Here is a 230,686-nt window from a genome sequence, read left to right on the forward strand (position 1 = left end):
TATAACCCCGGTATTTCCCGCACGCATGTACGATAACTTTTCATCCCTGGGGTTGAGCACAATTGGCTTAATAACCTTTTCGTCTATTTGAGTACCAGGTTCCTGACCAACTCCTTTATCGGCCAGGTTCCTGAATGATTTCTGAAGCGTCTCTGATTTCTCAAATCCAAAATGAAGTACTTCCGGATGCTCATTGATCCTGATTCTGTTCACTATGCCTTCGTACATGCAAAGCAGCACATTTGGACTCAGGTGATCCATGCGCAGCAATTGACAGGGCACATCATTAGCTCCGAAAGCGGCAACCTGCATGCCTTCCCAATCTTTTACCACACCAGAGCGCAATAAGAAACCGGTAATGGTTTCTGATGCTTTATTAGGTTCGGCATTTAATAAACCAGATTCTTTTTTATTTAAATGGATAGACAGATGCCCTAAAGCTTTACCACGCTCTGATTTTAATGATTTGCGTGCAAATAACTTAAGCTTAGGAAGATGAACTTCATCATGGGTGTAGTCTGATGAAGCGGTACGGCCAATGCTCAGCGCTCCATCTGCCAGATAACTTAACCAGGTAGTGTCACAGTGAAAAAACCTGATCGATTCCATAGGCAACATCTCCATATCGGGTACCAAATAGTTAAAAGGTACACCATGCAGCAACTTGAGTCGCCCAAGCCAGTCAGATAGTTTCTGCTCGGTAGAATCAGTTGGCGACGAGGAAGCCTTCAACGGTTGGTTATAGTTTAATAAATTCCTTAATTTATCCGGATTACTTAGCGTATCCAGCATCTCTGCTCTATCAATTTTCATCCGAATAGTTATCTTGATTGTTCATAAATCCTGTTAAAATTGCACTTAAACCTGCGTTCATCATATTCAACATATTGGTCTGTGCATGTAATGAAATCTCATGTGGTGTACCACTGCGTAAAACTGTGAGCGGTTTTTTGTCATTCACGATCTCCTGCAGGGATTTGGTGAGCGCTTCATTTTCAAATTTGGCAATGGCCTCCCGGGTATTGCTCCATTTCCAGTTGTAAAGCGTTTCTGCAAAATTGCCATTTTGCAAGGCCAGCAACTGGCCCAATTGCCAGGCAGCGGCATAAGAAACATCTAACATCCCGGTATCTGGATTGTATGCAGTTGCACTATCCGGACCATTTACCGGAAACGTAACCTCACCAGCTTTTATATCATAGGGCACGAAAGGTCCGCGGTACCAGGATACGGTTTGATCGCCACTACGGGTATGGTGATTTAATGGAGCAAAACCCATCTTAAAAGCATTGTTGATGGCATCACCAGCCTTGCCAGGCTCATAGTCGGCCGTAAGCTGCAACAAGCTTCCGGTATATTTTTTTTCTTCCTGATTGAGATTGGTGAGATAGCCTAAGAAACTTTCCTTCCTGTCTATGGCATAGATATCCCATTGTTTGAGCAATACCAGACGTACATGCGTAATGTTAACCGCTATTTTAGATGATGGTGATTCTTCACTGGGCAGATAATCTTCCCATCCTTCCAGAGATACGAGGTAAGCTGTGGTTTTGCCTCCCGGAAGCGGCAACCTGTTACCAATAACTGTAGCAATTTCTGGTAATGTCTTTTCATTGGAAATTCCCTTTAAATGCTCAAGATAGCGTAATGACTGCGTATTGCTGGGTTGAATCTGCCGTACATGTGCCAGCCAGGGCAGATCTTGTTTGGTTGGGGCAATTGCATTAAACAATGCTACTGGAATATCTACCACTAAACATTTATCTGTTAACTTTTCTGCTGTTGGGTTAAGCTCAAAATAGGGGTGAAGATAATTATCCGGAAGCCTGTTCGATTCATTTGTGGCAGTTTTTGCTGAGGCAATCAGTCCGCTTAGATCAATCTGTGAAACTTTTACAGCCTGATCGGTATCAAATACACTGAGGATAGCCAGCCAGGGAGCCTGATCTGGCATTTCTTTTAACAGTTTAGCCTTTAGCCTTTGCGTTACAATAGATCGTTCCCATGGAATAGTGGACCTGTTGAGACAAACGTGGGGCAATACCTTATCATAATCGCCTTGTGCATTTTCTGGCGGAAAAACCGAAGTAATAGCCCCAATTGGCAAACTAAACCGTGGACCATTTACGGCAAATTTGTGTATGTTCTCGTACTTTGTTTCTGGTACTACACCATCGGTATCCGAACTGTCTTCCTTTTCCTTACTCGAAACAGTTTGCTGTACGGTAATGGTACCAGTGCCCACATTTAAAGGTGAAAGCTGGTTTTGTTTGAAGACGATGCTTCCCGTAAGCGGGCTTTCGCCTTTTGAATGAATTTCCTTAACAAACATAAATGTAATTGAAATGGGTTAATTTTTTCGTAAAATTTTATCGGGTAGTAATTACACAACGAAATACAGCACCAATAAAAACGATAATATATTTTTTAATCTGATGTTTAAGTGTGAGAAAAACAGAATGATTTAATATGGGATTAACCTGACACCCGGAAGGTGTACAATCACCTTTTTCATGGTGGTGGTTAAGGTATTGCAGCTTGAGCCTTATGCATGGTTTGTAAAATTAGCGTGTAAATTTAGACTTCTTTAGATCACCCAAATCTAATTAATTCTACTAAAGAAACAGGCCGACTGGAGACTGGAGTTGTCTCCAATTATAGTATAGGACAAAGTAGTTTAATACAGCTTGAACCATAAGCTTATTTAAACAACTATTTGTTATTTTGACCTTAATGGCAACAGCGTTTATGCACAGAAGAATAGTTACAAATCTCGCTAAATCAGCAAGAGTGCGTTATGCTCTTTTATGGAAAGCTGCTGCCGTGAGCTTTCGATAATGCGTGCCTTCCTAAATAATAAGGGCCCATAAGCTATTTAATTATGGTTCATAAATAAAAGAAGCCCATAACAAAATATGAACCCTACTATCAGCACTTTTGGCACAGAAAACTGAAAGTAGCGCAAAGTGATATCAAATCTGAATAGGAGATCAGCGACGAAGGTTTACTTATCCAGATTACTTTATTTGGTAAACAAAATGCAAATATCTTTGTTTCGCGTATATAAAATACGCTAACCTTTAATAAACCAACAAAATTAATGCCCATCCACCACAAAAAAATATCCGGTTCAATCATCCTTACCTTACTAACCGCATTGCTGATATCGGCCTGCGGTAACCATTCCAATAGTACAGGTACACAACCACCAGCGAAAGACATTTCAGCCCCATGCCTTTCTTGCATAAAAGACATTTTAGCTATCCCTAATTTATATCACACTGTAAGTCTTGATGGTACCAGGCTAAATATTGACCTGCCTTATAATTATGAGATGGAAAGTAAAGGTGGTACCTACGAATTTAAGTGGAAGTTATGCGACCTAAATATCGACAGTAATGACCCTGACTATTACTATGCGGGGTTCAAAGACATGCTACCATATAAGCATTTCCAGGGCTTTGATGGACGATTGCATATTGTAAAATCAAAAGACCCGAATGCTGTTACTACAGAGAAGTTCAAGTCAATGCAAAAGGATGGCGACGTCAAAATACTCTATTCAGACAGTAACAGCGTTATCTACATTCAGAATGATATGTATTACACGTTATACTTTCAATACCTGGAAGTGCAACATGCCTTCGCCATCTACCTGAACGAAGAAAAGACCGTTACCTATGAAGCCTCACCAAAACAACTAACAGATCTCGCAGCCGTAAAACTGCGGATGGCTAAAAACTTATTTGTTAGCCACAAAAATCCGGAAGCATTTGATTGGGCGGCCTATAAAAAGACACTTTCTCTGCTGGAGTCTGGACTTTTTGAAAGCATCAGTGACCAGCTATACGGCAATATTAATTTTCCGGACAAAGAAGAAATGTTCTCTACAACCCTTGAAGGGAATTACCAATTGGTTAGCATGATCAAGAGCCCTGCAACACTAAGCTCTTTACGTAGTAGCCTGGATAAAATCCCCCAAAACAGTTTTGTAACGACAAAGGCTACTTTTGATCAGAAGGCTGTTTCCTCTATAGCCTTTCTACGTGGTGATGACGACAAGATACGGGTGGCCTATAAAGACAGCCAGGCTTACATATTGGAATTCAAAGGTTACAATGGTTATATCAGTTACTTTGTCTGTTGTTTCACTTCTATACAGGCAAAGCCAGTGCTACTACTAACAGGGAACTATGCCAATACCCAGGAATTACCAAACCTTGCGGCAGCCCGCTTATACTTAAATTTCTTTAAGGAAGGTATCCGTAAGTAAGCTCTTATATAATTTGAGAAAAATAGCTAATGGCGAATTCGTAGGTTTGGTAGTTTGTTATTATGGTGATTAAATTAGATTGCACATAAATTAATGGTAGTTATGAAATTGAATTTGTTTTTAAAGTCTGTCTTTACCATTTATAATAACATCAATAGAAATGAAAATAGGAGAGAAGCAACCATCAATCTTTTAAAAACTATCTGCTTATATCTATAATGACAAATGAAATTTAGGCCAAACAATACAACAGTGCAGCATATCAGAAAAATCTGGATCAATAGACTTGGTTTAACGATGCAATAGTACAAATCTATTAGGGTATGCTTACCGTTAAAACCGATGTAGGTAAATTTTAAATAGGTATTAACAAAAGGTAAATCATCTTTTAATATTTTAAAGTAAACTGGTTTTTCATTGTAAATAATGGCTGGTTTTAACAAACTTAAGAGGCCATTCCCCTTGTTCTCAAAAGTGCATTTATATCCACTTAAATTAAATTTAAAATAGGATATCCGATTTGTGGACTTATTAACTTCGCTCAAAACACCTTCAATTGGTACCAATCGGTTATATTGAATCAGCATCGTAATTGGCAGGAACGTCAATCCTATAAAAGAAAGAATAAATGTTATGGTTTTTAGGTTTGATTTCATCAAATACTATTTATTTTTTCGATTTGTTTTTATTGTAAAGTGCAATGCATTTAGCCTGATAATCAAAATTTATCAAATCGCTAAACGTTTCCAAATAGGTTTTCGGAAACACTAGTTCAGCATTAATAATGGTCTTAATAACTTTGCCCTTAATCTTGGTTCTAATTATTCCCACATATTTATTAGTAATCAGGTTTACACTCGATTCGTAAATTCCTTCGTTAGCATGATCTCTTCCCAGCATATCATCACTTCTGCGCATTTGTACTAACCGCATTTTCTTAGCTATTTTATCGTATGCAAACACGCTGATAAAACCTGAGCGATCGTAATCGTTCCAAAACTCAAAACCTTTGGTAGTTGCCACCAATGTATTACCGAAATTTAGGTGTGTGATTTCTTTGCTTTCTACTTGCTTATATTTTTGTGTAGATAGCCAAAGCATTAAAATATCCTTATCGCTATCTATAAATACGCTGTCTTTTTTTCCATCTCCGTCAAAATCTTTTACAATTTTACGGGTGGTTTGTGCGAAAGCACTGTTTACTAATAGGAGGAACAAGAAGGTGCTGAAGTATTTCATTTTTATTTTTTTTAGTTATTTATTAGGACGTTCTCAATAGGCGGGCTATCTACTAAATCTTTTTTATGAAGAATAAAAAAGGATATCGTTTCTATCCCTAACGCAAAAATGTATGATGTAGAAAAAAAGTTTTACAGCACCACTTTTTACTTCAGTACTTCCACTATTTCTTCAAAATTATTGGCCTTCGCAATTTCAATGGGCAATTTACCGTAATAAATGTCATCACCGCAATCAAAAGTTTCTGGTTTGTTTTTATCTACATCTATTTTTATCAGGTATTGTACCATTGCTATATTATTATTATTTATTGCAATTATTAATGCAGTTTCTCCATTACATTCGTTAAAATCTAAATCATCCTTAGTTAATCTCAAGGCATTCAGTATTTTATAATCCGAGCTGATGATTTTAAGGAACGAATTCTACCAATCATTCTTCAGCTGATTTCAAACTACGATTTATTTATCACTAGCTTATAAAACTATTATGAATAAATACTGTTGTTAAACTGACGATGATTTTATTCGAACTTCAACAAACAATGAGAACGTTTAAATGAAATTTGATACACCATTAATAAATCATTAGCAATAATTGAACTTACAACCGGAATAGAGATTAAATTAATTTGAGTCATGAAACTAATTTAAATTTAATTTCCTCAGGTTCCATACTATTTATCAAATCACCATCTATTAAAAATTAAACAAATGAAATTATTTCTATTTTGCGCTATTTTTTGCTTAGCCACGCCTTTTTATACAAAGGCACAGACAACTGCCGATATTGTCCAAACACTTGAAGAAAAATATAATTGGTCAAGGGCTAAGGTTATAGAGGAAAGCGTCACCATTAATGGTCCATCGGAAATGTTTACCAGAATTATGGCTGATAAGCGTTCTTTTGACATTTCAACTTTTTCTTATTTAAGTTCATACTTAGGCAAGTATTTTGATAAAGTTTATGGCACTGATATATTAAACTCTGCAGAAAAAACATCCGTAAACACAACAGCTGAACAAAAAGCTGCATGTGCCAAAGAAATTTCCAAAATCGCGGGCAAATTGCATATCACATTAAATGCAAAAGGTGTCAAATTAACAGATAATAGCTACGAACTCAGCATGACCACTTTAACCACTATAGGAGAATTCCTGAATCCTGAAAGAGGCGTTGGGGTTGCGTTAGGATGGAGGCCGATTGCGAAAAAAGTTGCGATAACTATTAATACGCTTAACAGAACCGGGCAACCTGTAGTTAAGTGGAGCAAGGACTTCAGTGCTTGTACAATAGATCTGCCTATAGTAGGAGACACTAATTATTCCAGTATAATCCTGGCTGGTTTGAAAAAGGGCGGGAAAATCTAGCACACAGCAACTGGCATTCTCTTGATAGCCTCTAAACCACTTAAAACAAATATTTTAAGTGGTTTTTCTTTGCACTCAAATTTTCCCTTTTTGTGCTTCTTTGCATAAATTTGTTTCTTATTTGTTCACGATCATCAGATTTTGTTCCCCGAACGTTTTAGCGCGGAAATGACTTCAATTATTTACAAATGGTATTAAAGATACCTACAGAGCCAATCTGTGGAAATTTCCATTCGGCACCTGAATTTTGGCTGTCAATGGTGGTCACGCGGGGGGGAAGCCGAAAGTAAGAGCGCATCCATCTTAACAAAGATTAACTGTGGAGGACTTATTTTTCCAATTGGGAATTAATTTTCATTACAGCTTGTTTTATTGCGATTCCATACCAAACATTTCGAATATAATTTGTTTATTCGTTTATGTACAATAACCTGATACCGGCGACGCGAAATTATTACTTTTCTTTACTATTACTTATTTTCGTGAGTTCACAAGCTATAGGGCAGCCTCCTCCTAAAATGAAGGTTGACGTTCCGGCTAGTTTAAAATCTTTTATCCCACGAGGATACGAAGCTCTCGACCTTTCTACGGGCGATTTAAACGGCGATGCATATCCTGACGCGGTATTGATACTTTACAAAAAAGGCGAAGAAAAAACATCAGATGTGATCTCTCATCCTGAGAAACGACCACTTCTACTGATGATTGGCCAGGCAAATAAAACCTATAAAATTGCTGCCCGAAGCGATAATGCTGTATATTGTTTCGACTGCGGCGGACAAATGGGCGATCCGTTTATGGGAGTAACCATCAAGAATGGTTATTTTTCCGTAGAACATTATGGCGGCAGTGGCTGGCGATGGACCCGCATTGTGACCTTCAAATATTCGCCAGCAGATAAAAACTGGTTCCTTCATAAAGATGGTGGGGAGCGATTTCAGGCCATTAGTCATGAAGAGGTGAAAACTACAGTTAAAACCGTTAAAAACTTTGGCAAAGTTCCGTTTCAAAAATTTGATATTTATAAAGAATAAACCAGCTAAAATGAAGATGATCAATCAAGCCATGCGTTATACGCTACTATGTACAATAGCTACGCTGCTTTTTATCAGCGGAACACATGCACAACCAGCCGGCACTACCAAATTTATCCTAACATTAAGGTCTACAATTTATCAGCTTTATGGCAGAGTGATAAACTTTTGCTGCTTAGCCTGAACAAATATGAACCCTTCCCTCAACCATTGGGGATTATTGGAAAAAACTATCAACGGTTTTATATCCATTATACTTCAGTAATCAAAGACGCTGGTAATCCTTATCAGTACAAGGTGCAGGGAAAAACAAGGGTAGGTACCCAGGTTAGACCATTTACCGGCACGATCAAAATTTTGCAGGCTGGTATTTACAAATCCGGAAATGCCTACGCACCCGAAACCTATAAAGGCTATAAGCGTGGCCAGATGATTTGTAATTTAACAATCAATGAAGATAGTAAAATACCTGGAAGTGGAACCATAGCTGGGAATCTGACCACAAATTTTTGTTTGAATGCTAAAAATCAACTTCTTTACGATACATTGGATTTTGGGAGCGATGGTTATGGCAACAATCAGTTCAGCGGCAATTGGATCGCAAATGGCAGTAAACAATCGCAAAAGCTGCAATTCGGTGATATTACCATCTATGATTCTCCGTTTAGCGATATTGATGGCATCACGGTTCCGCCACAATATGAAAAGTATGGCTGGCAGAATTATGTAAGCGCAATCTCTAATGATAATCGCCCGGCCAGTAAAGCGGCTATAACTGAAGAAAAACGACAGTGGTGGAAGTAACTGTGCCATTTCTCAATATGTTTAGTTTGAAAGTTTTAGAACGCCATCATACGTGTATTCATTAGCCATCAAATGGCTAAAGATATCAAAGCAGTCCAATGCCCGAAGTGTGGCAGTGTAAACAAAAATAAACAGCTGCTGCCAACTTATAGTGCATATCCCAGCTGCAATGAAAGCGAGTGCGGATCAATCAGCTATATAACAATTCGCAGCGGCGTAATAGGATGAGTTTTGGGATCACTAGAAAAAAAGCTGGCAAACCTTAGGTTTGCCAGCTTTAAATTGCCATTAAGAGTACCCATCAGGTCTGTGGCATGAAAAAAATAGGAATGACATCCTGTATGCGCTTTCTAACTTATTAGGTTTAAGATTTTGCATCCTGTAAAACTCATTGAGCTAAGATGTCTAAGGTGGTCGTAGAATTAAAGACTACGCTGTTTAATTAACCACCTTAGACACCTAAGAACAGCTAATTCATTAAATAATCCTATAGGCTTTCACACCGTATAAGAAATATAAGCTTATATGGTCCTTAAATGTCTTATATGGTCAAAAAAAATAATACTGAATATCAGTTGCTTACATAAATGTCATTATAAGCAGAAGTATTTTTTAATTAGCAGAATTTTAAAGCGCGTAACTAAAAAACACGACTTATCACTGTGTATCTATCCTGCTAAACCATCTTTTTTAGCTCTTGCAAGCACTTTTGCAGCACGGTCGGCGCTATCCGGATGTGAGCTTAGCATCTTTTCTGAATTGCTCTTTTTGGTACCTGAAGAACTTTCCATTTCAGCAAATTTATTAAAGGCACTGGCCAGGGCTGTTACCTTATAGTTGTGTTTCTTCATGAAATTGTATGCATACTCATCGGCTTCACTTTCTTGTTTACGGCTATATTTGCTATCTAAAATCGCGGTAGCAAAACTTCCTAACTGACTTTCTGATAAGCTGTTAATTGCGCCGGATTGCGAGGCTGCAGCGTCCATCATTGCTTCTCTTTTATAAGCACTTTTCACTGCATCACGAGAATCTTTATTGGCAACATGTCCAATTTCGTGACCGATAATTCCTAACAATTCGTCGTCGGTCATGATATCCATCAATGATGAAAATACGCGTACACTACCATCTGCACATGCGAAAGCGTTGATATCTTTTACTTTATACACTTTAAAATTGAGCGCCAATCCACCTTCATTCTTGTGTTTGGCGAATATTTTTTTAAGTCTAATGGTATATGGATCTTTTTCCGACGCTACAGTATTGTGCGTATCCATGTAACCCACTGCTTCTTTAGCAAGCCTTGATGCGTCTGCATCTGAGAAAGTTGCGGCCTTTACGCCCTTTTCAAGCGCACCAATACCTTTGGAATTTAATTTAATTTGTGCCGATGCAAATGATACGGAGCCAAGCAACAATGCGCTAAGTGCTAAATGGGTAATTTTGTTTTTCATAATGATTTCGTTTATATCAGATATGATAGGATAACAGCAACATGGTTTAAATGTTTGAGTTGTAGTTCGTAATCATTATTAAAAAGCCAAGGAAAAGGATAAAATTTTAAAACGGTTTAGCTGCTGGTTAAATTTTTTTTTGGAAATTGAAAATATTTCCATGGTTTTGGTTCAGCCTTTCAGTAAATTTTGTAGTATGGCGATCGCCAGTGAGGCGTTGATTGTGATGGATTTGATTAACCACAAAAAGTAAAACAGCACTTTCTATACGATTAAATAGGGTAGGTACAGGTTTTTAAGAAAATAGGTCGACAGCTTTTATTGACAACGTTGAGATGGTGTAAAATTAATTAAATCATTTTTGGGCTTAATCTGTTTTAAATTCATGAAGAGGGTATTTTTAATCAGCGCAGCAAGTTTGATCATATTGAGCAGCTGCAGGGAAAAAACGGTGAGTCAGGATGCAATTCAGGCTCCTGCAAGTTCATTTTTTGCAACAAGTTACAGCGATCATAACGCCGAACACCCATCCGAGCAAAAAGCTGAATCTACCGATGCGGCAATTCCATCAACCTGGGTCGGCAAATATTCTGCCTATTTTAGTTACGGCGATATCGCCGGGCAAAACGCAGGCTGGGAATTAGACATCAGGATCACAAACAAAAAGATTACTGCGGAAGGAAACGGTTTCCAAATGGCGTTTTTTGATGAATTAAGGGCTACGGCAAAGGGTTCTAAACTAATTTTAACTCATCTTAAAAATGTATCTGGCTATCAAACAGGTAAAAGCATGAACCCCGAATTTATTTTAATCAAAGATCATGGTCAATTTTATGTCCAGTCAGAATGGATAGATGGAGATGTGAAAGCAAAACCAGGACGATTTGGTCATAAAATCGATAAAACTGGTTTATAACCTATGAGCTGTAGTGATCCTACGAAGGAAATGCCATCTACAAGGTGATAAATTTGCAGTCTCCATTATTTACTCACTAACATACTATTTTTAAAAACCTTGGCCCATTTTTCTACGAACAGCACGCTCAGTGCGGGTTGCTTCACCGCTACGAAATTGGAGTATAAAGCACTTTTACCCTGAATGATGTAATAGAGTTGCGACTCGGGGATTGCGCTATTGTTGAACTTTGGCGACTCGATGCGGAACAATATCCAGGGTGAACCCGATTTGGTTCCCTTTTCAATCATTTTGAGCTTTGCATTAGGGGCATTTTTTAGGGTTCGGTTATAGGTCGCGTTCATGGCCTGTTCTACCGAAACGGATGTAGACCCCATCAACGACAGCATGGTGCCGATGATGGTCCAGTTTTTAAAAGACTCATTCCCAGCTAACAGTTCAACCATACGCGTATTTCCACTTTTTTGGTCAGAACCTATTTTCCATTTGTACTCACCCGGCCATGCTATTTGTAAGTTTTCCTGTGCCTGGGCAGCGTTAACTATACCAGTTAAAACTAAACAGACAATAATGAATTGCTTTCCCATAATTACTTGTGTTTTATTGAATAACATTTTTATTATCATTTAGTGTTAAATTATTCACACACATGATGCTACTTCGTCTTTTTAAAATTAATCAACGATGGAATAAAAAAGCAAAACAGCCTGGCCGCTTTCGACTTCATACCCGTTTTGCCTTAACACCGAATCACTCACCAATTTTTGTGAATTCGTGCGAATTTTGGTAATTCCCTAAAAGTATAAACCCCTGCTAATCGTGCGATTGCAGGGGTTTATACGTTTTGATAGTCTTTGTTGTAATCCCGCTGGGATAATATCTTAATATTCCAATCCTTAGCCAGCGCAAGTAGTTGTCATGCAAACCGAGGCTAAAAAATTTTCAAGCCATTTAAAGTTCATTGCATTATTTAATATGGTTTTCCGAAAGCTTGAGGTGAAGTGTTACCACATTGGAGAATAATCTTAAAATTCAGTAATGCCACATTTATACAGAACAAAGAACAGCGATAAGCATACTACTGAAATTGAGAGCGACAATGCAAAGTACCTTACTGATCCAAATATGTCAAGCCTGGAGCGAAATGACACTATTCCTTTCGCCGACAATACCAGTATCAACGTAATTAAAGCCACTGCAAAATTCAGCATTACAATGCTGGTTACCAGGTAAAATGTTAATAAGGCAGGTTCGATAATCACTTTGGAGGGCAGGCCGTATATCGCTCCGGTAACCAGGCTGATTAGCGCAATCCATAAACCGTACCCACCACCCTGTTTGCTTGCCTTAAACCATGTTTGTCTGTAGGATTTTATTGTAGGAACTTCTCTATGCACTGATTCCTTAAGCGGGCCGGTAGTTGTTCCTGAAAAATTCTTAGGCTTTTGTTTATTATACCTCGGCCACCAAATTATCAGGCCGGAGATCATTAAAAGTAACGGCGAGAGTCCACCCACAAAAGCGAATATCTTGGTTGGCATACCACCGAAATTACCATAATGAAGGGGTTGTACCCATCCCAGATAGGCTTTGCCTATTTGCTGGAAATCCTTTCGGCTATTGAAAAGTATTTTCCCCGAATACTGATCAATCAGTACGGCATCTCTTTTAGCCCATCCAATCTTACTTCTGGCATGCATCTGGAGGGCAAATGAACCTGCTGATTCAGTGGGAAGAAATACTGAGATTACCCGTGCATCTGGCATTTCTTTAGTTGCACGATAAAGTATATCCTTAAGCGGCAACGGTGCGATTCCTTTGATGTAGTGAGATTTGGTTTGGATGAGCTTTTTTATAACGCCCAGGTCCTCGCCGCCCACTTTCATCAGTACGGGTGCCCCTAAAATACCCAGGTTCATGCAAAACCCGGTCAAACACAGTACAATTACAAATGGTGCGGTATAAAATCCTATGGCATTGTGCCAGTCGTAATTTTGCCTTTTCCAACTGCTTTTAAACCTGACGGTTAGCACCGATTTAAGCTGTTTCCATTTTTGAGGAATCCAGAGACGCAGACCTGAAATAGTCAGTATAAGCAGCACTAATGTAGAGAGTCCGACAATGATTTTTCCAGGTAAGGAAAGCATCAGGTTCGCATGCAGCTCATTTAGTATCTTCACAAAGGAACTCCGATAAATTCTTTTACCGCATAGCTTCCCGCTATATGGATCGATAAAAGCTTCAATCGCCTCACCGGGTTTCCCCTTAGCAGAAAGCATAACGATATAGGCATCACACAGGTCATCTTTTTCACTTAGACTGATACTGGAAATTTGCCTCGCAGGGTAGCTACGTTTCATTATATCAAAAACCTCATGGAAAGCCAGCTTTGGCTTTCCTTCCAGAGTGCGGAAGAGGCCAGGATTTAAGGCACGGTCTATCTCATCCTGAAATACCAGTAAAGACCCGGTTGCAGCGATAAATGACACGACAATACCCGCGATAATCCCCAGGTAGGTATGCCATTTACCAAACCACCTTTTTTGGTGTTTTGCCCACCGTATAGTATCTATCTTTTTTTTCAATGTGATCTGTTTACTTCAATGAATAACTTTTAATAGCTTATTTTAGAAATGGCGCTAAAAAGTACGACACCTTTTATTTCCGCTTCTTTCTTTGCCGATATAGAAAACACCATACGCATGAATGGTATATACTAGTTCTATTAAGCCGTTTTCGTTGCTGCCCATGCTAATTCTCCTTTTTGTAATAAAATAATTGCTCATTTTAGTTACTCATTCATTATAGAAAAAGAGAAAATCTCCTTGCCTGTATTCCCTTTTTTTTTTTGACCGTTTCCAATGCGCCAAATCCGGTACCACGATGGGCTAGCCTTTATGTGACTTCCCTTGTAACTGCCGGGTGTGAAATTCTTTTTTTCCGTTTTCGTTTTTGCAATGGAAAAAATACAACCCTAAAAAAAAGCTAACCAGGCCAAACTTACTGTCCTGGATACTTTTTTCATCTGCTGCATATAATTTACGCCCTAATAGGTAAGTTTATTAATGGCATAAATATCCGCTGCGCCATTTACCACAAGTCCTTTTGTTATTGTAGCGTTGGAACCGTTAACCTGATAGATAGCGATCTGTCCGGTTGCATCTTTTATCGGGATATTAACGGTATTCTTGTCACCTTCTACGTAAGTGGGTGTAGAGAAAAGGGATGGCGTATAAATTGGCGAATTGGCAACCCAGGTTACCGTTTTTGCGGCCACATCCAATATAGCGAGCTTTACCGTACCTGTTGATGCTCCTGCTTCAGCATACATTTCAGCAAGGAAACGAGTACCGCCTACGTAAGTACTCCTGGCGTATTTATGGCCACCAGAAGCTGTTTCTATATCGAAGAAATAACTCTGGTCAAACTCTTGCGAATTGGTATTTATTTTCAGTCCGGCTGAATGTTTGGTAGAACCTGTTACTGCGGTGGAAAAGGCATAGACCTCGCCATTGTCAATCTTGTTAAGCCCATTCTGTCCAGAATAAGAACCAATGTAACTTGTGCGGTTATCCTTGAAGACCTTTTCAAGCACCATGGAAGGATAGCTGAACACGGCAACCCAGCTATTGTCAAGGTAATTGGAACCAAAAGTATTGTCGGTAGTTCCTTTAATGCTCATAAAAGGAGCATATATTTTATTGCCAATTTGTACTAAATGAGTAAAGTAAGCCAGTTCACCATTGTTTGCTACTGTTGTCAGGTTTACGCTGCCTGTACTTTTTATCTGGGGATTTACTGCATTGACTACCGTAAAGGTAGCCGTTGGGCTGTTAATATCTCTGGGTATATTTGCAAACAATATATCGTCGTTATTCACAGTTGCCATAGCATGGCTTGTCATCATGTTGAGGGTGGTTCCCTGTACAATATGTCCTTGATTATTAAGATTAAAAGCTGTTAACGGCCCCTGATTGCTAAACCCGTAAACCTGGCCGAACAGCGTGTTGTTTTGGACAATATAACCGTAGTCGTCTGTCTCTGTACCATTGCCGGTCGTTGAGGTGGTACCCTTTGAAAGATGATCAGCAGTGAGCAGATAAGTGGTGGCGCCTCCGGCAGTTGTCGTTACGGCCAGTACATATTTAGCATTGCCAACCGGTTCGGGACCTGGTGAAGTGTTGTCATCATTTTTACTGCACCCGGTCATAGCCAGGCCAAGGAATAATCCTGCAAGCAGGAGAAAATTAAATCTATTCATATTATTTGATATTTATGGATTAAAAAATTTGATAAAATGCTTTCGTTATTTTTGATTTCCGGCAATAAAATACCGCAACTTGACATTGAATGACCTGCCCGGTTTTTGCAGGCTGAAATTGTCGTAGATTTTTGCATCAAGTAGGTTTCTGCATTCCAACCCGATGTTATACCGTCCGTCTTTTATGCTAAACACAGCATTAACATCGTGCTGGAATTGTTCAGGAATATTCAGCTTGCTACCTGTTGACCCCTGGCTGGGCCAGTTCAGGTAATATTCATGTACATAGGTCAGGTTGTAACCAATATTCAGTACATTGGTGGCACTCCCCAGCCCTTTGATGGAATATTGCGCATTCGCATTTCCATAGAGATAGGGCATATTGGGTATTCTATCCTTGTATATCTGGCTAACCTGTGTCTCATTAGCTTCATATTTTGTCTGGTTAATGATGTTCTGCCAGGTCATGTTCACCCCCACAACCAGGGCATCCTTAAATGTGTACCGGATTTCTCCATCAATCCCCGTCGTCCTTACATCCTGTTGGTTAAGCATCTGTATCATGGCAACACCACCTACGGAGGTCAGGTTTGGGCGGATAAAATCCTTCGAGTTGCGATAAATGAAATTGGACTCTATATGGAGCTTATGCGCTTTAACAGCTATAAACTGATAGGCCAGCCCCAGGTTCGCATTTTCAGAACTTTCCGGTCGAAGCGAAAAGTTTTCAATCCTGTCTATGGTCGGATTACCGAATAGCTCATCGTTTTCGGGCAAACGGTAAGTCTTTTCGTAAGAAGCTTTAGCCTGTAAGCCGGTATTCAAAAAATAGGAAGCCGCTGCTCCATAGCCGGTTTTATTTACGGATTTTTGTTGTTCGGTGTAAGTGGGGAGCGTACCCCAGGGCGCATTCGGCGGTGTATAGGTTTGGAATGCGGTTGTGGATTGGTTGTAATTTTTCAGGAATACGGAAGCATTGAAACGTTCATTCATGTCGTAACGGTAGCCCAGGCCCAAAATGTTTTTAAAGTTTTCTCTCGGTTGCATGTTCAGTTTATTGTCTGGGTCCAACTCGTCCTTTCCTTTTCGGTTGAAGCCCAAAAAGGTGTTATTCAGTGCTAAGGAATGTTTGCCTAAAAATTTATAGCCAAGATTGGCGGTAACATTGGCATTGTTGTTTTTATACTTGTACAAAGTTCGCCTGAGTTCGCCTCCAACTGCATCGGGGTCTGTAGACTTATCTCTGGATTCCCCCAGCCAGTTATATTGCTTAAAAACGGTATCTACCAATTGTTCATGGCCAACATTGTAATTTGCGTTGAGGCTCAGGTTAAGGTCTTTTATGAAAAGGTTGTTTTTAAGGTATTTTAAGGAGGGCATAATGATATTGCCGTTCCGTTTCCGCGCACCATACACGTCGAACATCCGGTTACCTGTCTGTATATCGGCTTTGTTTTGGCCAAGGGTAATACCCAAAAGGAGCTTGTCGGCATATCGTTTTCCCATAACACCTATGTTGGCAATGACGGTCTCATTCCTGTAGGTATCGTGGAAGCGGCTTACCCGCATGGGCGTGTAAACCCCGGTGGTCAGGTTAGCTACGTCCACATCCACCTTATAATTATTGTCTGAATAATTCTGAAAGGCATTCACCTGCACGGTAAAGCCCGATTTGGCAGTATATCCCGCATTAACGGTTGACTTGTGCGTGTTAAACGAACCATAGGAATAGGATACATCGAGGTAATCCCTTTTGTTGGGGTTAGTTACAATGTTAATAGCGCCACCAAGTGCATCGGCACCCAGCCATACCGGAACGACCCCTTTATACACCTCTATCCGGTCTGCCATATTGATAGGGATATTGTTCATCTGGAGGGATGTTCCGAAGTTGTCCATAGGGATGCCGTCCAGAAAGAATTTGACCTGGTTTCCGGTAAAACCGTTAAGGGAAAAATTAAAAGCTGAGCCAAGCCCGCCGCTTTCCCTTATCCTTACGCCGGAAACTTTGTTCAGCGCCTGGTTCAAGTCATAAGTGGTATTATGAAGTTTGCGTGCATCAATGGCGGCTACGTTATAGGCCTGTTGCCTCACTTCTGCAGCCTGCGTTTTGCCAGCTACGGTTACCGATTCCAGAACAGTAGATATTTCGGTTAGTTTTACCTCTACTTTTATGGATTGTCCGGCCGAAAGGCTTATTTTTTGACTATGTGGCTTATAACCCAATCCATTGAACAGGAATTCATAATTGCCGGGTTTCAGATTGTTCAGCTCAAAAGTTCCATCTTCTTTCGACAGGGTTCTTACCTCATTACCCTTAATCCTTATGTTGATACCCGAAACTGCTTCTCCCGAAATGCCGGTTATTTTTCCCGTAATGGAAGTTTTGTTTTGTGCCACAGCATATTGTGCTGTAAACAACATGGACAGCGTAAAGAACAGTATTATGCTGTTTATTTTCTTAGCGCAATTTTTCCCCCGGACAGTATGATTATAAAATACACTATTTTCTATTGTGCGTTCTATGATGATGATACCTTGCATTTTTTGTATATTCCACATGATGATTAGAAATGGTAAAGTTTTTACAACTGCTTTTGTATTTATTTAGACTCAATATAAATACGGTGCAAATGTATGGCTCTACTTTTCTTTTTTAATCTCACCAATCACGGGATAAGTAGGACAAATGGCAGTTGTTTCTTATAGAAAACAAAGCACGAGGAGGGATAGAACACCGTAAAGCGAACTAATACGAGGTTCTTAAAGCCCTGAAAGATGTGTAGTAAAGTTAAAAAATCGCAATTTCAGACTACGTCAAAGGCATTTTCAGTTCTCTTCTTTTTTTATCGCAGAAGCCATTTGCATGGTTCATACATTTACCAAAAATATTAAGAACCTGTTGTTGTATCTCAAACCCAAACCGGGGCACCTGTTTTTCTTCGGCACTTAAGCGGGGAAACTCCTCATTAATATCCACTACCTCATGGCAATCAAGACAAACAATGTGGCAATGCGCTCCTTTTTTTGTCGCATGTTCGTATTCAGCCATATTTTTGTTGAAATGCAACTCCACGATCAGGTTACAGGCAACCAGGATTTCGAGTGTATTGTATATGGTTGCCCTACTTACCCTGTATTTTTTGTTTATCATGTCGATGTAGAGTATTTCTGCATCAAAACGTTTGTTGAAATAATAGATCGCTTCCAGTATTGAAAAACGTTCAGGGGTTTTCCGATAGTTGTTCTTCATTAAATATGCCTCCAGGATTTCCCTCATTTCTGCCAATGTTTTTTCCCCTGTATTCATGCGATATATTTTTAGCAGTGTATCAAGGCACACGATTCTCCTTCAAATTCAAATTGTAGGGTGGGATGATGTATCTCTAAATGGGAAAGTACATGATATGCCTCATTTCTTACCTTACGCAGGTCTTCCATATTCGCGTCGCTATTCAGTACCAAATGAGTAGTCAGCACATTGTACTCGCCGTCCATTGTCCAGGCGTGCAGGTCATGTATATTGGTTATACCTGGTATTTTAAGCAATGCGGCCTTTATTTCCATGTCGTTAAAATTGTCGGGTTTTACCTGCAACAGTATTTTTAGCGTTTGCATGATGTTTCGTAGGGTATTGTAGAGGATAAAGACAGCCACGCCTACAGACAGTAAAGGATCTATCCACATCCAGGAGGTAAAATACATGATAAACCCGCCGACCAGTACAACAATCCATCCCAGCGCATCTTCCATCAAATGCATCATTACGGCTCTTTGGTTAACGGATTTGCTCTTGCCTTTGAACAGTCTGAAAAATGCCAGCCCGTTGAATATCACACCGATTACCGCCAGCCATAGTACGCCTTCCGTATTTACACTTTCCGGACGGAAGAAACGGGGAATGGCCTGCGTGAGGATAACTACCGAACCGGCAATCAGTATGAGAGAGGTAAAAAACGCGGCCAATACCGAAAGCCGCCTTTTTCCGTAGGTGAACAGTTGGGTTCTTCCACCTGTCGATTTCTTTTCCAGCACCAATGAGCATACGATGGCAATACTGTCGCCCAGGTCGTGGATAGCATCAGATAATATAGCCATCGAATTCGTCATTATTCCCCCGACAAACTCAATGATGGTAAATGATACATTGAGCAGTAAAGCAATGCGCATGTTCTTAACAATGGGGTGTACATGCATGCCTCCTGCGTGATGGTGATGGTCATCTTCGTGTCCATGTTCGTGACTGTGGCTATGCTCGTGGTTGTGTGCTGTTTCTTTCATGATTTTTATATTTACTATTTTGTCCTGTTTATTTCCTGTTTCCGAAAGGCTCCTGGCGAAATCCCGGCAACCTTGCTGAACAGGCGGTTGAAATACTTATAGTCCTCATATCCCAGCGAAACTGCGATTTCTTTCACGCTGAAATGGGAATGGTACAATAACCGTTGTGCCTCCCGTAGCACTTCCTGCTGTATAAGGTAGGTCAACGAAAAACCTGTCACAGCTTTTACCGTGTCATTCAGGTGGCTTACCGAAAGGTTCAAAATTTCGGCATAGTCGCCGGGACGCTTTAATGCCTTGAATTGTTGTTTCAACACCTGTTTAAACTTTTTGGCAATATAGATGCTGTTTGCGGAATGATGTAACGTAAAGCGCTGTTCCCTTCCCTGGTAAACGAAAGCCACCTGCTGTATAAAAGCAGTTGCCAGCGTAACCTGTGCCTGGGAATTAATGACCATACCAAGGTCTTTTGAAGCAGTACCTGCTATTAATACCAGGATGTTTTTAAACCATCTCGATTCTCCGGGCCCTAGCTCCAGGTTGATGACTTCTGAAAGCGATTGTTGCCATATTGAACTTACGGTATCATCCACGAGCTTGTTGTCTATAGCAAGCACCCAGCCCGTAACACCCGTTGATTTTACCAACTGGTGTACCTGCCCGGGATAGGAAACGAAGAGCGAGTTTTTACGGATAATGGTTTTTCTGAAATCAACTGAGTTCTCTATAGAACCCTTTTCTACCAGTATGCAAATATAATGTTCATGCCGGTGCGGTTCATGAAAATCTGAGGGCGTATTAATGATACCGTCGTCTATCGGCTCTATTCGGATTCCACTGCCGTCATGGTCGTGTTTCGGTATAGTTGGTGAATTTTTCATCTTCAATTCCTTCGTTATCGTCCTCACTGGCATTTAGGAAATCATAAAAGTCTTCATCGCATTGGGTGCCCATTTTGCTGCTCTTTCCATTTAAACAAAAGTTATATTGCTTCCGTTTTGCCAGTAGAAACTTCCCCTAATATTTGTTCGGCCTTTTCAATTGCTTTTTCTTTTGTTTCGGCAAAAAGAAGTGGATTCCCCCAAAATTTCTCATATACATTTGAAAAAAGTCTCATACCCATACGCTTTACGATGCTCGGCTCTACCTGTATGGTCGCCTTTGTATATTTGAGTTCTTCCTTATGGATTTTCCTCCAGGCATTTACCTGTTTGGTTTCCTCCCTTGAAGGTTTGTGCTTTTCTTTGGGTGTCTCGCCGGTGCTGATCATCACAAAAGGTTTTTTCCGCTCGAAAAGGCTGGTAAATGCCGCAATGCCATTCTCGTGGCCATGGGCTTCATCTACTGAGTGGCTGTGCTGAAAGTTCACAAAAACAACCGGAAATTTTGAATCGTCTATAATCATAATTTTATAATCTCTAACTGATTACAAATTTAGAATGAATATAAATAGCAAAGGTAGACGAAACGGTGTTTGTATTGGACGAATGGCGGTTTTGCACAAAATGTATCTCGTGGAGAACGCTATTTATGCCCTAATGAGTTATTTTATTTCGAAAGGCCGAAGCCGTTGTTCCGGTTATCCTGGCAAAAATCCGGCAAAAGTAGGGGTAATCATCGTAACCCAATTCGGTCGCGATTTCTTTAACCGATTTATCGGAATAAAACAGCAATCGTTTGGCTTCTAAAATGATGCGTTGGTGGATATGGTGGGAGACAGGTAACCCTGTGGCGTTGCGGACACATTCATTAAGGTAAGATGTAGAGATATTCAGGGCGTCAGCATAATCCGAGGGTTGTTTAATCAGGATAAAATCTCGTTCCAGTAATAGTTTAAATTTTTTGGTAAGGATCTCATAGCGTGAAAGGTTGTCTGTACTTTCTATTTGCTCCAGATACTGTGAAACGATCAAACCTACAAAAGCATTACAGCAATCTTTTAGTACGGAAGCAAATAATTTATCTGTTTTCCGTTCAAAAATACTTTTACATAAAATGATGGCTCGGTCTAAAATTGTATAAATAGCGGATTTTACCGGTAATGACCTTGCATGTAGAATAACTTGTTCCAATTTTCTTAAATAATCGGGATTCAGGTTCTCACTATTCATTCCAAGAAGAAAAACGTCCGCTTTTTCAATCTTTATGATGCGATGAATCTGGCTGGGATGAATGTAAAGTACTGCAGGCGCTTTTATTTCATAACGCTCAAAATCGATTTCAATATGAAAAGTTCCTTTCCGTACTAATGAAAAGATATGATAATCATGCCTGTGTGCATGTTCTGTTTCATTAAGGGCATTTAAATTTTCAGGCGTTACTTGTTTAACAACAAAATCTTGCTGATATTCTTTGGACAAAGAATGGATAGGGATGGATGTTGTCTTTTTACTCATTTTTTTAATCACTACACAAAGATAGTTTTTCGGAAAGCGAGTTAACCTGATTTAGAAATAATTTGAATTACATTAAATGGGAAAATCTTAATAAGCATACCGATGCATATCTATTGAACGGAGCTCCCCCGAAAGGAACCCGGCGATTGTCCGGATGTCTTATTGAAGACACGATGAAAATAGCTATAGTCGTTGAATCCCAATCGGTCTGCGACTTCTTTTAAGGGTAGGTTCGAATAGACCATTAGCCTCTGGGCTTCCTTGATCACCTCGCTATGTATTAAATCCGTTACTGAAAATCCAGTCACTCTTTTTACCACATCATTGAGATAACCGGTGGTGATGTTCATTTCAGAGGCAAATTCGGATGGCTTTTTCATGACAGTATCCCGTCGTAACAGTTGCCAAAATGTTTTGGCAATTTCTATATGTCGTGGTGAATACTTAATGAGCTCCTTGTTTTCCTTTAACGCATATACCGAGGAAATCTGATAAACATAAGCCATCAGCAAAGCCTGTATAGTCTGCTTTCTAAAAATATCTGTTCTTCCATCATGATAGACCGTATCCATAGTACCAAGCATATTTCTTATTAGTGCTGCCTGACTGGTGGACAGATCCATTGGTATCGTTTCGGCCAGGAATTGATCGAGTAATGTCCTGGCTTTTTCACTGATAAGCGCATGCTCAAAAAAGAGCACCCATCCCAGGCACTCTTTTCTTGACACGAACTGAAGTACCTGTCCAGGATAAGATAGGAATAAAGTATTTGCCTTGAGGGTCACTTTGTTGAAATCGATCAGAAATTCCATCTCTCCGCTTTCGAGCAGGATACAGAAATAATGGCCATGTCTATGCGGAAGCGAAATGTCGTGTGGTGTCACTAAAGATTCTTCAGGTTCAATTTTCACGATGTTCATTCCTGAAACAGATTCGGTGACCGAATGGGTCGGAATCTTCTTGTTTTTAGCCATTTCTATTGATCTTAATTGTCTGTGACAAATGCTGATTTTGTGAATACGCAAATATACTTTATGATGGGGATCTTTCCGTCAGTAATAACCCGTTTTTATTGGGAGCCAGGGCGCTGGATAGTAGTGGTGCCCGGTGCTATAAAGCGCTACCTAATCTTCCATTCTGTTATGCCTCCAGGCAATGTAAATGCCTGGAGGTTCGTTCCAGGGAACCATTAAATATAACGATACCCATTTTGTGGTATTTTCACTCCTAATAATTTATTGCTTCCTGTTAATGCTTTTTCTGCTATAGACCGTTCTTTTGGTTTTAAATGGCATCCGTATTATTTACACAACATTGATGTTAACGTTCTATTGAACCAGTTGCTTTCTGGTATGCGGCCGCATCAATTTTATATTGAACCTTTGCTTCCAGCAGGTTACTTTTTGCCTGCTGCCAGATTGTTAGTGCTTCCAATACATCCTTGCCTACGATCGTTCCGGCCTTGAAACGGTCATTACTCAGTTTAAGGTTTTCCTCTGCCTGGCTTAGTGATAAATCAGAAAGTCCTATCCGTTTTACACTCTGGCCAAGTTGCAGAAATGCTTGCTGTACTTCAAGAGTAACCTGTTCTTCCCGTTCCTTTAACTGATAGCGTTGTGAGGAAACTTTGAACTGTTGTTCCTGTATTTTTTTTCTTTTTCTACCCCAGTCGAAAACAGGTATGTTTATGCTAAGCATACTGTAATATGAAGCCATGAAATTATCTTTATTAGTGGGATTGATCCCGCTTTTTCCAAATGCTGTTATCCCGTTCAATGCCAGGCTCACACCAGGCTTAAGATCAGCCGCTAACATTTTTTGTTGCAGCTCTGCTGTTGATACCGACGTTTGAAGGATCTTTATTTCCGAACGATTGCTTGGCGCCTGTTGCATCGGGGAATTATCTATTACAGTATTTATTGGCGCGTCCAGGAAATCCGCCACTGTAAAATCCGTGCTGTCTGTCAATCCCGTAACCTGTGCCAGGTATAGCTTTGCCATGGTCAGGTTGTCCTCTGCACGTGAAATATCAAGCTCATTTGCATTTTGTTGTACCTGAGCCTGCAATACATCATTTTTATAGGTAGTTCCGGCAGTGAAATGGTTATTGAGATCGGTGTAAAGGGCAGCCAGTTGTTTTTTAGTTTGCAGGGCTAGTTTGATCCGTTCCATGGCAGATACCACCAGCCAATAGGCCCTTTCGGTGGTGAAGAGTACCTCAGTTGTAACAAGAACTTTCTGCTCCTGCCTTATCTCTACACCATTTGCTGCAATCTCCTTGCCAAGCCTAACCTTGCCACCTGTATAGATGGGCTGAGTGATCCCCAGGCCAGAGCTTAGCCCATATTCGGGAATAATCGTATTTAATGGTTTCCCGAAATAAAAACCGGTTATCGAGCCATCCACAGAGGGCCTGCCTCCAACATCCTGTTGTGCCTTTTGCGCCCTGGCAGCATTGATGTCTTCCATTGCTGCCTTGATGTTATTGTTCCTTTCCAGGGCCATCTGCCTGCAGTGTTCCAGTGTCAGAACCTGCTGCGCCATTGTTATTTGCGGGATCATACAGCCTGTAAACAACAGGGGCATATAGGCTAATATTTTCTTTATCTTGAATTTCATTTTATTATTTTTAGTGATGTGCCGGTTTATACTGTATGTGCTCATCTGCATCAGGTTGTCCATCTTCTTCGTGTGCCTTGACCGGTTTAATGAATTTATAATAAAGCACGGGAACAATGAAAAGCGTCATGACCATAGAAACGATCACACCGACAGCCAGCACACTGCCAAGTGGTGCCCACATGGGTGATTGGCTTGCGATCATCGGTATAAGGCCAATGGCAGCAGCAGAAGAGGTAAGGAAGATTGGGCGCATTCTTCTTTTTGCAGCGGATAAGGCAGCGGCCTTTATCGTATAACCATGTTCAAGTATGAGCTCATCCGTATAATCTACCAGAATAATACCGTTGCGGACCACGATGCCCATCAGGCTGATGATTCCCATGAATGCAAAGAAACCCATGGAGTTGCCCGTTAGGTAAAGTCCCAGCATGGCACCCAAAAGACTCAGCGGAAAGGTGGAAAGTACGATCAGTACTTTGCCCATACTCTTGAACTGGAACAATAGCACCAGAAAGATCAATATCAGACTGATCATAAGGGAGGTACCCATATCAGGTCCACTCTCCTGGGAGGCTTCGTCTTCTCCACCATAACTGATCCTGATGCCTTCGGGCAGCTTCAATTTGTCTATTTGAGGACGTATTGACGCGATAATGGCACTGGCCTTTACACCCATCTGTGATTCTGATGAAACAGTAAGGGTACGCAGCCCATTTCGGTGAGCAATAGCACCGGTGTGCCAGGATGGCTGAAGGTCAACTACCTCTTTCAGTGGTATCCTGGTATTGTATCTGGAGGTGAGGCTCAACTGTTCCAGTGAGCCAAAGTCTGATCTGTTGCTGGCATCCAGTCGCAATAGTATGTCGACCGGTTTGTCTCCCTCCCATAATCTGGATACCGGGTAACCGTTTATTTCGGCACCCAGGGTTTGGGTAATCAGCGCCTTACTAATACCGAGCCTGCTAGCCTGGTCTTCCTTGATGTGGGCATTGATACCGAAATAATCACGTTGGTAATCTGTTCTGATCCAATTTGTACCCTTAGCGTTGGATAAGATGGCCTTGACCTGGAGTGCAACTTTTTTCTGGTCGGCCAAATCCTCACCGATGATACGTATCTCGACTGGTGCCGGCTGTTCTTTGATCGATAACTGGCGTACACGCACATAACCATTCGGCAGGAAGTTCTCGAATTTCCTGAGATATTCTTTGATCATCTCCTCAGTTGCATCTTCACTTACCGTATTGATGAATATCTGTGCATAGTTTTCTCTGGCTGGTTCCGGTGCATAGGTCGAATAGAAACGCGGTGAGGATGTGCCAATAAAACTTGCGGTCGTCACGATACGTTTATCCCCCTTTATGGCAGCTTCAACCTTTTGGACCGCTTTCTCTGTTTCAAGTACACTGGTTCCATTCTGCATCCATAATTCGAGGTTGAACTGGTTCCTTTCTACAATGGGGAAGAACTCGGTTTGTACATGTCCGCCGATAAAGAAAGCAAGGAAGACTGAAAGAACCCCTGCTGTAAGCGTACTCTTTGGCCAGCGCATACAGAATTCCACGGCCTGGTTATATCCGTCTTGTAAACGATCCAGTATATTCTTTTTTAAAGGACGTTCACTTATCTTGTGTTTGAGTCCCTTTTTCAAAAAGATATAGCAGAGATAAGGAGTCAGGAAAATTGCCACCAAAAATGACGCGGTTAGCGCTACACCGATGGCAACAGGAAGTGCCTGGATGAATTCCTTCGACATGCCATGCAGGCAGATTGCCAGCGGGGCAAAGGCAAAGATAATGGCCGCTGTGGCTGTAAATACGGGCACCATTAACTGGGTAGCACTTTGCCAGGCAGCCGTCCATGAAGCTACACCCTCATCAAGCTTTTCGATATAATTATCTACAATAACGATGGCATCGTCTACAACCATACCCAGTACAATAATTAATGCTGCAAGCGTAACCTGGTGGAGTTCGACGCCGATGATGTTAAGCACAGCAAATGTAATTGCTATAGAAACAGGTGCCGCAATGGCAGAGATCGCGGCAACACGTAGTGGCAGCAGCAGCATTACAACCAATATCACGGATAGGATGGCGATGCCAAACTCCAACATGAAATGGCCAAGGCGTTCTTTGACCACCGTAGGTTGGTCTACAATTGTCTTTACACTGACATCACCAGGAAGGTTGCTTCTTACTTCAGCGACCTTTTGCTCCAGTTGCTTCCCCAGTTCCACGATGTTGCTTCCAGGCTGCATTTCTACAGTCAGCATCATCACATCGTTGTTACCAACTTTGATCTTGTTTTTGAGTTCCTCATAACGGCGTTCAATCCTGGCCACATCTTTTAGCCTTACCACGATTCCCGCAGGTGTACTGTATATGATCTGGTCGCCGATGGCAGTTTCGTTTTTGAAACGACTGCCTGCAAAAATAGGTATCTTGCTCGCTTCCAGGGTAAGGTCGCCGGTAACCTGGGTTACATTTTGCGCCTGTAAAACCGTTGCTATGGTATGGAGGTCAAAACCATACTGCCGTAACTTTTCATCCTGTACTGTGATGTATATCTGTTGCCGCTGTCCGCCATAACGTTTGATCTTGGAGACTGCCGGAATCGTTTTGATACCATCCTCCAGCCGGTCAAGATATTTTTCAATATCGGCATAAGAGCGCCCTGGGGCAGTAACGGTTATCATCTGGGCTACCACATCCCCAAAATCACTGTTGACCACGGGGCCAAGTACCCCCTCAGGTAGTACGCCCCTCATATTCATGTTGAGGCCATGTTGCAGGGTGCTCCAGAACTTCTTAGTGTCTTTTACATTGTCGTTCAACTCCGCGGTAATGATCACCTGACCTTCTTTCGTTTCCGATTTGGTCTTACTTTTCCGAATTTCTTCGAAACTAAAAAGGTATTGTTCTATTTTGTTGGTAACTTCTTTCTCCATCTGGATCTCATCTGCTCCAGGGTAGGCAGCTATGACAAGCGCTTGCCGGACTGTAATCCTGGGGTCTTCGCTACGGGGCATGGTAAATAGGGCAATGACGCCTGCCATAACCAGTATTGCTGTTATTGCTAACGTTATCTGAGGGTAACGCATAGCTGCCTCGATAACATTTATTCTTCTTTTCTTCATTTTAATGAGCTACAATTGATGTGCACTGGTGAATAGGTACTTGTTGTATCCGATAATCTTTACAGGCCAACTTTCTGGCCGTCTTTGATATTGTCCTGACCTGACACGATGATACGGTCGCCGGCCTGAAGTCCGTTGGTCACCAAGATGGACCGGTCTGACAATCCCCCTGTGCCGATACGTTTACGGATCGCCCTGTTCTGGCCGTTCACTGTAAAGACATAGGCAAGGTTGTCGGCGTCGTGTACAACTGATTCGATTGGAATGGTAATAGCGTTGGTCTTTCGGGAAGTGCCGATACTGATATCCGCAATCATTCCCGGCAACAATGTGCCCTTTGGATTGTCAAGCCTTATCTTTACGGAAAAGGTTTTTGATGCTGGATCTGCAAGCGGATTGATGATGGTGATAGTACCGTTGAGCTGCTGGTTCAATGTCGGGATAGTAATCTTTGCGGTCATCCCGTTTTTCATTGCACCCACTTCGCTTTCCGGTACGGCAATCCTCGCATAAACCTGATCCGTCCTGACAATGGTAAATGCTGCGACACCCGGTGCAGCAGCGCTCCCGTTTTCGATCATTTTTGCTGCGATGATACCAGTCATAGGTGAATAGAGCTTGCTGTCGGCAATATGCTTTTCGTTTATCCCTTTGTTGGCCTTAGCCTGGGCTAGTCTGGTCTTGATATCCATATAGTCCTTTTCCGGAAGGCTGCCTTTCTTATATAGCTCATCTAACCTTCTGTATAGATCTTCGGCCTGTTCCAGGCCAGCTTTAGCTATGGATAACGCGTAGGTATATTCTGTAGCGTCAATACCAGCCAACAACTGGCCTTTAACTACATGCTGTCCTTCGTTAACCATGATCCGGTTTACGGTTCCAGCTACAGAAAAACCGACCTGAGCGGTATTGTCTGGTTCGATTGTTCCCGAATAGCTTAGCATTTGCTGGCTGTCGATTGAAGCTACAGTCGTTACCGTTACTTTGGCAGGGAGAGTGCTTTGCTTTATCTCGTTTTTTTGTGTACAACCAACTAGAGTAATCAGTCCGGCAGACAACATTCCCAGGCAGGCATGGTTTGTTATTTTCATTTTTGTGATTTTATTAATTTAACTTTTATAGCAGATTTTCATCCCGGCAATCAAGTATTGTTAAGCTTTGCATTTGAGGCAGGTTTAAAAAATGTGCTGTTTTGACCCGGGCAAAGGTCATGTTTGATTTAGGAAGATTTGGTGATAATCACGGGCATTCTATGGACGAATCACGTTTTTTAATACCTGGTGGAGATACCGATTAGGCATCAGGGAGTAGGAGTCATAGGTATTATAGGATTTCAGTCGGCAAGGAAGGGAGGGGATTAGTTTGGTGCTTTAAGAAGCATACGACTACCGATAGATTTTGAATCGTCTGGAGAAGGTGAAGTTGGGTCTTTTATAGAACTTTCCCTTTAAGGTGGTTTGTCAGATATTGGGAATTTCATTAAAAGTGTGCGCCAGATTCATTCCAAACTATTTAGCCAGCTTTTTACCACCAGGCGTCTCGTCCTGAAATTACTTGTGGTTTTTGAGTTATAATACTAGAATCAGTTTAAATCATTAAAGTCCGAAAAATTGCGTTTATAAGCTAAGAGCCTATTTAAATTTTATTCAATTACATTACTTCTCCTAGTTTGTCACAAGAACGAAGTCGATTGCTTCTCTTAACTATAAAAAATTGTCTTCGACTACGCTACCATTGACGTTATTTTACAAAAAATTATTAATCAGCATTTTAACTGCTTTCGCATTCCATCCAGTTAGGCCATAGCACGATATCCCCGTTCTACTTAAATCCGGCCTAACAAATTTTTCGGGCTGTACTGTCCAAGCCAACCTACCAGCTTCGAAAGAAAAATTTTCAGCCGGCAGTTTTTGTTTTTTCACTTGCTTTTATTTTTTCAATTGTGTTCAAGCTAGCTGCGCTGGTCTTTTTGATGCCAAAAAGAAAGAGCCCTTCGGCGGCGGCGAGCCGAGGCAAGACCGCGCCCTGGGACAAGAGAAGACAATTATACGTCACTCATATTGATTTTAAATAATTAATTAACCCTCAGGATGACATACGAAATGAATTTTACTTAATTTTAAACAGGCGCTAAGTTTTTTGCAATTTAGAAGGACTAAATTAGTCACCATAAAATAAATTTCTTCCTGGAAGCAACGTTGAATAAATTAGATTGTCTTTTTAACATATAATTCCTAAAATGACTTTTTATAACCCTACCTCAAAAAAATGGTTTATGCTCAAACAAATCTATTTATCACTTTTATTATTACTTAGTACCTGCGCATTTGCGCAAAACATGCAGAGCAGAAAGGCTGATAGCTTATACGCAGTCAAAAGTTATATTGCTGCAGGTCGTTATTATTTGCTTGCAGCTGATACCGACGAATTTAAATCCTTAAAACGTAATGAATATTACAATGCTGCCTGCTGTTACGCGTTAAGCGGTAAAGCAGATAGCGCCATGCTTCTGCTTAAAAAAGCGGTTGAAAATGGTTATAAAAATGGAGCACACCTAAAGGTAGACACCGATCTTGATGCACTGCATTCCATGCCCGATTGGACTACATTAGTTGCCAGGATTGGAAACATCAAGGCCAGCACAAATGATCCGCTGAAAGCTAAACTTGTTACCACCGACATCAAAAATTTCTGGAAGGCATATGACCTTGCACATCAGGACACCGCCAACCGTTTAGCTATTTATAAAAAATATTACGTAGAACCAGGTACAGTTGGCTTGCAGGACTATTTTGCCATAAAGGTAGGCAGCGTAAAAAAATTCGTACAAACGCACGATGGTAAGCCTAATTTTTACGCCGCAATCCGTAAGAACACTTTTATGGTTGAGTCGCAAAAGCCACAGATGATAGCTAGCTTTGTGAAGTTTAAACAACTCTATCAGGCGGCTAGTTTCCCCGACGTTTATTTTGTGATTGGCGCGTTTACATCGGGTGGTACATCGACTGAAAGCGGGCTACTAATAGGTCTTGATCAGGGTGTGCGTACATCCGATATCCCGGTAACAGAACTTACGCTTTGGCAAAATAACAATTTCAACAATCTATCCGGTTTGCCCAACACAATAGCGCATGAGTTGATCCATTTTAATCAGAATGGGATGAAACGAGATACTTCGCTTTTACACGGTGTAATGGTAGAAGGTATGGCCGATTTTATTGGCGAACTAATATCGGGTAACAACGCTAACCCACGTTTGCACGTATGGGCTAAAGGTAAAGAAAAACAAATATGGACCGATTTTGAAAAGGAGATGTACTTGAAACGCAGTTATAACTGGATAGCAAATTCGAACCAGGAAACTGCAGATAAACCGGCTGACTTAGGTTACTGGGTAGGATATCAAATTTGTAAAGCTTATTATGATAAAAGTGTCGATAAAGCCAAAGCCGTAAATGATATGCTGAATATCAAAGATTACAAAGCTTTTTATCAGGAAAGTGGTGCGCACATGCTATTTATGAATGCAGCAAATTGATGAAGTAATCAGCTTGTCAGAAGAAAATGGCTAATCTGCAATGCCTGGCAGGGATGTCGCGTTTTGGCATTGGTCAAAATACTATCCTTTAGATGTTAACGATCTCATTTGCGTCAGTAGCACCTCGATCGGATTATAAATACAAATTTCTGGGAAGATGTCTACATTGAGTTAGGCTCAAAAAGCAGTGAGATCGTAAAATTGGCATATACCGTCTTTCAGAAACACATCTATTTAACCGGCTTTTTATGCACTGAGCAAAGAGCTTACATCAATCTTTTACAAACGCCCGATAAAAATAAATTTGAATTCGATGTTGACAATTTAATTGGGCTTTACATATGTCAGATGCTAACTTTTTAGACTATCTAAAATATATGCTTAAATATTTAGCCCTAAATTTTCCGCTTGATCCTTAGTGTTTACTGGTCCTGTTTTGTTTTCATCCAATTTCTTGTTAATCAAATAGATTTATTTGGTATTGATCCAATAAATCTTTACTTTCAAGCAAAATTAAAACTTTCGAACTAATGGATTCACTAGACCGTGCCTCAGCAGAAGCGCAAATTATCAAAAAAGCGATGAAAGACAGTACTTTCCGCGCAAGCCTTATCGCAGACCCAAAAGCAGCCATAGAACAGACCTTAGGCATTACGTTGCCTGCCAATGTTTCAGTTAACGTTTATGAGGACACTGCAACTTCCTTCAATATGGTATTACCGGCAGCAAGCGGATCAGAGCAAATGGGTTCCGATATCGGTAGCGCAGCAGATTGCAGCGGCTGGTCGTCAGCGGCTGGGTGTGCTTTTGAATGTACGCAGTGCGGTAACAATGATACCACTTGCCAGCCTGGCCCAACTGAAGAATAATTCTTTTTTCTCGGTTTAAGTAGCACATAGCCTCTCTTTTCAGCGAATTTGATTAATTGTCGCGTTTAAAAAAAAAGTGGAGTAGTACTGTTTTTGCCATTTTTTATCAGTCCGCGATTAACAGTTATTTTTAATGAACGAACAATTATATCATACAGATACCGCAATCAAGGCTCTGAATTTGTACGAGCGGCTTATCTTACTAAAAAATACAGATGATGCGTTATTGGCCGATTCTTTGGAAAAGGACCGCATTGATCGTTGGCAGCAGGTATCCGCCCTGGGTGATGAAGCAAAATTTAAAAAACGGCTGAGCCAGGATGGTATTGCCGAATGGGAAGCTTATGCTGTATTAAATCCCGAAAACCTTGTCTGGCCGGAGTCAGAAGACCCGGCCTGGCTTGTTTTTTTCGATGAGGTAAGCAAATTGGCCAAACAATTGCAGCCTATCGAAATTTTTAGACCGGAGCATGATAAACATGCTTTCTTTCATATTGCTTTACCTTTTTACCTGCACGCATTGCGGCAGGTGGAGAGATTTTTTGACCATTCTGATGAGATCCCCCTTGATGGTGCTTGTAACTGCCTGAAGAGCCTGCTTACGGGCTGTTTGGCTAATGCAGCAGCACTTGAATTCAATATATTTAAAGCCGGGCGTGAAAGCGGGCTAGGGGCTTTGCTGCGCAAAGCAACGGCACCGGAAAACAATAAATCATTATACCGAAGTTTCATCAGGGAGATATACGTCAACCGCTGGGACACTTTTTTTTCTGAATATACGGTGCTTACACGACAGCTGTGCGAAGTTGCCCAAAATTGGATTGCCTCCATGCATCTTTTCATGGAGCGGTACCGAGTTGACCGTCCCGGTTTGGAACAGTTATTTAATAATGGGCAGTCGCTTGGACAGATCAGCAAAATCAGCTTTGGTTTGTCCGACAGGCATAACGGTGGAAAAACGACTGCAATCCTGACATTTGACAAGGGCGTTAAAATGGTATATAAACCCAAACCTTTGTCTACCGAGTGTGTGCTTGAGGCCATAGTAAACTGGATTAACCTTGAAGAAGAGCTTATCGGCCTTAACGTAGCGTCGGTGATCGATAAAGGCGATTATGGCTGGCAGCAGTTCATTGAAAACAATGGTTGCGATACCGAAGAAGACGTAAAGAGATTTTACATCAGGGCCGGTTACCTGATGGCGATTGTATATGTAATGGAAGGTTATGACTTTCATTATGAAAACCTTATTGCAGACGGTGCTTTTCCCTATCTCATCGATACGGAAACCATTTTTAACCCTTACAAAGAAATGGAGATGGCAGAAACCGGCGTGCTTAACGCGGCCCAAATGGCCAGCGAAAAAGTTTACTATTCGGTATTGCGCACCGGGATGTTGCCGAGCTGGAATATTCGTAAAGAAGGCGCAAAAAAAGACATTAGCGGATTGGGCGGTGAGGAAGGCGCAGGCATTGAAAAGATGCAGCGCTGGGTTGATGTGGGTACAGATGATATCAGGTTGGAACCGGTAGAAAGGCCGGTAAGGAAGATGGGCAACCAGCCTTTTATTAAAGGGGAGGACCCTGGCTCATCGGAAAATTACATAGACGAGATAACAAAGGGCTTTTCCGATATGTACACCTTTATCATGCGTAATAAAGAAAGTTTTGGCGAGTTAATACGGCAGTGGGAACACGTAGTGGTACGTTTCGTGCGTAAGCCTACCAGGGTATATTCAGACATGATCGCGAAACTGACAGAACCAGAATTTTTGCGGGATGGTATGGACTGGAGCATAGGGTGCGAAAGTATGGCGCGACTATACCTGGCGGCCGACCTGGGTAATTACGGCCAGTGGAACCTGCTAAGATCGGAATATGAATCTTTGATCAGGTCCGATATTCCTTATTTCAGACTCAAAGCAGACAGCCTTGATATACAAGATGGCGAAAACAAGACACTGGTAAAAAACTATTTTACCACGCGGTGTTTTGAACGCATTATAGAAAAAACGAAAGCACTGAACGAAAATGACCTGGCCCTGCAGGAGCGGTATATTCGCTATGCTTTTTATGCCCGGGCTGCCAAAAGCTTCCATGACGATACACGTTCAGCGATCTTAAATAATGGCTCTAAAAAACGGGATATTGGTGACATACTTGCAATTGCTCCCAGTGATTGTATCTCGGTTGCCAAAATCATAGCGTCTGAACTTGAACAAGAAGCGTTAAGGTCTTCGGATGGCTCCATGGCGTGGATAGCACTTGAATACCTGAAGGAGGCCGATATTTTTCAATTTAAACCCATCTCTTATAACTTATACAGCGGCGCAGCCGGGATAGGTTTCTTCTTTGGTGCATTGTTTAAAGTCACCGGCGAAGAAAAATATCATCTTTTGGCAAAAGCGGCCATGACCCCGATCATGCGTATTGTTGATGAAGAAATGAACGAACTGGTGCGCTACAGTGGCGTAGGTGGCGGCATAGGGCTTGGCTCTCTGATATATGCTTTTGCATCGCTTGCTGTTTTTTTTCAGGATGCAGCGTTCGGCAAAACTGCAACCGCTTATGCACTCAAATGTGCGACACGCATAGACAACGAAGTGCTTGAAGCTGATAAAAAGCTTGATATTATTTTTGGCTCTGCAGGCTTGTTACTTGGGCTGATCAAATTATTCCGTGTAACAGGCGATGGTGAAGTCATGCATAAAATAACGATGACCGCAGATCATTTGTTGAAAAACTGTAGAGACACGGCGCAGGGCGAGGGCTTGGTGCCAACTTATGGCAACAAAGTTATTACAGGCATGTCACATGGTGCTTCGGGTGTTGCAATTGCATTATTGAAAACATTCGATTTAACGAAAGATGAGCGTTACCGGGCGACAGCAATGGCCCATATCGATTTTGAAGAAAAAATGTATGATGCCGATGCTGCAAATTACCCTACTTATCAAAGTACACCTACGGAAAATAAATTTATTACGGCCTGGTGTCATGGTGCACCTGGTATCGGCCTGACGCGGTTAATAGCTTACCAAATAACCCATGATGAAAGTCTGAAACCCCAGATTGAAAAAAACATGGAGGTTACAACCGCATTTTCACTGGAACACCTGGATCATATCTGTTGCGGCAACTTTGGGCGGCTGGATATCGGGTTAGAATATGCCCGGTTTATTAAAGACGAAGCATCGATCGAGCGTATTAAAAGAGAAGCGGCTTATATTGTGAACCGCTTCTATGAAAATGATGGTTTCCGGCTTTTTATAGACGCGCCGATCAAAGTGTTTTCGCCCGGCCTTTTCGTTGGCGCTACAGGCATCGCCTATAGCTTATTAAGAATTGGTTTCCCTGATCAACTTCCAAGCGTTTTGGCCTATGAATAATCAGTGTGATATCAATCAACTTTTTGGAGAAATCTCCTGGCAAGGCTTCATTGAGCAATACTGGCAAAAAAAAAGCTACTATGTACAAGGGCAAAACACTGAATATTTCGCCAGCCTGATATCGCGGCAAGAAATAGATACCCTCATCAAAACGAATGGAGGAAAGACCGATTTCGTTATTTCCCTGATCGGGGGGAAGATTGTCAACCCGGAAAAAGGCGTGGGCCACAAAGCACCAAGTTACTGGACCGCTGGAAATGTGTTTGAAAGCTTTGAAAAAGGAAGCACGATCAGGCTTGGAAACATCGCAAGTCATTGCCTGAGCATACGCAAATTGCAACAGCATTTCGAAGCCAATCTTCAAACGGATATTAACATTAACCTTTACCTTACGCCTCCCGGTTCACGCGCATTTGGAGCGCATTATGACGACCACGATGTTTTTATTGTCCAAATAAGCGGCAGTAAAATCTGGAAATTATTTTCACCGGCCGAAGAGTCGCCTGTCGAAGTACTTCACCGCGGCAGGGCAGGGTGGTTGAAAAAAGAAATGCCTGGCAGCAAAAAAGTGCGCCCGCTCCCGATACCGGATGAAGAGTGGTCTGTTAAGATGCAGGCCGGTGACCTGCTGTATGTACCCCGGGGGCATGTGCACCAGGTATATTCGGAAGATGAAGAATCGCTGCATCTTACCGTAGCTGTTACCGTAGTTACCTGGTATGAGGTGGTGGTACAGGCGCTGCTCGAAACTTTAAAAGAAAGCGATGCACTGCGTGAGGCGCTACCGCCTGACATTAGCAATAGAAATTTTAACACACCGTACTTCAACAACCGGATTGCTGCGGTTAAAGCGGATCTTGAGAAACACCTTACACCAGAGATCATGCGAGATTCAGTTAATGAAATAGCTCGTCGTTTCGTTGTTTCCAGGAACCCCGTGCCTGACAAGTCGGCGCCCATACCTGAGTTCAGCTTAATAACCAGAATGCGTATCCGGCCAGACATGGTGTACCGCGTTGAAGAAAACCGGCGCGAGATGGTATTTTATTATTCGGGCAGCTATTTGTTAGTTCAATATGAGTTGTCCGGTGTGCTGGAATATATACTGGCTCAAAAGGAATTTATGATCGCTGACCTGCCGCAAGAGAATAGTGAGCTGGTAAGGATAAATTTTATCCGGAAGCTGTTTGAGGGCGGATTTTTAGAGATAATAAGCTGATGCGCGACGAACGGATGCTGGATGATTATTTGCGGGAATTTGTTACGCAAACCCCTCAAGATCTGATAGGGAAAAAATCATTTCAGGGTATATTGGGAACAGCGCATTTGTTACCAGGCTCTGTAGTGTTAAGTACTTTTGGTTTCGAATGTCCCTTGAGTAGCAACGAAGCCGAGGCCGATTTCCTGGTGTCATTCCAAAAGAAAAATAATGGACCGTTTCTGTTAAAGTTATCGGCGGAGAAAAATTTCGGACGAAGCGCTGTTTGGGACGATGTTGGCAAGTTGGCCGATTTCTGGGCCGGTAAACAATTGATAGATGATTTCTGGCTTGAGTTTGATATACAAGGAGAAGCACCCCTGGTACCAAGTCTTTTTTTCAGGCCATTATACAATAGTTTAGCCGAACTCGAAATTATTCTCCATTATTCTTTGAGCGCGCTTACCGGCAACGAAAGCACAGCACAACTCAGCTCACAGGTATTGCAATTGGTTGCTTTATTACCTGATCGGGCACGGATATTTCAGATTGGCGCCATGCGTTCACGCCCTGTTCATGGTATCCGCTTGTGTATTCACGAAATTTCGCTTGATGCAATTTTAACTTTCCTCAAAAAGATACCATACCCCGGTTCTGTTGATGAGCTCAAAGAGATATTGATATTTCTTCAGCCGCTGGTGCACGACGTTGCCTTCAGTATTGATTTGAGTGAAGGTATCGGTGCAAAGATCGGCCTGGAATGTTATGTGAACCCCAATTTTTCGGCAGTTGAGAAACAGTCCGCCTGGACGAAAATGATAGATAAGTTTGCAGAACACGATTTGATCGATGCGGCAAAGCGCGTTGCTTTGAAAGAATTTGGTGCTTATACTGCCACCGGGCAACTATTTAAGGAACTGCCGGAGGAGCTTGTTCGGGCTATGGCCCTGATGGAACGCCACGCGGTAAGTACCATGTGGCAATACTTGCATCATTTAAAAATAACCTATGATCCGGGTCGCCCCCTGCTGGCAAAGGCTTACCTCTCGGTGCAGCATACGTGGCGTTAAGTTATTGCTTTACAAACCTAATGTGCTCATTTAAATGACTTTCAGTAGCTCGGCCAATAATTTTATCGTATAAGGTTTGTGAAAATTCCCTGCGGATCGAGTTGGTGTTTTACCTTTTTGAAACCTGATACCACATCTCTACCAAAATACCCTGTATAATCAAAATCTTCAAATGTAAACTCAGCCTGCACATAGCGGCGGAAATATGGTTTTTCAAGAATGAATTCGGCAAAATCAGCTTCGAGCAAACGCAACAGCCCGATATCAAAACCTTTGTCATGCCACGGCTCTCCCCATATCCCGAGCGCCACCAGGCTTTCTTGCTGCGGGTAAATAAGCGGTGGATTGAACTTTTTGAAAGCGATATCATACCTGTATAAGGGCAAATTTACCCAGGTACGTTTGTGCACATGGCTGATCGTTTTCAATCCCTGAATGGCTTCTTCTACGTGCTCAGGCGTGGTGAACAGGTTATACCAGGCCAGTTTATTCCAGTGATGATTGTTTGAGGATATTTCACCGGTAATGTCCTGCGGATATTTTTCAGTGCCTTTGATTGGCCTTATCTTCAGGCATACTTCATAAATGTAACCCAATTGGCTCATTGAGCCAAAAAGCCATTCAAATATACCATCACCAAAAGAGCTGCGTACAGCCTTTCCACAACCGTTAACCAGTATCACGTGCTCCACTGTTTCCCAAAAACCTCCGTAACGCTGACTTGTAGCGCCAATACCACCTGCTGATAGATAGCCGCCCACTGTAGAAGCCGGTGCTGTACCATCGTTGTAAACCAATAGCTCATAACCATATTTCCTGAGTGTTAGGTTTACGTTCCATATCGCTGCACCGGCTCCTACCGTAATCGTACCTGGTTTTTCAAAACGAAAATGCCTGATAAAAGTGGTCAGTAACAGTAACTCGCCATCCCTGGGTAAAGACGAGCTGTTCATAGAATGCCCATTGCCGCGGATGCGAAGCGGTCGCTTTTGACGATATGCCTCTGCTATCACTTGGGTAATGTCCTCTAAAGTTTGAGCATTCGTTGTATCATAATTCACGGAACTTTGATGATGATCGCTGTAATCGGTTAGTTTTTGCATGATCAAATAAAATTTTAATCAGATGTACGAAAATATTGTCGGCTTAAAATATAGAGCTGCTAAGGTTGGTTTTATTTAGGCAGGCCCAAAGAGCTGGTAATCTCAGGTATATATTTGCTTATTGATCAGCTGTAATAGTTTAAATCAAGCTGGATGAAATAGCGTATTACACAAGATCTCTTTACTCCAGAAAATAGCTCAAAATCTTATATTCTCCGTTTATTCTGCCAAAGTCAAAGTGGACATGATTGTATTTAGTTTTTTGAACAGGTATTTCGATACTAACAGAATAGATACTGCTTCCTTTATCAGTATAAGCCTGTAATTGAGCTTTATAATCATTATCAGGCTTTACATCGCCAGGTAGCCTTCCGATGATATCTTTTTGTCTAGTTTCAGGGATGTTTTCTAATATCTCATCTGTGAAAATTTTACTATACTGCTCATCGAATTGTTTTTTGTTCATCATTCCACCTTTCCAATTTTCTGAGCCCAACACCTCGTATTCATTGTTTTTTTGATTGTATTTCAATTTTTCTCTGGTGGTTTGGAATGGAAAATGGATCATCGCTGAGATTTTTGCTTTATCTTTAGTTTTAGCAGCAGCCATGAACTTTAAATAAAATAATGCGTAATGATAACCATCGCCAGCTGTGGTGTCATATATGTAATTTTCTACTGGAAACATACCTTTTTCAAGTTTAAGATCATCGACGGTTTTATAGAACGATTTTACGTTCATGTTAATTTTATCTGTTACTTTTTTTACTTCCTGAAGACTATCCTGAACATGTGTTTGGGGTGTATTCGTCGTGCCATTTTCAATGGTTATGGTTTGTTTAGGATGATCATTGCATGCTATAATGAACAGAGGCAATATAAAAAATAGGGGTTGGTATTTCATAATTTAACTCTTTGCTACAGTCACTTTACCCAGTTGCTCCATTCGTTTAAGTATCACAGCTGTACCTACTTGATCGGATATTTCATCACCATACCACTTAGTCTTATAATTATTTTCCTTCAATTCTAAATATGCTCCTTTGCTGTAAAAATCTGATCCACCCCAAAGATATGGAGAATTTACTCCGTGATACATCTCATAACCAAAACCGTTATATTTTTCTAATCGTATTAGCATGTTTTTAAGATCCCAATGATCGTTCCAACCGTCTTTTTTTCCTTGGAATATAAGCGCATCAACAGCACTTTCTTCAAAACTAAATGGGGGAGCGTGTAGAACATAAGGTCTATGCGCTGGTACTTTTCTGGTAAAATTCTTTAAACTATCACCATTATGCAAATGCCTTGAGAAGTCATTTCCAGATTCTCTATAATGTACAAGTGCTATAAAATACCATGGAATTATAGCACCGAGTGTATCAAAGCTCATTATCGGTTTGCCGTTAATTCGTCTTTTTAGTTCAAGACTTAAAGGATTAGATTTTCCGTCTTTACTATCCGGCGGGGTTTCTGGTAGTCCATGCAATGTTCTATTTATTTTAATTCTTTCTTCCACAGGTATACTGGGTTTCGCGGATGGGAATAATGGCCATCTGTACATACTTGGGCGGTTTAACTCTTCTCTTACAAGTAAAGCAATCTCTTGGTATCTACGTTGATTTGGCAGTATCGAGTTCTGGATAATGTTGTCAGCCTGCCCCTGAGTAGCAAGTTTAATCTTTAATTGATTATACATATCTAAGAAATGTATTGAGTTGATACTAAAGCGTGTCTTTGGCATACTAGTGAGACTAGATATCTGTAATTTAGACATAACATACTATAAAGCAAAGACTTATTTTGTCTTAATTATCGCTTTTCGCATTAAGATTACAGTACAAAGAACTTCAAGAGCAGGAAAAAATATAAAAATCCCATTGCAGATCAGTACAATGGGATTCTCTTTATATCTAAGGATATTATTTTTTCTTTAGTTCTAAACGTATGTTTTTAACAAAGTCAACTGAAACCTCTGCAATTTTGGTGATCTGTTCATCAGCTAGGTCAAGCTCCAATATCAGGTTTCTACAATTGCATGTTTCGTCTTTTCTTCGCCTCTGCGGTACAGGAAGTCTTTTTCTGCACTGAAAATTTGCTTATTGTTTCCATAGCAGAAATTTTGATCTTTGTTTTCATGCTCTTATTTGTGTATTTAAAAGCGGTCGGCACATGAGCTGCCTACCAGAAAGGGTTAAATTGAGGCGAATATCTGTCTTAAAGGCGCCATGTCACTACTTACCTTTTCATCCAGCATTTTTGCATAGAGTTGGTTGGTGCGGATAATCGCCATATTGACCATATTTGCCAATTGGCCGGAAATACCAATCATGTTAGAATTGGTTCTGATCTGGATGGTGCTTTCGGAAAAGAATAATGTCCTTAGGACCTGGAGACGATTGCAGATTTACAAAAAATACCGGCTTTATTTAAGAAGAGAGGTTATACCGATACCGATGTTGAAAACCTGATGTATGGCGACTGGTTATGTTTTCTAAGAAAGGCCCGGGCATAAATACAACCTTACAAAAAAATAAGTAAAACTATATTTTGGCTTGTATTAGCGATTTCGGCAATTAACGCAAAGCGTTTTGCGAAGCAACAAATAACGTTGCACGATATAAAAACCCCAGTTGCTGGTAGAAAGCAGCATAAAAGATTTGCTTTCGGGGATGAATTTGAAGAAGACTTAATTCCGCGTTTGTAAAAAAAAAGATCCTGTTTGCCCTTTAATTTTGATCATAACAACCCTGAAAACCATAATTTTAGTATCTTAGGATAATCAGAAAGAGATGATCACCCAAATCGATCCATCTGATTAAAAAACTCCAAAAAGAATATTCCAAATTCCACCTTCACGCCACATTTACCCCACGTTTTAGCCACCTTCCGGCCGGGTCTGCTTCGTACCTGCTTGCACTCAACTTCACACCTACTTCGGTTGAGTTGTAGTCCTGGTGTAGATTCGGTAGGTCAAAGATTTGCATTGCTTTAGATCTGCAGGTTAACAACAAGTAAATAAAAGGTGAGGAGCGGGTTATCTTAGGGTATTGTTGGTGTATAGCTGTGTCGGAGCAGGTCCAAGTAAAGGAACAATAAACGGCTGTTCGGGATTTTAGCACAGTGAAATCCTTTTTAAACAAAAATCCTCCAATGAGCGTTGGAGGATTTCTGTGATCCCGCTGGGATTTGCACCTAGTGTTAAAATCAGCGTTTAATAGTATTTAATGCGGTTTTAAATTTTGACTCACCTAATCTCTCACCATTTTTTTTGGCACGTTTTAGCTGCAATTGCTATAGTGTAAATATAACCATTCTCTTTTAAAATTGGAAGTAATTTAAGTTACTAATCACTGCGCGGTTCGACTCCGGTACATAGTACATCGTTTGTACTACCGAAAAGAAGTACGAACGATTTTTTTGTAGTCACCTTTACAAATTTTACTTTAAATTCACTCGATTGATATCAGTTGAAAAAACCAATATAGTGACCCCACTTCGTCAAACCAAGAATCAATTGACAAGCAAGATTTTATAGCAAATTTATTTTCGGAGAGAGGGAGTATAGTTCATATGTTTTATCCTGCTGTAATTAGGTTGGTTTTTTCAGAAATGCTTAATAAAATAGCTATTTAAATGCTGAAAAAGTAGCGTTCTAGAAACCCCAATATCGGCAATGTGCGAAATTTAATAATGTGGAGAAAAATTGTCGCATTTAAATCTAAAAAAGAGCTAAATTGTATTATTGTTTTGTACACCATAGAATAGCAGTCCAAACGGACCATTTAAATCAATTCAAGCCCAGGGATACTTTTATCCCGGGGTTTGTTGCTTAATAAGGGGCTTATTTTTTTTCATGCTCCATGAGTAAGGTTTAAATAGAAACAGCAGAACCTCACTTTCCAGTTTGATTCCTGAATGAATTCCCCCCGTCAAAACGGCAAGCTGTTTTTTAAGACCTAGATGTTTTCACCATGGCACTTTTTCAACTTTTTCCCCGAACCACATGGACATAGATCATTGCGGGCAATTTTTTTGCCCGCTCGCCTGGCGGCCGAACTGGCATCGCGAAGCTGTCTGGCCGTTTTCTGGTGTTTTTCCAGGCCAACGGTCAGCACATCGTCCAGAAACAGATTGGGATGCCATCCCGATAACAGGTTGTTCACCACGTAGGAGTCCACCGCCGATACTGCCACGCCTGCAGGCGTATTAAACCAGCCGATCAAGTTGGGGACCAGCCATCGCAAATGCTTCAGCCAGCCCTGGGCACCACCTTTTCTTGCACTTGAAGCAAGTATTTTGATCACCTCTGTGCGCTTATAATCCTCGCTTTCCAGCCATTCCCGGAACTTACGGCCATCCCGTTCGCCGCGCATATCGACGATGGCCTTTATCGTGATCACGCCATTGAGATATAGGTTCGCCAGATCGGGCAACTGTTTCATTGTCCCGATCTCTTTAAACAATGCGATCGGATCCGGCGTTTTGCCAGCCATGTAGCCTCCCAGCTTTCCAGACATGATTTCCCTTGTGCCAAACTCCGTAGACAGGGTAGTCAGGCCAAGTTCCTGCTGATAAATCAGGCTTTTGTTGGACTGGTTCAACCGGTAAAGCGGTAAGGTGTCTCCATCACTCACCAGTGTAGTTGTATACGATCCTTCAAAGCCCAGAAGCCTGGTCAGCCTTCCGTTTTTCAGATCCGAAGCATCTTCCCGGGTCACCAGCTCCGAAACCCACTCACCGTCAACCTCGATACGGGTATGATCAGCCAGAAAAATAAGGTGGTCCAGCATTTCCCTGACCTTCGCCCCGGTGTGCTTCGCCTTCAGCCGGCCATGAATCGCGTCCAACTGAAGCGCTGTCGAATTGCTGAAATTCATCAGCATATTTACCCCATCGTTAGGCAGAAAAGCAGTAGAAGTACCGCCGTCATCAATGATACGCAAAATGCCCTGCCTGAACAGATAAAGGGTATTGGTAATCCCAAGCAGTTCGATCACTGGTTCTAAGATATCCAGACGTATCACCAGCTCGTCATGGGTCAGCAGTGCGGTAAGGAGGCGGGAAAGCCCATGCTGCTTTTCAAATGCCTCCAGTTCAGGTGCCTGTTGGCCAAAAAAACCTATCGGATAACAGAGGTCATCCAGCAATATCGTACTCATCTATTTAGGAACGGATTAACAAGGTTCTGAGAAAAACGAGTTTGTCGGCCAGCGCATGTCTGATCTTCGCAAAATCCAAAGCCTGATCCGTGGCATATCCCGCAAAGCCCGAGTCCCGCGCCTCCACAAAAATCCGCTCCTTTCTGATCAGTTCAACAAGGCCCTGGTGAAGCGTCCTGTAATTTTCCGATCCGCGGACGTGCTCAACCGCTCTTCTGAACAGATCCAAACGGTCTACCTCTCCAAAACCTTCAATATCATTGAGGTTGTGAATGAAGTTCTTCGCATAAGCCGCTACCGACGCCACTACAATCGCCTGGTATTCCCGCTCAGCATCCAGCAGCAGATGGAGCTGGTAAATATTGTCCCGCTCCACATAATTGCCTGCAGCCAGGTAGACTTCCTGCAGATGCTGGGCATAAGCCTCCAAGGGCTCATAGCCCTCAAAATGCAGCACACTGCCACCGGCAACCGTTTCCAGACCCGCCGGCAGCTCGAGCCCATGCTGAACAAAGTCGCTCGGATAAGTATCTTTAAGGCTGATGCTAATTTCTTTTTTCATAAATGCTAACTTTTTCTGCCACAAGATAATTTTTTCGTGTTTAATTGCCGACTAAAACTTTCCCACAGGTACTTAGCATACATTTTTGCTGTGCCTATTCCTCTGATTCGTACTTGATTTCCGGATAGTAAGTCCGGTACCTGAAACCGAACAAACTCTCCCCAGGCAGATTTTTGATCAGGTTATACTCCGTAATGAGGTGATTTTTGCGGCGAAGTTTATCCACCTGATCTTCGTCCATATTTTCCGTGCGCTTGTATTCGGCGAGCAGTTCCCATTTCATGCCAAGCGTAGAAATGCTGTTGATGAAAAAAAGTGCCTGCTCATAGGTAGACAGTTGTGCCCGGAGCGTTTTGCCATATAAATATTTCTCCTTCCGGTCTAGATTGTGGTGATAATGAAGATACTTATAGGTCTGAAACAGATGACGGAAATAATGACCGAGGCGGTGCTGATGCCCCCCGTAATATTTGGTGTAATCATTACGTGCTAAAAAACGCAGTTCATCATCGCTTAAGGTGGGATTGGTAATTGTTGCCCTACGTTTATAATCATAAAGTTCGCGGATCTTGGCCCGCTGGGCGCTGACTGGAAGTGACCTAAAATACACAAAGTTTTGAAAGCGTTTCTCATCTTCCCGCTGAGGCTTTAGCTTAATATAAGCGAGCAGTTCTCTGAAATGTGCATTATTATACCTGCTTCGAAAACGGTGCGTGAGTACCTGCTCACCCTCATTGCCTATACCAAAGAAAACAATACAGTACGCGGTATCGATCATGGCCATTTCCTTGACATCGATATACGGGCTGATCCTGTCTGCAATCCGCTTGAGTTCGGCCTGGTATTTGGGAAGGATATAGTCATCGGTCTTTCGGAAAAATTTTTTCACCTCAAAGTAGCATTCCATAAATTCGGCATAAATAAGACGGAACACCTTCCGGTTCTCGGCCAGCTCCTGATGATCAGAAAGCGATCTGGAAAGCCGCATCTCGGCCACGTTTTCCCGGTGCAGTCTGAGCATTTCAAAAAAAGCAGCCTCGAAAGCTTCCCGTTTGTTCTGAGTGGTCTGCTCGCGGAAAGATAAATAGATCAGCGCAGTACCCGTGAGGGCGAAAAGGGTGCCCACAATGCCTCCGATAAAGTCCCCGACCTGGCCGGTTACATCCATCATCCATTCTCCCTCACCGTTGATCTCAAATGGAGCCGATAGCGCGTAAAAGAAATAGACAGAAATACCAATACCAAGTACGGTCAATAGGGCAGATGCCCATAGTAAAAGGGTTTTCATATATGCGTTTTTGAGCATTAAAATTTAAACTGATCACTTTCGAAATACCACAATCCCTGGTGCTCATACTTCACACGTTCGTGCGTGCCCAGAACCCGGAGGTACTGATGGCCACAATGATTGCAGGATTGTTTTTTACGGTTGAGTATGCCTTCGGCAGACCGGCCGCAATCGGGGCAGGTAACCTGTCCCCAGCTATAGCCAGTCAGTAGTGTACGGATCTCCCTGCGGCCATAATTGTTACCGGTCACCAATTGCAGCTTTTCCCGGATCACATTGTCGATACAGGTCAGAAAGTCCGAAACATGGTTTTCGTTTTCAGAAAACTTCACAATCTCCTGGTGGATCTCTTTCGAGCTGAAGCGCATGACCAGCCAGCCGGCCGCCTGGAGATTGGCATCCTTTCGTCGGTCTTTCCGCACATGTTTCTCTCCATGTGACCTTTGCCCGTCCACTTCAATGGCGACTTTTACCGGATCATTTATCGAACCGCCATAAATGGCAAAATCAAGCTCATAATCAATTCCGGGAACCCTCAAATCATAGATATCCCGAACCAGAACCATCTCACCGGGACGGATCAGGTAATCGGTATGGTCTCTCGGAAACTGATTCAGGACCAGGAAAAAAGCTTTCTCCAGTTCACTTACATTCTTCTTCAGCAAAAAATCATCAATATCGCGCATCCAGAGATCCTTGATCCCATATTCATCATGCCGTAAACTGTAAGCAATCTGATCACGCAGATTTTCTATATAAGGGCTAAAGTCCATAACAAGTTATTGGCTAAAACATATCCCGTTGTGATAGGTCATAAACGCCCGGATTAGGGCATGGTCAAAATTGAGGGATAAGGCCCCCTGAAGTGCGTCGAGTCTTTTCATGGCGTTAATTGATTTGCTAAAATAGAAATCTTAATCTGAAATTCTTACCTTAAAGCCATGGATAGCAGGGAAAAACTTCAGGGCGATGCCGGCGAGCAAGCGGTCAACACGTTGGCCTTTGATACCTATTTAAAATACTGGTGTTATCCAGGTCCAAAGGATGAAAGCAATTTCGACAAGGAAATCTGTGACCTGCTCATCCTCTTCCAGGATAACCTGATCCTGATATCAGTAAAAAATTACGCGTTTAAAGGGAACTATAGCCGTTATTTCCGCTCCACACTTGATAAGGCCACTGCGCAGCTTGCCGGCGCGGAACGCCGTCTGCAGGACAACAGCAGACCACTGGTCTTTCGCCATGCAGACCTCGGCGAGATTGGTTTTGATCCTGCAGACTACCCCAATATCCACCGGATAATTGTCAATCACGATATCGCTCCGATGTTTTATCCCGCATCGAGACTTACCTCCGCAGGAAATTTTGTGCACATCTTCAACTGGGATGCCTTTCTTGGGGTGGTCAGGGAGTTAGATACCATTCCCGATTTTATCCAGTACCTGCGGGAACGCGAGCTGATCTTCGGTGGAAAACAGGTGACCATCATGCAGGGTGATGAAGCCGACTGGGAAATTGAGGTCCACCGATCCTTCATGGAATACAATACAGAATTTGTTGCCCCGGACAGTCATTTCCTGCTCATATCGGGACGCGAATTGGATTTGATGGCAGACTACCTTTGGAACAACCGGAAATTTAACAGTAATCTGTATAATCCGGTTTATCAGGGTGCCAGTTTTGAGTTCGACGGAAAATACAAGCGATATCTGGACCAAAAGGAAGTTCAGGCCAAAAAACAGGCAGACAGGCTAAGTTATTTCGTTGATGAGTTTGTCAAGCGGGAAGTGATGTACCGCAATGAAACCACCAATCTCGAGCTTGCGGTAGAACTGCTCTCACTGAGCAGGTTTGAAAGGCGTATCGTTGGGAGCGAATTTTTCGCCATGCTCCGGCAGTACCGCGATGCCGGACCAGATCTCCTGGTCCGTCGTTATGGGAAAACAAAGGACATGGTCATTGCCTTTGTACTTTATGGCAGCGGTATGCCCCACGATATGGTCCTCCACCTCAGTCAGCTCGCCGCCGAAGGTTATGCCTGGTGGAACAAATACAAGGAAAAAAAGATTGTGATCATCAGTTTCTCAAAAGAAGGCAGTGGTTTTAAATTCGGCCTTCTTAACGTGCAGCCCTTTACTGCCCAGCATGAAACCGAACTGGTACATGACCTCCAATTGCTGAAATGGTTTACAGATTTCCAGGTCTTTGAAGTCAACCACAAAGAATACCCAGGCTAAACCGCTGATGGATCACTACCGGTTGATTTCTGTCCACCGGTATCGCCCTCCATCACTTTTATGATCGAATCATAACGCAGCACAATCTCACTCTTCTCATTTTTTACCCTTTGAGCAGCGCCCAGCATAACCCTGAAGGCTTCGGGCTCCCCGAATCGCTGGACAAAGGATTTGTCCACCAATGGAGGTGCATTCAAAAGACCAATCTGTGCTTTTCCATCATACATCCAAAAATCATCGCTGCAGCATGCAGGAAACATCTGATAGATATAGTTCTGGAAATAAAGAACCATCGAGTGGCTCGGAATCACCGCTTTTTTATCCTTTTTCTGTGCCACAAAGGCCTGTGCGATCGGAAAGGGCTTACCGGGATTGACATAAATAAATGCCATGGCAAATGGATTACCTTTCAATAGCCCTTTTTCCTCGTTTACATCTGCAATTGCCTCATTGAGCCGGCCATAACTGGCGAAACTTTCCTCATCGAGCAGGGTGAGCAGGATCTTGGCGAGCGCCTTATAAACCATCAGCGGGACGTAACTGGGCCGGTCTGTTTTCAGCGTCACTTTCTTTTCATCCTCATCGAACACAATCCTTGCCTCAAAATCTTCTGATTCAACCGTTAGCCTTCGTGTTCCGGAACCATCATCCGAACTGTGTATCATCAGTTTTTTGTCTGCTGATTTATATTTGGGAATCCCTTCCTTGGCCTTGACCTGTGCCAGGCTCCGCGCCGCACCTATAAAGGCAGAGAATTCCGATTCATATACGCCAAAACGCATATTACAGCTGTCACATTCAAAATCTGAATATAAATTACTCCTGCCAAGCAGTTCAGGAATAACATGGGCATTTTTGTTGAATCTGACCTCGGGATAAGCCTTTTTACAAAATCGGCACTGTCTTTCAGAGGGCTTTTTGAGCCGTACTTTTTCCAGCTCATTCGGCTGGATATTGATCAGCTCGTAAGCTGAAAAAAAATCATCATACTGCTTTCTATACTTATCGGGCAGATCCATAACCAGATCCATGACTTCCACGCCATCCAAACCTTCCGATATTTTAATCTGATACATAAGTATTTCCTGCTTTAATAAAACAAATTACGGAATAACAATCAAAAGTACAGTAACGGATATCCCAATTAAATCTGCACACCAATAAATTCACACTTTTTAATATATTTACCCCACAAGATCAATGGATTTATACCCAAGGCAGACCGACCAACAACTCCTCTCGCAGCTCAGCGCTGGCGATGAGCGGGCCTATGCCGCCATCTATGAACGCTATAAATTCCTGCTCTTCAGTTTTGCCCTCAGACGCCTCGGCGACGGACAGGAAAGCGAGGACCTGCTCCACGAAGTTTTTTTGTCCCTCTGAAAAAACCGCGCCACGCTCGATCCCAATCAGAACCTGGCCCTATCCCTTTACAGCGCGGTACGCTACCGCATCATCACGCTATACGCCAGACAAAAAGTCGCCGCCCGTTACCTCGATGCCTTCAACGCCTACGAAAAACAGGCCTTCACCGAGGAAGAGGCCGACCATTTGCTGCGCCACAAGGAACTCTGCGCGCTGATCAAAAGCGAGATCTAGGCCCTGCCCAAAAAAATGCGCGAAGTCTTTCAGCTCAGCCGCGATTCGGGTAAAAACAGAAAAGAGATCGCCCGGGAACTCGGCCTTTCAGAGGAAACCGTCAAAAGCCACATGCACCATGCGCTGAAAATCCTCAAGGCCAGGCTCGGCACGATGATGGTGCTGATTTTTTTCTAAGCCTGATTCCAAAGAAAGCTCAGCTCAGCGAACAGAAAAAATAAAGGGAATTTATAGCCGGGGTGTACCGTAGCCCATACGGACATTAAGATCCCTTAAGGTGTTGTAAAGCTCCACCATCGATCCATTTTGCATGATCCAGTCCATGACAATCTCCAGCATTTCCTCGGCGTCGCTGATGTATCCCATCCGGCCGTCGCCGCCGCGGATCCCTTTTTCATTGATCCGTTTGCCCCGGGTCAGAAAGGTGTTTTTCTCTTCATAGATATAATCCCTGGATTTCTTATGCTGTTTGCCCTTTGGCAGGTTAGCGATCAGCAGACGCTGAATCCCCTTGTAATACAAATCAAACTTCTGCTCCGGATTTTCTATGCCCTGAATCCCGAGGTTTTTGATCTCTGGTTCAGCGCTGGTTTTGCCCTCTGGAGTGAAAACAAGCTGTTCACCTTTGGTCTCATCGGTCTTGGCCAGAATCCTTAATTTTTCCTCTTCCCTGGCCAGTTCTGCCTTGGACTTTTTACCCGTATTTTTTTCCTGTTTTGCCATGGTTAAATGTTAAAAACGTGATCATTTAGATATTTGATGGTATCGTCAATACTATCCTTATCGAAAGTATTGACATTGAGTTCCCGTAGGGCCCTTTTGACATCAGGCTGGTAAGCATGGTATTTAGCCCAGAAACTGCCTTTTTCGTCTGCCTCCATGTCGTAACAATAATAGGTATACACCAGCGAGGGATCAACCTGGCTTTTTTTGGCAAACTCCTTCACCACTACGGGACTGTCGATGTAGGGCCGGATATATTTGACCTTATCCCTGCCAAAAAGGTATTCCCTTGAAAAATCGTTCGCCTGCTCCTCCTGTAGCAGAAACAGATCCGGCTCGCCGGTCAGATGAAATACCTGCTTCTCAATCTCCTCCATGTCATATAACACGTGATAGAGCTCATGCATGAGTGCAAACCAGATGCTGGCATAACGCTGGTTGAGATCGGTGAGCACAATACTGGGCTTTCCATTAATCACGAAAGTCGCGCCCCTGACTTGGGTCGTCGGTAAATGAGGTTGATAAATCACCGTTACCCCCGCATTGAACAGGGCCTGGCTGACAATTTTCAGCCCCGATTCCACGTTCATCGTATATGGCCTGATTTTGGGAATCAGGTCAACAAGTGCCTCCCGGTCAAAAGCATTGGGATTATTTATCTTTTCAAAATGTGAATAGGCAGAGCGTACCCAAAACTCCTTCATCAGCACATTTGCACTTCTCTTGGTTCTGCTAAAGGCTGGTATATAGCTTTTGGTACCATATTCATAAATAGAATTCAGCCCGAAATAAGAAACGATCCTCTTTTCGATTTCATCAAAATCAGTCTTTGATTTGATGAAGCCGGATTTGTGCAGGTTTTTGGTGTCGAAATTCGATACGATAAAACTCTTTCTTTTAGCATCCTCCAGTTCGCCCACGATATCATGCGAAGCCTCTTTCAGATAAAGCTTAAAAAGCGCATCGGTATTCAGCCCGAGAAACTGCCCAAGCTTGAGCAGGCTCACCACATCAATCCGCTTTGCGGATTTATCCAGTATACCTTCCAGTGTTCTTTTCTGCATGGAGAGCAGTTTTTCTGCCTGGTTCATCGTTAGCCCATATTGTTGCAGCTTAATCTCGAAAAGCGCTTTAAGGCTCTCTTCATCCCCAGTCCAAGGATCCGCTGGATTCAATAGCTTATAAAATTCATTAATAAAACCGTTATCGCTCATGCTTTAAAATTACATAACAAATATATGGATTAAATCGATTAAAATAATAATGTTATGTAAATTTACATAACTTTTTAAATAACTTATAGTTCGCGCAATCTTTAAACATGTGGTGAAAATTTCTACTGAATTCTTTCATACCATTTCAAATCAATACAGCTGGCTTTCCATGCTCCAGTACCATTAAAGTCAGCGACCTCGATATCAGTGAGGCTATCGATAAGGAAATCAAGGCGCTGGAAAAACAGATCACCGCAGACAAAGCCAGCGTTCAAAAGTCAAAAGCGGATTTGTACCGCGCCGTTTCAGCTTATGAAGGGTGTAAACTCAGTGTGGATTATAAAAACGAACCCCAGACCCTATCCGTTAAAAAAATAAAGAACGACATCTACGGGGATGGAAAAGACGAGTATGAAATTTTATATAATGGGGGAGAACTGTAATGTCGAACTGGATCCTGACCAGTGAACAGTTTCCGGAAGACGGATGCTTTGTTATCGCAATATCGCAGGGGGAAATTACATCTATGCAGAATACTTGGCCTATGAATCCAGGGACAGCAGCTGGCGCTACCATAGCGGCAACCTGTTTGAGGAAGGTAAAAAGGTAACCGCCTGGCAGCCGGGCCCCGGAAACCTGATCAACGGATAATTTCTATATTGCGAAAATCACCAATCCGCACAATCGGATCCGCTAGTAGGAATCATGATTGTGCGGATTTTTAGGTGTTTATCAATCCGTAAACCTTCATAACCTGAACTATATCCTGATTCAATGACGGCCCCGGGGACACGGTAAGCATTTCCCTCCCACAAAAACCTATTGCAGGCAGCCTAGTCCAGTTCAGCCTTCCTGACTTTGAGCACCCCATCATTGGGGTCATGGTATTCCAGTATATATCCAAAATCCTTCATTTTGGAAAGCAGCTCCTGGTGCAGCGGCGTATCGGCCACATCCATTTCGTTGTACTCGTCGTTGGCCAGGTAAGTGTAAATTCCGCCGATTTCCCGTAAACTGCTCTTGAAATCTTCCTCGTCCAGCTGTTCAAACTGGCGGAGCAGAAATTTCACCCGAGCTTCCTCCGATACATGGGCACCCAGAACCGCTCTGGTGATTCCCGCATCAAAATCCTCATCGAGATCCCTGATGGTCTTGAAGACCTCTGTTTTCAGCACCGCGCTGTCTCTGATCTTATCCGCCTCAAGTTCCCTGAAAACCAGTTCCCTGTTTTCCTCACTGAACTGTCTGGAGGCCAGAATGTGGCCCAGAACATCTCCGCTGAGCAGATCCAGATCAATTTGATCCATAAAGTCCTGCTGGTAGGTTTCTACCAGGATCACATACGCACGCTGGGTGTTCCTGCTGAGTTCCTCCAGCAGCTTATTGCTGTAAGCCACTTTCCCGGATTTGATCAGGTACTTAAGCTTGATCTCATTCATTCCTGTGGTACTGACAGTGTCCATCACCTCATCAAAGCTGTTCAGCAGTTTTGAAAAACTGCTGTTGCTCAACTCAGCACGGAACAGGATATCCGTATAAAACTGGTTCTGAAGCGTCCCTGTTACTCCCGAAAGTAGTTCAGCAAGCTTGGTTTTTCCCAAGGACGCCGCGATTTTCGGACGGTTGAGAAAATCGATCAGTACCTTGTTGGACTCTCCGATAGCCTGATGGTAATCAAACACATTTGTCCAGTTGGGCTCTACCCTGGCCCTTTCCATCAGCGGTGTCCATAGCACCTGCGGCACCCCGCTGAGCTGCGTTAAGGCCACCTTCTGAATGGAAACCAGCTTTTGCTTATCTTCTGTAGCGATCACGTCCTCAGGCCGGTTATACAGATCAATAAGGATCTCCTCAGGTTCCGAATGTGCGGCTTTTCCGCGGAGCAGCACCTGATCAGCAAAAGTTTTAAATTCATCCTCCACGTATCTGTTCATCGTTTCCCCTCCGTAGGTCTTCACCGCGTGATAGGGCATAGTGGTAAGCAAACGGCCCAGGTTTTTTTCCTGGAATTGCCTGAAATCCGTAAAGTTCATCACGCTGGATATGCTCGCTGGATTTAGCGCATAAAGTGAATTTTCGCATACCATCCTGTAAAACGGATCCTGCTCGTCGCTCATGCTCAGGTTCGTGAAGCGCACATTGAGGGCTTTCAATATTGACTTAATCTTATCCAGGCCCGCGCTTTCATCAATCAGGTGGCGGAAATGTACTTTTTTTGAAATATAACCGTTCAGGACCCTGTCGATATTGAGCGCTTTGATGCCTGAAAGATCAGCATGTGCCAGGATCAGTTTAAGATAACGGTCCTTAAGCTCCGTAGAATAACCGGATAGGCTGTCCAGAAATTTCCAGAAACCCGGATAGGCCTGAACGAGTCCCTCTATAAACTTTCCAGTCTGCTTTTCCTGATCGACAAACTCCTGGATAAAGGCAAAGGTATGTTTCTGTCCATTGCTGAGTTGCTGCAGAAGCGCCCCCAACTGAGTGGCAAACTGGGCACCGTTTTCCAGCAAAGTCTCCAATAGCGAAAAGTTCAGCGTTTCGGCCTGCTCAAAATCCCGCAAACGGAGTTTGGAGGCAACATTCAGTTTTTTATCAATCGGATAATTGAATGGTAGGGGACGGTGGTTGGTCACGCTCAGTACGAACTGTTTGTCGCGCGCGGTCAGGCTGCCTTCATAAAAATGGGAGGTGTAATCATAATAGTCCTCATCGAGGTAGCCGTTGCGGACCAAATAGACCAACAGATCATGCCTCAGCAGTTCATCCTCCAGTGCAAGCATTTGCGGTAGTGCAATAATCTGCTTAAAGGTATACTGGCTGGCCCGGAAAATTTGCTCTAGTATATTTTCCCTTTCCCTTTTGGTTTCCTCCAGTTCATCGTCCAGCCTGGAGAGTAGCTTGTTTTCCCTTTCCCGTGCGGATTGTGACGGGTCCAGCTCGGCTTCGACATCCTTAAAGGACAGAATCTGCGTACCCCCGTTCTGATAAGATAGCTGTCTGTATTCAACCAGTAGCTTAAAATAATCATCTTCCAAAAACTGCCGAAAATTAAGGCTTTGGTTGTTGATGCGAAAGGTAGGGATCTCATCCATTCCGGTCATTTCGATAAGCTTAAAAATGTAGATCGAACGGAGCTCATGCTTGTTGACCGCAATCTCTGATTCAATTTCTTCTATTCGGGCTTTGAGCAGCTTCTCCTGACGCTCCATTTCCGCGGAGATCATGACCACGAAAAAATCCTTGCGTTTAAAAAAGTCATAGACAGTGCCTTCCTGTTTATTAAGTTTGTTGAAGTCCACTGAAAATTTATTCTTGTAAACAATCATGCCCAGCAGCCGCTCGGGATTCAGCTGAAACCTGCTCAGTGTGTTCCGGTATACCATGAATTCGTTAAAGATATTTTTGAGCAGCCGCATATCATTGATATAGTAGGAGAGCTCGGCGATCAGGTGTTCGGATATCTGTCCCTTGAGATCAGTTCCCCCGATGCGCTCCAGAAGCTTTTCTCCCGAATTCGATGCATTGACTACCGGGATTACCGGAATAATAAAGTCGAAGAACTTGGTCTTTTCCTCTTCACTGAAAAGCTCATCCTTGAGCGCAAAAATAAATACCACCCGCCGGCCGACCTGCCTGGCGTTGTTGATCAGGATGTTGAGCTCACGCAGCTTATCGAAGAGCTTGTTTTCCTCCACACGGTCCAGATCCTCCAGGATCACCACATTAAATCCGGTCTTGTCAAAGAAATAAACAATCTCATCGAGCCGCTTATTCAGGATGGAAGCCTCCTTCTGGTCAGCAAATTCGATTTCCCCACTGCTCAGGTTTAGTTTATTGAACTGGGAATAGTTATAGATCCTGAAAATGGTATACAGGATAAAAAGGCTGCCCAGCATAAATGTCCATAGCGCGATAATAAACAACAAATCTTCCTGCTGCGCAAAATAGACTGACCAACTTTTCGGCAAAACCATATCCTTGCGCTTGATCAGATAGAATAGTGAGACTCCCCAAAAAAAGCTCATCAGCACCTTTAGGCCCAGGTGGTTGCGCGAGAGTTTTTTGATGCGCTTGAACCTGGAATCTGGGATATCCGAATGTTTGACATGATAAAACATCTGCTGCAGGATGCTCACTTCCAGCAGCTCATTTTCAAACTTGGTCTTGTTAAAAGCGGCCAGGGAAATGTTCAGGTATTTATATTCTGGATGCAGCCGCTGAAAAGTCTTGAGGATAGTGCTTTTTCCCGATCCGTAAGTGCCGCTTAGTGCGATGTTACGGATGGCAGTGTGCTGAAGGCCGTATTCGAGTGCTTCCAGATAGGTCGGATTGACCGACTCGTCTTCCTCTGCGCTCAGGGGCTCGTAACCGCTTTTTAAATGTTGCCTGAGTTTGGCCTGCAGAGCGACCGCCCAGCGCTGGGCCCAAAGGATTACCCACCGCAATACCTGAAGCAAGAGACCGGTGCTGCTTTCATACAATCCTTGCAGGATTTGAAGCAGCAATTTAAAATAGGTCATGATGGCGGTAACCACCAAACAAAATAAGATGATAGCGATAAAATAAGTCATGGGAAAACGTTAAAAGAGAGAAAGTTTTGTTTTAAACTTTAAGGCTTATGTCGTGTATAGAACATCAACCCTTTATTTCGGCCCAGTGGCTGAAAGACTTAAATCTCGGATATTTCCATACACGGAAAGAGCTTTTTTTGCGTTCATTGTATTTTATTAGATGCTCTAAGATAGCAATTGTTTTTAATCTATTGCACGAGCCACCCTTGTTGATGTCCAAGTATTGGCTACCATCCCCGGTAACTGAGATTTAAAAACAGATGAATTATTTTTTCCGGCAAAGAATTTATAATTTGGGATTTTAATTTTAAATCGAATTAACCATCTAATGCAGCTCTTACACATTAAATTTCTCTCAGACTATAAACAGTTCAAAAAGGATCAGCTCATTACCTTCAGTACAGACGATGATGAGCAAATTGAATCCTATATCCTGAAAATTTCCGTACTGGTTGGCCGGAACGGAAGTGGTAAAACAACTCTGATGAGCATCATTGCCCAGTTCTTTCACCACATCGAACGCTATAACGGCAAAATTCCAGCTGACATTGAGATCTGTTATGTCATAGGGATACTGGGCAGGAGCCGCACTGTGACTCTGATCCATCAATACAACCTGCTCCGGATTTCCATTGGTGATACCCGCTATAAAAACATGCAGGTTATACCCAAAAAAAATCCCCACGAATGGGACAACAAAATTATCGATTCAGCTGAACCCGCCGTCACTTTTGACGAAATCGCGCAGTATATGCCCACCAGTATTGTCACTTCGGTGTTTTCCATGCACGGAGAATATCCGAATCCCCGGCCTGGCAATTACGAAGGCCGCCAGTTGCTCGCCGACAGGTCTATCACCAGAATGTATGGGGATAACCATTTTGACCTGGGCTCAATTTCCAGGGGAATCGTACGTTTTTTGAGAATGTACCTCGCCAAAGGCAGCCGCGTTAAGAGCCTGCTCGGGCTTTTCGACCTCAAATTTAATGACCGGGTTTTAACCAAAGACTGGAGAAGATCAAATGGCAACGACGCCTGGGTTGATGTAGACCGTAAATGGTTAGCTGAAAATGATGTTGATGTGCAGATGGAACATATCTTCCTGAACGATATCGAATTCAAGCGGGGCGATCGGCTGATCAACCTGAGCAACATGAGCTCGGGTGAAAAAATGCTCTTATTGCGTGCGATATCCATTCTTGATGCGATCGAACAAAATTCACTGGTCATCATTGAAGAACCCGAGCTCCACTTAGACCCGGTGTGGAACCGGCAGCTGGTTACCCTGTTCCGAACCTTTTTTTCTTCTTACCGCGCGCACATTCTCATTGCCACCCATGATTATTCGCTGATCAAATCCATTCCGCCTTCGCGTCTGGTCTTTTTAAACCAGGGCAGGGACGAGGCCATTAAAAATACTTACCTGGCCTCTTATGACGACCTTTTTTCAACACTCTATGGAGGGAGTTACCGACCCAACAAAGTTGAGCAGGACCTGCTCAAGAGTATCGAATCCAAACCTTTAGCGGAACTCAAAGATATTTTTTCAGAAATGGGAAATTCGCTCTACAAATATTTAGTGTTCAAGAAAATAGCTAAACTCGAAGAAGATGTGGAAGGTAACTAACCATTCGAATACAAGAACGCTATTTTATTACAATAAGCATGTCATCCTTAATTTCTGGAAGTTCTGGATCGAAATTGCCGCGGTCAGGAATATCCGCACAAAAATCGATCGGCCAAACTTTCTTGAAAACTATGTTGCCGCCAAGCAAAGTTTTGACATCAGGTTTATTCCCCTTACGCTAGCCAGCAGTACATCTTTCAGGACCCTTACCGTTTCCATTATCAAACTCGGGCTTCGCGAACTTAAAAAAGAATATGCCGTTTACCTGCGTCAAAACAGGGAAGTTTACCGGCTGAATTATAATTTCGCTCCACAGATCCATCCGGAGCCGCTCAAAAAAATCTTCAAGGATTATTTCTATGAAGTCTGCTGGGGAAAAAAATGGATATGGCGCGATGTTGTCGGTATACCATATGACAGATCCAAGTTTCAGGAAAACTTTAAGCTCGAAAACGACATGTCCATCTGTCCGTACTGCGATTTAACGACAATTCCCAGCAAAAGGAGTGCCTGGGTGGAGCATTTTCTTCCAAAGGGCAAATTCCCCTATGTCTCCAGTAATCCCAATAACCTCATTCCAACCTGTACCCCCTGCAATGTCAGTGGCACCGGAAAAGGCGAAGGGCACAAAAATCCCGTAAAAAGTCCTTTGCAGCAGCAGATTGGAGACACCCTGGAGTTCCGCGTTGTTAATGATAAAATAGAAATCACGGCAAACGCCGATGCAGGGGTCGAAAATTATCTCGCGCTTTTAAAAACCCGGGAGCGGTACAGGGAGCGGAATGTCCAAAGGTCTGTTTTTAAGACGCTGATTGAAACCTATAACCTGATTACTGATGGTAATCAGGCACAAGAGCTTGATCAGCGTTTCTTTGATTATATCAAAGTAATCGGTACAGAACAGGGCCATTATTTTGTAAGAAAAACTTTGCTGGAGGATATTGAAATCATTAAACAGTTATGAGCTGCAGTTTTTTTACTGCTTTTTACACATGAAGTGAGTCCAGGTACCCCGTAATAGGACGGCAAAATAAAAAGAAATAAGGCACATCTGTAAAAATTAGCTAGTTGCGGATCGTACAAGACAAGCCCAGCTTTGCACCCCATCGCCTGTAAACACCAAATAAATGCCACAACTCTATATGCCCAGCGAGGCAAGCCGATTAGCCATGGAAGATCTTGTCCAGGGTTTCATGTTTGATACCGATGACCTTGGGGATCCGGTGCTAATGATCAAGTTCGATGCTGCGGTGCTGACCAGTATTGTTAAAGGATGTGCACTGGAGATTATTGCCGGCCACCCTGATGTTTTCCCAGGTGGCTGTGTACTGATGATCTTTGACAACCCAAAAGTACCGCTCTTTGTTTACAATATACCGCAGGAAATGGATACAGCGGTTGGTCCCGAGGTTGCATGGCAATTGGAAAAGCTTATTGAAAATAAGCAGATCAGGATAGCACTATTTAATGAACTGTTGATGCCTGTGTTTTCCGGAGAGCTGGAGGCCACGTTCAATAATGCAGACTGGCAAAACTGGCTGTCAGGCCAATTTCGGGAACCGAAATTGGACCCACGCGGGCCCAATGCCATTACCTACTATCCCGAGCAGTCTAATAACGGCTTTCTGATCCGGCTCATCAATTGCGATCATTCGGGTGAAAAAATGATAGATGTGCTGATGTATGATCCCGAAAAAGATTTTGCAAATGTTGTTGATGGACGGTATAATTTTGCGGATTTCCTGACCGACGGAAAACACGGTTACCATCAGGAGTTCTCTCTTCATCATACTTTTTCCCAGTTTTTTACCGAAAATGAAAATTATTTCCCGTCACCTTTAAAGACTGGTGGACAGGAATTCACCGACTTTGTGATTCTTTTGGACGACGCCTACCTGCTGATCGAGTCCAAACATGTGATCAGTGCCAAACAGACCAAAGTGTCCAAACAGATTTCCAAGGCTACTCAGCAGCTCAAGCGATCCGACGAATTGATTCTGGACGGCACGCTATCCTTAAAGAACAGTATGCTACAGCAAGCCCTGCTACAACGCAGGATCAACATTCGGATGTGCATATACAATGACGCCATTAAACTCACCGAATCAAAATGCAAGACGATCGTCAGTGAATTTGACAAAATTGATCTGCCGATTTTCATCTCGGTGGGCACGCTCAAAGAATTTCTGGTTGGCATCTACCTGATGAGTTCAGAGCGGTTTAAGCAGAACGTTAAGGAAAATCTCATGCGGTTTTTCATCGAGTACCAGCGGTCAGAAAAAACGGTATTGATTATCGATCGGGTAGGAGTTGGCTAGCTATTCATTTCCTAACAAAACAAGAATCTTTCATATCTACCGAACTGCCACTCTTTAGTTAAAGCTGCAAGTTAAAAGAGGTCCAAAAATGGTACGAGCATTCAATAACGTGATGTTCGTATGTCCGAGCATCTTCGATACGCTTTCTATCGGGACACCGTTCAATAGTGTAACCGTAGTCGCAAAAGTATGGCGGGCAATGTGTGAGGTGAGTTTTTTATCAATTCCGCAGAGGTCGGCAATCTCCTTCAGGTATTCGCTCATCTTTTGATTGCTGGGAACTGGAAGAAGCAAGCCTTTATTGAGGCAAACTTTGTTGGTGGAATATCTATCGACAATTTCAACAGCTGTTGACAGTAGCGGAACCGATGACCTTGTTTTGGTTTTCTGCCTGTTGGTAAAGATCCATCGGTCGCCATCAATTCCCTTTCTGATATTCTCCTGTTTCAGTTTGAAGACATCGACATAAGCCAAACCAGTAAAACAGCAGAAAATAAAAACATCTCTTACCTGCTTCAATCTATCCGTTAAAAACTCTTTTCCCGCGATATGAGCCAATTCCTCTTGTTCAGATAAAATCGATCGACATTCTTCGTTTTGCCTTTATAAGCTGTAAATGGCGATTTATCTATCCATTCATTTTCCATACAGATGCGAAGGATCTTTCCAAGATTTTTAATGTTCTTTACCACATAATTGTTCGCACAGTTCTTATCAGACCTTAGATAATGGTCAAATCCATTCAGAAATGCCTGGTCGATAGTTCTAATGTCCATATCGGCTACACCATATTTCAAAGGAATAAAAACCTTAAGGTGTCTTTCCAAAACTTTATAACGGTTCAATGTGCCACGGACGTAATCTTTACCTACAAGCTGTTCCATCTTTAAATTATGGTCGGCAATCGCTTCTAATAGGGTATGGGAATTGGTGAGCGTACCGAGGTAACTGGGATTTAATTGCATCTGCTGTAATCGGCAAGCCCATATCGAAAACACATTGATGGGCATAATAAATGGCATTCTGCAATTGGTCGAGATGGGTGTTCAACACCTTGATCTCTTCTTTGGAGCCGATGGCTCGGCTGCCCTTGGCGTTCCATCGTTTGGGGTCGCAATCCCGATTGGTGGCCATCTCCGCACGGTTTCCCTCTACGGTAATCCTTATGTAGATCGGTACATTTCCACTCACATAGTTCTTTTGCTTTTTCAGATAGAAAAGCAGGCTAAAATTGGTCTTCATAATCTAACGATTGAAGGTGAAACAACCCAAGAACCGACTTCGGTTCGAGAGCTGCATCGCCATTAAAAAAACAATAAATAACAGTGATGCAAACATAGCTTTGCAACTAAATCTACACAAGATGTTAAGTTTGCAACAACCTGTACAATAATTGATTATGTGTCATTCGGTGAGTAAATTTTAACCATTTTGCCTTACTCACCGAATCACTCACCAATTTTTGTGAATTCGTGCGAATTTTGGCAACTTCCTAAAAGGAAAAACCCTGCTAATCGTGCGATTGCAGGGTTTTATACATTTTGATAGTCTTTGGTGTGATCCCGCTGGGATTGGCTCAGCCCGCAAAACCCCGAACCAGACCCTGAGCCTTTTACAAATCGAACCCAGGCCGGCGCTTCTGTTCGAATCCCAGGGGGGAATAAAACAAAAAAACCTCACATTTCTGTGAGGTTTCTTGTGATCCCGCTGGGATGTGAACTTCGTTCAATTTCCAGCGTTTAAAGGCTATTTGGAAGGTTTTTGAAAAGCGACTCACCTTTTTGTCTGTATTTTTTAGATGCAATTGCAATATGTTAAATATACGGTTTATTTATTAAAACATTCAAAAGAATCTGAGCGAAAACATTTTAAAATTGTTTTTTTATCAACAATTAATTTACATCAAAAATGAAAATGGCACAGCGGTGTAACGCGATGCACTGGAAATCAAATATTAGCCATAGAAAACACAAAGATAATGTGGAAAATTCGAAAAAGTTAAGGAAATGATCGGTGGCATCGAGGCTGAGTATTGAGGATTTCCCGGTACTGGGTGAAGTTAAAGGGCTTGAATACCTTTTTAAGCACCTTCGCTGGCTTGATGATTTCGCTGGTCTTGAGGTTTTTTGGGTAATGCTTTATTTTCTTTTGTTCTGTCCTGAAATACCATTTGGATACTTTAGGGCTTTCTTTATCAATGTTAAGCTTTCCGGGATTTGTTTTCTTTAACAGCCATGCCGCTTCAAGATTAAAAATGAGTTTGAACGCAAGGAGTTTATTGTTGATAGTACATTAAGTGCTATCGTGCTAGTGAAAAATCGTTTAGAGAAAAAGAAACTTGATATTAATTTCTCAGCCATGATTAAAGATATTAAAGAATTAAGTTTCGAGTATCGTCATTTGAAATATCCCCTCTAGAGAACAGTTTCCCGCTTATTGGTCAGTCTCATAAAACGAATATTATAATTAGGAAAAAATATAATCTACATTTAGCATCTTTTAATGGTAATATAGAATAGTTTATTGTAAATGGCAATTTCAGGAGAACACAACAGGCAATAAACTTGATATTTCTTGTTGGTTTATTGCAGGAAATTTGAAGGCAAAACAATACTTTTAAATGGCTTAAAGAACAAAAAATTTTATCACGCCAGAGAAGGACAAATTGCAAAAAATCTTACCTTTAATACCTTTACGTACAATCAAGTCAAAATTTACATCATGAACATAAAGTATGCGCATACCAACATTATAACAAAGGATTGGAAGGAACTTGCACGTTTCTATGAAATCGTGTTTAATTGCATAGCGGTTCCACCCATACGAAACTATCAAGGGGAGTGGCTTGAAAAAGGCACCGGCGTCTTTAACGCTAATTTACAAGGGATACAATTACGGCTACCTGGCTATGGGGATAATGGACCGACATTAGAAATCTATCAGTATTCAGAAATGATTAATGCTGAAAGACACTTAGCTAATCAAAAAGGATTTGGACATATCGCATTTAAGGTAGAGGATATTGCGGGGGTTTTAGCAATAGCATTAAAGAATGGAGCATCGAAAATTGGAGAGCTAAGCGAACATCATTTTGATAATATCGGTGTATTTAGGTTTATTTACATCTCAGACCCGGACGGGAATATAATAGAACTCCTAAACTGGAGTTGATATTAATTTCGCAAACTTAGAAATTTGAAATCGAACGCTTTTTGGTTAGAAATCTTCAGCCATCTTGCGGCCTAAATATTATAATTATTGGAGAGATTTCGAGCTAAAATTTCAATAGAATGCTTTAAGACCAGGCATTTTATTTTAAAACCTGCTATTCATTAATTCCTGAAATGCCTCGTTGCTTAGAAATTGGTAAAGTCAGAAGTAGCTACCTGAAGAATATTGAACGAAAGACACTTACGGTATGCAGGTAGAAATCAAAACCGTCAATAAACTCATGGTCTATATGGCGGATGTTGAGGTCGCCTGTTTGGTATTTCAGTAAAATATATTCCTTAACATGCTTTTCCAATACCTTAAATCGCCTCAAAGTTCCTTCCGCATAATCTTCCTTCTCTACAAGTGCGGCCATTTTTGTATTATGGATTTTAATGGCCTCCATAATGGTGTGTGTTTTTTCTGCCTTGCCCAGATACTTGCATTTAACGCCTTCAGCGGATATCTCTGCATCTTCTACGCATAAGGCAGTATGGGCAGCAGTAACGCCCGCTTTCATTTTGTCAAGATAGGAATTTAAGGTTTTGGCATCTTCTTTTGTGCCGGTCATGTGACCCGCTTTGGTGTTCCACAATTCCAGCTCACATTTTCTGCTGGCGGACATTTCCACAGGTTTTCCGTCAACGGTAATCCTTAGATAAACAGGAGCAGCACCTTTAAGATAGTTTTTTGGTTTCTTCAGGTAGAAGAGCAGACTGAAATTAGTTTTCATAATCGACTGATTTAAAGTTAACAATTTAGCCTTGCAGTCTAATCGTATCAAGTCGTTCAATGATTGAAATTTCTGTAAGTCAATAACTTACGTGATTTTCAGTGAGTATGCCACTTTGTAAAACTACTCACCGAATTACTCAATTTTTTATGCGATTTATTGCCTATTTTGGTATTTCCGGTAAACGAAAAAAGCTTTCAATAATTTGATTTGCAAGCTTTTACGTAGTTTTAATACTATTCTCTGTGATCCCGCTGGGATTGGCTCAGCCCCGCAAAACCCCGAACCAGACCCTGAGCCTTTTACAAATCGAACCCAGGCCGGCGCTTCTGTTCGAATCCCAGGGGGGAATAAAACAAAAAAACCTCACATTTCTGTGAGGTTTCTTGTGATCCCGCTGTGATTTACACCTAGTGTAAAAATCAACGTTTGCAATATCTTAGAGTGGCTTTGAAATTCGAACTCCCCGAATAACGCACCTTTTTTTTTAATACTTTATAGTTGCAAATGCAATATTTAAATATACATAAATTATAGCATTATCACAAATCTAGTGTTTTATTAAATCTCAAATACATCATGCTCTGGCAACAATCTGAAACAATCTTATTACTTTTTGGCTCTGCATTCGACATTTACTTTTTAAAATTTCTCTCAGGAACAATTAGTTTTTCGATTTCATTGTCGAAAAATTAAAAGGAATATTACAACCTAAGAATAAACTGATTTCTATCATAATACAATTTAAAGCATTAGCTGAAGATTTAAGAATCAAGGTATTTTGATGCAATATCATCAAAGGCCAATGCTAAACTTTTAGGCTGACTCAACATTACTGTATGTCCCGATTCGATTGAAATTACTTCTGCATTAAGATAAGAGGCAATTTCTGATTGTTTTTCCGGGCTGAGTGTACCCTGATCCTTTAACAATCTTATATACGTAGCAGATCTTTTAGGTGTAGAGCTAAAATTGATTTTCTCCAGAAGTATAGGTGGTTCTGGGTGAATACAAGAAATGACTTTAGCAGTCATCGCAGTATCGAGGTCATTACACATCTTTTTTTTGACATACTGTTCCATATGCTTAGGATCAATTTTAATGTTTAATTTCTCAAGTAATAAACCAAAATAAAAGTTTAATCTGTCAGAAAACTTAAAAGTAGAAAGCGAATTCTTTCCGTTCTTAGGTATTGGGCTTCCTATATAAACCTGATGCACGATCCTGTCGGGGAGCATTTGCGTGATTTGAGGAATCAAAAGTCCTCCCATAGAATGCCCTGTAAGGATTATTCTTTTTGCTGGTAGCTGTTCGATCTGAGTAGAGACATATCTAGCACATTCAGAGATGGTTAGTTTTTTTAAATCGATACCAACTGGAATCCTTTCTGCAGCAAATGCTGGGCATTTCATTTCGTGAATCACATCTTGCCATATCTCAGGATTAAGTGATCCACCATAAATCAAAACAAAACAAATATTTTTCATTATCTAGTTTTTAAAGTGAAATTTTATTGATAACATTATGGTTTGATTTCCCGAATAATGCACTTTTTTTTAAAAAATATTTTGGCTAAAAATGCAATAGCCAAATATAGATTTTTTTCTATTGGCTTAAAGAATCAGTTTCTTTTATGCTGGGCATAGAAGATATTATCTGATCTTAGTGTTTATCCTCAATATATACGGGCTTTTGAAAGCTATATAGCTGTTTTATAGGCCATCAATATAAATCCTTATTTTTGAACAAATCTTCTGACAGATGAGCACAATCTATTTTAAACTCCGTGACCGTTTTGATTTTAGTACTGACACCTTGGACATTGGAAACCCTATATCTTGGAGCCGTAAAAATTTTTTAAGGCATTTGTTTATAAGAATTTTTGCAATCAGAGAAGAGCGCATTGAAGAATTTTACCAACGGCATCTTAATTACTATTTGGAACAACATCCAAACAGCAACGAAGAAACTTTTTTAGGCACTTATGGGATTTGATAGATCGTCAACTTAAAGTACTACTGCTCAAAGATATTTATGACAAAGACCATATCCGAAATGAGCGTGAAATCCGACAGCTTAAAAAAATCACCGAAGTATTGATCTCACACGACCAGTGGAATTTACATAAATCTACAGATGCAGTTGTAGCAGCGCAGGAATTAGAAATCCATGCCTTAAATCAAAAGGTCATCCAGTTAACAGCAGACTTAGCAGAATACCGTCAATTTGATGGTTACATTTTAATCAGAGACGGACAGGTATTGGCTTTACTAGATTTATGCATTAAATGCAAATGCTAGAAGCCACAGACGATGGAGCTTTCTTAATTACTCCCGCGCAAAATACTTGGGCAAAGATGATCAGTAAATACTTTAGGGAGGTTGATAATGAAAATACAGGTCAGACCAAAGAAATTAAGATAGAAATGTCGATTGCATCTGCCAGAGTATTTCCTGTAATAAATGGATCCACAATAATATTTTTTCCGTCCACTTCAATTCCTAAAGAAGCATGTCCGTAAAATGTAATTTTCATCTGTAAATTTAATGTTGAAATTATTTTTATATGTTTTTATTAAGACTCCAGTCTATATTCTTTTCCGCCCATTCTCTGGCAGAAGTAGTCTTAATTCCCCTCTGAGAATTAAAGGTTGTATTAAAATCCCAAGATACACCTCGCCCGTCTCCAAAAATAGACCTGTACTTGTAGACAAAATTTGTTGGGTCATTTTTTAAATCATTTCCTAACTCTTCTAAATCGGAAACTGAACGTTCAAATTTTTGCCCTGACAACGACTCTACAACATCCCCCAATTGTTTATAAGTAATTGTATCGCCAGCGATGTAAACAATACTGTTCTCGATTGCTGGTTCTTCAAAAAAGATTTCAGCAGTTAACATCCCTATATCATCAGGAGTGGTAACGGTTACTGCAGTATTTAAACTCCCTAGTGCATTTACAACTTTATTATCGAAATCTACAACACCAAAAAAGGGTTGAAACAAATAACTTGTAAACAATCCAGTTGAGATAATAACCCATTTTGTAGCATTTTGTGATCTAAGAAGTTCACGTACATCCAGCTGCTCATCGAAAAGATCTTGGGCACTACCACGACCAATTATTTCAAAATCAACCCCGAATTGCCAGGGGAAATATCGTTTTACACCTGCGTCAAGTACGGCTCTTGCAAGTTTGAACTGAAAACCACCGGCACCACTTCCATAACCTGTGCAAGAGACAATGGCATCGAATTCCTTAAAAATCTGAATAAGTTCGGAAGAAGCAGATGTCAGATCTCCTGCCAGCAATTCTACTCCCAGAACCTTAAGCTCGTCAATATTGCGTTTTTTTTCAATATCCGTTGAATTTATAGTAGACTGACGAAGTAGTACTGTGATTTTTGTATTGGTTGAGTGTTTTGACTTTTTTGCCAGATTGCGTATAACAGGCATTCCTAGTTCGCCCGCGCCTAACACTAAAATTGATGTATTTTCCATTTCAAAATGTTATACTATCATTAAGATATATTCTAAATGACTTATATGGGTAAAGGTAAAGCATTCGAAAGGTATTAACAATTAGGCACCTATATGTGGGTTAGTTACCTACATGTTAGTCTTCTGGAAATAAGTCGCTTAATTTTTATATAATCTAATATTGGTATATTAGGGTTTTCTAATATATTTCTTATGTAGCATAATTGTCTTGAATTTAAAGCTGCTATTCATGGAGAAATATGATCACCTATAAAGATAAAATGCTGAAATGTACGCAAAAATGAATAGTTATATGAACGATGATGAAATCAACAAGGCCTGGGATGACATTTGCAATGTGTTAAATAAAGATCAAGATGATCTTAAAAAAGATATATTGAATCATGTTGGTAATAAATGGTCGTTATTTATCATTCATGGTTTAGGAGTGGATGGACGAATGCGTTTTTCAGCATTACAGCACCATATCAGTGGTATAAGTCAAAGGATGTTGACCAAATGTCTTCGCGAACTGGAACGGGACGGCTTGATAAGCCGAAGTATTTATCCTGAAGTACCTCCAAGAGTCGAATATGAATTGACAAAACTAGGTAAAGGATTGCTTATTCAGGTTACCCCGCTTTGGTTTTGGATTGCTAGTCACATCGACGCTTTCCAAGATGCTCGCAGCAATTATACCAAATAGAATTTTAGCTTATAATTAAGATGTTCATCTATTAAACTATTTGAATATCAATGAATTAATACAAATTAGGGGAGTTTGATATTATAAAGAACGACGCTCCGAATGAAGCACATTTTATATGCGATTACATGCATATTTTGGCATAACCCTTAAAAGTAAAAAACCTGCAATCATTTGATTTTAAGGGTTTTATTTCTCTTTGATATTGTTTCTTGTGATCCCGCTGGGATTGGCTTAGTCCCGCAAAACCGCGAACCTGGTCCTGAGCCTTTTACAAATCGAACCCATGCCGGCGCTTCTGTTCGAATCCCAGGGGGGATAAAACAAAAAAACCTCACATTTCTGTGAGGTTTCTTGTGATCCCGCTGGGATTCGAACCCAGGACCACTACATTAAAAGTGTAATGCTCTACCAGCTGAGCTACGGAATCTACTTTGTTTAAAAACGTTATCCGTTTCCTTTAAAGTGGTGCAAATATAGGGTTATACACTGTTTCATGCAAATAAAAAATCGAGAAAGGTGTTAGTGTATTGATTTATAGGCAAATTAATTATTTAGCGCTACTTTTTAAATAGATTTAACTGTTTTATTGCGTTGATTTAATGTTAATCCATGCCCGCATCTTTTATTGCGCTATTTTTTTGCTAACACGCTCCGTATCATAATGCTAATCAAATAAAGGTAAAGACGAGGGAAAGGCAAAACAAGTTTAAGATTCTTTCCTTTTGAATATTGCAAGGTTACCGGGTGATTTTGGGAAAGAAAACGGCTATTAATGCCGGTCTGGAGCATACCTGTTTTAGGTGCTTGAGCACTAATACAAAGCCTTTTTTGTTAAAGTTGAAATTACGCAAACGTTTGATCGATTTTTATTAAATATTATTGTTTAGTTTGGTCCAATCAAATAAACCGAACCAAAACTTTATGCAACAAACACCAAGGCCAGGTCAAACCCAAGGGCCGAAACCGCTTATTATTATTTGCGCCCTATTCTTTATTTTTGGTTTTGTAACCTGGGCAAACGGAACCTTAATTCCTTTCTTCAAATTATCTTTCGGATTATCAAACTTACAGGCCTTCTTTGTAACCTTTGCATCATACATGGCTTACTTCTTTTTAGCGCTGCCATCATCGTGGATCCTGAAGAAAGTGGGTTTTAAAAATGGAATTATTTTAGGTTTGGTAATTTTAGGACTGGGCTCTTTAATATTCATCCCTGCAGCCCAAACCAGAACTTTTGGTTTGTTTTTAACCGGGATTTTTGTTCAGGGAGCTGCATTGGCTTTGTTGCAAACAGCCTCAAATCCATACTTAACTATTATTGGCCCGATAGAAAGTGCTGCAAAACGGATTAGTATTGCAGGGATCTGTAATAAATTTGCCGGAATGATTGTGCCTTTGGTTATGGGCAGTTTGTTTTTAAAAAATGCCTCAGAAGTAGAAAAAAAGATCAAAGCGGCAACCGGAGCTGTTCACGAGCAGTTATTGAACGATGTTTTGGGTCGTGTAAATATGCCTTACATTGTTTTAGCCATCGTTTTTTGCCTTTTTGCCGTTTTTATTAAATTTACTGACTTACCTGAGGTGGAGGTTGAAGAAGATGTTATAGACGAAAGTAAAGGCGCTGTTGTAAAACATCAAAGCATATTCCAGTTTCCGCATTTATTCCTTGGTGCCCTTTGTATTTTTGTGTATGTAGGCGCCGAGGTAATGGCAGGTGATATTATTGGTATTTATGGACGTGAGTTAGGTATTACCGCCGAGATTAGTGGTAAGTTAACTTCCATTACACTGTTTAGTATGTTAATCGGCTACATTATCGGTATCGTTACCATTCCCAAATACATCTCCCAGCAAAAAGCCCTTAGAGTATGCGCTATTTTAGGCATTATCTTCACCATTTTATCTTTTGCCATTTCGAGTTGGTTTGCTGTAATTTTTGTAGCCTTATTGGGTTTAGCCAATTCACTTATGTGGCCTGCAATTTTCCCGCTGGGCATTAGCCACTTGGGTAAATTTACCAAAATTGGTTCGGCGATTATGGTAATGGGGATAGCAGGCGGAGCCATTATGCCGCTCCTTTATGCTTTTTTAAATGAAAAGTTACATGTTAACTTTCAACTGGCCTATCTTTTAACCGTATTGCCTTGTTACTTATATATCCTGTTTTTTGCGATAAAAGGCCACAAGGCAGGATTGAATTTAAAATAACCAAAACCAAATAAATTTTATGATTAAGCCCGATCGCATTAAAGATTGGGCTTTCTTTTGTCCTTAATTTTCAGTTATTTTGGCGAATGATAAACGAGATCTAAATCATATATCTCACATCTTGATACTTGATACTCAATCCCCATATTAAATAATGAACAAAGCTATTTTTCTCGACCGTGACGGTGTACTTAACCACGAAATTTACGATTACATCTGCCGTGTTGAAGATTTTAAAATCTTAGATTATCAAATTCCGGTATTAAAAAAGCTATTTGATGAAGGTTATCTCTTAATCGTAATCACAAATCAAGGTGGTATTGCCTTAAAGCGCTATACTGAACAAGAACTGGCCATTATGCATCAAATGCTCCGCAACGCTTTTGTGGCTAAAGGAGCTGATATTGCTGGCTTTTATTATTGCCCGCATCACCCAACTGTTGGCGGCGAATGCAAATGCAGAAAACCAGCTTCCGGAATGATTTTAGATGCCATTGATATGTACGATATCGACCCGGCACAATCTATCATGATCGGCGATAAGCCAAGAGACGTTGAAGCCGCAAATGGGGCAGGAGTAAAGGGTATTCTGATTGAACCTGATGAGCAGATTAGTTATGAGAAGATTAAGGAAGTCCTTAGTCGTGAGTCTTTAGTCTAGAGTCTCCGTGGAGGGTGCATAAAAAGAACAAGTTAAAGTATAGTATTCATTTATGGCTTAAGGATATGATCATTTGGGCGTTTTAACACGCTGTACACTATATCTTTTTGGCTGTCCTTCGACTAAGCTCAAGATGACAGCCAAAAAGGATGCCGTTTCCATCGTTAACGCAGAAATGCAGCAATTACTTACGAAGTTTAGAAAAGGGAAGGAGTGGTGGGTAACTTCGTCAGTCAGAAGCATGTGGATTTCGAATGCGCTTTTCCCACTTAATACTTACGAAATCCTTCCATGCGCTTGCCCTTTGAGATTTCGTAAGATGCCTTGGCCACCTAGCCCTGATTGAAATGGCATTCCGGTTTCCGATAAATTTGTTATTATTGAACATTTACCGGAATATAATGAAAAGCAGGACTACAGAAACCTATAAGAACTGTTTCTGCGCTCCAAAAAATCATGTAAAATGGAAGAGGGGAAACGGATGATGGAACCTGCAATTTGCAATAGCAAGCGCCAATAAAGCCTTAATAGTCTTAACTTCTTAATGGTAGAGAAAATGGAAAATGGAAGAGGGAAGATGTAGCCTGCGCTTTTGCCCATCATCCATTATACATCTTACATTATCCATCCTACCTTATCCATTATACATCTTACATTATCCATCCTACCTTACATTGTCCATAAAACAAAAAATCCTAAGTCTTAAACCGGAAACCCGACTCAAAACTTAGGACCTAAAGACTTTCAACTTTATTATTCTTATTTGCCAGCAGCTTTAGCGTGGTCAGCTAAAAATGTAGCTAAACCGCTATCTGTTAGTGGGTGTTTTAATAAACCTACAATAGCAGCTAACGGTGCAGTAATTACATCAGCACCTAATTTAGCACAGTTTACAATGTGTAATGGTCCGCGGATTGATGCCGCTAAAATCTGAGTTTCGTAACCGTAGTTATCAAAAATAGTTCTGATATCTTCAATTAAAACCAAACCATCGCTAGAAATATCATCTAAACGGCCTAAAAACGGAGAAACATAAGTAGCTCCTGCTTTTGCAGCCAATAAAGCCTGTCCGGCAGAGAAAATTAAAGTACAATTGGTTTTAATTCCTTTTGAAGAGAAATATTTAATGGCTTTAACACCATCTTTAATCATTGGTACTTTTACCACGATTTTAGGGTTTAAAGCAGCTAAAGCTTCACCTTCTTTAACAATCTCATCGAAAGTAGTCGCAATAACTTCAGCACTTACATTATCATCAACGATATCGCAAATGGCTTTATAGTGGTTAATTACATTTTCTTCGCCGGTAATACCTTCTTTAGCCATTAAGCTAGGGTTGGTGGTTACGCCATCTAAAATGCCAAGATCTTGTGCTTCTTTGATTTGATCAAGATTTGCTGTGTCAATAAAAAATTTCATGGTTTATAAATTCTTAAATATTTGAGTTTCTATGATTGAACCCTGAAGAATTTAATTCCCCCTTCAGGGGATTAAGGGAAAAGAAAAAAAGGGCAAGCACCTTCTATCGCACCGCTACAACCTTCTACCCTTGCTGTGTTCCCACCCTGGGGGAGTTCAAAGGGAGCTGGTCGTAAAAGACTTGCCCGGCCACAAAGGTAGAAAAAGAAGTTGTTTCACGAAATGCATTTTTGCATTTTTTTTATCTTTTAGGCTATGTGGCTGATTAGTAAATTAATAAAATTGAAATGTGTATTTTTAAACAACAGGAGGAAATGCAAGTTAAATACCTTCATAATCGAGATATTTATATTTAAATTATATATTCATAAATAAACCAATAATTAAAACGATTTATGTCTGATTTTGGTTGAAAAAATGAATTAATTGTATAATATTATCATTGTCAATATGATAATTTTTTAAATGAATAATTGTCATTTTTTTAATAGAAACACTTTAAATTGCCTAAGGACTAAAATTATTCTAAAAATCATGTCAACTCTGTAATTTAAGGTTTGTTTTTTATATCTTAGTGTTTCCTATACACTAACAACTAACGAGCAAAGAATGGAACCAAACAGTGGATTGTACGATGCGCAATTTGAACACGATGCCTGCGGTATTGGGTTTGTTGCGCATGTGAAAGGGCGAAAATCGCATCAAATCATCTCTGATGCACTTACTATTTTAGAGAATCTAGATCATAGAGGGGCATGTGGAGCAGAACCAAATACAGGCGATGGTGCAGGTATTATGATTCAGATTCCTCACGAATTTTTTTACGACGAATGTTTAAAAGCTGGCTTTAGCTTACCAGAAACCAATAATTATGGTGTTGGTATGTTATTTATGCCAAAGGATATCAGATCCAGAGAAGAGTGCAGAGAATTGATTTACCGTGCCGCCGAAAAACTAGGCCTGGAAATTTTAGGCTTTAGAAAAGTTGATGTTGACACAACAGATATTGGCAATATGGCCCTTTCTGTTGAGCCAGAAATTGAGCAGGTATTTATCGCCCGTCCTTATGCGGTAGCGCCAGGTGCTGATTTTGAACGTAAACTTTATATTTTTAAAAATTACCTGATTAAACTAATCGTAAACACCGTTCATGGTGGTAAAGATTTTTATATCGTTTCGCTTTCTGCGCAAACCATTATATATAAAGGTCAGCTAACTTCATTACAGGTACGTACTTATTTTACCGATCTTTCTGATAAACGCATGGTTTCGGCTTTAGGCCTGGTTCACTCGCGTTTTGCAACCAATACTTTCCCTTCATGGAGGTTGGCACAACCATTCCGCTTTATTGCACATAATGGTGAGATCAATACTTTACAAGGAAATTTAAACTGGTTCAGGGCAGGCGTTAAGTCTTTTGCTTCTGCTTACTTTACACCAGAAGAACTGGATATGTTATTGCCGGTAATCGACGAGACCAACTCCGATTCAGGTTGTTTGGATAACGTTATCGAATTATTGCTTCATGCAGGCAGAACTTTGCCTCATGTATTAATGATGTTGGTTCCGGAGGCATGGGATGGCAATGAAGATATGGATCCTGTTAAAAAGGCGTTCTACGAATTCCACGCTACTTTAATGGAACCATGGGACGGACCTGCGGCCATTGCTTTTACCGATGGTAAATTAATCGGTGCAACTTTAGATCGTAACGGGCTTCGTCCTTCCCGGTATGCCATTACTTCAGACGACCGTGTAATTATGGGCTCTGAGGCTGGTGCATTAGCCATCGATCAAAGTACTGTAATCGAAAAAGGCCGTTTAACGCCAGGCAAAATGTTCGTGGTGGATATGGAGCAGGGCAGAATTATCAGCGATAACGAAATTAAAGGAGAAGTTTGTGGTAAAAGCCCATATAGCGATTGGATTAATCAATACCAGATCCGTTTGGAGGAATTACCGGAGCCACGTGTAATGTTCACCGGCTTATCTACCGAGTCTATTTTTAAATATCAACAGGTTTTTGGTTACAGCAGGGAAGATATTGATCTTTTGCTTAAGCCAATGGCTATCGAAGCCAAAGAGCCAATTGGTTCGATGGGTACGGATACCCCGCTGGCTATTTTATCAAAACGTCCCCAGCATTTATCATCTTATTTTAAGCAGTTATTTGCACAGGTAACCAATCCGCCGATAGATCCTATCCGTGAAAAGGTGGTGATGAGTTTGGCTAGTTTTATGGGTAGTAATGGCAATCTTTTGGAAGAAAACCCATTACAAGCACATTGCGTTGCCATTAAACATCCAATTTTAACCAACCAGGAATTAGAGAAGTTAAGAAGTATTGATACAGGTGTTTTCCAGGCGAAAACTTTACAGACTTATTTCAGGGCTGATGGCAAGCCTGGTGCTATGGCAAAAGCCTTAGACCGTTTGTGCCGCTACGCGGTTGATGCGGTTGAGGATGGTTTCCAGGTAATTGTATTAACGGATAGAGCTATTGACTCTGAGCATGCTGCAATGCCTTCTTTATTGGCCGTTTCTGCTGTACACCATCATTTAATCCGCAAAGGATATCGTGGTGCAGTGGGTATTGTGATAGAGGCCGGTGATATTTGGGAAGTACATCATTTTGCCACGCTATTGGGCTTTGGTGTTACCGCAATTAACCCTTACCTGGCTTTAGAAACCATTAATGAGTTTAAAGAAGAGTCAGGTTTATCAGTTGAGCAATTGACTAAAAACTATATCTACGCAGTAAATAGTGGATTACTTAAAATTTTCTCTAAAATGGGCATCTCTACCTTACAGTCTTATCAAGGTGCACAGATTTTCGAAATTTTAGGTTTAAATAAACAAGTGGTGAATACTTATTTCACTGGTGCAGTTTCACGTATTGGTGGTTTAGGGCTGGATGAAATTGCAAAAGAAACGTTAATTAAACATCACCGCAGTTTTGGCCCGGTAACACAAACCGAAAACTTGTTGCCAGCAGGCGGAACGTATAAATTCCGACGTAAAGGTGAAGCGCATTTGTTTAATCCGCAAACCATTCACTTGTTACAAAACGCAACACGTAAAAACGATTACAATATATTCAAACAATACTCTAAATTGGTGAATGAGCAAACACAGCAAGCTTATACCATCCGTGGATTGTTCGAATTTAACTATAGCCGCCCTTCAGTACCCTTAAGTGAGGTAGAATCAACCGAGGCCATTTTAAAACGATTTGCAACAGGAGCCATGTCATTCGGTTCAATTTCTCATGAAGCACACTCTACTTTAGCGATTGCCATGAACCGTATCGGTGGAAAAAGCAATACCGGCGAAGGTGGTGAAGATGAAATGCGTTATACTAAATTGCCAAATGGCGATAGTATGCGTTCGGCTATTAAACAGGTTGCTTCTGCACGTTTTGGTGTAACGAGTTATTATTTAACCAATGCTGACGAGTTACAGATTAAAATGGCTCAGGGTGCTAAACCTGGCGAAGGTGGTCAATTACCAGGACACAAGGTAGATGACTGGATTGCAAAAGTTCGTCACTCTACGCCAGGTGTTGGTTTAATTTCACCTCCACCGCATCATGATATTTATTCGATCGAAGATTTGGCTCAGCTGATTTTTGATTTAAAAAATGCCAACCGTACCGCAAGAATCAATGTGAAATTGGTTTCTAAAGCTGGTGTGGGTACCATTGCCGCAGGTGTTGCTAAAGCACATGCTGATGTGATTCTGGTATCTGGCTTTGATGGTGGAACGGGAGCATCTCCTTTAACCTCTATCCAACATGCTGGTTTACCATGGGAGTTAGGTTTGGCAGAAGCACACCAAACTTTGGTGAAAAACAAATTGCGTAACCGTATTGTGTTACAAACAGATGGTCAGCTTAAAACAGGTCGAGATATCGCTATTGCTGCATTATTAGGCGCCGAAGAATGGGGTGTTGCTACAGCAGCCTTGGTAACTTCTGGATGTATTATGATGCGTAAATGCCATTTAAATACTTGTCCTGTTGGTGTTGCAACACAAGATCCGGAATTAAGAAAATTATTTACCGGTGATGCTGATCACGTAGTGAACTTATTTTATTTCCTTGCAGAAGAGTTACGTGAGATTATGGCTGAATTAGGTTTCAGGACTATCCACGAAATGATCGGTCAGGCTGATATTTTAAAAGTACGCGAACTGCCTGCTGAAGACTGGAAACTGAAACATCTTGATTTATCAGCTATCTTATATAAAGCAGAAGAAAATGGCTTGCCTTTATTTAATACAGAGGGTCAGGATCATGGTTTGGATCATGTTTTAGATCATCAATTAATTGCTGCTGCACAGCCTGCTATTGACAATAACGAACCTGTATTTGCCAGTTTCGAAGTGAAAAATACCGACCGCGCATTGGGTACCATGTTATCGAATGAAATCTCTAAAGTTCATTTAGGTGCTGGTTTACCTCCTGATACGATCAACTTTAAATTTGTAGGTTCGGCCGGACAAAGTTTCGGTGCTTTCAATACCCGTGGGGTAACCTTATCACTGGAAGGTGAAGCAAACGATTACGTGGGTAAAGGTTTATCAGGTGCGAGATTGGCTATTTACCCATTCTCTAATTCAACTTTTATCCCTGAACAAAATATCATTATCGGTAACGTAGCCCTTTATGGCGCAACTTCCGGCGAGTTATTTGCCCGTGGTAAAGCAGGTGAGCGTTTCGCGGTACGTAACTCTGGTGCAACAGCTGTTGTGGAAGGAGTAGGCGATCACGGTTGTGAATACATGACCGGTGGTGAAGTGCTGATTCTTGGTGATACCGGAAGTAATTTCGCTGCTGGTATGAGTGGTGGTGTAGCCTGGATTTATGATGCCAATGGAACTTTTGCACGCAAATGCAATAAAGAAATGGTCGATCTTGATCCATTACAAGCTGAAGATGAAGAACGTATTTTAGCTTTACTTAAAACGCATATCCGCTTAACGGATAGTAAAGTAGCTGAGTTTATCTTAAGTGATTGGAAAACTCAATCTGCTCATTTCGTAAAAGTATTCCCTAAAGAATACAAAGCAGTTTTAAGCAAACGTAACCAACAAGTAAAAACACACTAGGCCATGGGAAAAGTAACAGGATTTCAGGAATACGATAGAGTTGCACCCACCAGAGAAGCGGCTGCAACACGTGTAAAACACTATGGGGAATTTTTAAATGAATTACCCTCAAAAGAATTAAACAATCAGGCTGCCCGTTGTATGGATTGCGGCGTACCTTTCTGCCAGTCAGGCTGCCCATTGGGTAACGTGATACCAGAATTTAACGACGCAGTTTATCAGGGTAAATGGGAATTAGCTGCCAATATTTTATTAAGTACCAATAATTTCCCTGAATTTACAGGCAGAATTTGCCCCGCACCATGCGAATCTGCATGTGTATTAGGCATCAACCGTCCACCGGTTTCTATTGAGGAAATTGAAAAACATATCATTGAAATTGCTTTCGAAAAAGGATTTATCAAAGCAAAAGCACCATTAATCAGAACTGGTAAAAAAGTGGCTGTAATTGGTTCAGGTCCGGCGGGCTTAGCTGCTGCTGCTCAGTTAAATAAAGTTGGACATGAAGTTACCGTCTTCGAACGTGATGATGCTCCGGGTGGTTTATTGAGGTACGGTATCCCTGATTTTAAACTACAAAAAAATGTAGTAGATCGCCGTATCGATTTAATGAAAGAAGAAGGCATCATTTTTAAATGTAATGCCAATGTAGGTGAGAATGTTGAAATAGGTACTCTATTACGCGATTTCAACGCCATTGTATTGGCTGGCGGTTCAACTATTCCACGCGATTTACCTATTGATGGCCGTTCTGCTAAAGGGGTTCATTTTGCAATGGATTTCCTGAAACAACAAAATAAACGTGTAGCGAGCAGAGCTGTTGAAGCGGAAGATATTATGGCTACAGGTAAAAATGTAATCGTAATTGGTGGTGGCGATACGGGATCTGATTGTATTGGTACTTCTAACCGTCATGGTGCAAAATCCGTGACACAATTCGAGATTATGCCGATGCCACCACAGGCACGTAATGAGCATATGCCCTGGCCAAATTACCCGATGTTGCTAAAAAATACTTCTTCTCATGAGGAGGGTGCACAAAGGGCCTGGTCGGTAAATACCAAAAACTTTATTGCTGATGAAGAAGGAAACCTTAAGGCATTAAAAGTAGTTGATGTGGAGTGGGAAATTGATGCGAACGGACGTCCGGTTACCTTTAAAGAAGTGGCTGGTACCGAAAGAGATCTTCCATGCGAGTTGGTACTTTTAGCAATGGGTTTCTTACATCCTCAAAAAGAAGGTTTAATTGAGAAATTAGGTGTGGAGTTAGATAACCGCGGAAACGTAAAAGCATCTGAACACACTTACCAAACCAATATCGGAAAGATTTTTGCCGCAGGTGATGTTCGCCGCGGACAATCATTAGTGGTTTGGGCCATTTCAGAAGGTAGAGAAGCTGCCCGTAAGGTAGACGAATACTTAATGGGAACAACTAAACTGGCATCTAAAGATGCAGTTGCATACGCTTAGTAGGTTTTAAATTCTATATTTTTAGGGTCGTGGTGCAAACCACGACCTTTTTTGTTTTAGGCTGTTGACAAACCTCATAAATAAGTCGTCATCTCGACTGAAGTGCAACGTAACGGAGAGATCTTTGAACTAAAGTTGAGAATGATTTCTCCACTACGGTCGAAATGACGATTTTTCGAAATGAATTATCTCGTCAAACCTTCTCTATTCTTAGCGTCTCGCTAAGACCTTTCATGTTATGTGCTATTTCTGCCACGGAAACACAGAGACCACGAAATGAATTAACCACAGATAAAGAGGATGAACACAGATTTATTAATGTCGTGAGAAAAAATGGTCTTTGGAAAGACTCCTTCGAGTTCGCTATCAATGACAGACTCCAATAGAGTGGTCGTCTTTCCCGCGCAGGCGGGAATCTTAAAGCGCTTGCATTACGATTCCCAATCAAGTTGGGAATGACGAACCGCCAAAACCTGTCATCCAACTTCTCTATTCTTAGCGTCTCGCTAAGACCTTTCATCATATGCGCTATTTCTGCCACGGAAACACCGAGACCACGGAATGGAATACTTAAAACATAATTACTGGGAAAGATCCTGAAATAAATTCAGGATGACGAATATGCCAGAAAAATAGTTTAAAACAACTTCAACTGTTCATTGTTTGGTGGTTTTTCTTTCCCAAAAATTGTTCTACCGCCATATTTCCAGCTTTTAGCACGTTCTTTTTGAATTACCTTTTCAAAATCCATATTCGGAATAAAGTCTTTTTCTGCATTACGCGCAATTTGATGCAATGATTTAATGGCTTGTTGTTTATCGGTGTTTCCAATCTTCGCTTTTTCAATTGCTTTTTGTAAAACATTTATCGTTTCATCATAAACGTTTACCGGAACAGGGAAGGGATGCCCATCTTTGCCTCCATGCGCAAAAGAATAACGGGCGGGATCGGTAAACCGTGAGGGCGTACCATAAATTACCTCACTCACTAAAGCCATAGATTGTAAGGTTCTTGGCCCCATGCCTTCGAGTAATAATAATTCTTCAAAATCGCTGGGTTGCTTTTCCTGGGCCAGCCACAAAATACTTCCCAAACGTTTTAAATCTACATCTTTCGATTTTACCTCATGATGATTGGGCATTACCAGCTTTTGTATTTCACTGAGCATCCGTGTTGGCGATTCAGCCGTCATACTCATCATACTCTGCCTTGCCTGATCAGCATCATTAGCCGTTAGGTTCAGGATCTTGCCTTGATTAATACCACAAATGCCTGTATGTGGTTCTTCTACAAAAGATTTTAAATTTTCAGAATGCCAGTGGTATCTTCTTGCAGTTGAGCTGCTATCGCTCATGCCTTGTTGTACCACTGCCCAATCGCCTTCGCTGCTTAAAATAAAACTATGAAGGTACAATTGAAAACCATCCTGAATGGCAGTATTGTCTACTTTTGCACTAAGTTTACTTGCCCGAACCAATTCGGTTCCATTTAACCCCGTTTTATCAGCAATTTTTAAAAGTTCATTTGGCGTTTCTCTGCTGTGTTTTCCTTTGCCTCCACAAATGTAAATGCCCAATTCTTTTGATAAGGGATTAATAGATTTCTTCAAAGCACCCATTACTGATGTAGTAATTCCGGAAGAATGCCAATCCATCCCCATTACCGCACCTAAACTCTGAAACCAAAAGGGACTGCTTAAACGGCGTATTACTTCTGCTTTACCATATTCCAGTAATATAGCTTCTGTTATTGCTAAACCAAGTGTAGCCATACGCTGAGCCAACCATGGCGGCACATGGCCATAATGTAAGGGTAAATCTGCGCTTCCTGATCTTTTCAATGCTAACAAAATTAGTAAAATATATTTGATGAAACTAATTTTGCCATGGAAAGAGCGGAAATAAACCAATTAAATGTATTACACTAATGAGATAGCTATTTGATGTAATGAAAGATCTTTTGAAATGCATTTGAAGACGCATAAGCTTATATTTTCTTAAATGCCTTATATGGTTAAATTATTACCGTATAATTAGAACTATTATTTTTTTATAACCATATAAGACATATAAGGTTCATTTAAGGGCTTAAGCATTAACTTATATTTTCTTAAATGCCTTATATGGTTAAATTGTTGCCGTATAATTAGAACTATTATTTTTTTATAACCATATAAGACATATAAGGTTCATTTAAGGGCTTAAGCATTAACTTATATTTTCTTAAATGCCTTATATGGTTAAATTGTTGCCGTATAATTAGAACTATTATTTTTTTATAACCATATAAGACATATAAGGTTCATTTAAGGGCTTAAGCATTAACTTATATTTTCTTAAATGCCTTATATGGTTAAATTGTTGCCGTATAATTAGAACTATTATTTTTTTATAACCATATAAGACATATAAGGTTCATTTAAGGACTTAAGCATTAACAATTTACTATTGCTTTAAGATTCCCAATCAAGTTGGAATGACGTAACGACAAAAACGATTCAAGATATTTTTTGTTATTTTAAGAAACTATTTACCAGCGAAGGCTCATTTTATACATGCGACGACTCTTACAACGTTTACTCAGTGCCTGGATTATCCGCATGTCGAATCGATTTGGTTCAAGGCCTAACCGTAAACGTATCCATGAAGCTTTAAATAAACTTTACAAAAACATCAATACAGCACCAGGGAAACGGGGGCTTATTTTCGAAATTGCTGATACTGATAAATTTATCATTTTATCAGATCAGCATAAGGGTGCCCGTGATTATGCCGATGATTTCACTTTAGCAGAAAAGAATTACCTGAAAGCACTCGAATTTTATAATCAACAAGATTTCCATTATATCAATCTGGGCGATAGCGAGGAGCTTTGGGAGAATTTGCTGGAATCTGTGATTAAACACAATCAGGCTACTTTCGAAGCAGAAAAAGCCTTTATTTCAAAAAACCATTTCACTAAGATATTTGGCAACCATGATTTATATTGGGATAATGATCCTTTAGCCGGGTTTAACCTCAATAGAATTTATGGAACTAAAATCCGCATTTACGAAGGGGCTATATTAAGGATGCAGGTGGGAGAAAGTAAACTTGATATTTTTTTGACTCATGGACATCAGGGCGATTTACAGAGTGACGGAAACTGGTTTAGCAAATGGTTTGTGAGTACCATTTGGGCACCACTACAGTCGTACCTTCAAATTAATCCCAATACGCCTGCCTACGATAATCAGCTTAAAACAGTGCATAATACATTGATGTACAACTGGATAATGACAAAAAAGAACATGGCTTTAATTACCGGACATACGCATCAGCCGGTTTTTGCATCTTTAACCCATCTGGAACGGATTTATGTGAAATTAAACAAAGCGAAAAAGGAAAAGAATGCTGTTGATCTTGCTTTTTTAAACACAGAGCTTCATAAACGGATAAAAGAAGGGGATGAAGCACCAAGCTTCGGTAAATACAAACCAGGTTACTTTAATAGCGGATGTTGCTGTTTTAGTGATGGCGATATAACGGGTATTGAAATTGAAAACGGCCTTATAAGATTAATAAAATGGTCATACCATAGAAATGCCATTCCTGAAAGAATTTTGCTCGAAGAAATGAAACTCAGCGAATTATCAGATTCAAACCTATTTAATGGGTAAGGTAACGTAAAAAGTTGTGCCCAGGTCTTTTCCATCGCTTTCTACCCATAACTTTCCTTTATGGATATCCACTAATGCATTTGCGGTAATCAGCCCTAATCCATAAGTGTTTTCCTGATTGGTGCTTACCGGACTCAACCGGGCGAATTTCATAAAAACTTTTTCCAGGTCTTCTTCAGTAAGGCCCACGCCATTGTCTTTTATCGCAATCGTTACCGCATTATCAGCTATTTCATGGGTGATGTAAATCTCTTTTCCTACTGGTGAAAACTTGATGGCATTGTTAAGTAATTCACTAAAAATCGTTGCTAATTTATCAGGATCGGCAAAAATTTCAACGGGTTCCTTAATATCAATTAAAACGGATTGATTTTTAAGCTTAAGGGATAAATTGAGTGCAAGCTTTACCTGTTCTAATATTGCTTTTAAATCTACTTTATCTTTCTTAGGCTTAAATGAGTTACCTTCTTTCCGGGCAGCGCTTAAAATACCGTTCAAATTATCAATCATCCTTTTCGATTGTGCATTAATCTTACCAGCAATTAATGCAGCTTTTTCATCAATACCCGGTATGCGTCCAAGCAATTCAGATTGAAGTGAAATGGTCGTCATCGGATTTTTAAGATCATGAACAAGCACATGTAAACGATCATCGTAGGCTCTTAAAGCTTTTCTAACTGCAATTCTGGACTCCAGTTTTTCCATCACCATATCCGCTAAATTACTCAGCATTTTTAGCTGCTGCGCTTCGGCTGTTTTAAATTTACTATCGGCAACGTAAATCAGGCCAAGAGGATAACCTTCCGGCGACATGAGGGGAGCAGAGGCAAAAAAAGTAAATGTATCATTTTTTAAAGGTAAGCCGATGGCTGATCCCATCTGAGCTTTCATAAAAATTTCCTCCTCTGTTCCGAAACCGATACCTGCATTCGGAACATCAAATATTTCAGCAGCCAATTGTGCGATCTGATCAAAAGCACTTTCTGCAGGTGTGCCAAAAATTTCGTAGTATTTTAATTTTTCTAAACGTAAGGTTTCGTCTGATGGAATCATGTTATCTGCTTTAAAAGGGAGAATAATTAAAGGTAAAAATTATGCGCAAATACTGTAAATAATATAAACAATTAAGTCGTAACTTCCGTTATTATAAAGTTGGATGACATTAGGCGGAAAGCGTTAAAATTACAATAAACAGCAAAAATAATGAGATTATACATAGAACGTAAACCTGTTAAGGTTAACCCAGATACTAAAAGAGTTATTGCACGTTTTTTTTTTAATGGAGAGGAGAGAGCATTAGAGGTAATCAGGAAGGTTTTAGAGTTTTCAGATGAAAAAGTATTTTCGCTGATATCGCCCATATTACAGGAATATTCTAAAAGACACCGGAATATTACCAAAATCCTGACCCGGCACTGTAAAAAGCTAAAAAAACAATTTGCAGCATTAGGCACCGAATTTGAAGATATTGATGAATACACCAGATTGCTGATTGGTGCTTACTTTACGCACGAATATTCAATAGAATCGGCTGCTTTTTTTAATCCCAGCATTGTTGATGATCCTGATCAAACCGATTTAGTGGAAGGTGAAAAGAGAGTAATCATCAGCTTTAGGGCCGTAGGTGAGGGGCATATTTCTTCGATTGTTTTCAGGCGTGCATTAATTGATAAAAACAATAATATCCAGGTTTTGCCAGTTGGGAATTATGTTGATGAAGCCGAGGTAGTAAAAAATGCAATTTATGTTAAAAAACTATTCCTGAAAAAAGCAGCTTATGCGCAGATTGATCCTTCTGTATTAGAAGAAATTGAATCAAAACTGGATGACAAATTTGAATATACCAGTTTGAGCAATATCATCAAAGATTCTAAAAGCTTACACAAAGATAATCCTTCCCGTTTAATCGAATACGATAAAGTGCTTTGGTTATCAGATACTTATCACACGATCACTTTCTCTAAAGATACCGACATATCTGATCGTGTAATTTTTCCTATTTCAGAATTTGAACGTAAAGGGATTGAAGATGCACGTTTCGTGAAATTTATTAAAGACGATGGAAAAGTACTTTATTATGCCACATATACAGCATTTGACGGCTCTTTGATTATCCCTAAACTTGTTCAAACTGAAGATTTTTATGAATTTAAGGTGATTCCACTTTATGGCGATGGCGCACAGAACAAAAACCTGGCCTTATTTCCAAGAAAAATTAAGGGAAAATACGTAATGATGAGCCGGATAGATGGCTGGAATAATTACCTGATGTTTTCGGATAAAGTTAATGTTTGGGAAAACCCAATCCTGTTAAAACAGCCCCGTTACGATTGGGAGCTGGTACAGATCGGCAATTGTGGTTCTCCGATAGAAACAGAAAAAGGATGGATTGTAATTACGCATGGAGTGGGTCCAATGCGCAGGTACTGCATTGGCGTAAGTTTATTGGATCTTGAAGACCCAAGTATAGAAATAGGTCATTTAAAAGAACCATTGATTATTCCCAATAATGATGAACGTGAAGGTTACGTGCCTAACGTGGTATATTCCTGCGGATCGATTATCAGCAACGGTGAACTGATTATTCCTTACGGATTGTCTGATTATAGTTCTTCTTTTGCAACGGTAAATTTAGAGCTGCTGTTGAATAAATTGTTGGAGAATAATGATAAATAATTAACGATATTTCTCATTACAACGAGGCAATGAATTTAATATCATTAAACCTCGCAGGTTTAAAAAACCTGCGAGGTTTTGATAGCATAAGTTCCTTTCCATGGTCTGTGAGTACACAGACCGAGGGTAGTGGTGAATCTAAAATCCTAAGAACCACATACCAAATTTAAATAAACCTGATAGAACGGAAAGCCCGGAGCGATGAGTGAGGACTTGAAGAGATAGCAGGACTGCTGTAACAGAAGCGTACCGAACCCTGATTTTCAAAATAATATTGACCACCTAAGTCATCTGAGACAATTTAAGGATGACCTGGCTTTTACTACAAAAAAAGGCTGGTTCGTTTCTGAACCAGCCTTAATATTTCCAGGACAAATTTATCTCTAGCTACATTTATCTGCCTCCACTAAGGGGGAAGACAAGGTTTCATATTCTGCTTCTGCTGCTTTAAGAATAGCCAAATGTGAAATAAAATAGGCCAATGTACTTTCCGCACCTTGATTTCTATTGACACTGTTAAATTGTAAGCCATCTGCACAACCATGTGTTTCAAAATCGTACAAAGGAATATGTAAGCTATTTTTTCCTAAAAACCACTCATAGCTGATATGCATTAAACTTAAATATTGATCATCTTTAGTCACCTCAAAGGTTTTAGCGTAGAGTAAAACCATTGCCATTGTTTCTATAGCCTGTTGATCGTAAATTGGATTTTTACCATGTTTTTTCATCCATCCGGCATTGCCGACAGGATTTAAATATCCATTTTCGAAAGAAAAACTATTTAAAAATTCAATACTTTCCATGGCAATTTTATACGATGCAGTATTCCCGGTAACTTCATAATGATGAAGCAATGCCAAAGGAAGTATTGCATTATCATAAGTAAGAATATCTTCAAACCAATGCCAATCGCCATCTTTATTGTCATTATATGATACCATTAATGAATTGGCCAGCAAATTGATTTCTTTTGTAATTAACTCATCACCAGGATGAGCACACAGGTAATAGGATAAACCAATAATGGTATTTGCTTTTCCACGGAGGTATTTTAATTCCCTGAAATGTGGAATAGAGTGCGAAAATAATTCTCTGCCGAATTCACGGTAAGAATTGTTGGGTGCACTGCAAACTAAGTAGCCCAATGACCAAATGGTCCGGCCAAAAGAATCTTCAGAGCCTATTTCATCCAGATAATTGCGGTTAAAACTCAAGAAATTCCTGAAATTTCCATCATCCGTTTGCATATATTGAATGAAACTAAGATAAACGGGCATCAATTTTAAAGCTTTAGGATTTTTATCCTGCCCGATAGCCATTAACGCCATAATCAAAGCTCTGGCATTGTCGTCAATACAATAGCCTTCTTTCAAATTTGGAATACCAAAACGGGCATGCTGAATTATTCCTGTATCATCTGTTAACAGTGAAATATGGTTTAAATTGAGCACTGGCATACTTTCAATATCAATAATAGGAGGAGTAACTCTTTCTGGTTTTTTTCCTGCGGTCAAAGCCTGGGTTAAGACGTTAAGATAAACACTCCCAATTGCAGGCCAGCGCAGTTTCAATCCATATTCGTAAGCATTTTGCTTCAGTTTCTGATATTTATCTTGATCACTTAAAAGTTCGTTTACAATGGTTGCCAATTGTACATCATTCTTAAAATCAAATAATTTCCCTCTGTTATCGGCTAAAAGTTCCTGCGCATGCCAATATGGGGTAGAAACTACTGCCGCACCAGCGCCTACCGCATAAGATAAGGTACCGCTGGTAATTTGGGCTTCATTTAAATAAGGCGTAATATATAAATAACAGGCTGTTAAATATTGATGCAATTCTTCTTCAGATACAAATTTATTGACGAAAGCAATATTGTTTTCAACTCCTAAATCTTTCGCCAATGCTTTTAAACTATCGCGATATTCTTCACCATTATGTTTTACCACGCCAGGATGGGTATTGCCCAAAATCACATATAAAACATCAGGATGTTGCGCTACAATGCTGGGTAAAGCTTTAATCACCGTTTCTAAACCTTTATTCCTGCTAATTAAACCAAAAGTAAAAAGCACTTTTCGATTTTTAAAAAGTTCACTTTGTGCAATTTCATTATTTGGTATAGGTTCCAGATCTGGAACTCCATGCTCTATTAATTTGATAGAAGCCTTAGGGATTTGATAAATACTGGTTAAAAATAAGACTGCTTTTTTGCTCATTACCACTATTTTAGACGATTTAACCGCAATCTCTTTAATAATGGTCTGCTGCATAAAATTAGGTTCTTTTAAAACCGTATGCAAAATGGTAATGAATGGTTTTTTTAATCTGTTAATTAAAGACAATAAAAATACACCGCTGTTGCCACCATATATACCAAATTCATGTTCAATGATACAGCTATCTACATCACTGTTATTGATAAAATCTGCAGCATCAATATAATCTTTTTGATTTTGTTGACGGATGACAAATTTTACTTCGTTTGGGTAATCGTGTTCATTAACATCATCCGATTCATTTAAGGCAACAACAAAACTTTTTTGCGGATTGTAAGCAGGATTTAAACTTAATGCGTTAACCAAATTCTGATTAAATGTTGCTAAACCACATTCGCGCGGAGGATAGGTTGAAATATAGGCGATTTTCATATGTATTTCAGATAGGGTTGATACTTAAATAACATTGCATTATCTAAATAGTTTGTGATTTCCTCAATTTACGCTTAATAAACCCAAAACAATCTGTTTTAGGAGCTTGTTAGTAAGTAAATATTAAGCTATGAGATCAATATGGAAAGGTTCGATTGGGTTTGGTTTGGTAAATATCCCGATTAAGTTGTTTTCAGGAGTCCAGAATAGTAATCTTGATTTAGATATGCTCGATGAACGTGATCAGGCAAAGATTAAATTTCTAAGAGTGAATGAAAATACACATAAAGAGGTACCTTATGAGAAAATAGTTAAAGGCTATTTTTTGAAAGACAGGTACGTTATTTTAGATAAGCACGATTTTGAAGAGGCTGCACCTGAAAAAACTAAAATTATTGAACTGGAGAATTTTGTTGATATAAAGGATATTAATCCTATTTATTATGAAACTTCTTATTATACCGAGCCTGAAAAACAAGGCAAAAAAGCTTATGGACTATTACTAAAGGCCTTAGAGAAATCGGGAAAAGCTGGTGTTGCCAGGTTCGTATTAAGGAACACAGAAAACCTTTGTGTAATCCATCCTATGGAACATGTAATTGTTATTACAAAAATCAGATTTGAACAGGAAATCAGGAGCCTTTCGGAAATTAATAAGGTTGATGATATTACCATCACCAAAAAAGAAATGGATGTAGGACTGGCCTTGATTAAACAATACAGCTCAAAATTCGACCTCAGTACATTTAAAGATGATTACAGTAATGAATTATTGAAAATCATTAAAGCAAAAGCTAAAGGAAAACGAGCAACCGTTAAAAAGATGAAACCGCAAAAAGCTTCGAGCGATGATCTATATGATCAATTGATGCAGAGTTTGGGTACTAAGAAAGGAGCGTAGGAGCTAAGCGTTTGGCGACAGGAGTAGTTTAATCGAATGATATAACAATATGTCATGTAATCAATTAATAATTTATTCTGTAGAATCTCTCCGTTCCGCTGCTCTTCAGTCGAGAGGACGACTTTTCTATTAGAATTTATAAATAGAAGTATTTATATAATCGCCTTACGCCAAACGCTGTACGAAAACTTTCCGGAGTGAAACCCTGATTTTCACTCCGGAAAGTTTTTATTTATTTAAAAGCAGCTTTTAACTGATCAGCGGCATAAGCCTGTACCGCTTTTGCTTCGGGTACAAGCAAAGCCATACCAAAGAACTCATGCGTAACGCCCTCGTAATTCCTTGTATTCACCTTAACTCCAGCAGCTTTTAGTTTATTGGCTAACATGATGCCATCATCGTGTAAGGGATCTATTTCAGCCGTGATAATAGTTGTTGGTGGAAGGCCTTTTAAATTGGCATTAACCAATGAAATTTTAGGATCTTGCGCTTCAATCATCGTGTTTAGGTATTGTTCATTAAACCAGCCCATCATTGCTTTGTTTAGCGGTTTTGCATTTTGATACATTTTATAAGATTCAGTATTCATATCCGCCTGAGCAATAGGATAGATCAAAACTTCGTGAACAGGAAGCATAATATGTTTGTCTCTGGCCATAATAGATACGTTTGCCGCTAAATTACCACCTGCACTTTCGCCAACAACTGCAATTTTTGCCGGATCGGCTTTTAAGTCTACTGCGTTTTTCACAGCCCATTCATAAGCGGTAAAAGCATCGTTATGCGCGGTAGGAAATTTATTTTCGGGGGCTAAGCGATAAGCCACAGAAACTACAATTGCACCAACCTGCTCTGCCAAAGCCTGTGCAGATGCGTTATAAACATCTAAATTGGCGATAGCGAAACCACCACCGTGATAATAAACAATGAGTGGATATGGTCCGTTTCCTTCCTTTGGGGTGTAAATACGCAAATGGATTTTGCCGCCAGTAACATCAATATCTTTACCCATGGTATCTACCTTAGGCGCCGGCACCGCAATGTTATTCTGTTTTACTAAATCCATTACGGCATCCGTTGGTGTATGGTTTTTGCGCGCATCAGCAGCGCTTAAAGTTTCTAAAGGTTTATCTCCATAACTACTTAGTTTTTCTATAACCACCTGCATTTCCGGCTTTATTGTTTTTCCCCATTCAGGGGCAGGGCCAGCAGGTTTTAATGCTGCAGCCAGTGTTGAATCAGTTGTAGTCGAATCTGTAACGGTTGTATTTTTTGTTCCACCCGTACAGGCAGAAAGTAAAACAGCCAGCCCACAAGCAAGCGTAAAAGATTTTAAGAAATTTATCTCCATAGGATTGTTTATTTATAAATATTGTTTCTATAACAGTATCAGCATGATAGTGTTTGGGTTACGACACAACTTTCAGAATTTATTTAAATAGCAAACATCTTGGTGAATTATGGTGTTCTTAAATAAAAGAAATTTTATGCTAACTGAAATAACAGGACTACCAGATCATATTTTTGGCGTAAGAGCTACCGGAGAAGTGACGAGCGATGATGTGAAGAGTGTTTTATTAACCGGCTTGCAAAGAACCGCTAAGCGATTTAAGGAAATCAGGTATTTGCTTGTGTTAGAAACTGATGTGAAAAATTTCACGGCTGGGGCATGGGTAGAAGATGTTAAAGCTGGTCTGCAAAATTTTGCCAAATGGAAAAAAATTGCTGTAGTAAGTGCGGAAAAGGGAGTGGAGTGGTTTACTGATGTTTTTACAGTAGTTACGCCAGGCAAGTCTAAAGGTTTTAAACCAGAAGAAATAGAAGAAGCAAAAGCCTGGCTCAACACCGAAGATTAATTATTAAAGAAAAGAATATGAAAAATGCTAAAACAACTGCAGAAAGTAGCAAGGCTACTGCACCGGACAATGCAAAAGCTAAAGGAGCTGATGACAAAGTAACATCAGCTAAAGATGCAAAGAAAGTAAGTGTAACTAAAGACACTTCCGTTAAACATAAAAAACCGTAATATTTAGAGAAGCCCCCTTAATTTATGAAGACTGATGCCAATAATATCAACCAATTTTATGATAAGGCTTACGATTGGATAATTGACAAAGGACCATCTGTAATTTTAGGTATGGTAATCCTTTTTTTAGGGTTATGGCTAATTAAGTTATTAGGAAAATGGGTGCAGGGCGGCATGCATCGAAAGGATGTAAATCCATCGTTGCGGCCTTTTCTAACCAGTTTAATGCTGATTACCTTAAGAATTTTATTGGTACTTACGGTAATGCAGATTATTGGCATTCAGCTTACTTTTTTAACCGTGCTTATTGGTGGTATCGGTGTTGCGGCAGGTTTAGCTTTATCAGGTACCCTGCAAAATTTTGCCAGTGGAGTATTAATTTTACTATTAAAACCTTTTGTTGTGGGTGATAATATTATTGCACAAGGCCAGGAAGGCACGGTAACCTCAATCCAGATATTTTACACCATAGTTAAAACCTTTGATAACAGAACAGTAGTTATTCCAAATAGTAAATTATCGAATGAGGTGATTATCAATATTAGCAGGGAAGGGATTAGAAGATTGGATATTGAAATTAAATTTAGTTATGGAATCGATTATGAAAAAGTTGTTTCAATTTTTAATAAAACTGTCGATGAATTTAGTTCTTGTTTAAAAACACCAGAAAGAAGAATAGGCGTGTCTGCTTTAGAAGATAGTGGTTATAGAGCAAATATAAATATATGGGTTAATGCGCATGGATTTACAGATACTAAACTCTCTTTTCTGGAAGTATTAATGAAAAACCTAAAACTTGGGGGAATAAAATTGCCTGGTATGCCAGAATAAAAGCCTATTTCCTCAGTAAAGCATAAATCTTATCCATCAATTCGTCAATGTTAAAAGGCTTGGCCATAAAATCATCTGCTTCTATACCATCTAATGAATAGTTGTTTGCATTGTAACGGGCAGAAATCATTAATACAGGAATATGATTTGTAGCCTCAGTCTCTTTTAATTCTTTTAAAAGTACCCTTCCATCAACATCAGGAAGCATAATATCCATAATTATTACATCCGGATTAAATTCCTGAACATGATTAATAAAGTTAGCACCTTTATTTAGCCCATCAACATTAAAAGATTCGCTTTCCAAAATAAGAGTTATAACATCAAGGATCGCATGGTTATCTTCAATAACCAAAATATTTTTCTTTGCCAAGTTTGAATGATTTTTTTTAAATTGAAACAAATATATAATAAAAAACAAATCTCAAATCCTAATTTATCAAATTATAGACATTCTAAAATATACGCTTTATATTTGTTAATTCGTAAGATTAAATATGCTGCAAAAAAATACATATGACTAAATTTTCTGTAGACCTAACCAATTGTGATAAAGAGCCCATTCACATACCGGGCAAAATTCAATCACATGGTTTCCTCTTGGCTGTTGATAAGAACAGTTCAACCATTACTTATCTGAGTGAAAATACAGGAGATTTCTTAAAAGAGCCAGCCAGGAGCTTATTAAATAAACCACTGTCTGAGATAAATCATTTTATTAAACAACAAGATTCTGCGTTTAACATTGAAGACTTGCTTAAACTGGGTATTATCCGTAAAAGTTTTGATGCCATTAGTCCACATCCTTTGGAGATTAACGGACTTCCATTTTACCTCATTATTTCTTCGTCAAAAAACGACTGGTTATTAGAGTTTGAACCGGTTACGCTGCAGTTCGACATTCAAAGTTCAATTGGCCGTTCAGCTTCATCTATGCTTCAGGGCAAAAATATTTCGGCCTTATTAAAGGGAGCGGCCAAAGAAGTAAAAAGATTGATCAATTACGACCGTATTATGGTCTACAAGTTTTTAGAGGATGGACATGGCGAAGTTGTTGCAGAAGAAAAAGAAGAAACGTTAGAGTCTTTTTTTGGCTTGCATTACCCTGCATCAGATATTCCGAAACAAGCAAGAGAACTATATAAACTGAATTTAACCAGACTAATTGCTGATGTAAATGTAGCCGATTCACCCATTATTACTTTTAAGGAAAACGAAGCACTTGATTTAACAAATGGAGGTTTACGGGCAGTATCACCTATACACATTCAATATTTAAAAAATATGGGTGTTCACTCCAGTTTTAGCATATCCCTGATTTCTCATGGTGAGCTTTGGGGTTTAATTGCCTGCCACAATTATAGTCCAAAGTTTATAGATTATAAGGCAAGAGAAGGTGCGAAGCTAATTGGACAAATTCTTTCTTCAGCTTTGGAATACCGCCAGGAAGAAGAAGATGCAAAAATTATTGAGCAGTTTAAAAGTACGGCGAATATCCTGTCTGAGCATTTAACACGCGATAAATATTTAATTGAGGCTATAACCACCCATAAACGTACTATTTTAGATGCGACCAAAGCATCCGGAGTTGCCGTCATTTTTGAAAATGAACTCAAAACCATTGGCAATGTACCATTAGAAGAAGATATAAGGGAACTTGCTGAATGGTTGAAAACGGCTAACGATGAGTCGATATATTATACCCATCGGCTGTCTGAAATCTATTTTCCAGCTAAAAAATACAAGTCAATCGCCTCTGGCATTCTTTCTAGTCTGATAAATAAAGAACTCGGCGAAATGATCATCTGGTTTAAACCCGAAATGATTACCGATGTAAATTGGGCTGGAAATCCGGATAAATCTGTAGTTGAATCAGAAAATGATTTAATGAGCCTGTCTCCACGCAAATCTTTCGAAATCTGGTCGGAGGTAGTTAATAATACCTCTGAAAAATGGATGGCTGAAGAAGTTGCTTCTGTGTTGAGGATACGCGAAATTATCATTGCCGATATTAATAAAAAGGCGAATGAAATCAGATCACTTAATGAGAAGCTGCAAGCCGCTTATGAAGAACTGGATACGTTTAGCTATACCATATCTCATGATCTGAGAACTCCGCTTACCTCGATTAAAACCTATACAGAGCTAATGCTTAAAAACAAGAGTATAGATGAGGGAGGAAAAAAAATGTTAAGCAGGATTTTAGTCGGGGCTGATAAAATGAACTTATTGATTAAGGAAATTTTAAATTTAGCAAGAGTTGGCCGTTCTGAGATTCATTTTGAAACCGTAAATATGGAATCTTTGCTTAAAGACATCAAAACCGAGGTATGGTCGGCCTATAAAGCAGATCATTCAGTGTTAATTTTAGGACAACTTCCTAACATCAAAGGAGATAAAACTATGATTACACAGGTTTTTACAAATCTGATTGGAAATGCTGTAAAGTACTCTGCTATGGTTGAACAACCCAAAATTGAAGTTTCTGCGTATATAGACGAAGGGGAGATTATCTATTCGGTTAAAGATAATGGTATAGGAATTGATAATCGTTATTATGACAGGGTTTTTGAGCTTTTTAAGCGTATGGATAATGTGAAAGAGATTGAAGGATCAGGAGTGGGCCTGGCTATTGTAAAAAGGATTGTAGAAAAACATCATGGCAGAGTTTGGTTTGAGAGTAAGTTAAATGTAGGATCGACCTTTTTTGTAGCTTTTAAAAACAGATAAATGAAAACACCAGATATATTTTATGTTGAGGATGATATAGATTATGCTTTTTTTATGCAAAGTGCTGTACAGGAAGTTAAGGATACACTGAATTTAACGATAGTTGAAGATGGGGTAGAAGCATTGAAAAAACTTCAGGGTTTTGCAGAAAATAAAACCAAACCTAAATTAATTTTGCTCGATTTGAATTTACCAGGCTTATCTGGTTTGGATTTACTAAAATTTATCCGGGATATTCCCTACCTTAAATCCATACCGGTAATCTTGTTTTCTACATCCGATAATCCGGACGATGTTAAAGCATCAATCGAATTTGGTGCGAATGCGTACCTAACCAAACCCGACGGTTACGATAACTTAGTTAAATGTGTACATTCCGTACACGACTTTTGGTTTAACCAACATTTAAAATTAAATTAAAATTGAATAAAAAATATGGATAGATTCGGGCATTAGTCCGAATCTTTTTTATTTTATAATAAAACTCCCAAATATGATTTCCAATTTATTGAGAACCGAAACTGAACAAAATCATAAAACATTAGAATCCCTGATGTTCGTTAATGAGATTATGAACAATACGTTAAGTACCGATCAGTATAAAAAGTTGTTAACTATTAATTATATCATTCACCAGAAATTAGAAAATACACTTGCAAATAGTTTAGACTCAACTATTGCTGAGCAATTGGGGATGAAGGACCGGTTAAAGCTGGGCGCTTTAGAACAAGACCTAAATTACTGGAATATCAGCACCTTAACCTTACCCGAGTTAAGTTTTGAATTGTTTATTCCTGAAAAAAATATTACAGAAGTTTTAGGTGCATTATATGTGCTGGAAGGGGCAACATTGGGCGGTAACGTCATTAAAAGGCATCTTTTAGCCAATCCTAATTTTAAAAACCACGAGGATGGCCTAAATTATTATGGCGTTTACGGGGAAGAGTTGAGCGCAAGATGGAAAATATTTCTTTCTGTATTAAATGAGCATGTTACTGAGGCAGATTATGAACGCTGTATAAATAGTGCCAACTTTACCTTCAATAACCTGACTAAGCTCTCTGAGCAAATTGCATAAGTGCTAATATTTTATCTTCGAATTGTTAAAAATGTGGCTGCAATAAGTGTAAAGGCATTTTTTTGATTGTGAAAATGTGCAAAACTTATTGCAAATAAATATTTGCTTTCTGTTGTTAATTCAAGGTAAATATGTATTATTGAAAAAAATAAATTTTTTAAACCCTAAAAACATCAATTAGCGATGGAAAAATTCTCAAAAGTTAAAGCTGCTGTTGCTGCTATTGAAGCAGATGTAGAAAAATTTTATAATGCTGGCAACGCAGCTGCTGGTACTCGTGTGCGTAAAGCAATGCAAGATCTTAAAGTTTTAGCACAAGAAATCCGTGCAGAAGTAACTGACAAGAAAAACTCTGGAAAATAATATTTCGTGAGTATGAAACAAAAAGGGTTCTGGTATGCCAGGCCCCTTTTTGCGTTTATAGCATTCGTTAGACTTACGAAGTTTAACCGTAATATGCATGTCAAACTTCGTAAGTCTGCAGCTTCGCACATCTTCACCCTGAGGGGTAATTTATTGTATAAAAATCAATATGAGTGACGTACAATCGTTTCCCTTTTCCTGCTGCTCGGTCTTGCCTCGGCTCGCCGCCGCCGAAGGGCTCTTTCTTTTTGGCATCAAAAAGAAACAAAAACTGCCGGCTGAAAATTTTTCTTTCGAAGCTAGTAGGTTGGCTTGGACAGTGCAGCCCGAAAAATTTGTTAGGCCGGATTTAAGCAGAACGGGGATATCGTGCTATGGCCTAGCTGGACGGAAATACTAAAGCAATTAAAGTGCTGATTAATAATAATTTGCAAATAACGTCAATGGTAACTTGTTTCAGGATCTTAACTAGCTAACGCTAAACACAAATATTAACTTTTCCGCTCTATGCCATGGTATCTATCTTGAGCCAGACTTACGAGGTTTAACAGGCAATATGCATATCAAACCTCGTAAGTCTATGGCTTGGCCCCAAAAAGATAAAGCTCCCCATCGCGGAGAGCTTGTATCCAACTAACAAAACATATTTTTATTAAGCCTTAGCTTATATTATCCTTTTTTTACCAATTTATATTCGATTACTGGTTTACCACGTGTACCGCCATCTCCAGAAATATAGCTTACAAATTTTAACTTGTATACATTTCCTGCGCCATCTTTAATCACATAAAAAACTTTATCATTGACAGCACCTCCTAAACCTTGTTGATTAGGTGAAGTTCTCCATTTAGAACCGATTATATCTCTTGATGCAGAAAAGGTTACACTTGTAAGGTCCGATTCAGAAAATGCGGCATAACTTTTAGTAGAGGTAGCAATTGAAGCTGCTGTTACACCAGCCAAATTATTGATGAAAACCAGGTCTGAAAAAGCATATGGAAGAGTACTAGTCCAATACATGCTGTAACCCCAAACAATATCCCAACTTGCTTTTGCAGGCTCTGAAGTAACAGCTATTCCTTTAACTAAGGAGGTGAATTGGAAACTGGCTTCAGGGTTTTTAGTTACATCCAATGTTTTAAATGTAGTTTCAGTTACTTTAGCATATTGTAAAGTATAGCCTGTTGTGCCTTTTCTGATTATCCTAATTTTATAAAGCTCTTCATTAGCAAGCACTGTTGCGGCTCCACCTTTTCTATTGATGATGTACACTTTATTTTCTGCATCAATCGAAGATATAGCCGCAATAGCAGTTTTATTTAAAATATTTGGTTCTCTACCATCATCAACTATTGTAAAGTTGCCAAGTCCTTGACCAACTTTTAAAGCATTAGGATCAAAATCGGTGATTGTTACAGCGTTTAAGTCTGTTTTATTGATTACTAAAGCAGAAGCTCCATTGCTTGAATTCAAGATTACTTTAAAATCAGTTCCGGAATAAAAACCTAAATCCCAACTATCCCGTTCTATCGAAGTTTGTTTATCTGCACTAAAATCTACATAAACACTATTTCCTGCGGCGCTTCCAGCTTCAGCACCAATTAATCCGTTAAGTGTTAACGTACTTCCATCAGAAGGCGGAGCAATAAAAATGGGTTCATCGGTATCTTTCTTACAAGCCGTAAATGTTATGGCCAGAAAAGCCACGGCAATAATTGAGTTAAGTTTATTCATCTTGTTTTAATTATGTTATTTATTGTTAAAGTTTATTCCAGTTATAAATTAGTCCAAGCACATACGATCGACCATAACTATATGGAACATCACCACCTGTGCTATGCGCTCCGCCGGTAGCGGTTGAAGTATTACTGAGTTGAGTAACATCGAAAAGGTTTTTAATGCCTGCATTAATGGTTACTGATTTAAACAGATTTTTGTTCAGCATTAAATCTGCAGTATGGAAATCACCGATTTTCGTCAGTCTTACTGAGTTGGGATCGTTTTCTATAGTAAGTGTATAGTTTGGTAAGCTCCCTGTATATTTATAAAATAGACTGATACTCCCATTTATTTTCGGAATTGTATAAGTTATATTCGAGTTTACTTCCGTAGCCCATGCAAATTCAGGAGTCTCCAGGTCTGGGTTGCTCACCCTTAAATCATTGTACCGGCCAATATATGATACACCCAGTGTAGCCTGAATATTTTTGTAAATCAATGTATTGTCTAATGTAGCACCTGTCGTTTTATACTTATCTACATTAAATAGTGAGGTTATGGAGTTATCTGTAGGAGACTCGGCAAAATTAATCCTGTTTTTAAACAAATTGTAGAAACCCGATAGCGTAGAACGGAACTGCAAATCTTTTTCATGTACGCCTGCCCAGGCCAGGGAGCCATTAAAACTGTTCGATTCTTCGGCTTTTAAATTGGGATTGCCTAAAATATTATGACTGGCATCTACAAAATCGTAATATAATTCCCTCAAAGCCGGAGAACGAAAACCTTTAGCATAAGCCAGTCTAAGATCTAAATCTTTGGTTAAAGTAAACTTGGTATTTAATGAAGGAATTACAGGAGGGGCATCGTAAATGGAATTTTTAATAAACCTCAATCCTGGTCTAACACTTATTCCACTAGTAAGTTTAATCTCGGCAGAAATAAACGCTGCATAATCATTAATAACCGGCGATCCATTAATTCTCTGTCCACTAGCTGCATCTCTGTTGTATTCGATTCCGGGCTGAAATACAATTGATTTATTCAATACGTAAATTGCAGTCGCCCTAAAAATAGCTGAGTTAAATTTTGCGATATCCTGTTCACCCTTATCTACGCTTAATCGTTCTGTGTTGTTTGTGAAATTATGGATAACGGTATGGGTTGATCGTTGTAAATCGGTGTAACCACCTATAGCCGTGACCTGTAATTTATCATTTACCCTCCATTCAGACTGCAATTGTTGTGTATAACGTTTGGTGGTATAGGTAGACAGTTTTCCTTCGAAGCTTGATGGATTTATTCCAAAACGCGAATCAATATCCTCGTTTAGTCCATCCAAACGATACCATATATTAAAATTTTCATTTCTATAACCGATTTTAGTATTACCAAGCCATTGGTTCTTAGGCTTCCATTGATTTTTATAGCTATTAAATTCTTCTAAAAATGCTGTTTTCGGAGCCATATTCCAGCCACCAAAATCGTTATGTGATACACCAAGCAAAGCACTCCAGCCTTTTTGTTGCCAGCTAATACTTAGATTCTGATTGTGCTGACCTGCACCATGAAGCAGGTTATATTCTTTTCCAGCTGTTTCTTCCTGTACACGCGCATGAATACTCAGCAATTGCTTACCAGGATTTTTGGTTATAATATTAATTACGCCGGCCAAAGCATCGGTACCATACACAACAGACATCGGGCCTTCTACAATTTCGATCCTTTCGATAGTATTAACGTCTATCTGATTTAAACTTTCGCGGGCATCCGATCGGTCTACCATCGGTACACCATCCAGTAAAATTTTAATATTTCTACCAGTCATCCCCATTAAAGAAACATCAGTTGTGCCTAAGGTTAAATCATTACTAAAACGAAAACCGAGTTCGGTATTTAAAATCTGCTGTACATTGGTTGCTGCTCTTAACTTAATCCGTTCTGCACTTATGGTTTTTACATTGTATACCGAATTTCTCAAAGTTTGCGGCCCGTACTGCCCAGTAATCACTACCTCTCTCAAATCATTTGCCTTTACTGTATCCATTTTAATTTCTTGAGCCACAGTTACAAACCCACAAAGCGATAAGGCAATTGATAAATATATCTTCATTTATTTAGACTAATTATAAATAATTATGCAAATTTGTGGATATTCACTAAAAACAGATAACGTTAAACGGATAATTAATACCGCTAAACGGATTAAATCAATATGGAATTTAAACTCTCAACCAATCCGGAAGGAAAAATTATTTATGAACACACCTACCCAGATAATTTTGATGGGGCTAAAGATGTAGAGGAGATTGTAACAGAATTAAAAACAGATGATTTCAACTTCCACATCATCCAAAAATGGTTTAGCGGGATTCACATTTCTATTTTAGACATTGGTTCGCAACGGGAAGAAAGTTTTTGCTTTGAATCTTCCCAACAGCATATTTGCTTTCTATTTTGCCTGAGCGGCACGATTAATTATTGCCATAACCGACACCAACATCATTTTTTATCTCTTGCTAAAAACGAGCAGGACTTTAATATGGGCCTGATTAATTCGATTAAATTTAATGTGGTAGGAAAAACCAAATGCCTTTATATACAGCTCACAAACGAGTATTTCTGCCAGTTAACAGGTGCAGAACTTGCTAATGATCTTAAAAAGAACATCCAGAAATCCATTAGCCCGGAAATTGGTTTAATACTGCAGCAAATTATTTATCCCAGGCACGAAGGTAGGGTAAAACGCCTGTATCTGGAGGCCAGGATATTTGAATTGATTATCGCTTATTTTAATCAAAAACCAAAGAAACAGACAGGCATAATGAAAAAGGATGATGTAGAAAAAATTCTATTGGCCAAAAAATTAGTGGAGTACGATGTACAAAATCCAAATTCTTTAATGGAATTGTCGCGTAAGGTTGGTATTAACGATTTTAAGCTTAAAAGAGGCTTTAAAGAACTAACCGGATATACTGTATTTGGCTATCTTTATAAGATCAGGATGGAAAAAGCTCATTATTTTTTATCAAAGGAAAAGAAAACGGTTAATGAAGTTTCTTTTCTTGTGGGCTATAAAAATGCACAACACTTTATTACTGCCTTTAAAAAGCAGTATAATATTTTGCCGGGAAGTTTAAATAAAAGTTAGTCATTCAGCGCAAAGGTTGGTTTATTCTTTTACCTCGTTTATAATCAAATCAGATTCTACAATGGTATTGTAATAGGCCCGGTTCTCAGAATTTGGACTATGAATAAGATCTAACAAGATATTGGCTGCTTTTTGCCCCTGCAAATATGGATATTGCTCTACCGAAGCTATAGGCGAATTGTCTAAGTAGCTGATAATAGGTAAATTTGAGTAACTCACGATATCATAATCATTAATTACATTTAATTTTTTAAAGTGTCTGATTAGAAACAGCGCCACATAATCATTAAAAACAACGATAGCAGTCGGTTTTCTTTTGTGGTTTAAAAACTGTGCGGCAGCATCTATTGTACCTTGTTCGGTTAAATCGCAGTTTACCACTAAAGATGGATCGAATTTTAAGCGGTTAAAAGCAATTGCCCGCATATAGCCATCTTTGCGCTCCTCACTCGCATATAAGGTGCTCGGTCCATTAATCATTCCAATGCTTCTGTGTCCCTTTTTCAAAAGATAGTTTACAGCCTTTACTGTTGCACTTTCTAAACTGCACGCAACGTAATGCACGTTTTTTAATGGCGGTATCCGGTCAAAAAATACGACTGGTATATTAAAAGAATTAAGTTTTTCGAAATGATCGAACCTGGAAGTTTCTTTACTGATGGAAACCAATAAACCATCTACCCGCTGATTTTTCATTTTTTCAACGAGCTTTACTTCCTGCTCATAATGATCGTGCGATTGAGCAAAAATCACGGTATAATTTTTCTTAATAGCTTCATCTTCAATTGCAGAAATAGCGACGGAGAAAAAATATTCTGATAGCTCCGGTAAAATTACGCCAATAGTATATGTTTTCCCTTTTTGAAAAAGAATTGCCGCATTATTAGGCTCATAGTTTAACGACTTCGCCAGCTGTTTAATTTTCTCTTTGGTAACCGCCCCAATGCTCGGATGATCATGTAATCCCCTTGAAACACTGGATGGAGAAATGTTTAAGATTCTGGCTATTTCTTTGATGGTTGTTGGTTTCGACTGCATTCTGAGTGCTAAACTACATTAAATTTCTTCGGTATGTAATAATACAAATTAATCAAACGTTTGCGATGTCTTTTTCTCATTCTTTCCGCTGTTATAAAAGCCTGTTTAAAATTAAATAAATTTATTTCGTATGTCAGTCTGAGCGCAGTCGAAGACCATTTCAACACATTAATAAAGCAATCGACTACGCTCAGGGTGACAGCAAAAGGCCATTAATATTTGTTATACAAATCTAAACAGGCTCTAAATATCAATCTTTTTCAAAGTATAAATTAAGGTTAGTTATACAATAATGGCGTAGCCAGTCGGTGAACTGCTCTTTAAAATCCTTAACCGTAATCCATACGTCAAATATCCATGGCATGTTATTTTTATAAAAGCATATTCATACTTTGCCTGAATTAATAAATAACATGATCACCTTATATATTGTACTCGTTCTCTTTATTGCATTTTTAGTCATTATAAATCTTCCGGTTTTTGGGCGTTTGCCAAAAGGATTAAGATTGGAAAAAATCCGCCACCTGGCTAATTATCGTGATGGTGCCTTGCAAAACGAGTCGTTAACGCCCATGCAACCTGAAGGGGTTAGTTTTTTTAAGGTTTTGAGCGCATTCCTTTTCGAAAAACACCCGAATAAGGCTCCGGATAAAGCGCTTCCATATATTTTACCCGACTTAAACGGCACTCCAAAAAGCGATGCTCCCGAAATTATCTGGTTTGGACATTCTTCTTATCTGATTAAAATAGCTGGCTTGAGAATTCTGGTTGATCCTATATTTAGCAAAACCCCTTCTCCATTTTCATTTATCGGGAGTAAGGCTTTTTTAGGCACCGACGTAATAAAAGCAGAGGAATTTAAAAATATCGATCTCCTGATCATCACACACGACCATTATGATCACCTCGATTATGATAGTATTTTAAAAATTGCACCACAAGTTAAAAGCATTGTTACTTCATTGGGAGTAGGTTCACATCTGGAGCGATGGGGAATTAAGAAAGAAAACATAAATGAACTAAGCTGGAACGAATCAATAACATTATTTAACAACTTACAATTAACAGCTGTTCCGGCGAGACATTTTACCGGGAGAAAGTTTAAAAGAAATCAAACGCTTTGGTCGGCCTTTGTACTGAAAACTGCAAACTGCCAACTATTTTTAGGTGGTGATTCTGGATATGATACACATTTCGCCAAAATAGGTGAGGAGTTTGGTCCATTTGATTTAGCCTTGCTCGAGTGTGGGCAATACAATGCCTATTGGCCTTACATCCACATGTTTCCGGAACAAACGGTGCAGGCGGCAATCGATTTAAAAGCAAAAGTTTTAATGCCAGTGCATTGGGGTAAGTTTAGCTTAGCCATGCATCCCTGGAACGAACCTATTAAAAGAGTTGTTTTAGCGGCTGCAGCGAAACAGCTTCCTTTAGTGACTCCAAAATTGGGTGAAACCATAATTTTAAACGAATATTTACCAACGGAAAATTGGTGGCTGACAGAATAAAAATTAAACAATAGTTGTACTATGGTGTTTAATTCTAAAATCAAATACAATTATGAAAACTGATCTTGTTGAAATTTTTCAGACCATTAGAGCCGGAATACAGCCTTACGCCACCCGCGGATATACGGTACACGAAAATTCGGAAAGCGGGTATGATCTATACAGCGAAAAAAATATTGAATTAAACGGTGAAAAAGTGACTGAACGCTTTTTTACAGGTGTTTATATTAACGGTGATGCTGTAGAAGTTAAAATCAATACAGATGAATTTTCTGCAGAAAATCATGATTTATATGATTTTGGTGATAATAAAGCGGGTTTTAAAATTTCGACCCTTGATGATGCCAAATTAAAAGAAGTAGAAACTTTAGTTGAGATTATCCATACGAACTTTAAAGAAAAAGAATGGATTTAACAATCTGATGGTTAAATTTGCAGCAGATAATTTTTCTGAATAAATTCTGCTGATTGAATAATTTAATTTCCGAGGATAACTGGCACCATCAATTTAGTTTAGCACTTGCTCATCACAAAATTGGCTGTTTTTTTTATTTAGAAGATGGATTTCAGTTATTACGGATTGATGATAAACTCATCATCAACCTCGTCAGTTTAAATAATAAGTTCAATTCGCAGGCGCTCATTAAGCTACAAGAAAGTTATCATCAGGAAGGCACTAAACTCATTCACTTATGGGAAGACCTTTGGCTATCAAAACAAGATCAGGTTTTAGCGAGAATAAAATCCCTGATTGGTGAAAATATCCGCATTCATGGCAGGAAAACCAAAGTATTCAAAATTACCAAACCCGTTGCTGATTCTTTTTTAATCGAAAATCACTTGCAGGGATCTGTAAGCAGCCGCTATAAAATTGGTTTATTTGAAAAAGATGAACTTGTGGCTGTTGCTACCTTTTCTGCATTGCGCAAAATGAATCATTCCGAAAATTATAAATCTGCAGAGCTGATCAGGTTTGCTGTTAAAGCAGGTTATTCCATTACCGGCGGATTAAGTAAATTGATTTCCTTTTTCGCTGCAACTTATAAACCTAATGACTTGATGACTTATGCAGATCTGGACTGGTCGGCGGGAGAGGCTTATATCAAATTGGGTTTCAGGCAAACCGCGGTTTTGGAACCTCAGATTTACAGATTAGATGAAAATCTAAATCGTCAGCTTAAAAAAGACCAGGAGGTTTTTGCACAAGAAGTGTTTAATACAGGAAGTTTAAAGTTTATTCTCCAATTTTAATGGATCATCACAATCTCATCATTATTTTAGGGGCCACTGCCTCTGGCAAAACTAAACTGGCCGTAAGCATAGCGGATGTTTTAAATGGAGAAATTATTAGTGCTGATAGCCGACAGGTATTTAAACGAATGGATATTGGCACAGGGAAAGACCTGCAAGAATATCATATTAACGGAAAAAACATCCCTTATCATTTAATTGATATTTTAGCACCTGGAGAACGTTATCATGTAGACGCTTTTAAAAACGACTTCTATCAGGCCTTTGAAGCTATAACACAAAAAAACAAAATACCTATACTTTGTGGCGGAACAGGAATGTATATCCACAGCCTTTTGCAAAATCAAGCTTTTACCGCTATTCCGGTAAATCAACAGTTTAGAGATCAACTAAATTTATTATCGAAAGAGGAATTGATTTTAAAATTGCAACATGATAAAAACCAGGGCACCAATCATGTTGATCTATCTTCTAAAAAGAGATTGATCCGCGCATTAGAAGTAGCAGATTATTTAAAATATCACACACTGGAAGTTGTAGAGCGGCCCGAAGTTAAACCCATTATTTTTGGATTAAAAAATGAAGTGGAAATAACACGTGCCAAAATCCTGGCAAGGCTTGATCAAAGATTTAAGGCAGGCTTAATTGAAGAGGTAGAGCAATTGATTAAAGAAGGCATTAGTAAAGAAATGCTGGTTTTCTATGGATTGGAATATAAATTCATTGTGAATTACCTGGATAGCTTATTCACTTTTGATGAGCTAAAGCTGAGACTTGGCATTGCCATTTGTCAATACGCCAAAAGACAAAATACATTTTTCAGGAAAATGGAAAAGGACAATGTGGAGATTATCTGGCTGGATGCATCAGCACCTGCAAACCTGTTACAACATCAAATTCTGGAAAAAGTTTCAGTAAAACTCAATTAAAGATTATTGGTCATTTTAACGTTGCTTTATCCATTAAAAACAGCGAAAAAGCCGTTTTGGCACAGCCTTTGTATTTGTTGATGCATATTAGTTTAACTCAAAAACAATAATATTAAAATGAAAACAATTACTAAAATTATTGCTACCTCAGCAGCTGTCGTGGCTTTATTCTTTACTACAAATGCTAATGCGCAATCTTCTCCAAAATTAGGAATAGGAATTATCGGTGGTATACCTACTAGTGATGGATACAATGTAGCCCTTGGTGCTGATATACGTTATCAGTTTGATATCGATAAACAATTATCAATCCCTGTAACTGCTGGTTATACCCGTTTCTTAGCTAAGGATATTACTGTGGGTAATATCACAGTTGATGGTGTAGACTTTGGTTATATTCCTGTAAAAGCTGGCGTTAAATATTTCTTTAATGATTCAGGTGCAGGTGCTTATGGTCTTGCAGAGCTAGGTGCTGGTTTCGGTACTAATGAAGGTAGCGGTACATCATTTGTATATTCACCAGCTGTTGGTTATGCATGGAGTAACGGTTTAGATTTAGGTCTTAAATATGAAGGTTTAGCTAGAAATGGTACTAGCACTGGTTATGTTGGCCTACGTTTAGCTTACGGATTCAACTTATAATCATTCCGCTAAATAATATTGAAAAGCCCCAACCTTGGTTGGGGCTTTTTTTATTTCATAACATTCTGAAAAACATGAAAATCCAGCATTGATATTTTAACGTATATAAGTTAAATCCTTAATTAATAACTTAAAATATCATTTAAAATGAAAACAGCTACTAAACTTTTTGCAACGACCTTAACAGCTCTTGCTATTTTAACCACCTCTAATTTAAAAGCGCAAACTATGGGTTCCACCGAGCCAATGACTACAGGAAGCGGAATGGCTTTCAAAATCGGCGTAGGTGTAAATGCCGGATTATTTCCAGATCGTTCGGAAATGGATTATGGTTATGGTGCAGATGTAAAACTTCAGTATGATTTAAGCCCTTATGTAGCCGTTACAGCTTCTGGCGGTTATACCCGTTTGAAATGGAAAGGTAGCCCCTTAAAATTCGAATTCATTCCGGTAATGGGCGGTGTTAGGGTATTCCCAATTGAAAGGATGTACCTGGCTACGGAACTTGGTTCGGGTCTGGCTATCAAAGATGGTGCTAATATGAACTTTATTTATACCGGTGGTTTAGGTTACGAATGGAAAAACGGCCTTGATCTTGGTGTAAAATATGAAGGTTATGTAAACAACAGCGCTTCGGATCTTTACTTCATGAAAACAGGACAATTTAACCTGAGGCTAGCCTATAATTTTAAATTATAATTCAAACATCATATAATTTTGGAGTCCCGACGAAAGTCGGGACTTTTTTATTTATTTACCATTTAAATTGCTATTTTGAGCCGAAAACCAAATACCATGAAAAGAATATTCGGAATAGCCGTACTTACCATTCTAATGGCCTGCAACCAGGCAGAAAAAAAATCTACAGAAACTAAAGATTCAATAAAAACGGATTCAGTATCGGTTAAAAATGAGGTTTCTATAAAAGACAAGCAGAAATCTGAAATCTTTAACCAGTATGTAGATTTAAAAAATGCACTGGTAAAATCAGATTCTGCCAGTACACAAAAAACTGCAGCAAAGTTACAAATGAGTTTGGCAGCCTATAAAGGTTGCGAGCCTACTGCAGCTGTTGCAGGCAAAATCGCTGCAAGCAACAATCTCGTTTCGCAAAGAAAAGATTTCACGGTTTTAAGTGCTGATTTAATCGCTTTACTTAAAAATGCAGAAATAGAAAAAGGCACTATATATGTTCAGCATTGCCCTATGGCGAATAAAGGAGACGGAGGTGATTGGTTATCAACTGAAAAGGAAATTAGAAACCCTTATTATGGTGACGAAATGTTAGAATGCGGTAGAGTTGCCGAAGAGATTAAAGCAAAATAAGGTGCTAAAACAGGTTTAATTAAGCATGATTGTTACTTCATTTTGACTAATTATTCATATTAATTTAACAGATTTGTTATGCATGTATATTAATTTTATATAATTTAGAAAGCTATAAACATAATACAATAATATGTCAGATATTGCAGAGATAAAAGTTGATGGTAAGACAATAGAATTGCCAGTAATTACAGGAACAGAAGATGAAAAGGCCATTGATATTTCGAAATTAAGAGATCTAACGGGCTTCGTAACTTTAGATACTGGTTTTAAAAATACTGGTTCTACAAAAAGTAAAATCACTTTTTTAGATGGTGAAAAAGGCATTTTAAAATATAGGGGATATTCTATTGAAGAGCTTGCCGCAAAGTCGAGTTTTTTAGAAGTGATTTATCTGATCATTTACGGAGATCTTCCAACACAAAAACAACTGGAAGATTTACAGGCTGATATCAGCAAGCACACCCTGATCCATGAGGACATGAAGAAATTCTTTGATGGTTATCCATCAAGATCTCATCCAATGGGTCAATTGGGTTCGTTAATCTTCTCATTATCTACATTCTATCCTGAATGTTTGAAACCAAATCAGACCGCAGAAGAACAAGATTTAACCATTATCAAACTTTTGGCTAAATTTCCAACCATTGTTTCTTTTGTTTATAAAAAATCATTAGGTCATCCACTTATTTATCCAAAAAATAAATACGATTATGTAACCAATTTCCTTTGGATGACATTTGGGCAACGTACTGAAGATTATGATGTAAATCCGATTGTTGTTAATGCGATGAATAAATTGCTGATCCTGCACGCAGATCACGAGCAAAATTGTTCAGCGTCTACGGTTCGTATTGTAGGTTCTTCTGATTGTAATTTATATGCTTCAATCGCTGCTGGTATTGCTGCACTTTGGGGACCATTACATGGTGGTGCTAACCAGGCTGTGATCGATATGTTAGAACTGATTAAAGCTGATGGTGGTGATACAGAGAAGTGGATTGCAAAAGCGAAAGACAAAAATGATCCGTTCCGCATGATGGGCTTTGGTCACCGTGTTTACAAAAACTTCGATCCAAGAGCTAAAATCATTAAAAAAGCTTGTGATGATATCTTAGAAAACTTAGGTATTGATGATCCTATTTTAGAAATTGCTAAAAAACTGGAAGAAGCAGCTTTAACTGATCAATACTTCATCGACCGTAAGCTATATCCGAATGTAGATTTCTATTCAGGTATTATTTACCGCGCATTAGGTTTTCCATCAGAAATGTTTACCGTTCTATTTGCTTTAGGCCGTTTACCAGGATGGATTGCTCAATGGAAAGAAATGCACGAGAATAAGGAACCGATTGGTCGCCCTCGTCAGATTTACGTTGGTGAAACGGATAGGGAATTCGTTGATATTAAAAACAGAAAATAACTCCAGTTATAATTACATAAAAAAAGCTTCCGAAAATTCAGAAGCTTTTTTTATGCCTGGTTATTTCCAGCTAGGTGGCAACGTAATAAATTAGATTCAACATGAGCATTTCAGTTAATTTAAACGCAATAGCGTAAAGAATAAAAATCATTATCATTTTGCCAATTACTTTTTTACGCTGATAGAATATTTTTAATGCATTAAACATATACCAGCAAATCCAGACGATAATAGCAAGCCCAATTATATTGGATATTATAGAATCTTCGCCGAATATGTACTTTATGAATGGTTTTGTGAAAATCGACACAATGAAGTAGGCTGTCATTCCATGTATCGTAAATATCAGGTGATCAAGATAGTAAATGTGATTTTTCCTGAAGTTCCACATAATAAACAGCGCAAGTAAAGGCATCAGCAAAAAATATTGTTTCGGCCTGTTGTGCTCTAAAGTTTCCTGTATAACTTCAGATTTTTGGCCAATTGTTATAGAGCGTTTTGTAGCCATTCGTTTAAACCAATTGTCTCTTTCAATTAAAGGCAATGTGTTTTGTCTCGATAGGTAAGCATCATAGGTTGAGTCATTTCTATCATTATGAATGGTACTAAATCTTTTAATAACTTTTTCCAGAGAATCTGATTTATTGGCTTTTTGTTGTTTCTTCAAATCAACTAAAACAATAGCTTGTTCTTTAAAGCCTAAGGTTTTAAAAGTACTTCTGTCTAAATCTTCTTTAATTTCTGCTTTAACTTTGTTTGCAATACCCGGAGCTTTTCCTAAAATACCTGCTTTTTCGAGTTTACTGTTAACAGTATCTAAAGTGGCCTTTTGCTGAACTCTTGTCTTTGTATCGATATGCTCTTCGTTATTAGCGCTATGCTCAGGAGAATAGGCCACTAAAAAGTAAACGATTGATACAAAAATATACATGCTTACCGGATTAATGTACCGGGCTCTTTTGCCAGCCAAATAATCTAGCGTAACTTTCCCTGGCTTTGTTAAAAGAGGAGAGAGGGTTTGAAAGAATTTATTGTCGAAATGAAAGTAATGCGCAATACTGTGGCTGATAAAAGCCCAGAAACTTTCTTTTAATTCTAAATTTGGCTGACCGCAATCACTGCAATAATGTTTTTCAACATGAGCGCCACAGTTTAGGCAGTTGTGTTCTTTTCTATACTTACCAGCTGACATTGGATAAATTGAAATTATAAATGATTAATGGCTTCTACTTCTGCCCGGGTATGTTTATGTTTAAATATCACCACAAAAACGACTGCAATAACCAGGACGTAAATGGTAAAAGTTAACCAGATGTTATGCCAGTCCTTTACATCAAGGGCTCTGCTCAGATCTCCGTTAGGCAATACATCAATTCCTTTATTTTTAAGAAATTTAAGCAAGTGTACATTGTCTTGCTCACTTTTAACATATTTGGAGAGCGAACCGATGGTATGGTAGTAAGTGGTAAAAAAGCGGCTAATCATCCAGCCTGAAACCAAACTGCCAAACACGGCACCAAAGCCATTGGTCATCATCATAAATAAACCTTGTGCAGAAGAACGGATTTTTGGTGCAGTTGATGTTTCAACAAACAGTGATCCTGAAATGTTAAAGAAATCGAATGCCATTCCGTAAACGATACATGAAGTAATAATCATCCAGAGATTGGTTGAAGGATCGCCATAGGCGAATAAACCAAAACGCAGTACCCAGGCAAACATGGCAATTGCAATTACCCATTTAATACCAAATCTTTTCAAAAAGAAAGGAATGGCCAGGATAAAAAGTGTTTCTGATACTTGTGAGATCGATAAAATGATGGTAGAATATTTTATTACAAATGACTCTGCAAAAACGGGGAATAATTTAAATTCATCCAGAAAAACATCACCATAAGCATTTGTTAGTTGCAATGCCGCTCCTAAAAACATAGAGAAGATAAAAAACAAAGCCATTTTGTAATCGGTAAAAAGCTTAAAAGATTCGAGCCCGAGTTTCTGTGCAAATGTTTTTTTATCGCTGATTAAGTTTAAAGGCTTACAGGCAGGTAACGTGAAAGAGTATGCACCAAGCATTAAGGCACTTATACCTGCAATGTAGAATTGGTTGGCACTTGCCTTATTACCCGTTAAATTGGTAATCCACATGGCAGCAATAAAACCAATGGTACCCCAAACCCTGATGGGCGGAAAGTCTTTTATTACATCGAAATTTCCATTTTTTAAGGTGGTGTAACTTATCGAATTGCTCAGCGCTATGGTTGGCATGTAAAAACACATGGCTACCAATATTACCCAAAAAAAAGTGTGCGGATCATTCACCTGCGGCAGGTAAAACATGGTTGCTGCGTAAAGAAGATGCAAAATCGCATAAAGTTTTTCTGCGTTAATCCATTTATCCGCTAAAATGCCAGTTAGGGTAGGCATAAACAGCGAGGCGATGCCCATGGTAGAAAAAATGATTCCAAAATCTGCGCCGTCCCATTGTTTGGTTCCAAACCAATAATTTGCAATTGTAATTAACCAGGCAGCCCATACAAAGAATTGCATGAAACTCATTATAGTTAAGCGAAACTTAACATTCATAATAATAATTTAGTTTGAATGATTGAAAGTAAAAGCTGAATATAGAACTATTTTGAATGATAATCCAAAATGAACCTAAATTATTTAAAATAATCTGGCTCATTTTAGAATTTAGCTTTTATGGAGGGTAATTGAGAAAAAGATTCCGGCAAATTTTGAGCGAATAAACGTTTTAGATCCGCCAAAACTAAGATGTTCCACGTTTATTCAATTCATCTCTTAATCTTGCGGCCTTTTCATAGGCTTCTTCAGCAATGGCTTCCTGTAATTTTTGTTGAAGTTCTTCTAATGTAAAATCGCCAAAACCCTGTTGCTGGGTTGAGGTTGGCATGCTATCAGCTTCTGGTTCTTTAGCAATTGAATCCATGTTTTCAAGAAAAAGAAAATCATTACCTTCTATCACGATTCCGGCAGAAGCCAAAATAAATTCGTAAGTGTAAATCATGGCATTAAACCGAACGGCCAAAGCAATAGCATCAGATGTTCTGGCGTCAACTTCATGTGTGTTTTTACCATCGCTACAGATTAACTTTGCATAAAAAACACCATCAACCAGATTATAGATAATAATTTCTTTGATATTAATATGAAAAGTATCAGCCATTGATTTGAATAAATCATGTGTTAATGGCCTACTAGGAGTCATTTTCTCAATTTCTATGGCAATGGCCTGCGCTTCAAATGCACCAATAATAATCGGCAAGCGGCGGCGTCCATTTACTTCTCCTAAAACAAGGGCATAAGCACCAGATTGAGTCTGGCTGTAAGATAAACCTACAATATCTAATTTAACTTTTTTCATATTTGTTTTCCAAACCCCGCAGGTTTTTAAAACTGCGGGGTTTAAAGGTTTATTTTTATCCTTTATGTGCTTTTAATGCTTCAATTAATTTTGGTACAACCTCAAAAGCATCACCAACAATACCATAATCAGCCACTTTGAAGAAAGGAGCTTCCGGATCTTTGTTGATTACAACAATCACTTTTGATGAACTAACACCTGCCAAATGCTGGATCGCGCCAGAGATACCAATAGCGATATAAAGGTTAGGGCTAATCGCAATCCCGGTTTGACCAACGTGTTCTGAGTGTGGTCTCCAGTCTGCATCCGATACCGGTTTAGAACATGCAGTAGCAGCGCCCAACAAGCCAGCTAATTCTTCGATCATGCCCCAGTTTTCTGGTCCTTTTAAACCTCTGCCAGCCGAAACCACTAATTCTGCATCAGGTAGCGAAACTTTATCAGTTGCCCTCACAATCTCTTTAATAACTGTTGCTAAATCAGATTGTTTAATATCAGCACTGAAGGCTTCTATTGCAGCATCTGTAGCATTTTCTTTAACGCCAAATGCATTTGGATTTAAGGCAATTACTTTATTGGCCGATGTTAATTCGGTAATGGCGAATGCCTTACCTGAGAAAGCCGTTTTCTTAACCGAGAATTTACCATCAGTACTTGGTAATTCTACTGCGCCATCAGCTAATCCCGCTTTAAGTTTTACTGCAATACGCGGCGCTAAACCTTTACCAGAGAAAGAGTTAGATAAAACGATAATATCAGCACTTTCTTTTTCAGCTGCAGCAGCAATAACGCTTGCATAAGCCTGATTTACAAAGGTTTTTAATTGATCAGCATTTACATTTAATACTTTTGATGCACCATATTTACCTAATTCCTTTAATTCACTTTCGGCCACATCGCCAATAGAAATTGCGGTTAAATGAGTTGATTGTTGATCGGCAATGGCTTTGGCATAAGAAACGGCTTCAAAAACAGATTTCTTAAATTTTCCCTCAGCTTGTTCTACATATACTAATACTGACATATATTTACCCTTAATCCCCTAAAGGGGCTATTTTTTATAATTAATTATTATTTATTAATCTCTGCAATACCAGGCAACTGGAAATTGCTAACTGCCTTACTGGTTAGATTACTTTAGCTTCGCTGTGAAGTAAGCTAATTAACGATTCTGTTTGATCGGCAGGAATTAATTTTACCGTTCCACGAGGAGCAGGAGTTTCATACCTGGTTACTTTGGCTACTTCTTCAGTTGCAACAGCATCCACCACAGTCAATGGTTTAGTTCTGGCGCTCATGATACCACGCATAGTCGGAATTTTAGGTTCTGCCACACCTTCAGCGCAACTTGCAATAAACTTACCAGAAACGGTTAAAACTTCTTTACCACCTTCAATCTCTCTTTCAATTGTTGCAGTATCGCCATCAAGAGTTAACTTTTTAATAATTGATATTGAAGGGATGTCTAAAAATTCGCCAACCATAGCAGCAACCTGATTACCGTTATAATCGATAGATTCGCGGCCTGTTAAAATCAGATCAAAATCTTTATCCTTTGCATATTCTGCAATCTGTTTAGCCACGAAATAAGCATCTCTTGGCGCTGCATTTACCCTAACTGCATCATCGGCACCAATGGCCAGTGCTTTCCTGATGGTTGGATCGTTGGCTGCCTCGCCAACATTGATCGCAGTTACGGTTCCTTTTCCACCTTCGGTTAACTCAATTGCACGTGATAAAGCGATTTCATCGTATGGATTAACAATATATTGCACTCCCGCCGTATTGAATTCGGTATTATCATTAGTAAAAGTTATTTTTGTCGTCGTGTCTGGCACGTTACTGATACAAACTAATATTTTCATATGTTAATAGTGGTTTTTATTGCTATGAACGTTCTGGAACTAAAATTGTTTAGCTGCTGATCGGTTCATATATGATATCATTATTATATAAGGTCTTTCTGCAAATTTAATTAAAAAAGCAAGGAAATAAAATGTCATCCACCCGTTTAAGCAAGTTATTAGAATTTTTAGAAAGCGATCCTAACGATCCGTTTATACTATATGCCTTAGCCACAGAGTATAACGCTCAAAATGACAAAGAAAAAGCCTATTCTTTTTACCTTCAGTTAACTGATAAACATCCTGATTATGTAGGTACTTATTATCATTTAGGCAAGTTATTGGAAAAAGATGACCAAAAAGAGAAAGCAATCGAAATTTATCAGAAGGGGATGCAAGTGGCCCGAAATAAAAGAGATATGCATGCTTTTTCAGAATTACAGGGTGCTTACAATACAGCCTCCGGATTAGATTATGAAGACGACTAGTTCAGTTAACAGTTATTAATTTTCAGTTTTGAACTAATGCAAACAAAACCTATAGCTGCAAAAAAACAGTGGTTATTTATTAGGAACGTAATCTTTTTTACATTCACCTCTTTTGGCGGGGCGCAGGCGCACCTGGCTTTGCTGCTTAAATATTTTGTTCAGAGCACCAAATTTATTTCGGAAGAAGAGCTCCTGGAGTTAAATGCACTGGCACAGGTACTCCCCGGACCAGCATCTACGCAAACCCTCGTTGGAATAGCCTGGAAGGTCGGAAAACTTAAACTGGCTATCATCACTTTCCTGATCTGGATATTGCCCACTGCGACCATCATGACTTTTGCAGCCATTAGTTATGCTTTGCTTGATCAAAAACAAAAGTTTAATGATATTTTAGAATACATCCAGCCAATTGCACTGGGGATAGTAGCTTATGGCGCATGGAAACTGGGCAAAAAGGTTTTATCCTCTCAGGTTTCTATATTTCTGGCCATTGCTTCAGTTATTGCCACACTAGTTTTAAGAAATGCTTACGTATTTCCATTATCCATATTGATCGGAGGAATGATTTCTTCCGCTATCGAAACACCAAAAGAGGAAACCGAGTTAAGGGTTAAACTTTTTTCAAATATCAATCCCAAAAAACTAATTTACTTTTTAGGTGCTTTGCTTTTGTTTGCATTAGTAGGTGCAATTATAAACAGAACCTCGCCTTTTAGTTTACCGATTCGTTTGCTCGAAAACTTTTACCGTAACGGAATATTGGTTTTTGGCGGCGGACAGGTACTTGTGCCTTTAATGTTTACCGAGTTTGTAGAGATGAAACATTATTTGCCTTCATCTGGATTTTTATCGGGCTTTGCATTACAACAAGCTTTACCTGGTCCAACATTTTCTTTTACCAGTTATTTAGGTGCATTAAGCATGAAGAATTTTGGATACGGATTATGGGGACAGATTTTAGGAGGATTAATTGGGGTGATCGGTATTAACTTACCTGGACTTATCCTTGTTTTATTTATTGTACCCTTCTGGGATGATTTAAAAAAGATCTCCAGAATCCGTCATAGCCTTTCCGGAATCAATGCCGTTAGTGTTGGTTTTATTATTGCTGCTTTTGTGCTGCTGTTAATACCAATGGGTTTTAACTGGCTATTTTTAGGGATTATGGCCGCTACATTTCTGTTGCTTAATTTCACTAAGATAAGTCCGCCATTAATTGTACTGGCTGGAATCCTGGTTGGATATTTATTTTAAATGCCATACTAACTAACAGATTGCGGTCTGGCTAATAGAAAAGGAGTTAGAACCTGGAAAGCAATTACAGTGCAATGTAGGGTAATGTAGTCCCGCTATCACTGCTGCTCCGATGAAGAATCGGGAGCATTCGTTTTATCGGGTTTAGATTGGTTGGGCTTGGTGCTACGAGGTTAGTTTTTCGGGCCTGTGCCGAGAGTTTGGTCTTTTATATTGCAGCTGAAATACTTGTTGTTATGCTTATGTAGTTTATTGCATAAAAACAATATGAATAACAGGGGAATTTAAATGAATTAATACATTTCGTAGGGTCGTCATTCCCAACTTGATTGGGAATCTTAATGCCATAAGCCTAAAGATTAAGATTCCCGCCTGCGCGGGAATGACGATCAATCTATTGAAGTCTGTCGCCCCAATAGGAGTAATTATCTCACAAAAATCATATGTATGACATGAAGATTTTGGAGCATTTTAGCTCGTTTGGAATTTCCTAAAAAGGTGGATCATCATCATTATAATCATCCATTTTTGAAGGACGGATAATGACATTGCTTTGCTTTTCGAAATCCTGAGATGGGTACATTCCGGCAGACGGATCAGCAGCAAATGAATTTGGTGGAGCATTAAAATCATCTTCCAAATCCGTAAACTTCACAAATTTACCAATGAATTTAAGTGGTACAATTCCGGTTTCACCGTTACGGTGTTTTGCAATGATAACCTCACCAATACCTGCTTGCGACCTTCCTTGCTCATCCTCAGTAATGCCATAATATTCAGGGCGGTACAAGAATAATACCATATCCGCATCCTGCTCAATTGAACCGGACTCACGTAAATCGGATAACATTGGCCGTTTTCCTTGTAAACCTGGTCTGCTCTCTACCGCACGACTTAATTGTGATAGGGCCAGTACCGGTACATCTAGTTCTTTAGCAACTGATTTTAGCGCTCTCGAAATACTACCAATTTCCTGCTCACGGTTACCACCGCCTTTTCCTTCGCCTTTACCATGCATTAACTGCAAGTAATCGACAATTACCAATTGGATATCGTATTGTGATTTTAACCTTCGGCATTTTGCCCTGAATTCAAAAATATTCAGTGCCGGGGTATCATCAATTAACAGGGGAGCTTCGGTTAAGCGGCCAATTTTACTGTGCAGCTGTTGCCATTCCCATTCCTGTAAATTTCCTTTTCTGATTTTTTCCTGCTCAATTTCTGCTTCTCCTGAAATTAAACGATTCACCAGCTGCACCGACGACATCTCTAGAGAGAATACTACAGTTGGTTTTGCGAAATCTACAGTAGCGTTTCTTGCGCAGGTTAGTACGAAGGCCGTTTTTCCCATCGCCGGACGCGCAGCGATAATTACTAAATCCTGTTTTTGCCAGCCACCTGTAATTCTGTCTAAGCCGGTAAAACCCGTTGGCACACCAGTTAAACCATCGGTTTTGGTGCGGAGTTCCTCAAGTGTAGCTAACGATTGTTTAATGATATCGTCCATTTTCTGTGTATCTCTACGCAGGTTATTCTGGGCGATTTCGAAAAGTCCTTTTTCTGCCTGATCTAAGAGATCGAAAATATCAGTGGTATCTTCGTAGGCATTTGTAATGATTTCAGTTGAGATTCTGATCAGTTCACGCTGAATATATTTCTGAGAAATAATACGTGCGTGAAACTCGATATTCGCTGCTGAAGCAACTCTATTGGTTAAGTTGGTAATGTAGTAGGCGCCACCAACCATTTCTAAAGAGCCTAATGTTCGCAGTTCTGCCGTTACTGTTAAAATATCAACTGGTCGCGATTTCTGAAATAGAATATGAATCGCTTCAAAAATTTTCTGGTGGGCAATGTTATAGAAAACCTCTGGTTTTAAAACATCAATTACAGCAGAAAGTGCATCTTTTTCGAGCATTAAGGCCCCAAGAACTGCTTCCTCAAGATCTAACGCCTGAGGGGGAATTTTGCCCTGTGAACTTATGGTATTACTTAACCTGCTTTTTCTAGCAGTCATACTGTTCTTTCCGCCTTGTTCGTTATCGATACTCATTCCACAAAAGTAATCAATTTTTGATGGTGTTGTTTGAATTAGTTACTAGCTCTTTGTTAACAAATTGAAGCATAATCAGATTGAATTTTATTGCATTTATGATGTCATAAAAATTTTTAAACAATTAAATGTTAATAAGGAACACATTGTTTAAGGCTAAAACATTTTATTTGAATACTTTTGCCTAACAATTTCAAAACATGGATAATTTTAGAAGACCGCAACGCGCAAAAGAGAATAATGAGTTTGTATTCGGCATCAGGGCTGTAATAGAAGCCGTTAAAGCAGGAAGAGATATTGAAACCATTTACCAGCAACGCGGCTTGGGCGGGGAACTTTTTCTAGAATTAAAAGCCCTGTTAAAAGATACTTTGATTCCTTTAAATTCAGTTCCAATTGAGAAGCTGAACCGCATGTCGCAGAAAAACCATCAGGGTGTGATTGCTGTAATTTCTCCAATTACTTATCAAAATATTGAAGACATTATTCCAACCGTTTTCGAAAAAGGCGAAGTTCCATTAATTTTAGTTTTAGATAGCGTAACTGATGTCCGCAATATGGGTGCAATAGCACGTACGGCTGCTTGCGTAGGTGTTCACGCCATAATTGTTCCATTAAAAAATGCGGCACAAATTAATGCTGATGCTATTAAAACCTCTGCAGGTGCATTATTCAGCATTCCGATTTGTCGCCATGCCAACCTGCATAAAACCTGCTTGTTTTTACAAGAAAGTGGTCTGCAGATAGTAGCCTGCACCGAAAAAACCAGTGATTTTATTTACGCACCGGATTATACCATGCCTACAGCAATTGTAATGGGCTCTGAAGATGAGGGGATTTCTAATGATCTTTTGAGGGTAGCTGATCATTTAGCTAAAATACCAATGGCGGGAAAAATCGAATCGCTAAATGTTTCGGTAGCTGCAGGGGTAATTTTATACGAAGCTGTTAGACAGAGAACTGTTTAAGGGATTGGTGCAATTAATAACTTAGAAAGATAGGCTGTATCATAGATATAGAATGGTTAACGTAAAAAAATCTAAGCAAATCATTACTTATAATACAGCCCCTTTTTTATTTTATAACAATTTTTAAATTGTTGTGAGCGCTAGCTTTTTTTTGATCTGATCGTAAAGGTAAAGGCGCTGCCTGTGCCAGGGGTAGACTGGACGCTGATTTGTCCACCAAGTTTCTCAACCAAAAGTTTTACCGTTGCAAGGCCAATTCCGGTTCCGCTCTGGGCGAAGCGGTCAGCGGTGTTTAGGGTAACGTTTCTTTGAAAGATACGTTCCAGTTCTTCTTTTCTGATGCCCATACCATTATCGCAAACGGTAATGTAGGCCAGGTCGTCTTCAATTACACAACCAATTTGGATCAGGCAAGTCTGTTTGTCGTTATACCGCACAGAGTTGGTCAGTAGGTTGATCATGATCTGCTGGAGTGCGATTGCTGAAGTGCTGATCTCTATCTTTGCTTCCGGGTAGCTGATCTTTACATTTTCGGGAATACTGAGCATAGATACCGTTTTACGAAGGAAGCCACTAAGTTCAATGGATTTGTGTTGCGCCGTCAGAATTTCTGGTCTGATGGAATAGTCCAGCATGTCGTTAATCAATTTCGCGAGGGCTTTTGCACCATTTAGGCTGGTTGATGCCAACCTGTGTCCTTTTTGGTCACCACTATGCTCCAGGTGACGGGTCAGAAGCTCTGCACTCATAGAAATGGTACTTAACGGGTTTTTGATGTCGTGGGCTGCAGCTGTAGCAAACTGTTGCATAAATTGATTGGTCTCAGTAAGATGCCTGTTCGCCTCGCTGAGCAATAGCAATTTCTTTCTCAGTTCCATGTGGGCAATTACCTGTTTACCCAGTACCTTCAGCGACCATAGCTGTTGTTCATCTAGTGTTCGTGGTACAGTATCGATCACGCATAGCGAACCTAGTTGCATCCCTTCTGGGGTCTGCAGTGAAATCCCTGCATAGAAGGCAATATTGGGGTCATCTGTAACAAGCGGGTTTTCTGCAAATCGTTGGTCTTCCGTTGCGTTGCTCACTATCAGTATTCCAGATGGATCAGTAATAGTATGTGCGCAGAAAGCATGTTCTCTGGGGGTTTGTTGGACATCAATGCCCAGCTTACTTTTAAACCACTGTCGCGAGCTGTCTACCAGGGTAATCAGTGCGATGGGTGTTCCACAAATCTGGGAAGCCATTTTGGTGAGCTCATCGAAATCCTCTTCAGGCAGGCTATCCATAATCTGGTAGGAATCTAAGGCTTGCAGACGCTGTTTTTCGTAATCGGGGAGGTTTGGTGTATTGTTCAAATCTTGGTAAATGTAGCGTTAATTTTTTTCTTACCGTTAGTTCCCTGGCCTTGAGCCTGCGGCGTTATTCGGTTTGATATACGGTCTATAACAGCAGATGGATGTATTATGTTTTTAAAAAATAATTGACCACAGATAGGGAGGATGCACACAGATATGAAAATCCATGTTTATCTGTGCTCATCTGTGGTTAAAAACTCTTAACTTAATTGTATTAGGGAGTATGGATTGTCTCAATGTGATTAAGTAAAGCCATTCGACCAGCATAAATTAACCACAGATAGGAAGGATGCACACAGATATGAAAATCAATGTTTATCTGTGCTCATCTTTGGTTAAACTCTTAACTTTTCAATGTGATTAAGCTAAGCACCACGGTTGTCAGTTTGAGGGATAATTTATTTTATAAAATAAATATGAGTGACGTACAATTGTTTTCCCTTGTCCTACGGCTCGGTCTTGCCTCGGCTCGCCGCCGCCGAAAGGCTCTTTCTTTTTGGCATCAAAAAGAAACAAAAACTGCCGGCTGAAAATTTTTCTTTCGAAGTTAGTAGGTTGGCTTAGGTAGTGCAACCCGAAAAATTTGTTAGGCCGGATTTAAGCAGAACGGGGAGATCGTGCTATGGCTTAGCTGGGCGGATATACTAAGAAATTAAAGTGCTGATAGTAACGATTTGTAAAACGACGTCAATAGTAGCCGGTAGTTATCGGATGACGATCCCTCTGGGAGATTTATCCTTTAACTTAATGGTATTGGGGATTGGCCTTGCATTACTGAGCATTCTGAAATAGAAAGCTTAATATATAGTTAACATGGGTGCTGTATTTTTGTGCAAAATATTTTTGGTCAATCTAATTCTTCATGGTAAAGCATCAATTTCAAAACGATCCGTTGCATAACAGGGATGTTTTCGATCAGATTTACAAGGAGTACCATAAGGCTGTATATGCAAATATTTTTAAGCTGATCAAGGATACTTCTATCGCTGAGGATATTCTACAGGATGTATTTTTTGCGCTTTGGGAAAATAAGGCGAAACTAGATCCTGAACAACCGGTATCGGCATGGTTATTTGTAGTGAGTTACAACAAATCAATATCTTACCTCAGAAAGAAAATAAAACAAAATATAAGCTATGTAGATAGTTATGATCCTTTTCATACTGTTGCAGAAGAAATATTTCCTGACCAATACCTGATTGAGGCAGAACTCAACATGCTTGAAGAAGCTATAAATGCACTATCTCCCCAGAAACAAAAGGTATTCAGGTTATGCCGGTTTGAAGGGAAATCGCAAAAAGAAACCGCACAGCTCCTGGGATTATCTACAGAATCGGTAAAAGACTACCTCAAACAATCCAAATACTTCATCAGGGAATATATGCTGTCCAGAAATCCAACTGGCGGAATTATCAGTGTATCGGTTTTGGTTATGTTAATATATCTGTAGTTTTCTTAATGGTAATTTAATGTTTTAATAACATAGTTGGTCACCCCCATTTCAACCCCTTCAGCGTATTTAAAAGCAGATGAAAGAAATAAATGAACTCATAGATAAGCTATGGGCTAACGAGATCAGTTTAGAAGAGCAGCATAAACTTCTTGAATCTTTACAAAAAGATTCAGCAGGATTAAAGTCTGATTTAAAAACTGGCTATGATCTGGAGCTATCAGAGGGTAAGAAAGAAATTACGGAAAAGCGATTTGAGCATATTTTAGCCCGGCTCCATATCCGGATGGATGATCACGAGGTAAAACATAGTGCAAAAATATTTCCACTCTACCATTGGATAAAAATGGTTGCTGCTTTATTAGTTGTTGCCTTAGCTACACTGCTATATTTTAACCATAACCATGCCCCACAGAAGAAAGGACCAGCAGATCACTATGTACAGGTAAAAAGAGAAATACTCAGGCAGCCATACAATTCTGGCAAAAGTACAATGATTATAAATCTTTCTGATGGTTCACGGGTTACGCTGCAGCCCAAGAGTTCATTGAGTTATTATGAACCTTTTGATAGCAGAAGCAGAAATATCAGCATTAAAGGTGAGGCTACTTTCAAAGTTGCTAAAGATAAGCACCATCCTTTTATCGTAAGTGCAAATGGCTTTACCACAACTGCACTGGGTACCGAATTTACCGTTAACACCAATAAAGAGAATCGGCTTACGGTAAAGCTGATAGAAGGGAAAGTAGTTGTTAAAGCTGGCGCCGAAAGCAGGATGAAAATGAGCGATGTTTATTTAATTCCCGGAGAGCAGTTATCCATTAATACCAAACTAAAGGTGCATAGCCTGATCAATTTTAAAGATTCGGATAAAGCAGTTAAGCCGCAACCAGTACTAAGCGTAGCCACAAAGGATGAATTCCAGTTTAATGAAACGCCTTTGAGTGAGGTGTTTAGCAGCTTATCGAAACGCTATGACACCGATCTTGTTTATGAGGGAGTTGAAGAGGCCGAGCTGCAGAAATTATACTTTACGGGTAGCGTTGGTGCCGACGAAAAATTGAATACGATATTGCCTGTTATCTGTAACATGAACGGGTTAACCTATAAACTTACCGCTAAAAGCATCACCATCAGCAAACAAAAATAATTTTTAACCCTGGTTTTAACCAAAATGAATGTCCCCCTAAACGGGATAAAGGGACGCTATTGCTTAATTTTTAATTATACCATGCAAACAAACAAACTTAAAAAGACAATCAGAAAATTCAAATGTTTTGCCGCATTTGCGCTACTGACCATGATTACCCATGCTGTTTATGCACAGCAGAATACTTCGGTTAAAGGAACTGTAGTTGATGAAAAAGGTGCTACACTTCCCGGGGTATCGGTAATGATGGTAGATCAGACAACTAAAAAACAGGAAAGTACGGTTACCGATTTAAAAGGAATATTTGTTTTTAACAATGTTAAAATAGGAAACAGGTACGATTTTTCTTTTAATTATGTCGGTTACGAAAAGAAGACATCACCAGCCTTTCTAATCAATCCTGGTACTAATAATTCTATCCTCATCCGTATGGAAACCAGTTCTTCAGGTTTGAATGATGTGGTAGTGGTAGGTTATGGCAGCCAGCGGAAAACCAAGATTACGGGAGCAATTTCGCAAGTAAAATCAGAGGAACTGAATAAATATGCTGGCAGTAACTTCGCCCAGCAACTTGCCGGTAAAGCAGCTGGCGTGGTGATTAATGATGCTTCGGCGCAACCAGGCACCGATCCACAGATCGTGATTCGCGGTATTGGTACGCTTACGGCAGGCGTAAGTCCTTTGGTCGTGGTAGATGGTTTTCCACTTTCTGAAGGAAGTTCGCTTAATACCGTGAATCCCCAGGATATAGAAACCATTGATATCTTAAAGGATCCGGCATCAGCAGCCATTTATGGCTCAAGGGCTGCCAATGGGGTGATCCTGATTACCACTAAAAATGGCCGTTCAGATAAGAATACCGTTTCTTTCGACTTTTATACCGGTGCGCAGGTGCGTGCAGATAAAGTTGATCTTGTAGACGGTTATCAGTTCGCGCAGCTGAATACCGAAGCACGTGACTGGGGCTATGTGTCCAGAAACCCAACAAACAGAAGTATTAGCGATGATTATGCCACAAGGGTTTCGAAAGGTGCAAATAAAAGAGATTTAAGGTTAAACTACATTCAGCCCTATTTAAATAATCAGCCAGGTTTAACCAATACCGATTGGCTGGACGAGATTTTTAGAACAGCCCCCATCAGCAGTTATAATGTTGCGGTCTCAGGTGGAAACGATAAATCTAAATATTATTTCTCGGGCAATTATTTTGATCAGGACGGCATTGTGATAGAAACCGGACTGAAACGTTACAGCATGTCGTTTAAGTTTGATTCCAAACTCTCTAAATCATTTGATATAGGATTGAGTATTAACCCAAGTTACAACCGTCAGAAATTTTTCCAGAATGATGCGAGCAGGAGTAGTGATGCCATTGGTGCCGCACTGATTATGTATCCTTTTTTCCCTGCAAGAAACAACGACGGCTCTTTGGCCATAAGCCAGCAGATTACAGCGAATACACCAGAAGATGGTGCCCTTGGTGAAAATCCTGTTGCAATAATGGAAAAAACGAAATACAATAAAAACCTGTTCCGTACCTTTGGTAATGCCTACCTTAATTTTAAACCCATTACCGGGCTTACTTTTAAATCGCTTTTAGGTGGAGATTACAGCAATAGTTTTATCGACTTTTTTACCCCATCTGATGTGGGTGAATACCGTACGGCAGCACCAAAACCAGCCCGGACGAGCGAAACAAATGGCTCGGTGATCAATTACCTTTGGGAGAACACCCTTACTTTTGAAAAGACCTTTGGGAAACACGATATCAATGTGCTGGCCGGAACCACTTTTCAGAAAGAATCTGGTAACAGTACGCTGGTTTCGGGTACCGGAATTCCTGATAATAATATTGACAACATTGCAGGAGCATCTTCATTTTCTGTGGTTCCGCAAAGATATGTCTGGACACAACTTTCTTATCTGACCCGATTACAGTATGCTTATGCAAACAAATACCTGTTTTCTGCAGCCATCAGAAGAGATGGTTCCTCAAGGTTTGGCCAGGATGCCAAATGGGGTAATTTTCCATCGGTAACCGGCGGATGGATTGTGAGCAGGGAAGATTTTTTTCCAAAGGTAAACTGGATTGATTTATTAAAATTCAGGGCTACTTACGGCAAGGCCGGAAATAATCAGATTGGTAATTACAGTTCTTATGCCCTTGCAAATCCGCTAAGTTATGTAAGCGGATCAACACTTCTTCCAGGCTTTGCTGCAGTTAACCCGGCAAACAGTACACTATCCTGGGAAACTAAAACCTCTTATAATTTTGGAATGGACTTAGGGCTTTTCAAGGTCTTGAACCTTTCTGCCAATTATTATTCGATGGTCACTTCAGATCTTTTATTGCAGGTTCCTGTGCCCTCACAATCGGGTTATGATAGTGCACTGCAAAACGTGGGCAGGGCAAGCAACAAAGGCCTGGAGCTCGAGCTCTCTGGTACAAATATTAAACTCGGTCCTTTAAACTGGAATTTTGGTGCAAATATCGCCTCCAATAAAAATAAGGTATTGGAACTTGGGCCGGGACAGAACCAGATTGTTACCGGTACTAATAGCGCATTCAGAACCAAGGTTGGTGGGCCAATTGCTGAGCTTTATGGTTATAATGTAACCGGTGTGTATAAAAACCAAAGTGAGATAGACAACAGTCCGCACGTTGCCGGAACACTGCTGGGCGATTATATTGTGCAGGATGTGAACGGCGATGGAAAAATAACGCCCGACGACCGGATGGGCTTCGGTACCTATGCCCCAAAAATTACCTATGGTTTCAACAGTAGTCTGGCTTATAAAAGTTTTGAACTGAGTTTCTCCATCAACGGAATATGGGGAAGGAAAATTTATGATAATGGATTAGTCAATATGGAATCCGGAGAAGGTTTCTCGATGGCCGATACTTATTATTACGAGAACAGGTACCATCCTGTTAACAACCCGAATGGTTTTTTGGCTCAACCTAATACCAATTATTCTGCCAACAGGCTCAATACGAATGCCTCGAATGTTTTCTTCCAAAAGGCTGATTATATCCGCCTGCGTAATGTTCAGCTTACTTATAACTTGTCTTCAAAATTATTGTCTAAATTAAAAGTATCCAGGGCAAGTGTATATATAACCGGGAATAACCTGCTCACCATAACTAATTTTCGGGGATTTAATCCTGATGCCACCAGCGATAACGTACTTACTTCAGGCTATTCTAATTCCAACTATCCTGTGGCCAGGTCTTTTGTAGCAGGTTTCAATTTAACCTTTTAATGTAAAGCAACATCTTAATTATATGAAACCATCATCAAGCTTGCCGCTTAAAAATCATAATATACCGATGAAAAAAATAATCAATAAAATACTTGTTACAGGAGGACTTTTCTGTCTTTTAGGAATAACTTCCTGTACTAAAGAACTCAATCAACAGCCCATTACCTCCAAATCTCTCACTAATTTTCTCACTACAGAAACCGAAGTTGAAGAGTATGTGAACGCGGTTTACGGTACCTTACAATTAAACGGCTTATATGGCCTTTATCTGCCTGCCATCGGAGAAATTCCCTCAGATAATACATTTGATGAGGTTCCTGCAAACGACAGCGGGATGTATGGCCAGCTCGATCAGTTTACCACCGTTGCCTCCAATGGCATGCTTTCAGATTTATGGAAGAATTCCTACCAGGGCATTCAGCGTGCCAATACCGTGCTGAACAGGATTGATGATATTCCTTATGCCAGCGCTGCCACAAAGCAGGCAAGAAAAGGGGAAATGCATTTTGTGCGTGCCCTGCTTTACTTTAATATGGTTCGTGTGTTTGGCGATGTGCCTTTGGTGACCAAAGAAACCACCAATCCCAACGAGTTTTTTGGCCAGGGGCGCACAAATAAAGATCTGGTATATGCACAGATTATTTCAGACCTGACTAATGCCATACAAGAATTGCCTGCAAGTACCACTACACCAGGAAAAGCTGTTAAAACAGCTGCCCAATCTTTAATCGGGAAAGTCTATCTGACTTTGGGCAAATTTGCAGAAAGCAAAGCCGTACTGGCAGATGTAGTTGCCTCGGGAAGGCACCAGTTGCTTGCTGAGCCAGCTGACATTTTCGCATTGACTAACAAGAACAATAATGAAATTATTTTTGCCGTGCAGTTTGCATCTGGAATAAACGGAAATAGCGAAGGCAGTTCTGCTTACCAGCAGTTCAGTCCATCGGGTACCATCAGCGGCGCAAAAGGCCATAACCTGCCAACCAAAAGTTTCTATCAGTTATATAGTGCTTCGGACAAACGCAAAACAGCTTATGTTGGTTTAACCAGTGCCGGAACTCCTTTTTCTACCAAGCTGAAAGCTTCGGCAACAACTCCGGTAGACGGAGGCAGCAACTTTGTGGTATTGCGTTATGCAGATGTATTGTTAATGCTGGCTGAAGATGAAAATGAGCTGGGGAATACTGAGACAGCAAAAACTTACCTGAATCTGGTACGAAAGAGAGCAGGCCTGGCCGATGCCACACAGCAGAGTCAGGTAGATGTTAGGGATGCAATTACGCTGGAGAGAAGATTGGAACTGATAGGGGAAGGCCATCGTTGGTTTGATCTGCTCAGAACTGGTAACGCTGTTTCAGTAATGAACGCCTGGTTTGCCTCGCAAAATATAACCACCAGAATTACAAACCGCGATCTATTGCAACCTATTCCGCAAGACCAGATTGATACAGATCCCGCAATTAAACAAAATCCATAAATAATATCAAATTTTAATAAAAACGAAATGAAAAGAATTATTTTACAGTTATCCATAGCATTAATTGCATTTAGTGGGTTTGCACAATCGGTACCAGAAGCTAGTTTAAAAGAAGTACTTAACCCTAAAAGCCAGAGGGTATTGGTTACTGCCCATCGTGGCGACTGGCGCAATACGCCTGAAAATTCAATTCAGGCCCTTAAAAACTGTATTGCTATGGGAGTAGACATTATGGAACTGGATCTGAAGAAAACAAAAGACGGCCAGCTGGTGATCATGCACGATCAAACCATTGATAGAACCACAACAGGAAAAGGTGACGTTTCTGATTATACCCTGTCTGAAATAAAAACATTTTTCCTACGCTCAGGTTCGGGGCATCCAACTAAACACCATATACCAACCTTTATGGAAATACTGGCCATTGCGAAAGATAAGATCATTATTGATGTAGATAAGGGATATGATTATTATCCTCAGGTAATTAAGGAACTGCGTGAACAGGGAATGATCGGCCAGGCCATCGTGAATGTCAAAGGAAGTACACCATTACCCCAGATAGAACAGGAGGTAGGTAAAATTGAGGAAGACATTACCATCATGCCAATAGTGGATATGAAAAGAGCTGATGCTTCAGAAATTATCGCGAGTTATAAACCCCATCAAAAAACCATTATCCAGGCCAACTTCAGTAGCGATACCTTATCGGTGTTAAAAAATATTGCCAGCCTTAGAACAAATTATGGTTTATGGATCAATAGCTTATGGCCAGAACAGAACGGTGGTCATGATGATGACCTGGCGGTTGAAGAAAACAAAAAAGATGAAAGCTGGGGTTGGCTGATCAGCCATAAAGCAAACCTGATCCAAACGGACCGCCCAAAAGAACTTATTGAATATTTAAGAGCGAAAAAACTTCATCATTAGTTTTTCTGGCTGGATTTTGATTAAGTATAGCTAAGGATTGTATAGAGGCTGTATCATAAAGACTCCAATAGAATGGTCGTCATCTCGACCGAAGCAACGCGAAGTGGAGAGATCTATTTAGTTAGATTTCTCGACTGCGTTGCACTCCGCTCGAAATGACGGTAACACAAGGGAATTTTTACGTGAAGATTAATTAGGTCATTTATATTGATTTTTATAAAATAAATTATCCCTCAGATTGACAGTTCAATATTTATGATACAGCTTCTTGTTTGAATTTTGTTCAGTTCAAATTTTATGAGATGGAATCAATAGTTTGAGGTTTTTCCATACTGGCTATTAAATTTAACCGCTTTCCTTTATCTTTGCCGCTAATTTAATATTCCCAGTTCGTGATTAATGTAAATAACATCTCCGTTTCATTTGGCGGAACTACCCTTTTTAGCGATGTAACCTTTTCGATAAACGAGAACGATAAAATCGCCCTTATGGGTAAAAATGGTGCAGGCAAGTCGACTATACTAAAAATCATTGCCGATGTAGCCAAACCTACTTCCGGTAGTGTAACAGGTCCGAAAGAAGCAGTGATTGCCTATTTGCCCCAACATTTGCTCACTCATGACAATGTTACTGTTTTCGAGGAAACCATGAAAGCCTTTGCAGAGGTAAACCAGATGCAAAAAGAGCTTGATGAACTGAACGAGCAATTGACTATCCGTACCGATTACGAAAGTGATGATTATATGAAGCTTATCGAGCGCGTATCGGAACTGAGTGAGCAATTTTACTCCATTGAAGAAATCAATTATGATGCGGAAGTAGAGAAAGTGTTGAAAGGTTTGGGTTTTGAGCGTAAAGATTTTGGTCGCCAAACTTCTGAATTTTCGGGTGGATGGCGTATGCGGATTGAGTTAGCGAAGATTTTATTGAAGAAACCTGATCTGATCTTACTGGATGAGCCTACCAACCACATGGATATCGAAAGTATTCAATGGCTGGAAGATTTCCTGATCAACTCGGCGAAGGCCGTAATGGTCATCTCTCACGATCGTACTTTTGTAGATAACATTACCAATCGTACCATCGAGGTAACCATGGGCAGGATTTATGATTACAAGGCCAAATATACCCATTACCTCCAATTGCGTGCTGATCGCCGTATCCACCAGTTAAAAGCTTACGAAGAACAGCAGCGTTTTATTGCAGATAACCAGGAATTTATCGATCGTTTCAGGGGAACTTATTCTAAAACCTTACAGGTGCAATCGCGCGTAAAAATGCTCGAGAAGCTTGAAGTGATCGAAATTGATGAAGTAGATACCTCAGCATTGAGATTAAAGTTTCCGCCATCGCCACGTTCAGGTCAGTATCCGGTAATGGTAGAAGAACTTACTAAAACTTATGGCGATCATGTGGTTTTCGAAAAAGCATCCATGGTGATCGAACGCGGAGAAAAAGTGGCTTTCGTTGGTAAAAATGGCGAAGGTAAATCGACGATGATTAAAGCCATCATGGGCGAGATAGATTTTGAAGGCGGTTTAAAAGTAGGACACAATGCTAAAATTGGCTATTTTGCGCAAAACCAGGCCGCATTACTTGATGAGAACCTTACTGTATTCGAAACCATTGACCAGATTCCGTTAAGCGACGGCTCAATAAAAATCAAAGACCTTTTAGGTGCCTTTATGTTTAGTGGCGATGATACCACTAAAAAGGTTAAAGTACTTTCTGGTGGCGAGAAAACGCGTTTAGCTATGATTAAATTATTGTTAGAGCCTGTAAATGTATTAATCCTCGATGAGCCGACTAACCATTTGGATATGAAAACCAAAGACATTATTAAAGATGCATTGAAAGATTTTGATGGTACTTTAATTTTGGTATCGCATGACCGGGATTTCTTAGATGGATTGGTACAAAAAGTATTTGAATTTGGCAATAAGCGTGTTCGTGAACACTTTGAAGATATAAAAGGATTCTTAGCCTATAAAAAAATGAATAGTCTGAAGGAAATTGAACAAGGCTAAATAAGTACCGCGGTCGTCAGTCTGAGCGTAGTCGAAGACTTTTGAGATGGATAAATCGCAAATAAATGCCCTTCGACTACGCTCAGGGTGACATCTTTTTGCTATTTATCTCTTAACTTAATGACATTGACCCTTAGCCCAGGTTTGAAAGCAGTTCTAAAAAGAGCTGCTTTTTTTTTAAAAGCTAGCACCGCGAATGGTCTCGAAGCATCGTCATTGCGATCGTAGTGGAGAAATCTTTTAAGATAGTTCAAAGATCTCTCCATTTTTCTGCGCTACATCCGATACTTATCGGATCGAGGTGACGACCATTCTATCGGAATCTGTCAATGGTAGAGGTTTGAATTTTTTTAAAGAACAAGAGCGGCAATTTCTTCCTCAGAGGTTTCTACCCGGCTAACATCCGTTTGGGCAGCAGCAAAATGATCGATGGTTAAATTGGTTGCTTTGCCCATAATCAAAGCATGGCGATTGGTGTTACCTTTTAATTTTAACGTACTGCTGTCGAGAATTTCAGTATATAGCCCCTCGGTACTGGTGTTAATATCGGCAAAGGCATTTCCCTTAAGAATAATCTGGAGAAATTTGGTAGTGAGCCTAGCTTCTGTTTTCACTACTGCATTTTGATCGGCCTCAATGCGGTAGATGTCGTTTACATAAACAATAAGTTTACACTTTTCTTTATCAAGACCTGTAATGCGTAGTATTTCGCCTTGCTGCGTCACTTTCACATTTCCAGTGTTATCATCAGCATAAGACACTCCAATGGAAATCCCCTGAACCAATGTTACTTCTACATTGCCCTTTATCACAATCTTTCTAAAGTTTTGAATGTTGTAAAGTAATGTATTGTTTTTTTCTGTAGCCCTTAAATCGTTTGGAAGGGTAGCCATCAAGGTTGTTAAGGCAAATGCCATAGTGATTAGCGTTTTAATTGAGGTTTTCATCTGGTGTTTAATTAAATGTTATTTTTTTACACGATGGTAGTCTGTTTGCTACTGCGAATCAGTTTGTACCAACATTATTCAGTTGCATGGTTAACCAAGCTGGTGCCAAAATACAAATGTGTCCTTAATTGCTTCTTAAGAGGTGTTTCTGCTCATTTGCTTATCGAAGGCTGTTCATTTCCGAACAGTCGATGTGCGACGGCGAACAGTTTTTTTATAGTGCTTATAAAGAACTCCTGTTAAGTATGGAAGTCGTTAACATATTGATTAATAGTTGTTTGTAGAATAATGTCAATGATGGAGTCAATTTATTGCCTAAAATCGGAAAGACAGGGAATTTAAACGAATTAATTGGCCGCGAAGCATTCTTACAGCGATCGCTACCAGCGTGGGCTTTAGGATTGCTTCGTGCCTTATAATGACGTTTATGTAAACAACTGATATTTAGTGTTATTTTTTTGACCATATAAGACATTTAAGGACATATAAGCTTAGATGTTCTTTGTATGGTGTGAAAGCTTAAAAGATTATTTAATGAATTAGATGTTCTTAGGTGTCTAAGGTGGTTAATTAAACTGCATAGTCTTTAAATTTTACGACCACCTTAGACATCTTAGCTCAATGAGTTTTGCAGGATGCAAAATCTTAAACCTAATACTTTAGAAAGTGCATATAGTACGTCATTCCTATTTTTTTCAGGCTACAGACCTGATGGTTACTCGCAATGACGACCATTTTATTGGATTCTTTCAATGGTAACCTGTCGAAGGACTAGATTAAATAGGCCTTGGCAGGGCGTTTCGATACTTCGTCAAGCTCAGTACAGGCTGAGCTCAACATGACAATATGAGTTGAAATTAACTTTGTGATACAGCTTCATTATGCTTAAAAAGCTTCGAGGTTTAAAATCTGTGCCTTATACGCTGCCGGAAGAATTAAGTTTCGTAACGGTTTGTTCACTTTCAGTTTTCGGCTTATTTTATATAAATCAAGCACTGATTTAATAGGTTTTCCTTTCCCTAGTTTAAGCAACTCATTCACTTTAAGTGGAACGATCAGTGCCTGTATTTTTCGCATTAACAGATACCTCAGCGCACCCAGGTGTTTTTTATACTGATCAAAAAGATCATGAGAAAAGCGGCTATATATTAAATTTTCCTGGAGCTGTTGTTCATGCATCATTTGCCAGGTAGCAAAACTAGTTGGAAGTCCGTTTATTTCCATGCGGTGACCAACCAGATAGAAGGTGTTGAATATTTCTTCCTTTTCTGTTAAAGTGAGTTTTCTTTCGAGCACTTCAAAAGCACGGATAGAATAGTCAATCAGCATAAATAATACATCTCTATAGGCCCAATCTGGAATTTTAGCATTTCTTCCAGCTTCAACATGCTGATGGATCATAGTAATCTGATCTATCACTGCATGGGCTTCAGTTAAAGTAGAAAATACGATTTTCTGTGCATAAGCAACCGTAGAAAACAGTCTTCCTAATGGATCTTTGGGCAGTTTGCCTGTAAAATATAACCAATCAACAGCTTTATTCAGGCTAAATTCTGCTGCGGCACCGGCAAAAATAAAAAGAACAACATCTGTATTGCCCCATATTTTCCTTATGATAGAATCTTTATCTACAAAGTCCATAATCCTTAATGCGCTTCTAATATTTCAATTTTTTTGATGTTGATTCGGCAAAGAATCAACGGGATAATTCCGAGAATGCCAAAAGAACAATCTATCATTTGCCAAAACACTGGGATATGACGGATGTTACCGGCAATTAAGGCTAATGGAATGATCGCAATACAGCAGATGATACCAAAGTCGATTACCCATTTGTTTTTTAAAGGATCTTTTAATGGACCGATAAAAAGCACGGCCAGCATGAGATGCGCAAAAGCCAGCCAATCGGTACCATAACTTAAAAATGGATAATGTAGATTGGTCATTTTGAGCGCATGATAAATTTCTCCGAGCCAAAGTTGCAGGCTAATTGGTAAAATTTCCACATGTTTAACCAGATAGGCCATTTCTGTTTCTAAGGGAAATGCAGTTAATCCGCTTACCGCCAATCCTGCAATAATTGTACAGATGTATATTTTGGCATATTGCCTGAGTTTTTGTTCTTCTCTGTGCATAGCTTGCTGTTAGATAATATTGATTTGCAGATATTGTAAGCCTAATGGAATAAACTGTTTCACTTTTCTATGTTATGTAAAGTACTTTGTATTTCAAAGTAAAAGCTAAAAACTGAATATTCCAAAAAAAAGTTGAAGATTTTCGACATGATCATTTTTTTATCTTCTTGTATTGAAATTGGAAATAGGAGCGAGATGTGCTTAAAGATGGTGGAGCAGGGGGGCTACTTGAAGTGAATTTACACCAGGTAAGGGGCTAATTTAAAAAGCAAAAGCGCCAGCATCGCGCTGGCGCTCTTGTTATCATTAACTAAACTAAATCAACGCACTGCTGCTAGCAGTTGTCTCATTCGTTAAACAAATATCCTTCAGATTGACAATTAAAACGAAGATGGTTGTTAAATAGGGAAAATGTCCTGTTGAGTGGGTTTTGGCGGAATTTAATTTCGTTTGTAGTTTTAATTATACTTTAAAACAAGATTTTGTTCTTTTTTTATGATCTGCATAAGGGTTTAATAGAGAGTATTCATATATTTGGGTATTCATTATAAAACTAAGCCTAAAAGAAATAAATAGACTAATCACTATAATGGAATTATACACTCCTGACCAAACTGACAGAGATATTTTAGCACTTTTACAAAAAGATGCAAGGCTAACCTACAAAGAACTTGCCGCTATACTACATCTTTCAAAATCTCCGATTCAGGAACGTGTAAAACGCCTGGAACGTTTAGGGTTCATTTCTTCTGTAGTGGCATTAATTGATCCTAATAAATTCGGCAACTGTATGATCTGTTATTTGCAGGTTCAGCTTACCAATCATTCTGTTAATACTTTCAGGTTATTTCAGCAGGAGGTAAGCAAATTCGATGAAGTATTGGAATGTTATCATACTACGGGCGGCTTTGATTTTATGTTAAAGGTTGTTGCCAGAAATATGATCGCTTATAACGATTTCCTAACCAACAAATTTGGTCGCTTGGATAACATAGGTACCCTGAATAGTTCACTTGTAATTACACAGGCCAAACGCGAAACTGCCCTGCCTGTTTAGAACTTAAAATAATCTATTTACTTTGATGATTCGTAACAAATCAACCTGATATAAACTTGATCGAAAACTGTGTTTCGTTAGGTTGTATTGTTTTTAGCGAGAAATCAAAGCCATGGTTTAAAAGAATTTCGCGCACTAAGGTCAGTCCAATTCCCTGTCCATCTTTTTTAGTGCTGAAGAATGGGCTGAACAGCTGTTCAGTATCTTGTTGAGAGATTCCCTTTCCGGTATCTGAAATGGTGAGCATTTGTTTAGACTGATCTAACGTTAACGTAATTTTTCCTGTATTTTCGATGGCTTCAATTGCATTTTTAATAATATTGATCAGTGCCTGTTCCATTTGTTCAACATCGGCCGGGATAAAATAGCTTTCATGAGACCCTTCGAAATCAATTTTAATATTTTTTTCGTTTGCCGGAAAATACATGAGTTCAGTAACCGATTTTATCAGTTCAACCAGGTTTATTCTTTTTCTGTTTGCCGCTGGTAGTTTAACCAGATCTGCAAAGTTGCGCATAAAAATATTTAGGTTCTGATTCCTGTCAACAGCAACCTTTAATGCATTTTTCAAGGAATAGTCCTGTTCGTTTAGCCACAGATTTTCTTGTGATAGCGCAGTATTGATGATCGAATTTACCGGTCCTACCGTATTGTTTACTTCGTGTGCCATCATTCGGATCACTTTATTGTATACACCTTTCTCTGCCGCAAAAATTTCGGCGGTTACCTCTTCTATCATGATGAAAATACGCTCAAAACCCCGGTCAATAAACCTTGATTTCTGGATCTTATAGGTATGCACCCCGTTAACGCGCACTACTTTAGAACTGCCCGTTTTTAGTTCATATATCTGGTTTTCAATCAGATGTTGGTTGTTGTTTAAAATTTCGGTCGCTTTTGGGTTAATTTGTTTAACCTGCTTATCATAATCTAAAATAATAATGCCTGTAGGCGAGGTTTGAATCAGTTTTTCGAGAAAAAAGTGCTGTTCTTGTTGTTTGGTCCGTTCGGTTCTAAGTTCATCGATCATCCGGTTGTAAACATCTACCAGCTCATCTACTTCCTTTTTGCCGGTAGACAGAAATTTAACATTAAAATCTTTATCCTTTATTGCCGAAACACCCTGACTCAAATAGCTAAGCGGCGCAATTAACTGTTTGTATAAACTCAGCGAAATCAATATCGAAATGATAATAAATACCTCAGCAAGCAAGAAAATAAGCTTATTTTCTTTAAAAATGAAGTAGCTCATCACCAGACAGATCAAGTGGAGCAGCACTAAAAAAAGGATATATTTAGTCTTCAGTTTCATTAAAAGGGATTTGATATTTTTCTAACCGGCGGTAAAGTGCATTTCGCGTAATCCCCAAAGATGCAGCGGCTTTTGTAATCCTGTTTTTATGGAAATTCATGGCTTGTTTAACCATTTCAGCTTCCATCTGCTCTAAAGTCATCGTGCCAACACCAGGCAGTTTAACTTTTTCGTTCCTTAAAGGGGATAAATTCAGTTGAGATTGAAACTCATCGATTCCCAATTCATTTTTATGGCTGATCAATACTGTTCGTTCTACCAGGTTTTTTAACTGCCTGATGTTTCCTGGCAAGGCCAGTTGTTGCAACCAGCGCATTGCTGCTGAGGAGATGGATAAATCAGGACGATCGTAAATCTCTTTCATGTTGTTAATGAAGAAATTTACAAGTAATGGAATATCTGATGGACGTTCTCTTAAAGCAGGCAGATGAATGGTAATTAAATTGATCCGGTACAATAAATCTTCTCTGAACAGACCCGAAGCTACCATTTCGTTCAGGTTTTTATTGGTTGCGCAAACTACCCTGGTATCAACCGTTTTGGTACGGCTGCTGCCCAAAACCTCGTAAGTTCTGTCTTGCAGCACCCTTAGTAGTTTTACCTGACTCGAAGCTTCCAGATCGCCAATTTCATCCAGAAATATAGTACCCTTGTTTGCCATTTCAAAACGGCCTGTTCTGTCAAAACGGGCATCGGTAAACGCACCCCGAACATGTCCAAACATTTCACTCTCAAATAAAGAGGAAGAAATGCCGCCCAGGTTTACTTTTACAAAGGCTTTACTCATGCGGGTGCTGTTTTCGTGGATGGCTTCTGCAATCAGCTCTTTTCCCGTTCCACTTTCACCTGTAATCAGAATTGAGGCATTGGTAGATGCTACACGACCAACGTTTTCGAGAATAGCCAGCAAACCAGGATCTTGGCCAATAATCTGCTTGAAATTATATTTTTTATCGAGTTCTTTTCGGCTTCTTGATATTACTTTTTTGCCGTTTAACTGTAGTAACGTTTCTACCGACTGTAATACATATTCATTGCTCCATGGTTTATTGATAAAATCATTTGCACCCAGTTTCATTCCTTCTACAGCGAGTTCGATGCTTGCCCAGCCCGTGATCAATATTATGGGTAAAGCGGCATCGAAATCCCTGATTTTTTTGAGCAGGTCCATACCTTCTTTACCCGAAGTACCAATCGAAAAGTTCAGATCCAGAATAATAAGTTCAGGCTTTTGGGTTTTTACCACCTCAAAAGCCTGAACAGGACTATCTGTACTTACGATTTCATTCCCAGTGTTTTTTAAAAGAAGCGAAAGTGAAGTACGTACAGCTATATCGTCATCAACAATTAATATCATATGCGAAGTTAAGATAAGTTATTCTTCATGCAATGCAACAGCAGGATGGATGTTAGCCGCCTGTTTACCGGGATATAAAGAGCAAAACAAAACCAATAGATAAATGAATGCCACCGATAAGAGCATCGCAATGATATAAACACTTGCAGGAATATTAAAAACACTCAGTAATGGGAATTGTACAGCAAAGAAACAGCCAACCAGTAACGATATGGTAGCCAATATAATCGCTTCCATAACCAATTGATAAGAAACCGATCGGCCGCTTGCACCAATAGCCCTGCGCAAGCCGATTTCTCCTTTTCTCTTATTGATATTGTACCACAATACGCCAAATAAACCCAATGCAACATTAATAATCAGAAAACTGGCAATAATGATAAAAATAACCATTGGGATAATGGTTTGCCTATTTCTCTTATCGCGCATTTCATCTACATGTTGTATTTCCACAGCGTTATGCGTAGAGGTTGCCATAAATTTATACAATTTACTTTCAAAAGTGGCGTCTGCACTTTCGCGTACTTTAATTAAAACCGTACCAGTCCACTTTAAGTATCCCGTATCTAAAGGGCTGAACAAAGCATTACTGCCAGGCTGGAAATCTCCATTCGCTTTAATATCAGCTACTACGCCAATAACCTTTAATTTGTTTTTATCATCAAAATCGCCAATAAGCTTTCCTGTTGCTTTTTGTTTTCCAAACATCTCATTTTTTAAGGTTTCATTAATAATAACCCCTTTGTCTTTGCTTACCGCATCTTCCGGCAAAAACCATCTGCCTTCGAGTAAAGAAACGTTCCATACTTTCTGATAATCATTGCCGACCATGTAATTACTCACACGATCGTATTTTCGTCTGTTATGCGTGAGTCCTGTACTCATAAAACTATCAGAATAGGGATAATTAGAACTTGAAAGGGAGATACTTTCGATTTGCGGCATGGCTTTTAATGATTTAGTGAGATTATCATAAAAAGTAACCAGCGAATCGCGGTTTTTAGGAAGCTGGCCATTACCATAGGCAACCGACCAAACTCTTTTATAATCGAAACCAAGTGGTTTGCTATAATTCTGGTAATAATAAGTGAGGTAAGAAAAAACCGCAAATTTCACCAGAAAGGAAATCAGGATTTCGGAAAGGAAAAGAAAATTCTGTTTCCTTTTATTCCATATCAATTTAAATAGGTGTTTAAACATCATAATATCTTTTAGGCTTTAAGTGCTTTAACTACATTCAATTTCGACATGCGCCAGGCTGGATAAACACCAGAAATGAGTCCGAAAAATACGCAGGCAAGGAAACTATAACACAGCACTGCAAAATTCATTGTAAGGCGCATGTTGGAAAGAAAATCGGATTCATTAATGAGCGCAATCACAACGAGCGACAGGATTATGCCGATAAATCCACCAAGAAAGGTGAGGATCATATTTTCAACAATAAACTGGTAAACCAATGTTTTTGAAGAGGCACCAAAGGCTTTACGAACACCAATTTCAGAGGAGCGTTCCATAATCCTGGTAACGTTGATATTAACCAGGTTGATGGTTGGCAGTAACAAGAAAAGCAGTATAAATCCGCTGGCCAAAGTAATTACCTTTGCAACTGCACCATTTGTAGAATTGCCTCCGATTCTTCTGCTAACGCTGGTAAAAAACGGATCGGCGTTACAGTACAGTTTATCAAAATCCTTGGGAATTGGCACTTTCTTGATCATCTGTTTAAATTCCTTTTCTAGTTTAGGAAGATCGGTTTTACTTTTTGCGAGCAGAACTGCATTGTAAGCCCCCATTACATCAGTATTGTTGCGATTTTCTTTTGCAATACTGTAAGGTAAATACATATCGCCATTAAAATTCCGAACGGTTTCTGATACATTTTCTATAACCCCAATAACCCTGTAATTGATGTTGTCTGCAGAAATAAATTTACCCACAACCGATTTTTCATCGCCAAAATAGGCTTCTTTTGTTTCTTTCGAAATTACCGCAACCAATTCTGCATGATCAATTTCCTTTTGTGAAAATGCTTTTCCTTCCAGAAATTTATATTCCAGTACATTCCAATAATCTGCATTGGTGTATTGATAACCTATAACCAGTTTTTTATTGTTTACATAAGCATTGGATGATTTCGAACCTGATGTAATGGCCAATTTTTGCAGGTTTTTTAAGGTAGCTACATAATGTTCCAAAAAATAAACGGAAACATTACTGCTGTTCATCCAGCCTTCTTTAGAATTTTTGATCTCAATTCGTTCTATGTATAACGATCTTTCTCTTTTATAATCGGGGTAATCCGGACTGATCATTTTATCAGCCAGTGCCGTAACCACCATCAGAATGGTGAGCGTAAAGCTGATCCCGAACAGGCTGATGAAGGTGAAGAACTTTCTCCGTTTCAATACAGCCAGGACTATTTTAAAGTAGTTTTTTAACATGATTTCGGATTATTGAACTTGTGAACCATCAAATAGACGTACCAGGCGATGTGTTTTATGTGCCATGCTTTCATCATGCGTTACCATAACGATGGTGGTGCCTTCATTTTTATTCAGGTTGATCAGGATATCCATAATCTCGTTTCCCATCGCACTATCTAAATTTCCGGTGGGTTCATCGGCTAAAATAATCTGTGGATTGCCAACAATAGCCCTTGCAATGGCCACACGCTGCCGCTGACCGCCTGAGAGCTGTGTAGGAAAATGTTTTAAGCGGTTACTTAAACCAACTTTTTCTAAAGCCGCAGTAGCAAGCACTTTTCGTTCTTTGGCTGATGAAGTGCGGTACAGTAGTGGTAATTCTACATTGTCCAATACCCGCAAATCATTGATCAGGTGATAACTTTGAAAGATAAAACCCAGTTTTTGGTTTCTGAATTTTGCCAGTTTCTGATCAGAGAACCGGCTGATATCCTGTTCGTCGATTTTAATGTTTCCTTTTGATGGCTCATCCAGTAAACCCATGATGTTCAGGAGCGTACTTTTACCACAACCCGATGGACCCATGATCGAAAGAAACTCACCTTTGGCAATGTCCAGGCTGATTCCGTTGATGGCAAGTGTCTCCACTGTATCGGTCCGGTAAACTTTTTCAATGTTTTGTAAGCGAATCATAATGTATAATTAGTAATTAAGATTTATTAATAGGTTATTTTTCTGTTTTTTTCGAAATCGTAAAGCGAGAGGTAACGGAGCTGGTAGTAAGCACCCCAGAAATCGCGCAGGGAGGAAACATAATCGCGTTTAGCCCTGTCGTTTTCCTGAAAGGCGATACTGAGGTCGGTAATGCTCAGGTTGCCCAAAACATACCGCTCGCTGGCAATTTTGTATTTTTCGGCAGCAATCTTTTCGGCTTCATCAGTAAGCAGAATCTGTTCTTTCATCATGTTAAAAAGCGTTACCTGCGTTACAATCTGTTGTTTAAACGTCTGTTTATCCTGCTCTACAGCATAGGTGATAAATTGCTCGTTGGCCTGAGCAGTTTTGGTACGCGATTTAGATCTTCCCCAATCCATTACAGGGATAGCAAGTTTTAATTCGACGGATTGCTGATTTTTTGGCGAACGATAAATGTCGAAAGCGCTGTTTGCCGCATTAGAGAAACCAAGGTTAGCCCTTAAGGTTGCAGTTAAGCCATTTTCGCCTTTTGCTTTTGCTACATCTCTTTTAGCTTCGGCCAAACGTCGGATAAAGCCAATGGCATCCGAACGGTTTTCGAAAGCCTCGGCCAGAACTTTCTCAGTAATTACGGTCATTTGGGCCACTACTGCAGGCATATCCAATTTAATCCTATCGTCGCCTTCAATGCCAATATAGCTCCGCAAGTTTAAGGTGGCAATTTCTACATCGCGTTTTGCGGTACCAACTGCCTTCTGTGCATTTAAAACTTCTAACTGAAGCTGCAACATTTCGTTTTTAGAGATTTTGCCCAATTCGAATTTTGTACCGGCAATGGTTAAAATGCGTTTGGTGTTCCCATAATTTAAATTGGCAATGTTCAGGTTAACCTGTGCCAGTAACAAATCGAAAAAATACTCTGTAACCGTGATGGCAATTTTTTCCTGTGTTTCTATAAAAACCTGTTTGCTTTCATTGAATTTTAAGGGTTCTATTTTCTTATCCCATTTTAGGCTGTTAAACTGTAGTAAGGGCTGTGTATAACCAATACCGTAGGGGATTCCGTTGTACAGCACGCTATTCCTGTCAAAATCGTCAAAACGTTGGAGCTGTGTGGTTCCATAAACAGTTCCTCCGGTGGCGGCTATGCTCTGACTAAAATTTAATGTCAACGAGGAGTTATCGTAGTGTACCGGTTGAAAAAGTATACTTCCGTTAGGCTGTTGAACCTGTGTGTAGGTTTTGGTGTATCCCGGTAAAATCCCTTCCAGTGCGAGTTGTGGCTGGTAATTGGATTTAAATGTGCGCCACTCCCAATATTTGGTTTCCTTTACGGTGATGGCCTGTTTGGCAGCAATAGAATTTGCCTTCGCCATTTCCACAACCTGTTGTAAGGTGAATTGCAGGGTGTCAGTTTTTGGAAATGCGAAACCCTTCAAAGTAACTACAATCAATAAACCCATAAATAAAAATTTCCCTCGCATAGTCTTAATTACTGATGGTTATGGTTTTTGTATTTTTATAATTACCCATATCTGAGGTAATTACCTCATCGCCAGCTTTTAATCCGCTTAAAATTTCTACATAATCGAAATTGCTTAAACCGGTTTTAACGGTTCTACGTTCAGCAATACCATTTTTAAGTACAAAAACTTCTTGCAGGTTGGAACCATTAAATGCCGGACCATTGGCAATCCTTAATACACCATTTCTGGTGGCGGTAACCAGAAAAACATCAACTTTTTGGTTTGGCCGAAGTTCTTTACTGTCTTTTTGGTTCAATTGAATATCAAATGAAACAATGGCGTTGCTTACTGAAGGAGAGATGTTTACAATGGAGCCACGTAACTGTGTATTGCCGATGCGGATAATGGCAGCCATATTGTTGTGGATTTTATCGAGCAGGTTATCAGACATGCTCCCGGCAACTTTAAAACCGCTTAAATCGGCAATTTTGACCAATGCATCACCCTCATGTACACTCGATCCTATATTTTTGTTTACCCAGGTAATTACGCCGGGCCTTGTTGCAACTACGTCAGCCAGATCGAGCTTTCGTTTTAGCGCATTGAGATCGTTCCTCTGGATGGCCAAAGCAATTTCAGCTTCCCTGATTTCAATTTTCATGGTCTGCTGTTTGCTCTTGATCTCATTTTCCAGTTGAAGTTTTTCTAGTTCAGCAACTTTTAAGTCAAGTTCTGCGCGTTCTACATCTTCCTTTGTTCCGCCGCCTGCTTTTAATAATCTTTTAGCTGAAGAAACCGCATCTTTAAGGTTACTGATCCGTAATTGTTTAATGTTGTTATTGGATTTGATATCGAAAAAACTCTTCTCCAGATCCAATTTCAGCTTACGGATCTCATTTTCTTTTGATTCCATTTGAAACTGAAGTTTTCCATAATCTGTTTGGCTAACCGATTTATCAAGCAATAAAATCGATTGACCTTTATTTACTTTGTTACCGGCATCCATTGATACATTTTTAATCGATGCGTTTATCGGACTCGTTAAAACCTCTTCGAATTCAGGTAGTACCTCGCCGGTAGCGTTAATGGTATTTTCGATTATTCCGGTCTCTACCCTGGCTGTAGTAATATCAGCATCGGTTAATGATGGCTTAAAATAAAACCGTACCAACCATAAGATAATGGCGAGAACAATGATGATGATAAAAATGATGAGGTAAGTTTTCTTTTTCCTTTTCGAAGAAACTTCTTCTTCAATGAGTTTGTCCATTCAAATAATTTACAACAGGCTTTACAATAGGGGTGCCATTGTTAAGTTATTGTTTTATAGGTGTTTAATTTTTATTTTGGATTTGAAAATGCCCGATATCGAACATCCTGTTTATTATCGGGCAAAAAAAATGAATTACTGAGTTTTAGACAGATTTGCGATAAAGGATTTAAGGTCAAATATTTGTTACGGATAAAATCTTGCTGAATAACTACTTTAGTTAGATATTGGGTAACGGTTTATATTATAATAAGATCGTATTCGCTTGCTGTAGCTTGCTAAATGCCAGAAAAAATATTTTTAGAACTGAAATCAAATTAACATCATACTATGTCGAATCAAAATAACGCAGCAGATACTACCGGGGCCTTAACAGATGCGGGGATAAGCCCGGATAAGAAAACATTTTTACAATCACTCACCGAAGATTGGTGGGCAGTTATATTGGGAACAATTATCATTGCCGCTGTACTTTATTTAACCAGCAATGGCACTGTAATCAGTTTACCTGCATTTAAATGGGCAAACAGTGAAGATCTTTTGGGAAAAATATTATCGGTAGCTAACTTATTGCGGATTGTTGAAATGGGGGCTGTTTTTCTGGCTTTAGCTTCAATAGCTATAGGTTTATCAGGGGGGAATGTTGTACGGTTTGCTGGTGGTTTTGCGCTTATCTATTTGTTAGCCATTGTTTCCTTTATTATCGGAGGCAATAAAAGTGTATCCTATTTTGGATTAGAATATGTGGTATTTGCACTGCTTATAGGTATCGCGTTAGGTAACTTAATCAGGTTGCCATCCTGGCTAAAAGAAGCGGTAAGATCTGAATTTTATATTAAGACAGGTTTAGTCATATTGGGAACTACTATTTTGTCGGCCGATTTGATTAAAGCTGGTTTGCCTGGTATTATACAGGCGGTTATTGTTGTTACCGTAGTCTGGTTTTTTTCGATGTGGTTGAGCCGCAAGTTAAAAGTTGATGATGAATTTGGTGTGATATTAGCGTCAGCAGTATCTATATGTGGGGTTTCTGCAGCAATTGTAGCCGCTGGCGCTATTAATGGCGATAAACGTAAGTTATCTTATGTAACCACTTTAGTATTGATTATGGCTATCCCGATGATGATCATTTTGCCCTGGGCGGTAAAGTATTTTCATATACCTGAAGTGATTGGAGGAGCGTGGCTGGGCGGTACTTTAGATACCACGGCAACCGTAACTGCTGCAGGCGATTTGGTTGGACCAATAGCTGTTAAAGCGGGTGTTATTGCCAAGTTTTCGCAAAATGTTTTTATTGGTGTTGCTGCATTTTTCATTGCAATATGGTGGGCCTATAAAAAACCTAAGGGTGATGATGGCGTAATCCTTAAAGCAGAACGGCCGGGATTGAAAATTGTATGGGAACGATTTCCGAAATTTGTATTGGGTTTTGTTGCGGCATCGTTGGTATTTTCTTTTCTTTTATCTCCTGCAACGGCAAAAAGTGTCGGACCAACCTTAAATGGTTTACGCACCGTATGGTTTGCAATCGCATTTATTTCTATTGGGATGGAAGCAAAATTTTCATCATTGGTGAAACTTCAGGGAGGGAAGCCTGCATTTACTTTTGTTACCGCACAAATATTTAATATATTCTGGACTCTGTTATGGTCGTATATTTTATTTGGCGGGTATTTATTACCTGTGCCTGATTTTAAGTAGCTGAAGGATTGGGTTTACTCTAGTCCATCGAAAAGTTACATTGACATTATTTTACAAATCATTATTAATCATAGCTTTAATTACTTTAGTATTTCCGCCCAGCTAGGCCATAGCACGATATCTCCGTTCTACTTAAATCCGGCCTAACAAATTTTTCGGGCTGCACTGTCCAAGCCAACCTACTAGCTTCGAAAGAAAATTTTCAGCCGGTGTTTTTTGTTTCTTTTTGACAACAAAAATAAAGAGCCTTTCGGCGGCGGCGAGCCGAGGCAAGACCGCGCCGTAGGATAAGAGAAGACAATAGTACGTCACTCATATTGATTTTAAACAATTAATTAATCCTTAGGATGACAATTCTATATTTATGAGACAGCCTCTTTTTTACTCTTTTTGTTTCGTTATTTTCCTAATGCAACAATTTGCAAATGCATTTGTATCCAGGCTAGTCATTTCTGTGGTTAGTGCAAACAAATCGATCCAGGTTCAATTTTGGTGTTTTACCCAATACCAGGGTATGTTTTTCAGTAGCTCCGCTCAATTTTAGATCGGCGTTGTTTTCGATTACGTTATATAAACTCTCCTTATTTTGTTTTCCTTCCCAATCTGTGATTTTACTGATACAAAACTTAATGGGCAGATTTTATATTATCTTTAAACAAGAATCACCGGCGCTTATTGCTAAGCTATTCGTTTAATTGGGCGAGGGGAGTGCCTTGAGAATCCATTTTTTTAACCAAATCATTTGAATATGAGAATTACAAAATTTAGCTACCTGGCTTTTTTGATTTGCCTGATTTATATCGGTTTTTCTGGTTTTAGTTCTGATAAACAGGTTTATCCGCGATTAGGTATAGTATCTGGTTTAACACAGGATAGTTTAGCTTATGCATCTGGTTTTAAGATGATCGGCGAATCGGTTCCGAAGATACTTTCACCTGCATTAACCGATGATCAGTTTAATGCCAATTTGAAAAAGATTAAAGCGGCAAAATGTAAAGTATTAAGCTGTAACCTTTTTTACCCGGCAAGTTTAAAAATAGCCGGACCTGAGGTAGATGAGGCAAAGGTTTTAACTTATACCGAAACGGTTCTTTCAAGAGCGCGACAAGCGGGAGTTAAGTTTATCGTTTTGGGCAGTTCGGGTGCAAGAAGCATTCCCGCAGGTTATAATATCGTTAAGGCAAAATCTGATTTTGTTATTTTGGCTGGAAAGTTAGCGCAAATTGCCGGAAAATATAGCGTTACCATTTTGTTAGAAAACCTTGAGACTACCGAAACTAACTTCATCACCTCGTTAAAGTCGGCAGCAGAGATTGTAAGGGAAGTTAATCACCCTAATTTCAGACTTAACGCAGATATTTTCCATATGATGCGTGAAGGAGAATCTCCTAATGAAATTATTGAGGCAGGCGACTTGATTGGATTTTCAGAGGTTGCCGAAAAACAAAACAGGACATTGCCTGGTGTTATGGGCGACGATTTTAAACCTTATTTAAGAGCTTTGCACAAAATAAATTATAAAGGGTTCATTTTTATTGAGGGGAGCATCAAAAATCCGACTACCGAAATGCCACTTGCTTTTAAATATCTGTCTGCTCAGATTGCAGAAGTATATTCGGAAAAGAAAACGGATTAATTATTATTCTTTCCTAATTGCTATAAGGGTTGTAAATGCGGTTATTTAGATAATGAAACTAACGATTGGGTGCTTGTTTTAGCTGTAGTATGATCAATATTTGGCAAACGCATTTTTGCAATGCTGGTTTCAACAGTTAAAGATGGGTTTTCTTTTTTAGCAATTGTAGCTATGTCTCTTACGGTGCTTGATAACATTTTAAGCGTAAGCATAAATTTGCGTTCGATATTCCTGATCTTTTGAAAATCTGCATTTGGATTAAAGCGTTCGGCATTTGAACACTCACATAGGTTAAATTGGATACTATCTAAAACAACCAGTTTGTCTGTAATTTGGTTCAATACATTATCCGAAAGATTTAACCCCTGAATAGCGATTACCTTGTTGTTTTTTACATAATAATCTAAGCCATTAAAACTAATCAGGGTTAAGTTTTTTCTGTTTATGATGTATTCTTCCTTTGGAAAGTTGTTGTTTGATAAATTTTTATTGTATGAATTGTGCTGATCAGCCAGTCTCTTAATGATCGCATTTCCGTCCAATTTTTCTATGTTCTCCGAAATGTTAGCTGGTTCTGTTGGCTTGTTTTGGGCAAGAGCACCAATTGTTAAGCAAGAAAATGAGGTAATTAAAGAAAATATTAGAGCGGTTGGTTTGATAAATTTCATGCCGCAAAAATAAGTTTTTAATTCTATTAAACGAATTTTTGTAGGTTTAATATTACGATTTGTTTGTTGTTTTTTATTTTTTTTGATGACAAAAATCAACTTTTTGGTAGTTAAGTTATTTGTCACTTATGATTATACGTGAACGGTATGGCTTTGATATATAAAATCCATGGAGCAGGCCAAGTAATTTAAGTCTATTATTTCAAACAAATTTAATTGTTAAAAAGAGATAATTTGTTCAGTCTTTTTACCTCTAGCTTCTGTTGTCAATGCATCCAAGTAAATACTGATGTTTAAAGTGTAGAAGCCTTCTTCGTCAATTCCTGCGGTCATTTCTGCATTTTGATGGTAGGCATACTTGAGTCGGTTACTGATATTATCCATCCCTGAACCAAAGCCTACCGTGCTTTTTATTGATCTCGGTAAATTACGGCTCTCAATATGCAATTTTCCATCAAAAGTGTAAACATCTATAGTTGCCTTATTTTCTACATCATTAAGGTTTCCATGTTTAAACATATTTTCTAAAATAGTAAGCAAAACAAGTGGAATTAATTTAATTTCATCAAGGTCAGGTCCACTGGCAAACTCAATATTAATTGCACCTTGAGTAATTCGGTGCAGGCCGATCAGGTTTTCACATTGTGAAATTTCATCACTTAAACGGACATAACCTTCATTGTGTTGCGTGTTAGCTGCAAAGCGCATCATGTCGGAAAGGTAAAGCATCACTTTTGCATCTTCCGGAGCGTAAGCACTTAGTTTTTGGTGTACAAACTCAAATGTATTAAAAAGCAGATGGGGATTGATCTGTGCTTTCATGAAAGCATTCTTAGACATGGCCAGTTCTTTATCCATCTTTTCCTTCTCAATAAGCATTTGAAAACGCTGTTTTTCAATACGTGATTTTTCTGTCCTTTCACTGATAAACTGCTTTAAGAAATAATAACCAGTAGAAAAAAGCAGGAAAAAAGAAGATCTCCATAGTAAAGTGAGTAAACGCGTTTCTACCGGCGCTGCTGCACTGGGGATGTAGTCGGTGTATTTTCTTAAAAAGACATCAAGGTAAAAGACAAAACCAACATATAAAGCAAGTTCGAAAATAACAAACAAAGGAATTTTATATATCGCCCTCCTTGGGAATATGGTCGCTTTTTCGAGTAGCCAGACATGTAAATAAAACAGGCAGATGTTTACGATATAATGGACTACATAATTCCCGAATTTGCCAAAAATCCCTGTTGCCAATCCAATAATGACAGATTCCCAAAAGATAAAAGATGCCCAGGCTATTAAATGCACGCGATACTGATAAACCCAATTATAGATCATATTGGGACTCCGGTTTAACCTATCCATAAAGAGATTTTTACCATTCATGTAACAACTAAAATTATAGGGGACTGTTGCTGCTAGTTTTCGAAAAAAAAATGATTATGAAAACTAAAAAACTTAACAAACGGACCCTGTTCGTATTCAAAAAAAATTATACTACAGGCATGCAGGCTGGAACAATCCATTCAGATCCAACAACATCTTCACTTACCACTACGGTTAGCTCTGGCATCCTTTTCAATTAAAAATATATCAGTAGCCGTTATTTTTTACGGCTACTGATGATTAACCTTTCGGAAATAAAACTTTTAAATTCATTATAATAAATATCCCCAACGGTAAAGCTAATGTGGTTATTCATGGTAATCCGATTTCCATCAATATACAAAATCTTATCAATGGCTACGATATAACCACGGTGTAATTGGATAAAACCGTTTTTGATGCTAAGCTGTTCCCGAACATCTTTTAAGCTTAAGTAAGCGATAATTATTTTTCCTAGGGTATGTAATTTAATATAATTATGAAAACTTTCAAAGGCAATAATATCTTCATATTTAACCATTACCGCACGGTGCTCTTCTTCCTTATTTTTCACCAGAAAATAATCTTCGTTAGCGCCGCCAGTCATTTCATGTCCGAAAAGCCGGGTAATTGTTGTTGCAAATTTAGCATAGCTATATGGTTTAAGCAAATAAGCGTCTCCTGCAGCTTCAAAAGCATCAAAAGCATACTCTTGATGTGAAGTAGTGAAGATAAGTTTTCTGGTTCTGAAGCGGATGGCTTTGGCCAGTTCCAACCCTGAAATTTGTGGCATTTCCACGTCCATAAAAATTATATCAACCGTTTCTGAAGTGGCTAGCTCCCTTAAGGCAGTAATTGGGTCAGTATATTGCTGCACAAGCCGCATGTTTGGAGTATCATCTATATATTTCTGTAGTCCTACTAAAGAACTGTACTGGTCATCTATGGCTATGCACTTAATCATCTTCAAAAATCTAGTTCTCTTATAACGAAATTACGCCTTTTTGTAACGAAAAGAATACTATCTGTACGCTTTAATTTTAAATTTTTCCCATATTAACTAATTTAATTCATAATTTATCAATTAAGTTTATTAGATGCAGGCAATAGCTCCAATCCATAAAATATGTTGGCATACTGATAAAAATATATACCACCTTTAATGGATTTACTAATCTATTATAAGTTTGAAATTTATTCAAATTAAGAGCGTAGGCTCGTCCTCTTTGTTACAAGAGTATACATATCCCTACACCTGTGTAGTTGTAGCTGTTTAATTAAGCCATTTCATTTTTGGTGTCACCGCATTGCAACATGCGGTACAGATTATGTTGGCTAAACGTCATATATATTCATTTGAAACGAGACTTGGTTTTATTAAAGATATTTTTGCAATACAGATTTATCCCTTTAATTTATGGCTGATCACTTATTGAAAAATGTACTTTATTCCGTTCTCGATCTTGCAACTGTTTTAGATGGTTTTACTGCTGCAGATACCTTTAAAACCAGTCTTGATTTAGCTAAACAATCTGAAACTTTAGGGTATACACGTTACTGGTTTGCCGAACACCATAATATGGCCGGTGTAGCCAGTTCCGCAACGGCGGTACTTATTGGTTACATTGCCGGTAATACGAATAGTATACGCGTAGGTTCCGGAGGCATTATGCTGCCCAATCACGCACCCTTAATTGTAGCAGAACAATTTGGCACATTGGCCTCACTTTATCCTAATCGGATCGATCTGGGTTTGGGCAGGGCACCAGGAACCGATCAGGTTACGGCAATGGCCATCCGTGGCGAAAACTTTAATGCTGCTCATAGTTTTCCCAGGGATGTTGAGAAACTGCAACAGTTTTTCTCCGCCAGTAATAACCGGGCAAGTGTAAGGGCTATGCCAGGAGAAGGCCTGGACATTCCAATCTGGATTTTAGGTTCAAGTACTGATAGCGCACGCTTAGCTGCAGAAAAAGGACTTCCTTATGCTTTTGCCAGTCATTTTGCCCCAACCTATTTCGAACAGGCGATATCCATTTATAGAAATAATTTTAAACCATCAGCATTTTTACAGGAACCTTATGTAATGGCCTGTGTGAATGTGGTGGCTGCAGATACTGATGCAGAAGCAGAACGTTTGTCAAGTTCTGTAAAACGGATGTTTTTAGGTGTAATAACAGGTAAAAGAGAATTACTAAAGCCTGCTGTTGATGATATTAATGTATATTGGGATCAGTTGGAAAAAGAATCAGTAGAGCAGATGTTGTATTATTCTTTTATTGGCAGCGCTAATACCATTAAAGAAAATTTAGAAGCATTTGTTACCAAATATGGTATAAACGAGGTCATGAGCACGTCGCATATTTATGACCATCAGGCAAAATTGCATTCGAATAAAATTTTTGCCGGGTTGTTTAGATAGAAGATAGGTCGTCATTTCGTAGTCGAGAAATCTATCCAGGTAGATCTCTCCATTCCGTTGCACTTCAGTCGGGATGACGACCGTTTTATTGAAGATATCGAACGTGTGGTCAGAATCCTGTCCATTTTACATTTTACATTTTACATCTTACATTTTCCATTTAACCACCGAGTTCACAGAGAAAAAACTACAGAGGACACAAAGTTATTCCGATACAATTTCCGCGGTAGTCTTCTTAGATCTGCGGGAAGCTAGTCGTCTGAGTTTCCCGCGGATACCATTGACGTGCGCAGAATCCCGTCCATTTTACATCTTACATTTTCCATCATCACTTACTCTTTAAGATTTCTTAATAATAAGGGAATATTGAGCTGCTAGCTTTGCTGCGAAAAAAAGCACCATCCCTTTGAGCGAAACTTTACTTTCATCTTTACAGTGCGGAAGCCGTTGGGCCATGGAAAAAATTTACCATGTTTATTGGGAAGAAATTTTTGATGCTGCACTAAAAAAAACGGGTGATGAAGCCCTTGCACAGGATATTACCCAGGAGATTTTCATTTCGCTTTGGGAAAATCATAAAACGATTAACCTTTCTGGAAGCCTGGGTGCTTATCTGCATGGAGCTGTAAAATATAAAGTGATTAACTATTTCAGATCGGGCAGTATTAAAGAACAGCACCAGGCTGCGCTTACAGTCCTGATGGATGAGCAACATACTGCCGCAGCGGATGATAAACTAATTTTAAAAGAGCTTCACCTGGAGGTAGATGCAGCCATTGCGCTTTTACCCGAAAAAATGCAATTGGTGTTTTCGATGAGCCGAAAACAGGAGAAATCCATCAAAGAAATCGCTGCTGAACTTGACGTTTCTGTACAAACGGTAAAAAACCAGATCTCAGCAGCAATAAAACTTCTTAAAAAAAGTCTTTCCTATATCCTGTTAATTGCTGTATTTATCGGCTTAACATAAAGTTAATCTATAGATAACATTTTTGGTTAGTACCGATCTTCTTTTCAACTGACATGTATTTAAATGACAGAAGAACAGGCAAAGGAACTGCTGCAGAAATATCTCGATCAACAGGCAAGTCCGCAAGAGCAAAAAAAAGTTGAAGAGTGGTACGCCACACTTCAAGCAAAAGATGTGGTGTTACCCGCCGATCGGAAAGCAGCGATAGGGGCAGAAATGTTTGCTCACCTTCAGATCGCTATGCACGGGAAGCCAAAACCCGGCAAAGTATTCAAATTGCAATCTTTTATCAGGATCGCCGCCGCCGTATTCCTCATCATTACAATTGGAATAATCGTTTGGAAACTCAATACCAAAGTGACTTCTGAAAATCAGGTAACCGTAGTTACTGGAAATACACAACATAAGCGAATTACGCTATCAGATGGTTCGGTGGTTTTATTAGGCCCGTCAGCGAAACTCTGCTATCCTAAAACCTTTCCTTCAAACAGCCGCCATATTGAACTTAAAGAAGGGGAAGCTTTTTTTGATATTGCTCATCAGGAAAAAAGGCCGTTTACAGTACATACAAGCGCTGGGGTAGATATTAAAGTTTTAGGGACCTCTTTCAAAGTTAAAGCTTATCAGGGCAATAAACAGCTTGAGGTTGCGGTAGTTACGGGTAAAGTTGCGGTGAGCAATCAAAAAGGGAACCTGGCTACACTGGTTAAGGATGAGTTTTTAACCTATGATAAAAATGACGGTCGCGCTGCCATCCGTAAAATCAAAGCGTCTGCTTTTATCGAATTTGCTTTTGATGGTGCAAACCTCGATCAGGTGATCTCTAAACTCCAATACGTGTACAGCATTAAAATTTTGCTGAACGATAAGGCTTTGGGCAAACTTAAAACTACTGCATCTTTCAGCAGCAAACAATCGCCTGAAGAGATTTTGGATATTATCTGCAGTCTGCATCACCTCAGGTTCAATGCATCAAAAAATCATAAAACATTTAATATATACAGATGAGATAGGATATGATATAGAAATTTTCTACGGTACCGGTCAGATCGTTTGCCGTAATCTTTCTTTCTGGCAACAAAACCCAGTATAATTAAAGCTTTACAAAAATAAAATCAAACAAATTAAGCAATGAAAACAACCTCCGCTAAGAGGACACCAGCTCTTTACAAGATCATGAAATACTCATGTTTAACATTTACAATCCTCTGCATTTTTTGCAGCTCTATTCTCGCTTCAGCAGGGATGGCCCAAAAATTAGAGAAAACTACGGTTAGTATTACCATAAATAAAGGTCGTAAGATGACCGAGATCATCAAAGAAATTGAATCCCGTACCGGACTCAGTTTCGTCTACAATCCAGATCAGCTGCAACAAAAAAAAATGTTTTTAAGCGGCGATTTTACCACAGAACCCGTAAGATCACTTTTAGACAGACTTGGTTTGCAGGTTTTAGAAAAAGGTGGATATGTGATTTTAAACAATGCCGTGATGAATAAGCCAGACCGGACGATCACAGGGGTAGTAAAAGATACCACAGGTTTGGCACTTCCAGGTGTTTCGGTGAAGGTATTGGGCACACAAAGTGGTACTATTACCGATGGTAACGGTGCTTATCGTATTGCAGTTGGCGCTGATGCCGTGCTGTCATTCTCCATGATCGGATATCAGACCAGGGAAGCAAAAGTAGGCGAAAACCAGGTCATTAACATAGTTTTAAAAGAAGAACGTTCAACACTTGCTGATGTAGTGGTTGTGGGTTATGGCACACAGAAAAAAGAAACCTTAACCGGGGCAATCAGTATTGTGGGGATGGATAAACTTTCTTCACGTTCGTTAAACAGCGTAGGCGAGGTGCTTGCCGGAAAAACCCCAGGTGTGATTGTAACCAATGAGGGGGGCGATCCAACTTCTGCACCACGTATCAATATCCGTGGCTCAGGCGGTATTAATGGAGAAAATGTACTGTATGTAATTGATGGATCTATATTTTCAGGTACACCACAGCTTAACCCTAACGATATCGAATCAATTTCTGTGCTAAAAGATGGATCGGCAGCAATTTACGGAGCAAGGGCTTCGGGAGGTGTGGTATTGATTACGACCAAAAAAGGTAAAAATGGTAAAATGCAGATCAGTTTTGATGCCAAGGTTGGCCAACAAAGCGCCTGGAAAAAGCTAGAACCCCTAAATGCACAACAACGTTCACAGGTAGCAGCAACTGCGGCCAAAAATGGCGGAACTACGATTTTGCCTTCCTTTGATGCTGCAAAATACCCTGACGGACAGATTACCCGCACCAATTGGATGGACGAGGTTTTTAGGGATGGATTGTTGCAAGACTACAATGCCGCAATAAACGGTGGTAGCGAAAAATCGAACTATTATCTAAGTTTTAATTACCGCAATGCAGAAGGGATTGTGTTAAATACCAAAGCCAAACGTTACAACTTCAGGATCAATACAGAACATGAGGTGACCAATTGGTTAAAAGTTGGCGAAAACCTTTCATATAGCAGTACCAATGGAAACGGAGCCAATACCAGCAGCGATTACACAGGAGCCTTGCTTTCGGCCATTTATTACCCAACCAATGGTACACCTTATAATGCAGATGGAAGTTTTGCAGGTTTGCCAGGACCGTATGCAGGAGATTACGGGGATGTAATTAACCCGGTTGCTGAGTTGAAACGTATCGATATTAACAACCCTAAAAATGTATTGGTGATTAATCCATATGTTAACGTTAAACTGGCTAAAGGTTTAAGCTTTAGATCGAATTTAAGTATCACTAAAATTGATTCTACATTTAAAAGCTTTACCCCCAAAAGGCCAGAGGTAGGTAAACCTGTGTTGAGCAATAGTTTGCGTGAAAGTAGCAACAATAGCAACGATTTCTTAGCAGAACAAGTGTTAAATTACAAAGGTAACTTTGGTAACCATCAGCTCGATCTTACCGGTGGCTATTCATTTCAAAAAACACAGTATAGAAGTCTAGTTGCTTCAGGGGCTGGTTTTGACGATGAATCGCCACAGTACAGGTATTTGATGAATGCTACAGTAATACAGCCTTCATCTAGTGGTTATAGCGCGCAAGCACTTTCATCATTGTTTTTTAGAGCAAACTATAGCTATCGCGAAAAATATCTGGCATCGTTTATCGGTCGCCGTGATGGATCATCTTTACTACCCCAAAATAACAGGACCCGGAATTATGGTTCAGCTTCTGTTGGATGGATAATGAGCAAAGAAGATTTTCTTAAAGATGTAAGTTGGTTAAATGAATTGAAATTAAGGGCTAGCTATGGCTTTCTTGGTAATTTAGCAGCACTTACTTCTGCTGCGGTTAATCCATTACTAAGCCCAACGCAAAGTTATTTTGGACAAACGCCAACTTTGCAAAATGGTTATGTTCAAACGGTTTTGGCCAATCCTAATATCGCATGGGCAGAATCTAAACAAACAAACTTTGGTGTTGATGTAGCCGCATTAGGCAGATTGAGTCTTACAGCAGACTATTTTGTTAAAGAAATTGATAAAATGATCCTGGTGAGAACATTACCCGGGACAGCAGGTTTAAGTACTCAGACCATTAATGCCGGTAAAGTAAAAGATAAAGGTATTGAGTTAGGATTAAGTTATAATAGCGATAAAAATGCAGCTTTTACTTACTCGGTAAATGCTACTTTAACCAAAATAAACAACAATATAGAAGAACTTATTCCTGGTATAGAAAATCAGGTTGTATCTACCAATTTCCGGAATGAGGTTGCCCCCCTTACCAATAGGGTAGGCCAACCACTGTATAGTTATTTTGTATTAAAAACGGATGGCATTTTCCAAAGTCAGGCAGAAGCCGATAACTACAAAAATGCGAAGGGAGCTAAGATTCAGCCTAATGCAAAAGCAGGTGATTTTAAATTTGTAGATATCAACGGCGATGGATCTATTGACAGTAAAGACCGTTATTTCGCTGGTAGCGCTTATCCTGATTTCTCATATGGATTGAGCTTTAATGCAAGTTATAAAAACTTCGATTTCAACATTTTTGCGCAAGGTGTACAGGGTAATAAATTGTTTAATGCGGTAAAACGTACTACTTATAGTGCCAGTGGGCCATCTTACAATAAACTGGTTGGTATTCTTGATGCCTGGTCGCCAGAGAATCCAGGAGGCAAAGTACCGATTATTTCGACCAGCGATGCCAATGGAAACTTTGCAGCTTCAGATTTTTATATCGAAGATGGTTCTTATCTGCGCATCCGTAACGTAACCCTGGGTTACAGTTTACCAAAATCGATTGCCAATAAATTAAAAACAGGTGGGGTAAGAATTTATGCCACAGCAAACAACCTTTTTACCATTACTAAATATTCAGGTTTTGATCCGGAAATCGGAATGGACAACAACGGAGTGGATGTTGGCCGTTATCCGCAAGCCAGAAGTTTTATCCTTGGTTTAAGTGTAAATTTATAATCACAACAATAATGAAAACGAATTTAAAATATATGGCATTTGCCGCCCTAGCTGTTTTCTCTTCATGCACAAAGCAGCTCGATATTACACCTGAAGGTTCTCCATCGGCACAGAATTTCTGGAAAACAAAAGAGGATGCATTGAAAGCCGAAGGTGGAATGTACGAAATGTACAATGCTGAAGATTTTTACGGTCGAGGGATGTTCTGGTTTATCAATGCCAGCGATGATATGGTTACCGGCCGCAACAAGCCAGAGGCTGATAATATTAAAAACTTTAACCGTACTTACGTAGGCGGTGGTTATACCGAAACGCAGTGGAGTATGCGTTATGCCATCATCAAACGTGCCAACGATATCATTACCAATGTACCAAAGATCAATATGGATGAAAGTTTAAAGAAACAGATCATTGGCGATGCTTATTTTAATGCCGGTTTGGTTTATTTTCAGCTGGCTGCAAATTATGGAAACGATAAAGCGGGTGTACCAATTGTTAAACCTGAAACCGATGCATCTCAGCCCATTCCCCGCGCCAGCAATGTAAACGAGAACTACGATTATATTATTTCACTTCTTTTAAAGGCAGCTGATAACCTTCCATTGTTTTCAGCAATGAAACCTGCAGATTATGGGAAAGCACATAAAACGGCTGCATGGGCTTACCTATCTAAGGTGTACCTGTTCAAAAAAGATTATGCCAATGCTGCTAAATATGCTGATATGGTCATCACTTCAGGTCAGCATGATTTAATCAATACGGGTTTTGCTGATGTTTTTAAAGCAGCTAACAACTGGTCGAAAGAATACATTTGGTCGGTAGTTTGTACGCCAAGCGGTGGCGGAACAGGCTGGGGCAGCAAGCTCCCTGGCGTAATGTTAACCAACAAAGCATGGGGTATTTATAATGGATGGGGTTATTACCTGCCAACCAAAGAACTTTACGACTCTTACGAAGCTGGCGATCAACGCCGTGAAGCCACCATTTTGAAACCTGGCGATAAATTTATGTTCTTTGGAGCCGAGCGCAGCTTTACTAAAGATGGGGGAGCAACTTCAAATTACCAGTTTAAAAAATACATGGAGCCGTTTTCTTATGCCAACCCAATTCCAACACACGTTAACCCTAACGGTGATAATGGAACTACGGATTTAAATGTGCCATTAATGCGTTATGCAGAAGTTTTGCTGATCAAAGCTGAAGCTGCAATTAACCTAAGCGGTGCAGGAGCGGGTGATACTGAACTAAATAAAATCAGGCTTCGTGCAGGCTTAAGTGCTAAAACAGGAATGACTATAAATGACCTTAAACGCGAACGCCGTAATGAGCTTGCCGGAGAGTGGGCAGATCGTCACCGCGATTTAGTAAGATGGGGCGATGCTCAAGCCACTTATGCTAAACCATTACACGATTTTGATGGAAGTGTAATCTGGCCGGCAAGAACTTTCAACCCACAGGTACACGATGTTTGGGCGGTGCCACAAAGAGAAATCGATAACAGTGCAGGTGTAATTAAACAAAATCCAGGATGGTAAAAAAAATAGGGATAAACTTTGCAGTGCTGGCCTTTGTGCTGGGGCTGCAAAGTGCATCTGCCCAGGTAAAGCTAAATGCAAACCGTGGACATAGCCATAACGATTATAAGCAGGAAATCCCTCTTCTAACGGCATATTACGCCGAAATGGGATCTATTGAGGCGGATGTATTTTTGAAAGACGGACAATTATATGTAGCACATGAGGCTTCAGAAATTAAACCGGGTTTTACACTTAAAAAAATATACCTCGATCCGCTGGCTCAGTTTTTTAAAGCAAAAGGAAATCATCCTTACAGCAATGCGGCCTTAAAACTGCAATTGGTGGTTGATGTAAAGGAAGATTACAAACATGTGCTCCCCGTATTGCTAAAAGAGCTCGAAAGTTATGCTGAGGTATTTGATGCAAAAAAGAATGCCAATGCCATAAAAGTTGTCGTTAGTGGTGATATGCCTATTCCTGCCGATTTTAAAGATTATGATGAGAAATTATTTTTCGATGGCAGGCCGACTACTACTTATACCGATGCACAATTGGCCAGGGTAGCGATGATCAGCGATGATTTGAAAAATCAGACTGTATGGAATGGAAAGGGTAATCCGACCAAAACAGATGAAGCAAAGATGAGAGCCACAATTGAACAGGCACATCGTAAAGGCAAACCTTTCCGCTTCTGGGCTTCGCAGGATAGTCCGAACACCTGGATTGTGCTCGAAAGGCTTGGCGCAGATTGGATTAATACTGATCAGCCGACCAAACTGAAAGATTTTTATCTTCATCAGGATAAATTGAGTTATACCAATACAAAGCCATATACGACCTATACACCGACTTATAAAACCGATGGACAAGACAAAGCACCCAAACATGTTATTTTATTAATTGGTGATGGGATGGGACTAGCTGCAATCCACGCTGGCTTAATTGCCAATCATGGAGATCTGAACATGACAAAGTTCCATTACGTTGGCTTTTCTGAAACCGCTGCTGCTGATGCCGGAAACACCGATTCGGCTGCGGGAGGTAGTGCCATGGCAATTGGTTATAAAACGAATAACCGTTACATCGGTATGGGACCTGATGATCAGAATAAAACCAATTTGGTTGATACCCTATCTCTTTTCGGTATCAAAAGTGGTATCATCACTGCAGGTGATCTGACCGATGCCACACCAGCAGTATTTTACGCCCATCAGATGGACCGTTCTTACAACGGTGCGATTGCAAATGATCTGTTAAGCAGCAAGGCCGAGGTTTTAGTCGGTTCTAACCGCAAAGCTTTCGAGCAGAATAAAAACAGCAGGCTTTTAACAGATCTAAAAACTAAAGGTTTTCAGGTAACAAATAGTTTAGCTGATTTTGAAAAGCAACATGAAGGTAAACAATTGGTTTTGCTGGATGATTCGGCTACCAGATCTGTAATAAAAGGCCGTGGCGATATGCTTAAAAAATCTTTATCACATACCACGCAGATTTTATCTAAAAATAAACCTGGTTTCTTCATTATGGCCGAAGGTGCGCAGATCGATTACGGTGGCCATACCAACGATCTGCCTTATCTCATTACCGAATTACACGATTTCGACCGTACTATTGCCGAAGCTCTTCGCTTTGCTGATCAGGATGGTGAAACATTGGTGATCGTAACAGCTGATCATGAAACCGGAGGATTAACACTTTTAGATGGAGCCGCCGAGAAAGGAATGGTAAGGGGCGAATTCAGTACCAATGATCATACAGGTATTATGGTTCCGGTGTTTGCCTACGGTCCTGGCTCGCAAAACTTTACTGGTGTTTATCCTAATAACCAGATTTTTCATAAAATCATGAAGGCTTATCGTTTAGCGAAGGCCAAATAAAAAAGAATAAACCAAATCCCAATGGCGGTCTCTGTATACCAGAGCACAATATCATTAACCACTGATGCACACAGATAAGCACGGATCTATATCTGTGTGCATCATTTTTATCTGTGGTTAAATATATTTACATGTACCTAATACTTAACGTAATCACATTGTTAATAATACCGCTCTTTTAATTCGTTTTAAGTTAACATACGTTGCTAATTTAACCCAACAAATAACAGACAATGGAAAGAAGATCTGCACTCAAAAATATCGGTGGCCTGTTTTTGCTGCCAACCTTATCAAAAATTTCGTTCTCAACAGAGAAAAAGCCTGTTTTAAGGGTTGCGCACATTACCGATGTACATCTGAAAAACCAATTTAATGCACCAGCAAGATTTGCAAAATGTTTGCACCACTTACAGGCACAATCTCCAAAAGTAGATCTGATTTTAAATGGTGGAGATATTGTTTTCGACATGAACAAAGAAAACATAGACCCCATTAACGATCAATGGAAGCTTGTACAGGAAACGATGAAAAACGAATGCAGCATTCCTGTACGTTATTGCCTGGGGAACCACGATATCTGGTGGAACGAAGATAGCAAGGGTGATGTTTTTTATGGAAAAAAATATGTCATGGATAAATTGCAGTTGGCTAAACCTTATTACAGTGTGGTACAAAGCAATTGGAAAATCATTGTGCTGGATAGTACCCATTTGGATATCGATAATACCTGGTACATTGGTAAACTGGGCGATGAGCAATTAGATTGGCTTAAAAACGAATTGGAAAATACCAATAAAACGATGCCCGTGATGGTGATGTCGCACATTCCGATCCTTACTGCACTATTGATGATAGAAGATAATATTGTAAACAAATGGACCATGTTGGGTGGTGACATGCATACCGATACCGCTAAAATTATTAACCTTTTTTATCAGCATCCCAATGTAAAACTGTGTTTAAGTGGCCATTTGCATATGCGTGATAAAGTGGTATATAACAATGTAACCTATCTTTGCAATGGAGCGGTATCTGGTGCGTGGTGGGAAGGCAACAGAAGAGAAACCGCACCAGGTTACGGTTTAATTGATTTGTATGAAGATGGGAGTTTTGAAGAAAAATATGTGAATTATTAAATGATGGAAAATGTAATATGGATGATGGAGCAGGCTAGGTTTAGGCCCAGTTGAATACTGCATCTGTATAGTTGTTCTACGCTTCAAGTCCTTCATTCATAAACCTGACAACAACGGAAATCCTTTTTGTTTTGCAGCAACCTCAGCATGACAGCATCACAAAAAGATTGAAGTGGATGGCAGGGCTGCAGTTCCCGATTGAAAAATGGGCATACATTTCCAAAAAAAAGCAAAAATAATCCATAAAATCTGAGCGGAACTTTCTAACGTTCTAAAACTATTCTTGTTATTCCCTTAACATTGCCTTCATATCCAGATCCTTGCTTTGTTTAAAAAAAATAAATGAAGAAAGAATTACTCACCTTAATTGTAGCCATATCTATCGGTATGGTATCGTGTAAGAAAAGCCACGAAGAAACTCCTGTAGAATTTACTTATCCTGCCGTTGCAGAAGTGTCCGATCCTTCGGTGCTTTTCACAACTGCTGCTGGCGTAAAAGTGTATAACGGTGGTTTTGGTTCAGCAGTTGCCGCCGATCCTAATTCGCCGGATGTTTTTTATATGCTGACGGACAGAGGGGCGAACGTTGCCGGACAGCTCGCAAACTCAATCATCATCGGAAGACCTGATTTTGATCCACAGATTGGAAAATTCAGGCTGAAAGATGGGAAATTGGTATTCGAGCAAACTATCGAACTTAAAAATGCATCTGGCAATAAATTAAACGGGCTTCCAAATCCTGCGGGAATGGGGGCTTCTGGTGAAACCGCTTACGACTTAAATGGACAGGTGATTGCTCCAAATGCCGATGGAATCGACTCAGAAGGCTTGGTAAGGGCAGCTGACGGATCATTTTGGATCAGCGATGAATACGGTCCACATATTTTACACATCGATGCGACTGGTAGAACAATAGAACGCATTAACCCATTTGGGACAGGAACCGGCGGGCGTACCATTCCAGCTGTATTTGCCCGTAGAAGAGCAAACCGTGGTATGGAAGGTTTGGCCATTACCCCGGATGGAAAAACTTTGGTAGGCATAATGCAGTCGCCAATGTACAATCCGTCTAAAGCTGCAGTTACCAACTCGGTGGTATTAAGAATTTTGACTTTTGATATCGCAAGCGGAGCTACCAAACAATACGCTTACCTGATGGATAATACCACTTTAACAGGTGTGAGCGATATTGTTGCCGTTAACAGTACTACTTTCCTAACCATTGAACGCGATGGATTATATGGCGGAGCAGCAAGCAATCCTGCAACATTTAAAAAAGTTTTCAAAATAGACCTGAGTGCTGCTACCGATATTTCTGATTCCGGCAATGGTGCAACAGGAAAACTTTACGGCGGCAAAACCGTAGAAGAACTGAACAATGCAGCAGGTTTAAGCACAGCGGGAATTACCCCGGTAAGCAAATCCATTGTTTTAGACCTGTTGAAAGATCTACCTTCCATTTATCCGCACGATAAAGCAGAAGGTTTAGCCTTACTGCCAGGCAATATCCTCGTAATTTCTAACGATGATGATTTTGGTGTAGTGGATAATGGAGCAAGTGGCTTTGCACAAAAAATATTGCCTCTAACAAATTCGGTTGATAGAAACCGTTTATACTTTGTTAAAATTAAACTTTAAAGCATTTAGCCATGTGTCAACTGACTCATGGCTAATTTATATCATAATAAGGTATAAGCTGAAGATAATGTATAATTAGTAAGTCTGTTAATACCGTAATTTTACCCTTTCTGTGTCTTTCTGTTTGGATTCGGGTTAAGATTGCTAAGTTTGGTGCAGCCTATCTAATTTGCCTATGTATTACAGTTGTGCAATTGTTGACGATGAACAACACGCCATTGATGTACTTCATGATTATATTGAAGACATCTGTTTTTTGAAACTGTCTAGTATCTTTAATGATCCCATTGATGCTTTAAAAACAATTAGTGCCGGAGATAAAATCGATTTTCTTTTTTTAGACATAGATATGGATGGAATGAAGGGAACTGAATTGTCCCGACATCTCCGCTCCAAAGCCAGGTTTGTGATCTACGCATCTTCCCATCTTGAAAATGAGGTAAGAAAAATAGATTCCAGCTTTGAATGTTATCTGGGCAAACCGATCTCCATGAAACGTTTTGCAGATACCATTGATAAACTGATACGACTTAATAATCTGCCGATAAACAATTGAAATAGTTTATGATCGAACTTACTTACCTTTTTAAACAGGAATTTTTAGACGATGTATCCTATCAGTTAATCCGGGCAGGTACGAAAGATCCTTGGTTAGTGTTATCCGGATGCAAAGTGCTGGGTATTATTGATGAAGTTGAAGGCACATGGACCCAAATTGTTGGTGAAGATATTCCTCCAGTGGCTGTTGAAAAGATGGGCGGTTTGATTAGTAGACAGCAATTAAGCTGGTTGCCAGATCTGATTAAAAAACAATGGCCAAAATACGTACTTGATGTAGTTGTAGAAAATGTAGAATGTTACGAAATAATTTGCCATGCAGAAACTTGTTTCAAACGTTTTTTACGACGCTTTACACCAGGTGTTCATGCGTTGGCGCAAAGAGAATCTGCCCTTGTTTTTAAAGTGAGGTGCTTTGGTAAATCGGATTGTTATGAGGTGTTTAAAGCGCCGGCGGCCAACCGGTATGCTTAATATTTCCAAAATATTTTAAGGTAAATACAACTGTATTTTCAAAATTATATTAATTCCTACTTGTTTTAAGCGCTGATGTGAATGTAATATTTAAATTTGGCCCGATAAAACAACCCTCAATATGACCTTTTTAGAAAAATTGGAGGCCTTACGCCAATTAATGCTTGCCCAACAGGTAGATGCTTATATTATTACCGCTGCAGATCCACACATCAGTGAGTATTTACCAGCGCATTATAAGGCCATACCTTTTGCTTGTGGATTTACAGGGTCGGCTGGTACGCTGGTCATTACTCAGGATTTTGCAGGTCTGTGGACTGATTCGCGATATTTTACACAGGCTGAATCAGAATTGAGTGGTACCGGTTACGAATTGGTAAAGTTAAAAGTGCCACATACACCAGAATATATAAATTGGCTGCTCGAAATTTTGCCAAATGGTGCAAAATTAGGGTTTAACCACCAACTCATTACTGTGGCATTAGCACTTGAGATGCAGAATAGTTTAGCCCAGCGTGAAATAGAAATCATAGATATTGATTTTGTCAGTACGATTTGGCAGGATAGGGTAGGTCTACCCGTAGAAAAGGCTTTTTTAATTGATGAAGAAGCTGCGGGCCTTAGTATTACGGCTAAAATAAACGAAGTAAGAGCGGCGTTAAAAACAAATGGTGCGGATTATCATTTTATTTCTTCGCTTGATGACATCGCCTGGCTGTTTAATTTAAGGGGAAAAGATGTAGATTATAATCCTGTAACTTTAAGTTTTGCATTAATAACACCTGAAGCGGTAAACCTCTTTATCGACAAACAAAAGTTGTCGCAAAATGATATTAATATTTTAAATGAGCATAGTGTAACTTTGCAACCCTATGGTGAAGTGGCAAAAGCATTAACAAATCTGCCTAAAGACGCTAAAATTTTTATCGATCCAAAACGTACCAGTTTCGGCTTGTTTGAATGTTTGCCAGAAAGTTCCAAGATAATTCTGGGAATTAATCCAGGTACGCATTTAAAGAGTTTAAAGAATAATACTGAAATTGATCACATCCGCAAGGCGATGTTGCAAGATGGGGTTGCTTTAACCAGGTTCTTTAAATGGATGGAAGATCATTTGGGCAAAGAAAAAATTACAGAATGGTCTGCAGCAGAGAAATTGGCCAAATTTAGAGCAGAACAAACATCTTTCGTGGGTTTGAGTTTTAATACCATTGCTGGTTATAATGCAAATGGTGCATTGCCACATTATAGCGTAACAGCAGAAAGCAACCAGGAAATTTTAGGTAATGGTTTGTTTCTTGTCGATTCGGGAGGTCAGTATTGGTATGGTACAACCGATATTACCAGGGTAATGCCTATTGGTAATTGCTCCGTAAGCCAGGCTAATGATTATACGTTAGTATTAAAGGGCCTGATTGAAGGTTCTAAATTAATTTTTCCAGAAGGTACCAAAGGTTATCAAATCGATTCCATCTGTAGAAAACCGCTGTGGGAACATGCCATAAATTTTGGTCATGGAACAGGGCATGGTATAGGTTTTTTTCTGAATGTACATGAAGGACCTCAGAATATTAGTCCGGCAAATGTAGATGTTGCCTTTAAGCCAGGAATGGTAACCTCCATTGAACCTGGAATTTATCGCCCCGGGAAACATGGCGTGCGGATTGAAAATCTGGTTTTATGTATCCCTTACGCAGCTAGTGAATTCGGCGATTTTCTCACTTTTGAAACCTTAACTTTATGTTTTATCGATACCACGATCATTAATAAAACACTTTTAGCAACAGATCAGATCACCTGGTTAAATCAATACAATCAAATGGTATTTGAGAAGCTTAAACCTATGTTATCTGATGAAGAAGCCAAATGGTTGAAAGTGAAATGTCAGCCTAATTAATCATTGTTTACCAATTATTCTAAAGAATGGTCTGTCATTCCCGCACAGGTGGGAATCTTAACTGTATCGTCATCCGATAACTATTGGATGACGACTAATTTTTGGAATGTGCCATTGATCATCCCGATGCCATGCTAATATGCTGGGTTTTTCCTCATGTATGATAATCTGCGTTTTTTGCGTAATCTGCGGGAAATTAATGGACTAGTATTTAATATAATCACTGTCAGTCTGAGCTTGTCGAAGACCCTTATTGCTATTAGTGATAAACTGCTTAAATGTTCTTATATCTCTTATGTGGTTAATAATTTGATATGGGAAAGCAATTCCCGCCATCCACTTACCGCCTCACGCCCAACTTCCCATAAATACACCAATTCTTTACCGATTTTGCGCTATTTATAACTTCCATGCCCGCTTTACTTTTTAAAGTTTATTTTTGATTAACTACATTCCTAAATCTGCTTTTTCGCTATGATTATCGAACCAAAAAAGAAAAGAGTCTTATCCATAATAACTTTTAAAGCAATACTTTGCTGTATTTTAACTTTTATAAATATTGGTGTTATTCAGGCCCAATCGCCGTGGATTGCTTTAGGTGAAAAGCCATCCACTTTGGGTTTGGAAAATGGTTTTTCGACCTACAACGCCGGGGCATTTAATCTAAAGCTCGTTAAGTCATCGCAAACTGTGGCAGGTCTTCAACCTAAAATGGTTAAAGATTTCGATTTTGTACCCAGCGATAGTTTAAAAGTGAGGAGTTCTGATGGTTTGTACCATTTGGGCGATATCAATTTAAAATTGCGCAATGTTGGTGAAGAAGCCTGGAAAAGCTATAGCACTGCGGCAAAACGAAGCCCTGTGAAAAATATAGTATCAGGAAAAAATGTACTTGCCGCTGCCGATCTTGCTGCAACACTTCCGGCTGATATTCCATTGCAGGTTAAAAGGATCTGGGAAATGTTGAACGGAAAGCTGGTGCTGCGCTTCGAACTAAAAAACAAGACCGATAAAAACGTCGAAATTGGTGCGCTTGGGATCCCGATGATTTTCGATAATATTTTAGAAGGCCGTACATTGGAGCAAACTCATGCTAAAAATGTTTTTTACGATCCCTACATCGGAAAAGATGCTGGTTATTTGCAGGTTACCCGCTTAAGTGGGCATGCGCCTTCTTTGCTGGTTGCGCCATTGGGACATACGCCATTTGAAGCTTACAACCCACTTAACGACGACCGCACACCAAGGGGAATTGCTTTTGAAGGCTTTTACGAATGGATGGTGTACAGTAAAGCTTATGCTGAAAACGAATGGAAAAATGCCGAACAATGGAATACACCTACTTCAACCTTTTTAAAACCTGGTGAAAGCCGGAGTTATGCCCTTCAGTTTATTCTGTCAGGAACTGCAAAAGACATAGAAAGCAAACTGATTGAAAATAAAAGACCTGTTGCCATATCCGTTCCAGGTTATGTACTGCCTAAAGACGTGGAAGGGAAATTGTTTCTCAAATACCCTAAAAAGATTAAAAATATTCAGGTTCAACCTGAAAATGCCTTAACAATAGTTGCAGCAGGCTCAACCAAAAATGGTTGGAAAAGTTACTCCGTGAAAGGAAATATCTGGGGAAGAGCCAGATTATCCATTACTTACGAAGATGGCTTGGAGCAAAGTATTAATTATAAAGTAATTGAAGCAGAAAGTGATGTGATTGCGAGTTACGGCAATTTTTTAACAACCAAACAATGGTTCACCCAGGCCGATCCCGTTTTTAATAGAAATCCTTCTGTTATTACCTACGACAATGAAAAACAGCAACAAGTAATTCAGGATAACCGCGCCTGGATAGCGGGTTTGAGCGACGAAGGCGGTGCAGGTTCGTGGTTGGGTGCAATGATGAAGCAGTTGGTGCAACCCAAAAAAGAAGAGGTTGATAAACTGAAGCAATTTGTTGATAGTGTAATGTTTGGGAGGATACAGCTTAAAAGCGGACCTCAGAAATATGGTGTAAAAAAGAGTTTGTTTTATTATGCGCCGGATTCGCTCCCTAAAGATACTTATGATGCAAAGATCAATTTTAAAATATGGTCTGCATGGCCAAAAAAAGAAGCTGATAACCTGGGCCGGTCTTATAACTATCCACATGTAGCAGCAGCCCATTGGGTAATGTACCGGTTGGCACGTAATTATAGCGGCCTTGTAGAGGAGCAAAGCTGGAAACAACACCTTATCGATGCTGCTGAAACAGGTATGGCTATGGTTAATATTGCTCCTTATTATGCACAGTTCGGCCAGATGGAAGGTACAGTCTTTTATCTCATCTTAAACGACCTTAAAAACGAAGGACTAACAGATGAAGCAGCCAGGTTAGAAAATGAAATGAAGAAGCGAGCCAACCACTGGCGATCTTTACAGTATCCATTTGGTAGTGAGATGCCTTGGGACTCTACAGGTCAGGAAGAAGTTTATGTGTGGTCGAACTATTTTGGTTATCAGGATAAAGCGAATGTAACGCTCGATGCGATACTTGCTTATATGCCTGTGGTACCGCATTGGGCTTACAATGGTAATGCCCGAAGATATTGGGATTTCCTTTATGGAGGTAAACTCTCACGCATCGAGCGGATGATCCATCATTACGGTTCGGCGCTTAATGCCATTCCTGTGTTAATGGATTACCGCAAAAATCCCGGCGATTTCTATCTTTTACGTGCCGGTTACGGTGGGTTATTGGGTTCGATCTCCAATATCACCCAGGAAGGTTTTGCGCCTGCTGCATTTCATGCTTATCCATCAACCTTAAAAAATGACGGTATTACCGGCGATTATGGATCTGGCTTTTTTGGCTACGCGGTTAATACATCATCTTACATTTTACAGCATCCTGAATTTGGCTGGTTAGCTTTTGGAGGCAATTTGAATAAAAAAGGGAACATTATCAATGTTAAATTAACCACGGCAGCAAAATCGTCGGTTTACATTGCGCCTGCCGGGCTTTGGATCAGTCTTGATGCGGGGACCATTGATGAAGTAAATTATAATACTGTAAATGGTGAAATTCGCTTAAAGCTCGCTAAGGCAAACGAATACTTAGCTAATGTTTTGTTGAGGCTGTCGCAACCGACAAAAGTTAATGGAGTTGGTGTTTATTCAATAAAAGGCAATGGTATCAAGAAAAGAGGAGGGTATGAATTTCTACTTGCAAAAGATCACACAACTGAAATCATAATTCAAAGATAATATCAATTCATCTACCTGTCTGAGCCCCGTGAAATAAAATTACGGGGCTTTTTTGGATAATCAATTGTATATGTGATTTATTAGTTATTACTTAATATGAACTATTAATAATTATCTATATAAGTATGTTAATGTTTAAGTTGCTGATAATGAGTCGAAAATATGTATTTAAATTTAAAATGAGGTAGATTTTTCTTGTTTATAAAGAGGATGCATGAGAAATGCAATTTTATCGCCTATAAACATATTTTTATTTGTAATCCCCAACAAATGTCGCTCTCGCGCAGACCTACCGTGTGGACACAACTCTGTTAAATTTCATTCTTTTTTAGCGTAGTTGTCAAGGTCGATCGTCATGCTGATCCGATGGCTATCGGATTTATTTCAGCATCTTTCCTACTGTTAAGAGCCCCCTGATTCTAAAAAAAACTATCAAGTATTAAAAGAAATATTTATTTATTTTTCCGCTCTATGCCGCGGGGCATGGTAGTTTTTCGCAGATCAAGTTGTTTTTAGCTGTGCTCAAGAATGCTGGCGCATTTTGGAGCGCCAAAGTACCCAAAGCGCTCTGTCAATCCAGCAATGGGCCTTTTACACAACCCTACACTCATCAAAAAAACAGCGGCACTTCGTTTTGTGTTCAATATTTCTTAAAGCTTTAATTAGCGTCTATGAACACAAAACCACTGCGTTTCAGGTTTGTTTGTGCCAATTGTAATGAACTACTCCTGTTTTTTTGAATCTCCTGGCCCTTGGTATTGACGGCGTTCTTCGGTAAAACCTGTAAATTTATTAAAGCAAGCTAGCCAAACGCCTAAAAAATTAACCTCAAAAAGATGTGTCATCCAAAAGGCGCAGGCCGGGATCTTAAAGCTTAAGCATTAAGATTCCCATAGAATCCGGGTTGTGAATAACGGAACGCCTTATAAATACTCAATGCCATCTATATCTCCGTAGCTAAAAATTGTAAATGATATCTTTAAACTTTCTTTAATCATCCATAAATCTGTAGATTTTACCCTTATTTTTCGCTAACCTGAAATTTATTGTGATTTTTGTGCCATAACCATAGCTTATAATTTGCAGATATAAACCATATTTTATCCATTCATTTTAATTCTGATGTAATGAATATGGCTTTTTGGATATTTGCTTAACACGTGAAAAATATGTTTGAAAAGAAAGTTTACCTCCAAAGAAGAGCAGCACTAAAATCAAAGATAAGTTCGGGAATATTACTCTTTTTGGGTAATGAAGAAAGTCCGATGAATTATAAAGACAATACCTATCATTTTAGGCAGGATAGTACCTTTTTATATTATTTTGGGATCAGTGAGCCATCTTTAGGCGCTATTATCGACCTGGATGAAGATCAGGTCATTCTTTTTGGCGATGAAATGGGCATTGATGATATTGTGTGGATGGGCAGGCAGAAGACACTTGAAGAAAAAAGTCTGGATGCCGGCCTAACCAAAGTTCTGCCTTTTGCGCAACTAAACACTTATCTTAAACAGTACCAGGATAAAAATCGTGAGGTTCATTTTTTACCTCCCTACCGTGCTGAGAATAAGATTAAATTGGCCAACTGGCTTAACCTGCCAATCGATCAACTTAAAGAAAAAGCTTCGCTAAACTTTATTAAAGCTGTTGTTGCACAACGGTCGGTTAAATCTGTCGAAGAAGTTGAAGAGCTGGATCGTGCTGCAGCAAGATCTGCCGATATTCATTTAATGGTGATGCAGCAGGCAAAACCTGGTATGTACGAACGCGAACTTGCAGCAAAAATTCAAGCTGCTGCGCTAGCTTCGGGTGGTAATCTGGCCTATCCGGTTATTTTAACGGTTCGCGGCGAAATTCTGCATAACCATTACCATGGCAATCAGCTCCAGGAAGGTCAGCTGGTTTTAAACGATTCTGGGGTAGAAACTGCTTTAGGCTATGCCGGCGATCTTACGCGTACTTTTCCTGTAGGCAAAAAGTTTAGTGCTGAGCAAAAAGATGTTTATGATATCGTATTAAATGCTTATACGCATGGCAAAAATATGCTGGCTCCGGGGGTAAGGTACTTAGATGTACATTTGGCTTCGTGTAAAATGCTGGCACAGGGTTTAAAAGATATTGGCCTGATGAAAGGTAATGTAGACGATGCCGTGCAGGCTGGTGCGCATGCTATGTTCTTTCAATGTGGAACAGGGCATATGATGGGCTTAGATGTACACGATATGGAAGATTTAGGTGAGCAGTACGTAGGTTATACAGATGAGCTGACTAAAAACACCAGCCAGTTCGGATTGAAATCGTTAAGGTTGGGCAAAGCGCTGGAAGCGGGTTATGTATTAACTGTAGAACCAGGTGTTTACATTATCCCGGAACTAATAGACCGTTGGAAGGCCACTAACCAGTTTGGCGAATTTATTAACTACGATAAATTGGAGCAGTTTAGAAACTTTAGCGGCATCAGGGTCGAAGACGATTTTCTGGTTACCGAAAACGGAAGCCGGATGTTAGGGAAGCATTTAGCTTTAACTACAGATGAAATTGAATCCATTAGGAGCGAAGCTTATTAGTAACGTTGCTTATTTGAAATAACTGTTGTTTTTTGTGGAGCGCAAGGCCTTTCGATTTTTTTAAGGATAGTCCTGACAGAAGCACAGAACCAGGGTTAAATAAACCTGATAGAGCGGATGCTCCCGATTCTTCATCGGAGCAGGAGGGATAGCAGGACTACCGTAACCGATGAAAACTGAGACTGCTTTTCAAATTAATATTTTGCTAAAATAACGACATCACAAATAGTAAAGAGCCATTAAAGGGAGCATAGATCTTTTAAAATGACAGATGTTTTTTGTTTTGGAGCGCAGGTCCATTCGATTTTTTTAAAGAATGTTCCTGCCATCCGCTTTATTCCGATGAAGGATCGGAATGCCCGCTGCTGTCAGGGCTAGATACCTCGGCAGAAGCACAGAACCAGGGTTAAATAAACCTGATAGAACGGATGCTCCCAATTTTTCATCGGAGCGGGAGGGATAGCAGGACTACCATAACCGATGAAAAACTGAAACTGCTTTTCAAATTAATAATACGCTATTGCAACATGATAACCAGCAAAAAGATATGAAAAAAATAACCTCCTTAACCCTAGTTTTCTTAACGTTTAATACCCTGCTTTTTGCACAAAACCCAAAAAAGGTTTACACTTTGGCCGATACTTTAAGGGGAAGCTTAAATGCCGAACGGACCTGGTGGGATGTGCAGCGTTACGAACTTTCGGTTAAGCCCGATTACAATGATAAGAGCATAACAGGCTCAAATAAAATCGTTTACAAAGTAGTGCAGCACAATAATGGTAATACCCGTATGCAGATTGATTTACAGGAGCCATTAATCATTGATAGTGTTTTATATAATGGCGGTTCAAAGGTAAAATTCGGACATGTCGGCAGTGTCTGGTATGTACATGTGCCTGCGCAAAAGTTATCGGCGCTGAATAATGTCCATATATTTTACCATGGAAAAGTACACCAGGCCAAAAGAGCACCCTGGGATGGTGGTTTTATTTTTACTACCGATTCGCTTTCGCGTCCTTGGATGACAGTGGCCTGCCAGGGCTTGGGTGCTTCGGTTTGGTATCCAAATAAGGATCATCAAAGCGACGAGCCTAATCTGGGAGCATCTTTAACCATGACTGTTCCGGATACATTGGTAGCAGTAGGTAACGGGCGCCTGGTATTTAAAAAGGATAACCACGATGGTACCACGACCTATCAGTACAATGTTAAAAATCCGATCAGTAATTATTGCATTATCCCTTACATAGGTAAGTATGTTAATTTTAAGGAGAAATATGCAGGCGAAAAAGGTGCCCTTGATGTGAATTATTGGGTGCTTGATTACAATTACCCAAAGGCTAAAACCTACATGCCCGATCAGGTGCATAAAATGATGAAAAGTATGGAGCATTGGTTTGGCCCATATCCTTTTTATGAAGATGGTTATCAGTTAATTGATGCTTCGCATACGGGTATGGAGCATCAATCTGCAGTTTCTTATGGTAATGGTTACAAGTTTGGCTACAGAGGCAGAGATATGTCTGGCAATGGCTGGGGTTTGAAGTGGGATTTTATCATTATTCACGAAAGCGGACACGAATGGTTTGGCAACAACATTACCACCAACGATCTGGCCGATATGTGGGTACACGAAGGCTTTACTAACTACAGCGAAACACTTTTTGTTGATTATATTTTTGGTAATCAGGCTGGTAATGAATATAATTTTGGCATTAGAAAAGGCATTAAAAATGATAGCCCGATTATCCCTGCTTATGGTGTAAATGCACAAGGCAGTGGCGATATGTATCCGAAAGGGGGCAACATGCTGCATTCCATCAGGCATAGTTTAAATAACGACGAACTTTTTAGAGCCATATTGCGTGGACTTAACCAAACCTTTTACCACCAAACGGTAACCACTGCGCAGATCGAAAATTATGTTTCTAAAAAAGCAGGTTATAATTTTTCAAAGGTTTTTGATCAATATTTACGTACGGTACAGGTTCCCACTTTTGAATACTATCTTAAAGATGGTAAAGCCTTTTACCGGTATAGCGATTGTGTTAAGGGCTTCAATTTGCCTTTAAGTCTTAAAAAAGAAGGAATTAAAGCGCTTAAAATTATTCCTTCACAAAACTGGCAGCAGGTTACGTTAGCCAAAGGGCAGGATGCACTTTTTACAAAACAGGTTATTGAATTTATGTACTACCTTCAGGTAAAAAACACAAAATAAAAATTTTGAAATAAAAAGAGATGTAGGACGTTCTCTATCTAACTGATTTTAAAGGTATTCTTGTTTGAGGTGTTAGCTTTTTTTATGGTATCTAATTTCTTTTACAAATGCTCCGGGCTTTTTCTAATTAAATCTGTCTGATTGAAATGGCGTATTTATGACCAATATCGGTTAAAATCCAACAATATTGCAGTTTGGTAATTCCCTAACTTTGAATATCGTTTATATGATTCTATCTTCGATAATCTGATTAAATGATGCTTGCCAATTACATCCGGTTTTGGATTAAAGGCCAGATTAATTTTTGAAAATATTTATTAAAACATAAACATTACAATGGGTATCAAATGGACTGGGGTTTTCCCTGCTGTAACTACTAAATTTACAGCAAATGATGAGTTAGATTTTCCGGCTTTCGATTTAAATATCGAAGCGCAATTAGAAGCAGGTGCTGAAGGGATAATTTTAGGTGGATCGCTTGGTGAAGCCAGTGTATTAACCGATGAGGAAAAGTTTGGCCTGTTATCGCATACCTTAACCGTGGTAAACGGTCGCGTACCGGTTTTATTGAACATTGCTGAGTCAACTACAAAAAAAGCAATCGAAGTAGCTCAAAAAGCCGAATCGCTTGGTGCGCAAGGTTTAATGTTGTTGCCGCCAATGCGCTACAACGCTGCTCCAGACGAAACTTTGGCCTTTTTTGGTGCCATTGCTGAAAGCACCAGCTTACCGATCATGATTTATAACAATCCTGTTGATTATAAAATCGAGGTAACCTTAGATATGTTCGAGGTTTTGACCAAATACGATAACATACAGGCGATCAAAGAATCAACAAGGGATGTATCAAATGTAACGCGGTTAATCAACCGTTTTGGCGACCGTTTCAAAATCTTTACCGGAGTAGATCCATTAGCGATGGAAAGCATTGTGATGGGTGCACACGGATGGGTTGCGGGTTTGGTTGATGCTTTCCCAAGAGAAACCGTTGCTATTTTCAGATTGATTAAAGAAAATCGCATTGCTGAAGCACTAACGATTTACCGTTGGTTTTTACCAGTGCTTGAGTTGGATATTCATGCGAAATTGGTGCAATACATTAAGCTCGCAGAGGTTGCAACAGGATTAGGAACCGAAGCCGTTCGTGCACCGCGCTTACCATTAAGTGGCGCAGAAAGAGAGAAAGTATTAAAAATTATTAATGATGCACTAGCTGTTCGTCCGGAATTACCTGCAGGTAGCTGGGGAAAATAGTTTAAAAACCAAATATGAACGGGAAAAATATTATAGCCAGCACTTATAGTGAAATTAATGAAAAAAGCCTTAAAGCTGTTAATCCCGCAACGGGATTAACGCTTGATGGCGAATTTTTTAAAGCGAACGAAAACCTGGTTGATGAGGCTTTAACATCAGCAACATCGGCTTTCCAAAGTTATAGAAATTTAAACAAAGATCTTAAAGCAGCTTTTTTAAATGCCATTGCCGATGAAATCGCCAGTCTTGGCGAGGAACTCGTAAACAGGGCTTCGGCAGAAAGTGGTTTGCCTTTAGGTCGTTTACAGGGTGAATTGGGCAGAACTACCGGCCAATTAAGGTTATTTGCCAATTTGGTTGCAGAAGGCTCCTGGGTTGACGCCATTATTGACACGGCATTACCTGAAAGACAGCCTTTACCACGACCTGATATCAGGAGAATGCTGATCCCAATCGGACCGGTAGTAGTTTTTGGTGCAAGTAATTTTCCACTTGCTTTTTCAGTTGCAGGTGGCGATACGGCATCAGCACTAGCTTCTGGTTGCCCGGTGGTTGTTAAAGCACATCCCGCACATTACGGAACCAGTGCTTTGGTAGGTGGTGCCATTATTAAAGCGGCAGAAAAAACAGGAATGCCTAAAGGTGTTTTCTCTTTGTTGTATGATGATGGTTATACCATTGGCGCTGGCCTGGTTCAGCATCCGTTAACTAAAGCAGTAACTTTTACAGGTTCGTTTAAAGGTGGAATGGCCTTAATTAATCTTGCTCAACAGCGCGAACAACCTATTCCGGTTTTTGCCGAAATGGGAAGTATTAACCCGGTAATCTTTCTTCCTCTGGCCATAGAAAATCAGGCAGAAGAACTGGCTAAAAAATATGCCGCCTCGATTACCCTGGGCGCGGGTCAGTTTTGTACTAACCCAGGTTTATTGTTAGCAGTACAATCACCTGCACTCGAAAATTTTAAAGCCGTTTTAAAAGAAGCTATTTCAACTATTCCTTCGGCAACCATGCTTACTGAAGGTATTGCCAATAATTATGGTAAACTTTCTGCCGGGGTAGTAAACGAAAGCGGTGTTGCCCTTTTATCGGCATCAACCGTAAAAAATACCGAGCTTCAAAATCAATCAGAAGCTAAAATTGCCCAGGTAAGTGCTGCCGATTTTATTAAAAATCCTAAACTCCGTGAAGAAATTTTCGGTCCGTACTCGTTATTGGTTGTTGCTCAGGATCGTGCAGAACTAGAGCAGGCTATTGAAGTTTTGGAAGGACAGCTTACTGTAACCTTAATGGCCGAAAAACAGGAACTTCAGCATTACCAGACTTTGGTAAATAAGTTGACTGATAGAACCGGAAGAATTATACTGAATGGTGTGCCTACAGGCGTAGAAGTTTGTGCAGCCATGCAACACGGTGGACCATTTCCGGCTACTAACGATAGCCGTTTTACTTCTGTTGGTTCTACTGCAATCAATCGTTTTGTAAGGCCATTGGCTTACCAGGATTGGGAACAGGAATTATTGCCAGATGAATTGAAAGATGGTAATCCATTGGATATTTTCAGAACGGTAAATCAAAAATTAACGAAATCTCATGAGTAAAACTTTTTTTTGTGTAGATGCCCATACATGCGGAAATCCGGTTAGATTAGTTGCAGGTGGAGGACCTCAGCTTATTGGCTCAAACATGAGCGAAAAGCGTCAGCATTTTCTGAAAGAATTTGATTGGATCAGAAAAGGTTTAATGTTCGAACCTCGTGGACATGATATGATGTCGGGTAGTATTCTTTATCCGCCTCACGACCCTGCTAATGATGTGGCTGTACTTTTTATCGAAACCAGTGGTTGCCTCCCAATGTGTGGCCACGGTACTATTGGCACCATTACCATCGCTATTGAAGAAGGACTCATCCAACCGAAAATACCAGGGGTGATCAGAATGGAAGCGCCAGCCGGATTGGTATTGATTGAATACAAACAGGAAGGAAAAAAAGTAAAGTCTGTTAAACTGAAAAATGTGGCATCTTACCTCGCTGCTGAAAATCTTCAGGTAGAGTGCCCTGATTTAGGCACACTTACTTTTGATGTAGCTTATGGTGGAAATTTTTACGCAATCGTTGATCCACAGGAGAATTTCCCTGGACTGGAAAACTATACCGCTTCGCAACTGATTAGCTGGAGCCAGATCATCAGGAAACGCATTAATGAACTTTACAGCTTTGTTCATCCACAAGACCCTACGATAAATGGCTGTAGCCATATCTTGTGGACAGGAAAAACAATAGATCCTACATCAACTGCCAGGAATGCAGTTTTTTATGGTGATAAAGCCATTGATCGTTCGCCATGTGGTACGGGTACTTCTGCCCGTTTGGCACAGTGGTTTGCTAAAGGAAAACTAAAACAGGGAGAAGATTTTATCCATGAAAGTTTTATAGGCAGCAAGTTTATTGGAAGAGTAGAAGAAGTTGTAGACCTGAATGGAATCAAAGCCATTATACCAAGTGTAGAAGGCTGGGCAAAGGTTTACGGTTACAATACTATAAAAATCGATGCCGAAGATGATCCGTATGCATACGGATTTCAGGTGATTTAATGAGTTTTTAAAAAGAATATCAGCAGTATAAATTAAAAGCATGTCGAAAGTACTAATTATAGGTGGTGGAATAGTAGGTTTAACTTCAGCATATTACTTGCAGAAAAGAGGCTACGAAGTAACAATTTTGGATAAAGGAGATATTACCGACAATTGCTCATTTGGTAATGCGGGCATGATTGTTCCAAGCCATTTTGTTCCTTTGGCTGCACCGGGAATGATCAAGCAGGGGATCCGTTGGATGTTCGACAGCAAAAGCCCCTTTTATGTTCGCCCATCTTTAAATATGAACCTCGTTAATTGGGGTTTGAAATTTATGAAACATGCTACGGCAAAACATGTAAGCGAGGCGGCAGTGCCATTGCGCGATTTATCGTTGCTAAGCAAAAAACTATATGAAGGTCTGGCAAAAGAGTCTGATTTCGATTTCGAATTAACCAACAATGGTATTCTGGCATTTTATAAAACAGAAAAAGCAGGAGAAGAAGAAGCGCATTTAGCTGCAAGGGCAATTGAACTGGGCCTGGATATGGCTGTACTCACTGCCGACGAATGCCGTGCGTTACAGCCAGATTTAAAGTTAGATGTTTTAGGAGCGGTACATTATCGTTGCGATGCACACCTTTATCCAGCAAAGTTGATGAATGCTTTGCTTAAGTATTTATTAAACAATGGGGTTAATATAGTGCGTAATAAAGAAGTTGATAAAATTGAGACGGCAGGTAATCGCATTACAAAGGTTTTTACAGGTGGTACCGCCTGGGAAGCCGATCAGTATGTTCTGGCAACTGGTTCGTGGTCGCCTGCTGTGGCTAAAATGGCCGATATTAAAATCTCTTTAATGCCAGGCAAAGGTTATTCTTTTATGGAGCCTGAACCTCAGCAGCGTTTAACTATTCCGGCACTGTTATGTGAAGCCAGGGTAGCTATAACACCAATGAACGGTCAGATTAGATATGGTGGTACGATGGAGCTGGATAAAATCAATACCAGGATCAATATGCAAAGAGTTAAAGGGATTGTAGAATCGGTTCCGGCATATTTTCCCGATTTAAAACCTGCGGTTCCTGCAGAAAAAGATATCTGGTATGGTTTCCGTCCTTCATCACCTGATGGTTTGCCATACATTGGCAGAAGCGAAAAAAGAGAAAATCTAATCATTGCTACCGGCCACGGTATGATGGGTTTAAGTTTAGGACCGGCAACAGGTTTGTTGGTTAGCCAGATTGCTTCAGGCATGGCCACTGATCTGAAAATGGAACCATACAGAGTAGTTCGATAATAGACTAAGGGGGCAAGTTTTTCCAGGGATGTTTCGTCATTGAAAAGCCGATTCTTCATTGCCAGAAGCAATCTTTATCTTAGGTTGGAAAGATTGCTTCGTCGTTCCTCCTCGCAATGAAACTCAATTTTATACATCTTTAGATTTTAAATTCTTTACCAGTGGATTGAAAATCCACAGCACTTCGGTCCGGATTACAAATCCAGACCAGCTATCCCAGTATATATCTAAGAGGTCTGTGGCATTTAAAACGGGTCTTTCGACAAGCTCAGGATGACAAAATCCATTAGCACGGCCGTTATTCCCACGCAGGCCTATCGTGTGGACACATCTTTTTGAGTTTAATTTTTTAGGCGTTTTGCTAGCTTCCTCAAATAACATATTGTTTTAACCGAAGAACGCCGTCAATCCCAAGGGCCGGAGAAATCAAAAAAACAGGTGCAGAATAGAATAAATAGCATTGCCAAACCTAAAACGCAGTGGTTTTGTGTTCATAAACGCTAATTTAAAGTTTTAAAGAATTATTGAACACAAAACGAAGTGCCGCTGTTTTTTTGATGTGTATAGCATTGTGTAAAAGGCCCATTGCTGGATTGACAGAGCGCTTTGGGTACTTTGGCGCTCCAAAGTACCATGCCACCGCGGCATAGAGCGGAAAAAAATCAACATTTATCTTCAAACTATAGTTTTTAAGATCAAAGTTTGTTATTTGAAGGAAAGATGTTGAAATAAATTCAGCATGACGATCGCCAAGGAATATGTGCTAAAACAAATACTATTTAATTTAGATGTGTCCACACGATAGGCGCAGGCGGGAATCTTAAAACGCTTGAATTACGATTATTCATAAGTTTCCCTTGTTTCAATGGCATTAATGAGCATGATGTTGTTCCCAATCGAGTTGGGAATGACATTCTGTTAGTCGGGATTTGTAACCTCGTCCATCATTAGATTCAATGTTGTACCAGTGGATTGAAAATCCACAATACTTAGGTCTGGATTACAAATCCAGACCAGCATATCAAATGTATTATTTCAACGTTAACGCTTAAAGTAATTATAAATCACGTGATGTCATTGTATATTTTGTTAATTCTAGTTTAATTTACTCGTTTTAAATCTTGCATTACAGTAGGTTAACTAAATGTGTAGTGATTTACAAGCTACCTGATTCATCATCAAATCCGTCATATATTATCAAAATATAGCAGGATTTTAACCTTATTTGAGTTTTATTGGTTTATTTGAGTTAATATTCATACATTCAATTCATAATCAACAACCAAACCGAACTAACTGAATCATGAAAGTATTACCATTTACCATGCTTGTTCCCGATGACAAGAGTGTGATATCGGAACATATTGAATTGCCTTTTTTTTATCAATATTTACACCGCCACGATGAATGGCAGATCACGTATATCGAAAAAGGAGAGGGGACGTTAATTGCAGGCAATGATATGCATGCCTTCCGATCGGGCGATATTTTTGTAATTGGGGCAAAACTTCCACACTTATTTAAAAGTAATCCCGAATATTTCGCTGGTGATTGCAATAAAACAATCAAAGCATGTTCCATTTACTTTAATCCGAACGGTATTCTAGCGGCTTTGTTTAATCTTCCAGAAATGAAGATGGCAAGCGGTTTTTTAGCTAAAAACAAACATGGTTTCAAAGTTCCCGCTGCTGCCACCAAAAACATGATCACCAAAATGTTGAATGTTCATGAGGCATCAGGAGTTGATGTATTGTTTAACTTTCTGAAATTGGTTAACAGTTTTCAGGATTTAAATGAAGACGTGGAATCCTTATGCTCAGATATGTATTCTTCTAACGTAACTGAAAATGAAGGTATGCGTTTGAGTAAGATCATTAACTTCATTACTGAAAACTACAATAATCAAATTTCGTTAGAAGATGTAGCCAATGCTGCGTTTATGACACCACAGGCATTTTGCAGGTATTTTAAGAAACATACCGGGCATACTTTCGTTTCATTTTTAAATGAAGTGAGAATTAACGATGCCTGTAAAAGTCTAATATCAGGAGAAAAAGCCGATTGTATCTCAGGTGTGGCTTATAAGGCAGGCTTTAATAGTATTACCAATTTTAACAGGGTATTTAAAAGTATTATTGGTCAATCGCCGAGAGCATATATCGATACCTATAATAATGTAAGCAGAGTAAGCTATATAGGCGCTTAAGCAAAAAAAAACATTCTTTTTATTAAATAAGCTAACCATTTTTTCAAGTGGAGGCAAATGCTATTTGCCTGTTTTAACCAAACCAAATGCAAAACAAATTAAACTTTTTTGCCATTTTTTTAATGGTTAGTCTGTTATCAGGCACTTTTGTACTGGCTCAAACATCAAATGAAAGCTTGTACGAACAAACCAGCGAAATGGGTACGCTGATCGTATGTTACCAAAGAGACGTTGATGCCATTAATGATTTCTACTATCCTTATTCCGCAGGTGGTACTTATTCTTATCCGATGACTACTTTTAAAAGTCCGGAGCAAAGAAAACGCCTGCAGGATATCAATAACGATTATTTAAACAAGTTAAAATCTGCCAGATTTGAAGCCTTTAGTACTTACGGTAAGGTAGATTATATCCTTCTTAAAAAACAGATCGAATCTTCTGTCTGGCTCTTAGCTAAAGAGGAAACAGACTATAAAGCCCTGTCGAAGTATTTTACCTTTGCCGATGCGATTTATGCACTCGAAAAATTAAGAAGAAGGGGCACTTATAAAGAAGGCGCTTTGCTGGCTGCAGAGATAGATGAAATTTCGAAGCAGGTTGATGTCCTGAGTCTAAATTTTAAGAAAGGAATATTAACACCCGATCAGCTTAAAATGGCAGCGGCGATAACTATAAGTTTAAAACACCGTTTAAAGGGTTTCTATCAGTTTTATATGGATTATGAACCTGGCTTTAACTGGTGGGTACCTAAACCTTACGAAAAGTTAGACTTGGCCTTAAGCAATTACGCTAAACTTTTTAACGATAATGGTGATGCTGCTCCTTCCGTAAAATCAAATAAATCAGAAATTAAAGGAAATCCTATTGGAAGAGAAGAACTGATCAGGCAATTAAATGCCGAACTTATTCCTTATACACCAGAAGAGCTGATCAAACTTGCTGAAAAAGAGTTTAAGTTTTGCGATCAAGAGCTATTGAAAGCATCAGCGGCTATGGGCTTCGGAAATGACTGGAAAAAAGCGCAGGAGAAAATCAAAAACAGCTATGTGCCTTTAGGTAAACAGCCAGAGTTGATTGTAAAACTGCAGGATGATGCCTTAAATTTTATAAAGGCCAACGATCTGATCGCTATCCCGGCGCTTGCGGAGGAAACCTGGGGCATGGTCATGATGTCGGCCGAACGCCAATTGGTGAATCCATTTTTTACCGGTGGGCGCGAAATCAGTATTTCTTATCCAACAAATTCGATGGAGGAAGACGATAAGTTAATGAGTATGCGTGGGAATAATCCTTATTTTTCCAGAGGAACGGTTCAGCACGAACTCTTACCTGGCCATCATTACCAGTATTTTATGAATAACCGTTATAAAAGCTATCGCGATCCTTTCAAAACACCTTTCAGCGTAGAAGGCTGGCCCTTATATTGGGAGCTTCTGCTTTACGATAAAGGTTTTGCCAAAACGCCTGAAGAAAAAATGGGGATGCTTTTCTGGCGGATGCACCGTTGTGCCAGAATTCTTTTTTCACTGAACTTTCACCTCGGTAAATGGACACCTCAGCAGTGTGTCGATTTCTTGGTAGACCGTGTAGGGCACGAACGTGCCAATGCAGAAGGCGAAGTACGCAGATCTTTCAAAGGCGATTATAGCCCTTTGTACCAGGTAGCTTACCTTACCGGTGGTCTTCAGCTTTTTGCACTGAAAAAAGAACTGGTAGATAGTGGCAAAATGAGCTTTAAAGATTTTCATGATGCGGTGATTAAAGAAAACTTAATTCCTGTAGAATTGATCAGGGCTACCTTAACCAATCAGCCCTTAACACGCGATTTTAAAACCTCGTGGCATTTTTACGATCAGCTTAAATAAATAGACTCAACCAACCTTAGAACCACCAAGCAAAGAACACATGATTGAAAAAGAAACCACACAATTTAAACCCTCACTTAAACTGATGGATGCAACCATGCTTGTTGCCGGAAGTATGATTGGCTCGGGTATTTTTATTGTAAGTGCAGATATTACCCGAAATGTAGGCAGCTCTGGCTGGCTGTTAGTGGTTTGGCTAATTACAGGCTTCATGACGCTTACTGCCGCATTAAGTTATGGCGAATTAAGTGCCATGTTTCCAAAAGCAGGCGGACAGTACATTTATTTAAAGGAAGCATACAATCCACTCATCAGTTTTTTATATGGCTGGAGTTTCTTTACGGTCATCCAAACTGCAACTATTGCCGCAGTAGGTGTCGCATTTGCCAAGTTCACCGCTTATCTCATACCTGCATTAAGTGAAGATTTAGTTGCCGTCGATTTAGGCTTCTTTACCATCTCACCGGCACAACTGCTGGCCATTGGTGTAATTATATTACTCACTTATATCAACAGTAGGGGGGTAAATGGCGGTAAAGTAATCCAGACAACCTTTACAGTGGCCAAATTATTAAGCTTATTTGGCCTGATTGCTTTTGGACTTTTCTTTTTAGATAAAGGAATCTGGAAAACCAATTGGGAAAATATGTGGGTTTTGGGCCCCTTATCTGCCGATGGAAATATTGGTTCTTATACCACTTTGGCTGCCTTCGGAGCCATTGCTGCCGCGATGGTAGGTTCGATATTCAGTAGCGATTCCTGGCACAATGTTACCTTTATTGCCGGCGAAATTAAAAATCCTGCACGCAATATTGGTTTGAGTTTAGCCCTAGGAACGATTATGGTAACGGTTCTCTACATCCTTACCAATGTGATGTATACCGGTGTACTTTCATTACACGATATTGCCTACGCTGATAAAGACCGGGTGGCGGTTTCTGCTGCCAACCATATTTTCGGTACAGCAGGTACCATCATTATTGCACTAATGATTATGGTTTCAACCTTCGGTTGCAATAACGGTTTAATTATGGCGGGCGCCAGGGTATACTACTCAATGGCCAAAGACGGGCTTTTCTTTAAAAAAGTGGGTACGCTAAACAAAAATGCAGTTCCCGGATTTGGACTCTGGATTCAGTGTATTTTTGCTTGTTTATGGTGTATTAGCGGAAAATATGGCGATCTGTTAGATATGATCTCATTTGTGGTAGTGATGTTTTACATGCTCACCATTTTCGGGATTTTTATCCTTCGTAAAAAACGACCTGATGCCGAAAGACCTTACAAAGCCTTTGGTTACCCTGTTCTGCCAATTATCTATATGGTTATGGGACTGGCCTTTTGCATATTGCTGATTATGTTTAAACCCAAATTTACCTGGCCCGGATTAATCATCACATTAATCGGTATCCCGGTTTATTACCTCATTAAAGGAAATATAGTTCGCCAGGATTTGAAATCAAAAGATCCGGTTGATGTGAATGGTTAAAATATTAATGTTATTTATCAAAATCTAAAGGCAACCTGCAAAGCTGCAGTATTATATTTACCCGCAAAAAAATCTGTAATGATGATTTACGCAACCGCTAAAAAATCAATAGTTTTCATCTTATTAAGTTTTGTTTCCACTCAATTGCTGGCACAGCAAGTCAGGTTGCAGCCATATGCTCCTAATGCTGCTGAAGTGGCAGATGCTTATCAGTTATCATTGAAAATGGATACCACTTTACGTAATATTCCAACCAATAATGATATTATTCCTTTCTGGAAAAAGGATGGAACCGCATTTTGGTATAAAAAGAATCTTCCTAATAGAACATGGGAATATTATTATGTAGATGCTGCAACAGGTAAACGTCAGGCCGCATTTGATCACAATAAACTTGCGCAGAATCTAGAAAAGGTTACCGGTAAAAAACAGAATCCACTAAAACTTCAGTTTGCCGAATTGTATTTCGCCGATCAGGGTAATACGGCAAAATTAAAAATACAGGATAAATGGTATGAATTAAACTTAGGCGATTACAGTTTAGCTGACATTAAAGACACTACAATTTATCGTTACAATGCCAAAAGACCTCTGCAACAAAGGAGATCGCGCTGGCAGGGAAACCGCCAATCCAAAAAATCGCCGGATGGCAAAAGTGAAATCCTGATCCGCGGCGGCAACCTTTTTGTAATTGATTTAGCAACAAAGGCTGAAACCCAGTTGAGTACCGATGGTAATGCCGATAAACCTTACGGCGAATTTGCATGGTCTCCCGATGGAAAAAATATTGTTGCTTACAAAATCGATCCCAAAGAAATTAAAAAAGTATATTATGTATTAAGTTCTGTTCCAGGTACCACACGCGGCGAATTAAAATCGAGAGAATATGCACAACCTGGTGATGACTTTACAGCTTATCAGCCCTATGTTTTTAATGTAGCGAAAAAAACTGCCATTAAAGTAGATGCTGATCCGATCGATTTTTTTGGCGCACCGGAACTGCATTGGCGCGGCAATAACAGCAGATATTATACTTATGAGAAAGTAGATAGGGGGCATCAGCGTTTCAGGGTAATAGAAGTGGATGTTTTAACAGGAAAAACCAAAAATATCATCGACGAGAAAACCAAAACCTTCATTTACGAAAATCGTATTTATACCAGATACTTGCCTAAAACAAACGAAATATTGTGGACGAGTGAGCAGGATGGCTGGCAACACCTTTATCTGGTAAATGCCTTAACCGGAAAGCAGCAGTTAATTACAAAAGGAAATTATGTAGTTCGGGATATTGATAGTGTAGATATCGTAAAACGCCAGGTGTGGTTCCGGGCAAATGGAATGCATGCTGACGAAGATCCGTACTTTATCCATTACTACCGGATCGGGTTTGATGGAAAAGGCCTGGTAAACCTCACACCAGAAAAAGGTAATCATAACCTCAGCTTTTCTCCTGATCGTAAATATTATATCGATACCTACTCACAAGTAAATGTACCACCGGTTAGCGAATTAAGGTTAACGGCAAGCACCAAAAAATTAAACGAAATAGAACATGGAAAAACAGATGCCTATTTGGCTACAGGCGTTAAATTGCCTGAGGTATTTGTAGCCAAAGGAAGAGATGGAAAAACCGATATTTGGGGTATTGTTTGCCTTCCTTCAAAAATGGATCTGAATAAAACTTATCCTGTAATTGAAAATATTTATGCAGGTCCTCATGACAGCTTTGTGCCTAAAAGTTTCTTGCCAGCCAGTGAAATGCAGAGCATTGCCGAATTGGGTTTTATTGTGGTACAGATTGATGGAATGGGCACGGCCAACCGGTCTAAAGCTTTTCATGATGTATGTTGGAAAAACATAGCCGATTCCGGATTTCCTGACAGGATATTGTGGATGAAAGCCATGGCGGTTAAGTATCCAAATGCTGATATTTCACGGGTAGGGATTTATGGCACTTCGGCGGGTGGGCAAAGCTCAACAGGTGCACTATTATCTCATCCTGAGTTTTATAAGGCTGCAGTTTCTGCCTGTGGTTGTCATGATAACCGCATCGACAAACAATGGTGGAACGAACAATGGATGGGCTATCCGGTAGGACCACATTATGGAGAACAATCTAACATTACCAATGCAGGTAAATTACAGGGTAATCTATTTCTAATTGTTGGTGAAGCGGATGAAAATGTACCGCCAGAATCAACCTACCGACTTGCCGATGCATTGATCAAAGCCAATAAAAATTTTGATATTTTAAGTATTCCGGGCATGGGACACAGTGATGGGGGAGTTTATGGACGGAGACGTAAACGCGATTTTTTTGTGAAACATTTACTAAATGCCGAACCTCCAAACCCGAATATTTCAAAGTAAGGTATTCATTGGTAACTGCAAACTGTTTATTGCAACTGAACTGGTAATTGTAAATTGCAAACTGGAAATTGGTCGCTGATTCATTCATTCTATAATTGGATATAATTAGTTATTTTAGCTGTAATAAATTACGCTATGAAAAATAACTTTTTGATTTTGGCTTTCTTATTCTTTTCTATTTCGGCTTTTGCACAAATAAAAAAGGCTGCAGTAAATGATTTGGCATTTATGTCTGGAACTTGGGTACAGAAAAGTGAATGGGGCGATCTGGAAGAATTTTGGAGCCAGCCGAACGGCGAAAGTATGATGAGCAGCTTTAGGTGCGTTAAAGATGGAAAAGCTTTATTTTACGAATTCGTTGTGATTGAACTTGAAGAAGGGTTGCCTGTAATGAAGATGAGGCATTTTAACCGTGGAAGCATTGCCTGGGAAGAAAAAGAAAAACCACTACTTTTTCCGCTGATAAACTTAAAGGGAAAACTCGCTGTTTTTGAAATGAAAGATCAATCGGTGAGGTTAAGTTATCAATTGATTACTGAAAATAAATTAAGCGTTGTGCTGGAAGAAAAGGATAAAAATGGTCAGCCTAAAAAAGATATTTTCAGTTTTACCAGAAAACTTTAAGTATTTTTCCGTTCAAAATAATGACCTCCCAAAATGTTGCCAAAAATTAAAATATTCTGTCTGTTTTTACTTTTGTTATTATCCAGCACATTTGCCGCTAATGCGTCGATAGATTTCTATCAGATCAAAATTTACCACTTAAAAACCGATGCGCAGGAAAAAACGGTAGACGATTATTTGCAAAAAGCATATTTGCCTGCCTTACACCGCTGTGGAATAGCAAAAGTTGGTGTGTTTAAACCAATTGTAAGTGACCAGGCTGTAGGTACGGAAAAACTGGTTTATGTATTTATTCCTTTAAAATCATTTAATGGAATTTTAGAACTGGATAAAAAGCTGGCAAAAGACAAACAACATGCCGCTGATGGTAAAGTCTATCTGGACGCAGTCTACACGGAGGCACCTTTCGAGCGCTTAGAATCAATTGTATTAAAAGCCTTTGAAGACGCACCCCATTTTATGCTGCCTGATCTAAAATCGCCGATGAAAGAACGGGTGTACGAATTAAGAAGTTACGAAGCGCCTACGGAGAAATATTTTCAGAATAAAGTTCAAATGTTTAATAAAGGCGATGAAATCGGTTTATTCAAAAGATTAAATTTTAATGCCGTATTTTATGGAGAAGTAATCGCTGGTAGCCGAATGCCTAATCTGATGTATTTAACTACTTTCGAAAACAAGGCAGATAGAGATGCGCACTGGAAAGCTTTCTCGGCAGATGAATATTGGAAGAAGCTATCGGCGATGCCAGAGTATCAGCACAATGTTTCTAAAAATGATACTAAATTTGTTTACCCAACAGACTATTCAGATTTTTAGGGTAAAGGTTAAAGACTAAAGCGGAAAGCAAAAAGGGAAACTAAATTCCTTGCAAATCTGTGCTTCCGTGGCAAAAAAATAATGCAAGCCAGATAGATCCTGAAACAAGTTCAGGATGACGATTGCAGGATTTGAACGATAAAAATCTTAATGTGCTTAACTGCTTAATGGTAATAAAGACTAAAGCTGAAAGCAAAGAGGGAAATTTAATTCTGTGCAAATCTGTGTTTCCGTGGCAAAAAACTAAGCAGAAAGATCCTGAAACAAGTTCAGGAGGACGATTGCGGGAGCTGAACGATAAAAATCTTAATTTTATTAATTGCTTAATGGTAGTAAAGGATAAAGCTTAAAGACTAAAGCTGAAAGCAAAGAGGGAAATTTAATTCCGTGCAAATCTGTGTTTCCGTGGCAAAACAACTAAACAGAAAGATCCTGAAATAAGTTCATGATGACGATTGCGGGATTTGAACTATGAAAATCTTTTTGTCTTTAATTGCTTGATGGCCAATATCATTAAGTTAAGCACCGTGGTTGTCAGTCTGAGCGTAGTCGAAGACTTCTTGAGATTGATAAATCGCAAATGCCCTCCGACTAAGCTACCATAGATAGAATCCTTAGCACGGCCGTCATTCCCGCGCAGGCGGGAATCTTAAAGCGCATTACGATTCCCAATCAAGTTGGGAATGACGATCTCGCGCAGCCTATCATTTGGTAAAAAGGTTTGTATTCTGTATTTCCGTGGCAAAAAAACTAAACATAAAGATCCTGAAACAAGTTCAGGATGACGATCGCAGGAGCTGAGTAATGAAAATCTTAATTTCCTTAACTACTTAATGGTAAAAAATGCAAAAGCTGAAAGACTTTTCAGATAAATAGAACTACAGATTGACAGGTTTTTGTGTAACAATAATTTAGCAAATTGTATCTTTACATCCGCTAAAAGATTTTTTTCAGCTATTCTGTCGGTTTGCCCTTCTAATGATGAGATTTATTAAAGCATTTGGTTTTATTATACAATCCTGGCTGTTTTTCAACAGTGTTCATGCTCAGGTAGTAGATCAAACTGCTATTCCGGAACATTATGTGCTTAAAACATATGGCATTAACGATGGTCTACCTTCTAAAAATACCACCGTTGCTTTAAAAGATAAAAGAGGTTTTGTATGGATAGGTACAGAAAATGGTCTGTGTAAGTTTGATGGTTATTCTTTTAAAGTTTATGTAAATATTGCTGGTGATAGCACCTCTTTAACCAACAATTATATCAATGCTATAGTAGAAGACAGCAATGGTTTTTTTTGGGTGGGTACCATGAATGGTTTAAACAGGTTTGACCCGGTTACCGAAAAATTTGAACGTTTTTATTATAAAGAAAACGATAGAACTTCGCTAAGCAATAATAAAGTCTGGTCTTTACTGATCGATAAAAAGAATAAATTGTGGATTGGTACCGATGATGGATTTAACCTTTATAACAAAAATTCAAAAACTTTTAAGGTTTATCAACCCGATGCAAAAAATCAGTATGCTATAAAAGGAAAATCGGTTAATGCTATTGCAGAGGATCCTTCTGGCAATTTATGGTTGGGCAACTGGAGCGCCGGACTGAATAAATTCGATCAAAAAACAAAGCGGTTTACCAATTACATGCAAAAGGAAATCGCGAACCAAAAAAATCCAAACGACATCTGGACCCTCTGCCTGGATGATAATGGCATGATATGGATTGGATGCTATTGGAAAGGCGACCTGTTCCGCTTTGATCCGAAAAATGAAAAGTTTACCACTTATCTAGGTATGGGAAAAGGTAATTCTTCCATATTTAATGTTTTAAATTTAGGTGCCGAAAAATTACTGGTAGGCGGCAGCACCGGAATATTCTGGGTAAATACAAAACTAAATAAATGGGAAAAAATAGATCAGCTCGAATTTTTTGCCAACGGTGGTTTATATCGTGATAAAAGCGGAATGATATGGCTCTGTGGTAAAAACGGACTCACTAAAATTGATTTTAACCAATATAAATTTAATTTTATTTCACTTCCTTTAAACCAGGCAGAAATTAAATCAATAGTTAGTGAAGGCGGTAATTTTTGGCTGGGTACCAACAAGGGCCTTTATAAATACAATCCAAATAACCGCGTTATTACCAGGCTTTCGCACAGCGATGACTTAAACAGTTTATCCAGTAATGATATTATTAACCTATCTGTTGATTTAAAAGGTCAGTTATGGGTAATGAGTGAGAATGGATTTGACCGGTATAGCGAAAAGGAGAGTAAGTTTATACATCATCACCATCGTTCTGCACTTGGAAGTTTTTTTAACGAAGATGTTTTTAGAGATCTGATAGAGGTAAATGATGGCGAATATTATTTAGCTACAGATGCAGGTTTAAAAATCTATAACGATAAAATTAGAGCTTATACGCATTACTATAACGATCCTAAAAATTTGCGCTCTCTGAGTAATAACCATTTATACTGCCTTCTAAAAGATGCGCAGGGAAATATCTGGATAGGGACATACGGGAGTGGCCTCAGCCGTTTTAACCCTAAAACAAAAAAGTTCAGCAATTACATGATTAATAATTCAAAAACGGGCGGCATTAGCAATAACATTGTAAATAGCCTGTATCTGGATTCGCACAAAAATGTTTGGATCTGCACCCGCGATGGATTGAATAAATATGTTGCTAAAACAAATACTTTCGAGATCTATTCAAAACAAAACGGTTTTGCCAGCAATGTTTTTACCGATCTGGTAGAAGATAATAATGGCAAGCTTTGGGTTACTACCGAGCAGGGCATCTCACTTTTCGATCCCGTAAATAAAACGGTTAAAAATTACGATGAGAAGGATGGCGTGTATGCCAATGCGGCCATCTGTAAAAATGCAAAAGGGGAAATTTACCTGGCAGGCAGTAAAGGCATCGTTTATTTTAATCCACAACTACTTAAATACAATAAAGAAGCTCCTGCAGTTTACTTTTCTGATTTTTCGGTTTTTAATAAACTGATTCTCCCGGGCGAAGATTCTCCTTTAAAATTGCCTGTTTATATGACGAAAAGTATCACATTGCCTTATGATCAAAGTGTACTCTCTTTTGGTTTTGTGGCTTTGAACTATACGCTTTCAGAAAAAAACCAGTATGCTTACTTTCTCGAAGGTTTTGATAAAAAGTGGAATTATAGCGGTAGCGAACATAAAGTTACCTATACCAATTTAAACCCAGGCAAATACACCTTAAGGGTAAGGGCATCAAACAATGATGGCATTTGGAATATGAAAGGAAATTCGCTCCAGATTATTATTACGCCACCCTGGTACCGTACCTGGTGGGCCTTTGGCTTTTATGGTTTGGCTTTCTTTGGCCTTGTTTATGCCTATCTTAAATATCGTGAGCACCAATCTAACTTAAAATTTCAGATTAAACTGGCCCATGTAGAAAGTGAAAAAGAAAAGGAGTTGAGTGAAAAGAAACTATCCTTTTTTACCAATGTATCGCACGAGTTCCGCACGCCGCTTACGTTAATTATCAACCCGGTTAAAGAGCTTTTGTATAAGAATGACAATAATGTTGATACCACTGATTTAAATATTGTGTACAGGAATGCCAAACGTCTTTTAAGTTTGGTAGATCAGCTGTTATTGTTTAGAAAAGCAGATACCTATGGCGGAAAATTAAAAGTAGCTCCGGTAAACCTGGTGAGTTTGTGTAAAGAAGTATTTCTGTGTTTTGTGCATCAGGCACGGTCTAAAAATATTGTATTTGAGTTTATATGCGCCGATGAATCGATCCCTTTTTATGCTGAAAGGGAGAAAATAGAGATTGTGTTTTTTAATCTCCTTTCAAATGCCATAAAATTTACGCCCGAAGGCGGTACGGTTAAAATGATTGTAAAAAGTAATCAGGACAATATACAGGTGGCTGTAGAAGATACAGGCTGTGGTATTACCAGCTTTGCAGGAGAAAAACTCTACGAAAAATTTTATCAGGATCCGGGAAATAAATCAGCTAAAGGTGGTTTTGGCATTGGTTTATACCTTGCAAAAAATTTTATTGAAATGCATGGTGGAACGATAAGTTATACCAGCGTTGAAAATAAAGGCACAGCATTTTATATTGCTTTATTAAGAGGGACAAGTCATTTTACAGATGCGGTAATTTTGCATGAGGAACTGGTAGATACCGATTCTTCATTATTTAAAGAATTGATAGAAGATGAAATTAGCGCTAATAAAGTTGTAGAGGCTGCTGAAGAACCAATTGTGGATAACCAGCTGGCCATCGAATTAAAAAGCATGCTTATTATTGATGATAATATTGAAATAAGAGAATACCTTAAACAGGTTTTTAGAATGGATTATCACCTTTATGAAGCCAGTAACGGAGAAAAAGGTTATGAGATGACGAAAGAGCTATTACCCGATATTGTAATCTGTGATGTAATGATGGATGGTATAACAGGTATAGAACTATGCAGTAAAATAAAAGAAGATGTTTCCATCTCTCATATTCCAATTATTTTACTTACTGCCATTTCTGCTCCGGAGGTTAAGCTTAAAGGAATAGAAGGTGGCGCCGACGATTATATCAGTAAACCTTTTGATAAGGACTTTTTAAAAGCAAGGGTAGCCAGTATATTAAAGAGTAAAAATGCCCTGCAAAAGTATTTTTATAATGAAATTACACTCAACTCGAACAATACCAAGATCTCTGCAGAATACAAAGAGTTTTTAGATAACTGTATCCGCATTGTAGAAGAACACCTTACCGATCCTGATTTTAATATCGATACCCTGTCGACCGTCCTGGGTATGTCGAGATCTAATTTATACCGTAAAATAAAATCCATTTCGGGTCAGTCGGCAAATGGATTTATCCGTTTCATCAGGTTAAGAAAAGCGGCCGAAATTTTTATCAATACCGATAAAACCATTCAGGAAACTTCTTACATGGTGGGTATAAACGACCCCAAATATTTTAGAGAGCAGTTTTACAAACTCTTTAACATGAACCCATCACAGTATATTAAAAAATTCAGGAAGCCGTTTTCCAATCATATTAATACCACAGTTAAAAAAGGTAAATAGTAAGCAGCCATTCGTCTGTTTTTAAATAATCAGCCTCAAAGCATTGTTTTAAGCTTTTTTCGGTCTGTTTACCCCTTAAATTTGGATTGTTTGCACCCCATAGGAGTTGTTTGTTGGCGCTAATTTAGCCTTCTATAAAGCAGCTATAATCGCGATTCCGATAGAGGGTTCTGTTGGGTAGGTTATAAAATTGATCTGCTAACCAAATATTAATTTGCAAACAAATATGAGAAGAAAAGTTCTGAAAGGATTTTTGCCAAAATTCTTTACAATTAAAACACTGGCATTTCTATTTATCGTATCCATTAATTTACCGGCAATGGCATCTTTAGTTTCTGTTAAAACAGGGATAAAGAACAAGCTTAAAGAAATTGTGGTAACGGGTACAGTAACAAGCGAAACCGGAGCTACGTTCCCCGGAGTAGCGGTTAAAATTAAAGGAACCGAAAAAGCGGTTCAAACCGATGCAAAAGGTAAATTTAGTATCAGTGTTACAGCCTCTACAGACGTACTTGTTTTTTCTTATGTAGGCTACACCAGTCAGGAGCAAACAGTTGGCGATAGAACAACCATTAATGTTCAGCTTGGTTCCGATACCAAAACACTAAACGAGTTGGTAGTGGTTGGTTACGGAACACAAAAGAAAGCAACACTTACGGGGTCAATATCGCAGGTAAAGGGAGCCGACCTGGTAAAGAGTCCGCAACCAAACCTGTCAAACTCTTTGGCAGGTAGGTTTTCGGGAGTAATTGTAAATAACCGCAGTGGCGAACCTGGTGTTGATGGTTCTACCATTACAGTAAGGGGACTTGCTACTACCGGAAGCAATAATGTATTAATTGTTGTAGATGGAATTCCAGGGCAAATTGGTGGACTTGAGCGTTTAGATCCCAACGATATTGAAAGTGTATCGGTGCTAAAAGATGCCTCTGCCGCTATTTACGGTAACAGAGCAGCCAATGGCGTAATTTTAGTGACTACGAAAAAAGGAAAAACCGGTAAACCAACTGTAAGTTATAGTTTTAACCAGGGGTTTAGCTCGCCAACGAGGTTACCTAAAATGGCCGATGCCGCAACCTATGCACAGATTATGAACGAAATTAGTTTCGATTCCAATCCTGCAGGCGGTCTTAATCAATCTTACACAGCAGATCAGATCGAAAAATTTCGTAATGGTTCCGATCCGTTATTATACCCTAATACCAATTGGGCAGATCAAACTTTAGAAAAAACAGCCTTACAGAGCCAGCATAGCCTTTCGGTTAATGGTGGTAGTGAAGATGTAAAATATTACATGTCCTTAGGAACTGTTTCTCAGGATGGGTTGTACAAAAATGGAACAACCAAATACAATCAATACAATTTCCGTACGAATATAGATGCCAATGTTTCTAAATACCTTAAAGTTGGCTTATCGGTATCTGGCAGACAAGAAAATCGTTTGTTCCCTCAGATTGCCGCTGGCGACATTTTTAGATCCATTTATAGGGCAAAACCTATTGTAGCTGCTTATTATCCAAATGGTTTGCCTACAACAGGTATAGAGAATGCCAACCCTGCGGTGCAGGTTACCGATATCGGTGGAACAAGTAAATCACCAACTCAGGTTTTAAACGGTATTTTGAGAGCTACTTTTATTATTCCTGGCGTGGAAGGACTTTCTGTTGATGGTTTCTTTTCTGCTGATAAATCTAATGTATTTACCAAAAGTTTCAACAAACCATATCTGCTTTACCAATATGATGCTACGTCTAAAACCTATAATAGTGTAATTACAGGTGGTAATAATCAAAAAGCTACATTAATAGAAAAACAGCAAAACGAATCTTTACTTACTTCAAACATTAAATTAAATTACGTACGTCGTTTTAACCTGCACGATATCAATGCCTTTGTAGGTTACGAACAGAGCGAAAACCATTTAGAATATTTCGATGCGCAACGTTTTAACTTCTTATCTACCAATTTGCCCGAACTTTCACAGGGAGGTGCGGCGGCTACCGATTATCTGAACTCGGGCTATAGCTCAAACTATAACCGTAAAAGTGTAATTAGCCGTTTGGCCTACAGTTATGATGATAAATATCTCTTTGAAGGACAGTTACGTATCGATGGATCATCTATATTTCCGGAGGGTAACCGATTTGGCTATTTTCCTTCTGCATCTGCAGGATGGGTGATGTCAAAAGAAAAATGGTTCAGTGAGAATGTTAAATTTGTTGATAACCTAAAAATCAGGGCATCCTACGGAGCACTCGGTAACGATAATGTAAAAGGATTCCAGTATTTTGATAATTATGTACTGGTTGGGAACGGATTTGTAGCCCAAAGTCCGGGAGCAGCATCATCAAGCATACAACCTGGCGTAAACCTGGTAAAGCTTGCCAACCCAAACATCACTTGGGAAGTGGCAAAAAAGCTTGATATTGGTATTAATGCCACTTTGTTTAAAAACTTTAGCATTGAGGCCATTTATTTCCAGCAAAAAAGATCTGATATCTTAACCACCCGTAATGCCTCATTGCCAGGTTCTTCAGGTATTGTAAATCCATTTAATGATAACAGTGCAAACTACACTCCGTTGGTACCTTCAGAGAATATTGGGAAGGTGAACAGTAATGGTTTTGAAGCAACGGTTGGTTATAACCATAATGGCGAGAATCTGCGATGGAATGTTTCTGGAAATATAACTTATGCTAAAAGTAAAATAATTTTCATTGATGAAGCGGTTGGTACTTTAGATTATCAACGTCAAACGGGCATGCCTTTAAATACTAACCTGTTATACAACAGTATTGGCATATTTAGGACACAACAAGAGTTAGATGCTTATCCTCACGTTAGTGGAGCTAAAGTAGGCGATTTAAAGTATTTTGATTATAATAACGATGGTAAAATTACTGCTGATGATCAAACAAGATCTCCATATAGTAATACCCCTCAAATTACTTACGGTTTAAATTTTGGAGCATCTTACAAAAATTTTGATCTTTCATTCGTTGTATCTGGTCAAGGCAGAGTAAGTCAGTACGTTTTACCGGAAGCAGGAAGCGTTGGTAACTTTTACAGCAGCTGGGCCGATAACAGGTTTAGCGCCGCAAACCCGAATGGAACTTATCCAAGAGTTACTGACCGTTCTTCGAATGCGATCAGTGGCGGACAGTTTAACAATACTTTTTGGTTAAATGATGCCTCATTTTTAAGGCTTAAAAATGTAGAACTTGCGTATAACATTAAAGCCAGTTTCTTAGATCGGATCAATGTATCCGGATTAAGGATTTATGCGAGTGCCTTCAACTTATTTACAATTTCTAAAGTAAAAGATTACGATCCTGAAGGAACCAGCGGTAGCGGACAGTTTTATCCGCAGCAACGCATTATTAACCTGGGCGCTAATATTAAATTTTAAACATCATGAAAATCAAATCAATATATATAACACTTTTAGGCTTATCCCTTGTTTCAGGGAGTATGGTGGGCTGTAAAAAAGACATTTTAAACGTAGAACCAACCGATATCCTTTTGCCCGCTACCATAGAAAGTGATACAACAGCATTAGAGGCTTATATAACCAACCGGTACCTGGGTACCCGATTACAGGATAAAGAAGCTGATGGATCTGTGCCAGGTTTTGGCAGAGGTTTTGAATATAGCATGTGGAGTTCTTTTACCGATGAATCTGTTTACAATAATGATGATGCTACCTGGTTAATCCAGAGAGGGCAGTTGGCACCTGAAAATTTAGGAAGTGCCGGTGTATATTGGGGCAGGAGTTATCGCGGTATTAGAGAATGTAATTATGCGCTATCAGTACTGTCCAAAATTGCAATGAGTGCAACACATAAAAAACAATTGGTAGCTGAAATTAAATTTATTAGGGCTTTTCGTTATCATGATTTGATCAGAAACTATGGAGGCATCGTTTTGATGGGAGATAAGATAACAGAACTCTCTGATAATCTGCAGGATCCGGCTTTGTTTCAACGCGCTTCAATTAAAGAATCGATAGATTATGTAGCAGCACAACTAGACCAGGCTGCAGCAGATTTACCATTAGATAATAGTAGCAACTGGCTAACGGGTAGGGCAACTAAAGGCGCAGCGCTAGCACTTAAATCGCGTCTGCTCTTGTATGCGGCAAGTCCGTTGTATAATGCAGGTACCTGGCAGGCTGCTGTTACAGCAGCTCAGGCAGTTATTTCTTTAAATAAATATGGAATATATACTGGCGGATATGCAAACTTGTTTTTAACTGACCAAAGCAATGAAGTTATTTTTGCAAGGTTGTTTACCAAAAATGCCAACCATACCCATTTAGAAATTGCAAACGGACCAAACGGTTATGGTGGTTGGGGTGGAAATTTGCCGATGCAGAACCTGGTTGATGATTATGAAATGGCCAACGGTAAAGCCATTACAGATCCTACGTCTGGTTACGATAGCAATGAACCTTACAAAGGTCGTGATCCACGTTTTGCAGCAACCATTTTATACAATGGAGCAGCATATCGCGAGCGTAATATAGAAACTTTTATTCCGGGAGGAAAAGACAGTAAAGATGGAAATGATAACTGGAATACCAGCAAAACCGGATATTACCTTAAAAAATATATGAATGATGCCTATCCATTGCAAAACCCTTGGGGCAATGCAGGTTTTCAGCCATGGATCTATTTCAGATATGCAGAAATTTTGCTTAACTATGCTGAAGCGGCTAACGAAGCTTACGGACCTGACGCTGTTCCTGCCGGATCAACAATGTCGGCAAGGCAAGCCATCAATATGGTAAGGGCAAGGCCAGATGTTAATATGCCTGCATTGGCAGTTGGACTTATACAATCACAAATGCGAGATGCGGTACGTTACGAACGTAGGGTAGAACTCGCCTTTGAAGAACACCGTTATTATGATGTAAGGAGATGGAAAATTGCTGATGTAACCGAAAATAAACCTGCTGGTGGAATGATTATTACCAAAACAAGTACTGGATTTACTTACACACCAAAGGTTGCTTTAGATGGGCGTAAGTTTGAAACCAAACACTACTGGTTACCTATACCTAGAGCCGAGATTTTAGCTTCAGGCGGTAAATTGCAGCAAAACCCTGGTTATTAATAAATAGAAATTAAGTTTTGCATGATTAAGCCGTATCAACTTCTTAACCGTTTTTTTATCTGTCTGGCCTTATTTTTCTGTGGCAGAACAACGCTTGCACAAGAAACCGTTCTAAAAATAGAAATTGATCCTGCCAACACCTTTCAGACTATAGAAGGCTTTGGTGCTTCTGATGCCTGGAGTTGTCAGTTTGCCGGATTATGGCCTACAGAGAAAAGGGATAAAATGGCTGATTTGCTTTTTAGCACTCAAACCACAAAAGAGGGGCAACCCCTTGGTATTGGGCTTAACATGTGGCGTTTCAGTATTGGTGGTGGCAGTGCCGCCCAAGGTAAGGAAAGCGATATTGGCGACGAATGGCGTCGCCAATACGCTTTTTTGCAACCAGATGGTACTTATAACTGGAACGCGATGCCAGGACAAGTCTGGTTCTTAAAGGCAGCCAAAACCCGGGGAGTGAAACAGTTTATCGGATTTGTAAACAGTCCGCATGTATTGTTTACCAAAAATGGGAAAGCCTATTCTACAGATGGCCATTGCAATCTGAACTTTGACAAACTTCCGGAATTTGCCTCCGATCTTGTTGCTACCATCAAAGGAATAAAAAAAACAACCGGAATAGCACTAAATTACCTGAGCCCTGCAAATGAGCCGCAATGGAAATGGAATGAACACAACCAGGAGGGCTGTCCTTATAACAATAACGAACTTGCTCAACTTTACAGAGCTGTTAACGAAGCCTTTGTTAAAAATCAGGTCAAAACCAAAATACAAATAGGAGAGGCTGGCCAGCTTGATTATTTATACAATAACGGAAACAGTGTAAAAGGAAACCAGGTATATCAGTTTTTTAATCCTTCATCACCCAATTATGTCGGTAATCTATCGCGCATAGATCATTCTATTTCCGGGCACAGTTATTTTACAACAAGTCCGGAGCAGAAATTTATTGAAGTACGCAAAAAGACGGGTGATGCCGTAGCCAGCATTAAAGGTTTAAGGTATTGGATGTCTGAATATTGTATTTTAGGCGATAGTTTAATGAAAGGGGAAAAACGCGACCTTGGTATGGCACCTGCATTATTTATCGCCCGTTTGATCCATCACGACCTGGTTTTGTCTAATGCTACCTCATGGCAGTGGTGGCTGGGCATATCAGCCAGCGATTATAAAGATGGCTTGGTTTATATCGACAAAAATAAAACAGACGGGCAGGTTTATGATAGTAAAATGTTGTGGACCCTGGGTAATTATAGTCGTTTTGTTAGCCCTGGTAGTAAGCGCCTTCAGGTTAAAACACTAGGAGCAAATGTACCTCAGGTTGATGTATCATCTTATCTGCAAAATAAAAAACTCGTAACAGTAGTGGTTAACCCTACAGAAAACGATCTTGATCTGGATATTGAGGTAAAGGGTAATAAACAAAATTCTGTGCAGACCTATGTTACCTCAGCCGAATATAACTTGTCACCTTATAAACAATACCAGAATACCAAGCATGTTCGCATTCCGGCTAAATCTGTTACCACAGTACTCAGTAATTAAGCCTGATTGAATTGAAATAATAACGCACCTCAATTTTAATCCTATTTGGTTGAGCTGAAAAGCAATTATAAATCGATATAGGAAAACTATGTTTTTGATTTTTTAAATAATAATACATCTTAAATGAAACCTACCCTAAAACACTTAATGATTAAAGTAATTTTAATTACTTGTTTTGCCAGCTTTAGTGCATTTGCACAGGTTAAGCATACCTTTAAACTTGCAGACTCTGTTTTTCTGCTCGATAATAAACCTTTTCAGATCATTTCAGGAGAAATGCATTATCCCCGTATACCTAGAGAAGCCTGGCGCGACAGAATGAAAATGGCTAAAGCCATGGGCTTAAATACGATTGGTACTTATGTGTTTTGGAATGTGCACGAGCCTCAGAAAGATCAGTTTGATTTTTCGGGTAATAATGATATTGCCGAATTTGTGCGTATTGCAAAAGAAGAAGGTTTATGGGTATTGCTTCGCCCTAGTCCGTATGTATGTGCCGAATGGGAATTTGGCGGCTATCCATTTTGGTTACAGAATATTAAAGGTTTACAGGTGAGGAGTAAAGAAGCACAGTATTTAAAAGAATATAAAGAATATCTTACAGAAATTGGTAAACGTTTAGCGCCGTTGCAAATTAACCATGGTGGCAACATCTTAATGGTGCAGGTTGAAAACGAATACGGTTCTTATGGGAATGATAAAGAATACCTGAAAATTAATGCTCAGCTGTTTAAAGATGCCGGTTTTGATGGCGTACTTTCAACCTGCGATCCCGTTCCGGCACTAGAAGGAGGGCATTTGGCAGGCTTGCTTCCAGGCGTAAACGGTATTGATAATCCAGCTCAGATCAAAACGTTAATCAAGAAATATAACAATGGTTCCGGACCATACTTTGTGCCAGAATGGTATCCGGCCTGGTTCGATTGGTGGGGTACAAAACACCATGAGGTAGATCCAAAAACTTACGCCAATAAGCTAGATACTGTACTTAAAGGTGGAATTTCTATTAATATGTACATGTTTCATGGCGGTACAACCAGAGGGTTTATGAATGGGGCAAACTTTAATGATTCTACAGCTTTCGAACCACAGATTAGTAGTTATGATTATGATGCACCTTTAGATGAAGCGGGTAATGCAACAGCAAAATTCATGCTTTTTCGCGAAGCAATTAAAAAGAATCTGCCTGCAAACCAAACACTTCCAGATGTACCCGGTACTAAGCCAGCAGCGGCATTGCCTGTAATTACATTTACCAAATCGACCGATATTTTTAGCCTGATCGGGAAACCAAAAGTAAGTGAACAACCACTAACCTTTGAAGCCCTCAACCAGCCCTATGGTTTTGTATTGTACAGCAGCACAATAAAAGGCGGACGTAAAGGTGTAATCAAAATCAACGAGTTGCGCGATTATGGATTGGTATATATCAATAAAAAACTTGTAGGTGTTTTAGACAGAAGGCTTTATCAGGATAGTTTAGTGCTTAATCTTCCTGCCGGCAATGTACAATTGGATATTTTGGTAGAAAACATGGGGAGGATTAATTTTGGCCCTTACTTACTTAAAAATAATAAAGGGATTACTAAAAACGTAACTTTTAATGGTAAAGAAATTAAATCGTGGAAAATGTATCCATTGCCATTTGATAAAATAGATACCCAAAAAATACAGCCCAAAGTAAGTAGCCAATCTGCAGCAGTGCTCAAATCAGCTAGCATTAACTTAACAAAAGTTGCTGATACTTATTTAGATATGCGCAAATGGGGAAAAGGACTGGTTTGGGTTAACGGACATAACTTAGGTAAATATTGGGGTATTGGACCACAACAAACCATTTATTTGCCAGCAGAATGGCTTAAAAAAGGAAAGAATGAAATTGTAGTTTTTGAACTGCTTAAACCTGGGCAGAAGACGTTAACCAGTTTAGATAAAGCCATTTTAAATGAGTTAAAATAATAGCATTTCCATTTTCTTCTGAATTAACGCCTCACCTAACCAAATATTAATTACAAAACCTATGAAAATTAAAACGCCAATTGTAACGATGGTTGTTATGTTAAGCGCATGCTTAATCGGCTGTAAAAAACAAGAGTTAGTTACAGAACCCCCAGAGACTGAAAAAGCAAGTGTAGAATCGGTAGGTGCTGCAGGTATTGCAGGAGTAAACTGGGCTGATGGCCGTGACAATTTTGTTGATGGCTGGGTTATTCCGTCAGGATTAACCGCCGGTGATAATTATACCACCGTATCGGCAAAGGCAAATGCCATTCTAACGGGTTTTCAAACGAACATGCCTGGCGTAAATACAGTTAGATTACCCATTAATCCTCCTAGTGTAGCAGAAGCATGGTGGGGTGCTTATACTGGTGCAATAGATCGCGCATTGAGCAAAAATATGAAAGTAATTCTTGCTTGTTGGGAAAGCGCGTCTTCCCACAATGGTACCATTGATAATACCACTCAGTTTTGGGCCATGTGGCAAACCGTGGTAGACAAATATGGTAGCAATGCCAATGTGTATTTCGAACCCATGAATGAGCCATACAGTTATTCGCTTGCTCAGTTAACAGCTATTTATGCCGAATGGTTATCCCGTTATCCTAACGTAAGCAAGGGGAGGATTCTATTAGGCGGTACGGGCTATTCGGAAAATGTAACAGGTGTTGGTGCCGATAGCCGTTTTTCGGGTTGTTTGCTGTCCTTGCATAACTATGCTTTTTGGGCTACCCGATCTCAATCTGCATGGGAGAGCGACTGGAGAAACCGTTTTGGCAATTACGCAAGTCGTACTGTTGTTACAGAGTACGGCGCGGCTATGACCACAGGCAAAAATTACACAGGTCCGGTTGGAAGTGACAATGAGATTGCCTACATAGTTGGTTCTACCAATGTATTTAGAAATGATAAAGTTGCCAGCGTATACTGGCCGGGCCTTAGAGACAACGACAGTTACAGCATCCAGAACCGCGGCGGAAGTGGCACTAATATTACTTTAACCACAACAAATGCATCAGGCTTGAGCCGTATCAGGTATGGATGGGGTTTATAATATGATTTTAATTGGAAAAAAAGCCCTCTGCTAATTATATGCGCTATCATTTTGGTCAGAAATATTGCACAAACGTTTGATTCATGTCTGGAATGTGCTTTATAAGCAACCTGGCGTAACTATTATTTTTCAGTAGGTGCTTTTTTCCTGATTCTGCTTAATGTTTCGAGTCTCATGCCTGTAAATGATGCTACATACTTTAATGGTACCCGGTTAATCAGGTTTGGATAAGAAATCAAGAACCTTTGGTAGCGTTTTAACGCGGTAGGAAGCCTGCAGATATAGGCTCTTTCAGATGCTCCCTGAAAATAAATTTCGGTCATTTTTCTACCTACATAGTTTGCTATGGGAAAATTTTCGTAAAGCAGTTTCGTCATTTCATGCGGAATGGCAATTGCAAATACCGGATCTATCGTTTCAATATACTCGTCAGAACTTTCATTTTCCCATAAATTCCTGATGGTTCCTGCCAATTCGTTTTCTGCAGCAATCCAGGTAGTAATCTTTTTATTCCCCATTTTAAGGTAGCCATGTACTGCTCCTTCTAAAATAAGGAAAATGTAGCGGTTGTATTTTAATGGCGAGGCAATATGTTTGTTTTTAGCAAAACGTACAGGGAATGTATCGCGGTTAATGATGTCTTCCATTTCTGGAGTAAGTGCATGGAAAGACCTGAAGACTGTAATAATTGGAGAGAAACCACCAAGCGCAGCCCATTTATCTTCACCATAAATATTTTCAATATTCATTGAGAAAACGAGTGTGTATTTAAAAGTGAAAAATAATTATAAAAATAAAAAAATCATTATTCTGCTTACAACCAAGTGGAATATTAATGTTGAATAGGTATAGAATTCATAAAACAATTATGACTTAAATAGTTGATTATTAAATTTTTATTTGTTTAATATGGAGGTCTGAACGGATAAAAAAATATTTTAGTTCTTAGCAGACGTATTCCTTTTAATGGTTTATAAATTTGTAATCAGTAAGCTGGAAAAGATAGAAATATGGATTTTTTTTATTCGTGTTTAACCTGATGATTTCTAAATATTTAACTTCAATTTATTCATTTAATGTTAACTTTCTATTAAATATTTTGGGTTTACCTTTTGCAAGAATGGATTTAATTCCTAACTTCGCAGCCTCGAAAGGGAGAAGATGATTCCGTAGCTCAGCTGGTAGAGCATTACACTTTTAATGTAGTGGTCCTGGGTTCGAATCCCAGCGGGATCACAAGAAACAATATCAAAGAGAAATAAAACCCTGCAAATCAAATGTTTGCAGGGTTTTTGCTTTTACCGGAAAACCCAAAATATGCAATAAATCGCATAAAAAATTGAGTGATTCGGTGAGTAGTTTTAGAGAGTGGCATACTCACTGAAAAAGATTTAAGTTATTGATTTACATAAAGTTAAATCATTGCATGACTTGATGCGATTAGACTACAAGGCTAGCTTTGTTATCTTTAAATCAGTCGATTATGAAAACTAATTTCAGCCTGCTCTTCTACCTGAAGAAACCAAAAAACTAGGTTACAGTTACTGTTCCTGTTTATCTAAGGATTACCGTTGACGGAAAACCTGTGGAAATGTCCGCCAGTAGAAAATGTGAGCCGGAATTGTGGAACACCAAAGCGGGTCACATAATCGGCACAAAAGAAGATGCCAAAACCTTAAATTCCTATCTCGACAAAATGAAAGCGGGCGTTACTGCTGCCCATACTGCTTTATGCATAGAAGATGCTGAGATATCCGCTGAAGGCGTTAAATGTAAATATCTAGACACGAATTGGGTTCAAACCGAACGAACTCTAGAAATAACTGTCAAATAGTCAATCAATTCTAATCTCATTTTTCCTAGTTTGGCAGATTCACATGAATGGTACAGGTGTTGACGTTAATGATTATTAAATCGATGGTAAATTTAAAGGCCTACAAAAAAAGCAAACATTAGATATTATTCTAACAAAAATTAGACTATGAGGATAAAAAATATACAATTAAAAGAATTCAAAAGGTTTGATAATCTTACTATCGATTTAGGAGAATCTCCAAAAAAAATTATAGCGCTCGTAGGCCCAAATGGCTGTGGTAAAAGTTCAGTTTTTGATGCCTTCGAGGAGAAATTGAAAGATTTCAGGTATAGAGACCATGAAGGTGCATCATTTTTTTCTAAATCATTATTTTATAGCGAAGAAGGAACAATTTCCCAACCTTATGATAAGAATCGATCAATTTTGATACAGACTGCTAGTGGAGTAGAATTACAAAGAAAAAGTTTTTATATACGAACTGCGTATCGTTTCACTGCAAAATTAAATGTCACAAAGATTGAAAAGATATCAGAGATACAAGACGGACAAGATGATCCAACTAGTTCTATTGCTTTAGATGGTCGATTGGTAAACAATTATAAACGGTTAATTGAAATCGCATACTCGGAATTCGATGCTTCTGGCAATAAAACTGGTGATCAAATCAAGCAAGAATTAATTGGAAAAGTTAATGATATTTTATCCAAGGTCATTGATGCTAAAATTTCAAATTTGGGAAATGTTCTGTCTGGCAAAGGGCAATTATATTTTGAAAAAGGTAATGCTAAGAACTTTCCTTACGCGAATCTATCTGCTGGTGAAAAGGAAGTTGTCGATATTGTGTTAGACCTGGTAGTGAAGGTGCCATTCTTTAATGAAACAGTTTATTGTATTGACGAACCTGAGCTACATTTAAATACAGCAGTCCAAAGAAAATTACTCGTAGAAATAGAAAAACTAATTCCTGATAATTGTCAACTTTGGGTAGCCACACATAGCATTGGGTTTTTACGTGCATTGCAAGATGAACTAAAAGAAAAAAGTCAAATTTTAGATTTTTCTGAGGATGATTACTTCAATGGTATAAAGACTATCAAGCCAATGAAGCCATCCAGAAAAAATTGGCAGAGAATTTTTCAGACAGCACTTGAAGATCTTACTGGATTACTTGCACCCAAAAAAATCATTTATTGCGAAGGAAAGGTATCAGAGCCACGCGCTAACGTAGAGGATGGTATGGACGCAAAAGTTTTAAATAACATTTTTGAAGAAGACTATCAAGAGGCTCTGTTTATATCTTCTGGCGGCAACACTGAGCTTGATCAGCGATCAAACATTGCTATTGCTATATTAGGAAAAGTATTTTCTGACGTTGAAATTTTAGTACTTAAAGATAGAGATATGAATTCTGGTAAACCTATTGATGAAGGTGGAAGACAATTATATTTGAAAAATAATAAAGAAAATCATAGAGTTTTAAAGCGATTCGAAATAGAAAATTATCTTTTTGATAAGGAAGTTTTAAAGAAATATTGCGTAGCAAATGGCTTAACCTTTAATGAACAAAAATATGACACATGCTTTCCAGACATTATAAACAATCAAGTAAAGGATCAATTTAATATAGTCAAATCATGCTGTAATATTCCGGGATCAATAGCAGCAGAAAAATTTAAGATAAACCTCTCAGATTATATCACATCAGATATGATTATCTATAAAGAATTAGAAAATGAGATTTTCAATAGAAAATAAGGTAGAAGGTTAGATATGTTTTATATTAAGTAATTGCAAATTTGGCTTCAAAAGTAGTCGAATCAATGGATAAAAAGTTTACCTAATCCCAAAAACCTAAATACTATTTTATGAAAGCTTCAATCTTCAAATCCTGAATAATTGGTTCAACACGCCTTAAATAACTTTCTAAATAATTTCTATACCCCCCTGTACAGACTGGCTTGCAAATACCCTAAATTATAAAACAAATCTTTATCAAGATCACCATCTAAATATAGAAAATCAAGACAATGCAGGCAAAACACTTTTAGGAACTGTACTTTCTGTTCGTGCTTGAGTGCCGGATAAGATACACCTAGATTAAGTTCAAATGCATTAATGCCCTCATTGTAACCATCGAAAAAGCATGGCTCAAAAATTTCTTTTTGTTTTATATCCCATTCACCATAAGATTCATTCGTATAATTGACACTGGTACTTTCGTTTATATTCAGGAAATCGTACAGGTCTGTATCACTGATAAAATAAGCCTTACCATCTCTAATCAATTCCCTATGAATAAAAGAAACTCTCATATCATCATAGATGTGACCAGAATAAGGGCTGAAATTTTTTAAGTGGTGGAAAAACATAGATCAAACGTTTGATAGGACAAAATAACTAAATAATTATCGTCAACATAGTTCATCATTTGTCTAACTAAAAACTATTAATTGAATCTCATTCTAATATTGGTATTTTAAAGGCGGTTTATGTGTTTTTTAATTTCCTAAGGTGCTAAAGTTCAATCGTAAATAAGCCTTGCATCGAAAGTACCTGATCAAAAAAAAATTAGTATTTTTGATTGTTATTAAGGGCAGAAATAGAACAATTTTTTAAAATGGAAGTATATCAAAAGTTAATTGTCTTCGTCAACTCCAACCTCGCTTTAAAGTTCAGAACAGAGTTAATAAATGAAGCAAAAAAAAACAAATGGCTTAATAGAAGCGATTTTGAAGAAGACTATATCAAAAATGTAATGACAGATGACATTATTATTTGTTTAGAAAGCCCTAAATTCTCTTTCAATAACAACACTGACCTGCAGGCATTTGTTTGGATGCGCCATTCTAAAAATGAATTCGAAGTTTTCAATATAATTCCAAGCCTTACTAGAAAGCTGACTTACGAACAGTATAATTTCATCTTGGATCAACTTTATAAATGTGTGGTAAAAAAGGTAGCTGTAAAACTTGAGTTGGACACGATGATCACTAGCCCATACAAATCCATGACCGAAATTATTGGCGAAGAAGCATACGAAAGATTATACCGATTTTCAAGATCGGCAAACAAATCAACTGGAAATACGAATCCTTTTGATTTCGAGAGATGGTGTGAATTCGTATTTACACTTTTTCGGCAGAACGTTAAGCTTAACTCCGATGAATTCGTGCGTTGGCTTGAAGAAAATGAAGGTTGGTCGGAAGATTTGGCTTGGAAGCTAGCTGTCGATTTGGAATATGCATTAGACATCTTGGAAAAATATGAGCATTCTAAATAAAATTCCAATCTCTGCTACAGACTTTGTTCAAAACGTCTTTTCAGTAAATCCAAAACCTATTTTCTTTTGGGATACATGCGCATTGCTTGATATTATCAGACTGGTTTACCGTAATGGTGATATTAATACGCTTAAATCAATAATTGAAATAAAAAAGCTTATTGATACTAACCAAATCTATAGTGTATGTAGCCAATTGACCATAATTGAATGGAATGAACATTTTGCCAAAATTATGGCAGAAACTCACGAGAGCCTAAACCTAACATCTGATTTCCATAAGAATAGCGTTGATATGATCAACCATATTTTTTCAAGTAATTATTGTTCTGACCATATAGGAGATAAGGGGCTTATAGCAGAGTTAGAAAAAATAGCGGATGGAATTTGTCAGGCAAGTACATATTTGACGACAGATGAGATTGCTCAAAATGCTTTAATTAGAGTCTCAAAAAAGCAACCTCCTTCTGCAAAAAAGCCAGAATTCAAAGATTGTGCTATTTGGGAAACAGTATTGGATGTTGCTGATAAGGTAAAGTCCTATGGGTTGAAGTTCGTATATCTTACTGTCAATACGGAAGATTATTTGGATAAGGCAAGGACTCCCCACAGAGTCCATGGTAGTTTGATTGCCGAGGCGATAACATATAATATTCATCTAGAAATGAAATTTATCGAGGCCTATAACAAAATAAAATAGCGTTTACATATTATGAACTAAAACCCAGAATCTGAATATTGAGCTACCGCAAAATACTGCTTAAGGAGTTTGACACATGACTGGGCTCTTATCTATTGGTTGCATAGTTTTTTTTGAAAATAGATAAAAAAAACGTATATTTATGTATAGCAATTGCAGCTAAAACGTATTAAAAAAATAGTGAGTAATTCAATGAGTAGAATTACAAAACAGCCTAAAATACTATTTAAACGCTGATTTTAGCACTAGGTGCAAATCCCAGCGGGATCACAAGAAACCTCACAGAAATGTGAGGTTTTTTTGTTTTATTCCCCCTGGGATTCGAACAGAAGCGCCGGCATGGGTTCGATTTGTAAAAGGCTCAGGACCAGGTTCGGGGTTTTGCGGGACTGAGCCAATCCCAGCGGGATCACAGAAGATAGTATCAAAACTACATAAAATATTGCAAATCAAATGATTGCAAAGTTTTATGTTTTACCGGAAAACCCAAAATATGCAATAAATCGCATAAAAAATTGAGTGATTCGGTGAGTAGTCTTACAAGGTGGCATATTTAAAGGTGATGTTACTTTTATTATAATGAAGCTTGGACTGGTTTCTCCATTTTCATATTTAATAACATCTCCTGTATTAACCCCACTTCTTTTGTGAAATTTACGATAAGAAATTTTCTGCGTCTCTTTCAAAGGTTTTAAATGATGACCTAATCTTTTCACAATTATTTTTTCTTTCTCAAGAATCATTTCACTACCAATAAAAATATAATTAGCAAAGGCCTTTATATTATTTAAAATTGTCATGTAATTACTTGACATTAAGTTTTTTTTATTTACATTAACATAATAAAAATAAAACCATTACAAGGTAAAATTAAGAGTCTTGCAACCTCAAATCTCACGCCGTTGGAGCAGGACAGCAGATTTTATCCCATTTCTTATAGCGGAATAGCTATCTTTAGCTTCCAAAATAAGAGTGGGCTTCTGCTGTAATTCCATTTCAACGTAAGGCGTGAGAAACATTATGAGGTTATGGTTTGAGAAGCCCACTTTTCCTCTCTCCGTCAGGACTCATAACATACGATTATGAGCAAACAAAAAATAATTTGGATTAACTGGTTGGTACTTCCCAAGGTGAGTATACCCCAATATGTTATTTTAATTGTTCGTCATTTTCAAATAATTCTATGCCAGTTTCTGTTAAGTTGCACATTTGATCGGCTTTATGCCTTGAAACCCAGGAATCCGGAGTGATTTTTTGAGCTGGGGCAGGTTGGCTATTTATGATTAATATTAATAAGGTTCTTAATGATGATGACCTGCCTCATTTTTTGTTTGCTTTCGAACGTGACGCCTGGTTTCTTATCGTATTTTTTTCCTTCCATTCTCTATTTTTTGCGTTTGAAAAAATAATCGGTTTTGCTGTGATTGGTATGCCCGGATTTTAGGCAGAGGTCGACTTTTTTCTGCTGCTTAATCTGTTACGCAATTGGGTGTAGTGGTGGCTTTAGCTGTTCCGGAATGTTATTTCCGGATGCGGCCTTTGCTTTTGTTAATTAATGTTTTACCAAAATTTTTGCTTTCGATGAAGAACAACAATAGTTATCTGCCGCTTTTTTTTCTCTGTTGGGCTTTTCTTTATACGCCATTGGCTTTACTGGGTGTTTTTACTGTGCCTGGTAGCGAGCAGGAGGTAGTTACGGCGCCAAAACCTTGCTCGGGGAAGGTGTCGCGAAGTTCAGGTGAGGAACAGATGGAGAGCAATGATTTTGGTTGTTTCTTGTCTGTTTATGATCCGGTTCCTGGTATTTGGGATTGTGGGGATGATCATATTGTTCCTTTTTGTTTAACAGATAATCCCCCCGGGTATGGCACGAAGTAAGTGTATGGTTTCGAAAGGCTGTATGCTCTGAAACCGAAAAATTCTATTGCAGGAATCAATTCCCAGCTTGTTAAACATGAAAAATTACTGTGTCAGTCAATTTTTTTATTTAGCTACAACCATACCAGTCCTCAGACAGAGGATATACATTCTTTATGAGTTTGAAAAACATATTTTTCTTATTTTAGAAGGATTAAAATGCTGAAAATTATTTTCCTTATGACTAAAAAGCTCTTATTTATTTTGATGTTAAGCTTAATGTTAGGTTTAAAATCTAAAGCACAGCACAAATCGATGATTCCATCTGATGTAATTCCGTTTCAGGTAACTGTCGAAAAATCTGTCTATAAAGGTAAAAATGCCTTAGCCCTGGAAATAAAAGGTCAGCCTGATGGAGATAATACACTTGCAATTTTGAAAGATATTGAATTTCATAATGGGGTAATTGAAGCGACAATTAGCGGGCAACCACTTGCAGATGCCGGAGCAACAGCTCGGGGATTTGTAGGTATTGCGTTCAGGGCGGCTTTAGATGCTTCAAAAATGGAGGTTTTTTATTTACGTCCTACCAATGGCCGGGCAGATGATCAATTACGCAGAAACCACTCCAGCCAGTATATTTCTATTCCCGGATATCCCTGGGAAAAATTAAGAAAGGAAACGCCGGGACAGTATGAAGCATATGTTGATATATTGCCTGCAGAATGGATCAAAATAAAGATTGTAGTAAAGGATGAAACTGCCAGGCTGTATATTAACGGTGCAGCTCAGCCTACTTTAATTGTAAATGATCTAAAACAGGGTAAAAATATTCGGGGAAGCATTGGGTTGTGGATAGGGCCAGGAACATTAGGCCACTTTACTGATGTTAAAGTAACTAAAGAAGATTGATAAATATATAAACACCAGGCGTTTATATTAACTGAACTTAATGCTTTTCCTAATTCGGTAGTACCGGTTGCAAGCGCTGTTCCTGTAAGCGAAGATTACTACTTAATGAACCAGAAGTTTTATGTTTTCGGCTTTTGAAAAAAGGGATAACCAAATTAATGGTTATCCCCAATCTAAATTAACGCTCTCAGGCTTTCGCCGGATGTAGGACTCTCACCCCCTACATTACCATATACGCAAAAATATATTGCCTGGTTTTTTATTTCTATAAATATCAGCAATTTTGATAATACTAATGTCAAACGACTGCTGTTTTATCCTATAATCACATTATCCTTAGCAACTGCTGATTTTTGCTCGCCATGTCTTCTTACCCAATAAGGATGGTCTTTCCAACGGGTCTCCTTACCGTACAGATCTGCACGTTGCTCCCCATACAAATGAAAGGCGAGTTGAATCTTTTGATGATAATGAGTTCCGGCTGCCGAAATACCCGCTAGTTCATCTTTCGCCGCGAGGCCGGCATCAATGCCACTGCGTAGCGCAAAAGCGATACCATGGGAAGACAATGGGTCGAACGCACAGGCGGCATCGCCAGCCGCTAACCAACCTTCGCCGGCATAATGCTCCAAATGATGGCTTCCTGCTGAAGTATATTGGAGAGGCAATACATCGCTGTAACGACTTACCGGCACCCGATGTTTTACAAAGCGCGTTTGCGTACTTTTCCTGCGCCAATATAAGGGATCTAGCCAATCTGCCCGGTCATGCAGGTCAGGATCTGTAAAAAAGATGCGGACTACCTTTCCTTCTCCACCCTCCGAAACATACCACCAGCCGTCAGGAACTGCTTCAATAAGACTTTGTTGACTCCTTAGGGGATTAGAGGAGGCCAGCAAGCTAACCACCGCTACCTGATTATCCTCTCGAATGCGTTTTATACCAAGTTGCCTGCTCAGCCAACTGTTCCTGCCACTGGCATCGATTATTGTAGCAGCGTTGATGTGGGAATGGCCTTCAGTATATTGCCAACGCATCCCTTCCCTTGTAAGCCCGAAGGCCCGGTTCGTTTCGATTAAAGTAACTCCGGCGGCTACTGCTTTTTGGAGCATCATAGACTGAAAAGCTGTACGATTCAAATACCAGCCCTCTCCGAACGATGACTGGATAAAATCATAGAAGAATAGCCGGTCATCTCCCCAGCAAGAGGAATTGCCATAGCAGGGTGGGTGAGCTGCAGCTAAAAAGTCATCCCATAAATCAAGTTCGATAAGTGAGTAACGGGCGGAAGCCGCGAGGCTTTCTCCCGCCCGGATAACATCCACTGCAGGCCGGTGCACCACCGTTACCGATGCACCGTGCTGCCGTAAAGTGATTGCTGAAGCCAACCCGGCAGGGCCGTTGCCTATAATCAGCACATCTGTTATCATCCTCTCTTTCTCTTTTCAGCGCGCTCTACCATCCACAGGTAACCTGAATCTTCTGCTGGTTGTCCATGCTCTGGCGCAGCCTTCAGCATTGCGTCTGCAGTAATCTGCTCTTCTCCTATGGTTCGTCCATTCTCTACCCACATCTTATCAGGGAAGTTGGCATCGCCATTACCTTCTTTCTGGATCAAAATACCTACATCGGGCCATTGGCTGATAAAATCGTTAATGCCTTTGGTATAAGGACTCACTTTTACCGATGGATAGCCATACTCATATACCACACCGCGCAGCCACTTTACCCGGTTGCCAAAGGCAGAATTTTTCTCTTCCAGGCTGCTGCTGCCACTTATCATCACTTCGTAATCCGCTTCCGTAAGCACATCGTTAGGCACTCTAACCGGCCAGAAAGTTGGTACATACTGACCCATAATTTCTACATAGCCACTTAAGCAGCTGGAAGTATCCGTTTGCCAGGGCACGGCCATCCATTTGGTAATATCGCCGGCAGCAGAGCCGTCCAAAGGACCTCCCGGTGCCAGCGCGATTTTAGAATTAAGCACTGGTCCGAAGGTAAGCGGATCATCCAACCTGCGTTTGATGCGAAACGGTGCCGAATACAGGATGGGTTGCCGCATTGGCCAGGTATATTCGCATCCCGGGTGAAAAGGCCCGCCAATGGTTTCATCAAGCGTGGTGCGATCCAGCTGACTGGCCTGTTCGGCAGGAGAAAGGTCTTCATAATGAACAGTTCCAGACTTGTCGTTCAACGTAAAGTTGCCGTTTGCCCACTGTTGAAGATATTCATATTGAAAAGGCATTACAGCCATGAAATTACGCGGATCTGTATCGCTGCTTTTAAAACTTTGCAGTCCATCGCCATAAATCGGCGGGAAAAGCTCTGCCTGCATGGTTGCGTAATCAGGATTACGGAATTGGCGGAAAATGGCTTGCCGTAGTTCAAAGTATTGATCAGATGCATCAGAAAGCTTCGCTACCATTTCAGGAGTGGAAAGATTCCCTGGGCTACCCCAGCCATACTGCTTAAAAATACCCGCATTCACCCACCCGTTGAGTGGCATGCGTTGCAGCATCGGATAGATGTTCGCCCAGAACTCCGGCGTTTCCGGTAACACAGACTGTCCCATTTCGCTGGCCGTTTGTGCCAGCAGGTCGTATCCGGTTACAAATGCCTGTATCCCTGGCGAATAATCTGGTGGAGCAGTGAGTACCCATGCACCGGTCGCCTCGAGCACTTCTCCTGTATTCAGTTTAATTTTTGCATCAACCGGACCGTCAGAGGTATCATCATGCCAGGTATTGTTATTGGCAAAAGTAGTTGCCATCTTACCATCGTATGATGCAGATAGGCCACGCCCACCAAGGAAAAGCAAACTACCATTTTGGTCTGTACGCAGTTCGCCCAGGTAAACCGGCGTATCCGTACCATGCGGAGAATAAAATGTGCCTTTATCGAAAGCGAATTCGGAATCATTGCCACCAGAATTGGTATTGATGCCGGAAATCGCCACTACACCGCCATCAATCACCAGCCTCGGGCGGTGGGAATCGGCGACGTTAATATTGCGTAACTTGCTTTCTACCGGCGGATATTTCGGATAAACACCAGTGGCCTGTGGAATATCCAGTGCAAGATCGAAATCGTACCAGGCGGCTTTTTTGTTAGCCACGTGTACGGTCCAGGTGATATCGCCATCTTCCGCAGTAAGTTCCCGGATGATATTGCCTTGCTCATCGGCACCGAAAAGCCGGAAACGGGCCGCCTGCCGTTTAATACGCCCCTGGCTATCCCTGAAATTGCCAGGATCGGTTATTGGTTCGTTAATGAGATCAGGCAGGAGAAAATATTCATCCGGACTATTGCCTACCCGGGCAACACCGATGGCCGGGTGAATGATTACTTGTTTAATGTCAGACATGTTGTATAGTTTTTTGATTGTAAATGGATTTTATAGTGTATTTATAAAGGATCAATCAATCTGGTAGTTAGCAAGGAACAAAACATCGCCACGAAAGCGTTAATGTGCCTGAATTTTGTGACGGTTACCAAAAAATGCCTATTGTACCAGTTTTGTTGGGGAAATTTATTCCATCAGATAATCGTTTTGCGGCTGCTGAACAAATTGTCAGGATCATTGCAATACGTTTCTTTTATTTCTTTAAGCTGGTCATAATTTTCCTGAAAATAAACACGGGTTGGAATGCTACTGTCTTTGAAACTGATGAAGGCTCCGTAAGTAGCAGGGATCTCATAATCCCGGCAAGCCTCCAGCCAATCCAAAGCCCGGTTTACATAAGGTTGCACTTTCGGGTTTTCGCGACCGTCATTGTCCCACCAGGCCTGATATTGCACGGTATAAAAGCATTTTTTATAGGCAAATGAACTACCTTGCGGAAACTGATTTGCATTAAAATCATAATCCCGGTAATAGCTCCCCGTCATAGCGCCCAAAGTAAAGTAAGTATTCATGCCTTGATTTTCACCCTCGGTAACTAAAAGGTTTGATTCAAGACTTTCTATCAATTTAATTCTCCGCTCCGAAGCAATGTTTTCATCATCGGTAACCATGGCAAACCTTGAAGTGATTTTATGTGGGGCAGGTTTGTCTATTTCAGGTGGAATAGCTTGAAAATGAGGAGGCAAACTATCGGTATCATATATACCTTCCAGCAGCGGATGTTTATCCTGCCCGGTATCCCATTTCACAATTCTGTCCCAGGCTGAGAATGTACTCCATTGTCGCCTGTTGTCATCAGGTATCGCCGTCAGTTTACCGGAGCCATTGGTTACATTATTGGATAATACGGCCTCAATACTGTCTTCAAAATTAACATTGTACTGTCCAAACTCACCCTCTGGAAACCAATTTTCTTCAATAATCTTTCTCAGGTTGGCTTCAAAATCTTGCTGATTCACGAAATTGTCTTTATTACCCATGAAATATCCATAGAAATAGCAATCATGTAAAGATTTATCCACTGGAGTGGTATCCTGTACATCTTTAAATTTGGCAACTATTTTAAGGTTGGTACCCAGTAAGTCAGGATTTTTATTATAGCCTATAAGCGCTTCCCAACGTTTAAGTATATCAACAGCAGGAGGAATATCCTGACCAAATTTTTGCTGCCATGCAACGGTGAATTTAGTCGTAAAATCAGGCAAAGTGAAAGTTTTATAAATGAGTTCCGTAACAATGCCGTAACTCATGCCACCACCACCGCGTAGTGCCCACAAAAGTTTGCGGTCTTCTTCGTTAAGATCTACAACTGGTTGGTCGCCATACTCCGGGATAAGCTTATTATCTATGATTGTCCGGTATGAGCCATCGCCCAATACTAGGGTTACCCCGGCAAGGCTTTCGCATCCCATTCCCTTTTGACGCGTCCAGGGTCCCCATCCGCCACCAAATGTAAAACCAGCAATGCGTACAGAATAACATGTGCCATGGGGCAATCCCACATTCCTTGCATTCATCTGTTTAATCAGATCCATAAACATAATGCCCGGCTGGATGGTTGAATAATTGAGTTCTGACTTAATATCAACCTTTGTCATTTTAGAAAGGTCTATTACAAGGCCATCGGTTGCCGAACATTCTCCTTCATGGTCATGGCCACCAGAACGGACGCTCAAGGGGCCAGTGTAATTGTATTTCCTGATACATTTAATTACTTCCGAGACCTGTTCTGTATTGGTACAGAATACAATTGCCGTCGGACGGAATTGGAAATAGGTATTAAATATTTGTCTTTTGTCGTTGTACTCTTTATTTGTTAAAGGCGAATCAAACAATATTTCAGGTATATTATCCTGTGGGAGATGTTTTTTTAATATCTCTACGATATGGAGCAGCGTTACTTTCATAAAATTTGGTTTAATGGTATTTAGTTATAATGGTGTACGATGGGGGAGATACTGATTGCGAAGTATGATCAATCGTAATTCAATCTGAATTTATTAAAGCATTATTTACCCGGAGTTCTTTAATAAGAAGCTGGAAACGGATGCGAATGAAGGAAAAGTGGATCTTTCAGACAGGAAATTCCAGAAAAGCCCTGTTGGGCCTCCAAAACTAGTGAGAGCGTTTTTTTGAGCATGGTTTTAGATTTTGATGTTTAAAAATACTAATTTATAACATATAAAACTACAAAATATATATTTTAAATCATACGTTGACTAAAATTTTATACCAGAGGCTACGAAAGCAGATTCATGTCTTAGCAAGGAATAGATTTTCCTTTCCTGGATTACCATTAAAATATATTGATGTAAAGGGAGGAAGATGCATAATTACCATCCGCTAATAAAAATGAGCGGCAGAAATTATGCATAATCTCATGGAAAGATGATTCGATAAGCCTCCTTATATCTTTCAGGGGTGGAGATTGGGAAGCCAATAATGAAAGTTGGGTGGCTTTTGACTTATATTATATTTTATATTGCCAACCTTTGGTGCCAATGCAATGTCTGGTGAAATCAGCTACCTTATGGCCCCAAAAAAACTGCACATCGTTGACAGGGCATTTGCATGGTGCATCATTTCCCCGTTTTTCAATGATTCCATCGCCATTTCTGAAGCTCTTTTCCGCATCGCTGTTTCATACGATACAATGGCTTCGTGTATAGAAACATGATGGCTGCCTGTCAGGCTCTCACTCAATTCCAGGGCATCAAGCATCGCCATATTAACGCCTTCTCCTGCAAACGGCGGCATTACATGGGCAGCATCGCCGATCATGGTAACATCAGGGAGGCTGTTCCAGGTTTGGTCTAAGGGCATGCAGTTGATTGGCCTCGGAATAAAAGGAGCCGCAGTATTTTCAAACAGTCCGTACCAAAGATCACTCCATCCGGTATATTCTTTCTTAAACCATTCCAACACCTCCAACCGGCTCGAAAAATCTAAACCGCTTCTTTTTGCCCAATCTTCTTCAGTTTTAAAACTTGCATAGAATCCGATTTCTCCATCTGCTTTCTGTCCCATTAGAATATTCTTTTCATTTCCGAAGGCCATTAATTTACCGCCACGGAGATGTCTGGTAATTTCGGGTACTTGTTGTTCAGCATTATCTATATTTCCCTCCAGCATCGTAATACCCGAATAAAACGCCTTAATGCCAGTAATGTAGGGCCTGATTTTTGAGTTGGCACCGTCTGCTCCAATCACCAGGTCAGCATACGCTTCCGATCCATTTTTAAAATGTAACAACCAGCCATCTTTTTGTTTTTCCATAAACAGGAATTGGCTGTCCCAAATTATATTTTCAGGATGCAATGAGTCCAGTAATATCTTCCGTAAAGCACCTCTGTCTATTTCAGGACGGAAATGTTCATGCCCGAAATCTTCTTCTTTCATTCGTTCGAGGTCATGGTCGCTAAAAACCACTTCACCGTTTTCATCGGTAATCGTTGTTTTGTCGGCTTCAGGCATATAATTGTTTTTAAATGCATCCAGCAATCCTGCTTTCCGTATGGCGGCCAGCCCCGAATTTTCGTGCAGGTCGAGCGGAGCACCCTGTACCCGTGCACTTCGGTTAACATCCCTTTCATATACTTTAACATCAATGCCCATCTGTTGTAAAAGCCTTGCCAGCGTAAGTCCGCCCGGGCCACCGCCTATAATGGCCACCTGCTTGTTTTTTAGTAACATATCTTTAAATTAGACTACAAAATTACTTTTGGTCGTCAACTAAAAATTGTAAAAAACGGTCGTTTTTATTTTTATACAACTCTTTGGGTGAAACCCCCGAAAGGCGTTTAACCTCTTTAATAAAATGAGACTGATCGGTAAAATTAAGTTGGGGATAAAGCGTTCCGGCTTTGATATGGGAGAGGGAAGCCTGAAAACGAAGGATTTTGCAATAAGCTTTCAACGGAAGTCCGAACTGTTGATTAAAATACCGGTTAATCTGGCGCGGGCTCCATAAAATCTTTTCACAGAGTTCAGCAACTGAAATCTCGCCGTCCTGCGCAAAAACCAGTTCAAACAATTTACTTTTCCGTACATCCACGTCCGCAGGTAGAAGTGCAGTGATTTTCTTGGTCATCATATCACAAAAGGCATCAAAATGATCGAGGTCTTCTATTTTCAAACCCCAGAAATCATCTGGCATCAGCCTCCCGCTATTGATGATATCAGCCACCGGAAAGCCGAAAATATATTCTATGGCAAGTGGATTAAAACTAACTGAACAGAAATCCGATATTTCCTGATCCGGATATTTAGGTTGGGTTTCCAGCCCCAGTAATGCAACCTGTATTTTGTTGTTATTGGTTTTTGAACAAATCAGGTCAATTCTTCCATTGGGAGTAACTACAGCCTTGTGATCATTGGAAAAGTTCTGCAGGGAGGAAAAACAATAAACAAAATCTTTTATCGATTCCTCAGGTTGAACGAGTTTAAAATCCAATGTGCCTCCCATGGTTAAAAATATTTCTGGTAAAATTAAATGTATTATTTCACCCTGCAGTACCGGTAAAAATAATTTAAGCACAGATGTCAAAACCTGTGTAGATCGGTGGTTAAAAACCTTATGATCTTTACTCTTTTATTAACCCGGCTCTTAGGCAAGGTCCGAATTATTCTTATCCGGCAGGTGTTTTTGCTTTCTCATTAAAAGGTAATGCGCATTGAAAACAACAACCGATATGAAAATGATACTGTATGCCGCCATTTGTAATGGACTAATGGGCTCATGGAATACCAAAGCTGCTATCATAAATCCAATAATCGGATTAATATTAAGCAACATTCCCACTGTTGACGAGTTCAACCCCTTTAAGGCATACAAATTTAAAAACAGGGGAATCACTGTAAAGCCAACTGCTATCAATTCTATGAGCAACCAAAAAAGCTTTTCAGTAGGTACAGGCCCGCTGTAGGCAGGGTAAAAGGGCAGCAGCATAAGTGCGGAAAGCGAAATGTGAAAGGTGAGCAGAATGAACTTATCAAACCCAGTATTTTTACGCTGGCTTACCAGGTAAGCGGCGTAGCTAAACCCAATCACAATGCCGTAAACCATATCCATAATATTGGCATACGATAACATCAGGCAGCCAAATATACTTAAGCCAACGGCAGTCCATTGCACTTTGTTAAGCTTTTCATGCAAAAGCCTGTAAGCGAGCAAAGTAGTAATAATAGGGCAAACCAGATAGGCAAGGGAGGTAGCCTTAATGCTTACATGATTGAGTACATAAATAAAGGAGAACCAGTTGATATTTAAGAAGATACTCCCGCCAATATTCAGCAAAAGCATATTCCGTCTCTCTTTGGAAGGTAAGGCCTTAATATTGGAAAAAGTTTTAACTAATTCTGTACGTTTAAACAACGTGGTAATTAAGAGCATCAATATCGCGCAGCTAAAAATGCGGTAAAATAAAATATCTACCGAAGAGTATGCACTTAAAGGTTTTAAAACTAAACTAAAAAAGCCCCATACTGCATAAGCGAATATAGCGGCCAGGTAATATTTTGCGGTTTTCACGGGTTGTTATGATCTTGATCTGACAAATATCATAAAATCCCGGGGCTTATTAAGCCATACTATTAAAAATACTAGAGAGTCAAGCCTCATCTTCTGCCAGGAGTCTATCCATTATATTGTTAAGGAATTTTGTTTTGTTCTTTTTTAGTGCTTTAAGAAAGGGGGAAGATTCATCAGTGTTGGCCAGGTGTTTTCCACCCCAAAGGGCTATTTCGATCACCGTGGGTATTAAGTCAATACCTTTTTTACTGAGTTGATAGAGCACTTTTACTTTGTTATCCGGATAGGGTAATTTGATAATTATTCCATGATCCTCCAGTACCTGTAATCTATTTGCTAATATATTCGTCGCTATTTTTTCTTCCGACTTTGTAAAATCACCGTAAGTGCGGGTTTTATGGAGCATGAGGTCCCTGACAATCAATAGCGACCACCTGTCTCCGAAAATATCCAGCGATGAACTGATGGGGCAATCGGAGCGCTTTTCACTTGTTTTCATGTTTCTTTTTATTATTTTACTTTTATATTGAAAGTAATTATTTAATTTTTTACTTGCAATTTAAAAGTATTATTTCTTTTTTTGTACTTGCAAATCAAAAGCAAAATTAATCATTTAAAACAATAAAAAGAAAATGACAGATTATTCAACAACACCAGGGGGTGAAAAAGTATTGGTAACCGGCGTTACCGGTTCAATCGGAAAAGCTACGGTTGAACAATTATTGAAAAAAGGAATTCCTGCAAGCCAAATTATCGGGCTTTCCCGCAAAAAAGAACAGATAGAAGATCTGGCAGCTAAAGGTGTCGAAGTGCGTTTTGGCGATTATTCCGATTATAATTCGTTATTACGTGCATTTGAAGGCATTGATAAAGTAATGCTCACTAGTGCGGTCGCTTTCACAGACCGGTCTACCCAACATTTCAATGCAATCACCGCCGCACGCCAGGCTGGTGTTAAACATGTGGTATATATGGCCATCATGCGTAAGGAAGGTTCAGGACGTATCATGCCTGAGGTTACGGAGTCAGACCTTTTTACAGAACAGGTACTTAAATCTTCGGGAATCGATTACACCATCGTGTACCACCCGCCCTTTATGGATGTTTTATCGCTTTACTTTGATCCTAATCCTTACGAAAATGGAATAAAAGTTCCTGCAAATAACGGAAAGATGGCTCCGGCTACAAGAGATGAACTGGCAGAAGCCCATGCCGTCATACTTTCTACGCCGGGGCACGCAAATAAAACCTACTCCTTGGGTGGCAGCCATCTTGTTTCGTTTGCCGGCATTGCAAAAATCCTTGGGGAAATAAAAGGGCAGGCTGTTCCTTTTACCACCATTACAACAGCTCAATATATTGATGGAATAATGGCAAACGGGGTTCCGCGTCATGTTGCCGAATTTATAACGGGTTGGGTAACCGCGATTGATGAAGGTGAATTTGAATATCAATCAGGCGATCTGGAACACTTATTGGGTAGAAAGACAAAAACTTACCAGGCGTACCTGGAATCAAAGTTGGCTTAGTACAGGGTCCGGTTACCATAAATGAAATGGTGGGCAATTTACCGTGGAGCCCAGTAATTTTATCAGCGTATAAAAGGCAAAACTAAGTGTTTTGGGTAGGAAGGGGGCTAAAGTAGACGGCTTTATCAGCCCAATCTTATTTATAGTAGCTAACAGAAAATGAAAAGCACAGGAATTAGCTGTCTGCTTTTTGAAATAGTTAGGCAGGTGTTACCAAAAATAAATGTGTGGCAATGAAACTATATGCTCACTAACTGATGGGAGTCGCGATGCATTTGCAAATCACATATTTATACAGGGAAACGATGTGTACATTGCCTGACAGGAAATTGCTCCCGGAAAGTCCACCTACCAGGTAAAATATTGGAAAAACGGATCTCTTGTCATTTTATCCAATGGACCTGAAAGTGCTTTTGGTTTATCTATAGCCATTTCGGGTGCTGATGTTTTTGTAGGCCGGTACCGGGATGGGGGATCAGGAACAGCCCAATACTGGAAAAATGGTACGGTTGTACCGCTTACTGATGGATCACGGGCTGCGCTCGTCCACAAAATAGTCGTAGTTAGGAAGTAAGTATTTAAACCGGTTTTATGGCCCCGTTTGCTGTTCGCACCCAATCTTTTTTCTACCTTTTTTAACATTAGGTTTCTAAACCTTAGAAGAGGGTAGTAATAACCGAACTCAGGTTTAGAAATGATAATGACCTGTGCATAATCTGGCATTATTATTTGCGAATGGCAAACGGAGCCCATAATTAATAACAGTCGCAAGCTAATTATCTTTAATTAGCTTAAAACAACATATTTATAAGGGAAATAGCCTTTTTGCTAAAAGCGTCAGAAATTTCACCACAAAGTTATATACTGTATCTAAGTGCTATGTCATTCAAACTATTCGCTGTGTAAAGCAGGATACATCGGGGTAAAAATATCTGCCGAGTACTATGGCCTGCGCTTGTTTCTAAGCTGGACACCTTCAAGTTCCAGTACCTTTTGAAACATAGGATCCTTTTCATATAAGAATTCGCGCCCGAAAATATCGTCTGATGAAGTGACCCTTTGGTAAAGTTCCTCTATGGAATAACTTACCTGATGTTCCACATGATTTTGAAAAGCATCCACAACGGATTTTGCTCCGGTAAAATCAATCTGCGGCTCGATCCTAAAAATAATCTTACTATGGGGCAACTGCAGAATCGAAGGATTCGTCTGAAGTCCGCCCAAAAGATTTGGTGTTTCGCCAATGCTGACCAGTTGATCATTCCTGGCTGCAAGATTGGAAAGGTTGGAGGCAGAGGAATAGATATATCTGTCCTGCAGCACATAAACCTTCCCTTTAAAGCTATAGTTCAGGCTGTCAGGCAGTACAAAGGTAAAGTTCGGAATGGAAATAAAATACATCTTGGGCTGCTTAAGTGTAGCTACGTCAACATTGAAGGAAAAACCCTTTTTACTCTTTACTGAATCTGCATTGACATTAAACTGTTTTTGGTTGTATGGGCTGAAATTCCTCCCAACTACAACATCCTGTTTCAGGGTATCCTTCATAATCCGGCCTAAGAAATTGGCGTAAGTATTGTCGCTTCCACCACCATTCCCCCTTATATCAAGTACTATAGATTTTACAATGCTTTTTTCAATAAAAGGCTTTAGCTGCTTTGCCAGGGAATCGCCATAGGCCTCTACCATAAGCGGCATTTTTGCATAAAAAATACCATCCTTTTCAAAATAATGTGTTGTCAGGGGAACTGATTCGTCATTATAACCAAAGGGGTTCAGAATTTTTTTACCGAAGCTGACCGTGTCTCCCAAGGATGCATTTAGTTGTCTCATGTTTCCCTGTTTATCTTCAAAAACTAACTGGAGACCTCCTCTTTTAAAGAATTCGGCAGATTTATAGAAGGCCTCATGGTAGACCTTTCTGTTTGCTCTATCCCATCTCAGCGGAGAAATATGGGCATATTGTTTTTTCACAAAGGCATGTACATTTAAACCATTGCAGCTCCTGAGCCTCATCGATGCCGGAAATTTAACACCCTTGTAGGAGAAGGGCAGCATGTTGTAATAATCCCCATTGGTATAAACCAGGTTCAGCTCCAGCTTATTAGTAAAATTACGGTTGGCAAACTTTTCGTAGGTATGCCCATACACCATAGAAATGCTGTCAATATGTTTGATGATCCCATTGGGTATCCAGTTGGTTCTCATGATATTCAGCTGCCAGCTTCCAAGCCTGCCCGAATGCCCATCTTGTGCCACATTCAGTGTCATATCTACAATATGCAGGAAATCTGCCATCGTCGTTTTATTGGTGATGCTCTTCCTTAGCCGACGTGCATAACGATCAAAATCTATTCCGCGAACCTCTTTATTGAAATAAATAACGGGGCTTACCTGATGGATAAGGGAGACTAGTGAATCATGATCCTCAAGCATCTGCGTGTGGCTTAGCTGGGGAACCGTTTCCAGACCTGCCAAAGGGAAGCCTGGCTTATTACTATTTCTTAAGGCACACGAAGTGAAAAAACAGATTGCTGAGAGGATGATAAGTTTGCGCATAAAAATATTTATTTAGCACAAAGAAATACATTAGCTATACCAAATAATTGTAAAAATCATTCATGTTTGGATTCTTCAAAAATCCAGGCTAGCTGGTCTTGGGCTAACGATACCTTTCCTTGCAACTTCTTTGGAGCCAGCCCGGCAAAAGCCCTGAAATCCTTTATGAAATGCGCCTGATCATAGTAATTGTGATCCAGACCAATCTGAGTAAGCGGGGCTTCCTTGCCGAGTAATACTGGCAATGCTCTCCTGAACCGAACGGTCTTAAGAAACTGCTGAGGGTTCTGGCCTAAATGGCTTTTGAAAAGGCGGTAAAGCGTGGTATCACTGATACCCAGCTTCTTGCAGAGCAGTTCGATAATGGTATCCTGACCTGAATGACTGGCCAGTCTGATGTGTTCGAGCGCTTCCCTTAACCTGTGAGGAATGCGATCATTAAGCGTTCCGACTAATGCTTTTTCCAATAGCCTTGCCCTCAAAACCGGATGATGCTCATCAAAAACCTGCTCTAACAGAAAGCCATCTTTAAATTGCAGGAAATCCTCTACAGGTCGATCGGCGGCCACAACACAATCCAGCCTCTCACCTGTAAATGCACCAAGGGCAGCGGCGCGGAATATAATGCAGACCTGGTCGAGTTCCCCTTGTAGATTCACCTTAAAAGGGCTGGTATGAAAACCATATATCCGGCTTGAAAAGCTGTTTTCCCCCACGGCTATACTACAAATATTATTTTTACCATCGTTAACATAAGTCACCTTATTCTGTTTATAGATAGCCAAACAAAGGTTGCTATTAGGAAAAGTGGTGTAGTTGATCAGGTTATGGTCTGATTTTTTCAAAAAAAGAAAATATTCTACATATTTTTTCAGTAGCTCATTTTCAGGTCTTAAAATAATCGTCTCCATTGGCACATGTTCTAGTAATTCATAACGCTAACAACGACAAAGATAGAATTTGGCCTCACGAATCAATAACACAATCACCTCCAATTAATATTCTTGCCTTAATTTCCCATGGGCAGTTCAACACTGAATGTGGTTCCTTCGCTGTTACTTTTCTCAACGCTAATCTGGCCATGATGTAGCGCTATAATTTCGCGGCAGAGATAAAGACCAATCCCGAAGCCGGCAATTGATCCGATTTGAGGATTCTGGACCCTGTGGTAACGTTCAAAAATAAGGTGCTGGTCTTCGCCTGCAATTCCTATACCTTCATCACTTACGGTTAACTTTAGCCTGTTCTGATCAGGTGCCGTGCAGGCAATGGTAATACGTGTGCCCATTTCCGAATATTTAACGGCGTTTCCTGCCAGGTTATGGATCACCTGCGAGATTTTTTCGCGGTCTGCGTATAATGTTAACGCTTGCACAGGTTCGAACACAATGATATGGGTATGTATAGAGGAAAGCATTTCTTCCTCCAGCTCTGCAAAGAGTTGCGGTAGGTCGATTTTTGATTTCTCAATCAACATTTTTCCAGAATCCAGCCTTGAAATATTCAAAAAGCTATTGATCATGGAATTCATATTACGCACCTGTTTGATTGATTTGGCGAGTACGTTTTGCTGAGTGGTGTTTTCTGTAAGGTTGGCCTCTCGCTGAAGCACCTGTAGATAGGCCTGAAGGGATGTTAATGGCGTTTTAAGTTCGTGGCTTACCATACCCATAAAATCGTCTTTCCGCTGTTCGTCTTTTTTCTGCTCGGTAATATCCCTTAGTGTACCGTTCAACGTGGCCGCTTTACCGTTCGGATCATAAAATACTTTTCCCCTGGCCTGTACCAGTCTGGGGGCCGGCTCCTTTGGGTTGTTTATCCGGTATTCAATAAAATATTGTCCGTCCGATCCATCCCTTAGCGATTCCTTTATCGCATCAGTTACTCTTTCCCTGTCTTCATCGTGGATGGAGTTAAGGGCCAGCGAAAGGTCCAGGTGTTCTTCGGCTGAAAGTCCGAACCAGGATTTTAGCAGGGCATTGCCCGAAAAGAGGTTGTTCCTGGGTTCATAATAGAAGGTAGCCAGTTCGCCCGCATCTATGGCTAGGGTAAGCATCTGCTGGTCTTTCTCGTTTTTACGGCGGTCAAGCACCTGCTGGGTAATTTCTTCCAGAATAACCAGTATTCCGGTAACTTTACCCGAAGAGATAATGGGTTGATAAATCGAGTTTACGATGGCCTCCCTCAGTCCGCTTTCATCACGGAGCTTTACCAAAAACTCCTTATTAATCTTTGGTTTTCCGGTTTCATATACATTGTCCAGCCACATGTTTACCGGCTGGCCTTCGAGCTCCGGCCTGGCCGTATGATGGGCTTGTCCTATTACTTCTTTCCCTTCGCGTCCCCAGGTCTTTAGTATCGCCGTATTGGCCATTTCAATAATATGGTCCGGGCCTTGTAGTACCGCAATACCCACCGGTGCCTGTTCAATGATGGTCTTCACATGTTCCCGGCTTTCCTCCAGTAATTTCATAGAAATGTTGAGGTCTTCATTAGTAGAGGTGAGCTCTTCCATGGTGGTAGCCATTTCTTCAATAAGCGCCTGTTCTTTTTCTTCTTTTTGCTGTATCCGCTCCAGGTATTCCCTTCTTGATGTAACCTCTTTCGCGGTATTCAGGATGCACCAGGTTTTGTTGTCTGCCGAAAGCAAAGCTTTATATTCATAATCAAAGTAATCCGTTGTCGGCATCCCGTTTTTAATTAGCCTGGCAGGGGCATCAGTTACCGAGTAGCTGATGCCGGAACGCCATACCTGTTCAAGGATAGGAAGAAAGGGCTGGCCTGCAAGTTCGGGTATTGCCTGTATTAGTGGTTTCCCGATTACCGAAATGTCTTTGCCCCATAGCGCAAGCATTCCTGCGTTCGCAAAACGGATAATCATTTCTTCACCGGTATATATGGCGGTTGGATCTGGAGAGGACTGGAGGGCCTGGATAATCAGCTCTTCGCTAAAATTGTTGTCGTGCGGTCTTTCTTCGGCATTCATCGATAATCCAAAGATAAAAAAAACGACATATTTTTTCTATTTATTCAACCAGCGATCGTCTTTTTATTCACTTCTCAGCAATAATCATTTTTATTCAGCCATTTTTATTCAGCTTCTTATATACTAAAAATAATCTAAAGTAAAAAGACGAAAACACCTTAAATAATCGGGTATTTCTATCCCATTACAAATCAATATTTTAAGATAATTTAGCAGCTGTCAATAGCAACAGGGCGTAAACTGAAAAGCCGTAAAAGAGTAAGTATTTTAATCTAAATCAAACATTACAATGGGACAATTTGCCTCCATTATTTCTCTCACCAAAAAAGAAATTCTGACCTTAACTGAAACGCTTATAACGGACATTCCAACCGCTACTGAGGATCTGAATTTAATTACTACCTCGCTCAAACCACGTATTAAAGTTTCGGTTCCTCCCCCGTTCGCTGAATCAGATTTGCCCGATTCATCACTTTCAAAGACTATTGGTAAAGCAATTGATTCAGCTTGTCTGGAATCAAGATATTTATTTAATGCTGTTTTTCCCTCCGTTGTTTTACCGGAAAAAAATAATGATTATGGTGTTGTGCTTAATTATGCACCTGTAATGGGGGATTTTAAAAGCCTGACCAATCAACTTTCTCTGTTTTTAACGGATAAAAATTTACAGCCTCTGCTTGCCGGCCAACTCGCCAAACAATTACAACCACAAGTAATGGCAAGCGGAAATACACCATCTGCAACTTTTGGCAGAGTGGCAACGCCTAATTTAAGTATTGCTGATCCGCTGATTACCGTAGAATATTTATTTTGGGTAGCAGCTTTTGGCATATTCCGCACCGGGACAATAAATGCAGCAGGTGTACCTGGTTATGCTGTGGTTTACAGTTGTAGTGCTGCCATTGGAACACTGCAAAGTATTATTAAATAACATCTTATTCATATAAAATAAAAAAATCATGGAAAACGCTGATCATATCCAATCTGTACAAATAACACATAACAATGCCGAAACTCCACCGGCCATTCCTTTGATTGTTGCCATTGAAAGAGCAACATCCTGGAGAAAAATGATCAACTCATTGCCTGCGGAATCCAAACTGCCACAAACCAATGCGGCTGGTGATTCAGTTGGGCCATTAATACCTGCTCAATTAATTTTCAGAGCAATTAATATTAATATGAGAGACATCGATTTGCTGAAACAAGAACATCCGGATGCAAGTTCAGTAAGGTTATATATGAGTATACCTGATCCTGATTTTCCATTGCAAATCTGTGGTATGCTGGTTCCGGTGGATGCGCAGAATAATGACATGCTTACCAGATCCAGTGATGCCAATGTATCCAGGGAAGACATGTTACAAAAAGAAGAATATTCCACCGTATATGATTTCACTCAGCCTTGTCCAACTTTATGTAACACCACGAGTCCGCTATTTGACAGTTTGAATAGTGTTGAGCCTTATTTGCGGTATACAAAATAATGGCAATTCCAGCCAGTTTGATCTATACAGGAATAATTGTTCCTGTAAGTGTTTTAATTCCTATTGGTATGGCTGCCTCCAAAAGAAGGAACGCTGGCAGGCCGTTAAAAATAATCTGGTATTATTTATTACTGGATTGTGTAGTAAATGTATTGGCTGTAGTGCTTGCAAACCAGAAGATTAACAATCTTCCGGTTTTGCATGTTTTTACTATACTCGAATTTGTATTGATGAGCTATTTTTATCTGTCCGTTTTAAAGCAGGAAACAGCTGGCACGATAATTAAATATCTGCTGGTTCTTTTTCCGGTATTCTGTATTATAAACTTCCTGTTCTTCCAAAGTATTTATCAATTTAATACCTATGCCAGACCAGTTGAGGCATTAATTATAATGGGCTGCAGTCTTGCTTATTTTGCGCAGAGCAATGATGCAGAAACCAGGTGGTCAATTAATCCGGTAAACTGGATTAATATTGGTATACTGTTATACTTTTCTGGTGCCTTGTTTATTTTCTCTTTTTCAAATTTAACTGTACAAGAGATGAATGAAAAATATTATGCGATTAATATTTTAATGTGGAATATCCATGCCACACTTTTACTCCTGATGTATCTTTTAATTGCCTTTGGCTTTAGTAAATGCAGCAAACAATAGGGGATAATATTTTTCTGTTAATCATTTTATGTACCGGTGGTATTTCTCTGCTGGTGATCTCATTTGTGATTTTATTTATCAGCAATCAGAAAAGATTACTCAAGAACAGGCAGCAGATCCATGAGGCAGAAATGAGTTATCAAAAGGAATTGATGCGGGTGGTATTACAATCACAAGAGGAAGAAAGGAAGCGTATCGGCCAGGATTTACATGATGATGTTGGCAGTTCTTTGTCGAATTTAAGAATGTTAATTAACCGGAAGGATCTTGCTGAACAACAGGGGAGTGGAGCTGTATTGGCCACTCATAAATTGTTAATTGATAAAATTATACAGGATGTACGTAATATATCACATAATTTATCACCTCCTGCTTTAGCATTATTTGGTTTTACGGTAGCGCTTGAAGAATTAATTGATAGCATAAATAATGAAGATGGTTCATTGATAAACATTATCAATGATGTAGAGGCTATTACAGACAAATTACCATACGATATGGCATTAGCCTTAATCAGGGTATTACAAGAGCTCATTTCCAATACAATTAAACATGGGAGTACTAAACGGATAGAGATATCCATTTTCATTGAAAATGGTTTATTAGCTATTCAATATAGGGATGAAGGAATAGGGTATGATCCTGCGAATCAGAAGAACAGAAAAGGAATGGGGATGCAAAATATAGAAAGCAGGTTAAATATGATCAATGCGGCTTATACGGTAAAAACTGCTCCGGGAGCTGGCTTCGTTATGTTTATCGTGCTGAACAGTCCATTAGTTTAAATTTTAAATGATGTCAGACAAAATACGGATCGCTGTTG

The 230,686-nt window shown here is 39.5% G+C and carries 178 protein-coding genes, 2 tRNA genes, 1 other RNA gene and 1 pseudogene (2 of these 182 only partly in view); 99 read left to right on the plus strand and 83 right to left on the minus strand.

Annotated features, from left to right (window positions below; all coding sequences use genetic code 11):
* Nucleotides 1-813 carry the 5' portion of a hypothetical protein gene (locus KYH19_RS07590; protein WP_219078198.1) on the minus strand. 135 nt of this gene lie to the left of the window's left edge, so the window shows 813 of its 948 coding nt (coding positions 1-813); its start codon is at nucleotides 811-813; its stop codon lies beyond the left edge, outside the window.
* A complete protein-coding gene (locus tag KYH19_RS07595; protein WP_219078199.1) occupies nucleotides 803-2,332 on the minus strand; it encodes a hypothetical protein in 1,530 nt (509 codons plus the stop codon). Before KYH19_RS07595 ends, KYH19_RS07590 begins: the two co-directional genes overlap by 11 nt.
* Nucleotides 2,333-3,100: 768 nt before the next feature.
* On the opposite strand from KYH19_RS07595, the gene KYH19_RS07600 reads away from it, so the two are divergent.
* A complete protein-coding gene (locus tag KYH19_RS07600) occupies nucleotides 3,101-4,273 on the plus strand; it encodes a hypothetical protein (protein WP_219078200.1) in 1,173 nt (390 codons plus the stop codon).
* A gap of 666 nt (nucleotides 4,274-4,939) precedes the next feature.
* Here KYH19_RS07600 and KYH19_RS07605 read toward each other — a convergent pair.
* Together KYH19_RS07605 and KYH19_RS07610 are read right to left on the minus strand one after the other, a co-directional pair.
* Nucleotides 4,940-5,512, minus strand: a complete 573-nt coding sequence (locus KYH19_RS07605) for a hypothetical protein (RefSeq protein ID WP_219078201.1) — start codon at nucleotides 5,510-5,512, stop codon at nucleotides 4,940-4,942.
* A 146-nt stretch (nucleotides 5,513-5,658) separates the two neighbouring features.
* Nucleotides 5,659-5,922, minus strand: a complete 264-nt coding sequence (locus KYH19_RS07610; RefSeq protein WP_370630314.1) for an ankyrin repeat domain-containing protein — start codon at nucleotides 5,920-5,922, stop codon at nucleotides 5,659-5,661.
* 303 nt (nucleotides 5,923-6,225) lie between these two features.
* On the opposite strand from KYH19_RS07610, the gene KYH19_RS07615 reads away from it, so the two are divergent.
* From KYH19_RS07615 to KYH19_RS07625, 3 genes are all read left to right on the plus strand, one after another.
* A complete protein-coding gene (locus KYH19_RS07615; protein ID WP_219078203.1) occupies nucleotides 6,226-6,882 on the plus strand; it encodes a hypothetical protein in 657 nt (218 codons plus the stop codon).
* Nucleotides 6,883-7,400: 518 nt separating this feature from the next.
* Nucleotides 7,401-7,916 carry a hypothetical protein gene (locus tag KYH19_RS07620; protein WP_193423263.1) on the plus strand — a complete coding sequence of 172 codons (516 nt, stop codon included), beginning with the start codon at nucleotides 7,401-7,403 and terminating at the stop codon, nucleotides 7,914-7,916.
* Nucleotides 7,917-7,964: 48 nt separating this feature from the next.
* Complete coding sequence (locus tag KYH19_RS07625) at nucleotides 7,965-8,720, plus strand: hypothetical protein (RefSeq protein ID WP_219078204.1); 756 nt, start codon at nucleotides 7,965-7,967, stop codon at nucleotides 8,718-8,720.
* A 668-nt stretch (nucleotides 8,721-9,388) separates the two neighbouring features.
* Here the strand turns inward: KYH19_RS07625 and KYH19_RS07630 are convergent.
* Nucleotides 9,389-10,177: a M48 family metalloprotease gene (locus KYH19_RS07630; RefSeq protein ID WP_132397111.1), complete on the minus strand. Its 789-nt coding sequence runs from the start codon at nucleotides 10,175-10,177 to the stop codon at nucleotides 9,389-9,391.
* A 385-nt stretch (nucleotides 10,178-10,562) separates the two neighbouring features.
* Between KYH19_RS07630 and KYH19_RS07635 the strand changes: the two genes are divergently transcribed.
* On the plus strand, nucleotides 10,563-11,093 hold the full coding sequence (locus KYH19_RS07635) for a hypothetical protein (protein ID WP_219078205.1): 531 nt from the start codon (nucleotides 10,563-10,565) through the stop codon (nucleotides 11,091-11,093).
* A 65-nt stretch (nucleotides 11,094-11,158) separates the two neighbouring features.
* Here the strand turns inward: KYH19_RS07635 and KYH19_RS07640 are convergent, their stop codons facing one another.
* The 13 genes from KYH19_RS07640 to KYH19_RS07700 form a co-directional block, all read right to left on the minus strand.
* The gene (locus KYH19_RS07640; protein ID WP_219078206.1) at nucleotides 11,159-11,680 is read right to left on the minus strand and encodes a hypothetical protein; all 522 of its coding nucleotides are present in this window, start codon (nucleotides 11,678-11,680) and stop codon (nucleotides 11,159-11,161) included.
* A 438-nt stretch (nucleotides 11,681-12,118) separates the two neighbouring features.
* Nucleotides 12,119-13,678, minus strand: coding sequence for a PepSY domain-containing protein (locus KYH19_RS07645; RefSeq protein WP_219078207.1), 1,560 nt, complete (start codon nucleotides 13,676-13,678; stop codon nucleotides 12,119-12,121).
* Between the two features lie 461 nt (nucleotides 13,679-14,139).
* On the minus strand, nucleotides 14,140-15,354 hold the full coding sequence (locus KYH19_RS07650; RefSeq protein WP_219078208.1) for a DUF4374 domain-containing protein: 1,215 nt from the start codon (nucleotides 15,352-15,354) through the stop codon (nucleotides 14,140-14,142).
* A 45-nt stretch (nucleotides 15,355-15,399) separates the two neighbouring features.
* The gene (locus KYH19_RS07655; protein WP_255562585.1) at nucleotides 15,400-17,916 is read right to left on the minus strand and encodes a TonB-dependent receptor; all 2,517 of its coding nucleotides are present in this window, start codon (nucleotides 17,914-17,916) and stop codon (nucleotides 15,400-15,402) included.
* Between the two features lie 250 nt (nucleotides 17,917-18,166).
* Nucleotides 18,167-18,664 carry a Fur family transcriptional regulator gene (locus KYH19_RS07660; RefSeq protein WP_219078209.1) on the minus strand — a complete coding sequence of 166 codons (498 nt, stop codon included), beginning with the start codon at nucleotides 18,662-18,664 and terminating at the stop codon, nucleotides 18,167-18,169.
* 11 nt (nucleotides 18,665-18,675) lie between these two features.
* Nucleotides 18,676-19,635, minus strand: coding sequence for a cation diffusion facilitator family transporter (locus KYH19_RS07665; protein WP_219078210.1), 960 nt, complete (start codon nucleotides 19,633-19,635; stop codon nucleotides 18,676-18,678).
* Nucleotides 19,636-19,649: 14 nt separating this feature from the next.
* Entirely contained in the window at nucleotides 19,650-20,516 is an 867-nt protein-coding gene (locus KYH19_RS07670; protein ID WP_219078211.1) for an AraC family transcriptional regulator, read from the minus strand.
* A 101-nt stretch (nucleotides 20,517-20,617) separates the two neighbouring features.
* Nucleotides 20,618-21,040 (minus strand): hypothetical protein, encoded by a 423-nt coding sequence (locus tag KYH19_RS07675; RefSeq protein ID WP_193423283.1) that lies wholly within the window; start codon nucleotides 21,038-21,040, stop codon nucleotides 20,618-20,620.
* A gap of 130 nt (nucleotides 21,041-21,170) precedes the next feature.
* On the minus strand, nucleotides 21,171-22,043 hold the full coding sequence (locus KYH19_RS07680; protein ID WP_255562586.1) for a helix-turn-helix transcriptional regulator: 873 nt from the start codon (nucleotides 22,041-22,043) through the stop codon (nucleotides 21,171-21,173).
* A 98-nt stretch (nucleotides 22,044-22,141) separates the two neighbouring features.
* Nucleotides 22,142-23,005 carry an AraC family transcriptional regulator gene (locus KYH19_RS07685; protein WP_132397089.1) on the minus strand — a complete coding sequence of 288 codons (864 nt, stop codon included), beginning with the start codon at nucleotides 23,003-23,005 and terminating at the stop codon, nucleotides 22,142-22,144.
* Nucleotides 23,006-23,351: 346 nt separating this feature from the next.
* A complete protein-coding gene (locus KYH19_RS07690) occupies nucleotides 23,352-24,650 on the minus strand; it encodes a TolC family protein (RefSeq protein ID WP_219078212.1) in 1,299 nt (432 codons plus the stop codon).
* A 10-nt stretch (nucleotides 24,651-24,660) separates the two neighbouring features.
* Nucleotides 24,661-27,792: an efflux RND transporter permease subunit gene (locus tag KYH19_RS07695; protein ID WP_219078213.1), complete on the minus strand. Its 3,132-nt coding sequence runs from the start codon at nucleotides 27,790-27,792 to the stop codon at nucleotides 24,661-24,663.
* A 59-nt stretch (nucleotides 27,793-27,851) separates the two neighbouring features.
* Nucleotides 27,852-28,883 (minus strand): efflux RND transporter periplasmic adaptor subunit, encoded by a 1,032-nt coding sequence (locus KYH19_RS07700; RefSeq protein ID WP_219078214.1) that lies wholly within the window; start codon nucleotides 28,881-28,883, stop codon nucleotides 27,852-27,854.
* A 1,184-nt stretch (nucleotides 28,884-30,067) separates the two neighbouring features.
* On the opposite strand from KYH19_RS07700, the gene KYH19_RS07705 reads away from it, so the two are divergent.
* The 5 genes from KYH19_RS07705 to KYH19_RS07725 all read left to right on the plus strand — a co-directional run bounded on the left by KYH19_RS07705 (nucleotide 30,068) and on the right by KYH19_RS07725 (nucleotide 37,855).
* Nucleotides 30,068-31,330, plus strand: a complete 1,263-nt coding sequence (locus KYH19_RS07705; protein WP_219078215.1) for a DUF2268 domain-containing putative Zn-dependent protease — start codon at nucleotides 30,068-30,070, stop codon at nucleotides 31,328-31,330.
* A gap of 530 nt (nucleotides 31,331-31,860) precedes the next feature.
* Nucleotides 31,861-32,199 carry an NHLP leader peptide family RiPP precursor gene (locus KYH19_RS07710; protein ID WP_219078216.1) on the plus strand — a complete coding sequence of 113 codons (339 nt, stop codon included), beginning with the start codon at nucleotides 31,861-31,863 and terminating at the stop codon, nucleotides 32,197-32,199.
* 133 nt (nucleotides 32,200-32,332) lie between these two features.
* The gene (locus tag KYH19_RS07715; protein ID WP_219078217.1) at nucleotides 32,333-35,587 is read left to right on the plus strand and encodes a type 2 lanthipeptide synthetase LanM family protein; all 3,255 of its coding nucleotides are present in this window, start codon (nucleotides 32,333-32,335) and stop codon (nucleotides 35,585-35,587) included.
* On the plus strand, nucleotides 35,580-36,806 hold the full coding sequence (locus KYH19_RS07720; RefSeq protein WP_219078218.1) for a JmjC domain-containing protein: 1,227 nt from the start codon (nucleotides 35,580-35,582) through the stop codon (nucleotides 36,804-36,806). The genes KYH19_RS07715 and KYH19_RS07720 overlap by 8 nt, the downstream gene beginning before the upstream one ends.
* Nucleotides 36,806-37,855, plus strand: a complete 1,050-nt coding sequence (locus KYH19_RS07725) for a hypothetical protein (RefSeq protein WP_219078219.1) — start codon at nucleotides 36,806-36,808, stop codon at nucleotides 37,853-37,855. The genes KYH19_RS07720 and KYH19_RS07725 overlap by 1 nt, the downstream gene beginning before the upstream one ends.
* A 62-nt stretch (nucleotides 37,856-37,917) precedes the next feature.
* Here KYH19_RS07725 and KYH19_RS07730 read toward each other — a convergent pair whose 3' ends face one another.
* The 9 genes from KYH19_RS07730 to KYH19_RS07765 all read right to left on the minus strand — a co-directional run bounded on the left by KYH19_RS07730 (nucleotide 37,918) and on the right by KYH19_RS07765 (nucleotide 46,743).
* The gene (locus KYH19_RS07730; RefSeq protein WP_219078220.1) at nucleotides 37,918-38,958 is read right to left on the minus strand and encodes an FAD-binding oxidoreductase; all 1,041 of its coding nucleotides are present in this window, start codon (nucleotides 38,956-38,958) and stop codon (nucleotides 37,918-37,920) included.
* Nucleotides 38,959-39,139: 181 nt separating this feature from the next.
* Nucleotides 39,140-39,862, minus strand: a complete 723-nt coding sequence (locus KYH19_RS07735) for a hypothetical protein (protein WP_219078221.1) — start codon at nucleotides 39,860-39,862, stop codon at nucleotides 39,140-39,142.
* 3 nt (nucleotides 39,863-39,865) lie between these two features.
* Nucleotides 39,866-40,657 (minus strand): hypothetical protein, encoded by a 792-nt coding sequence (locus tag KYH19_RS07740; RefSeq protein ID WP_219078222.1) that lies wholly within the window; start codon nucleotides 40,655-40,657, stop codon nucleotides 39,866-39,868.
* A gap of 495 nt (nucleotides 40,658-41,152) precedes the next feature.
* Complete coding sequence (locus tag KYH19_RS07745; protein WP_219078223.1) at nucleotides 41,153-41,290, minus strand: hypothetical protein; 138 nt, start codon at nucleotides 41,288-41,290, stop codon at nucleotides 41,153-41,155.
* Nucleotides 41,291-41,813: 523 nt separating this feature from the next.
* A complete protein-coding gene (locus KYH19_RS24195; protein ID WP_255562587.1) occupies nucleotides 41,814-41,945 on the minus strand; it encodes a hypothetical protein in 132 nt (43 codons plus the stop codon).
* A 972-nt stretch (nucleotides 41,946-42,917) separates the two neighbouring features.
* Entirely contained in the window at nucleotides 42,918-44,120 is a 1,203-nt protein-coding gene (locus tag KYH19_RS07750) for an SEC-C metal-binding domain-containing protein (RefSeq protein WP_219078224.1), read from the minus strand.
* 4 nt (nucleotides 44,121-44,124) lie between these two features.
* On the minus strand, nucleotides 44,125-44,682 hold the full coding sequence (locus KYH19_RS07755) for a hypothetical protein (RefSeq protein ID WP_219078225.1): 558 nt from the start codon (nucleotides 44,680-44,682) through the stop codon (nucleotides 44,125-44,127).
* Between the two features lie 94 nt (nucleotides 44,683-44,776).
* On the minus strand, nucleotides 44,777-45,970 hold the full coding sequence (locus KYH19_RS07760) for a putative phage abortive infection protein (protein WP_219078226.1): 1,194 nt from the start codon (nucleotides 45,968-45,970) through the stop codon (nucleotides 44,777-44,779).
* 17 nt (nucleotides 45,971-45,987) lie between these two features.
* Nucleotides 45,988-46,743 (minus strand): DUF559 domain-containing protein, encoded by a 756-nt coding sequence (locus tag KYH19_RS07765; protein ID WP_219078227.1) that lies wholly within the window; start codon nucleotides 46,741-46,743, stop codon nucleotides 45,988-45,990.
* Between the two features lie 168 nt (nucleotides 46,744-46,911).
* Here KYH19_RS07765 and KYH19_RS07770 point away from each other — a divergent pair, with 168 nt between their 5' ends.
* The gene (locus tag KYH19_RS07770) at nucleotides 46,912-48,207 is read left to right on the plus strand and encodes a hypothetical protein (protein ID WP_219078228.1); all 1,296 of its coding nucleotides are present in this window, start codon (nucleotides 46,912-46,914) and stop codon (nucleotides 48,205-48,207) included.
* Here KYH19_RS07770 and KYH19_RS07775 read toward each other — a convergent pair.
* A complete protein-coding gene (locus tag KYH19_RS07775) occupies nucleotides 48,204-49,283 on the minus strand; it encodes an HNH endonuclease (protein ID WP_219078229.1) in 1,080 nt (359 codons plus the stop codon). The genes KYH19_RS07770 and KYH19_RS07775 overlap by 4 nt on opposite strands.
* Nucleotides 49,284-49,407: 124 nt before the next feature.
* On the opposite strand from KYH19_RS07775, the gene KYH19_RS07780 reads away from it, so the two are divergent.
* Both KYH19_RS07780 and KYH19_RS07785 read left to right on the plus strand, forming a co-directional pair.
* Nucleotides 49,408-49,590 carry an RNA polymerase sigma factor gene (locus KYH19_RS07780; RefSeq protein ID WP_219078230.1) on the plus strand — a complete coding sequence of 61 codons (183 nt, stop codon included), beginning with the start codon at nucleotides 49,408-49,410 and terminating at the stop codon, nucleotides 49,588-49,590.
* Between the two features lie 219 nt (nucleotides 49,591-49,809).
* Nucleotides 49,810-49,983 (plus strand): sigma factor-like helix-turn-helix DNA-binding protein, encoded by a 174-nt coding sequence (locus KYH19_RS07785; protein WP_370630316.1) that lies wholly within the window; start codon nucleotides 49,810-49,812, stop codon nucleotides 49,981-49,983.
* 51 nt (nucleotides 49,984-50,034) lie between these two features.
* Here the strand turns inward: KYH19_RS07785 and KYH19_RS07790 are convergent, their stop codons facing one another.
* The 3 genes from KYH19_RS07790 to KYH19_RS07800 form a co-directional block, all read right to left on the minus strand.
* The gene (locus KYH19_RS07790; protein WP_219078232.1) at nucleotides 50,035-50,529 is read right to left on the minus strand and encodes a hypothetical protein; all 495 of its coding nucleotides are present in this window, start codon (nucleotides 50,527-50,529) and stop codon (nucleotides 50,035-50,037) included.
* A 2-nt stretch (nucleotides 50,530-50,531) separates the two neighbouring features.
* A complete protein-coding gene (locus KYH19_RS07795) occupies nucleotides 50,532-51,743 on the minus strand; it encodes an ImmA/IrrE family metallo-endopeptidase (protein ID WP_219078233.1) in 1,212 nt (403 codons plus the stop codon).
* Nucleotides 51,744-52,576: 833 nt separating this feature from the next.
* The gene (locus KYH19_RS07800; protein WP_219078234.1) at nucleotides 52,577-56,317 is read right to left on the minus strand and encodes a hypothetical protein; all 3,741 of its coding nucleotides are present in this window, start codon (nucleotides 56,315-56,317) and stop codon (nucleotides 52,577-52,579) included.
* Between the two features lie 328 nt (nucleotides 56,318-56,645).
* Here KYH19_RS07800 and KYH19_RS07805 point away from each other — a divergent pair, with 328 nt between their 5' ends.
* From KYH19_RS07805 to KYH19_RS07815, 3 genes are all read left to right on the plus strand, one after another.
* Nucleotides 56,646-57,944: an ATP-binding protein gene (locus KYH19_RS07805; RefSeq protein WP_219078235.1), complete on the plus strand. Its 1,299-nt coding sequence runs from the start codon at nucleotides 56,646-56,648 to the stop codon at nucleotides 57,942-57,944.
* Entirely contained in the window at nucleotides 57,928-58,908 is a 981-nt protein-coding gene (locus KYH19_RS07810) for a hypothetical protein (RefSeq protein ID WP_219078236.1), read from the plus strand. Before KYH19_RS07805 ends, KYH19_RS07810 begins: the two co-directional genes overlap by 17 nt.
* Nucleotides 58,909-59,071: 163 nt before the next feature.
* The gene (locus tag KYH19_RS07815; protein ID WP_219078237.1) at nucleotides 59,072-60,262 is read left to right on the plus strand and encodes a hypothetical protein; all 1,191 of its coding nucleotides are present in this window, start codon (nucleotides 59,072-59,074) and stop codon (nucleotides 60,260-60,262) included.
* Between the two features lie 54 nt (nucleotides 60,263-60,316).
* Here KYH19_RS07815 and KYH19_RS07820 read toward each other — a convergent pair whose 3' ends face one another.
* The 3 genes from KYH19_RS07820 to KYH19_RS07830 are packed head-to-tail and all read right to left on the minus strand — an operon-like array spanning nucleotide 60,317 to nucleotide 61,504.
* Nucleotides 60,317-60,781, minus strand: coding sequence for a site-specific integrase (locus tag KYH19_RS07820; RefSeq protein WP_219078238.1), 465 nt, complete (start codon nucleotides 60,779-60,781; stop codon nucleotides 60,317-60,319).
* A gap of 8 nt (nucleotides 60,782-60,789) precedes the next feature.
* Nucleotides 60,790-61,146, minus strand: coding sequence for a phage integrase SAM-like domain-containing protein (locus KYH19_RS07825; protein ID WP_219078239.1), 357 nt, complete (start codon nucleotides 61,144-61,146; stop codon nucleotides 60,790-60,792).
* A gap of 7 nt (nucleotides 61,147-61,153) precedes the next feature.
* Nucleotides 61,154-61,504, minus strand: a complete 351-nt coding sequence (locus tag KYH19_RS07830) for an Arm DNA-binding domain-containing protein (RefSeq protein ID WP_219078240.1) — start codon at nucleotides 61,502-61,504, stop codon at nucleotides 61,154-61,156.
* A 1,479-nt stretch (nucleotides 61,505-62,983) separates the two neighbouring features.
* Here KYH19_RS07830 and KYH19_RS07835 point away from each other — a divergent pair.
* Nucleotides 62,984-63,433, plus strand: coding sequence for a VOC family protein (locus tag KYH19_RS07835; RefSeq protein ID WP_255562588.1), 450 nt, complete (start codon nucleotides 62,984-62,986; stop codon nucleotides 63,431-63,433).
* 211 nt (nucleotides 63,434-63,644) lie between these two features.
* On the opposite strand, the gene KYH19_RS07840 is transcribed toward KYH19_RS07835, so the two are convergent.
* Together KYH19_RS07840 and KYH19_RS07845 are read right to left on the minus strand one after the other, a co-directional pair.
* Entirely contained in the window at nucleotides 63,645-64,205 is a 561-nt protein-coding gene (locus tag KYH19_RS07840) for an Arm DNA-binding domain-containing protein (RefSeq protein WP_219078241.1), read from the minus strand.
* Nucleotides 64,206-64,969: 764 nt separating this feature from the next.
* A complete protein-coding gene (locus KYH19_RS07845; protein ID WP_193423364.1) occupies nucleotides 64,970-65,692 on the minus strand; it encodes a hypothetical protein in 723 nt (240 codons plus the stop codon).
* Nucleotides 65,693-65,966: 274 nt separating this feature from the next.
* Between KYH19_RS07845 and KYH19_RS07850 the strand changes: the two genes are divergently transcribed.
* Nucleotides 65,967-66,200, plus strand: coding sequence for a hypothetical protein (locus tag KYH19_RS07850; protein WP_193423366.1), 234 nt, complete (start codon nucleotides 65,967-65,969; stop codon nucleotides 66,198-66,200).
* Nucleotides 66,197-66,505, plus strand: a complete 309-nt coding sequence (locus tag KYH19_RS07855; protein ID WP_219078242.1) for a hypothetical protein — start codon at nucleotides 66,197-66,199, stop codon at nucleotides 66,503-66,505. Before KYH19_RS07850 ends, KYH19_RS07855 begins: the two co-directional genes overlap by 4 nt.
* A gap of 100 nt (nucleotides 66,506-66,605) precedes the next feature.
* Here KYH19_RS07855 and KYH19_RS07860 read toward each other — a convergent pair whose 3' ends face one another.
* The gene (locus KYH19_RS07860; RefSeq protein ID WP_219078243.1) at nucleotides 66,606-66,740 is read right to left on the minus strand and encodes an MBL fold metallo-hydrolase; all 135 of its coding nucleotides are present in this window, start codon (nucleotides 66,738-66,740) and stop codon (nucleotides 66,606-66,608) included.
* Between the two features lie 26 nt (nucleotides 66,741-66,766).
* Complete coding sequence (locus KYH19_RS07865) at nucleotides 66,767-67,705, minus strand: aromatic alcohol reductase (RefSeq protein WP_219078244.1); 939 nt, start codon at nucleotides 67,703-67,705, stop codon at nucleotides 66,767-66,769.
* Between the two features lie 292 nt (nucleotides 67,706-67,997).
* Here KYH19_RS07865 and KYH19_RS07870 point away from each other — a divergent pair, with 292 nt between their 5' ends.
* Nucleotides 67,998-68,390: a helix-turn-helix domain-containing protein gene (locus tag KYH19_RS07870; RefSeq protein ID WP_219078245.1), complete on the plus strand. Its 393-nt coding sequence runs from the start codon at nucleotides 67,998-68,000 to the stop codon at nucleotides 68,388-68,390.
* A 357-nt stretch (nucleotides 68,391-68,747) separates the two neighbouring features.
* Here the strand turns inward: KYH19_RS07870 and KYH19_RS07875 are convergent.
* Nucleotides 68,748-68,820, minus strand: a tRNA-Lys gene (locus KYH19_RS07875).
* Between the two features lie 494 nt (nucleotides 68,821-69,314).
* On the opposite strand from KYH19_RS07875, the gene KYH19_RS07880 reads away from it, so the two are divergent.
* On the plus strand, nucleotides 69,315-70,601 hold the full coding sequence (locus tag KYH19_RS07880) for a sugar MFS transporter (protein WP_219078246.1): 1,287 nt from the start codon (nucleotides 69,315-69,317) through the stop codon (nucleotides 70,599-70,601).
* 154 nt (nucleotides 70,602-70,755) lie between these two features.
* On the plus strand, nucleotides 70,756-71,262 hold the full coding sequence (locus KYH19_RS07885; RefSeq protein ID WP_121287851.1) for an HAD-IIIA family hydrolase: 507 nt from the start codon (nucleotides 70,756-70,758) through the stop codon (nucleotides 71,260-71,262).
* A 759-nt stretch (nucleotides 71,263-72,021) separates the two neighbouring features.
* Here KYH19_RS07885 and fsa read toward each other — a convergent pair.
* Both fsa and ffs read right to left on the minus strand, forming a co-directional pair.
* The gene (gene fsa / locus KYH19_RS07890; RefSeq protein ID WP_121287853.1) at nucleotides 72,022-72,681 is read right to left on the minus strand and encodes a fructose-6-phosphate aldolase; all 660 of its coding nucleotides are present in this window, start codon (nucleotides 72,679-72,681) and stop codon (nucleotides 72,022-72,024) included.
* Nucleotides 72,682-72,768: 87 nt separating this feature from the next.
* Nucleotides 72,769-72,868, minus strand: an RNA gene (ffs, locus tag KYH19_RS07895) — signal recognition particle sRNA small type.
* Nucleotides 72,869-73,290: 422 nt separating this feature from the next.
* On the opposite strand from ffs, the gene gltB reads away from it, so the two are divergent.
* Nucleotides 73,291-77,790 (plus strand): glutamate synthase large subunit, encoded by a 4,500-nt coding sequence (gltB, locus tag KYH19_RS07900; RefSeq protein WP_219078247.1) that lies wholly within the window; start codon nucleotides 73,291-73,293, stop codon nucleotides 77,788-77,790.
* Nucleotides 77,791-77,793: 3 nt separating this feature from the next.
* The gene (locus tag KYH19_RS07905; protein ID WP_219078248.1) at nucleotides 77,794-79,260 is read left to right on the plus strand and encodes a glutamate synthase subunit beta; all 1,467 of its coding nucleotides are present in this window, start codon (nucleotides 77,794-77,796) and stop codon (nucleotides 79,258-79,260) included.
* 637 nt (nucleotides 79,261-79,897) lie between these two features.
* On the opposite strand, the gene KYH19_RS07910 is transcribed toward KYH19_RS07905, so the two are convergent.
* Nucleotides 79,898-81,100 carry a DUF763 domain-containing protein gene (locus KYH19_RS07910; RefSeq protein ID WP_219078249.1) on the minus strand — a complete coding sequence of 401 codons (1,203 nt, stop codon included), beginning with the start codon at nucleotides 81,098-81,100 and terminating at the stop codon, nucleotides 79,898-79,900.
* A gap of 714 nt (nucleotides 81,101-81,814) precedes the next feature.
* Between KYH19_RS07910 and KYH19_RS07915 the strand changes: the two genes are divergently transcribed.
* Nucleotides 81,815-82,918 (plus strand): metallophosphoesterase, encoded by a 1,104-nt coding sequence (locus KYH19_RS07915; protein WP_219078250.1) that lies wholly within the window; start codon nucleotides 81,815-81,817, stop codon nucleotides 82,916-82,918.
* Here the strand turns inward: KYH19_RS07915 and KYH19_RS07920 are convergent.
* A complete protein-coding gene (locus tag KYH19_RS07920; RefSeq protein ID WP_219078251.1) occupies nucleotides 82,904-83,971 on the minus strand; it encodes a sensor histidine kinase KdpD in 1,068 nt (355 codons plus the stop codon). The genes KYH19_RS07915 and KYH19_RS07920 overlap by 15 nt on opposite strands.
* A gap of 150 nt (nucleotides 83,972-84,121) precedes the next feature.
* Here KYH19_RS07920 and KYH19_RS07925 point away from each other — a divergent pair, with 150 nt between their 5' ends.
* On the plus strand, nucleotides 84,122-85,594 hold the full coding sequence (locus tag KYH19_RS07925; RefSeq protein ID WP_132399686.1) for a glycoside hydrolase family 130 protein: 1,473 nt from the start codon (nucleotides 84,122-84,124) through the stop codon (nucleotides 85,592-85,594).
* A gap of 383 nt (nucleotides 85,595-85,977) precedes the next feature.
* Here the strand turns inward: KYH19_RS07925 and KYH19_RS07930 are convergent, their stop codons facing one another.
* Entirely contained in the window at nucleotides 85,978-88,248 is a 2,271-nt protein-coding gene (locus KYH19_RS07930) for a glycosyltransferase family 4 protein (RefSeq protein WP_219078252.1), read from the minus strand.
* Nucleotides 88,249-88,378: 130 nt separating this feature from the next.
* Here KYH19_RS07930 and KYH19_RS07935 point away from each other — a divergent pair, with 130 nt between their 5' ends.
* Nucleotides 88,379-89,149, plus strand: coding sequence for a Ku protein (locus tag KYH19_RS07935; protein ID WP_219078253.1), 771 nt, complete (start codon nucleotides 88,379-88,381; stop codon nucleotides 89,147-89,149).
* 232 nt (nucleotides 89,150-89,381) lie between these two features.
* On the opposite strand, the gene KYH19_RS07940 is transcribed toward KYH19_RS07935, so the two are convergent.
* On the minus strand, nucleotides 89,382-90,500 hold the full coding sequence (locus KYH19_RS07940) for an alpha/beta hydrolase (protein WP_219078254.1): 1,119 nt from the start codon (nucleotides 90,498-90,500) through the stop codon (nucleotides 89,382-89,384).
* 136 nt (nucleotides 90,501-90,636) lie between these two features.
* Here KYH19_RS07940 and KYH19_RS07945 point away from each other — a divergent pair, with 136 nt between their 5' ends.
* From KYH19_RS07945 to KYH19_RS07955, 3 genes are read left to right on the plus strand one after another with little or no spacing between them, the layout of a single operon-like run.
* Nucleotides 90,637-91,005: an STAS/SEC14 domain-containing protein gene (locus KYH19_RS07945; protein ID WP_219078255.1), complete on the plus strand. Its 369-nt coding sequence runs from the start codon at nucleotides 90,637-90,639 to the stop codon at nucleotides 91,003-91,005.
* 17 nt (nucleotides 91,006-91,022) lie between these two features.
* On the plus strand, nucleotides 91,023-91,175 hold the full coding sequence (locus KYH19_RS07950) for a hypothetical protein (RefSeq protein ID WP_219078256.1): 153 nt from the start codon (nucleotides 91,023-91,025) through the stop codon (nucleotides 91,173-91,175).
* A 24-nt stretch (nucleotides 91,176-91,199) separates the two neighbouring features.
* Nucleotides 91,200-92,006: a mechanosensitive ion channel family protein gene (locus KYH19_RS07955; protein WP_219078257.1), complete on the plus strand. Its 807-nt coding sequence runs from the start codon at nucleotides 91,200-91,202 to the stop codon at nucleotides 92,004-92,006.
* Between the two features lie 4 nt (nucleotides 92,007-92,010).
* Here the strand turns inward: KYH19_RS07955 and KYH19_RS07960 are convergent, their stop codons facing one another.
* Nucleotides 92,011-92,379 carry a response regulator transcription factor gene (locus KYH19_RS07960; RefSeq protein WP_219078258.1) on the minus strand — a complete coding sequence of 123 codons (369 nt, stop codon included), beginning with the start codon at nucleotides 92,377-92,379 and terminating at the stop codon, nucleotides 92,011-92,013.
* 143 nt (nucleotides 92,380-92,522) lie between these two features.
* Between KYH19_RS07960 and KYH19_RS07965 the strand changes: the two genes are divergently transcribed.
* From KYH19_RS07965 to KYH19_RS07980, 4 genes are all read left to right on the plus strand, one after another.
* Nucleotides 92,523-94,736: an ATP-binding protein gene (locus tag KYH19_RS07965; protein ID WP_219078259.1), complete on the plus strand. Its 2,214-nt coding sequence runs from the start codon at nucleotides 92,523-92,525 to the stop codon at nucleotides 94,734-94,736.
* Nucleotides 94,737-95,156 carry a response regulator gene (locus KYH19_RS07970; protein ID WP_132399709.1) on the plus strand — a complete coding sequence of 140 codons (420 nt, stop codon included), beginning with the start codon at nucleotides 94,737-94,739 and terminating at the stop codon, nucleotides 95,154-95,156.
* Nucleotides 95,157-95,229: 73 nt separating this feature from the next.
* Nucleotides 95,230-95,814 carry a biliverdin-producing heme oxygenase gene (locus KYH19_RS07975; protein WP_219078260.1) on the plus strand — a complete coding sequence of 195 codons (585 nt, stop codon included), beginning with the start codon at nucleotides 95,230-95,232 and terminating at the stop codon, nucleotides 95,812-95,814.
* 183 nt (nucleotides 95,815-95,997) lie between these two features.
* Nucleotides 95,998-96,177 (plus strand): hypothetical protein, encoded by a 180-nt coding sequence (locus KYH19_RS07980; protein WP_010602585.1) that lies wholly within the window; start codon nucleotides 95,998-96,000, stop codon nucleotides 96,175-96,177.
* Between the two features lie 669 nt (nucleotides 96,178-96,846).
* Here the strand turns inward: KYH19_RS07980 and KYH19_RS07985 are convergent.
* Nucleotides 96,847-97,911: an HmuY family protein gene (locus KYH19_RS07985; protein ID WP_219078261.1), complete on the minus strand. Its 1,065-nt coding sequence runs from the start codon at nucleotides 97,909-97,911 to the stop codon at nucleotides 96,847-96,849.
* 25 nt (nucleotides 97,912-97,936) lie between these two features.
* Nucleotides 97,937-100,009, minus strand: coding sequence for a TonB-dependent siderophore receptor (locus tag KYH19_RS07990; RefSeq protein WP_219078262.1), 2,073 nt, complete (start codon nucleotides 100,007-100,009; stop codon nucleotides 97,937-97,939).
* 102 nt (nucleotides 100,010-100,111) lie between these two features.
* Here KYH19_RS07990 and KYH19_RS07995 point away from each other — a divergent pair, with 102 nt between their 5' ends.
* Entirely contained in the window at nucleotides 100,112-101,047 is a 936-nt protein-coding gene (locus KYH19_RS07995; RefSeq protein WP_219078263.1) for a helix-turn-helix transcriptional regulator, read from the plus strand.
* Between the two features lie 21 nt (nucleotides 101,048-101,068).
* Here KYH19_RS07995 and KYH19_RS08000 read toward each other — a convergent pair whose 3' ends face one another.
* On the minus strand, nucleotides 101,069-102,085 hold the full coding sequence (locus KYH19_RS08000; protein WP_219078264.1) for a LacI family DNA-binding transcriptional regulator: 1,017 nt from the start codon (nucleotides 102,083-102,085) through the stop codon (nucleotides 101,069-101,071).
* Nucleotides 102,086-102,498: 413 nt separating this feature from the next.
* Here KYH19_RS08000 and KYH19_RS08005 point away from each other — a divergent pair, with 413 nt between their 5' ends.
* From KYH19_RS08005 to KYH19_RS08040, 8 genes are all read left to right on the plus strand, one after another.
* On the plus strand, nucleotides 102,499-103,593 hold the full coding sequence (locus KYH19_RS08005) for an MBL fold metallo-hydrolase (RefSeq protein WP_255562589.1): 1,095 nt from the start codon (nucleotides 102,499-102,501) through the stop codon (nucleotides 103,591-103,593).
* A 52-nt stretch (nucleotides 103,594-103,645) separates the two neighbouring features.
* Complete coding sequence (locus KYH19_RS08010; protein WP_132399729.1) at nucleotides 103,646-104,008, plus strand: hypothetical protein; 363 nt, start codon at nucleotides 103,646-103,648, stop codon at nucleotides 104,006-104,008.
* Between the two features lie 53 nt (nucleotides 104,009-104,061).
* A complete protein-coding gene (locus KYH19_RS08015) occupies nucleotides 104,062-104,844 on the plus strand; it encodes a hypothetical protein (protein ID WP_219078266.1) in 783 nt (260 codons plus the stop codon).
* Nucleotides 104,844-105,773, plus strand: coding sequence for a tRNA (adenosine(37)-N6)-dimethylallyltransferase MiaA (gene miaA, locus KYH19_RS08020; RefSeq protein ID WP_219078267.1), 930 nt, complete (start codon nucleotides 104,844-104,846; stop codon nucleotides 105,771-105,773). Before KYH19_RS08015 ends, miaA begins: the two co-directional genes overlap by 1 nt.
* Nucleotides 105,774-105,890: 117 nt before the next feature.
* Complete coding sequence (locus KYH19_RS08025) at nucleotides 105,891-106,415, plus strand: outer membrane beta-barrel protein (protein ID WP_219078268.1); 525 nt, start codon at nucleotides 105,891-105,893, stop codon at nucleotides 106,413-106,415.
* A 147-nt stretch (nucleotides 106,416-106,562) separates the two neighbouring features.
* Nucleotides 106,563-107,114, plus strand: a complete 552-nt coding sequence (locus KYH19_RS08030) for a hypothetical protein (RefSeq protein ID WP_132399738.1) — start codon at nucleotides 106,563-106,565, stop codon at nucleotides 107,112-107,114.
* 96 nt (nucleotides 107,115-107,210) lie between these two features.
* On the plus strand, nucleotides 107,211-107,741 hold the full coding sequence (locus KYH19_RS08035) for a DUF3347 domain-containing protein (protein ID WP_132399741.1): 531 nt from the start codon (nucleotides 107,211-107,213) through the stop codon (nucleotides 107,739-107,741).
* A 133-nt stretch (nucleotides 107,742-107,874) separates the two neighbouring features.
* Nucleotides 107,875-109,164: a citrate synthase gene (locus KYH19_RS08040; protein ID WP_121287879.1), complete on the plus strand. Its 1,290-nt coding sequence runs from the start codon at nucleotides 107,875-107,877 to the stop codon at nucleotides 109,162-109,164.
* 70 nt (nucleotides 109,165-109,234) lie between these two features.
* On the opposite strand, the gene KYH19_RS08045 is transcribed toward KYH19_RS08040, so the two are convergent.
* The 5 genes from KYH19_RS08045 to KYH19_RS08065 form a co-directional block, all read right to left on the minus strand.
* Nucleotides 109,235-110,356 carry a DUF3667 domain-containing protein gene (locus tag KYH19_RS08045; protein WP_219078269.1) on the minus strand — a complete coding sequence of 374 codons (1,122 nt, stop codon included), beginning with the start codon at nucleotides 110,354-110,356 and terminating at the stop codon, nucleotides 109,235-109,237.
* Between the two features lie 14 nt (nucleotides 110,357-110,370).
* Nucleotides 110,371-111,750 carry a nucleoside permease gene (locus KYH19_RS08050; protein WP_219078270.1) on the minus strand — a complete coding sequence of 460 codons (1,380 nt, stop codon included), beginning with the start codon at nucleotides 111,748-111,750 and terminating at the stop codon, nucleotides 110,371-110,373.
* Between the two features lie 187 nt (nucleotides 111,751-111,937).
* Entirely contained in the window at nucleotides 111,938-112,552 is a 615-nt protein-coding gene (locus tag KYH19_RS08055; protein WP_121287882.1) for a bifunctional nuclease family protein, read from the minus strand.
* Nucleotides 112,553-112,607: 55 nt separating this feature from the next.
* Nucleotides 112,608-113,576 (minus strand): electron transfer flavoprotein subunit alpha/FixB family protein, encoded by a 969-nt coding sequence (locus KYH19_RS08060; RefSeq protein ID WP_219078271.1) that lies wholly within the window; start codon nucleotides 113,574-113,576, stop codon nucleotides 112,608-112,610.
* Between the two features lie 103 nt (nucleotides 113,577-113,679).
* On the minus strand, nucleotides 113,680-114,417 hold the full coding sequence (locus tag KYH19_RS08065; protein WP_219078272.1) for an electron transfer flavoprotein subunit beta/FixA family protein: 738 nt from the start codon (nucleotides 114,415-114,417) through the stop codon (nucleotides 113,680-113,682).
* 131 nt (nucleotides 114,418-114,548) lie between these two features.
* Here KYH19_RS08065 and KYH19_RS08070 point away from each other — a divergent pair, with 131 nt between their 5' ends.
* Both KYH19_RS08070 and chrA read left to right on the plus strand, forming a co-directional pair.
* Entirely contained in the window at nucleotides 114,549-114,884 is a 336-nt protein-coding gene (locus tag KYH19_RS08070; RefSeq protein WP_219078273.1) for a tetratricopeptide repeat protein, read from the plus strand.
* Nucleotides 114,885-114,920: 36 nt separating this feature from the next.
* Nucleotides 114,921-116,138: a chromate efflux transporter gene (gene chrA, locus KYH19_RS08075; protein WP_121287885.1), complete on the plus strand. Its 1,218-nt coding sequence runs from the start codon at nucleotides 114,921-114,923 to the stop codon at nucleotides 116,136-116,138.
* 490 nt (nucleotides 116,139-116,628) lie between these two features.
* Here chrA and dnaB read toward each other — a convergent pair whose 3' ends face one another.
* Nucleotides 116,629-118,191 carry a replicative DNA helicase gene (gene dnaB, locus KYH19_RS08080; protein WP_121287886.1) on the minus strand — a complete coding sequence of 521 codons (1,563 nt, stop codon included), beginning with the start codon at nucleotides 118,189-118,191 and terminating at the stop codon, nucleotides 116,629-116,631.
* 200 nt (nucleotides 118,192-118,391) lie between these two features.
* On the opposite strand from dnaB, the gene rlmB reads away from it, so the two are divergent.
* The gene (gene rlmB / locus KYH19_RS08085; RefSeq protein ID WP_132399762.1) at nucleotides 118,392-119,159 is read left to right on the plus strand and encodes a 23S rRNA (guanosine(2251)-2'-O)-methyltransferase RlmB; all 768 of its coding nucleotides are present in this window, start codon (nucleotides 118,392-118,394) and stop codon (nucleotides 119,157-119,159) included.
* Nucleotides 119,160-119,299: 140 nt separating this feature from the next.
* On the opposite strand, the gene KYH19_RS08090 is transcribed toward rlmB, so the two are convergent.
* Nucleotides 119,300-120,445: an ATP-binding protein gene (locus KYH19_RS08090; protein WP_370630317.1), complete on the minus strand. Its 1,146-nt coding sequence runs from the start codon at nucleotides 120,443-120,445 to the stop codon at nucleotides 119,300-119,302.
* A gap of 931 nt (nucleotides 120,446-121,376) precedes the next feature.
* Here KYH19_RS08090 and KYH19_RS08095 point away from each other — a divergent pair.
* The 6 genes from KYH19_RS08095 (at nucleotide 121,377) to KYH19_RS08120 (ending at nucleotide 130,809) form a co-directional block, all read left to right on the plus strand.
* Complete coding sequence (locus KYH19_RS08095) at nucleotides 121,377-121,964, plus strand: RNA polymerase sigma factor (RefSeq protein ID WP_219078275.1); 588 nt, start codon at nucleotides 121,377-121,379, stop codon at nucleotides 121,962-121,964.
* Nucleotides 121,965-122,043: 79 nt separating this feature from the next.
* Nucleotides 122,044-123,114 carry a FecR family protein gene (locus tag KYH19_RS08100; RefSeq protein ID WP_219078276.1) on the plus strand — a complete coding sequence of 357 codons (1,071 nt, stop codon included), beginning with the start codon at nucleotides 122,044-122,046 and terminating at the stop codon, nucleotides 123,112-123,114.
* Nucleotides 123,115-123,195: 81 nt separating this feature from the next.
* Nucleotides 123,196-126,378, plus strand: a complete 3,183-nt coding sequence (locus KYH19_RS08105) for a TonB-dependent receptor (protein WP_219078277.1) — start codon at nucleotides 123,196-123,198, stop codon at nucleotides 126,376-126,378.
* A 67-nt stretch (nucleotides 126,379-126,445) separates the two neighbouring features.
* A complete protein-coding gene (locus tag KYH19_RS08110; RefSeq protein ID WP_219078278.1) occupies nucleotides 126,446-127,855 on the plus strand; it encodes a RagB/SusD family nutrient uptake outer membrane protein in 1,410 nt (469 codons plus the stop codon).
* A gap of 27 nt (nucleotides 127,856-127,882) precedes the next feature.
* Nucleotides 127,883-128,782 carry a glycerophosphodiester phosphodiesterase family protein gene (locus tag KYH19_RS08115; protein WP_219078279.1) on the plus strand — a complete coding sequence of 300 codons (900 nt, stop codon included), beginning with the start codon at nucleotides 127,883-127,885 and terminating at the stop codon, nucleotides 128,780-128,782.
* Nucleotides 128,783-129,174: 392 nt separating this feature from the next.
* The gene (locus tag KYH19_RS08120) at nucleotides 129,175-130,809 is read left to right on the plus strand and encodes an ABC-F family ATP-binding cassette domain-containing protein (RefSeq protein WP_219078280.1); all 1,635 of its coding nucleotides are present in this window, start codon (nucleotides 129,175-129,177) and stop codon (nucleotides 130,807-130,809) included.
* A 350-nt stretch (nucleotides 130,810-131,159) separates the two neighbouring features.
* Here the strand turns inward: KYH19_RS08120 and KYH19_RS08125 are convergent, their stop codons facing one another.
* The 3 genes from KYH19_RS08125 to KYH19_RS08135 form a co-directional block, all read right to left on the minus strand.
* On the minus strand, nucleotides 131,160-131,756 hold the full coding sequence (locus tag KYH19_RS08125; protein WP_219078281.1) for a GIN domain-containing protein: 597 nt from the start codon (nucleotides 131,754-131,756) through the stop codon (nucleotides 131,160-131,162).
* 885 nt (nucleotides 131,757-132,641) lie between these two features.
* Nucleotides 132,642-133,397, minus strand: a complete 756-nt coding sequence (locus KYH19_RS08130; protein WP_255562590.1) for an oxygenase MpaB family protein — start codon at nucleotides 133,395-133,397, stop codon at nucleotides 132,642-132,644.
* Nucleotides 133,398-133,402: 5 nt separating this feature from the next.
* The gene (locus tag KYH19_RS08135) at nucleotides 133,403-133,891 is read right to left on the minus strand and encodes a hypothetical protein (protein WP_219078282.1); all 489 of its coding nucleotides are present in this window, start codon (nucleotides 133,889-133,891) and stop codon (nucleotides 133,403-133,405) included.
* A gap of 589 nt (nucleotides 133,892-134,480) precedes the next feature.
* Between KYH19_RS08135 and KYH19_RS08140 the strand changes: the two genes are divergently transcribed.
* Nucleotides 134,481-134,948 (plus strand): Lrp/AsnC family transcriptional regulator, encoded by a 468-nt coding sequence (locus KYH19_RS08140; RefSeq protein WP_132399798.1) that lies wholly within the window; start codon nucleotides 134,481-134,483, stop codon nucleotides 134,946-134,948.
* 40 nt (nucleotides 134,949-134,988) lie between these two features.
* Here KYH19_RS08140 and KYH19_RS08145 read toward each other — a convergent pair whose 3' ends face one another.
* The 7 genes from KYH19_RS08145 to KYH19_RS08175 are packed head-to-tail and all read right to left on the minus strand — an operon-like array spanning nucleotide 134,989 to nucleotide 143,475.
* Nucleotides 134,989-136,260, minus strand: a complete 1,272-nt coding sequence (locus KYH19_RS08145) for a PAS domain-containing sensor histidine kinase (protein ID WP_219078283.1) — start codon at nucleotides 136,258-136,260, stop codon at nucleotides 134,989-134,991.
* Nucleotides 136,244-137,617, minus strand: a complete 1,374-nt coding sequence (locus tag KYH19_RS08150) for a sigma-54 dependent transcriptional regulator (protein WP_219078284.1) — start codon at nucleotides 137,615-137,617, stop codon at nucleotides 136,244-136,246. The genes KYH19_RS08145 and KYH19_RS08150 overlap by 17 nt, the downstream gene beginning before the upstream one ends.
* Before the next feature lie 18 nt (nucleotides 137,618-137,635).
* On the minus strand, nucleotides 137,636-138,817 hold the full coding sequence (locus tag KYH19_RS08155; RefSeq protein ID WP_219078285.1) for an ABC transporter permease: 1,182 nt from the start codon (nucleotides 138,815-138,817) through the stop codon (nucleotides 137,636-137,638).
* An 11-nt stretch (nucleotides 138,818-138,828) separates the two neighbouring features.
* Complete coding sequence (locus KYH19_RS08160; RefSeq protein ID WP_219078286.1) at nucleotides 138,829-140,061, minus strand: ABC transporter permease; 1,233 nt, start codon at nucleotides 140,059-140,061, stop codon at nucleotides 138,829-138,831.
* A gap of 9 nt (nucleotides 140,062-140,070) precedes the next feature.
* On the minus strand, nucleotides 140,071-140,736 hold the full coding sequence (locus tag KYH19_RS08165; protein ID WP_121287904.1) for an ABC transporter ATP-binding protein: 666 nt from the start codon (nucleotides 140,734-140,736) through the stop codon (nucleotides 140,071-140,073).
* A gap of 26 nt (nucleotides 140,737-140,762) precedes the next feature.
* Entirely contained in the window at nucleotides 140,763-142,223 is a 1,461-nt protein-coding gene (locus KYH19_RS08170; protein WP_219078287.1) for a TolC family protein, read from the minus strand.
* 4 nt (nucleotides 142,224-142,227) lie between these two features.
* Nucleotides 142,228-143,475, minus strand: a complete 1,248-nt coding sequence (locus KYH19_RS08175) for an efflux RND transporter periplasmic adaptor subunit (protein WP_219078288.1) — start codon at nucleotides 143,473-143,475, stop codon at nucleotides 142,228-142,230.
* A 330-nt stretch (nucleotides 143,476-143,805) separates the two neighbouring features.
* Here KYH19_RS08175 and KYH19_RS08180 point away from each other — a divergent pair, with 330 nt between their 5' ends.
* Nucleotides 143,806-145,176 (plus strand): YeiH family protein, encoded by a 1,371-nt coding sequence (locus KYH19_RS08180; protein WP_219078289.1) that lies wholly within the window; start codon nucleotides 143,806-143,808, stop codon nucleotides 145,174-145,176.
* 748 nt (nucleotides 145,177-145,924) lie between these two features.
* Nucleotides 145,925-146,812, plus strand: coding sequence for a sugar phosphate isomerase/epimerase (locus KYH19_RS08185; RefSeq protein WP_219078290.1), 888 nt, complete (start codon nucleotides 145,925-145,927; stop codon nucleotides 146,810-146,812).
* 41 nt (nucleotides 146,813-146,853) lie between these two features.
* On the opposite strand, the gene KYH19_RS08190 is transcribed toward KYH19_RS08185, so the two are convergent.
* The gene (locus KYH19_RS08190; RefSeq protein WP_219078291.1) at nucleotides 146,854-147,480 is read right to left on the minus strand and encodes a hypothetical protein; all 627 of its coding nucleotides are present in this window, start codon (nucleotides 147,478-147,480) and stop codon (nucleotides 146,854-146,856) included.
* A gap of 219 nt (nucleotides 147,481-147,699) precedes the next feature.
* Nucleotides 147,700-148,839 carry a sensor histidine kinase gene (locus tag KYH19_RS08195; RefSeq protein WP_219078292.1) on the minus strand — a complete coding sequence of 380 codons (1,140 nt, stop codon included), beginning with the start codon at nucleotides 148,837-148,839 and terminating at the stop codon, nucleotides 147,700-147,702.
* Nucleotides 148,840-148,916: 77 nt separating this feature from the next.
* On the opposite strand from KYH19_RS08195, the gene KYH19_RS08200 reads away from it, so the two are divergent.
* The gene (locus KYH19_RS08200) at nucleotides 148,917-149,060 is read left to right on the plus strand and encodes a hypothetical protein (RefSeq protein WP_165902672.1); all 144 of its coding nucleotides are present in this window, start codon (nucleotides 148,917-148,919) and stop codon (nucleotides 149,058-149,060) included.
* A 17-nt stretch (nucleotides 149,061-149,077) separates the two neighbouring features.
* Here the strand turns inward: KYH19_RS08200 and KYH19_RS08205 are convergent, their stop codons facing one another.
* Complete coding sequence (locus KYH19_RS08205) at nucleotides 149,078-149,803, minus strand: LytTR family DNA-binding domain-containing protein (protein WP_132399830.1); 726 nt, start codon at nucleotides 149,801-149,803, stop codon at nucleotides 149,078-149,080.
* Nucleotides 149,804-150,256: 453 nt separating this feature from the next.
* Between KYH19_RS08205 and KYH19_RS08210 the strand changes: the two genes are divergently transcribed.
* The 30 genes from KYH19_RS08210 to KYH19_RS08355 all read left to right on the plus strand — a co-directional run bounded on the left by KYH19_RS08210 (nucleotide 150,257) and on the right by KYH19_RS08355 (nucleotide 203,145).
* Nucleotides 150,257-151,261: an LLM class flavin-dependent oxidoreductase gene (locus KYH19_RS08210; RefSeq protein WP_219078293.1), complete on the plus strand. Its 1,005-nt coding sequence runs from the start codon at nucleotides 150,257-150,259 to the stop codon at nucleotides 151,259-151,261.
* A 406-nt stretch (nucleotides 151,262-151,667) separates the two neighbouring features.
* On the plus strand, nucleotides 151,668-152,231 hold the full coding sequence (locus KYH19_RS08215) for an RNA polymerase sigma factor (RefSeq protein WP_132399834.1): 564 nt from the start codon (nucleotides 151,668-151,670) through the stop codon (nucleotides 152,229-152,231).
* Nucleotides 152,232-152,294: 63 nt separating this feature from the next.
* Nucleotides 152,295-153,239, plus strand: a complete 945-nt coding sequence (locus KYH19_RS08220) for a FecR family protein (RefSeq protein ID WP_219078294.1) — start codon at nucleotides 152,295-152,297, stop codon at nucleotides 153,237-153,239.
* A 237-nt stretch (nucleotides 153,240-153,476) separates the two neighbouring features.
* A complete protein-coding gene (locus tag KYH19_RS08225) occupies nucleotides 153,477-156,707 on the plus strand; it encodes a TonB-dependent receptor (protein ID WP_255562591.1) in 3,231 nt (1,076 codons plus the stop codon).
* Nucleotides 156,708-156,718: 11 nt separating this feature from the next.
* Nucleotides 156,719-158,242 (plus strand): RagB/SusD family nutrient uptake outer membrane protein, encoded by a 1,524-nt coding sequence (locus KYH19_RS08230; RefSeq protein WP_219078295.1) that lies wholly within the window; start codon nucleotides 156,719-156,721, stop codon nucleotides 158,240-158,242.
* A complete protein-coding gene (locus tag KYH19_RS08235) occupies nucleotides 158,236-160,101 on the plus strand; it encodes an alkaline phosphatase (RefSeq protein WP_255562592.1) in 1,866 nt (621 codons plus the stop codon). Before KYH19_RS08230 ends, KYH19_RS08235 begins: the two co-directional genes overlap by 7 nt.
* Nucleotides 160,102-160,334: 233 nt before the next feature.
* On the plus strand, nucleotides 160,335-161,237 hold the full coding sequence (locus KYH19_RS08240; RefSeq protein WP_219078296.1) for a metallophosphoesterase: 903 nt from the start codon (nucleotides 160,335-160,337) through the stop codon (nucleotides 161,235-161,237).
* A gap of 342 nt (nucleotides 161,238-161,579) precedes the next feature.
* Entirely contained in the window at nucleotides 161,580-162,875 is a 1,296-nt protein-coding gene (locus KYH19_RS08245; protein ID WP_219078297.1) for an esterase-like activity of phytase family protein, read from the plus strand.
* A 175-nt stretch (nucleotides 162,876-163,050) separates the two neighbouring features.
* Nucleotides 163,051-163,431 carry a LytTR family DNA-binding domain-containing protein gene (locus KYH19_RS08250; protein WP_132399848.1) on the plus strand — a complete coding sequence of 127 codons (381 nt, stop codon included), beginning with the start codon at nucleotides 163,051-163,053 and terminating at the stop codon, nucleotides 163,429-163,431.
* 8 nt (nucleotides 163,432-163,439) lie between these two features.
* Nucleotides 163,440-163,907 carry a hypothetical protein gene (locus KYH19_RS08255; protein WP_219078298.1) on the plus strand — a complete coding sequence of 156 codons (468 nt, stop codon included), beginning with the start codon at nucleotides 163,440-163,442 and terminating at the stop codon, nucleotides 163,905-163,907.
* Nucleotides 163,908-164,028: 121 nt separating this feature from the next.
* A complete protein-coding gene (locus tag KYH19_RS08260; protein WP_219078299.1) occupies nucleotides 164,029-165,804 on the plus strand; it encodes an aminopeptidase P family protein in 1,776 nt (591 codons plus the stop codon).
* A 474-nt stretch (nucleotides 165,805-166,278) separates the two neighbouring features.
* The gene (locus KYH19_RS08265) at nucleotides 166,279-169,044 is read left to right on the plus strand and encodes a DUF5695 domain-containing protein (RefSeq protein WP_219078300.1); all 2,766 of its coding nucleotides are present in this window, start codon (nucleotides 166,279-166,281) and stop codon (nucleotides 169,042-169,044) included.
* A 1,169-nt stretch (nucleotides 169,045-170,213) separates the two neighbouring features.
* Nucleotides 170,214-171,611, plus strand: coding sequence for an aminopeptidase P family protein (locus tag KYH19_RS08270; RefSeq protein ID WP_219078301.1), 1,398 nt, complete (start codon nucleotides 170,214-170,216; stop codon nucleotides 171,609-171,611).
* A gap of 547 nt (nucleotides 171,612-172,158) precedes the next feature.
* Entirely contained in the window at nucleotides 172,159-173,829 is a 1,671-nt protein-coding gene (locus KYH19_RS08275; protein WP_219078302.1) for a M1 family metallopeptidase, read from the plus strand.
* 336 nt (nucleotides 173,830-174,165) lie between these two features.
* A complete protein-coding gene (locus tag KYH19_RS08280) occupies nucleotides 174,166-175,083 on the plus strand; it encodes a dihydrodipicolinate synthase family protein (protein ID WP_121287921.1) in 918 nt (305 codons plus the stop codon).
* Nucleotides 175,084-175,097: 14 nt separating this feature from the next.
* Entirely contained in the window at nucleotides 175,098-176,684 is a 1,587-nt protein-coding gene (locus KYH19_RS08285; protein ID WP_219078303.1) for an aldehyde dehydrogenase (NADP(+)), read from the plus strand.
* Entirely contained in the window at nucleotides 176,677-177,678 is a 1,002-nt protein-coding gene (locus KYH19_RS08290; protein ID WP_219078304.1) for a 4-hydroxyproline epimerase, read from the plus strand. The genes KYH19_RS08285 and KYH19_RS08290 overlap by 8 nt, the downstream gene beginning before the upstream one ends.
* A 40-nt stretch (nucleotides 177,679-177,718) precedes the next feature.
* Nucleotides 177,719-178,960, plus strand: a complete 1,242-nt coding sequence (locus tag KYH19_RS08295; RefSeq protein ID WP_219078305.1) for an FAD-binding oxidoreductase — start codon at nucleotides 177,719-177,721, stop codon at nucleotides 178,958-178,960.
* Between the two features lie 1,303 nt (nucleotides 178,961-180,263).
* Nucleotides 180,264-181,166, plus strand: a complete 903-nt coding sequence (locus KYH19_RS08300) for an AraC family transcriptional regulator (RefSeq protein ID WP_121287925.1) — start codon at nucleotides 180,264-180,266, stop codon at nucleotides 181,164-181,166.
* 86 nt (nucleotides 181,167-181,252) lie between these two features.
* Nucleotides 181,253-183,031 (plus strand): DUF885 family protein, encoded by a 1,779-nt coding sequence (locus tag KYH19_RS08305; RefSeq protein WP_219078306.1) that lies wholly within the window; start codon nucleotides 181,253-181,255, stop codon nucleotides 183,029-183,031.
* A 40-nt stretch (nucleotides 183,032-183,071) separates the two neighbouring features.
* Nucleotides 183,072-184,520 carry an APC family permease gene (locus KYH19_RS08310; RefSeq protein ID WP_219078307.1) on the plus strand — a complete coding sequence of 483 codons (1,449 nt, stop codon included), beginning with the start codon at nucleotides 183,072-183,074 and terminating at the stop codon, nucleotides 184,518-184,520.
* A 78-nt stretch (nucleotides 184,521-184,598) separates the two neighbouring features.
* On the plus strand, nucleotides 184,599-186,893 hold the full coding sequence (locus KYH19_RS08315) for a S9 family peptidase (protein ID WP_255562593.1): 2,295 nt from the start codon (nucleotides 184,599-184,601) through the stop codon (nucleotides 186,891-186,893).
* A gap of 135 nt (nucleotides 186,894-187,028) precedes the next feature.
* A complete protein-coding gene (locus KYH19_RS08320) occupies nucleotides 187,029-187,517 on the plus strand; it encodes a DUF6265 family protein (protein ID WP_219078308.1) in 489 nt (162 codons plus the stop codon).
* 33 nt (nucleotides 187,518-187,550) lie between these two features.
* Entirely contained in the window at nucleotides 187,551-188,336 is a 786-nt protein-coding gene (locus KYH19_RS08325; RefSeq protein ID WP_219078309.1) for an NIPSNAP family protein, read from the plus strand.
* A gap of 981 nt (nucleotides 188,337-189,317) precedes the next feature.
* Nucleotides 189,318-193,433 carry a two-component regulator propeller domain-containing protein gene (locus tag KYH19_RS08330; protein ID WP_219078310.1) on the plus strand — a complete coding sequence of 1,372 codons (4,116 nt, stop codon included), beginning with the start codon at nucleotides 189,318-189,320 and terminating at the stop codon, nucleotides 193,431-193,433.
* A 226-nt stretch (nucleotides 193,434-193,659) separates the two neighbouring features.
* Nucleotides 193,660-196,842, plus strand: a complete 3,183-nt coding sequence (locus tag KYH19_RS08335; protein WP_219078311.1) for a TonB-dependent receptor — start codon at nucleotides 193,660-193,662, stop codon at nucleotides 196,840-196,842.
* A 5-nt stretch (nucleotides 196,843-196,847) separates the two neighbouring features.
* The gene (locus KYH19_RS08340) at nucleotides 196,848-198,548 is read left to right on the plus strand and encodes a RagB/SusD family nutrient uptake outer membrane protein (protein ID WP_255562594.1); all 1,701 of its coding nucleotides are present in this window, start codon (nucleotides 196,848-196,850) and stop codon (nucleotides 198,546-198,548) included.
* Nucleotides 198,549-198,569: 21 nt separating this feature from the next.
* Nucleotides 198,570-200,093, plus strand: a complete 1,524-nt coding sequence (locus KYH19_RS08345) for a glycoside hydrolase (RefSeq protein ID WP_219078312.1) — start codon at nucleotides 198,570-198,572, stop codon at nucleotides 200,091-200,093.
* Between the two features lie 123 nt (nucleotides 200,094-200,216).
* On the plus strand, nucleotides 200,217-202,052 hold the full coding sequence (locus KYH19_RS08350; protein ID WP_255562595.1) for a beta-galactosidase family protein: 1,836 nt from the start codon (nucleotides 200,217-200,219) through the stop codon (nucleotides 202,050-202,052).
* Between the two features lie 61 nt (nucleotides 202,053-202,113).
* The gene (locus KYH19_RS08355; RefSeq protein WP_219078313.1) at nucleotides 202,114-203,145 is read left to right on the plus strand and encodes a cellulase family glycosylhydrolase; all 1,032 of its coding nucleotides are present in this window, start codon (nucleotides 202,114-202,116) and stop codon (nucleotides 203,143-203,145) included.
* A 122-nt stretch (nucleotides 203,146-203,267) separates the two neighbouring features.
* Here the strand turns inward: KYH19_RS08355 and KYH19_RS08360 are convergent, their stop codons facing one another.
* A complete protein-coding gene (locus KYH19_RS08360) occupies nucleotides 203,268-203,894 on the minus strand; it encodes a Crp/Fnr family transcriptional regulator (RefSeq protein WP_193421990.1) in 627 nt (208 codons plus the stop codon).
* Between the two features lie 414 nt (nucleotides 203,895-204,308).
* On the opposite strand from KYH19_RS08360, the gene KYH19_RS08365 reads away from it, so the two are divergent.
* The 3 genes and pseudogenes from KYH19_RS08365 to KYH19_RS08375 all read left to right on the plus strand — a co-directional run bounded on the left by KYH19_RS08365 (nucleotide 204,309) and on the right by KYH19_RS08375 (nucleotide 206,716).
* A tRNA-Lys gene (locus tag KYH19_RS08365) sits at nucleotides 204,309-204,381 on the plus strand.
* Nucleotides 204,382-204,703: 322 nt separating this feature from the next.
* Nucleotides 204,704-204,979 (plus strand): annotated as a pseudogene (locus KYH19_RS24355) (Arm DNA-binding domain-containing protein); the annotation flags it as partial.
* Nucleotides 204,980-205,126: 147 nt separating this feature from the next.
* Entirely contained in the window at nucleotides 205,127-206,716 is a 1,590-nt protein-coding gene (locus KYH19_RS08375; protein WP_219078315.1) for an AAA family ATPase, read from the plus strand.
* Between the two features lie 179 nt (nucleotides 206,717-206,895).
* Here the strand turns inward: KYH19_RS08375 and KYH19_RS08380 are convergent, their stop codons facing one another.
* Complete coding sequence (locus KYH19_RS08380) at nucleotides 206,896-207,330, minus strand: hypothetical protein (protein WP_219078316.1); 435 nt, start codon at nucleotides 207,328-207,330, stop codon at nucleotides 206,896-206,898.
* 248 nt (nucleotides 207,331-207,578) lie between these two features.
* Between KYH19_RS08380 and KYH19_RS08385 the strand changes: the two genes are divergently transcribed.
* The gene (locus KYH19_RS08385) at nucleotides 207,579-208,241 is read left to right on the plus strand and encodes a hypothetical protein (RefSeq protein ID WP_219078317.1); all 663 of its coding nucleotides are present in this window, start codon (nucleotides 207,579-207,581) and stop codon (nucleotides 208,239-208,241) included.
* Nucleotides 208,225-208,941 carry a PIN domain-containing protein gene (locus KYH19_RS08390; RefSeq protein WP_219078318.1) on the plus strand — a complete coding sequence of 239 codons (717 nt, stop codon included), beginning with the start codon at nucleotides 208,225-208,227 and terminating at the stop codon, nucleotides 208,939-208,941. Before KYH19_RS08385 ends, KYH19_RS08390 begins: the two co-directional genes overlap by 17 nt.
* A gap of 467 nt (nucleotides 208,942-209,408) precedes the next feature.
* On the opposite strand, the gene KYH19_RS08395 is transcribed toward KYH19_RS08390, so the two are convergent.
* Complete coding sequence (locus tag KYH19_RS08395; protein WP_219078319.1) at nucleotides 209,409-209,756, minus strand: helix-turn-helix transcriptional regulator; 348 nt, start codon at nucleotides 209,754-209,756, stop codon at nucleotides 209,409-209,411.
* A gap of 766 nt (nucleotides 209,757-210,522) precedes the next feature.
* Here KYH19_RS08395 and KYH19_RS08400 point away from each other — a divergent pair.
* Together KYH19_RS08400 and KYH19_RS08405 are read left to right on the plus strand one after the other, a co-directional pair.
* Nucleotides 210,523-210,819 (plus strand): hypothetical protein, encoded by a 297-nt coding sequence (locus tag KYH19_RS08400; protein WP_219078320.1) that lies wholly within the window; start codon nucleotides 210,523-210,525, stop codon nucleotides 210,817-210,819.
* Between the two features lie 258 nt (nucleotides 210,820-211,077).
* Entirely contained in the window at nucleotides 211,078-211,710 is a 633-nt protein-coding gene (locus KYH19_RS08405; RefSeq protein ID WP_219078321.1) for a hypothetical protein, read from the plus strand.
* Nucleotides 211,711-212,024: 314 nt separating this feature from the next.
* Here the strand turns inward: KYH19_RS08405 and KYH19_RS08410 are convergent, their stop codons facing one another.
* The 7 genes from KYH19_RS08410 to KYH19_RS08440 all read right to left on the minus strand — a co-directional run bounded on the left by KYH19_RS08410 (nucleotide 212,025) and on the right by KYH19_RS08440 (nucleotide 221,145).
* Nucleotides 212,025-213,140: an NAD(P)/FAD-dependent oxidoreductase gene (locus KYH19_RS08410; RefSeq protein WP_219078322.1), complete on the minus strand. Its 1,116-nt coding sequence runs from the start codon at nucleotides 213,138-213,140 to the stop codon at nucleotides 212,025-212,027.
* Entirely contained in the window at nucleotides 213,137-215,077 is a 1,941-nt protein-coding gene (locus KYH19_RS08415) for a LodA/GoxA family CTQ-dependent oxidase (RefSeq protein ID WP_219078323.1), read from the minus strand. Before KYH19_RS08415 ends, KYH19_RS08410 begins: the two co-directional genes overlap by 4 nt.
* 173 nt (nucleotides 215,078-215,250) lie before the next feature.
* Entirely contained in the window at nucleotides 215,251-217,023 is a 1,773-nt protein-coding gene (locus KYH19_RS08420; protein ID WP_219078324.1) for an FAD-dependent oxidoreductase, read from the minus strand.
* 616 nt (nucleotides 217,024-217,639) lie between these two features.
* Nucleotides 217,640-218,809: an NAD(P)/FAD-dependent oxidoreductase gene (locus KYH19_RS08425; RefSeq protein WP_219078325.1), complete on the minus strand. Its 1,170-nt coding sequence runs from the start codon at nucleotides 218,807-218,809 to the stop codon at nucleotides 217,640-217,642.
* A gap of 22 nt (nucleotides 218,810-218,831) precedes the next feature.
* The gene (locus tag KYH19_RS08430) at nucleotides 218,832-219,581 is read right to left on the minus strand and encodes an AraC family transcriptional regulator (RefSeq protein WP_219078326.1); all 750 of its coding nucleotides are present in this window, start codon (nucleotides 219,579-219,581) and stop codon (nucleotides 218,832-218,834) included.
* A 141-nt stretch (nucleotides 219,582-219,722) separates the two neighbouring features.
* Nucleotides 219,723-220,646, minus strand: a complete 924-nt coding sequence (locus tag KYH19_RS08435) for an EamA family transporter (RefSeq protein ID WP_219078327.1) — start codon at nucleotides 220,644-220,646, stop codon at nucleotides 219,723-219,725.
* Between the two features lie 79 nt (nucleotides 220,647-220,725).
* Nucleotides 220,726-221,145: a helix-turn-helix domain-containing protein gene (locus KYH19_RS08440; RefSeq protein ID WP_219078328.1), complete on the minus strand. Its 420-nt coding sequence runs from the start codon at nucleotides 221,143-221,145 to the stop codon at nucleotides 220,726-220,728.
* Nucleotides 221,146-221,278: 133 nt separating this feature from the next.
* On the opposite strand from KYH19_RS08440, the gene KYH19_RS08445 reads away from it, so the two are divergent.
* Nucleotides 221,279-222,175: an NAD(P)H-binding protein gene (locus tag KYH19_RS08445; RefSeq protein ID WP_219078329.1), complete on the plus strand. Its 897-nt coding sequence runs from the start codon at nucleotides 221,279-221,281 to the stop codon at nucleotides 222,173-222,175.
* Nucleotides 222,176-222,523: 348 nt separating this feature from the next.
* Here KYH19_RS08445 and KYH19_RS08450 read toward each other — a convergent pair whose 3' ends face one another.
* From KYH19_RS08450 to KYH19_RS08465, 4 genes are all read right to left on the minus strand, one after another.
* Nucleotides 222,524-222,898 carry a hypothetical protein gene (locus tag KYH19_RS08450; RefSeq protein WP_219078330.1) on the minus strand — a complete coding sequence of 125 codons (375 nt, stop codon included), beginning with the start codon at nucleotides 222,896-222,898 and terminating at the stop codon, nucleotides 222,524-222,526.
* Between the two features lie 219 nt (nucleotides 222,899-223,117).
* The gene (locus tag KYH19_RS08455) at nucleotides 223,118-224,734 is read right to left on the minus strand and encodes a S41 family peptidase (RefSeq protein ID WP_219078331.1); all 1,617 of its coding nucleotides are present in this window, start codon (nucleotides 224,732-224,734) and stop codon (nucleotides 223,118-223,120) included.
* A 56-nt stretch (nucleotides 224,735-224,790) separates the two neighbouring features.
* Entirely contained in the window at nucleotides 224,791-225,645 is an 855-nt protein-coding gene (locus KYH19_RS08460) for an AraC family transcriptional regulator (RefSeq protein ID WP_219078332.1), read from the minus strand.
* Between the two features lie 98 nt (nucleotides 225,646-225,743).
* Nucleotides 225,744-227,720, minus strand: a complete 1,977-nt coding sequence (locus tag KYH19_RS08465; RefSeq protein ID WP_219078333.1) for an ATP-binding protein — start codon at nucleotides 227,718-227,720, stop codon at nucleotides 225,744-225,746.
* A 289-nt stretch (nucleotides 227,721-228,009) separates the two neighbouring features.
* Between KYH19_RS08465 and KYH19_RS08470 the strand changes: the two genes are divergently transcribed.
* The 5 genes in view from KYH19_RS08470 to KYH19_RS08490 are tightly spaced (at most 28 nt apart) and all read left to right on the plus strand, a layout consistent with a single transcriptional unit that may run on beyond the window.
* Nucleotides 228,010-228,651, plus strand: coding sequence for a hypothetical protein (locus tag KYH19_RS08470; protein WP_219078334.1), 642 nt, complete (start codon nucleotides 228,010-228,012; stop codon nucleotides 228,649-228,651).
* A 28-nt stretch (nucleotides 228,652-228,679) separates the two neighbouring features.
* On the plus strand, nucleotides 228,680-229,207 hold the full coding sequence (locus KYH19_RS08475; RefSeq protein ID WP_219078335.1) for a hypothetical protein: 528 nt from the start codon (nucleotides 228,680-228,682) through the stop codon (nucleotides 229,205-229,207).
* The gene (locus KYH19_RS08480; protein WP_219078336.1) at nucleotides 229,207-229,863 is read left to right on the plus strand and encodes a hypothetical protein; all 657 of its coding nucleotides are present in this window, start codon (nucleotides 229,207-229,209) and stop codon (nucleotides 229,861-229,863) included. Before KYH19_RS08475 ends, KYH19_RS08480 begins: the two co-directional genes overlap by 1 nt.
* Nucleotides 229,848-230,648 carry a sensor histidine kinase gene (locus KYH19_RS08485; RefSeq protein WP_219078337.1) on the plus strand — a complete coding sequence of 267 codons (801 nt, stop codon included), beginning with the start codon at nucleotides 229,848-229,850 and terminating at the stop codon, nucleotides 230,646-230,648. The genes KYH19_RS08480 and KYH19_RS08485 overlap by 16 nt, the downstream gene beginning before the upstream one ends.
* Before the next feature lie 10 nt (nucleotides 230,649-230,658).
* Nucleotides 230,659-230,686, plus strand: partial view of a response regulator transcription factor gene (locus tag KYH19_RS08490; protein WP_219078338.1) — the 5' portion only. The gene runs 644 nt beyond the window's last position; only the first 28 of its 672 coding nucleotides appear in the window; its start codon is at nucleotides 230,659-230,661; its stop codon lies off the right edge, out of view.

This window comes from Pedobacter sp. D749 (genome assembly GCF_019317285.1).
Taxonomy (GTDB): Bacteria; Bacteroidota; Bacteroidia; order Sphingobacteriales; family Sphingobacteriaceae; genus Pedobacter.

Coding starts and splice junctions, on each gene's coding strand:
- KYH19_RS07595 (WP_219078199.1), bottom strand. CDS start 2,332: ATGTTTGTTAAGGAAATTCATTCAAAAGGCGAAAGCCCGCTTACGGGA.
- KYH19_RS07600 (WP_219078200.1), top strand. CDS start 3,101: ATGCCCATCCACCACAAAAAAATATCCGGTTCAATCATCCTTACCTTA.
- KYH19_RS07605 (WP_219078201.1), bottom strand. CDS start 5,512: ATGAAATACTTCAGCACCTTCTTGTTCCTCCTATTAGTAAACAGTGCT.
- KYH19_RS07615 (WP_219078203.1), top strand. CDS start 6,226: ATGAAATTATTTCTATTTTGCGCTATTTTTTGCTTAGCCACGCCTTTT.
- KYH19_RS07620 (WP_193423263.1), top strand. CDS start 7,401: ATGAAGGTTGACGTTCCGGCTAGTTTAAAATCTTTTATCCCACGAGGA.
- KYH19_RS07625 (WP_219078204.1), top strand. CDS start 7,965: ATGTACAATAGCTACGCTGCTTTTTATCAGCGGAACACATGCACAACC.
- KYH19_RS07630 (WP_132397111.1), bottom strand. CDS start 10,177: ATGAAAAACAAAATTACCCATTTAGCACTTAGCGCATTGTTGCTTGGC.
- KYH19_RS07635 (WP_219078205.1), top strand. CDS start 10,563: ATGAAGAGGGTATTTTTAATCAGCGCAGCAAGTTTGATCATATTGAGC.
- KYH19_RS07640 (WP_219078206.1), bottom strand. CDS start 11,680: ATGGGAAAGCAATTCATTATTGTCTGTTTAGTTTTAACTGGTATAGTT.
- KYH19_RS07650 (WP_219078208.1), bottom strand. CDS start 15,354: ATGAATAGATTTAATTTTCTCCTGCTTGCAGGATTATTCCTTGGCCTG.
- KYH19_RS07655 (WP_255562585.1), bottom strand. CDS start 17,916: ATGTGGAATATACAAAAAATGCAAGGTATCATCATCATAGAACGCACA.
- KYH19_RS07660 (WP_219078209.1), bottom strand. CDS start 18,664: ATGAATACAGGGGAAAAAACATTGGCAGAAATGAGGGAAATCCTGGAG.
- KYH19_RS07665 (WP_219078210.1), bottom strand. CDS start 19,635: ATGAAAGAAACAGCACACAACCACGAGCATAGCCACAGTCACGAACAT.
- KYH19_RS07670 (WP_219078211.1), bottom strand. CDS start 20,516: ATGAAAAATTCACCAACTATACCGAAACACGACCATGACGGCAGTGGA.
- KYH19_RS07675 (WP_193423283.1), bottom strand. CDS start 21,040: ATGATTATAGACGATTCAAAATTTCCGGTTGTTTTTGTGAACTTTCAG.
- KYH19_RS07685 (WP_132397089.1), bottom strand. CDS start 23,005: ATGGCTAAAAACAAGAAGATTCCGACCCATTCGGTCACCGAATCTGTT.
- KYH19_RS07690 (WP_219078212.1), bottom strand. CDS start 24,650: ATGAAATTCAAGATAAAGAAAATATTAGCCTATATGCCCCTGTTGTTT.
- KYH19_RS07695 (WP_219078213.1), bottom strand. CDS start 27,792: ATGAAGAAAAGAAGAATAAATGTTATCGAGGCAGCTATGCGTTACCCT.
- KYH19_RS07700 (WP_219078214.1), bottom strand. CDS start 28,883: ATGAAAATAACAAACCATGCCTGCCTGGGAATGTTGTCTGCCGGACTG.
- KYH19_RS07705 (WP_219078215.1), top strand. CDS start 30,068: ATGCTCAAACAAATCTATTTATCACTTTTATTATTACTTAGTACCTGC.
- KYH19_RS07710 (WP_219078216.1), top strand. CDS start 31,861: ATGGATTCACTAGACCGTGCCTCAGCAGAAGCGCAAATTATCAAAAAA.
- KYH19_RS07715 (WP_219078217.1), top strand. CDS start 32,333: ATGAACGAACAATTATATCATACAGATACCGCAATCAAGGCTCTGAAT.
- KYH19_RS07720 (WP_219078218.1), top strand. CDS start 35,580: ATGAATAATCAGTGTGATATCAATCAACTTTTTGGAGAAATCTCCTGG.
- KYH19_RS07725 (WP_219078219.1), top strand. CDS start 36,806: ATGCGCGACGAACGGATGCTGGATGATTATTTGCGGGAATTTGTTACG.
- KYH19_RS07730 (WP_219078220.1), bottom strand. CDS start 38,958: ATGCAAAAACTAACCGATTACAGCGATCATCATCAAAGTTCCGTGAAT.
- KYH19_RS07735 (WP_219078221.1), bottom strand. CDS start 39,862: ATGAAATACCAACCCCTATTTTTTATATTGCCTCTGTTCATTATAGCA.
- KYH19_RS07740 (WP_219078222.1), bottom strand. CDS start 40,657: ATGTATAATCAATTAAAGATTAAACTTGCTACTCAGGGGCAGGCTGAC.
- KYH19_RS07745 (WP_219078223.1), bottom strand. CDS start 41,290: ATGATTGGTATTTCCGGCCAATTGGCAAATATGGTCAATATGGCGATT.
- KYH19_RS24195 (WP_255562587.1), bottom strand. CDS start 41,945: ATGCAAATCTTTGACCTACCGAATCTACACCAGGACTACAACTCAACC.
- KYH19_RS07750 (WP_219078224.1), bottom strand. CDS start 44,120: ATGAGTACGATATTGCTGGATGACCTCTGTTATCCGATAGGTTTTTTT.
- KYH19_RS07755 (WP_219078225.1), bottom strand. CDS start 44,682: ATGAAAAAAGAAATTAGCATCAGCCTTAAAGATACTTATCCGAGCGAC.
- KYH19_RS07760 (WP_219078226.1), bottom strand. CDS start 45,970: ATGAAAACCCTTTTACTATGGGCATCTGCCCTATTGACCGTACTTGGT.
- KYH19_RS07765 (WP_219078227.1), bottom strand. CDS start 46,743: ATGGACTTTAGCCCTTATATAGAAAATCTGCGTGATCAGATTGCTTAC.
- KYH19_RS07770 (WP_219078228.1), top strand. CDS start 46,912: ATGGATAGCAGGGAAAAACTTCAGGGCGATGCCGGCGAGCAAGCGGTC.
- KYH19_RS07775 (WP_219078229.1), bottom strand. CDS start 49,283: ATGTATCAGATTAAAATATCGGAAGGTTTGGATGGCGTGGAAGTCATG.
- KYH19_RS07780 (WP_219078230.1), top strand. CDS start 49,408: ATGGATTTATACCCAAGGCAGACCGACCAACAACTCCTCTCGCAGCTC.
- KYH19_RS07790 (WP_219078232.1), bottom strand. CDS start 50,529: ATGGCAAAACAGGAAAAAAATACGGGTAAAAAGTCCAAGGCAGAACTG.
- KYH19_RS07795 (WP_219078233.1), bottom strand. CDS start 51,743: ATGAGCGATAACGGTTTTATTAATGAATTTTATAAGCTATTGAATCCA.
- KYH19_RS07800 (WP_219078234.1), bottom strand. CDS start 56,317: ATGACTTATTTTATCGCTATCATCTTATTTTGTTTGGTGGTTACCGCC.
- KYH19_RS07805 (WP_219078235.1), top strand. CDS start 56,646: ATGCAGCTCTTACACATTAAATTTCTCTCAGACTATAAACAGTTCAAA.
- KYH19_RS07810 (WP_219078236.1), top strand. CDS start 57,928: ATGTGGAAGGTAACTAACCATTCGAATACAAGAACGCTATTTTATTAC.
- KYH19_RS07815 (WP_219078237.1), top strand. CDS start 59,072: ATGCCACAACTCTATATGCCCAGCGAGGCAAGCCGATTAGCCATGGAA.
- KYH19_RS07825 (WP_219078239.1), bottom strand. CDS start 61,146: ATGGAACAGCTTGTAGGTAAAGATTACGTCCGTGGCACATTGAACCGT.
- KYH19_RS07830 (WP_219078240.1), bottom strand. CDS start 61,504: ATGAAGACCAATTTTAGCCTGCTTTTCTATCTGAAAAAGCAAAAGAAC.
- KYH19_RS07835 (WP_255562588.1), top strand. CDS start 62,984: ATGAACATAAAGTATGCGCATACCAACATTATAACAAAGGATTGGAAG.
- KYH19_RS07840 (WP_219078241.1), bottom strand. CDS start 64,205: ATGAAAACTAATTTCAGTCTGCTCTTCTACCTGAAGAAACCAAAAAAC.
- KYH19_RS07845 (WP_193423364.1), bottom strand. CDS start 65,692: ATGAAAAATATTTGTTTTGTTTTGATTTATGGTGGATCACTTAATCCT.
- KYH19_RS07850 (WP_193423366.1), top strand. CDS start 65,967: ATGAGCACAATCTATTTTAAACTCCGTGACCGTTTTGATTTTAGTACT.
- KYH19_RS07860 (WP_219078243.1), bottom strand. CDS start 66,740: ATGAAAATTACATTTTACGGACATGCTTCTTTAGGAATTGAAGTGGAC.
- KYH19_RS07865 (WP_219078244.1), bottom strand. CDS start 67,705: ATGGAAAATACATCAATTTTAGTGTTAGGCGCGGGCGAACTAGGAATG.
- KYH19_RS07870 (WP_219078245.1), top strand. CDS start 67,998: ATGAACGATGATGAAATCAACAAGGCCTGGGATGACATTTGCAATGTG.
- KYH19_RS07880 (WP_219078246.1), top strand. CDS start 69,315: ATGCAACAAACACCAAGGCCAGGTCAAACCCAAGGGCCGAAACCGCTT.
- KYH19_RS07885 (WP_121287851.1), top strand. CDS start 70,756: ATGAACAAAGCTATTTTTCTCGACCGTGACGGTGTACTTAACCACGAA.
- fsa (WP_121287853.1), bottom strand. CDS start 72,681: ATGAAATTTTTTATTGACACAGCAAATCTTGATCAAATCAAAGAAGCA.
- gltB (WP_219078247.1), top strand. CDS start 73,291: ATGGAACCAAACAGTGGATTGTACGATGCGCAATTTGAACACGATGCC.
- KYH19_RS07905 (WP_219078248.1), top strand. CDS start 77,794: ATGGGAAAAGTAACAGGATTTCAGGAATACGATAGAGTTGCACCCACC.
- KYH19_RS07915 (WP_219078250.1), top strand. CDS start 81,815: ATGCGACGACTCTTACAACGTTTACTCAGTGCCTGGATTATCCGCATG.
- KYH19_RS07920 (WP_219078251.1), bottom strand. CDS start 83,971: ATGATTCCATCAGACGAAACCTTACGTTTAGAAAAATTAAAATACTAC.
- KYH19_RS07925 (WP_132399686.1), top strand. CDS start 84,122: ATGAGATTATACATAGAACGTAAACCTGTTAAGGTTAACCCAGATACT.
- KYH19_RS07930 (WP_219078252.1), bottom strand. CDS start 88,248: ATGAAAATCGCCTATATTTCAACCTATCCTCCGCGCGAATGTGGTTTA.
- KYH19_RS07935 (WP_219078253.1), top strand. CDS start 88,379: ATGAGATCAATATGGAAAGGTTCGATTGGGTTTGGTTTGGTAAATATC.
- KYH19_RS07940 (WP_219078254.1), bottom strand. CDS start 90,500: ATGGAGATAAATTTCTTAAAATCTTTTACGCTTGCTTGTGGGCTGGCT.
- KYH19_RS07945 (WP_219078255.1), top strand. CDS start 90,637: ATGCTAACTGAAATAACAGGACTACCAGATCATATTTTTGGCGTAAGA.
- KYH19_RS07950 (WP_219078256.1), top strand. CDS start 91,023: ATGAAAAATGCTAAAACAACTGCAGAAAGTAGCAAGGCTACTGCACCG.
- KYH19_RS07955 (WP_219078257.1), top strand. CDS start 91,200: ATGAAGACTGATGCCAATAATATCAACCAATTTTATGATAAGGCTTAC.
- KYH19_RS07965 (WP_219078259.1), top strand. CDS start 92,523: ATGACTAAATTTTCTGTAGACCTAACCAATTGTGATAAAGAGCCCATT.
- KYH19_RS07970 (WP_132399709.1), top strand. CDS start 94,737: ATGAAAACACCAGATATATTTTATGTTGAGGATGATATAGATTATGCT.
- KYH19_RS07975 (WP_219078260.1), top strand. CDS start 95,230: ATGATTTCCAATTTATTGAGAACCGAAACTGAACAAAATCATAAAACA.
- KYH19_RS07980 (WP_010602585.1), top strand. CDS start 95,998: ATGGAAAAATTCTCAAAAGTTAAAGCTGCTGTTGCTGCTATTGAAGCA.
- KYH19_RS07985 (WP_219078261.1), bottom strand. CDS start 97,911: ATGAATAAACTTAACTCAATTATTGCCGTGGCTTTTCTGGCCATAACA.
- KYH19_RS07990 (WP_219078262.1), bottom strand. CDS start 100,009: ATGAAGATATATTTATCAATTGCCTTATCGCTTTGTGGGTTTGTAACT.
- KYH19_RS07995 (WP_219078263.1), top strand. CDS start 100,112: ATGGAATTTAAACTCTCAACCAATCCGGAAGGAAAAATTATTTATGAA.
- KYH19_RS08000 (WP_219078264.1), bottom strand. CDS start 102,085: ATGCAGTCGAAACCAACAACCATCAAAGAAATAGCCAGAATCTTAAAC.
- KYH19_RS08005 (WP_255562589.1), top strand. CDS start 102,499: ATGATCACCTTATATATTGTACTCGTTCTCTTTATTGCATTTTTAGTC.
- KYH19_RS08010 (WP_132399729.1), top strand. CDS start 103,646: ATGAAAACTGATCTTGTTGAAATTTTTCAGACCATTAGAGCCGGAATA.
- miaA (WP_219078267.1), top strand. CDS start 104,844: ATGGATCATCACAATCTCATCATTATTTTAGGGGCCACTGCCTCTGGC.
- KYH19_RS08025 (WP_219078268.1), top strand. CDS start 105,891: ATGAAAACAATTACTAAAATTATTGCTACCTCAGCAGCTGTCGTGGCT.
- KYH19_RS08030 (WP_132399738.1), top strand. CDS start 106,563: ATGAAAACAGCTACTAAACTTTTTGCAACGACCTTAACAGCTCTTGCT.
- KYH19_RS08035 (WP_132399741.1), top strand. CDS start 107,211: ATGAAAAGAATATTCGGAATAGCCGTACTTACCATTCTAATGGCCTGC.
- KYH19_RS08040 (WP_121287879.1), top strand. CDS start 107,875: ATGTCAGATATTGCAGAGATAAAAGTTGATGGTAAGACAATAGAATTG.
- KYH19_RS08045 (WP_219078269.1), bottom strand. CDS start 110,356: ATGTCAGCTGGTAAGTATAGAAAAGAACACAACTGCCTAAACTGTGGC.
- KYH19_RS08050 (WP_219078270.1), bottom strand. CDS start 111,750: ATGAATGTTAAGTTTCGCTTAACTATAATGAGTTTCATGCAATTCTTT.
- KYH19_RS08055 (WP_121287882.1), bottom strand. CDS start 112,552: ATGAAAAAAGTTAAATTAGATATTGTAGGTTTATCTTACAGCCAGACT.
- KYH19_RS08060 (WP_219078271.1), bottom strand. CDS start 113,576: ATGTCAGTATTAGTATATGTAGAACAAGCTGAGGGAAAATTTAAGAAA.
- KYH19_RS08065 (WP_219078272.1), bottom strand. CDS start 114,417: ATGAAAATATTAGTTTGTATCAGTAACGTGCCAGACACGACGACAAAA.
- KYH19_RS08070 (WP_219078273.1), top strand. CDS start 114,549: ATGTCATCCACCCGTTTAAGCAAGTTATTAGAATTTTTAGAAAGCGAT.
- chrA (WP_121287885.1), top strand. CDS start 114,921: ATGCAAACAAAACCTATAGCTGCAAAAAAACAGTGGTTATTTATTAGG.
- dnaB (WP_121287886.1), bottom strand. CDS start 118,191: ATGAGTATCGATAACGAACAAGGCGGAAAGAACAGTATGACTGCTAGA.
- rlmB (WP_132399762.1), top strand. CDS start 118,392: ATGGATAATTTTAGAAGACCGCAACGCGCAAAAGAGAATAATGAGTTT.
- KYH19_RS08090 (WP_370630317.1), bottom strand. CDS start 120,445: ATGGATAGCCTGCCTGAAGAGGATTTCGATGAGCTCACCAAAATGGCT.
- KYH19_RS08095 (WP_219078275.1), top strand. CDS start 121,377: ATGGTAAAGCATCAATTTCAAAACGATCCGTTGCATAACAGGGATGTT.
- KYH19_RS08100 (WP_219078276.1), top strand. CDS start 122,044: ATGAAAGAAATAAATGAACTCATAGATAAGCTATGGGCTAACGAGATC.
- KYH19_RS08105 (WP_219078277.1), top strand. CDS start 123,196: ATGCAAACAAACAAACTTAAAAAGACAATCAGAAAATTCAAATGTTTT.
- KYH19_RS08110 (WP_219078278.1), top strand. CDS start 126,446: ATGAAAAAAATAATCAATAAAATACTTGTTACAGGAGGACTTTTCTGT.
- KYH19_RS08115 (WP_219078279.1), top strand. CDS start 127,883: ATGAAAAGAATTATTTTACAGTTATCCATAGCATTAATTGCATTTAGT.
- KYH19_RS08125 (WP_219078281.1), bottom strand. CDS start 131,756: ATGAAAACCTCAATTAAAACGCTAATCACTATGGCATTTGCCTTAACA.
- KYH19_RS08130 (WP_255562590.1), bottom strand. CDS start 133,397: ATGGACTTTGTAGATAAAGATTCTATCATAAGGAAAATATGGGGCAAT.
- KYH19_RS08135 (WP_219078282.1), bottom strand. CDS start 133,891: ATGCACAGAGAAGAACAAAAACTCAGGCAATATGCCAAAATATACATC.
- KYH19_RS08140 (WP_132399798.1), top strand. CDS start 134,481: ATGGAATTATACACTCCTGACCAAACTGACAGAGATATTTTAGCACTT.
- KYH19_RS08145 (WP_219078283.1), bottom strand. CDS start 136,260: ATGAAACTGAAGACTAAATATATCCTTTTTTTAGTGCTGCTCCACTTG.
- KYH19_RS08150 (WP_219078284.1), bottom strand. CDS start 137,617: ATGATATTAATTGTTGATGACGATATAGCTGTACGTACTTCACTTTCG.
- KYH19_RS08155 (WP_219078285.1), bottom strand. CDS start 138,817: ATGTTTAAACACCTATTTAAATTGATATGGAATAAAAGGAAACAGAAT.
- KYH19_RS08160 (WP_219078286.1), bottom strand. CDS start 140,061: ATGTTAAAAAACTACTTTAAAATAGTCCTGGCTGTATTGAAACGGAGA.
- KYH19_RS08165 (WP_121287904.1), bottom strand. CDS start 140,736: ATGATTCGCTTACAAAACATTGAAAAAGTTTACCGGACCGATACAGTG.
- KYH19_RS08170 (WP_219078287.1), bottom strand. CDS start 142,223: ATGCGAGGGAAATTTTTATTTATGGGTTTATTGATTGTAGTTACTTTG.
- KYH19_RS08175 (WP_219078288.1), bottom strand. CDS start 143,475: ATGGACAAACTCATTGAAGAAGAAGTTTCTTCGAAAAGGAAAAAGAAA.
- KYH19_RS08180 (WP_219078289.1), top strand. CDS start 143,806: ATGTCGAATCAAAATAACGCAGCAGATACTACCGGGGCCTTAACAGAT.
- KYH19_RS08185 (WP_219078290.1), top strand. CDS start 145,925: ATGAGAATTACAAAATTTAGCTACCTGGCTTTTTTGATTTGCCTGATT.
- KYH19_RS08190 (WP_219078291.1), bottom strand. CDS start 147,480: ATGAAATTTATCAAACCAACCGCTCTAATATTTTCTTTAATTACCTCA.
- KYH19_RS08195 (WP_219078292.1), bottom strand. CDS start 148,839: ATGGATAGGTTAAACCGGAGTCCCAATATGATCTATAATTGGGTTTAT.
- KYH19_RS08200 (WP_165902672.1), top strand. CDS start 148,917: ATGAAAACTAAAAAACTTAACAAACGGACCCTGTTCGTATTCAAAAAA.
- KYH19_RS08205 (WP_132399830.1), bottom strand. CDS start 149,803: ATGATTAAGTGCATAGCCATAGATGACCAGTACAGTTCTTTAGTAGGA.
- KYH19_RS08210 (WP_219078293.1), top strand. CDS start 150,257: ATGGCTGATCACTTATTGAAAAATGTACTTTATTCCGTTCTCGATCTT.
- KYH19_RS08220 (WP_219078294.1), top strand. CDS start 152,295: ATGACAGAAGAACAGGCAAAGGAACTGCTGCAGAAATATCTCGATCAA.
- KYH19_RS08225 (WP_255562591.1), top strand. CDS start 153,477: ATGGCCCAAAAATTAGAGAAAACTACGGTTAGTATTACCATAAATAAA.
- KYH19_RS08230 (WP_219078295.1), top strand. CDS start 156,719: ATGAAAACGAATTTAAAATATATGGCATTTGCCGCCCTAGCTGTTTTC.
- KYH19_RS08235 (WP_255562592.1), top strand. CDS start 158,236: ATGGTAAAAAAAATAGGGATAAACTTTGCAGTGCTGGCCTTTGTGCTG.
- KYH19_RS08240 (WP_219078296.1), top strand. CDS start 160,335: ATGGAAAGAAGATCTGCACTCAAAAATATCGGTGGCCTGTTTTTGCTG.
- KYH19_RS08245 (WP_219078297.1), top strand. CDS start 161,580: ATGAAGAAAGAATTACTCACCTTAATTGTAGCCATATCTATCGGTATG.
- KYH19_RS08250 (WP_132399848.1), top strand. CDS start 163,051: ATGTATTACAGTTGTGCAATTGTTGACGATGAACAACACGCCATTGAT.
- KYH19_RS08255 (WP_219078298.1), top strand. CDS start 163,440: ATGATCGAACTTACTTACCTTTTTAAACAGGAATTTTTAGACGATGTA.
- KYH19_RS08260 (WP_219078299.1), top strand. CDS start 164,029: ATGACCTTTTTAGAAAAATTGGAGGCCTTACGCCAATTAATGCTTGCC.
- KYH19_RS08265 (WP_219078300.1), top strand. CDS start 166,279: ATGATTATCGAACCAAAAAAGAAAAGAGTCTTATCCATAATAACTTTT.
- KYH19_RS08270 (WP_219078301.1), top strand. CDS start 170,214: ATGTTTGAAAAGAAAGTTTACCTCCAAAGAAGAGCAGCACTAAAATCA.
- KYH19_RS08275 (WP_219078302.1), top strand. CDS start 172,159: ATGAAAAAAATAACCTCCTTAACCCTAGTTTTCTTAACGTTTAATACC.
- KYH19_RS08280 (WP_121287921.1), top strand. CDS start 174,166: ATGGGTATCAAATGGACTGGGGTTTTCCCTGCTGTAACTACTAAATTT.
- KYH19_RS08285 (WP_219078303.1), top strand. CDS start 175,098: ATGAACGGGAAAAATATTATAGCCAGCACTTATAGTGAAATTAATGAA.
- KYH19_RS08290 (WP_219078304.1), top strand. CDS start 176,677: ATGAGTAAAACTTTTTTTTGTGTAGATGCCCATACATGCGGAAATCCG.
- KYH19_RS08295 (WP_219078305.1), top strand. CDS start 177,719: ATGTCGAAAGTACTAATTATAGGTGGTGGAATAGTAGGTTTAACTTCA.
- KYH19_RS08300 (WP_121287925.1), top strand. CDS start 180,264: ATGAAAGTATTACCATTTACCATGCTTGTTCCCGATGACAAGAGTGTG.
- KYH19_RS08305 (WP_219078306.1), top strand. CDS start 181,253: ATGCAAAACAAATTAAACTTTTTTGCCATTTTTTTAATGGTTAGTCTG.
- KYH19_RS08310 (WP_219078307.1), top strand. CDS start 183,072: ATGATTGAAAAAGAAACCACACAATTTAAACCCTCACTTAAACTGATG.
- KYH19_RS08315 (WP_255562593.1), top strand. CDS start 184,599: ATGATGATTTACGCAACCGCTAAAAAATCAATAGTTTTCATCTTATTA.
- KYH19_RS08320 (WP_219078308.1), top strand. CDS start 187,029: ATGAAAAATAACTTTTTGATTTTGGCTTTCTTATTCTTTTCTATTTCG.
- KYH19_RS08325 (WP_219078309.1), top strand. CDS start 187,551: ATGTTGCCAAAAATTAAAATATTCTGTCTGTTTTTACTTTTGTTATTA.
- KYH19_RS08330 (WP_219078310.1), top strand. CDS start 189,318: ATGAGATTTATTAAAGCATTTGGTTTTATTATACAATCCTGGCTGTTT.
- KYH19_RS08335 (WP_219078311.1), top strand. CDS start 193,660: ATGAGAAGAAAAGTTCTGAAAGGATTTTTGCCAAAATTCTTTACAATT.
- KYH19_RS08340 (WP_255562594.1), top strand. CDS start 196,848: ATGAAAATCAAATCAATATATATAACACTTTTAGGCTTATCCCTTGTT.
- KYH19_RS08345 (WP_219078312.1), top strand. CDS start 198,570: ATGATTAAGCCGTATCAACTTCTTAACCGTTTTTTTATCTGTCTGGCC.
- KYH19_RS08350 (WP_255562595.1), top strand. CDS start 200,217: ATGAAACCTACCCTAAAACACTTAATGATTAAAGTAATTTTAATTACT.
- KYH19_RS08355 (WP_219078313.1), top strand. CDS start 202,114: ATGAAAATTAAAACGCCAATTGTAACGATGGTTGTTATGTTAAGCGCA.
- KYH19_RS08360 (WP_193421990.1), bottom strand. CDS start 203,894: ATGAATATTGAAAATATTTATGGTGAAGATAAATGGGCTGCGCTTGGT.
- KYH19_RS08375 (WP_219078315.1), top strand. CDS start 205,127: ATGAGGATAAAAAATATACAATTAAAAGAATTCAAAAGGTTTGATAAT.
- KYH19_RS08380 (WP_219078316.1), bottom strand. CDS start 207,330: ATGTTTTTCCACCACTTAAAAAATTTCAGCCCTTATTCTGGTCACATC.
- KYH19_RS08385 (WP_219078317.1), top strand. CDS start 207,579: ATGGAAGTATATCAAAAGTTAATTGTCTTCGTCAACTCCAACCTCGCT.
- KYH19_RS08390 (WP_219078318.1), top strand. CDS start 208,225: ATGAGCATTCTAAATAAAATTCCAATCTCTGCTACAGACTTTGTTCAA.
- KYH19_RS08395 (WP_219078319.1), bottom strand. CDS start 209,756: ATGTCAAGTAATTACATGACAATTTTAAATAATATAAAGGCCTTTGCT.
- KYH19_RS08400 (WP_219078320.1), top strand. CDS start 210,523: ATGAAGAACAACAATAGTTATCTGCCGCTTTTTTTTCTCTGTTGGGCT.
- KYH19_RS08405 (WP_219078321.1), top strand. CDS start 211,078: ATGTTAGGTTTAAAATCTAAAGCACAGCACAAATCGATGATTCCATCT.
- KYH19_RS08410 (WP_219078322.1), bottom strand. CDS start 213,140: ATGATAACAGATGTGCTGATTATAGGCAACGGCCCTGCCGGGTTGGCT.
- KYH19_RS08415 (WP_219078323.1), bottom strand. CDS start 215,077: ATGTCTGACATTAAACAAGTAATCATTCACCCGGCCATCGGTGTTGCC.
- KYH19_RS08420 (WP_219078324.1), bottom strand. CDS start 217,023: ATGAAAGTAACGCTGCTCCATATCGTAGAGATATTAAAAAAACATCTC.
- KYH19_RS08425 (WP_219078325.1), bottom strand. CDS start 218,809: ATGTTACTAAAAAACAAGCAGGTGGCCATTATAGGCGGTGGCCCGGGC.
- KYH19_RS08430 (WP_219078326.1), bottom strand. CDS start 219,581: ATGGGAGGCACATTGGATTTTAAACTCGTTCAACCTGAGGAATCGATA.
- KYH19_RS08440 (WP_219078328.1), bottom strand. CDS start 221,145: ATGAAAACAAGTGAAAAGCGCTCCGATTGCCCCATCAGTTCATCGCTG.
- KYH19_RS08445 (WP_219078329.1), top strand. CDS start 221,279: ATGACAGATTATTCAACAACACCAGGGGGTGAAAAAGTATTGGTAACC.
- KYH19_RS08450 (WP_219078330.1), bottom strand. CDS start 222,898: ATGCCAGATTATGCACAGGTCATTATCATTTCTAAACCTGAGTTCGGT.
- KYH19_RS08455 (WP_219078331.1), bottom strand. CDS start 224,734: ATGCGCAAACTTATCATCCTCTCAGCAATCTGTTTTTTCACTTCGTGT.
- KYH19_RS08460 (WP_219078332.1), bottom strand. CDS start 225,645: ATGGAGACGATTATTTTAAGACCTGAAAATGAGCTACTGAAAAAATAT.
- KYH19_RS08465 (WP_219078333.1), bottom strand. CDS start 227,720: ATGAATGCCGAAGAAAGACCGCACGACAACAATTTTAGCGAAGAGCTG.
- KYH19_RS08470 (WP_219078334.1), top strand. CDS start 228,010: ATGGGACAATTTGCCTCCATTATTTCTCTCACCAAAAAAGAAATTCTG.
- KYH19_RS08475 (WP_219078335.1), top strand. CDS start 228,680: ATGGAAAACGCTGATCATATCCAATCTGTACAAATAACACATAACAAT.
- KYH19_RS08480 (WP_219078336.1), top strand. CDS start 229,207: ATGGCAATTCCAGCCAGTTTGATCTATACAGGAATAATTGTTCCTGTA.
- KYH19_RS08485 (WP_219078337.1), top strand. CDS start 229,848: ATGCAGCAAACAATAGGGGATAATATTTTTCTGTTAATCATTTTATGT.